Origin of the sequence: Rhizobium sp. BK098, assembly GCF_014193155.1 — a bacterium.
Lineage (GTDB): Bacteria > Pseudomonadota > Alphaproteobacteria > Rhizobiales > Rhizobiaceae > Rhizobium.
Genome location: NZ_JACHYY010000009.1, coordinates 1 through 226,426, shown reverse-complemented (window position 1 = coordinate 226,426; position 226,426 = coordinate 1). Strand labels below are relative to the sequence as shown.

Sequence of the window (226,426 nt, the reverse complement as noted above, 5' to 3'; positions counted from 1 at the left end):
CGAGGCCCTGCAGACCTCTGGCGGCGAGCAATAGCCAGAGGGTCGGTGCGACGCCGCAGAAGAGCGAGGCGAGTGTGAAGAGGCTTATGCCGATCAGCAGCAAGCGCCGCCGGCCGAAAATGTCGCCTAACTTTCCGACGCTGACGATCAGCGTGGTGATGACGAGCAGATACGCAAGCACGATCCATTGCACCTGCTGGAAGGAGGCACCGAATGCCTGAGCAAGCGTCGGCAGAGCGATATTGGCAATGCTGGTGCCGAGTGAGGGCATCAGCATGGAGAGCGAGAGGCTGGCGAGCGCCCAGCGGGTCGAGGATGCTGATTTTGTGTGGCCGGCTTTGCCCGGATCTTCGATGATTGGCTGCAACACGAGCTCCATTTCTAGCGACCTAATAAAACTTCCAGCAGAAAGGTAGCTCTCGACGCGATATGGCGGAACGCGCAGCATTTGCACTTCATTCATGCGTTTGACGCTATATATTACATAAACCATGCTATGCTCGCGCCATGTCCACGCCCGATCTCAACCTGCTCATCACTCTCAATGTCCTGCTTGCCGAAGGCAGTGTCGCGCGCGCCGCCCAGCGATTGCGGCTCAGCCCATCCGCCATGAGCCGGCAGCTTGCGCGTCTGCGTGAGACGACAGGGGATCCGCTGCTGGTTCGGGCGGGGCGGGGGCTTGTGCCGACGCCGCGGGCGCTGGAGCTGCGCGACCGTGTCGGTCAGCTTGTGCAGGAGGCGGAAGCGGCCCTGCGGCCCGCCGAAAGCTTGGATCTGAAGCAGCTTGCTCGAATTTTCACGCTGCGCACCCGCGAAGGTTTCGTGGAGAATTTCGGCGCCGAACTGATTGCGCGCATTGCCGAGCAGGCGCCTGGCGTTCGGCTCTACTTCATGCAGAAGCTGGACAAGGACAGCACGCCCTTGCGCGATGGGGCGATCGACTTCGAAACCGGTGTTGTCGGTGACGATACCGGTCCCGAGCTCAGAACGCAGGCACTGTTCCGCGATCATTTCATCGGCCTGGTCCGAAGCGGACATCCGTTGAGTGAAGGAGAGGTGACCCCGGAACGTTACGCGGCCGGGCAACATATTCTGGTATCACGGCGCGGCCTTCAGAAAGGGCAGATCGACGAGGCGTTGGAAGAGTTGGGCCTGAAGCGGCAGATCGCAACGATTGTCGGCAGCTTTTCGGCTGCGCTGGCCTTGGCGCGCGCCTCCGACCTGATCGTCAGCGTACCGGAGCGCTATACGGGCAATCTGCGTGTCGGCATGCATAGTTTTGCGTTGCCGGTGTCGACATCGGATGTGACGATCTCGCTGCTCTGGCATCCGCGCATGGATGCGGATCCGGCGCACCGCTGGCTGAGGGGCTGCATTCGCGAGGTCTGTACCGGATCGCGTTCGGGGCGATCAATCAGATTCGAAGTCGGCTAAGTAATTGCGAAGCAGCCGGTCAAGAGCTTTTTGTTCGCCTTCAGAAAGGGTGGAGATCAGGCGTTTCTGCGTTTCGACATGTGCCGTCACCGCCGCATCGATAAGCTCGAAACCTTTTGTCGTCAGGGATATCAGGAAGCTGCGGCCATCATCCGGGTTCTGGCTGCGAGCGACGAGACCGGCCCTCTCCAGCTGATCGATACGATTGGTCATCGTGCCCGACGAGACCATCATCGTTTCCATCAGGTCGCTGGGCGAGAGCGTATAGGGCTCGCCCGAGCGGCGCAGGGTCGCCAGCATGTCGAAGTTCGCCGCGTTCAGGCCGAAGCGGCCGAAGGTCTTCTCCATCTCGCGCGAGAGATGGAGCGCGAGATTGCGCAGGCGCCCGAAAAGGCCCATCGCCGTGGTGTTGAGGTCCGGCCGTTCACGGCGCCACTGGGCGAGAATTTTATCGATGCGATCCATAACGAGATCTCGCCATGAATTTATCTTGACGTCAAGGTATTTCATATTATCTTGATGTCAAGATAAATTTGAGGCCAAGGCCATGAACCGCAATTTCGACCTGTTGCTCACCGCCATCGCGCCGGCGATCTGGGGCAGCACCTATTTGGTAACGACGCAGCTTTTGCCGGCCGGTTATCCATTGACTGTCGCCATGCTGCGCGCACTGCCCGCCGGCCTGCTGCTGCTCCTCATCGTGCGACGGCTACCGCATGGGGTCTGGTGGTTTAAGTCGCTGGTGCTCGGGGCGCTGAATTTCTCTGTCTTCTGGTGGCTGCTGTTCATTTCGGCCTATCGGCTCCCCGGTGGCGTGGCCGCGACGGTCGGTGCCGTCCAGCCGCTGATCGTCATTGTGCTGGCGCGCTTGCTGCTGGGATCACCGATTCGCAGCCTGTCGATTGTTGCGGCGATTGCCGGCATCGGTGGTGTCGCGCTCCTGATCCTGACGCCGAATGCGACGCTCGACCCGATCGGCATTATTGCCGGCATCGGCGGTGCTTTTTCGATGGCGGCCGGAACCGTGCTCAGCCGCCGCTGGCGGCCGGATGTCTCGCCGCTGACCTTTACGGCGTGGCAGCTGACGGCGGGCGGCGTGCTGTTGTTGCCGGTGGCCCTGCTGCTTGAGCCGCCGCTACCGCCTCTGACCGGCGCCAACATTCTCGGCTTCGCCTATCTCGGGCTGATCGGCGCAGCACTCACCTATATTCTCTGGTTTCGGGGTTTGTCGCGGCTGGAGCCTTCGGTGGTCTCGCCGCTCGGCTTCCTCAGCCCGACGACCGCCGTGATCCTGGGCTGGGCGGTTCTCGGCCAGCAGCTGAGCCCGATGCAGATGTTCGGCATTGTCGTCGTGCTTGGCAGCGTCTGGCTCAGCCAGCGCGCGCAGCAGGCTCCGACGGCAGGAAATCCCATGCTTGGCGGGAGACAAGCCGTCACATCGAAGCAATAGAGCAGCCGGCGAATTTACCCCCGGCAAACGAAAAGGGCGGCCATCAGGCCGCCCTTTGTCATTCATGCCTTCAGGCCGATCACTTCCACTCGCGGATATCGACGAAGTGGCCGGCGATTGCGGCGGCGGCGGCCATGGCCGGCGAGACCAGATGCGTGCGGCCCTTGAAGCCCTGGCGGCCTTCGAAGTTGCGGTTCGACGTCGAAGCGCAGCGTTCGCCCGGCTTCAGGCGGTCGTCGTTCATGGCGAGGCACATGGAACAGCCAGGCTCGCGCCAGTCGAAGCCGGCAGCCTTGAAGATCTTGTCGAGACCTTCGGCCTCAGCCTGTTCCTTCACCAGGCCGGAGCCCGGAACGATCATGGCGTTGACCGTGGAAGCCACCGTCTTGCCTTCGACGACCTTGGCGACTGCGCGCAGGTCTTCGATGCGGCCGTTGGTGCAGGAGCCGATGAAGACGCGATCGACATTGATCTCGGTTATCGGCGTGCCCGGCTTCAGGCCCATATAGTCGAGCGCACGCCACTTGGAGGTACGCTTGGTCTCGTCCTGGATTTCGTCCGGGTTCGGGACGATGCCCTGAACGGAGATGACGTCTTCCGGGGAGGAGCCCCAGGAGACGATCGGCGGCAGGCTTGCGGCATCGAGCTTGACGATGCGGTCGTAATGCGCGCCTTCGTCGGACTTCAGTGTCTTCCAGTAGGCGATCGCCTGTTCCAGCTCTTCACCCTTCGGCGCGCGCGGCTTGCCCTTGATGTATTCGAAGGTGATCTCATCCGGAGCGATCAGGCCGGCGCGGGCGCCGCCTTCGATCGACATGTTGCAGATGGTCATGCGGCCTTCCATCGACAGCGAGCGAATGGCTTCGCCGGCATATTCGATGACATAGCCGGTGCCGCCGGCAGTGCCGATCTCGCCGATGATGGCGAGGATGATATCCTTGGCGGTGACGCCCGGCGGCAGCTGACCGTCGACCTGCACCAGCATGTTCTTGGCCTTCTTCTGGATCAGCGTCTGCGTGGCGAGCACATGCTCGACCTCGGAGGTGCCGATACCATGGGCGAGAGAGCCGAAGGCACCGTGGGTCGAGGTGTGGCTGTCACCGCAGACGATGGTCATGCCGGGCAGGGTGAAGCCCTGCTCGGGGCCGATGATGTGAACGATGCCCTGGCGCTTGTCGTTTTCGGAGTAGTATTCCACGCCGAATTCGGCGGCGTTCTTGGCGAGCTGCTCGACCTGAATGCGGCTTTCTTCGTTCTTGATGCCGAGATGACGATCCGGCGAGGTCGGCACGTTGTGGTCGACGACGGCAAGCGTCTTCTGCGGCGCGTGAACCTTGCGGCCGGTCATGCGCAGGCCTTCGAAGGCTTGCGGCGACGTCACTTCGTGAACGAGATGACGGTCGATATAGAGAAGACAGGTGCCGTCTTCTTGGGCGTCAACCAAGTGGTCATCCCAGATTTTGTCGTACAGTGTGCGTGGAGCGCTCATGGCTACAAATCCATATTGGCATTGTCGAAAAGGGGATTGACGGATCAGGACCGCCAGCCTCGGGTGTGATCAGCGAAGTCGGCTGTTGAGCGCGCCCGAAATCATCGCAAAGAAGCGTGCCGGCAGGCGCTTATGGTCCTGCAGCACGAAAGCCGTGACGTAACGTCCGTCTTTGCTCATGATCTTACTCATGGCGTTGCTCATATCAATTTTCCGAAGTCTCGGCAATGGTGAGCATTCCCGGCATCAGCCAATCGTGCCAGGTTAACAAAAAGGCAAATTTACCGCAGGTGCAATCCGATAAATCATGCATGTCGTGCGCGCAGCTAGGCAATCATTGAAGCGGCATGCGCTTTCAGCGACTCCTTGCGGCCTGGAACGGTACCTATGGTTCCCGAAAAGCAAGTTATCAGCAGCCAATCTGCTCGCCGAATTGCCACTCAGTTTAACGCATTACCACACCGCACTTGCTTTTTTCAAAGCTGCGGATCAGATTGCATTTCCGTCTGAAATATAAAAGCAAAGATATATATGCGGACAATGCTATGTACGTCTTAATGAAAGGCTGCGGCATTCTTGTTGGCTTATCTCTGGTTTTCGCGGTTTCGGCCGTTTTTATCCCGTACAGGATTCAGGCGACGGCATATGCCGACGAAGGGCAGGATCTATATAGTACGGGAGATTACCAACGCGCGCTGAAGTACTGGCAGCCTCTGGCTGAACACGGAGACGCTCAAGCTGAGTTTGGTTTGGGGCTTCTTTATGAAACCGGGCATGGTGTTGAGCAAAACTTCGATACGGCTCAGAGTTGGTATCGGAAGGCGGCAGAGCAGGGCCTGGCGAGTGCGCAAAATACCCTAGGGGCAATGTACGCCAATGGTCGGGGTGTTGCGAAAGATAATGTGCAAGCCGAAGAATTGTACCGCAAGGCGGCAGAACAAGGAGATGTCCACGCAGAGGTGAATTTGAGCAATATGTACCGATTTGGGCGCGGCGTTCCTCGTGACATAAACTTCGCCATCACTTGGCTTCAAAAGGCATCCGAAGCAGGTAACCCCGTTGCGCAATCCAATTTGGGTGGCCTCTATATTTCCGAGGACGGAGTCAAAGACTATTCGAAAGCGGCAATTCTGTTTCAAAAGTCCGCAGATCAAGGTGACCCGGGAGGACAAAATGGCCTCGGCATCATGTGTGGTCTTGGGTTGGGGAGACCAAAGGATCCTTCTTGCGCGGTGGATTGGTACCAGAAGGCAGCAGAACAGGGTGATCCGCACGCAGAAGTGAATCTTGCGAATGCGTATGCTGATGGCATCGGCGTCGAAAAGGACATTAGTCAAGCAATATATTGGTATCGGAAAGCTGCGGAGCAGGGAAACTCCCAAGCGCAGAAACACCTTCAATATCTCCTGCAAGGGCTTGAGGACATGGGACATGTTCTCAAGGGCTAAGCCGGGCTCTCTATTTTAATGGGCGAGCGGTAGTTTTCCGTTTGGGACTTGCGGAAAGCGCGCAGTACAGGCGCGTTGGGACGCACCGATCATACCTGCGCGCCCGGCGGCTGGCTCGCGGCCAGGCGGGGGAAGGCGGAGCGGTCGCTGCCGGAGCGGCGGCGCATCCAGGCTTCGACCTGCCTGAGCAACAGCGACAGACCGATCGTCAAAAGCAGGTAGATGAAGGCGAGGATCGACAGGGTTTCGAAGTAGCGGAAATTCGCCGAGTAATAGAGCTTGGCGAGCTGGCTGATATCGGCAACCCCGAGTACGGAGACCAGCGAACTGTCCTTCACCATGGCGATGAAATCATTCGACAGCGGCGGCAGGATGACGCGGATCGCCTGGGGAAAGACGACGAGGCGAAAGCGCTGGAAGCGGCTGAGGCCGAGCGCCTTTGCTGCTTCGATCTGGCCCTGATCCACCGCCTGGATGCCGGCACGGAAGATCTCGGCGATGAAGGACGAATAGGCGATGGTCAGCGCGATAATCGTACGCCAGACGAAGGGCACGTCGCGGGTGACGAGCGGGCTTGCCCAGCCGGCGGAGATCAATGGCGAGACGACAACGTTATAGACGGCGACGAAGGCCGGCGTGCCGACGAATGCGATGTAGGAAAGCAGCACCAGTATCGGAATGCCACGCACGATCTCGATATAGAAGCGTGCGACCTGTCGCAGCACGAGGAAATCCGACAGGCCGAGTAGCGCCAGCCCGAGGCCGAGCAGCACAGCCAGCGTAAAAGCCACCAGCGTCACGAAGACCGTGACGCCGATGCCATTCAGCAGAAGAGAGAAAATCTGGGCATAGAGGCCGTTCGCCGCAATTGCGAATGAGGCGACGATGCCGAGGATAGCGAGGGCGACCAGCCACCAGGGAAAGTCTTCCTTGCCGCGGTGCCCGCCCGGGCCTGCCAAAGGCGCCATCAGAGCGGGCTTCCAATATATCGATCTTCAGAATTCATTGGCCCATCTTGTAGTCGAGGAACCACTTCTTGTTCAGCGCGTCGAGCGTGCCGTCGGCCTTAAGGCTGGCGATGGCGGCATTGATCGGGGCGACGAGATCTGAACCCTTCTGGAAGATGAAGCCGAAATCCTCGGTGCCGAGCGGGCCGCCGACGAGCTTCAGGCCGCCATTGGAGGCATCGACATAGCCCTTGCCGGCGGTGCCGTCGGTCAGCACCGTATCGACGTCGCCGGTCTTCAGTGCCTGTACGGTGGCGCCGAAGGTTTCGAAGGTCTTGATGCGCGGGTTCTGCTCGTTGCCATCGAGCACCGAATAGACGGCGGTGTAGAAGGGTGTCGTGCCCGGCTGCGCGCCGATCAGGCCGTCCTTGAAGGCGGCGAAGCTCTTGGCGTCGGTAAAGCGCTTCTCGTCTCCGCGCACGAGCATGAATTGCTCGGAGCGCATGTAGGGATCGGAGAAATCGACCTTCTGCTTGCGGTCGTCCTTGATGGTGATGCCGGTCATGCCGATGTTGTACTGGCCTTCCGAGACGGCCTGGATCATCGCATCCCAGCTGGTGTTCTGGTACTCGACCTTGAAGTTCAGGCGCTTGGCGATCTCGTTCATCGCGTCATATTCCCAGCCGATCGCCTTGTTCGTCTTCGGATCGATGAACTGCAGCGGCGGATAGGCATTCTCGGTAACGACGACCACCGTCTTGCCGTTCAGGTTCGGCAGGTCGGCGGCGAAGGCAGCGAAAGGTGCAAGCACGAGGGCGCTGAGGCCCAGAAGGAACGAACGACGGAATGCCATGGAAATCTCCCCGATTAGCGTGGCGGAAAACTGTCATATTTGCAAAGCGTATGGCAAGGCCATTGCCAATGGCGCAATAACCAAAATGAAAAAGTAACTCTAATACAGGCGGCAGGCGGAGAAATTTCCTGTTAGCCCGAGCTTGTTTGTGGCCGATAAAAAAGGCGACCCAAGGGCCGCCTTCAAGCTTTGCAATCCATATGGATCGAAACTTATTCTGCTGCCGGCTCGGCTGCTGCGGCTGCAGCAGCTTCTGCAGCTGCCTTTGCTTCTGCGGCTTCGGCTGCAGCCTTTTCAGCTGCGAGCGCCTGAGCGGCTGCAACCTTCTCGGCTTCGATGCGTGCCTTTTCTTCGGCGAGAGCCTGACGCTCGGCGTCGTTGAGCTTGCGGGCGCGGGTGCCGGTGTTTTCGACGATACGGGCAGCCTTGCCGCGTAGGTCGCGCAGGTAGTAGAGCTTGGCGCGACGGACCTTACCGCGGCGAACGACTTCGACGCTTTCGATCATCGGCGAGTAAACCGGGAATACGCGCTCGACGCCTTCGCCGTAGGAGATCTTGCGAACCGTGAAGTTTTCCTGCAGGCCGCCGCCGGAGCGAGCGATGCAAACGCCTTCATAGGCCTGAACGCGGGTACGGTTGCCTTCCGTGACCTTCACGTTGACGCGAACGGTGTCGCCAGCGGAAAATGCGGGAAGGGTGCGCTTGGCTTCGATCTTGGCAGCCTGTTCGGCTTCCAACTGCTGAATGATGTTCATAGTATCAACCTCGTTGTTGCTTCAACAGCCAGAGCGCTCATCATTCTATCTTTGGTCGGACCGTTAGATCACGCCTCGGATATATGCCCGTTCAGGCAGGAGCGAATACGTCTGCTCTTCTTTGCTGGTTGATGGGAAATTTCCCATACCGGGCGCGCACATACCCTATTGTCACGCGTTTGTCACCCCTTGGCGAGGAATTAAGTGGCGCTTGTCGGCAGTTTCGCGGGCATATTTCAAGGATCTCGCTCATCCAGCCGGTGCTATCGCTATTTCTTCTGCAATTCGTCCAACAAATCCGGCCGACGCTCCTTCGTCAGTTGCTCGGCCTGCTCTTTCTGCCATTTCGCGATTGCCGCGTGGTTGCCCGAGGTCAGGATGGCCGGGATCTCGCGGCCTTCCCAGATTTGCGGGCGGGTATAATGCGGATGCTCCAGCAGGCCGCCTTCGAAGCTTTCGTGCAGGCCAGAGAGATCGTTGCCCATGACGCCGGGCAGGATGCGGACGATGGCGTCGAGCAGGATCAACGCAGCCGGCTCGCCGCCCGAGAGGATATAGTCGCCGATCGAGATTTCTTCGAGGTCGCGGCCGTCGATGACGCGCTGGTCGACGCCTTCGAAGCGGCCGCAGACGATGATGACGCCTTCGCCGCCTGCAAGCTCGCGCACGCGCTTCTGCGTCAGCGGCTTACCGCGCGGGCTCATCAGCAAGCGCGGACGACTGTCATTTTCGCTCGCGTGGTCGATGGCGCGGGCAAGCACATCCGGCTTCAGCACCATGCCGGCGCCGCCGCCGGCTGGCGTGTCGTCGACGGTGCGGTGCTTGTCGGTCGCAAAATCACGGATCTGTACAGTGTCGAGCGCCCATTGCCCACGTTCCATGGCCTTGCCGGCGAGGGACGTGCCGAGATGGCCCGGGAACATCTCGGGATAAAGCGTCAATATGGTCGCCCGGAAACTCATGGCGCGCTCACTTCCCAATAAGGATCACTTCTTCTTCGGCTTGCTCTGCGGCTTCTCGGGTGTTTCCGGCTTTTCTGGTTTGCCGATCAGGTCGTCGGGGCTGTCGATCAGGCCAGCGGCCAGCGGGTCGATCAGGATCTTGCCGCCCTCGAGGTCGATTTCAAGCACCGCGGCCTCGGAAAAGGGGATCAGCACCGGGCGTTTGCCCGGCCCCTTCAGCTCCAGCAGATCGCCGGCGCCGAAATCATAGACGCCGCTGACAGTGCCGTAGCCGGTGCCCTGGTCATCGACGGCTTCCAGCCCTTCGAGATCGGCGTAGAAGAATTCGTCGTCGTCGAGTTCGTCATCGGGCAGGTTGTCGCGCTCGATATAGAGTTCCAGGCCGTTCAGCGCCTCGGCGGCATTGCGGTCGTTGACGCCGCGAAAGCGCACCACGACCACATTCTTGGCCTTGCGGATTTCCAGCACCTCGAAGCTGCGGCCGTCCATGCTGTGGAGGTGGCCGTAATCGCCGAGCGCGGTCGGATCCGACGTATAGGCGCGCGTGCGCACCTCGCCTCTCAAGCCTTGCGCCGCGCCGATGGTGGCCATCAATACCGGGTTTTGCAGTTTCGTCATGGTCTCTTCGCCGATTACCGGGATTATGCAGCAGATCCGAATTGCTCCAGCGACCTTTGCGCTTGACGCGCGGCGCTGTCGTTGGTTCTCTCATAGGCTGAACATTTGCCGATGGGAAACAAAAAACGGGCGGCATGTCGCCATGCCACCCGCTTTCAATCAATGCCAGGTCCGATTACTCGGAAGCAGCAGCGGCGTCAGCAGCCTTCTGAGCCTTTTCGGCTGCGCGCTCCTGAGCCTTCTTGCCCGGCTTTGCCTTTTCCGGGTTGTTCTTGGCTTCGCGCGTTGCGATGCCGGCTTCGTTGAGGAAGCGCAGAACGCGGTCGGTCGGCTGTGCGCCGTGGTCGAGCCAGTGCTTGATGCGCTCGGCCTTGAGTTCAACGCGCTTGGCGTCGTCCTTGGCAAGCATCGGGTTCCAGGAGCCGAGGGTCTCCAGGAAACGGCCGTCGCGCGGCGAGCGAGCGTCGGCTACGACAACGTGGTAGTACGGGCGCTTCTTGGAGCCACCGCGGGCGAGACGAATTTTCAGTGCCATGTTAATTCTCCTTAGGCTTTTCGTGACCGCTTCGTTGTGCGGTATGGTTACGTCGCGCTGCTTTTTTCGTGCCGTGTAATCCCCGTCGAAAACGTCCTGCGTCTTCTGGGTCACGCGGCCAGGGATTACCCTTTGAAATCCGCAGCGATCTGTTCATGATGCCGGATGACTTCCTTGATGACGAAGTTCAGGAACTTCTCGGCGAAATCCGGGTCCAGATTTGCGTCCTTTGCCAGGCGGCGCAGGCGCTCGATCTGAAATTCTTCGCGCGCCGGGTCGGCCGGCGGCAGGTCGTACTTGGCCTTCAACACGCCGACCTCTTTGGTGCAGCGGAAGCGTTCGGCCAGCATATGCACCAGTGCGGCATCGATATTGTCGATCGACTGGCGGTATTTGCCCAATTGGGCCTTAACGTCTGGATCAATCATGGGGGTCAACGATCCTTCTCACTTCTTCTTCGGCAAACCCGGAAGCCCCGGGAAACCACCGCCGAGGCCTGGCAATTTGGCGCCGCCGAGACCGGGCAAACCGCCCCCGCCGCCCAGACCTGGCAAGCCACCCGGCAGACCGCCGGGACGGCCGAGGCCGGCGGCTTCGGCCTGCTTCTGCAGGGCTTCGAGCTGCTTCGGGTCCATGTTCGACAGGTCGGGCATGCCGCCGGCCATACCCCCTAGGCCGCCGCCGAGGCCCATCTTGCCAGCGAGGCCGCCCATCAGCTGCTTCATCATGCCGCCTTTGCCCTTGCCGCCCATCATCTTCATCATGTCCGCCATCTGGCGGTGCATCTTCAGAAGCTTGTTGATGTCGGAGGCGTCGGTGCCGGAGCCGGCGGCGATGCGCTTCTTGCGGGAATGCTTCAGGAGATCCGGATTGGCGCGCTCGGCCTTGGTCATCGAGGAGATGATGGCGAGCTGGCGCTTGAACAGGCGGTCGTCGAGGCCGGCAGCGGCCATCTTGTCCTTCATGCCGGACATGCCGGGCATCAGGCCCATGATGCCGCCCATACCGCCCATCTTCTGCATCTGGCCGAGCTGATCGGCGAGATCGTTGAGGTCGAACTTGCCCTTGGCCATCTTGGCGGCCATGGCGGCCGCCTTCTCGGCGTCGATATTCTCCGCGGCCTTTTCGACGAGCGACACGATGTCGCCCATGCCGAGGATACGGTCGGCGATGCGGCGGGGATGGAATTCCTCCAGCTCGCCCATCTTTTCGCCGACACCGATCAGCTTGATCGGCTTGCCGGTGACTGCGCGCATCGAAAGGGCGGCACCGCCGCGGCCGTCGCCGTCCATACGGGTCAGTACGAGGCCGGTGATCCCTACGCGCTCGTCGAAATTGCGGGCGAGGTTGACGGCGTCCTGACCGGTCAAGCTATCGGCGACCAGCAGGATTTCGTGCGGATTGGACTTCTTCTTGATATCCGCCATCTCGACCATGAGCGGCTCGTCGATATGCGTACGGCCGGCGGTGTCGAGGATGACGACATCATGGCCACCGAGCTTGGCGGCCTGCACGGCGCGAGCGGCAATATCGGTTGGTGACTGGCCGGATATGACCGGAAGCGTGTCGATGCCCGTCTGCACGCCGAGCTGGCGCAGCTGCTCCTGCGCCGCCGGACGGCGCGTGTCGAGCGAGGCCATCAGGACCTTCTTGCGGTCGCGGCTTGTCAGGCGGTTGGCGATCTTGGCCGTGGTCGTGGTCTTACCCGAGCCCTGCAGACCGACCATCATGACGACGACCGGGGCAGGCGCATTAAGATCGATGCCCACGCCTTCGCCGCCGAGCATTTCGATGAGCTCGTCGTGGACGATCTTGACGACCATCTGGCCGGGCTTGATCGACTTCAGGATTTCGGCGCCAACGGCCTTTTCGCGGACGCGATCGGTAAAGGAGCGAACGACATCCAGCGCCACGTCGGCTTCGAGCAGCGCGCGGCGAACCTCGCGCAGTGCCGCGGAAACATCGGCTTCCGAAAGCGCGCCGCGGCCAGTCAGTCCATTCAGAATGGAACCAAGACGGTCCTGGAGGTTTTCAAACATCGGTTCTTCCTTATCGATCGCTTGGGATTGGACTTGGCGCAATTTGCGCGGTTCCTCGCCCGAAAACGTCGTGCTTTTCCATGACGAAAACAAGACGCAAAGCCAAAAAGCACCCGAGGGCGCATCGCGCTGTCGGGTGTTGACCTCCGGGATCTCTTTATACCTAAATGGGTCCCGGTCGGTGGCTCGGAGGCTTGTGCTCGTCGCAGATTGCGGGCGATAAACAGGAAAAGGCCGGCAAAGTCAACCCAATGCGACCGAAATGCCTGAAATGCACGGATGACATCCCCATATCGATGTCGATTTGACGGTATCACCGTCTTCGAATTGTTGTATCGATCCCAGCCGTCAAGTGATTCCCCGAGACCGTTCCGAATGAATGATGCAGCCCTGACCGATCTTCTTGCTGCCTGTCGCGCTTACGCCGGTGGCCGGGTGGACACCCGTTTCAACGTCGCGGCGCAAGCCTTCTATGCGAGCGCCAAGGCCCAGCCGAAGATCGCGGCGCGGGCGGCGCGCGAGCTCAGCCGCCTGCCGCCACCTGGAGCCGCCGTTCTTGCCAATTTGCTCGGCACCATCGTCGAAAAGGGCGGTGCGGTGGAGCGCAGCGGTCCAGCCGTCTGGGAGCTCTATCTGGCGTGGCTGCCGCAGATTCACCGCGGCTTTGCCGGCCGCAAGGAGCTTAGCCCACGGCAAAGGCAGCTGCTCGACGCTTTTCAGCTGCTCGGCCAATCGGCAGTTTCGCATCTTTCCGGCATGTCGCAGGAGCGTGCACTCGCTGCCGGCAACAAGGCGCTGATGGCGATGCTTGCGGAATTGCAGGATTATACGCCGGGTGCGGCCTGGGTCCGCCAAGTGCTCTTGAGCCGCAGCGACGATCTGCTGGTGCTGCATCTGCCGAGCCGTCAGGGTTTTCGCCTGCGGTATGAGAATATCGTCAATTGCTTTCATCTGTTCACGCTCGTCCAGGCGGCCTTCGGCGAGAGATTGCCCGGCGGTCGGGCGCCCAACCGGTTCATTGTCGATATGGCGCGCTGCGTGACCGTGGTCGAAGAGGGCAATGACGAGCCCTGGTGGCGCTACCAGACGGTGCGGCCGGATGAGCCAGGCCTTGCCGATATTTCCGGCGAGGAATCCGTCGAGACGATTTTCCGCATCGATGGTCGGCAGATCATTGTGCTCTCACCTCCGGTCGAAGGCGCGGCGTTGTGGGATACCAGCTTCTTCACGCCGCAGCTCTTTGCCATGCCGGCGAATGTCGTGCTTGAGGAGACGCTGACGCCTTCCGAGGCCGAAGAATGGTTTGCCAAAGCCGGCTTTCCCACCGCCGAGGCGGCAGGTACCCAAGGAGCGGACAAGCCATGACAAGCTCCTCCGGCTCTGCCAGGAAGAATCCCTATTATCAAGGTCCGGTTTCCGATCATTTCGACGGCCGGCGTTTCTTCAACCCGGGCGGCGTAGCGCCGGGCAATGCGCTCGATCTTTTGCGCTGGCAGCTCGGCGGCGGGCGGGTGCGCTGGCCCAATCCCGTCATCAGCGCCTTTCCGCCGGCCAAGCCGGACCGGCATGTTTTCGGCGAGCAGATGCGGGTCACCATGGTCGGCCATGCGTCGATGCTGGTGCAGGTCGCCGGGTTGAATATCCTGACCGATCCTGTCTGGTCGGAGCGGGTCAGCCCCTTCCGCTCCGTCGGGCCGAAGCGCGTGGTGCCGCCCGGCATCCGCTTCGAGGACCTGCCCCATATCGACCTCGTGCTGGTGACGCATAATCACTACGACCACCTAGATCTCGCCACCCTTGCCCGCCTGCAGCAGGCGCATCGGCCAAAGATCGTCACGCCGCTCGGCAACGATACGATTATCCGCCGTACCGTTCCGGATGCCGACATCACCGTTGTCGACTGGGGCGATCGCGTTGAGGTCAGAGGCGGAGTGACGATCGATACCGAGCCCTGCCATCATTGGTCGGCGCGCGGCATGGGCGACCGGCGCATGGCGCTATGGGCGGCATTCGTGCTGACCACGCCGGCAGGCAAGATCTATCATGTCGGTGATACCGGCTTTCACGACGGCATCAACTATGACGCCGTCCGGCAAAAACATGGCGGCTTCCGCCTCGCGATCCTGCCCTTCGGCGCCTATGAGCCGCGCTGGTTCATGAAGGGCCAGCACCAGAATCCGGAAGAGGCGGTCAGGGGCATGAAGCTCTGCAACGCCGCATATGCCGCCGGGCATCACTTCGCGACGTTCCAGCTGACGGACGAGGGCATCGATGCGCCCGTTCAGGCGCTGGATGCCGCGCTGAAGGCAGAAAGCGTCGAGTCGGAGCGGTTTCGGCCGCTAAGGGCTGGCGAGGTTTTTGACGTTCCGGTTGTGTGAGCGTTGGCGCTTGGGCCGAAAGTTCCTTCTCCCCCTGGGGAGAAGGTGGCCCGAAGGGTCGGATGAGGGCCATCGCTTCTGATCCAACGGGTTTTGTGCCCCTGGCAACCCCCTCATCCGCCTGCCGGCACCTTCTCCCCAAGGGGAGAAGGGGTTTTCAGAAAGCCCTATGCCTATCTCGACTTACTGCGTAATCTCAGGCTCGACGAGTTTCGCCAAATTGATCAGCGATTCCTGCCAGCCGAGATAGCAGGCCTCCGGGGGAATGACGTCCGGAATGCCGGCCTGGGTGATGTTGACCTCGGTTCCCACCAGCACCTTTTTCAACGTCACTGTCACTTCCATTTGGCCGGGCAGGTTGGGGTCGTCGAACCTGTCTGTGTAACGCACCAGTTCGCCGGGAACGAGCTCGATATATTCACCGCCGAAAGCGTGGACTTCGCTGGTCGTAAAATTGCGGAACGACATCTTGAACGCGCCGCCGACTTTTCCTTCGAAGTGATGCACGCTGCAGGCAAAACCGTTCGGTGGCAGCCACTTGGCAAGTGCGTCGGCTTCGATGAATGCGCGATAGACCTTTTCCGGGCTGGTGGCGAGGACGCGATGCAGGCTTATGGTATTCGGCATGGTCATAATCCCTATGGTTTTACGGAGTGGACGAGCCTAGGACGTGGCAATGTTTGACAATCCGACATGGCGAATGATTTTTTCTGGAAATAAATAACGTCAAGGCTGCTTGGCGGGATTTTCGTTGCGGTCAAAGCACGAGCCACCCGTACTCGTGGTTCGAGACGGCCTTGCAGGCCGCCCCACCATGAGGGCTATGTCCTTTATTTGGATTGCAACTCGCTCCGCCCTCATCCGGAGCCCGTCGAAGGATCGGGCGGCCCGGAGACCGCGGCCAAATCTGAAAATTGTCGTCCTTCACGTCCCACTGGTAATTCCCCCGCATTTCCGCCATATACAGCTCGAAAACACTGACGGACATGACATCATGAGCAATACGGTCGAATTCGCGAGGATGAACGGGCTTGGCAACAAGATCCTGGTCGTCGACATGCGCGGCCGCAAGGATGTGGTGACGGCCGAGGCGGCGATCGCGCTCAATGCCGATCCAGCAACCCAGTTCGACCAGATCATGGCGATCCATGACCCGAAGGTTGATGGCACCGATGCCTGGATCGATATTCTGAACTGCGATGGCACGAAGGCGCAGGCCTGCGGCAACGGCACGCGCTGCGTCGTGCAGGCGCTGGCGGCCGAAACCGGCAAAAAGGTGTTCACCTTCCAGACCGTCGCCGGCATCCTCAATGCCAGAGAGCATGAGGACGGCACGATCTCGGTCGATATGGGCACGCCGGTCTTTGACTGGGACAAGATCCCGCTTGCCGAGGAATTTGCCGATACCAGCCGCATCGAGCTGCAGATCGGGCCGATCGACAATCCCGTCCTGCATTCGCCTTCCGTGATGTCGATGGGCAATCCGCACGCAATCTTCTGGGTGGACAGGGACCCGATGTCCTTCGATCTCGATCGCTTCGGCCCGCTGCTCGAAAACCACCCGATGTTTCCCGAGCGCGCCAATATCACGCTGGCACAGGTGCTTTCGCCAACGCTTCTACGCACCCGCACCTGGGAGCGTGGCGCCGGCCTGACGCTTGCCTGCGGTTCGGCCGCCTGTGCAGCTGCCGTCAGCGCCGCGCGTACCGGCCGCACCGGCCGCAAGGTGACGATCGAGGTTGCCTCTGCGCCTGCGCCAGGCAAGCTCACCATCGAATGGCTAGACAGTAACGACCATGTCGTCATGACTGGGCCTGCCGAATGGGAATGGTCCGGCACGGTCGATCCGGTCACGGGCAGCTTCTCGCGCGATCCGGAGCAGGGGGCTCAGGCGCGGTGAGCGGGGTCGAGGTCATTACCTTCGGCTGTCGTCTCAATACCTATGAATCCGAAGTGATGAGGGCCGAGGCGGAGAAAGCCGGGCTCAACAATGCCATTCTGGTCAATACCTGCGCCGTAACAGGCGAAGCCGTGCGCCAGGCGCGGCAGGCGATCCGCCGCGCGCGGCGTGACAATCCGCATGCCCGCATCATCGTGACAGGTTGCGCGGCGCAGACCGAGAAACAGACCTTTGCAGAAATGGCAGAAGTCGATGCCGTGCTGGGCAATGAGGAGAAGCTGAAGAGCACCTCCTACCGCTCCCTGCCGGATTTCGGCGTTTCGGCGGAAGAGAAGCTGCGCGTCAACGACATCATGAGCGTGCGGGCCACCGCGCCGCAGATGATCCGCCACATCGACGGTCACGTGCGGGCCTTCATCCAAGTGCAGAATGGCTGCGATCACCGCTGCACCTTCTGCATCATCCCCTATGGCCGCGGCAATTCGCGCTCCGTGCCCATGGGTGCCGTTGTCGACCAAGCCCGCAATCTGGTCGAAAGCGGTTATCGCGAGATCGTGCTGACCGGCGTCGATGCCACGAGCTATGGTGCTGATCTGCCGGGAACGCCGACGCTCGGCCTGCTTGCCAAAACGCTGCTGAAGCAAATCCCGGAGATCCGCCGGCTGCGGCTCTCCTCCATCGACAGCATCGAGGCCGATCGGCATCTGATGGATCTGATCGCCGACGAGCCGCGCTTCATGCCGCATCTGCATCTCTCGCTGCAGCATGGCGACGACATGATCCTCAAGCGGATGAAGCGGCGGCATTCGCGCGCCGATGCTATCGGGTTTATCGAAGATGTGCGTCGGCTCCGCCCCGAGACGAGCTTCGGCGCCGATATGATCGCCGGCTTTCCGACGGAAACGGAAGAGATGTTCGCCAATGCCGTCGGCCTGGCTGAAGAGGCCGGCATCGCGCATCTGCATGTTTTCCCTTACAGCCCGCGTCCCGGCACACCCGCCGCCCGCATGCCGCAGCTCGATCGCGGCCTGATCAAGGAACGCGCCGCCCGCCTGCGCGAGGCCGGACAGAGATTGCACCAGGCGCATCTCGACAAGATGGTCGGCACGCGGCAATGGCTGCTTGTGGAGAATGGCGGGCTGGCGCATACGGAAAACTTCACGCTTGTTGCCGCCCCCGGCCTTCGCCCGCGCGACCTTGTGCAGGTCGCAATCACCGGCCACAATGGCAAGCACCTCGACATGCAACTTCTGGCCGCCGACGCGGCCTAATGCTTCAACGGACACTTCATGGCGCTCGGTTTCATCAAAAAAGTCTTCACCTTCGGCCGTGAAAAGCCGGCCGAGGAGCAGGCGCCTGCGGAGGATTTGACTGGGGCTGACGCGCCTGTCGTGGATGTTTCGCCGGCGTCAGAACCTGCCGAGCCTGCATCACCCCCCTCTGTCCCTTCGGGACATCTCCCTCACAAGGGGGGAGATCGGTTGGAGCGTGAAGCGCCGGTTGAGCAAGAGGCTCAAAGCCAGGCAGATGCTTCCGGCGCGAAAGAGATCGAGGCCGCTGAGACTTCCGGTTCCCTTGAGGTCGAGTCGCAAGAGCAGCCCGAAGATCGTCAGGCAATCGAACCGGAGCAAGCTGCAGATACCGAAGCTAATCTAGTTCCGGAAGAGCATCCCATCGAACCGATCTCCCCCCTTGTGAGGGAGATGTCCGATAGGACAGAGGAGGGTGAAGAAGCTTCGGCAAACTCTGACCTTTCGTCGAAGAACGCAGAAACGCCGACAGCCCCGGAACCCTCATTCGAAACCAGCGAACCCTCGGTCGAAGCCCCCAATCTCCCCAAGGGCTTCTCCACTGCCGCCTCGACCCCCGAGCCCGTCCCCGAAGCGCCAAAACAGAAACTCTCCTGGTTCCAGCGCCTGCGAGCCGGGTTGGCGCGCACCTCGTCGCAGCTGACGGGGCAGATCGCGGCGCTTTTCACCAAGCGTAAGCTTGACGATCAGACGCTGCAGGATCTGGAGGATCTGCTGATCCAGGCCGATCTCGGCGTCGAGACGGCAATGCGGGTCACCGATACGCTCGCCTCGGAGCGCTATGGCAAGGATGTGACGGGCGAAGATGTCAGCCGCATCATGGCGCAGGAGATTGCCAAGGTGCTGAAGCCGGTCGCCAAGCCCCTGCAGCTCGATCTCAGCCACAAGCCGCATGTGATCCTTGTTGTCGGCGTCAACGGCACCGGCAAGACGACGACGATCGGCAAGCTGGCGGCGAAGCTCTCCGGCGCCGGGTTGAAGGTTACGCTGGCCGCCGGCGATACGTTCCGTGCGGCTGCCATCGAGCAGCTGAAGATCTGGGCCGAGCGCACTAAATCGGATTTCATCGGTACCAAGATCGGGGCAGATGCCGCCGGCCTTGCCTTCGATGCCTTCCAGCAGGCCAAGGCCAACAAGAGCGACGTTTTGATCATCGATACCGCCGGGCGCCTGCAGAACAAGGCGGAGCTGATGGCCGAGCTGGAAAAGATCGTGCGCGTGCTCGGCAAGCTCGATCCGGATGCGCCGCATACCGTGCTGCAGACGCTGGATGCGACGACCGGCCAGAACGCCTTGAACCAGGTGGAAATCTTCCGCAATGTTGCCGGCGTCAACGGGCTAATCATGACGAAGCTCGACGGCACGGCCCGCGGCGGCATCCTCGTCGCCATTTCGGCCAAGCACAAGCTGCCGGTCTATTTCATCGGCGTCGGCGAGGGTGTAGACGATCTCGAGCCGTTCGAAGCCGAGGATTTTGCCCATGCCATTGCCGGTACGGGGCTGTAAACAGCCAATGAATGACAAGAACAAATTCGATGACAAGTTTGATGACAGGGAAAGTGCCGCAATGACGACCAGCGACAGCGATCTCACCCCAAGTGCTGCCGACAAACACCACCCCATGCTGAAGCTGGTGCTGGAACTCGGGCCTTTGCTGGTGTTCTTCTTCGGCAATCTGCGTGGCGACTGGCTGGTGCAGCATTTCCCACAGCTCGCAGCGCTCGGCGGCCCGCTTTTCGTCGCCACCGGCCTGTTCATGGCGGCGACGGTGATCTCGCTCATCGTCTCGAAGGTCATGCTCGGTCATCTGCCGCTCATGCCTTTCGTCTCTGGCATCGTGGTGCTGATCTTCGGCGCGCTCGGCATTTACCTGCAGAACGAAACCTTCATCAAAATGAAGCCGACCATCGTCAATGCGCTGTTCGGCGTCGCGCTGCTCGGCGGTCTTGCCTTCGGCAAGTCGCTGCTCGGCTATGTCTTCAATGCCGCCTTTCAGCTGGATGCCGAGGGCTGGCGCAAGTTGACGCTGCGCTGGGGCATTTTCTTCTTCGTTCTCGCCGTGCTTAACGAAGTCGTCTGGCGTGGTTCGAACTGGCTCTACCTGCCCGACACCAACGCGGCGGATAATCTCTGGGTGAACTTCAAGGTCTGGGGAACGATGCCGATCACCATCCTCTTCACTCTGTCGCAGATGCCGCTGATCATGAAGCACACGATCGAACAACCGGCGGAAAACGGTAAATGAGCGAAGCCATCGACGCCCAAAGCCGCTATCGGCAACAGAGCTTCTGGTTCATCGCGTGCGCCGTCGTTCTGCTCGTGCAGATCGTCACCGAATATATGATGGGCCGCGTGCCGATCTGCACCTGCGGCTACGTCAAGCTTTTCGAGCCGGTGGTGAAATCCAGCGGCAATTCACAGCACATCGCCGACTGGTATACGCCGTCGCACATCATCCACGGCTTCCTTTTCTTTGGGCTCACGCATCTGATCATGCGCGGCAAACCGCTGTCGATGCGGCTCTTCATTGCCATGCTGATCGAATCCGGCTGGGAAATCTTGGAGAATTCCCCGATCATCATCAACCGATATCGCGCCGCGACGATCTCGCTCGATTATGTCGGCGACAGCATTCTCAATTCGTCGATGGATGCCGTTTTCATGGTCGTCGGCTTCCTGTTTGCCTGGCGTGCGCCGGTCTTGGTGACAGTCGTCATTGCCATCTTCTTTGAACTGCTTACCGGCTATCTGATCCGCGATAATCTCACGCTGAACGTGTTGATGCTGGTGTGGCCGGTCGAGGCGATCAAGACGTGGCAGAGTGCGCTTTAAGCAATCAGGATTTGCCAGTTGCCTTCGCTATCGCCGGATAAAGCCCTTCCTTCAGGCTGGTTGGCGTGAAGGGGCCGACCTGTTTGTAGAGGATCGTACCGTCGGGAGAAACGAGGTAGGATTCCGGAATGCCGTAGACGCCCCAGTCGATGGCGGCCGAGCCGTTCGGGTCGATGCCGATGGCGTTGTAGGGATTGCCGAGCTCGCCGAGGAAGCGCAGCGCATTCTCGCTCGTATCCTTATAATTGATCGCGACGATATTGAGCCGGCCGTCCTTGGCGAGTTCCTTCAGCACAGGATGCTCGTCGCGACAGGGAATGCACCATGAGGCGAAGACGTTGACGAGGGTCAGCTTGCCCTTGATGGCGTCATCGGTCAGTGCCGGCAGGTTGGAGCCGTCGAGCGGCGCCAGCGCTAATTTCGGCGCCTTGGTGCCGATCAGGGCCGAGGGAATGGCCGATATATCGGTGCCGTGCACTTCCTGGTCATACATGACCTTGCCGACGGCAAATGCGATGCAGGCAAAGACGATCAGTGGAATGAGCGCCAGCAGATAGCGTGCGGTACCGCTGGATTTCGGCTGATCCTTGTTATCGGCATCCGTGGTCATTTCGTCTCGTTTTCTGATGGGCGCTGCGAGCGGCGGCGGATGCCGGAGGCTTCCAATGCGGCAAGTTCGCGGCGGCGCAGGCGTCCGTCGATCCAGATCCAGGCGATGATGGCGAGGATCATGAAGGCGGCAAAGCCATAGGAGCCGAAGACGTAGAAGGGATGCGACATTCTAGTCCTCCCGGCTTGCCATACGCGCGGCCATACGGCGCTGCGTCGCGATGCGGCGGCGCCAGATCTCGTTGCGAATCGCCATCAGGTGCAGCGTGAAGAACAGCAGCGTGAAGGCGAGCGCCATCGTGAAGAGCGGCCAGAGGAATTCCGCATCGATGGCCGGGCCATCCATGCGCATGATGCTTTCCGACTGATGCAGCGTGTTCCACCAGTCCACGGAGAACTTGATGATCGGGATATTGATGAAGCCGACCAGCGTCAGGATCGAGGCGACGCGAGCGGCCTTCGACGGATCGTCCATGGCGCGGTTGAGCGCAATCAAGCCGAGATACATCAGGAAAAGGATGAAGACCGAGGTCAGACGCGCATCCCAGACCCAATAGGTGCCCCACATCGGCTTGCCCCAGAGCGAGCCGGTGACCAGCGCGATCAGGGTGAAGGCGGCGCCGAGCGGGGCGGCCGTCTTGCCGGCGACATCGGCCAGCGGATGGCGCCAGACCAGCGTGCCGATCGCCGACATGCTCATGATCGTGTAGCACATCATCGACAGCCAGGCGGCCGGAACGTGGATGTACATGATGCGGACGGTGTCGCCTTGCTGGTAGTCCCCCGCAGTGGAGAAGGACAGGTAGAGTCCGATCGCTAGGAGTATGGCTGTAATCGTCGCCAGCCAGGGAATGAGACGCGCCGAAAACGCCAGAAACCGCGTGGGGTTGGCGAGGTCGGAAAAACGGCTGATCGCAGTGATATCGCTCATGCGGCTTGTTTAACCCGATATGGCTTTTCCGGCAATCGACCGCATTGCCTCAGATGGGCGAAACAGTATCTCCATGAGAGCCTTTCCGCTTTTCTTCGAAACGCGAAAACGCTCTATCCTTTTGTATTTACGCAATTCCGGACGGAAAACCGCTTCACACTTTTCCTGGAATTGCTCTGATCAATCCGTCGTGTTCCGCAAGGCAAGGGCGGCGGCCACCGGGCCGAGGACCGCGAAGAACAAGGTGAGCGCGATCAGGATCAGGAACGGCGGCAGGAAGGGCTGCGGTCCCTCGACGGCGGCATAGGTGGCGCTGACGCCGAAGATCAGCACGGGAATGGTGAGCGGTAGCACCAGAATGGAGACCAGCAACCCGCCGCGCGGCAGCGCCACGGCGACGGCGGCACCGACCGCGCCGATGAAGGTGAGCGCCGGCGAGCCAACGAGCAACGTCAGGGCCGTCGTCGCGATCGCGGTCTCGTTCATATTCATAAAGAGGCCGAGCAGCGGCGAGGCGATGACAAGCGGCAGGCCGGTCGCCACCCAATGGGCCGCGCATTTGATGAAGACCGTCAGCACCAGCGGCGTTTCCTGCATGACGAGCAGATCGAGCGAGCCATCATCGCGTTCGGCCTGGAACAGTCGGTCGAGGCCGAGGAGGCTTGCGAGCAACGCGCCGATCCAGACGATGGCAGGGCCGATGCGCGAGAGAAGTTTGAGGTCGGGGCCGACGGCGAAAGGGATGATGGCGACGACGGTCAGGAAGAACAGGATACCGATCAACGCCCCGCCGCCGGCGCGCACCGAAAGTCTGAGGTCGCGGAAGAAGAGGGCTGTCATGGGGAGATCCTGCCGTAACGAGAGATACCCCCCTCTGTCACTATCGTGACATCTCCCCCACAGGGGGGAAGATTGGTAACTGGCGGCGCGCGTAAGCCCCCATCAAACATCGAATCCGTAGAGACAGAGCTCAACGGCCTTGCAAGCAGGTGAGGCGAACTCCCAACAATCTCCCCCCTTGTGGGGGAGATGTCACGAAGTGACAGAGGGGGGTGTCGCAATCTCAGCAGGGGAAGGAGTATCTGCATCACCCCCACACCCCCTCACTTGCCCCGGCAAACCCCGTCATCCGCATCTCCTGTACGTTCTCCAAGCCCAGCGGCTGGTGCGTTGCCGCAAGAACGATGCCGCCGCTTTTTTGATGCGTGGTGATCAGATCAGCAAAAAGCCGGTCGGCGGAGCTGTCGAGCGCTGCCGTCGGTTCGTCGAGGATCCAGATAGGGCGGTAGGCGACCAGAAGTTTGGCGAAAGCGATTCGCCGCTGCTGGCCGGCGGAGAGATAGCCGAAGGGCAGATGCGTGATGCCGGCAAGCCCGACGGCATCGGCCGCTTGATCGACATTCAGACCGGAGCCGCCCGGCATATCGGCGAGGAAGGTTTTCCAGAAGATCAGATTTTCGGCCACGGTCAGCTCAGATTTCATTGCATTGCGGTGGCCGAGATAGTGGCTGGCTTCACCGGCCGGACGGCCCGATTTGCCGTCATTTCCGGAGAATGTGACAGTGCCTTTTTCCGGTCTGAGAAGGCCCGCCACAACGCGCAGCAGCGTCGATTTTCCCGACCCGTTGCGGCCGGTCAAAACGAGTGCGTCTCCACTCGCCAAGTTGAAGGAAACATTCAAGAAAATCAGGTCTTCACCCCGCCTCGCAGCCAGTTTTTCAGCGCTTAGATGCATTCGCTCGGGCTTTCCCTATTTTCTTTATCGCAACGCGCAAAAAATTGTCGAAATTTGCGCTTTGTCACTCTGGCAAGTCTTTACGAAATTATCTATAAGACCTGCAACCACGCCAGCGGTCGGCGTGAATTTCATCCTTGCGCCGAACATAAGGTTTTCTGCCTTACGTGCGGACAGCGGAAATGGCCGTACCCGCATCCTGATGTGCATAAAGTGCATAGGCGTTCGCACGACTGTGTTGGCTATCAGAAACGGGGTATCTCGTGTCTAAATCTCTTGACAGTTTCAATTGTCGTTCCACGCTGACCGTGGGCGGGAAAGACTATGTCTATTTCAGCCTGCCCAAGGCTGAGGCCAATGGTCTGCCCGGCGTTTCCAAGCTGCCTTACTCCATGAAGGTGCTTCTGGAAAACCTGCTGCGTTTTGAAGACGGGCAGTCAGTCACGAAGGAACATATCCTTGCCGTCGCCGAATGGCTGACCAACAAGGGCACCGTCGAGAACGAAATCGCCTATCGCCCGGCGCGCGTGCTGATGCAGGACTTCACCGGCGTTCCGGCCGTCGTCGACCTTGCCGCCATGCGCGACGCCATGGTCTCCCTCGGCGGCGATCCGGAAAAGATCAATCCGCTCGTGCCCGTCGACCTCGTCATCGACCACTCCGTCATCGTCGACGAATTCGGCACGCCGCAGGCTTTTGCCAAGAACGTCGAGCTGGAATACCAGCGCAACGGCGAGCGCTACCGCTTCCTGAAGTGGGGCCAGCAGGCATTCAAGAATTTCCGCGTCGTTCCCCCCGGCACCGGCATCTGTCACCAGGTGAACCTCGAATATCTCGGCCAGACCGTCTGGACGAAGGAAGAGGACGGCGAAACGATCGCCTATCCCGACACCTGCGTCGGCACCGATTCGCACACGACCATGATCAACGGCCTCGGCGTTCTTGGCTGGGGTGTCGGCGGTATCGAAGCTGAAGCTGCCATGCTCGGCCAGCCGGTCTCCATGCTGCTTCCTGAGGTCATCGGCTTCAGGCTGACCGGCAAGCTCAAGGAAGGCGTCACCGCGACCGACCTCGTTCTGACCGTCGTGCAGATGCTGCGCAAGAAGGGCGTCGTTTCCAAGTTCGTCGAATTCTTCGGCCCCGGCCTCGACAACATGCCGCTCGCTGACCGTGCCACCATCGGCAACATGGGTCCGGAATACGGCGCGACCTGCGGCTTCTTCCCGGTCGACAAGGAAACGCTGAACTATCTCAACATGTCCGGCCGCGCCAAGGACCGTATCGCGCTCGTCGAAGCCTATTCCAAGGCTCAAGGCATGTGGCGTGACAATGACGGTTCCGACCTCGTCTTCACCGACACGCTGGAACTCGACCTTAACGACGTCGTTCCGTCGATGGCCGGCCCGAAGCGTCCGGAAGGCCGTATCGCGCTGGAAAACATCGCTTCCGGCTTCGCGACCTCGCTCGAAACCGAATACAAGAAGCCCGGCCAGCTCTCCAACCGCTATGCGGTCGAAGGCACGGATTTCGACATCGGCCATGGCGACGTTGCAATTGCCGCCATCACCTCCTGCACCAACACCTCCAACCCGTCGGTGCTGATCGCCGCCGGCCTTCTCGCCCGCAACGCCGTCGCCAAGGGCCTGAAGACCAAGCCGTGGGTCAAGACCTCGCTCGCACCGGGATCTCAGGTTGTCGGCGAATATCTTGCCAAGTCCGGCCTGCAGGCCGATCTCGACAAGCTCGGCTTCAACCTGGTCGGCTTCGGCTGCACCACCTGCATCGGCAATTCCGGCCCGCTGCCGGCGCCGATCTCGAAGACGATCAACGATAAGGGCCTGATCGTATCGGGCGTCCTCTCCGGCAACCGCAACTTCGAAGGCCGCATCTCGCCCGACGTCCAGGCGAACTATCTCGCTTCGCCGCCGCTCGTCGTCGCCTACGCGCTCGCCGGCTCGGTGCAGCTCGACCTGACGAAGGAGCCGATCGGCGAAGACCAGAACGGCAAGCCGGTGTTCCTCAAGGACATCTGGCCGACCTCGCAGGAAGTACAGGAATTCATCCTGAAATACGTCACCCGCGAGCTCTACGAGACCAAGTATGCGGACGTCTTCAAGGGCGATGCCAACTGGCAGGCCGTGCAGGTTCCTCCGGGCCAGACCTATGCCTGGGACGACAACTCGACCTATGTGCAGAACCCACCCTACTTCGTAGGCATGGGCAAGAAGGGCGCCGGCATTTCCGACATCAAGGGCGCTCGCGTTCTCGGCCTTTTCGGCGACAAGATCACCACCGACCACATTTCGCCGGCCGGTTCGATCAAGGCTGCCTCGCCGGCCGGCTCCTACCTCATCGGCCATGGCGTCGGCGTCGCCGACTTCAACCAGTACGGCACGCGCCGCGGCAATCATGAAGTCATGATGCGCGGCACCTTCGCCAACATCCGCATCCGCAATCACATGCTCGGCCCGAACGGCAAGGAAGGTGGCTACACCATCCATTATCCGTCCAAGGAAGAGACGTCGATCTACGATGCGGCCATGCAGTACAAGGCCGAGGGCGTTCCGCTCGTCATCTTCGCAGGTGTCGAATACGGCAACGGCTCGTCGCGCGACTGGGCTGCCAAGGGCACGAACCTGCTCGGCGTGCGCGCCGTGATCGCACAGTCCTTCGAGCGCATCCACCGCTCGAACCTCGTCGGCATGGGCGTCATCCCCTTCGTCTTCGAGGAAGGCACCACCTGGGCAAGCCTCGGCCTGAAGGGCGATGAACTGGTCACGATCGAAGGCCTGGAAAACATCAAGCCGCGCGAGCGCAAGATCGCCAAGATCACCTATGGCGACGGCTCCGTGAAGGATGTTCCGATCATCTGCCGCATCGATACGCTGGATGAGGTCATCTACGTCAACAATGGCGGCATCCTGCAGACGGTTCTGCGCGATCTCGCTGCCTGATAGGCATTCAACACTGTTATTGGAGGCCGCGGGAAAACTCTTCCGGCGGCCTCTTGTTTTTCACGGTGATGTGTACGGCGAGACTTCCGCTCACTCCGGCCTCACCCCATCGTGACTTTGCGTCAGCGCGTTAAACTATTATCTCTTGTTTCAGATTTTTCGGGCTTGATGTGGCCTGGTCGCCCCAAGAAGCGCGAGTTTTGCAGAGCCCGTGTAGGCAGACGGCGCTCGAGATTGGATGCAGAGGTAGAGATAGAAATGCGCCTTCGATTTTTGGTTCCACTTCTGGCAGGCATCGCGCTGGCAAGTTCGCTGCATGCGCAGGAGGCTCCGAAGATCAAGGGCGTCGTCGAACTCTTCACTTCGCAGGGCTGCGCGTCCTGTCCCCCCGCCGACGCGGCCTTTCGCAAGTTGATCCGCCAGGGCAATGTCGTGGCGCTTGCTTACCATGTCGACTATTGGAATTACCTCGGCTGGAACGACACCATGGCGTCCAAGGACAATACGGCGCGCCAGTATGCTTATGCCCGGACGATGGGCCGCAGCGGGGTTTATACGCCACAGGCGATCGTCAATGGCAGGGACCATATGAACGGTGCCGATCTCAGTGGCATCAACGTCAAGCTCGACGAGTTTGAGCGCCTTGGCGAGGGCCTGATGGTTCCGGTCAGTGCCGCCATGAAGGGCGACGAGCTGGAGATCAAGATCGGAGCCGGGCAGGGCAAGGCCAATGTGGTTGCTGTCTATTTCGACAAGGAGCAGATGGTGGCGCCGAAGGGCGGCGAAAATACCGGCCAGCAGATTGCCTATATGCATGCCGTCTCCGATGTCGAGACGGTGGGCATGTGGGATGGCAAGGCTATGAGCCTAGTGCTGCCCTCTACGGTGCTCGATAAAGCCGGCCGGCGAGGCCTCGCGATTCTGCTGCAGGCATCGACGCCTGCGGGCGATCCGGCCGCCATCCTGGGGGCGACTGTCTTGACTGTGGGCTCGGACGGCTGAGCGGTTTTTTCTGGAGCCCTTCATTCGGCTTGGGCCGAAAAGGCTCCATATTTGGGCTGACGGCCGAAAGATCCCTATTTTGGCTGGCGCCAAGAAGGGGACCCTATTTCGGCTAGCGCCGAAAAGGGGAGGTGCCCGGCGAGGACGCATTCGGGGCTGGGGTTTAATCGATGCGCCCCGGCCGGGCCGTTTGACGCGGCGGCGCCAAACGGTTCCCTATACTTCCTGTAAATTGGGCGTCGTTTTGGCTGAAATGCGGCGCTGACGAGGTGCTTTCACAGCTGGGAAAGAAATTGTGAGCCGCCACCCGTCTTGCAATTTGATGTGGCTGAGGCAAACTGTCATTCTCCTGTCATGAGATAGCCCCTGGGGGATTGATGACTGATCAGCCGGATTTGAGACACGGTGAAAGCCGTTCCGTCGATACCAATTCATCCGTCGTCGTTGATCTCAGAGAATACAAACAGAGCAAGGACCCGCTGCCGGTGACGTTTCATCGCCGGGAGCTGGATGCGATTCTCTGGATCTATGGCCGCATGGTCGGCGAGGGCGAGTGGCGCGACTACGCCATCGACCATTTAAAGGACAAAGCGGTTTTCTCCGTCTTCAAGCGCTCCGGCGAGATGCCGCTCTTCCGCATCGAAAAGAATCCGAAGCTCTCGGCCAAGCAGGGCGCCTTTTCCGTCGTCAATACCAGCGGCATGATCCTGAAACGTGGTCATGACCTGAATCAAGTGCTGAAGGTTTTCGACAAGCAGCTGAAGCTGGTGGAGAAGTAGTTTCTGCGCGGTTCCGCAGCGGGCTAGGCGGCTCTGCAGACTGGCGGGTCAGATACTATCCCCCAAACAATGTCCCCGGATAAACCGAAGGATCCGGATCGGTTTCCGCGCCGTGTCCGAGCGCCTTCTGCATCAGCATCGTATCCAGCCACCGGCCATGCTTGTAGCCGGTGCCTTTCAACAGGCCGGTTTCGGTGAAGCCTGCGGCGCGGTGTACGGCGACGGAGGCGGGATGGGCGCCGCCGATGACGGCGATCATCTGGCGGAAGCCAAGCGTCTGGCAGCTTTCGACGAGCGCATCGAGCAGCAACCGGCCGATGCCGCGCCCTCGAGCCTCCGGCGCCAGATAGATCGAGTCCTCCACCATCCAACGATAGGCCGGCCGCGTGCGGAAGGATGAGGCGTAGGCATAGCCGAGGAACGCGCCGGCATCGTCTTCCGCGACTAGATAGGGATAACCCTTGTCACGTATCGCCTCGAACCTGGTCGTCATTTCCTCCTGGCCCGGCGGCGTGATTTCGTAGCTTGCCGTGCCGTTGAGGACGGAATCTCTGTAGATGGCGGTGATAAGGGGAAGGTCGTCTGAGGTTGCACTGCGGAGGCTGACGGACATTGCTTCTATTGCCTGATCTGCGGATTTGTGACGGGCGCTATCAAATCGCAGGGCGTGCGCCCGAGCAAATAAAAAAGGCGGCCGAAGCCGCCTTTTCGTATCTCATTCATGCCTTGCGATTAACGGCGGTTGCCCATGAATTGCAGCAGGAACATGAACAGGTTGATGAAGTCGAGGTAGAGCGACAGGGCGCCCATGATCGCCTTGCGGCCGGCCACCGTCGCATCGTCGGCGGTGTAGTACATTTCCTTGATCCGCTGCGTATCGTAAGCGGTGAGGCCTGCGAAGATAAGGACGCCGATCACGGAGATGGCGAACTGCAGGGCGGACGAAGCCAGGAAGATGTTGACGAGCGTCGCGATGATCAGGCCGAAGAGGCCCATCATCAGGAACGAACCCATCGCCGACAGGTCACGCTTGGTCGTGTAGCCGTAGAGCGACAGCGCGCCGAAGGAGGCGGCGGTCACGAAGAAGGTCTGCACGACGCTCTGGCCGGTGTAGATGATGAAGATCGATGATAGCGACAGGCCCACCAGCGCGGCGTAGACCCAGAAGGTCGTCGTCGCGGCGGCCACACTCATGCGGTTGATCCTGAAGCTCAGGAAGAAGACCATTGCCAGCGGGGCGAGAATGACCACCCACTTCAGCGGGCTGAGATAGATCGCCTGGCCGAAGGCCGTGATCTGTCCGTTTGCGAAAGCGAGCGAGAAGGAGAGATAGGCGGCAACACCCGTGATCGCCAGACCCAGCGCCATCAGGTTATAGACCTTGAGCATATAGGCTCGAAGGCCCTCGTCTATCATCGCACCGGATTGCGCACCGCTCTGCGCCCGGTTTTGGTAATTGCGAAAGTCAGCCATGTTTTCCTCTTTCAAGCTCCGATTTGATTACGGTGTCGGGTCTTTCAAGGCCCAGGCGCCGCTGCGGAGCTCAGCATGCCTGCACAGAATATGAGGCTTTCGGGCCTTGTAGACAAGGGTCTAGCGGTCGGCCCCATGTTAAATCGGCGTAATATCGCACCGATTCATCGCGTTCGGTTAATGCGCAAAGACGAATCAGAGTTCGCGCAGAACGGGCGCTGCTTTCTGCCCGAGAATCCGCCAAGTACCGATCAGGCCGATACCGACCGTCAAAATCAGGGCAATAATCAGCGTGGAGAGGGCAACGTCGGGCAGGAAGGCCGAGGGCAGGTGCATGATGCGGCTGACGATATACCAGGCGGAGGCAGCCCCCGCGATCAAGGCGAAGACGGCGGTTGCCGCGCCCAGGATCAGGTATTCGTAGCTGAAGGCACGGATCAATGTTGCGCGCGTTGCGCCGAGCGTCTTGAGGATGACGGCATCGTGCGTGCGGGCGCGGTTGCCGGCGGCGAGCGCACCGGCCAGCACCAGCACTGACGCGATGAGCGCGACAGATGCGGCGGAACGAATGGCCGTCGCGAGTTGTCCCACAAGCGTGTTGACGACATCGAGAGCATCCTTGACGCGGACGCTTGTTATGGTCGGGTAGGTATTCGTGACTTTCCTCAGGATAGCTGCTTCCTGTTCCGAAGTGGCTGATGTGTCGGTCAGGGTGGCGAGCCAGGCGTGCGGGGCGCCCCTGAAGGTATTGGGCGAGAAGATCATCACGAAATTGATCGACAGCGACTGCCATTGAACCTTGCGGAAACTGGCGATCTTGGCGGTGATGTTGCGGCCGAGCACATTGACGGTGACCTTGTCGCCGAGCTTCAGGCCGAGCGCCTTGCCTTCCTCTTCGGAGAAGGAGACCAACGGTTCGCCGCTATAATCCTTGTCCCACCACTTGCCTTCGGTGACCGAAGCGTTTTCGGGCACCGTATCGGCATAGGTGATGCCGCGGTCGCCGCGCAGGACCCATTGGCCTGCTGCCGGCACCTTCATCTTGGTGACATCCTCGCCGTTGAAGGCGACGATCCGGCCGCGCAGCATCGGCGCCTCGACGAGCTTGCCCTTGGGGTCGATGTCGAGCACGATCTTGCGAAAGCCTTCCAGCTCCGGCCCCTGAATGTCGACGAAGAAGAAATTCGGCGCCTGCTCGCTCATGCGGCCCATCAATTCACGGCGCATATTGCCGTCGATCAACGTCAGGGTCACCAACAGCGCCAGCCCGAGGCCGAGCGATAGCACGACGGAGGAGGTGAGCGCGCCTGGTCGGTGGATATTACCGATCGCCAGGCGCAGTGCGGGCGAGCGCACGCGCGGGCTGCGGCGGGCAAGCCAGGAAAGCACGGCGGCAACGGCGCGCAGCACTACGAAGGCGGCGGCAATCGAAACGACGAAGACGATCGCGACGAAGCGATCATAGGCGGTGACGATCGCCAAGGCAGCAAGTGCTGCCATCAGCACACCGGCGGCGAGCAGATAGGGCCAGCCGGGCAGGCGGCGCGCTCCGAATCCCTGCTCGCGAAACAGCGCCGTTGCCGGTACCTCGCGGGCATGGCCGAGCGGCGGAATGGCGAAGGCCAACGTCGTCAGCAGGCCGAAGACGGCAGCGAGCGTCAGCGCGCCGGGATAAAGCCGCGGAGCGGTGGAAATCGGCAGGAATTCCGCCATGAATTGCGACGCAATCATCGGCGCGATGGCGCCGAGGACGAGGCCAATTGCTATGCCGGCAAGCGCAATGACGGCGATCTGGATGAGATAGATCAGCACAACGACGAAGGCCGGCGCGCCCAGGCATTTGAAGGTGGCGATGGTCGTGCGCTTCGAATCGAGGAAGGCGCGTACGGCATTGGCAACGCCGACGCCGCCGACGATCAAGGCGGCCAAGCCGACCAGCGTCAGGAATTGCGAGAAACGCGTGACATTGTCGGCGAGCTGGGGAGCAGCGCGATCACTGCTGCGGATCGACCAGCCGGCTTGCGGGAAGGCGGCGTTGGCGCGGTCAGTGAGATTGCGGATGCCGGCCGCGGGGTTGTCCATGCGGATCTTGTAGGAGTGCTCGACCAGACTGCCCGTGGTGATCAGGCCGGAAGCAATCAGGGCGTCGCGGCTGGTGAGCAGACGTGGCGCGAAGCCGAAGCCTTCGGAGACGGCGTCCGGTTCATTGGCGATGGTGCCGGTGATGCGCAGCCTGGTGTTACCGAGCAGCAGATCGCCGCCGACCTTGAGGTTCAGCCGTTCGAGCAGCAGCGGTGCCACGATGGCGCCATAGGCACCGTCCTTGGCGGCAAGCAGCGTCGACAAGGGCTGATCGGGATCGGCCTGGAAGGTGCCGTAGAGCGGATAGGCATCGTCGACCGCCTTCACCTCGACCAGCGCTTGGTCCGAGCCATCGGGCAGCCTCGCCATGGAGCGCAGGCCGGTGGAGCGCGAAACTTTGCCTAAGCTTTGAAGGTAGGTGAATTCTTCCGGCGTCGCCTCGCGATTGCGCAGTTCAAAACGAGCGTCGCCTGATAGCAGCGATTGTCCCTGCGTCGAAATCGCGTCAGTGATCGAACGGGAAACGGAATTGACCGCAGCGATCGCGCCGGTGCCGAGCGCGATGCAGGCGAGGAAGATGTAGAAGCCGCCAAGGCCGCCGCGCAGTTCGCGCATGGCAAGGCGGAAGGCGAGGGGCAGGCGCAGTCCCGCCGCGCTCATGCAATGGCTGCCTGGTTGGTGCGCGTGCGCATGCTGTCGTTCTCGATTTCGCCGGAACGGACGCGGATCTGCCGCGAGCAGCGGGCAGCAAGCGCAGGATCGTGGGTGACCAGCAGCATGGTCGTGCCGCGCTCGGCCTGCTGGGCGAAGAGCAGGTCGGCGATCTGCCGGCCGGTATCGGTATCGAGATTGCCCGTCGGTTCGTCGGCGATCAGGACGGCGGGCGAAGGCGCCAGCGCGCGGGCGATCGCCACACGCTGCTGTTCACCGCCCGAAAGCTGGCCGGGATAGTGCGTGAGCCTTTCGCCCAGCCCCACCGCTTCCAGCTCCCGCCTGGCGATATCGAAGGCATCGCGGACGTTGGCAAGTTCCAGCGGCACGGCGACATTTTCCAGCGCTGTCATGTTGGCGATCAGGTGGAAGGATTGGAAAACGATGCCGATGTTGCGACCGCGGAAATCTGCGATCCGATCTTCGCTCAGGCTATGCAGCGGCGTGTCGCGGATCAGAAGTTCGCCGCTGTCGAGCTTTTCGAGGCCGGCCAGCACCATCAGCAGAGTGGACTTGCCGGAGCCGGACGGGCCGACGATGCCCACCGATTCACCCTCCATGATGGTGAGGTCAATGCCCTTCAGCACATGGACTGATGCGGCGGCATTGCCGAGCGTCAAATCCGCCTTCTTCAGCTCGATGATGGTTTTTGCCAATGCGAACGCCCTATATATCAGAGAACATCAGAGACAATGGCGGGCGCGATTTGGCCCGAGCAGCGAATTTAGGGAATTAATCATGGGTTTTAAAGTTGCCGCGCTTCACTTCGCTGTCATCACTTTCGGTCTTTTGTTTGGCGCGGTTCATTCTGCCAATGCACGGACGATCCAGTTGGTCGGCTTCGGTGACAGCCTGATGGCGGGCTATCAGCTGCCGCCGGGCGACGGCTTTCCCGCGAAGCTTGAGGCGGCGCTGAAGGCCAAAGGGCTCGATATCGCCGTCGCCGATGCCGGCGTTTCGGGCGATACGACCTCAGGCGGCCTCTCGCGCATCGACTGGTCGGTGCCCGATGGCACTGATGGCGTGATCCTGGAGCTTGGCGCCAACGACGCACTGCGCGGCATTCCGCCGGAACAGACGGAAAAGAACCTCGAGACGATGATCGAGCGATTGAAGGGCAGGAATATCCCGATCTTCTTGGTCGGTATGCTGGCGCCGCCGAACATGGGTGGCGACTACGCCGATAAATTCAACCCGATCTACAAGCGGCTGGCCGACAAATATCAGCTTTCGCTCTATCCGTTCTTCCTCGATGGCGTTGCCACCCATGCGGATTTGCAGCTTTCGGACGGGATGCATCCGAACCCCAAGGGGGTCGATGTGATGGTCGAGCATATGTTGCCTGATGTTATGAGTTTTGTAGGGATGATTGACGCAGGTGCGAAATAGATGCTTGCACCGACTGCAAATGCGTGATTCCCTACCTGTACCTGCAAGAGATTCGGGGAGTGCTCGTCATGCCGAGACTTTTTACCGCCCTCGAAATTCCGCGCAATGCGGCCATGAGCCTGTCATTGTTGCGCGGTGGTCTCCCGGGAGCCAGGTGGATCGACGTTGAAAATTATCATATCACCTTGCGCTTCATCGGCGATGTCGATGGCCGCACGGCGGATGAGATCGTCGATCGTCTGGACCGGATAGATCGACCTGAATTCCAGCTTCGGCTGGAGGGCATCGGTTCCTTCGGCTCCAAAAAACCGCATTCGGTTTGGGCCGGGGTCTCGCAGACACCGGATATGTTCGCGCTGCAAGGCGAGATCGAGCGCATCTGCCAGCGGATCGGCCTGCAGCCGGATCCACGCAAGTTCACGCCGCATGTGACGCTCGCCAGGCTGAAGTCCTCGCGGGTCGACGATGTCGTGCACTATCTCTCCGGCCGCGGCAATTTTTACACACAGCCCTTCACGGTCGGGCGCTTCGTGCTTCTGTCCTCGCGCGAATCTGTCGGCGGCGGTCCTTATCTCACCGAAGAGATATTCCCGCTTCATGAGGCCCGCAGCGCGTTCCCAACTTTGGGCAACAGCGCGCTGCAGCCTGCCAAGAGCATGGTGTAGACGACTTCGAAATCTTCGCGGTCGCCGTAGTAGGGATCAGGGATGTCCTTGTTGCTGCCAAGCGTAAGGACATTGAAGAGATGCAGTTTGCCGAGGGAATCGGCGGGCGCTGTCTTGCGCAAGTTCTTCAAATTGTCTTGATCCATTGCCAGGATAAGATTGAACCGGCTGAAATCGGCCGGTTCGATGCGGCGGGCGCGCTGGGCTGAAATATCGATTCCGTGGCCGGCGGCGACCGCAACCGAGCGGCGATCCGGGCGTTCTCCCTGATGCCAGCCGCCGGTACCGGCTGAATCAATCTCGAACTCACCACCACGCCCGGCCTCATCAGCCAGATGCCTGAATATACCTTCAGCAAGGGGCGAGCGGCAGATATTGCCCGCGCAGACGAAAAGAACCCTGTGACGATCCATGCTATCGTTCAACCGCTAGAGCTTTTACGCAATTCCAGGAAAACCGCTACGCACAATTCCTGGAATTGCTTTAGAGAGGAGTGACTTGCCATGAAATACGACAAGCTGGACCGGGCGGCAATCGATGAAAATCTTGCAGAGCTCTCCGGCTGGGCGCTTGCGGCCGATGGGCTTTCGATTTCGAAGACCTTCAAGTTTCGCAATTTCGTCGAAGCCTTCGGCTTCATGACGGAAGCAGCCCTTGCTGCGGAAAAATTCAACCATCATCCGGAATGGTTCAACGTCTATTCCCGAGTCGAGGTGAGACTGACGACGCATGACGTCGGCGGCCTGACCGATCATGACGTCAAGCTGGCGAAGGCGATGGAGAAGGCAGCCGCGCGCCGGATCGATTGAATCGCGCCAGGCGATCACCATATGTTTACACGGTCCGGCCGACGGGCCTCGATTGAGGTGAATGGAATGGATGACATCAAGTACGGGGAAATCCTGATGCCTGGTGACGAAGAGACCCAAAAAGAGCAGGAGAAATCGGTGCGCAGAAAATTCTGGCCGACCTTGCGGAAGGCGGCTCGCCATATCCCGTTTTCACGCGATGTCGTGGCCGCATTCTATTGCGCGCTCGACCCGCAGACGCCGACCCGTGTTCGTGGCATATTGCTGGGCGCGCTCGGCTATTTCGTCATGCCCGTCGATATCATTCCCGATTTCTTTGCCGTCATCGGCTATTCCGACGACGTTGCGGTGCTGACGCTCGCGTTCAGCATGATCAGGGGGCATATCCGCCAGGAGCATTATGATGCCGCCGACCGGGCTCTGCAGAACGAGCCCGAGGCCATGAAGACGGCATAATGGCGGCTTTTCCTGACCGGTTCGAATCTTCTCAGTTTTCCAGAGCTTTATGAGGGGGACCTGATTTTAGCGAGGTCAAATTCTTGCCTGAATCTTTCTGTCTTAAATCGAATCTGTTGGGTGGTACTCCACCATCCGGGTTTTCCAATTCCTTCTTGTGCCTTTCAAGCTTCGTGCGATACCTGGGTTGAAATGACACGGAGCCAGTGGCGGGCGGCTCTTCGTTGACGGTTTGGTAACCTGAATAAAGTCAAAATAAGGCAGCTCACGAGCATAGGCGTGCGTCAAACGATTCGCCATGAGCTCTGGACCGCAAGAAATCGGCAGGAAACCATGTTTGTAAAAAGCTTCGCAATCGCCCTCTCGCTCGTTCTGGCCGGAACCGGCATCGCGTCCGCGCAGACCAAGAAGCAGAAGCAGACGCAGCAGGCACCAGCGGCGGCGGCGGCATCGCCGGCAGCTCCGACGCGCATTCAGCAGTTCGACGCCTGGGGCGCTTACTCTTACCAGTCCGCCGGCGGCAAGGTTTGCTACGTTCTTTCCGTGCCGACGGCCAAGGCGCCGGCAACCGGCATCGATCATGGCGACAATTTCTTCATCGTGTCGCAGCGCCCGGGCCAGAACATCTCGTATGAGCCGCAAGCGATGATGGGGTACCCCCTCAAGGACAACTCCAAGGTCAATGTCACCATCGACAACAAGACCTTCGTCATGTTCACCAAGGAGAAGGCCGCGTGGGTTGAAAACGCCGCGCAGGAGCCGGCATTGGTTGCCGCACTGAAGTCCGGACATTCGCTGAAGGTTTCCGCGACCTCGAAGAAGGGCACCGCGACTTCCTACACCTATTCGCTGAAGGGTGTCAGCGCTGCGCTGAAGCAGATCGAAAACTGCAAATAGTTCGAAGGCCGAGAGATCACGCGAATGTGATCTTCCCGTCGCCGTGACCGTAAGGATGAGGCCGGCCATTACTGACCGGCCTTTTGCTTTTGAAGGCTGGTCTCATGCTTTCGAGGTAAAGGGATGACGCGGGCGGAAATTAATGCTAAAGGCCGCGCCAACGATAGGTGTGCGGCAGATAGATTGCCCCGCCGCCGCATGAATCTTCAGATTTCCGTGCCTTGCCCGCATCCGCAGCTTGCGTCAGCTTTTGCGGCATCGCCGATGTGAACCGTTGGAATGATCCTATGTCCGCAACCGATGTCATAACCCCCTCCAGGCTCAAGCCGATGCCCGTATCGCAGCCCGTCGAGCTTGCGCCGAAGCCGTCGCTCATCGGCATGACGCGCGAAGAAATGGCTGCGGCGCTCAAGGAAAAGGGTGTCGCCGACAAGCAGATCAAGATGCGCGTCAGCCAGCTCTGGAACTGGATCTACGTGCGCGGCGTATCCGATTTCGATGCCATGGCCAATGTGTCGAAGGACATGCGCGAAATGCTGAAGACGCATTTCACCATCGCCCGTCCCGAGATCGTCGAGGAGCAGGTCTCCAACGACGGCACCCGCAAATGGCTGCTGCGCTTTCCGCCGCGCGGGGCAGGGCGCCCCGTCGAGATCGAGGCCGTCTATATTCCGGAGGAAGGTCGCGGCACGCTCTGCATTTCCAGCCAGGTCGGCTGTTCGCTCACCTGTTCCTTCTGTCATACCGGAACGCAGCGCCTGGTCCGCAACCTGACGGCGGAAGAGATCCTGTCGCAGCTGCTTCTGGCGCGCGATCGTCTCGGCGATTTCCCGGACCGCGAAGCGCCGCAAGGCACGATCATGCCGGCCGAGGGCCGTAAGGTCAGCAATATCGTCATGATGGGCATGGGCGAGCCGCTCTATAATTTTGACAGCGTCAAAACGGCGCTGCTGATTGCCTCCGACGGCGATGGCCTGTCGCTCTCCAAACGCCGCATTACGCTTTCGACCTCGGGTGTCGTGCCGGAAATCTATCGCACCGGCGACGAGATCGGCGTCATGCTGGCAATCTCGCTGCATGCCGTACGCGATGACCTGCGCGACATGCTGGTGCCGATCAACAAGAAATATCCGCTGAAAGAGCTGATGGACGCCTGCCGTGCCTATCCCGGCCTTTCGAATGCGCGCCGCATCACCTTCGAATATGTGATGCTGAAGGGCGTCAACGACAGCCTCGAAGATGCCAAGGGGTTGATCCAGCTTCTGAAGGGCATTCCGGCCAAGATCAATTTGATCCCGTTCAACCCCTGGCCGGGCACGAATTATCAGTGTTCCGACTGGGAGCAGATCGAAAAGTTCGCCGATTTCATCAATTCGGCCGGCTACGCCTCGCCAATCCGCACGCCGCGGGGCCGCGATATTCTCGCCGCCTGCGGTCAGCTGAAATCGGAATCCGAGCGCATGCGCAAGACGGAGCGACTGGCTTTCGAGGCCATGATGATCGCCAATCACGGCGAGGATTGAGATCGATGCTCCTTGGACTGCGCAAGCCGATACGCCTCCTTTGGGGCTATGTCGCCGCTTGCGCTCTGATGGGCTTCGTGCTGGCCTGCGTTGCTGCATGGACCGTGCCGGAGACTGCCGCGCCGGAGCTTTTCGTCATGACCATTGCTCTGACCAAGGTCGCGATGATCGTCAGTATCCTGCCGTCCTTGGTGGTCATTCCCATTCTCGAATGGCGCGGCATGCGTCGGTGGTATGGCTATGCAATTTTCGGCGCGACCTTGTCGGCGGTCGCGTCCGTCCTGATTTCGGGCGGTATGGAGCGGCCGCAGACGCTCAATCTGATCACTATCGCCGTCTGCTTTGCCTTCCTCGGCGCTGCAAGCGCCACCGTCTATTGGTGGATCGCCGGCCGGTTTGCCGGCCAATGGTCCACTTTCAACGAGCCTGAGTGAAGAAGATCTTCACCGCGAAGATCGAGAAGACGCCGGCAAAGGCGTAGTCGAGGCCGCGCATTACGCCACGGTTCCTTTGCAGCCAGGACGACAGGCCATCGGCGGCGAGAACGACGAGCGCGTTCACCGGCATGCCGATGACGATGAAGAAGAGGCCCAGGAAGAGCAGCTTGTGTGTGACGTCAGGATCGCCCGCGGTGACGAATTGCGGAAGAAAGGTCATGAAAAAGATGATGACCTTCGGATTCAGCAGGTTGACCCAGAAACCGTTGGAGATGTTTGCAAGCGATGTTCTGCCGGCGGTATCGACCTTCTTCACCGACAGGCTGGAGCCGAAGCGGATCGCCTGGATGGCGAGCCAGAGCAGATAGGCGGCACCGCCGGTCTTCAGGACGGTAAAGGCGACAGGCGAGGCGGTGATCAGCGCGGAGATGCCGAAGGCTACGAGGCAGGTGTGGACGACAACACCGAGCGTGGTGCCAAGCACGACGAAAAGCGCCGCCTTCTTGCCCTGCGCCAGCGCGCGGCTGATCGACAGCGTCATGTCGGGGCCGGGCGTCATCGCCAGCAGAAGGCTTGCCGCCGAAAAGGCAAGGAGGGTCGGCAGGCTGGGTATGAAGTCCATGGGATGCTCCAAAGCCGGATGGGGGTGCGTTTTCTCTTATCCGGCTTTTTGCGACTTGCAAATCAATCCTTCTTTTCCAGGAAGGCCTTGAATTGATCGGCATAGTCCGGGTGCCAGCGTGACAGCGGCGGCCGGTTCTCGACGATATCGCCGGCGGCCCAGAGCATGCGGCGTTCGTCGACCGGCCGAGCCACGTCATTATCGGGGCAGAGAATATAGAAATCGCCGCGTTTCAGGCTTTCCACCATGAAATCGATAGTCTGCTCCGGCGTCCAAGCGCCGGCGGGTTTTTCCCTGCGCTCGCCCTTGGTAAGGCCGGTGAAGACGAAGCCCGGAATGAGGAGGTGAGCCGATATCTTCGCGCCTTCCGTATTGCGCAGCTCGTGCTGCAGCGCCTCGGTGAAGACTTTCACGCCGGCCTTCGAGACATTGTAGGCGGGGTTGCCGGGAGGCGTGGTGATGCCCTGCTTCGAGCCGGTGTTGATGATGAGGCCGGGTTCACCATGGGCCAGCATGCCGGGTCCGAAGGTGCGCGTGCCGTTGATGACGCCGAGCAGGTTGACACCAAGGATGGCATCCCAGCCGGCCTGGGCGCTGAAGATCGAGGTCTCCGGGCCGATGCCGGCATTGTTCATCAAGACATGCACGCGGCCGAAACGCTGCAGGACTGCGCGTTCCAGCGCTTCCAGCGCGTCTTTATTGGCGACATCGGTCTCGATGGCCATGACATGCTCTTCGCCTGCGATCGTCTTGAGTTCAGCGCTCGCCTCGGCCAGGCGGTCGCCGCCGAGATCGGCGATAACGACGCTCATGCCGAGCGAAGCGAAATATTTCGCTGCGGCAAAGCCGATGCCGGAAGCGCCTCCAGTGATGACGGCAACATTGGATTTCTTGAAAATGTCTTGAATATCGGTCACGAGCGGCATCCTCCTCAGGCATTGTTCGGTCGCCGCCGAATATGGTACTTTCGGGAGGCAAGTCAAACCGCTTAAGCCGCCGTTGCAGCGCTTCCCCTTGCGCCTCACGATAATCTCGCTAAAAGTTCGGCGATACAGGTTTGCGGGCCTTTCCCCTGGTCCGCCTTGAAACGGAACTCATCATGGCATCACATAAAGACGTGAAGAAAGTCGTTCTCGCCTATTCCGGCGGTCTCGACACCTCGATTATCCTGAAGTGGCTGCAGACGGAGCTTGGCGCCGAAGTCGTCACCTTCACCGCCGATCTCGGCCAGGGCGAAGAGCTGGAGCCGGCGCGCAAGAAGGCCGAAATGCTCGGCATCAAGGAAATCTATATCGAGGACGTGCGCGAGGAATTCGTGCGCGATTTCGTCTTCCCGATGTTCCGCGCCAATGCCGTCTATGAAGGCGTCTACCTGCTCGGCACCTCGATCGCCCGTCCGCTGATCTCCAAGCATCTGATCGAGATCGCAAGGAAGACCGGCGCCGATGCCATCGCGCATGGCGCGACCGGTAAGGGCAACGACCAGGTTCGTTTCGAGCTTTCGGCCTATGCGCTGAACCCGGACATCAAGATCATCGCTCCCTGGCGGGACTGGTCGTTCAAGAGCCGCACCGACCTGCTCGAATTCGCCGAGAAGCACCAGATCCCGGTCGCCAAGGACAAGAAGGGCGAGGCGCCTTTCTCCGTCGATGCCAACCTGCTGCACTCCTCTTCCGAAGGCAAGGTCCTGGAAGATCCGGCCCAGGAAGCGCCTGAATATGTGCACATGCGCACGATCTCGCCGGAAGCCGCTCCCGACAAGGCGACGACCATCAGGGTCGGCTTCGAAAAGGGTGACGCCGTTTCGATCAATGGCGAACGCCTGAGCCCGGCGAGCTTGCTTGCGAAGCTGAATGAGTATGGCCGCGACAACGGCATCGGCCGTCTCGATCTGGTCGAGAACCGTTTCGTTGGCATGAAGTCGCGCGGCGTCTACGAGACCCCCGGCGGCACGATCCTGCTCGCAGCCCACCGCGCCATCGAATCCATCACGCTCGACCGCGGTGCTGCGCACCTCAAGGACGAGCTGATGCCCCGCTATGCCGAGCTGATCTATTACGGCTTCTGGTTCTCGCCGGAGCGCGAAATGCTGCAGGCTCTCATCGACAAGAGCCAGGAGCACGTCGAAGGCGAAGTGACACTGAAGCTCTACAAGGGCAATGTCATGGTTATCGGCCGAGAAAGCCCGAAGTCGCTCTATTCCGACAAGCTCGTGACTTTCGAGGACGACCAGGGCGCCTATGACCAGAAGGATGCGGCTGGCTTCATCAAGTTGAACGCGCTGCGCCTGCGCACGCTCGCCAAGCGCAACCTGTCGAAATAATCGACATTTCCAGATGCTGAAAGGCCCGCTTCCGGTCGCCGGAGGCGGGCTTTCTTATGTGGAAAGTGGCGGCCGGAGTTAATCGACCGGCCTCAATTCACGTTCGACTTCGACAGGTGCCTCGGCCTTCTGCAGATTGCCGCGGAAGGCGCAGAGTGCGTCATGCAGCTGAACTTGAAGGTCATTGTCGAAGCCTTGCGTCGCGTTACGCTCGACTTCGCAGATTTCCCTGTCGATCTGCTTCAGCTTGGCGTCGGCGGATTCCGAAAGCACGATTCGCTTGGCGCGACGATCGAGCGGGTCAGGTTGGCGTTCGATCAAGCCGCGCGCCTGCAGCTTGTCCAGAAAGGCGCTGACCGTCATCGGCTCCAGCCCCATCCGGGAGGCGATGTCAAGCTGGCGACTACCGTTGATGGCAGCCACCTGCATCAGCGTCCGCGCTTCGCCCGCCGTCAGTCCGAGCCCGGCGACAAGAATACGTCGCTCGAAGGCCGCCCTGATCAGTCGGGCGCAGTCGGTCACAAGAAAGGCAAGTGAATCCGTATTAATCCTGCTGCTCATAAGCGCTTCCCTACCTACGCTCTTAGTTTTTAGGCCCCACAACGTTCTTATTGACTTCGTCCTATGAACACAACGACTTCTGTCCGAAAACGCGCTGCTGCTTGACCGGGTTCAGCAGATTGCTACTCTCGCGCGATTAACAGCGGGAACCATCCATCATGACGCAATCGCTTGTTGTCGGCGCTTTTCTGGCGGCGCTTTTCTATGTGCTCATTCCCGGTCCTGCATTCCTGGCGCTGCTCGGCATCGGTGCAGGACAGGGGCGCAAGGCAGGTGCATTCTTCGTCAGCGGCCATCTGTTTGGTGATCTCGTCTGGTCCACGCTTGCATTGGTCGCCATCGTCGGCGCAAAGACCATCGGCACCTTCGTCTTCGATCTGCTGGGATTGCTATGCGGTTTTTATCTTGCCTGGATCGGCTGGAGCGCGATGACCGCCAAGCCGAAGGAGGACGGCAAATCGCTCGTCAATGTCGAGCGGCCCTTCCGCCGTGGACTGATTTTCGGCGTCACCAATCCGAAGGGATATCCCGTTGCACTGGCGACCTTCACGGCGCTTGTCGCGGGCTCTGCCGGCGCGCTGACCTTCAGCGCCCTGCCGCTGCTGCTGGCGGTTTCCTTTGCAGGTTTCATAACTGCCGACATTATTCTTATCAGCATCATCGGAGCAGGCGCTGTTCGGCGCTTTTATCGCGCGCATGAACGGTTGATCGTGCGCTGCTCCGGCGTCCTCTTCATGGGCTTTGCGGCGCAGGCGCTCTGGCATGCCACGCCCGGTCTGCTCGGCTGGCGCAAAGCCTGACCGTCCTCGTTCAATTTGTTCGCTCCCCCGCCATACCAATTCGGCGAGAGCAGCCTTATATCGTGCTTCGATCAGATGTCTGTCGAAAGGATGCCCCGCATGTCTTCCCAAACCGCCGTCAATCCTGCGCTCACCGAATGGACCGGACATCAGGGGCTGCCGCGTTTCGATGCGGTGAAGGATACGGATTTTGCACCTGCCTTCGATGCGGCGCTTGCATCGCATGAAGCCGAGATCGATGCGATTGCTGGCAACCGCGAGGCACCCACCTTTGCTAATACGGTGACGGCGCTGGAGATCGCCGGCGATGAACTCTCGCGCATTTCGGCGCTGTTCTGGAACAAGGCCGGTGCTCATACCAACGAGACCATCCAGGCGCTGGAGCGCGAGATCGCACCAAAGATGGCGCGGCATTATTCGAAGATCGGCACCAATGCGGCACTCTTTGCCCGCCTGGATGCGCTTTGGGAGGGCCGCGACGCCCTTGGGTTGACGCTCGAGGAAACCCGCGTGCTGGAACGGCACTGGAAGGGCTTCGTCAAGTCGGGCGCCAAGCTGCCGAAGGCAGAGCAGGAGCGGCTTTCTGCCATTAATGAGAAGCTTGCCGGCCTCGGCGCGCAATTCGGACAGAACGTATTGGCGGATGAAAAGAGCTGGGCGCTGCTCTTGTCGGAAGAGGCTGATCTCGCCGGCCTTCCCGACTATCTGCGCGAGGCGATGGCGGCGGCTGCACGCGAACGCGGCGAGGAGGGCAAATATGCCGTCACCCTGTCGCGCTCGATCATCGAACCGTTTCTCACCTCTTCCGAGCGCCGCGATTTGCGTGAGCAGGCCTTCAACGCCTGGGTGGCGCGTGGCGCCAATGGCGGCAAGACCGACAATCGCGAGATCATTCGCGAGACTCTGGCACTGAGAGCAGAAAAGGCAAAGCTGCTCGGCTATGCCAATTTCGCCGAGCTCAAGCTCGACAATACAATGGCGAAGACGCCTGATGCGGTGAACGACCTTCTGATGACCGTGTGGGGCAAGGCGGCAGCACGCGCGGTAGAAGAAGAAAGGGATATTGCAGCGCTGATCGCCGAGGAGGGTCGCAACCACGAGGTCATGCCCTGGGACTGGCGGCACTATGCCGAGAAGATCAGGACGCGGAAGTTCGATTTCTCCGAAACCGAATTGAAGCCCTATCTGCAGCTCGAAAAGATCATCGCTGCCTGCTTCGATGTTGCCGGCCGCCTCTTCGGCATCAAGGCTGTCGAGCAGAAGGGCATTCCCGCCTATCATCCCGATGTGCGCGTCTTCGAGATCCGGGATCGCTCCGACAAGCTCGTCGCGCTGTTTCTCGGGGATTACTTCGCCCGCGGTTCGAAGCGCTCCGGCGCCTGGATGAGCTCGTTCCAGTCGCAGCACAAGCTGCCGCTGAAGAACGGCAAGGTCGGCGAGTTGCCGATCATCTACAACGTCTGCAACTTCGCCAAGCCAGCGGAAGGCCGGCCGGCGCTGCTGTCGCTCGACGATGCTCGCACGCTGTTCCACGAGTTCGGCCATGCGCTGCACGGCATGCTTTCGAACGTCACCTATCCCTCGGTTTCGGGCACCGGCGTTTCCCGCGATTTCGTCGAACTGCCGTCGCAGCTTTACGAGCACTGGCTGACGGTTCCTGCCATCCTCAAGGAATATGCCGTGCATTATGAGACCGGCGCCCCGATCCCGCAGGCGCTGCTCGACAAGGTTCTGGCGGCCCGCACCTTCAATGCTGGCTTCAACACGGTCGAATTCACCTCCTCGGCTCTGGTCGACATGGCCTTCCATACCCGCGGCGCGGTTGAGGATCCGATGGCCTTGCAGGGGGAGGTGCTGGCCGAGATCGGCATGCCGAAATCCATCGTCATGCGCCATGCCACACCGCATTTCCAGCATGTGTTTGCCGGTGACGGCTATTCGGCCGGCTACTATTCCTACATGTGGTCCGAAGTGCTCGACGCCGATGCCTTCGCCGCTTTCGAGGAAACGGGCGATGCCTTCAACGCCGATATGGCGGGAAAACTCAAAGGCAACATCTATTCCGTCGGCGGCTCGATCGACCCGGAAGAGACCTACAAGGCTTTCCGTGGCAAATTGCCGAGCCCGGATGCGATGTTGAAGAAGAAGGGGCTGGCAGCCTGATCTTTGCGTCGGTACGTAACAAAAGTCAGTCGCCAAAAGTAAGCTTTGGCGACTGAGCCGATCTTTATCGGGCAATCAGGATTTGCGCGAAAGCAAAGCCAACAGCTCAGCCAGTTGGCCGGCCTGCGCATCGTCCAGCTTATCACCCACATGGCGTTGAAGTGCCGGGGCATAGGCTGCCCACATGCGGCTGCGCATCGCACTTCCTGCCTCGGTGATAACGACCCAGCGGCCTCGGCCGTCCTCGGAAAATATCTCACGATGAACAAGACCGGCCTTTTCCATTCGGTCGAGTAGGCGCGATAGGTTATGCTGGGCGAGAAGCGTGCGCTCCTCGATCTCATAGGGCCGCAACTTCCCTTCTGTGGCCTGCGTCAGCTCCCATAGTACGTCGTACCAGCTGAGTGGCGGCAGGCCGGCCGCCTTCAAGTCCTGCTCGATTGCCGCGAGGGTGATTTGCTGCGCGCGCATGAGGCGCACCCATGCTCGCGTGATGGCGGAAGAGGGCTTTGAAGCGGGGGCATCTGAACAATCGGACATGGATGCAATTACATCTATGTTGACCGAGCTTGCAAGTCTGGATATAGATGCAATTACATCTATCTTGAACGAAGACCCGGGAGATTTGATCATGTCCGACGCAAAACCGGTGCTTGTCAGCCATTACCTTTGCCCCTACGTCCAGCGAGCCGCCATCACGCTTGCTGAAAAGGCCGTGCCATTTGAAGTCCGCTATGTCGATCTATCAGCAAAGCCCGACTGGTTTCTTGCCATTTCTCCGCTTGGCAAAGTGCCTCTCCTGATCGTGCGACAGGACGATGGAGTGGAAACGGTTTTGTTCGAGAGCGCTGTGATCTGCGAATATCTCGAGGAAACCCAATCCGGTGCTCGGCTCCACCCGGCCGATCCGCTGGCGCGTGCGCGGCATCGCGGCTGGATGGAGTTCGGTTCTTCCATCCTTTCAGACTTATGGGGATTCGAGACCGCCAAGGACAAAGAAACCTATGAGGCCAAGCGCAAAGCGCTGATCGAGAAATTTACTCGGGTCGAGGCGGAATTGAGAAACGGTCCCTTTTTTGCCGGAGAGGCGTTCAGCCTGGTCGATGCAGTTTTTGCGCCGATCTTCCGTTACTTCGATGTGTTCGACACCATCACATCGACGGGCGTTTTTGACGGGCTCCCGCGTGTCAAGGCATGGCGCACGGAGCTGGCGTCGCGGCAAAGCGTGCGAGACGCGGTGACGCATGACTATGCCGAGCGCCTCAAAGCTTTCCTGGTCAATCACGACGCGTTCTTACTGAAGCATGCTGCTTGACGGAGCTGTGCAAATTCCGATCGAGGCGATCGTGTGCATCTGAATTGGCGACGCGCCAGAAGAGAGCTCGGCTGTCCAGGCGTGGAAGACTGAGGCGTGAGGCACGAAAAGCCGGCATTCAGCTCCTTTCTTGCCTCCCCCCTTTCGCATTCGCGAAAAAAAGGGTATGAGCGCGCCAAATGCAATTGGCGTGTTTACAAAACACTGCGCCCCAGCCTCAGAGATTAAAACATATGGCACTTCGCAACATCGCGATCATCGCGCACGTTGACCATGGGAAAACCACCCTCGTCGACGAGCTTTTGAAGCAGTCCGGCTCGTTCCGTGAGAACCAGCGCGTTGCAGAACGCGTCATGGACTCCAACGACCTGGAAAAGGAGCGCGGGATCACCATTCTTGCCAAGGCGACCTCTGTCGTCTGGAAGGATACGCGCATCAACATCGTCGACACCCCCGGCCACGCCGACTTTGGCGGTGAAGTCGAGCGTATTCTCTCGATGGTGGATGGCGCGATCGTTCTCGTCGACGCTGCCGAAGGCCCGATGCCGCAGACGAAGTTCGTCGTGGGCAAGGCGCTGAAGGTCGGCCTGCGTCCGATTGTTGCGATCAACAAGATCGACCGCCCGGACGCCCGTGCAGACGAAGTCATCAACGAAGTCTTCGACCTCTTCGCCAATCTCGACGCCACCGACGAGCAGCTCGACTTCCCGATCCTCTACGGTTCCGGCCGTAACGGCTGGATGAACTATTCGCCTGAGGGTCCGAAGGAAGAAGGCCTCGGCCCGCTTCTCGATCTGGTCGTCAAGCATGTTCCCGAGCCGACCGTCGGCGAAGGTCCGTTCCGCATGATCGGCACGATCCTGGAAGCCAATCCTTTCCTCGGCCGCATCATCACTGGCCGCATCCATTCCGGCTCGATCAAGCCGAACCAGGCCGTCAAGGTTCTGGGCGCCGACGGCAACCTCATCGAAACCGGCCGTATCTCCAAGATCCTCGCCTTCCGTGGCATCGAGCGCCAGCCGATCGAAGAAGCGCAGGCAGGTGACATCGTCGCCATCGCCGGCCTTTCCAAGGGCACGGTCGCCGATACCTTCTGCGATCCGCAGGTCAGCGAGCCGCTGGTCGCGCAGCCGATCGACCCGCCGACCGTCACCATGTCCTTCATCGTCAACGATAGCCCCTATGCAGGCACCGAAGGCGACAAGGTCACCTCGCGCGTCATCCGCGACCGCCTCTTCAAGGAAGCCGAAGGCAACGTTGCGCTGAAGATCGAAGAAGCTGAAGGCAAGGATTCGTTCTACGTGTCCGGCCGCGGCGAATTGCAGCTCGCAGTCCTCATCGAAACCATGCGCCGCGAAGGCTTCGAGCTTGCCGTGTCGCGTCCGCGCGTCGTCATGCACAAGGATGAGAGCGGCCAGCTGCTCGAGCCGATCGAAGAAGTCGTCATCGACGTCGATGAAGAGCATTCCGGTATCGTCGTGCAGAAGATGTCCGAGCGTAAGGCTGAAATGTCCGAGCTGCGTCCTTCGGGCGGCAACCGCGTTCGGCTCGTCTTCCTGGCGCCGACGCGCGGCCTCATCGGCTATCAGTCGGAACTTCTGACCGACACGCGCGGCACGGCCGTCATGAACCGTCTGTTCCATGACTACCAGCCGTACAAGGGCGAGATCGGCGGCCGTGTTAACGGCGTTCTGCTTGCCAACGAAGCCGGCGAAGCCGTGGCTTACGCCCTGTTCAACCTCGAAGACCGCGGCCCGATGATCATCGACGCCGGCGAGAAGGTCTATGCCGGCATGATCATCGGCATTCACTCGCGCGACAACGATCTCGAAGTCAACGTTCTGAAGGGCAAGAAGCTCACCAACATCCGCGCTGCAGGCAAGGATGAAGCCGTGAAGCTGACGCCGCCGATCCGCATGACGCTCGACCGTGCGCTTTCCTGGATTCAGGACGACGAGCTGGTGGAAGTGACGCCGAAGTCGATCCGCCTCCGCAAGATGTATCTCGATCCGAACGAGCGCAAGCGTTACGAGAAGGCCCGTCTGGCCTGATCATCCTAACCGAGCGATGCATCCGACCCCGGCCTTTGTGCCGGGGTTTTTAATTGCATGTTCGGTTTTTGAGCCCTTGTCCAAAAGGTTAAAAAGTCGTTAATTTTTGTTAATGATCCACGGATAAAGCCTGTGGGCAAGTCCGCCATCTTTATGAATGAGGATGGTTAATTCGCGTTGGTAAGATCAGAGTAGACGTTATGAAGACGTTGTCGATTGATGTTCGGCGGGCAGAACCCGATGATGCCCGGGCCATTTCGGAGGTGCACCGCCAATCCTGGCAGTACACCTATGCCGGCATCATTCCCCATCGTGCCCTCGGCCAGATGATAGAGCGTCGCGGCGAAGCCTGGTGGCGCAAGGCGACCAGTGGTCCGGCAACGCTGCTGGTTCTGGATGTTGCCGGCGAGATCGCAGGCTATGCCACGCTCGGCCTCAATCGTGCCCGCGCGCTGCCGCAGGAAGGCGAGATCTACGAACTCTACCTGCGTCCGCAATATCAGGGCCTCGGCCTCGGGCGCATGCTCTTCGGCGAGGCTCGTCGGCTGTTGAAGTCGCTCGGCTGCAAGGGACTGGTCGTCTGGTGCCTTGAGGAAAACGAGAATGCCTACCGTTTTTATCGCGGGCAGGGCGGCGCGGATTTCTGCGAGGGCATCGAAACCTTCGATCACAGGCAGCTGCGCAAGATCGGCTTCGTCTGGCCCTGAGCGGCGCTGTCGCGTTCTAAATCTGCTGTATGATTCCGTCCCTAAATCGATTCCGATTTTGGGAATCATGCAGTAAATCCGCCTGTTTCCCGATGCGTTGTTGCGTTGCGGGATGAATCCTATTATTTGGCTGGCGGCAACCATCCTTATCTAGGGGACAAGCATGCGTATCGACGCGATTTCCATTGGCAAGAACCCGCCCGAAGACGTCAACGTCATCGTTGAAGTGCCGGTCGGCGGTCATCCGATCAAGTACGAAATGGACAAGGAGGCCGGCACGCTGGTCGTCGACCGTTTCCTCTACACGCCGATGACCTATCCGGGCAATTACGGCTTTGTCCCGCACACGCTCTCCGAAGACGGCGACCCGATCGACGTTCTGATCGCCAGCACCCGTCCGCTGGTCCCGGGCTGCGTCATCAATGTTCGCCCGATCGGTGTGCTGAAGATGGAAGACAATTCCGGCAAGGACGAGAAGATCATTGCCGTTCCCTCGCCGAAGCTGACGCTGCGCTACGAAAAGGTCAAGGAATATACCGACCTGCCGGAGATCACGCTGAAGCAGATCGAGCACTTCTTCGAGCACTACAAGGATCTCGAGCCCGGCAAGTGGGTGAAGATCTTTGGCTGGGGCGGCTCCAAGGAAGCTGGCGAACTGATCATCGAAGCCATCGCCCGCGCCAAGAAGGAAAAGGCCTGATCAGCCCTTCGTAATAAGGTTTAATTTCTCCATCAAATCCTCCGGCTCGCCCTCGATCCGGAGGATTTTTTTGCGCGCCGTGTCGCCGCTGATGATGCTAAGCGTGGATTTGGGAAGGCCGAGGCTTTTTGAAAGAAGGGCGATCAGGGCCTTATTGGCCTTGCCCTTTTCTGGCGCCACTGAAACACGCGCCTTCAGATAGCATTCGCCGTCGCTTACGGTTTCGAGCCCGTCGATCGCGTCACGCCCGCCATTGGGCGTGAGCCGTACGGAAAGCCTGACGTGATCCGGAAAGGCCTGCCAGGCCTTGTTCACCGCAGGAACATGGGGACGATCGAATTCCACATCAGCGAGCGGATGAAGAAGATGATCAAGAGCAGGATGACCGGCGAAATGTCGATGCCGCCGAGATCCGGCAGGATGCGGCGGATCGGCCGCAGGGCAGGTTCCGTGACCGCATAAAGGAAGTTGCCGACGGAGCTGACGAATTGATTGCTCGAATTGATGACGTTGAAAGCATAGAGCCAGGAAAAGATGGCGCTGGCGATCAATATCCAGGTATAAAGATTCAAAGCCAGATCAATGGTTTGAAATAAGGCGAGCATGTCCGTCTCCAATTCGCGGTTGACAGACATGTAGACATTGGCGACTAAACGGGCAAGTCCCATGCTCCGAAGCATGTTGAATCATGTCTAAAAGGCCAGCCTTGGCGCCAGCGGCCCCATCGGAAAGTCTCGTCCCATGTCGTTCTCTGCCAGCGGAGACCGGTTTGCCGCCTTCAGGCACATTGCCTATGCCTATTTCTTCTTCGCGCGGTTTTTGACGGCCTTTGCCACGCAGGTCGTCAGCGTCTCCGTCGGCTGGCAGATGTATGAGCACACCGGCCAGCCGATCTATCTCGGTCTGATCGGTCTGGTGCAGTTCCTGCCGTCGCTGCTGCTGATCCTGGTGACGGGCACGGCTGCGGACCGTTACAACAGGCGCCTGATTTCCGCGATCTGCATTTTCGTCGGCACTCTCTGCACCGCTGCGCTGCTGTTTCTGACCATATCGGGCACCTTCGCGCCGCTGCCGGTATTTCTGATCCTCACTGTCTTCGGCATCGAGCGCGCTTTCATGACGCCGGCCATGCAATCGCTGGCGCCCAACCTGATCCCGCCCGAAGATCTGACGAATGCCATCACCTGGAACTCGATGTCATGGGATGCGGCCGCCATCCTCGGTCCCGTGGCCGGTGGCCTGCTTTACGGCATCGGTGCCAACGTCGCCTATTCCGTGGCCGTGTTTTTCTTCGCGGCCGGTTCGGTGCTGACTTTCCTGATCCCCAAGCCACAGCAGCGCACCGCGCATGAGCGGCGTAGCCTTAACGAGATGCTTGCCGGCTTCCGTTTCATCTGGTCGGAAAAGGTGGTGCTGGGTGCCGTCTCGCTCGATCTTTTCGCCGTGCTGCTCGGCGGCGCGGTCGCGCTGATGCCGATCTATGCGCGCGATATCCTGACGCTCGGGCCCTGGGGCCTCGGCATGCTGCGCGCTGCGCCAAGCCTCGGCGCAATCGCCATGGGCCTGTTTCTGGCGACTTATCCTATCCGGAACCGCGCCGGCATCTGCATGTTTGCCGGGGTTGCCATGTTTGGCATGGGCACGCTGGTCTTCGGCATCTCGCAGACGCCGTGGCTGTCGATAGCGGCTCTCGCCGTCATGGGCGCTTCCGACCTGATTTCCGTCTATGTGCGCGAAACCCTCATCACGCTCTGGACGCCGGATCATGTCCGCGGCCGCGTCAATGCCGTCAACATGGTCTTCGTCGGCGCGTCGAACGAGCTTGGCGAATTTCGCGCCGGCACCATGGCGCATTATTTCGGCGCAATCCCCGCCGTCGTCATCGGAGGTTTGGGCACGCTGACGGTTGCCATCCTCTGGGCGACGGGTTTCCCGCAGCTTCGCCGGATCGACAGCCTGAATGCACCGGATCGCGCCGGCGAGCCGCAGGCGGTTTGAGGAGTGCGTAATGGCGAGGTTGCCGGATCGATACAATTCGTTTTCGGCGCTTCGCGAACGTGAGACCGAAGGCGTCGATTATCGCGTCCGCGTGGAGAGCCGATCATCACCCGTCGTGGTTATCGCTCCGCATGCCGGCTTCATCGAACCTGCCACATCCGAGATAGCGCTGGCGATCGCGAATGGGAGGTTCTCGCTTTACCGCTTCGAAGGGCTCGATCCGGCGCGGCTCCATCATGAGTTGCATGTCACTTCCGAAAATTTCGATGAGCCGATTGCAAACAATCTGGTTGCCAATTCAGCGATCGTCATCGCCATTCATGGTCGAGCGGACCGGGAGGATCCGGAGTCAAGCTGGATCGGCGGGCTCGACACATCGCTCCGTAACCTGATCGTAGAGGCGCTTCGCCGCGACGGATTTGCTGCCGTTGCGAGAAAGAAGGGGGAGGCGCTCGCGGGAGCTTCGGCCGGCAATATCTGCAATCGCGGCCAGCGGCAGGTTGGGGTGCAGCTTGAGATTCCGAGAGGCGTCAGGGATGCCCTTATGGCCGATGCGGAGAAGCTCAAGCAATATGCGTCTGCCATCCGTGGGGCGATCGATGAATTCGGCCGCGTGCTTTCGTCAGGCGAAGACCTTTAGGCCGCCATCGCCTGCTTGCCCTCGAAAACGAGATTGAGGAATTCTGACAGCCAGGCCTTCAGCGCCGCGTCGAAGATCATACGGCCTTCGAGATGCTCGCGGCCCTGCTGGGCGTTCGGCATGCAGAAGCGATGTTCGCCATGCACGACCCAGCGCTGCATCATGGCGCGGGTGAGCTCGGCATGGAATTGCAAGCCCCAGGCATTGGCGCCGTAGCGATAAGCCTGATTGGGGTAGGTCTCCGCCGTTGCCAGGAGGTCGGCGCCGTGCGGCAGCTCGAAGCCCTCGCGATGGAAATGGTAGACCATCTGCGGCCAGCGCATCAGCAGGCGGCCCTTTTCCGTCGGCTGCAACGGATACCAGCCGATCTCGGTCTTGCCGTCATCGCGCGCCTTCACCTTGGCGCCGAGATGGCGGGCGAGCAGCTGCGCGCCGAGGCAGATGCCGAGATAGGGGCGGTTTTCCTTAAGCGGTACCTTCAGCCAGTCGGTCTCGGCCTTGATGAAGTCGTCGGGGTCGTTGGCGCTCATCGGGCCGCCGAAGACCACAGCGCCGGCATGAGCCTCCAGTGTCGAGGGCAGGGGGTCGCCGAGGACCGGGCGGCGGATATCGAGATCGAAGCCCTTCTCCAGCAGCATCTGGCCGACGCGGCCCGGGCTGGAGCGCTCCTGATGCAGGACGATCAATATCGGGCGGCCGGCGCTCTTCGGCGCTTCAATCATCATTGCCCGTCTCCACCCTGAACCCGGGCGCGCGTGCGGCAGCTTCCTGGCGTTTCATGATGCGCTCGCGATCGGAAATGCCCATGAGGTCGGCGATCCGCCAGATGGCATGATCTTCCATCTCGCTGCGCTCGCCGTCGGCATAGACGATATCCCAGAGGATGCCGAGCAGTTCGAGCCGCTGCGAGCTGTCAAGATGGCGCTTCAGGTCCGAGGTGAAGCGATAATAGTCGACCGCTTCGCTTTCCGCCTCCTCGCCGGCCGCGATCAGCTGATCGAGCTTGCGGCCATCAAGCCCATACTGTTCCTTCAACAGCTTGCGCAGCCGCTTCTTCTCGCTGTTCTCGATCTTGCCGTCCGCCTCCATCACCTGGATACAGAGAGCTGCCACCGCGACACGCGGGTCGTCTGGTGCGAAACCGGATCGGGGATGGTCTTGGGTCAGGTTATGAAGGAATTCCTGAAAGCGTTCGAACATGCGTCTCCATTCTCAAAACGGGCCGAGCAGGGTTCTTGGGGCACCATGCTCCATCTTTTTGTCTTCCCGAATTCCAGACGCAAATCCGCTGCGCGCTTTTGCCGGAATTGCTTTAAAACAATTTGAGCCGTGTCTTGGGTTCCGGTTCAAGTTTATGATCTTTCACGCCCGGGTCATCAGGCGCGCCACCGAAGAAGGGCCGGGGCTCCGCATCCTGCTGCACCGGTTTTGGTGCTGCGTCGGGTGCGTTCGGCGCCGACTTTTCAACGGCGGGTTCCAACTCCATGACATAGGCATCGCTGGCTGGTGATGCAACTTTTGGTGAATTCGGCGTCTCCGCTGCGGTTGCGCGAGCCGTCTCGCGCACCGGCGGCAACGACTTCAGCGTCGCATCGACGGAGACCGTCGAACCCTCTTCGACCGGACCTTCGATCTGGCCGAACGGCGCCTTCCATTCGAAGGCGTCGAGGCGGCCGGTGACCGGCGACAGCGGCAGCCATTTTTCCGAGACGAAACCATCGGCGACCCAGGCCGGATCGCGCGGGGCGCGCAGCGCCTGCGCCATCCAATGGCGAATACGGCCCTGATCGCCGGTTTCGGCCTCTTCGATATCGGCGAGAAGCAGGAAGGCACCTTCGCGCGCATTGATCCGTGCGGCGGCTTCGGCCTTGGCGCGAGCCTTGCCAAAATCGCCCGCGTCCATCGCCGCCTTTGCGGTCAATAGCAGGGCTTCGACATTGTTCGGGCGGATCGCCTCCAGCCGTTCGGCGCGTTTCAGGCGATCAAGAACGGAATCGCCGCTGCGGGCTCGTACATAGGCTCTGCCGATTTCGGGATGCGGCTGCGCTTTCCAGACCTGCTCGAGGATGGAGGCAGCCTTGCGCACCTTGTCTTCACGGAACAGGGCCTTGGCGGCGATCAGCGCTGCGGGCACGAAATCGTCCACGAGCTTCAAGGCCGCCAGCGCATCGTCGCGCGCGCCGGCGGGATCGCTTTCCAATTTCTCGTCGGCGCGCGCCGTCAGCAGGACGGCGCGTTGACGGTTGGCGGTGGCCTTGTCGACGACATGGGCAACCTTCTGCTGGTCGAGCAGCTTGATGGCATCGTCCCAGCGGCCGGCTTGGCTGCGATATTCCAGCGTCGCCTGTGCCGCCCAGGGCAGGTAGGGCGCCTGGTCGGCCGCCTTCTCGGCATATTGCCGCGCCGCTTCATGCGCCCCGAGGCGCTTGGCTTCGAGATAGAGGCCGCGCAGGCCGAGTTCGCGCGTTTCCGGATCATTGGCCATCTGCTCGAATTTTTGACGGGCCTCATCATGTTTGCCTTCGATCAAGGCGGCCTGAGCCTCAAGCAGGTTGATGAGCGGCTCCTGATCGGCGCGGATGAGGCCACGGGTGCGGGCCGCCATCTTGCGGGCGAGCAAGGCATTGCCGGCACCGGCGGCGATGAGGCCTGTTGAGAGCGCTTGATAGCCGCGGTCACGCTTGCGGGCGCGGAAATAGCGGGTGACGGAGTGCGGCGAGGTCCAGATCAGCCGCACGAACCACCAGACGATCATCATGGCGGCCACGATCGCAATCAGGATCGCGGCGGCGACGATCAGCTTCGTCTGGTAAAGCTGACCTTCCCAGACCAGCGAGAGATCGCCGGGACGATCCGCGAGCCAGGAGAAACCATAGCCGAGAGCCAGGACGAGAATGGCGAAGATAAGCAGTCTGATCATTGCTACACTCCGTCCTTAATTCTGTTTCCCGGTATTGGCGATCGCCTTCGACAAGGCATCGCTTACCAGATCCTCGACGCGGATGCGGGCCTCGAGCGATTGCTTGAAGGCGGCCGATGCGGATTTCGCGGCATCGGGCAGGCTGTTCCACTCGGTCACGGCGCCTGGAAGGTCGCCATTCCGGACCTTGTCCTCGAAGCGGGCGGCGATGGCATCGATGCTGTCGCCAGGGACATTGCCGACGGGGCGGACCTGCACCAGCGACTTGGCGCCGGATACCAGGCGGCTGCTCCAGCTCTGGTTCGGATCATCGGTCTGCGCCGTTGCGACGATTGCCGTTGCGACATTCGAAACCTGGCGGATCAGTTCGGCGCGGGAGGGAACGCCTGTTTGGGCGAAGTTCTTGAGATCGGCGACGGCCGGATCGTCAGGTGCGACATTGGCGAAGGTGTCGAGCTCAGGCTGGAAGGGGCCGCCGCGGTCGATGGCTGCCTTCAACGCCGCCGCCGCGATGGCGCGGGCGACAGCGCTCTCCTGGCTCGGTCCGCTCAGCTTCTTTTCGGCATCGTCAAGGCGCTTGCTGACTTCGGCATCGGAGGTAGCCTGCGTCTGGGTCGCCTTGCTGAGATCCGTTTTCAGCTGCTCAACCTCGCTGGTGAGCGAAGCGATCTTCTGATCGGAAGCGGCATTTGTCGCGCTCGATCCTCCGGCCGAGGCGCCATTGGCTGCATTCGTCTCGAGTGCGGCGACGCGGGCCGCAAGCGTCTCGTCCGGCTTGGCTGCGGGCGCCGCGGCTAGCTTGGCGACGCTCTGCTTGAGGCCGTCGATCTCGGCATTCAAGGCGGTAATAGCAGCGGAATTGTCCTTGCCGGCACGGCCGCCGGGCAGTACGCCCGCATATTGCAAGGCGCCGGCGCCGACGAGCGCAATCAAGCCGCCGACGATGCCCGCCGCGATAAGGCCGGAGGTCGATCCCTCGCGCGGCTGCGGGCGTTCGACATAAGGCGGGGTTTCGGCGCGAGAGGGCGCCGGCTCGGCCTGGTGTTCCGCTGCCTGCGGCTCTTCGACCGCAGCCGTTGCGGCCGGCTCGTGGGGGTCCTCGCGAACCGGCTCCTTCTCCGCTTCCAGCGGCATTTCCACTTTATCTGTCGAGGAGGCGCCAAGCTCGCCATGGCTGCGCTCGGTCAAATCTTCGGGAGCTGCGTCCTGCGCAGTCTTTTCGGCTTCCAGGTCGATCGTGACCGGTTCGTCGTTGGGCTTCGAATGGTTAGGCGTTTTTCGCGATACCATGAGGTCCTCTTTTCATGCGCTGCAACGAAGTTAGACAGACAAGGCGATTATGAAAAGGCCTTACATCAAAATTGCGGCCTCACGCCGGGATCAGAAGCGCCAGAAGTCGGTCTTCATTCGGCATGTCGGCGATATCGACATGGAATTGCAGCGTTTCCGGAACCGCGCCCGCCACGGCTTCGCTCAAACAAAGAAACCGCGTTTCGGCAAAAAGCTCCATGTTGCGGCCGACGAATGAAAGGCTAAAAAAGCGCCTGGCGGTTTCGTGGGAATAAAGCAGCACAGCATTCGCGCGAGCGTCGGCGAAAAGCCAGCGAAGAGTGACGTCGTCGGGGATGATATCCTGCATTCGGTAGCATTCAACGGTCAGGAAAGGCACGTGCCGTTCTGCCAACCCGGCTTCGAAACCGGCCGCGCGCGGAAAGCCTGCGAGATAGAGGAGCGCGCCGTCGTTCAGGCCTGAAGGATGGCTGGCGATCATGGCGGCAAGCTCTGTGCCGCCGCCTTCCGATATGGCGATATTGCTGAATCCGAGATCCGCCGCTTCTTTGGCCGTCGCTTTTCCGACGGCAAAGAGGCGACGACCAAGATGAGGGGTAAGATCGGAACCTAGTAGCGAAAGCGCCCGGATCGCCTCGGCGCTGGTGACGGCAACGGTGCCCTGCGTGGTCAGGAGCGCTCGTCTTGCCTGCTCGACATGATGGACGGGTTCGGCCAGCGGCAGCAGCAGGGGTTCGTGCCCCATTTGCGTCAGTCGCCGCATGGTGCGTTCACCCGAATGCCGAGGGCGGGTGACGACGACGCGCATCCTTTGTCAGGTCCAATCTTCGAAGAAGGTGCTGCCGGCCTCGGCGCGGATCGCCTGACCGGCATTGATCCCCAGCGCCTCGGCATCGCGCCGGTGGCCTTCGATGGTCGTTGTGTGCACTTGGCGGCCATCCGGGGTGAGGATCATGCCGAAGAAACGCAGATGATCGCCTTCGCAAATTGCGTAGCCGGCTATCGGCGTGCGACAGGACCCGTCGAGTGCTGCCAGGAAAGCGCGTTCGCAGGATACCGCGTCGAAAGTCGGCGCATCATTGACGGCGGCGAGCAGCTCGTTCATCCGCGCGTCATCGATGCGGCTTTCGATTGCTATGGCGCCTTGTGCCGGCGCTGGAGGGAATTCATCCGGATCGAGAATGTCGGTGATGACCTCGACCATGCCAAGCCGTTTCAGGCCTGCAAGCGCCAGCAAGGTGGCGTCGGCTTGCCCCTCTTCCAGCTTGCGCAGGCGGGTCTGAACCGAACCGCGGAAGGTAATGACGTTGATATCAGGGCGCAGGCGCCGGATCAGCGCCTGGCGGCGGAGCGACGCCGAGCCGACGGTGGCGCCATGCGGCAGCTCGATCAGTTTCGGCGCGGTGCGGCCGATGACCGAATCGCGAATGTCCTCGCGCGGCAGATAAGCTGTGAGCGCCAGGCCCTGGGGCAGCTTCGTCGCCATATCCTTGGCCGAATGCACGGCGAAGTCGAGTTCGCCTGAGGTCAGCTTCTCTTCCAGCTCTTCCGTGAACAGGCCCTTGCCGCCGATTGCCGCGAGCGAGCGGTCGGTGATGCGGTCGCCCTTGGTGGTGAGAACGACGATTTCGAACATCTCCTCCGGAAGGCCATGGGCCGCCATCAGGCGGTCGCGTGCTTCTCGCGCCTGGGCGAGCGCCAGCGGGCTGCCGCGCGTGCCGATCCGGAAAGGTTTTGTTTGCATCCGCTTTGATCCGTTGTTACCGACAGTTCCCGTAACCATATTTCCGCTTTATCGCAATCGACCTGTAGGCAACGAACTTTCTCCATGGCATCCGTTCTTCGTATTCTCGGCATCGAAACAAGCTGCGACGAAACCGCTGCAGCCATTGTCGAGCGCCGGGATGACGGCACGCCCACTGTCTGTTCCGATGTCGTCCTCAGCCAGCTGGACGAGCACAGCGCCTATGGCGGCGTCGTGCCGGAAATTGCTGCGCGGGCACACGTCGAAGCGCTCGATACGCTGATCGACGAGGCATTGAAACGCGCCAATGTGTCGCTCTCGGACGTCGATGCCATTGCCGCTACATCCGGACCGGGCCTTATCGGCGGGTTGCTCGTCGGCCTGATGACAGGCAAGGCAATTTCGCGTGCCACCGGCAAGCCACTATACGCCATCAACCATCTGGAAGGCCATGCCCTGACGGCGCGGCTGACGGACGGTCTTGCCTTTCCTTACCTCATGCTGCTCGTTTCCGGCGGCCACACACAGCTTATTCTGGTGCGAGGCGTCGGCCAATATGAGCGCTGGGGCACCACCATCGACGATGCGCTCGGTGAGGCCTTCGACAAGACGGCCAAGCTTCTAGGACTGCCCTATCCCGGCGGCCCTGCTGTGGAGGCAGCCGCCAAAAACGGCGATCCGGACCGCTTCGATCTGCCACGACCGCTGGTCGGCGAAACGCGCCTCGATTTTTCCTTTTCCGGCCTGAAAACGGCGGTACGACAGGCGGCGATGGCGATTGCGCCTGTTACGCAGCAGGATATCGCCGATATCTGCGCCTCCTTCCAGAAGGCGATCTCGCGCACGCTGAAGGATCGTATCGGCCGCGGCCTGCAGCGCTTCAAGACGGAGTTTCCGAAGACTGAGGAAAAGCCGTCGCTTGTGGTGGCCGGAGGCGTTGCCGCCAATCTCGAGCTGCGCCGCACGCTGCAGGAGCTTTGCGACGCCAATGGTTTCCGCTTCATCGCGCCGCCATTGAGATTGTGTACGGATAATGCCGTCATGATCGCCTGGGCTGGACTGGAACGCATGGCGACGGGGGCCGCACCTGACGATCTCGATGTGCAGCCGCGCTCGCGCTGGCCGTTGGATCAGAAGGCGGAAACTCTGCTCGGACATGGCAAACGAGGAGCGAAAGCATGAGCGGCAATGAGCGGATCGCAGTCATCGGCGCCGGGGCTTTCGGCACGGCGCTTGCCGCCGTCATCGCGCTGACCGGTCGTGCCGATGTGGTGCTCGTCGGACGCAACGCAGGGCTGATGACTGACCTTGCCGCCGACCGCATGCATGATGCCGTCCTGCCCGGCATCGACCTTCCGGATTCGCTGCAGTTTTCGGCCGTGCCGGATGCAATTTCCAATGCCGGCATCGTTCTTTTTGCCATGCCCTCACAGGCGCAGGCCGATGCTGCCCGTCATTATGGCCCTTATCTCGCCAAGGATGCGGTCGTCGTTACGTGCGCGAAAGGTATCGACAAGGTCTCCGGCGATCTGCTGACCGATATGCTGGAGCGGGAGTTGCCGCAGCATGCGATCGCTGTGCTCTCAGGCCCGGGCTTTGCCGCCGACATTGCCAAGGGACTGCCGACGGCCATGGCGATCGCCGCCGCCGACATGACTGTCGCCGAAAGGCTAGCCCAGGCGATTTCCGGCCCGACGTTTCGCCTCTACGCCTCGGATGACCGCATCGGCGTGCAGCTCGGCGGCGCCTTGAAGAATGTTCTCGCGATTGCCTGCGGCATCGTCGAGGGCCGGGGTATAGGCGATTCCGCACGTGCGGCGCTGATCAGCCGTGGTCTTGCCGAGATGTCGCGCTTCGTTGCAGCCAAGGGGGGCAAGGCCGAAACCGTGCGCGGCCTATCGGGTCTTGGCGACCTCGTGCTGACGGCGACCAGCCATCAATCCCGTAATCTCAGGTTCGGTATCGCGCTTGGGCAGGGAGAGACCGTTGATCCAACGCATGGCACGCTGGTCGAGGGCGCCTATGCCGCTTCCATCGCCGCGCGGCTCGCCCACAAACTCGGCGTCGACATGCCGATCACCGACGCGGTGTCCGCCATCATCGACGGCAAGCTCGACATAGCAACGGCCATCGGACAACTGATGACGCGGCCGATCACCACGGAATAGTTTCTGGGGAATAATTTCTGGATATCTGAAGGAGCCAAACAATGCTTTTCGCCTTTGTCTGCAAAGACAAGCCCGGTCACCTGAATGTTCGCATGGAGACGCGCCCGGCGCATCTGGAGCATCTGAACAAGCTCAATGCTGAAGGCACGTTGAAGATGGCCGGTCCGTTCCTGGATGCGGACGGCAAGCCGAACGGTAGTCTCGTTGTCGTCAAGGCCGAGAACGCCGAGGCTGCCAAGGCGATTGCCGATGCCGATCCCTATACGAAGGCCGGTCTGTTCGAGAGCGTCGAGATCAAGCCGTTCAACTGGGTCTTCAACAATCCGGAGGCATGAGAGATGGCGCACTGGCTTTATAAATCCGAGCCGTCCTCCTGGTCCTGGCAGCAGCAGAAGGATGCCGGCGAAAAGGGAACGGAATGGACCGGCGTGCGCAACTATCTCGCCCGCAACAACATGCGGGCCATGCAGATCGGCGACAAGGGCTTCTTCTATCACTCCAATGACGGGCTGGAGGTCGTCGGCATCGTCGAGGTCTGCGCGCTGGCGCATCCGGATTCGACCGCCAAGGACGATCCGCGCTGGGAATGTGTCGACATCCGCGCCGTTCGCGATATGCCGAATCCGGTGACCCTCAAGGACATCAAGGCCAATCCGAAGCTTTCGCAGATGGCGCTCGTCACTTCCATGCGGCTTTCGGTGCAGCCGGTGACGGATGATGAATGGCTCGAAGTCTGCCGCATGGGCGGTCTGGACAATCCGCCGGTCTAATCCGGCCTTGTTCGGTAGGTGGGAGATTCATTGAAAACCGATCCGGAAAGCTTCATCCGTGCCAATACCAGCCTCATGGCGTCGCCGCATGTGCCGGAAATCCGGCTGCACCTGGCAAGCGAGGCGCATGAATTGTGGCTGAAGACGGAAGAAGAGCTGGAAGAGATCGGCCTTCCGCCGCCGTTCTGGGCCTTTGCCTGGGCGGGCGGGCAGGGTCTGGCGCGCTATATCCTCGATCATCCGGAGATCGTTGCCGGCAAAACCGTGCTGGATTTTGCCACCGGCTCCGGGCTCGTCGCGATTGCGGCGAAGCGTGCGGGCGCGGCTCTTGTGCTTGCCGTCGATATCGATCCATGGGCGGGCACGGCGATCCGGCTCAATGCCGTTGAAAATGGCGTCGATCTGGACTTCGCCGGTGACGATATCGTCGGTTGCGCCGTGGATGCGGATGTTATTCTTGCCGGCGACGTTTTCTACGATCGTGATTTCGCGGCGAGCCTCGTTCCCTGGCTAAGACGTATGGCGGGCGAGGGGAGGACGGTTCTCGTCGGCGATCCCGGCAGGGCCTATCTTCCCAAGGATCGTCTGGAAGTGCAGGCCACCTATCAAGTGCCGGTGACGCGGGCGCTCGAGGACAGCGAGATTAAGAAGACGACGGTCTGGCGATTTCTCGCCGATTGAGAAACGTCAGTGCCTGATGACGCAGACGCCTGCTTCATACGAGCAGGGATTGCCGGCATAGCGGACATCGATGACTTTCGCCTTCGGCCTCAGCTGCACTGTCGCAGGCGGAGCATAGGGATTGTAGCCGCCATAGCCGATAACATAGGTGCCGCCATCGGCCCGATAGACATCGGCTGAGCCGGCATAGCTGCCGGCGTTTGCGGCGTCGTGCCGTTCCATGATGACGATCCGGGCAGGTTGCTGCTCGCGACCCTGGGGCTTCGATATCTGGTTAAGGCGTACAAGGCCGGAGCGATCGTGATGATGCCAGTGGCGGTAGTCGCCCGCCGATGCCGGTGCGGAGGAAAATGTTGCCGCCGCCACGATGAGCGCTGCTGCCTTGAAAAGATGCGGCTTCATGATTCGACTCGCTTCGATCGGTTAATGAAATCTTAACGGCAGATTGCCTCAAGAGCTGCGCGAAGTCCACGTCAGGGTTGCCGAAATGGTAAACGGCCCGGAATGGGAAGCCCGTCATTGCATGCTCGCTAAAGTGCAGCTCGATCCGAATCGATTAAATTCGATGCAGGCATCAATTGTGCTTGTGGATGGGCGTCTCTGTGATTATTGGTCGCAATGATGCAACGCACACTGCACGTCTCTGCGCGCGCGTTGCCCCGGATAACCGGGTTCTAAGCGTATCGTAACGCCGCGAGGTTCTGATGGCGAACGTCACACAAAACCGGCCTTTGTCGCCGCATCTGCAAATCTACAAACCCATTCCCACCATGGTCATGTCGATCCTCCACCGCATCACCGGGGGCGCGCTCTATTTCGGTACGCTGCTGGTCGCCTGGTGGCTGATCGCCGCGGCGACCGGTCAGGGCTATTTCGATCTGGTCAACTGGATCATGGGCACGATCATCGGCCGCATCATCCTGCTCGGCTACACGTGGGCTCTGCTGCACCATTTGATCGGCGGCCTGCGCCACTTCGTGTGGGATCTCGGACATGGTTTCGATCCCGCCGTCTCGACGAAGATGGCCAAGTTCACGCTCATCGCCTCGATCTGTCTGACCGCGCTGGTCTGGATCATCGGCATCGCCATCCGCCTGGGTTGATTGGCATGATCGCTCCCGGAGGCGCTCAGGCGCCTTTCGGGATCATGCTTTAAAGGATATTTCTCATGGATATGCGCACTCCTCTGGGCAAAGTCCGCGGTCTCGGTTCCGCCAAGGAAGGCACCGATCATTTCTGGCGCCAGCGCCTGACCGCCGTTGCCAATGTTCCCCTCTTTCTCTTCTTCGTCATCTTCCTGATCATCTATGCCGGCGCGCCCTATGCGGAAGTCGTGCACGCGATCTCGAACCCGATCGTTGCCGTGATCTTCGGCCTGATGGTGATCTCCGGCGTCATTCACATGAAGCTCGGCATGCAGGTCATCATCGAGGACTATGTCCACGGCGAATTCGGCAAGATCGTTCTTCTCATGCTCAACACGTTCTTCGCGGTCGTCGTGGCGGGGCTCTGTCTCTTCGCCATTCTGAAGATCGCGTTCGTAGGATAATTGCATCATGGCACCGAACTCATCCGCTCAGAATGGGGCTGCCCAGAACGGGAAAGCCTATAAATACATCGATCACTCCTATGATGTGATCGTCGTCGGCGCCGGCGGCGCCGGCCTGCGCGCCACGCTCGGCATGGCCGAGCAGGGCTTCCGCACCGCCTGCATCACCAAGGTCTTCCCGACGCGCTCGCACACCGTCGCGGCGCAGGGCGGTATTGCCGCCTCGCTGCAGAACATGACGCCGGACAGCTGGCAGTGGCACCTCTACGACACCGTCAAGGGCTCGGACTGGCTCGGCGACGTCGACGCCATGCAGTATATGGTCATGGAGGCGCCGAAGGCCGTTTACGAGCTTGAGCATTACGGCGTGCCCTTTTCGCGCAACGAGGAAGGCAAGATCTACCAGCGCCCGTTCGGCGGCCACATGCAGAATTTCGGCGAGGGACCGCCGGTGCAGCGCACCTGTGCCGCCGCCGACCGTACGGGCCACGCCATCCTACATACGCTCTACGGCCAGTCGCTGCGCAATAACGCCGAATTCTTCATCGAGTATTTCGCGCTCGACCTTATCATGTCCGACGATGGCAGCCGCTGCACCGGCGTTGTCGCCTGGTGCCTGGATGACGGCACGATCCATCGCTTCGCCGCCAAGATGGTGGTGCTGGCGACCGGTGGCTACGGCCGCGCCTATTTCTCGGCGACATCTGCCCATACCTGCACCGGCGACGGCGGCGGCATGGTAGCCCGCGCCGGCCTGCCGTTGCAGGACATGGAATTCGTGCAGTTCCATCCGACCGGCATCTACGGTTCGGGATGTCTCATCACCGAAGGTGCGCGCGGCGAAGGCGGCTATCTTGTCAATTCCGAGGGCGAGCGTTTCATGGAGCGCTATGCTCCTTCGGCGAAGGACCTTGCTTCGCGTGACGTCGTCTCGCGCTGCATGACGCTTGAGATCCGTGAGGGTCGCGGCGTCGGCAAGAACAAGGATCACATCTTCCTGCATCTCGACCATCTCGATCCGGCCGTGCTGCATGAGCGCCTCCCGGGCATTTCCGAAAGTGCCCGCATCTTCGCCGGCGTCGATGTGACCCGTGACCCGATCCCCGTCCTGCCGACCGTTCACTACAACATGGGCGGGATTCCCACGAACTATTGGGGCGAAGTGCTGAATGCCGACAGCAACAATCCCGAGCGCGTGCTGCCGGGCCTGATGGCCGTCGGCGAAGCCGGCTGCGCGTCGGTGCATGGCGCCAACCGCCTCGGCTCGAATTCGCTGATCGACCTTGTGGTCTTCGGCCGCGCCGCCGCCATCCGCGCCGGCCAGGTCATCGACCGCGTCGGCCCGGTTCCTCCGGTCAATGTCGCGGCCTGCGACAAGATCATGGAGCGCTTCGATCGCCTGCGCCATGCCAGCGGCTCGACGCCGACGGCAGCGCTGCGCGAAAAAATGCAGCGCGCCATGCAGGAAGATGCGGCCGTGTTCCGCACCCAGGAATCGCTGGAATCCGGCTGCCGCCGTCTTTCGGAAATCTGGGGTGAAATGTCCGACATCAAGGTCACCGACCGTTCGCTGATCTGGAATTCCGATCTCGTCGAAACGCTGGAACTCCACAATCTGATGGCCAACGCCATCACGACGATCTACGGCGCCGAGGCCCGCAAGGAAAGCCGCGGCTCGCATGCTCGCGAAGACTATACCGAAGGTAAGTTCGCCGGCCGCGACGACGAAAACTGGCGCAAGCATACGCTTGCCTGGGTTAACGAGGCAGGCGACGTGAAGCTCGACTATCGTCCGGTTCACACCGACCTGATCGCCGAAGGCATCGATCCGCACAAGATCGAGCCGAAGGCACGCGTGTACTGATCTGAGAGGAACTGACCATGGTTGAACTCGCTCTCCCCAAGAACTCTCAGATGCGCGAAGGCAAGGTCTGGCCGAAGCCGGTCGGTGCCAAGAACACGCGCGAATTCCGCGTCTATCGCTGGAGCCCGGATGACGGCCAGAACCCGAGCATCGATACCTACTATATCGATATCGATGATTGCGGCCCGATGGTGCTCGATGGTCTGCTCTACATCAAGAACAACATCGACCCGACGCTGACATTGCGCCGCTCCTGCCGCGAAGGCATTTGCGGCTCCTGCGCGATGAACATCGACGGCACCAACACGCTCGCCTGCACCAAGGGTCTGGACGAGATCAAGGGCACGGTGAAGGTCTACCCACTGCCGCACATGCCCGTCGTCAAGGACCTCGTGCCGGATCTGACGAACTTTTACGCGCAGCATCGCTCGATCGAACCCTGGCTGAAGACGGTATCACCGCCGCCGGCCAAGGAATGGAAGCAGAGCCATGAGGACCGCCTGAAGCTCGACGGTCTTTACGAGTGCATCCTGTGCGCTTGCTGCTCGACCTCCTGTCCGAGCTACTGGTGGAATGGCGACCGTTACCTCGGTCCGGCCGTTCTGCTACAGGCCTATCGTTGGCTGATCGATTCCAGAGACGAAGCCAAGGGCGAGCGTCTCGACAATCTCGAGGATCCCTTCCGCCTCTATCGCTGCCATACGATCATGAACTGCGCCCAGACCTGCCCGAAGGGTCTGAACCCGGCCAAGGCGATCGCCGAAATCAAGAAGATGATGGTCGAGCGGCGGGTTTAAGCCGCCGCTTTCGGCCGTTTAACCGCAAAATCAAAATGCTTCGGCAAGCTCGCCGAAGCGCCCGCATGTCCTGCAGATGGTTCGCGATATGCTGCCGTTGCGAGGACATTCGAGCATAGGCGGGCCTCGGAGAAGCAACCGAATTGACCGCTCGCAGTCATTTTGGATGAGTTACGGCCGGTTAAGCCTTGAAACCACCCGATTCTTGTCCAGCTATCGCCTACGACAATTTGTAGCGGTATCGACTTGATTAACCAAAGTGAAATACGATAATTCGGACATCATTAAATATCACTTTGCCGATGTCAGCGGTGGACAATCATTTAGGAGTGTGATGATGCAGTTTAGATATGCAGTGACGGCTGCGGCGATTGGCCTGTCGCTTGCCGGTTGCCAGCGCACGGCATACAACAACGACAGTTATTCTTCTCCGCCGCCACTGCAGGCTCAGCCTGTTCCTTCCGTACAATCCAGCCAGCTTCCGCCCGCAGGCGCCGGCAACGGTTCGCAGTTCCCGGCCGCTCCTGCGAGCGCGCCGAATGCAGCCAATCCAGCACAGCAGCAGGCGATGGCGGCGTCCGCCATGGATGTCACGAAGGAATCGATGGTCGGCAGCTGGAAGGTCAGCAACGGCGGATCGAGCTGCGACATGTTCCTGACGCTGACGAACCTCGGCAGTGGCTCGCGCGGTGGCACGCGTGGTTGCGCTGGCGAGCTGACCTCGATGGGTTCGTGGGAGGTTTCCGGCAAGCAGGTCCTGTTGAAGAATCGTGACGGCTCGACGATCGGTACGGTCTACAAGACTGCCGCTTCGCGCTTTGACGGTTCGACCGCCTCCGGTCAACCGCTCAGCCTCAGCCGATAAGCTTATTTGAAAGGGGTGGCATCCTCTGGATGCGCCCCCATTTGCACAGGCGGATATTTCCCCATGCAGCCCATGCCAGATTACTCGATCAGCGTCTGCGAACAGCTGAAGGCGCTGACGGCGTCAGGATCCCTTCAGGTGGATTCGGCGCAGATGGATGTGGCGAAAAAGCTGGACCGCGTGCTTGCCGATCTCAAGCGGAAGCGGCCCGCGGCAAAGTCCAGCGCGCTGGGGTGGATGTTCGCCGCGCGCAAGAAATCGGCCGAGACCATCAAGGGCCTCTATATTCACGGCAGCGTCGGCCGCGGCAAGACCATGTTGATGGACATGTTCTTCGCAATGGCGCCCTGCCCGAAAAAGCGCCGGGCGCATTTTTTCGAGTTCATGAACGATGTGCACAACCGGATTGCGGCGCAGCGGCTGAAATTCAAGAACGGCGAGACAAAGCAGACCGACCCCATACCGCCAGTTGCCGCCGATCTCTACGCCGAAGCCGAATTGCTGTGCTTCGATGAATTCACGGTCACCGACATTGCCGACGCGATGATCCTCTCGCGGCTGTTTTCCGAGCTGTTTTCGCTCGGCTGCGTGCTGATCGCCACCTCGAATGTCGAGCCGGACAATCTCTATCGTGACGGGCTCAATCGTGGCCTTTTCCTGCCCTTCATCGATCTCTTGAAGAAGCATGTCGATATCGTGACGCTGGATTCGCCGACCGATTACCGCATGGAGAAGCTGAACAGCCAGCCGGTCTATCTCACTCCGCTCGACCAGCGCACCGACATGGCGATGGACGCCTCCTGGATGCAGGGGCTGCATGGACGCAAGGCACAGCCGACGGAGATCCCGATGAAGGGGCGCTCCATCCATGTCCCGCTCGCCGTCGATCGCATGGCGCGTTTTTCCTTCGCCGATCTTTGCGACGCGCCGCTCGGGCCTGCCGATTTCCTCGCCATCGCCGAGCGTTTCGATACGATCTTTCTCGATCACGTGCCGAAGCTTGGTCCGGACAAGCGGAACCAAACGAAGCGTTTCATCATTTTGATCGATACGCTCTACGATCATAATATTCGGCTTTACGTCTCCGCAGCCGCGATGCCGGAAGATCTGCTCGAGGAGCGCCGGGGCACCGAAGGCTTCGAATTCGACCGGACCGCATCCCGGCTTTTCGAGATGCGCAGCGCCGAATATCTCGCCCAGACTCCGGCAAGGCGCGCCGCCGAGTAACAAATCGGTGACGGATTGACTTACGTTTACGTAAGAATTTTTCGATCTAACCGATTGAAATTCCTGATCTCAAAATAATCAATTGCCAATTTCGGCCTTTGGGTCTATGCGAGTGGCGGCATGGGTGGATGCCTTGCAGGTGTCCCGCCACGGATTTTGATCGCAAAGGATACACCGAAATGGCGCGCAACAAGATCGCACTTATTGGTTCTGGCATGATTGGTGGCACGCTGGCGCATCTCGCCGGCCTGAAGGAACTGGGCGACATCGTCCTGTTCGACATCGCGGACGGCATTCCTCAGGGCAAGGGCCTCGATATTGCCCAGTCCTCTCCCGTCGAAGGCTTCGACGCCAACCTCACCGGCGCCAGCGACTATTCTGCGATCGAAGGCGCTGACGTCTGCATCGTCACCGCTGGCGTTCCCCGCAAGCCGGGCATGAGCCGCGACGATCTTCTCGGCATCAACCTCAAGGTCATGGAACAGGTCGGCGCCGGCATCAAGAAGTATGCTCCGAACGCTTTCGTGATCTGCATCACCAATCCGCTCGACGCCATGGTCTGGGCGCTGCAGAAGTTCTCGGGCCTGCCGACCAACAAGGTCGTCGGCATGGCCGGCGTGCTCGATAGCTCGCGCTTCCGCCTGTTCCTCGCCAAGGAATTCAACGTATCGGTCGAAGACGTCACGGCTTTCGTTCTCGGCGGTCACGGCGACTCGATGGTTCCGCTCGCCCGCTACTCCACCGTTGCCGGCATCCCGCTGACGGACCTCGTCACCATGGGCTGGCTCACTGCCGAGCGCCTCGAGGAAATCATCCAGCGCACCCGTGACGGTGGCGCCGAGATCGTTGGCCTGCTCAAGACCGGCTCTGCCTATTACGCCCCGGCTGCTTCCGCCATCGCGATGGCCGAATCCTACCTCAAGGACAAGAAGCGCGTCCTGCCCTGCGCCGCTCATCTCGACGGCCAGTACGGCGTCAAGGACATGTATGTCGGCGTTCCCACCGTCATCGGTGCCGGCGGCATCGAGCGCGTGATCGAGATCGACCTCAACAAGGCCGAAAAGGAAGCCTTCGACAAGTCGGTCGCAGCTGTTGCGGGTCTTTGCGAAGCCTGCGCCACGATCGCGCCGTCGCTGAAATAATCTAGCCGTTCCAACAGGGATAGACCCATGAACATTCACGAATACCAGGCCAAGGCGCTGTTGAAGAGCTATGGTGCACCCGTCGCGGACGGCGTTGCCATCTTCTCCGCCGATGAAGCCGCTGCCGCTGCCAAGCAGCTCCCAGGCCCGCTCTACGTCGTCAAGAGCCAGATCCATGCTGGCGGCCGCGGCAAGGGCAAGTTCAAGGAACTCGGCCCCGACGCCAAGGGTGGCGTTCGTCTCGCCAAGTCCATTGACGACGTCGTCGCCAACGCCAAGGACATGCTCGGCAACACGCTGGTGACCAAGCAGACCGGCCCGGCCGGCAAGCAGGTCAACCGCCTCTACATCGAAGACGGCGCGGACATCGACCGCGAACTCTACCTCTCGATCCTGGTCGACCGCTCCGTCGGCCGGGTCGCTTTCGTCGTTTCGACCGAAGGCGGCATGGACATCGAGACCGTTGCGCACGACACGCCGGAAAAGATCATCACCGTCGCCATCGACCCGTCGACGGGCGTGACGGCTGCCAATACGGTTGCTCTTTCCGACGCGCTGAAGCTCGAGGGTGCTGCCCGCGAAGATGCCGCCAAGCTCTTCCCGATCCTCTACAAGGCCTTCGTCGAGAAGGATATGGCGCTCCTCGAAGTCAACCCGCTGATCGTCATGACCAACGGCCGCCTGCGCGTTCTCGACGCCAAGGTTTCCTTCGACGGCAACGCTCTCTTCCGTCATGAAGACGTCCGCGCGCTCCGCGACACGTCGGAAGAAGACGAGAAGGAAATCCAGGCACACGAATACGATCTCGCCTATGTCGCCCTCGACGGCAACATCGGCTGCATGGTCAACGGCGCCGGCCTTGCCATGGCAACCATGGACATCATCAAGCTTTACGGCGCCGAGCCGGCGAACTTCCTCGATGTCGGCGGCGGCGCCACCAAGGAAAAGGTCACGGCCGCCTTCAAGATCATCACCGCCGATCCGGCCGTCCAGGGTATTCTGGTCAACATCTTCGGCGGCATCATGAAGTGCGACGTCATTGCCGAAGGCGTGCTCGCCGCCGTCAAGGAAGTCGGTCTGAAGGTTCCGCTCGTCGTTCGCCTCGAAGGCACGAATGTCGAGCTCGGCAAGAAGATCATCAACGAATCCGGTCTCAACGTCATCTCCGCGGATGACCTGGACGATGCCGCCCAGAAGATCGTGAAGGCAGTCAAGGGTTGATCGGGATGGCTGCTTCCTTCGCTCCAACGGCTGCTCATCTTCGCCTCGGTGCCTTTGCCGGCACCTGGGAAGGGGAAGAGCGTGTCGCGGCTTCGGCCTGGACGAAGGAAGGTACGGCAACCGCGCGCGTCACGGCTGAGTGTCTGTTCGGCGGATTTTTCGTCGAGCAGCGCTACGTGCAGACGCGGGACGGCAGCACGTCGTTCGAAGCCCGGAATATTCTCGGCTTCGACGCTGCTGACCAGTCATATAAGCTCTATCAGTTCGATACGGTGGGTTTCGTGCCCGCAGCGCCGGCTTCCGGCGAGTGGATCGACGACAAGCTTGTCCTGACGAAAGTCTCGCCGCGCGGTCAGCAACGCACTCTCTTCCAGTTCGAAAATGAAGACTGCTACCGCATGGGCGTCACGTTCTCGCCCGCCGGCAGCGATACATGGCAGGAGGTCGTCAGCGGCTTATATCGCCGCGTTGCCTCCGCGTCTTCCAACCTCTCGTAACAAAGGCCTCGCATGTCTATTCTCATCAACAAAGACACCAAGGTTCTGGTTCAGGGCCTGACCGGCAAAACCGGTACCTTCCACACCGAACAGGCGCTTGCCTATCACGGCACGAAGATGGTCGGCGGTATCCACCCTTCCAAGGGCGGTGAAACCTGGACCGGCAAGGACGGCGAAAAGCTGCCGATCTTCAAGTCCGTCGCCGAAGGCAAGGACGCGACCGGCGCCAATGCCTCGGTCATCTACGTACCGCCGGCAGGCGCTGCGGCTGCGATCCTCGAAGCGATCGAAGCCGAGATCCCGCTGATCGTCTGCATCACGGAAGGCATTCCGGTTGCCGACATGGTCAAGGTCAAGGACCGCCTGATCAAGTCGAAGTCGCGTCTGATCGGACCGAACTGCCCGGGCGTTCTCACCCCGAACGAATGCAAGATCGGCATCATGCCGGGCTCGATCTTCAAGAAGGGCTCCGTCGGCGTTCTCTCGCGTTCCGGCACGCTGACCTACGAGGCAGTGTTCCAGACCACGAACGAGGGTCTCGGCCAGACCACAGCTGTCGGCATCGGCGGCGACCCGGTCAAGGGCACCGAATTCATCGACATCCTGGAAATGTTCCTCGCCGACGACGAAACCAAGTCGATCATCATGATCGGCGAAATCGGCGGTTCGGCTGAAGAAGAAGCCGCGCAGTTCCTAAAGGACGAAGCCAAAAAGGGCCGCAAGAAGCCGATGGTCGGTTTCATCGCCGGCCGTACGGCACCTCCCGGCCGCACGATGGGCCATGCCGGCGCCGTGATTTCCGGCGGCAAGGGCGGCGCGGAAGACAAGATCGCAGCGATGGAAGCGGCAGGCATCCGCGTGTCGCCGTCGCCGGCGCGTCTCGGCAAGACGCTGGTGGAAGTCCTGAAGGGCTGAGCCTACCTATAGCAAGGCCGGACGGGGCGGCAGTCGCCTTGTCCCGTCCGGTTTCGACATTCGCAAGTGCATACTGCGGCCTTCATGGCTGTGAACGAAATACGGTCGCCGGGGACCCGAAAACCGGCAATGCAAACAAGTTGGGAGACGGGCGAGAGCGCCCGCAGATTCACCATGGCAAGGCAAGAAGCCAACGAGCAATTTCAGATCACCTCGTTCCTGGATGGCGCCAATGCTGCCTATATCGAGCAGCTCTACGCGCGCTACGAGGACGATCCTTCATCGGTATCCGACGAGTGGCGGTCGTTCTTCAAGGCGCTCGAGGATAGCCCCGACGATGTGAAGAAGGCGGCCAAGGGCGCCTCCTGGCAGCGCAAGAACTGGCCGATCCCGGCAAAGGGCGATCTGGTTTCCGCGCTCGATGGCGACTGGGGCGTTGTCGAAAAGGTCATCGAAACCAAGCTGAAGGCGAAGGCGGAAACCGCCGGTACGCCGGCGAGCGCAACCGACGTGCTGCAGGCGACGCGCGACAGCGTTCGCGCCATCATGATGATCCGCGCCTATCGCATGCGCGGCCATCTGCACGCGAAGCTGGATCCGCTCGGCATCGCCGCTCCGGTCGAAGATTACAAGGAGCTGTCGCCGGAAGCCTATGGCTTCACGGAGGCCGACTTCGACCGCAAGATCTTTATCGACAACGTGCTCGGCCTCGAATTCGCGACCATTCGCGAGATGATCGAGATCCTCGAGCGTACCTATTGCTCCACCCTCGGCGTCGAGTTCATGCATATCTCCAATCCGGAGGAGAAGGCTTGGATTCAGGAACGCATCGAAGGGCCGGACAAGGGCATTGCGTTCAATCCCGAGCGCAAGAAGGCTATCCTGCAGAAGATCATCGAAGCCGAAGGCTACGAGCAGTTCCTCGACGTCAAGTTCAAGGGCACCAAGCGTTTCGGCCTCGACGGCGGTGAATCGCTGATCCCCGCGCTTGAGCAGATCCTCAAGAGCGGCAGCCAGCTCGGTCTTCGCGAAGCCGTCTTCGGCATGGCTCACCGCGGCCGTCTGAACGTGCTGTCCCAGGTCATGGGCAAGCCGCATCGCGCCATATTCCACGAGTTCAAGGGCGGCTCCTATGCGCCGGACGAAGTCGAAGGTTCGGGCGACGTGAAGTACCATCTCGGCGCGTCCTCGGACCGCGATTTCGATGGTGCCAAGGTACACGTGTCGCTGACGGCGAACCCATCGCACCTTGAAATCGTCAACCCGGTCGTCATGGGCAAGGCTCGCGCCAAGCAGGACATGGGCGCCACCCAGTGGGATGGCGACATCATCCCGCTGTCTGAGCGTGCCAAGGTCGTGCCGCTGCTCATCCATGGTGACGCGGCTTTCGCCGGGCAGGGTGTCGTTGCTGAAATCCTCGGTCTCTCCGGTTTGCGCGGCCATCGCGTTGCCGGCACGATGCACGTCATCATCAACAACCAGATCGGTTTCACCACCAATCCGGCCTTCTCGCGCTCGTCGCCCTATCCGTCCGACGTCGCCAAGATGATCGAAGCGCCGATCTTCCACGTCAACGGCGACGATCCGGAAGCGGTTGTCTATGCCGCGAAGATCGCGACTGAATTCCGCATGAAGTTCCACAAGCCTGTTGTGGTCGACATGTTCTGCTATCGCCGTTACGGCCACAATGAAGGCGATGAGCCGTCCTTCACGCAGCCGAACATGTACAAGGTCATCCGCGCCCATAAGACGGTGCTGCAACTCTACTCGCAGCGGCTCATCAGCGAAGGTGTGCTGACCGAAGGCGAAGTCGAGAAGATGAAAGCCGACTGGCGTGCCCATCTCGAGCAGGAATTCGAGGCCGGCCAATCCTACAAGCCGAACAAGGCCGACTGGCTCGACGGCGAGTGGTCCGGCCTGCACACGGCCGACAATGCCGACGAGCAGCGCCGCGGCAAGACCGCCGTGCCGATGAAGTCGTTGAAGGAAATCGGCCGCAAGCTGTCGGAAATCCCGGCTGGCTTCCACGCGCACCGCACCATTCAGCGCTTCATGGAAAACCGCGCCAACATGGTGCAGACGGGCGAGGGCATCGATTGGGCCATGGCGGAAGCCCTGGCATTCGGTTCGCTCGTCGTCGAAGGCCACAAGATCCGCCTGTCCGGCCAGGATTGCGAACGCGGCACCTTCTCGCAGCGTCATTCGGTTCTCTACGATCAGGAGACCGAAGAGCGCTACATTCCGCTCGCCAATCTCTCGCCGACGCAGGCCCGCTACGAAGTCATCAACTCGATGCTCTCGGAAGAAGCGGTTCTCGGCTTCGAATATGGCTACTCGCTTGCCCGTCCGAACGCGCTGACCCTCTGGGAAGCCCAGTTCGGCGATTTCGCCAACGGCGCGCAGGTCATCTTCGATCAGTTCATCTCGTCGGGCGAACGCAAGTGGCTGCGCATGTCCGGTCTCGTTTGCCTGCTGCCGCATGGCTATGAAGGCCAGGGTCCGGAACACTCTTCGGCTCGTCTGGAACGTTATCTGCAGCTCTGCGCCGAGGATAACATGCAGGTCGCCAACGTTACGACGCCGGCGAACTACTTCCATATCCTGCGCCGGCAGCTGAAGCGCGACTTCCGCAAGCCGCTGATCCTGATGACGCCGAAGTCGCTGCTGCGCCATAAGCGTGCCGTGTCGACGCTTGCGGAAATGGCGGGCGAAAGCTCCTTCCACCGCCTGCTGTGGGACGATGCGGAAGTGATCAAGGATGGCCCGATCAAGCTGCAGAAGGACAACAAGATCCGTCGCGTCGTCATCTGCTCGGGCAAGGTCTACTACGATCTGCTGGAAGAGCGCGAGAAGCGCGGCATCGACGATATCTACCTGCTGCGTATCGAACAGCTCTATCCGTTCCCGGCCAAGGCGCTCATCAACGAGCTCAGCCGCTTCCGCAATGCGGAAATGGTCTGGTGCCAGGAAGAGCCGAAGAACATGGGCGCATGGTCCTTCATCGATCCCTATCTGGAATGGGTGCTTGCCCATATCGATGCCAAGTACCAGCGCGTTCGCTACACCGGCCGTCCGGCCGCCGCCTCCCCGGCGACGGGCCTGATGTCCAAGCATCTGTCGCAGCTTGCGGCGTTCCTCGAGGACGCGCTCGGCGGTTGAGGGGTTGCGCGATGGCCTATTTTCATCTGAAACTTGTGCCGCCGCGCCCCAGCTTCCCGCATGACGCCACGGAGGAGGAGATGGCCGCCATGCAGCAGCACGCCGCCTATTGGCGAGAACATGCGAATGCCGGGACGGCAATTGTCGTCGGCCCGGTCTTCGCGCCCGGTGCTGCTTTCGGCGTGGCTATCGTCGACGTCGAGCATGCCGATGCGGTCAAGTCGCTTGGTGATGCCGATCCCGTTCTTCTCGCCGGGCTCGGTTTCCGTATCGAAATCTCGCCGATGCCCTCACTCATTCTCCGGTCCTCTGTCGCCGGAATTCCATCCAACTCATAAAGACGAAAAATCAGGATTTGAACAATGGCTACTGAAATCCGCGTTCCTACCCTCGGCGAATCCGTCAGCGAGGCGACCGTCGGCACCTGGTTCAAGAAGGTCGGCGATGCCATCAAGGCCGATGAGCCGCTTCTCGAACTCGAAACCGACAAGGTGACGATCGAAGTTCCGGCGCCCTCCGCCGGTACGCTTTCCGAAATCGTTGCCCAGGCCGGCGAAACCGTAGGTCTCGGCGCGCTGCTCGGCCAGATCTCCGCCGGCAACGGCGCTGCAGCCGCTCCGGCACAGGCTGCTGCACCCGCCGCCGCTGCTCCGGCCCCTGCCGCTGCTGCACCGGTTGCCGCCCCCGCCGTTTCCGCTCCGGCCTCTTCCATGCCGCCGGCACCGGCTGCCGGTAAGCTGCTTGCTGAAAACAATCTCTCTGCCGATCAGGTCGAAGGCAGCGGCAAGCGCGGCCAGGTCCTGAAGGGCGATGTCATCGCTGCTGTCGCCAAGGCTGCTTCGGCTCCCGCCGCTGCACCGGCAGCACCCGTTGCCGCTCGCGCCCCGACCGCCGTCGAGGACGTCAGCCGCGAAGAGCGCGTCAAGATGACACGCCTGCGCCAGACGATCGCCAAGCGCCTCAAGGATGCACAGAATACCGCCGCCATGCTCACCACCTACAATGAGGTGGACATGAAGGCCGTCATGGACCTGCGCAACAAGTACAAGGACATCTTCGAGAAGAAGCATGGCGTGAAGCTCGGCTTCATGGGCTTCTTCACCAAGGCCGTCACCCACGCGCTGAAGGAATTGCCGGCTGTCAACGCCGAGATCGACGGCACCGACATCATCTACAAGAACTACTGCCACGTCGGCATGGCTGTCGGCACCGACAAGGGTCTTGTCGTTCCTGTGATCCGTGATGCCGACCAGATGTCGATCGCGGAAGTCGAGAAGGAACTTGGACGCCTGGCGAAGGCTGCCCGCGACGGCACATTGGCGATGGCCGATATGCAGGGCGGCACCTTCACCATTACCAATGGCGGCGTCTACGGTTCGCTGATGTCCTCGCCGATCCTCAATGCGCCGCAGTCGGGCATCCTCGGCATGCACAAGATCCAGGAGCGTCCCGTCGCCATCGGCGGCCAGGTCGTCATCCGCCCGATGATGTATCTGGCGCTCTCCTACGATCACCGCATCGTCGACGGCAAGGAAGCGGTGACCTTCCTCGTGCGTGTCAAGGAAAGCCTGGAAGATCCGGAACGTCTCGTTCTCGATCTCTAAGGGGAGCGTTGGATCATGTCGACATGGCCCATGCGGACGCTGCGCGGATTGTTGTGCGCCGTCGCCGCATGGGTGCCATCCTCCGCCGGCGCGGGCGAACTCGACATTTCCAAGTTCAGCAGCAATCTCGATCTGGCGTCGCTTGTCGACGCCGATCTTGCCGCCCGCTCGATCAAGGTCCTGCGCATCGGCAAGGTGGAGCTAACCTCCGGGCGCATCGTCGCAAGCGACCCGCTCGTCGGGCCTGACCGCGCGGCATTTACTCGCACGGTTTCTCCCGGCGACTATCCCGTCACCTTATATCAAGCCTTCGGCCGCATCGCTGCGGCCAGCATGCGTTTTGCCGAGGGCAAGCCGATGCGCTGGGAGCTGGCCGTGGTCCCGGGCCAGGATATCAATTCGCTGAAGAATGATGAATTCTTCGGGTATCCGGTCGATGCCGGTCTTGGCTGCTACATGGATGCCGAGACCTACGCGCTGATCCAGGAGCGCGAAAAACAGGTCCAGGCGGAGAAGGCGACGTCGGATATCAATTATTACGATGATGTTCTGGCATCCGAGCTGCAGCCCAATAAGGACGATTACGCCATGCACCGACCGATATCGGGCAAGCGCGGCAACGTCGCCATCTTCTCGAGCGGCTGGGGCGATGGCTTCTATCCGGTGTTCTGGGGGCTGGATGCCGCCGGCAAGCCGCTGGTTCTGTTCACCGATTTCGGCGTCATGGAAAATGCCGACGGCCGGCGCGAGCCGGGAGGGCAATGATGATGCCGGCTCGGACCATGATGACAAAACTGGCTTCGATGCCCTTGGTAACGTTCGCTTGGGCGGTCGCTCCCGTCGCTGCGCAGGCGGAAGAGTGCGTGCAGGAAAAGGCTGTCTATGTCGATATGGACAATGCCTATGAGCTGCGCTTCGAACCCATGGAAACGGAGTCGTCCGTCAGCAACAGGTTCAAGCTCACAGTGCGCAACACCAATATCGTGGCCGATGGGATCGTGATGCGCACGGACGACCATCTGCGCGCCGATGGACGGATCATGTTCGAATGCCCTGAAGGGGATGTAACCGGGGCCGATCTCAGAGCCTGCACTGTGTGGCAGGGCATGGTCTATGCCTCGGATCTGAAAGGCCATATCCGTTCGCTGCCGGCGGAAGGCGAGAGTGCTGCGGATCGGCTTTTCCTGCCCGCGCTCGGCCCCTCGATCCAGAAGTCTTCTCTTTGGGGCAAAGGCAAAGCGACCGTCGCGCCCTGGGATGTCCTTAGTCTGAAAGGATGCAATCAATGACCGATGATGCGCCTGTTCTCCTTGTAACCGGCGGTAGCCGCGGCATTGGCGCCGCGATTTGCCTGGCCGCCGCCCAGCATGGCTGGGCCGTAGCGGTCAATTATGCGTCCAACAAGGATGCGGCCGAGGCTGTGGTGGGGACGATCGTTGACGCCGGCGGCGAGGCGATCGCGATTGCCGGGGATGTCGGCAAGCCCAAGGATATCAAAGCCATCTTCGCCAAGGTCGATGCTCATTTCGGCCGTATCGACGGGCTCGTCAATAATGCCGGCATTGTCGATAGTGTGCAGCGTGTCGATGAAATGACACCGGAGCGGCTCGATCGTATGTTCCGCATCAACGTGACCGGTTCGATCCTTTGCGCCGGTGAGGCCGTGCTTCGCATGTCGACGCGGCATGGCGGCAAGGGCGGTGTGATCGTCAATGTATCATCCATGGCTGCGATCCTTGGCTCCGCCGGTCAATATGTCGACTATGCCGCATCCAAGGCTGCGATCGATACCTTCACGCTCGGTTTGGCGCGCGAAGTCGCGACCGAGGGCATCCGCGTGAATGCGGTGCGCCCAGGCATCATCGATACCGATATTCATGCGTCCGGCGGGCTACCCGACCGGGCGCGCGACATGAGCCCCCTTATTCCAATGCAGCGGCCCGGTACGGCGGACGAAGTAGCGGATGCCGTCCTCTATCTTCTGAGCCCGCACGCATCCTATATAACGGGCTCCATCCTCAATGTCAGCGGCGGTCGCTGATCGGAAAGGGTCGATAGATGCAATATATTCTCGAATTCCTCGGCCTGATGGCGGTGTTCTCGATCTTTATCGTCGTGCCCGGCGCCGATTTCGCCGTGATCCTGCGCCAGAGCATCGTGCATGGCCGCCGCGCCGCCATGATGACCGGGCTCGGCATGGGCTTCTCGCTGCTCTTTCACATCAGCTACACCATTCTCGGCCTCGGGCTGATCGTCTCGCAGTCGCTTGTCTTGTTCAGCATGATCAAATGGGCCGGCGTTCTCTATCTCGTCTATCTCGGTGTCAAGTCCTTCCGTCAGGCAGGCTTCCAGGTGAAGGATGTCGAGATCACCGAGGAAGACCGCAAGCCGGTTTCCGTGTGGCGCTGCCTGGCGACGGGCTTCGTCACCAATGCGCTCAACCCGAAGCCGGTGCTGTTCTTTCTGTCGCTGTTTTCGACGCTCGTTCATCACGATACGCCGGCGCTCATCCAGTTCAGCTACGGCATCGGCATGGCGACGGCGCTTGTCGCCTGGTTTGCCGGCGTCTCCACCTTCTTCACCGTCAAGCCGGTGCGCGATCGTTTCATCGCATCAGGCAAATGGTTCAACCGCATCACCGGAGCGGCGCTCGTCGGCTTCGGCATCCGCCTCGCCTTGGCGCGGGCGGCCGACTAAAACAGATACAAAACAAGGAAATTAAAACATGTCCTACGATGTAATCATTATCGGAACCGGCCCCGGCGGCTATGTCTGCGCAGTCAAGGCAGCGCAGCTCGGCCTGAAGGTCGCAGTCGTCGAAAAGCGCGCGACCTATGGCGGCACCTGCCTCAACGTCGGCTGCATCCCGTCCAAGGCGCTGCTGCACGCTTCCGAAGTGTTCCATCATGCCGGCCATGGCATGGATGCGCTTGGCGTCGAAGTCGCCGCACCGAAGCTCAATCTTGAAAAGATGCTGGCGCACAAGGATGCGACGGTTAAGTCGAACGTCGACGGCGTCGCTTTCCTCTTCAAGAAGAACAAGATCGATGCCTTCCAGGGCACCGGCAAGATCGTTTCGGCCGGCAAGGTTTCGGTTACGGGCGATGATGGCAAGGTCACCGAGATCGAAGGCAAGAACATCGTCATTGCTACCGGTTCGGACGTTGCCGGCATCCCGGGCGTGCCGCTCGAGATCGATGAGAAGGTCATCATCTCCTCGACCGGCGGCATCGCGCTCGACAAGGTGCCGGGCAAGATGATCGTGGTCGGCGGCGGCGTCATCGGCCTCGAGCTCGGCTCGGTCTGGTCGCGCCTCGGCGCCAAGGTCACCGTCGTCGAATATCTCGACACCATCCTCGGCGGCATGGACGGCGAAGTCTCCAAGCAGTTCCAGCGTATGCTCGCCAAGCAGGGCATCGAATTCCATCTCGGCGCCAAGGTTGTCGGCGTCGAAAAGTCCGGCAATGGCGCGAAGGTTACCTTCGAGCCGGTCAAGGGCGGCGACAAGGTCGTGCTCGATGCCGATGTCGTTCTCGTTGCCACGGGCCGCAAGCCGTACACGGCAGGCCTCGGCCTCGAAGAAGCTGGCGTTACGCTTGACAATCGCGGCCGCGTCGAGATCGATGGCCACTTCAAGACCAATGTCGCCGGCATCTATGCCATCGGTGACGTGGTGAAAGGGCCGATGCTGGCACACAAGGCGGAAGACGAGGGCGTAGCGCTTGCCGAGATCCTCGCGGGCCAGGCTGGTCACGTCAATTACGATGTCATTCCAAGCGTCGTCTATACGCAGCCGGAAGTCGCCTCCGTTGGCAGGACTGAGGAAGAGCTGAAGGCCGCAGGCATCGCCTATAAGGTCGGCAAGTTCCCGTTCTCCGCCAACGGCCGCGCCCGCGCCATGCTGGCAACGGACGGTTTCGTGAAGATCCTCGCCGACAAGGAAACGGACCGCGTTCTCGGCGGCCATATCGTCGGCTTCGGCGCCGGCGAGATGATCCACGAGATTGCCGTGCTGATGGAATTCGGCGGTTCGTCGGAAGATCTCGGCCGCACCTGCCACGCACATCCCACGATGTCGGAAGCCGTCAAGGAAGCAGCGCTCGCGACCTTCTTCAAGCCGATCCACATGTAAGATCGGGTCATCCCGGCGAGACAAGCGCCGGGATTGCAATGCTTGCCTGATGATGCGATGTACCTCCGTGCATCGCATCGTCCGATCGTTCTCACCAACAAAGCAAGCATGTCACGTCAAAACCCAGCCGGTCGTCTATCCCTGAAACTTTTCGTTGCGACAGCGCTCGCGCTCCTCGTTATCGTTGCGGCTCCGGCCCATGCGGAAACGCCTGTCGCCAGCTGGCCGCAGGCGGCAAGCGACCTGCCGGTGGAGCAGGGAATCCGCTTTGGGACCCTGCCGAACGGTATGCGCTATGCCGTCATGCACAATGCGACCCCGGCCGGGCAGGTGGCGATCCGCTTCCGTATCGGTGCCGGCTCGTTGCAGGAGCGTGATGACCAGCAAGGTCTGGCGCATTTCCTCGAGCACATGGCCTTCAAGGGCTCAACCCATGTGCCGGAAGGCGAGATGGTGCGCACCCTTCAGCGTCTTGGCCTGGCTTTCGGCGCGGATACCAATGCGTCCACGAGCTACAGCGAAACTGTTTATGCGCTGGACCTGCCGGAAGCCAAACCGGAGACGGTTTCGACCGGCCTGATGCTGATGCGCGAGACGGCGAGCGAGCTGACGCTCGATGCCGGCGCCTTCGACCGCGAGCGCGGCGTCATCCTTTCGGAAGAGAAACTGCGCGACACGCCGCAATATCGTGGCGGGACTGGTCTCCTCGCTCAACTGCTGCCAGGGCAGCGCGTGCCGCAGCGCCCGCCGATCGGCAAGACCGATATCATCAGCAACGCTCCGGTCGATCTGCTGCGGGACTTCTATCGCACCTATTATCGCCCCGATCGCGCCAGCCTGATCGTCGTCGGCGATATCGATGCAGCCGCCATCGAAGCCGATATCCGCACGCGCTTCGGCAATTGGACCGCCGCCGCACCTGCACCCGTCGACCCTAATCTCGGCATCCTCCAAAGCCATGGAGCGCGCGTCGGTACGGTCGTCGTGCCCGGCGGTGCGACGCGCGTGCAGCTTGCCTGGACGCGCGCTTACGACGCTTCGCCCGACTTGGTGGCCAAGCGCCGCGTGCAGCTGGTCGAGGATATCGGCCTGGCCGTTCTCAACCGGCGCCTGTCCGTTCTGGCGCAGCAGCCCAATCCGCCCTTCGTCAGCGCGCAGGCCGGTGCGCAGGATCTGCTGAAATCAGCCCATGTCGCGATGATTGCCGCCGATAGCGATCCTGCGAAGTGGCAGGCCGCCCTGGCGGCCATCGATCAGGAACAACGCCGCATAGCGCAGTTTGGTGCCGACCAAAGCGAGATCGACCGCGAAATTGCCGAGTATCGCTCCACGCTCCAGGCTGCCGCGAACGGAGCTGGGACGCGCGCGAGCCCGGATATTGCCGGTTCGCTCAGCTGGAGCGTCGGTGAAAACATGGTCTTCACCTCGCCTGCGGACGATCTTGCGCTATTTGATGCCGCGATGAAAGACCTGCGTGCAGAGGAGGTCAACCAGGCCCTTCAGCGCGTCTTTGCCGGCAATGGTCCGCAGCTGGTGCTGCAGATCCCGCAAATGCCCGAGGGTGGCGATGCCGCTGTCGAGAAGGCCTATGCCGATTCACGCGCCGTGGCGGTAAAGGCGCCGGAACAGACGGCTTCGGTCGCATGGCCCTACACCGATTTCGGCAAGCCGGGCGATGTCGTCGAACGCCGGACGGTCGATGATCTCGGCGTGACCATGGTGCGTTTCGCCAATGGCGTTCGCCTGACCGTCAAGCCGACGAAGTATCGGGCCGACGAGGTTTTGGTGCGTGCCGAAGTCGGCCACGGTCGGCTGGATCTGCCCAATGATCGCGCGCTGCCGATCTGGGCGGCGCCGGCGCTGCCGCTATCCGGCCTGAAAGCCATCAGCTATGACGATCTCCAGAAGGCCTTTGCCGCGAAGGTCGTGAGCATCGATTTCGCCATTCAGGATGCCGCCTTCAAGTTCGAAGGCGCCACGCAGCCGCGCGACCTGCAGACGCAATTGCAGCTGCTGACCGCCTATGTCTCCGATCCGGCCTATCGCCCCGATGTCTTCAAACGCGTCCAGCAAGCCTATCTGAACATGCTTCCCCAGCTTCAGGCGACGCCGGGCAGTGTGGTCGGTCGCGATCTTTCCGGCCTCTTGCATTCCGGTGATCCGCGCTGGACGTTCCCGGACCGGACACAACTGACGGATACCAAGCCGGAAGATTTCGAAGGCCTCCTGCAGCCCGCTCTTTCGAAGGGTCCGGTCGAAGTCATCATCGCCGGCGACGTCGAGGTCGATGTCGCCATTCGCTTGACGGCGCAAACTTTCGGCGCCTTGCCGGTTCGCAGCGACGGAGAGAAACTGAGCAACGGTTCCGGTGTGCATTTTCCCGCGCCTACGATCGATCCGGTCGTTCGGCTTCATGACGGGCGCAGCGACAGCGCCGGCGCCGGCGTCGCCATGCCGATCGGCGATTTCCTTTCCGATCTGCCGCGAGCGGCCGCTGCCAATGTCGCCGGCACGATCCTGCAGAACCGTGTGGTCGACCAGTTCCGCATCGCCGAGGGCGCTACCTACAGCCCTCAGGGCGAAGTCGACCTATCAAGATCGATCCCTGGCTATGGTTTTGCCTATCTTTATGTCGAGACCACGCCCGCCAAGGTGGATCATTTCTTCGAGCTGGTGGACAAGATAGCCGCCGATCTCGGTCATGGAGACGTTTCGCCCGATGAACTGACGCGGGCCAAGGTTCCGATCATCGAAGCGGTCAAGCGTTCGCAGCAGACCAACGGCTATTGGGTCCAGAATCTTCGCGATGCCCAGACCGATCTCCGGCGCCTCGACCGTATTCGCAGGAGCATCAGCGGCTACGAGGCCGTGACCGCCGAGGATGTCCGCGCCATCGCAACGGCCTATCTGAAGCCGGGCACATCCTGGCGGCTGAAGATATTGCCGGCGGATGGATCGGCCGTGCGTTAGTCCATTATCTGCCGGCCAAATTGCCGCAGCCGGCATTTGTCGATCGGGTAGCATCGCAACGTGTGATAGGCTGCATACGTCGAATAAAGACGGATGAAACCATGTCTGCAAGGCCTTTGATGGTGAAGCCCCTTATGCCGCATCCGGCGTTGCCGGATGCCGATTGGGCTGACTGCTACCAACTGAAGATTCCGAACTCGGATCTGACCGCGATTGCCGCCGCCCGAACGATGCTCAGCCGCTTTCCGTTTTGGGTGCGGCTGCTGATACGGGTGCGCGATGCGGTAACCGGCTTGTTCGGTTTGAGATCCAGCAGCGACCTTCGGGCGGAGGAGTGGGAGAAGATCGGCTTCTTTCCCGTCGTCAGCAAGTCCGACAATCAGGTCGTGCTCGGGTTCGACGATCGGCATCTCGATTTTCGGGTCGTCATCGACGTGCGGAACGACGATCAGGGGCGTCGGCTGGTCGATGCGACGACGCTTGTCCGGCGGAACATATTGCTTGGCCGGATCTATCTCGCAATCATTACGCCATTCCACCGGCTGATCGTCGCAACGATGCTTGCCGATCTCGGCAAGCGGACGCAAACGGTCAGTTTACCGCCGTCACCGTAAAGCCCTGCTTGCGCAGCAGCGGCACAAGGCCCTGATCGCCGACGAGGTGAAGCGCGCCAACGGCGATGAAAGCGTTGCCCTTGTTGAGAACGGGCGCGGCACGCTCGGCCATGACCTTGTTGCGGTCGAGGATGATGCGCTGCTCGAAAGCGGCGGTATCGGCATCCGTGATCTTCTGATCCGGTTCGATCACCTTCAGCATCGGAATCATCGCGCCGATATTGCCGGCGATATAGAGCTCCGTCATCGTTTCGTTGACGTCGTTGATCTTGTCGCCCAGTTCGAGCGTCTGCATCAGCGATTTCAGATGCAGCGCCACCGGCAGATCACTCATGGCCTTGGCTTGCTCGGCCAGCGTTTCGAGACCGACGACCTTCTTACCCTCGGCGGCGGCGTCGCTCGCCAATTTTTGGTCAAGGAATTTCGCGCCGGCCGTCTTGCGACGAACCTCGCAGCCCGTCATCTCGAAGGAGCTCGAGATCAGCCAGGGCTGCATGCGGGAGACGGCGGCAAGCGCAATGCCGCGTTCCTTGAGGCCTGCTTCTAGCCGCGCATTTTCTTCGGGTGTGAGATGCTGGCTGATGGTCGAGCCGTCGGTGAGCATGGTGAGTGAGGGATTGGCGAAGAGGGCGGCTGCGGCTTTCTTGTCGTCGAGGATCTCATCCGATTCGACAACGATCGTATCGGCTGATGCAACGGCGTCTGCAGCGCCCTTGGGCATGGTGAGCACGCGTGTATCCGAGACATGCATGGTGCCGAGCAGCCATGACGGCTTCAAGCCGGGCTTTTCGATCTTCCAGAAGATACCCTTGCCGTTCTCCACCTTGTCGCCAGCGGCGATGATGGAGGCGTATTTTGCCGGATCATTCTTTTGAAGTTCGGCCATGAGATCCTTGCCGCCGCAGCTGTCGGAGACTGCGACTTCGGCATGAGCCGGCTGCAGCGTCAGCATCGTCGCGACCAGCAGCACCGCAAGCATCAGCGGAAAGGCAGTGGCAAGCCAGAGCAGCATATCACCAAGCGTCGGCTTCATCGACCGCATCGTCTTGGACCCAAGGGCAGAAATCATCGGAATCTTCCGTTCGCAGAGAGCATGACCGCTAACGCCCGAAAGCGGTTTTCAGGGGGCATGCCGAGACATGGTCCTGCTTTACGCGAACGAGACGGAAATTCCCTTAACGCGAGAGGTTAATCTTTCCTTATGCGCGCGGGTGGGCGCGGTCGTAGACCTCGAGCAGGCGTGAGGAATCGACGCCGGTATAGACCTGCGTCGTCGAGAGGCTGGCATGGCCGAGCAGTTCCTGGATGGTGCGCAGGTCACCGCCGCCGGCCAGGAGATGGGTCGCAAACGAATGGCGAAGTGCGTGCGGTGTTGCCGTATCCGGCAGCCCGAAGGCGCTGCGCAGTTTTTGCATGCCGTGCTGGATGATGCCCGGCTGCAGCTTGCCGCCGCGCGCGCCGCGAAAGAGGGCGTCATCGGCTTCGAGATGATAGGGACAGAGCTTGCGATATTGATCGACCGCTTGCGTGACGATCGGCAGCAGCGGCACCAGCCGTGTCTTGTTGCCCTTGCCGGTAATGCGCAGCGAGGTTGCGCCCGGCAGAAAATCCTGCGGCTTCAGATCCAGCGCTTCAGAGATGCGCAGGCCACAGCCATAGAGCAAGGTCAGCACGGCGGCATCGCGTGCGGCGATCCAGGGTTCCTCGTGCAGCTGCGCCTCGTCACTGACGACGGTAATCGCCTGCTTGTCGGAAAGCGGCTTCGGCAGCGATTTCGGCTGTTTCGGCGAGCGCACGGCGGCAGCCCCCGCGGCATTCACCAGGCCCTTCTTTTCGAGATAGCGCAAGAGCGAGCGAAGCCCGGCAAGATTGCGCCCGAGCGAACGCGCGCCCGCGCCGTCCTTGCGGCGGGCGGCAAGGAATGCGCGAAAGTCGGCGGGGCGGAGCGCATGAATATCCTCGATCGTCGCGGGACCGCCGAGATGGCCGGTGAGGAAGGTCAGGAATTGCCGCGTATCGCGTTCATAGGCATTCAGCGTATGGGCGGCGAGCCGCCGCTCCTGGCCAAGTGCTTCGAGCCAGCGGTTGCGTTCCGCCATCAACCTGGAGTCGGCGATAACAAGCAATTCGTTCAGTGGAAAACCCCTTGAAATTCAGATCGCATCTGCCACTTTGAAGGAAGGAAGGTTATGGAATCGCTAATTTTCCCGCTGCTTCCGGTGCGTTTTCCCTTCGTGCCGCGGGGCGCATCTGGACTTCAATGAAACTGCATATGGCTCGTTCCGGATCTCGGATGGTTCGCCTTCCATATGCGAGGCGCTTGTCATGCTTCGATCATATTCGATTGCGATAGAATATATCCCAACCATTCAGGATACTTCATGGCACGCCGCGGTTCGATAACTGCACTCGGGCAGATTGCGGAAGCAATCGCTTTGGTGTCCCAGGGACAGCCAGGACATATCGTCGATACGTTGATCGCAGAGCGCGGGCAGAAGATCGTCCGAAACCCGCTCTGGCCACTCATGCGCCCCTTTCTCTACACGCTGCTGCGCTACAACAAGGCAATCGAATTCGCCGATGATGTCGCCAAGCTTTCAGGCTTCCAGTGCTTCGAATATATGAGCGATCTGCTGCGGCTCGATATCGGCGTCACCCATGCCGACCGCATTCCGGCTAAGGGCGGCTTCATTCTCGTCAGCAATCATCCCACAGGCATTGCCGACGGCGTCGCCGTCTTCGATCTTCTGAAGTCGCGCCGGCCGGATATGATGATCTTTGCCAATCGCGATGCGGTGCGGGTCAACCCGCGCTTCGCCGAAATGATCATTCCAGTGGAGTGGCGCGAGGAATATAAGAGCAAGCTAAAGACGCGCGAGACGCTGCAGCTGACCAACCGCGCCGTTGCCGATGGCAAGGTGACTGTGCTCTTTCCGTCCGGCCGCATCGCCTACTGGGCGAACGGCAAGCTGAACGAGCGGCCGTGGAAGACCTCGGCCGTGGGTCTGGCGCGCAAATACAATCTGCCGATCCTGCCGGTGCATCTGACGGCCCGCAATTCCGGCCTGTTCTACTGGTTCGCCAAATGGTCGACCGAGCTGCGCGACATGACCGTGTTCCACGAGCTGCTCAACAAGCGCGGCGACCGGTTTGATTTCCTCGTCGGCAATCTCATTCCCGTCGAGCATCTGGACGGGGACGTCAACGAGGTGACGAAGGCACTGGAGAAGCACACCGTCTTCGATCTTGCGGCGGACGGCAATGCAGCCTTCGCGCCGCTGGTCCCTCCGAACCAGGATGAGATCTTGGTTTCGCATTCTCTTTGATAGGGGAATCGGCTAAACCCTCGGGCATGCAGCTTCGCTCGATGTTTGCCCGGAATTATCGCTCCCTGCGCTCGATCCGCATGGATCTTTCCGATGTCAATCTGTTCATCGGCGAGAATGGGGTGGGCAAGTCCAATCTCTATCGCTCTCTGCAACTCGTGCAGGCTGCCGTTCGCGGCAGGCTGGCGCATGAGATTTCCAGTGAAGGCGGCATGTTCTCGGCTATGTGGTCGGGCAAGCGGCGTTCGCATGAGTCCGCCCGCATCCGCTTCGATGTCGAGCTGCTCGATATGGAACGGGCGGCGACCTTTCGCTACTGGATCGAAGCGGGCATGCGACCACCCTGTGCCTCCGCCGGATTTCCGTTGGAGCCGCAAGTCAAGGCCGAGGAGCTTTCCGTCGAGACCGGGCGGCGGCCGGTGACGATGATGAAGCGCGAGGGACCAGGCATTTCCGTGCGCGGCGAGAGCGGTCGCATGCAGGCGCATCCCGAAAACGCCCTGACCTCCGAAACGGCGATCGCGCTTTTGAGTGATGCCGGTCATTTTTCGGAGATCGGCACTTTTCGGCGCGCCATCGATGCCTGGCGATTCTACCACGGCTTCCGCACCGATCGCGGCTCGCCGCTGCGCGCGCCTTGCCTTGCCGTCACCTCTCCTATGCTGGATGAGGACGGCGCCAACATCGCCGCCGTTTTCGCGACCCTTGTCCATACGCGCGAAGATACCGTCGAGCTGGACCGGGTTCTTGCCGCAGCGCTCGGCGGTGCCCGGCTCGTGGTGCCGGAGCCACAGGAAACGGCGGATTTCGGCCTGATGCTGCCCGAGTTTCCCAACCGTGTTTTCCAGCCGCGCGAGCTTTCCGATGGCCAGATCCGGTTCCTCGGTCTCGCCGCCGCCTTGATGTCCTACCGCCTGCCGCCGCTGATCGCGCTGAACGAGCCGGAGGCGAGCCTGCATCCGGATATGCTGCCGCCGCTGGCAGACATGATTGCTGAGGCCGCAAAGACCAGCCAGATCTGGATCGTCACCCATTCAGAACGTCTGGCGGAGGCCGTTCGCGAGCGCTGCGGCGCCCGGCCGCGCCGGGTGATCCGTGAGGATGGCTCCACCTGGATCGACGGCATGCGGCTAACCGGCGAGATTGATGATGAGGATGAATAGCGGCGATCCGATTTCGTCCCTTCCAAACTTATGCGTCCGCAGCGATCATATCGGCAAGCGGCGACGGCATATTCATATGAACAGCCCGGCGTGGTCATATACCTCGCCGGGCCGCATCGTTCTAGAGCGGTTCACTTTTCACGGAATCTCTGAGCCGCTCCATCTCTTTATTGTCTCGCAATTCCGGACGGAAAACCGCTGCGCACTTTTCCCGGAATTGCTCTTAGGAGCGAAGGTTTTCTCTGATCCACTCTTCAGCGGTCGTAACCTTTATGCCATGTCGCTCATTGAAGCTGCCGCGCTTCGGCCATGCCACGCCTTTGCCCTCGGCAAAGACCGCCCGATATTTCTTGATATGGTTATCTGGGTCCTGTGCAAGTTCCGACTTGAGCTGAGGCACTGTCCATTCCGCTTTCGTAAACGGCCGCCCAAGCACGGTCTGAAGTGTGTCGGCAACCTGGCCGTAGGTCACGCTGTCGCCAGCAAGATAGACAATCTCGTTGCGGATCATTGGCCGAGCGAAGACCACCTCGGCGGTCAACGCACCAATATCGTCAGGAGTCGTCAGCGTAACTTCCGTATCCAGGCTGCCCAGCGCGTTGACGACGTTCTTTTCGAGATCGACGACCTCGAAGATCGGTTCAAATAAGAAGCTGGTGAACATTCCCGTAGAGATCACCACCCAGTCGGTCTTGTCTTGCGCGCGCAGAAGGTCACGCACGTCGATCTGGGCATCGAACAGGTCCTGCGGGCTGCCACGACCGATGACGTCGAAGTCGACGCCAAACTGCCACGGAAAATAGCGCTTCAGGTTCGCTTCAAGTGCAGCTTTCGCAAGTTTCATTGGTGTGTTTCGACCAGCGGAAAAGCCCGCACAACCGATCACGGTATCAAAACGTGCGAAGATCGCTGCGAGTTCACTTATTGTTGCGCTAAGGATGTCGCCAGGGACGATCTCGATCCCCAGTTCGCGTATCTCGGAGACATCACGCTGCTTTGCCGGGTCGGTCGACTCAACGGTCGCCGCCCGCAAGAGGACGCTGACGGCTGTACCCGAATGATCCTTGGCCTTACGCGCCAGATTGCGTAGTACAGGCATACCAAGCTCTCCGGCACCAATGACCAGGATCGACTGTCCTTCTGTTGTTTGCGTGGAGTTCATTTTGGAAATCCTTTCTACTCTCACCGTTCGTGGGAACGGGTAAATGGCATCTCTCAGAAAGGATCGTAAGAAGGTACACGCGTGATACCGTAGGGCAGAAAGATGACGAGAGACGAAATCCTGAGCTATTCTCAAGCGGTCTGCGATGGTCTTCGCGAGGATGATGACGGGGTAAGACGCGAAGTTCTGACCCATGCAGGGAATAGATGGTCGCTGGGCGTCATCCATACCTTGGGCGTCTATGGTAGACTGCGCCATGCGGATATCGGACGAAGAATGCATGGTGTTACCCAGAGGATGCTGACACGCACGCTACGACAACTTGAGAGAGATGGGCTGGTCACACGCCATGACCTGGTGGAGATGCCGCCACGCGTGGAATACGAGCTTACCGAGTTGGGAATGGGGCTCCTGATCCGCATGATCCCGCTTTGGACATGGGTCGTTGAAAACTCGGATCAGTTTCGAAAATCGCGTGAGGAATATGACGCGCGACCGCATGAGAAACCATCATGGCAGACTTTTTAACGGGCTCGTAGGCCGCCACGGGCAGCTTGCCTCATGATCCATGATTATCTGCGGTTAGGACGCACCGGGTCCGCTGGGCCGATAGCGATCATTGATGACGCTGTCGCAAAGGACGAATATTTCCGACAGCCGCAAGCCATCCGCATTTTGCGAGCCATCGTGCGCTGCTCCCGGGTTTTCTTTTGCGTCCGTCCGGGGCATGGTCTGGCGCAATGAGCAAAGATTCTTCCGATCTGTTCGGTGCGCTTTTCGAGGCGGCGCCCGCAAAGCCTGTGATGAGCCGTACCGTACCCGTTCTCGTGCCGATGCCGGCGCCGCGGGCCTATTCCTATGCCGTGCCTGACGGCATGGCGGTGGAGCCCGGTTCGGTCGTGCAGGTGCCACTCGGGCCAAGGCAGGTTATCGGCGTCGTCTGGGATGGCGAGGATGACGGTGGTGTCGATCCGAAGAAGCTTCGGCCGATCAGCCATGTGTTCGATTGCCCGCCGCTCGGTAAGCACATGCGCGATTTCATCGATTGGGTTGCCGCCTATACGCTCTCGCCGCCGGGGCTTGTGGCGCGCATGGCGCTTCGAGCGCCGGCTGCCTTTGATCCCGAGCCGATGATCGAGGGCTTGCGCTTTATCGGCGGCCAGCCGGAACGGATGACGCCGGCTCGCGCCAAGGTGATGGAGATCGCCGCCGATGGGCTTTCGTGGACACGGCTTGGCCTTGCGCATGCGGCGGGTGTGTCCACCAGCGTCGTCGACGGATTGATCTCGCAGGGCATTTTCGAAACCATCTTCCTGCCGCCGCCGCCTGTCGTCGCCAAGCCTGATCCGGAATTCACCGCGTCGCGGCTGCAGGGGCCGCAAAAGGATGCGGCCGACGAAATCCTGGCCGACGTGCGCAAGGGCGAGTTCGCGGTTTCGCTGATCGACGGTGTCACCGGTTCCGGCAAGACGGAGGTCTATTTCGAGGCCATTGCTGAAACGCTCCGGCGCGGCAAACAAGTGTTGATCCTGCTGCCGGAGATCGCACTGACGGCCAGCTTCCTGGAACGCTTTCAGGATCGCTTCGGCGCCAAGCCGGCCGAATGGCATTCCGATCTCGCGCCGAAGATGCGGGAAAAGGTCTGGCGTCAGGCTGTGACCGGCGAGGTTCGGGTCGTGGCCGGGGCGCGTTCGGCGCTCTTCCTGCCCTTCGAGGATCTCGGGCTGATCATCGTCGATGAAGAGCATGACCCTGCCTATAAGCAGGAGGATCGCGTTTATTATAATGCGCGCGATATGGCCGTGGTGCGCGGCCGCATCGGTGATTTTCCCGTCGTGCTGGTGTCGGCGACGCCTTCGGTCGAGAGCCAGGTTAACGGCCAGAGCGGGCGCTACACGACAATCCATCTGCCGACTCGCTTCGGCGATGCGGCGCTTCCGGATCTGCATCTGATCGATATGCGCCGGCATGCGCCCGAGCGCGGCGGCTTTCTTTCGCCCGTCATGATCCGCGCGATCGGCAAGACGGTTGCCAAGGGCGAGCAGGCGCTCTTGTTCCTCAATAGGCGCGGCTATGCGCCGCTGACGCTCTGCCGGGTCTGCGGCCACCGGTTTCAATGCCCGCAATGTTCGAGCTGGCTGGTGGAGCACCGTTTCCGCAACCAGATCCAATGTCATCAATGCGGCTATGCCGAGCGCACGCCGGAGGCCTGCCCCGAATGCGGCACGCTCGACCACCTCGTCGCCTGCGGGCCGGGCGTCGAGCGCATCGCCGAAGAGGTGGAGCGGCATTTCCCCGAGGCGCGGACGATCGTGCTCTCCTCCGACATCATGGGCGGCGTCAAGCGCTTGCGGCTGGAGCTGGAGGCCATCGCCAAGGGCGAGGCTGACATCGTCATCGGCACGCAGCTCGTCGCCAAAGGGCATAATTTCCCGCTGATGACGCTGGTCGGTATCGTCGATGCGGATCTTGGCCTGGCGAATGGCGATCCGCGCGCTGCCGAGCGGACATTCCAGCTCCTGTCGCAGGTGACAGGACGCGCCGGCCGAACTGGCTTGAAGAGCCACGGACTGCTGCAGACCTACCAGCCGCAGCATCCCGTCATGCAGGCGATCGTATCCGGCGACGCCAGTGCCTTTTACGAGCGCGAGATCTCGGAGCGGGAGAGGGCCATCTTGCCGCCCTTCGGCCGGCTTGCCTCGATCATCGTCTCGGCCGACAGCAGGCAGGATGCCGAAACCCATGCCCGCGGCATGCGCAATGCGGCGCCGCAGGTCTCGGGCATATCGGTACTGGGTCCGGCCGAAGCGCCGATCGCGCTGGTGCGGGGGCGACACCGTTTCCGTCTGCTCGTGCACGGCAGGCGGAATTCCGACATGCAAGGCTTTCTGCGAGCCATGCTGGCGCAATCCCCAAAGGAGCGCGGCTCCGTGCAGGTGCAGCTCGATATCGATCCGCAAAGCTTTCTGTGATTGGCGCGGCAGATATCCTGGCTGCACCTTTCCCTTGTAATGCGGATCATGCCATAAGTCGGCCGTCTCACTTGACCTGATTTGTGCGCGGCTGATTTTGAGGGCGATCGATGGAGCTTTATTTTCCGACCGAATTCGGCGAGCGGCTTGCCTACTGTTCGGCTGCCATTACGGCGCTGATCGGCCTTTTCCTGATGTTCGCGCCGGGTTACACCTATCGCTTCCTCAAGCTGCAGGTGAAGGAAGGCCGTTCGGAAGCCTATGCCGAGGCTCGCTCGGCCGGCGGCTTCATGGTGGGTTTCGGTTTGGTGGCAATCCTGCTGGCGCAGCCGATGATCTATCTCGCGCTCGGTGCCGCCTTCGGCGTCGCGGCGTTCGGTCGCATTCTGTCGCTTATGTCCGATCGTGGCAGTATATTTCTAAGTCTTCTTCTTCTGGTTGTGCAGGCGATTCTTGCTGCGCTACCTTTTCTCTATGGTCTTGGCTATATTTGACCCGAAAACGGCTCCGGCGCGGCCATTTTTGCCTGCGCTATCCCCATGCTTTTCGAATTTTGCCATCATAAATTCGCCCGAATGGCGTATTCGTCGAATACGCGTGTTGCGAGTCTCAATATCCTATGTTAGACGAACCCCGAATTTCGGATGAGGCAGGAGCGCGCTCCTGCTGATTTCTGGGGGAAATCAAAACGAATTCAAGGGCATATCGCTTCCGTCACCCGGAAGTTTGGTTCTTGGGTTGAAATCAGGGAATTTTGTGCCCGTGGCAGACACATCCCAGCATGTTTCTGGTGTCGCAGAACGATATGCCTCGTCGCTGTTCGAATTGGCTCTTGAAGAGGGTGCCGTACCGGCAGTGGCCGCCGATCTCGATCGGTTCCAAGCCATGCTCGACGAAAGCGAAGATCTGAAGCGCTTCGTCCTCAGCCCGGTCTTTTCGGCTGAAGAGCAGGTCGGCGCGATCCAGGCGCTGGCAACGAAGGCCGGCTTCGGCGCTTACGTCACCAATTTTCTGAAGCTTGTGGCCAGCAATCGGCGCCTTTTTGCGCTGCCGGGCATGATCAAGGCTTTCCGCATCATCGCCGCCCAGCATCGCGGCGAGATTTCCGCCGAGGTCACCTCGGCCCATGCGCTGACTCCGGCGCAGGAAGATGAATTGAAGGCGGCGCTGAAGGGCGTCACCGGCAAGGACGTGACGATTGTCGTCACCGTCGATCCGTCGATCCTTGGCGGCCTGATCGTCAAGGTCGGTTCGCGTCAGATCGATACGTCCCTTCGCACCAAACTCTCCACCCTTAAGCTTGCATTGAAAGAGGTCGGCTGATGGATATCCGCGCCGCGGAAATTTCCGCAATTCTGAAAGATCAGATCAAAAACTTCGGCAAGGAAGCTGAAGTCTCCGAAGTCGGCCAGGTTCTCTCCGTCGGTGACGGTATCGCCCGCGTCTACGGTCTGGACAATGTTCAGGCCGGCGAAATGGTCGAATTCCCCGGCGGTATCCGCGGCATGGCCCTGAACCTCGAAGCCGACAATGTCGGCGTGGTTATCTTCGGCTCCGACCGCGACATCAAGGAAGGCGACACCGTCAAGCGCACGGGCGCGATCGTTGACGTTCCGGTCGGTCCGGAACTGCTCGGCCGCGTTGTCGACGCGCTCGGCAATCCGATCGACGGCAAGGGCCCGATCAATGCGACCCGCCGTTCGCGCGTCGACGTCAAGGCTCCGGGTATCATTCCGCGCAAGTCGGTTCATGAGCCGATGTCGACCGGCCTCAAGGCCATCGACGCTCTGATCCCGGTTGGCCGCGGCCAGCGCGAGCTCGTCATCGGCGACCGCCAGACCGGCAAGACCGCCATCATTCTCGACACGATCCTGAACCAGAAGGCCATCCACGATGCTGGCCCGGACAGCGAAAAGCTGTACTGCGTCTACGTCGCCGTCGGCCAGAAGCGTTCGACCGTTGCCCAGTTCGTCAAGGTGCTCGAAGAGCGCGGCGCGCTGAAGTATTCGATCATCGTTGCCGCGACGGCGTCCGACCCGGCTCCGATGCAGTTCCTCGCTCCGTTTGCCGGTTGCGCCATGGGCGAATACTTCCGTGACAACGCCCAGCACGCGCTGATCGGCTATGACGACCTGTCCAAGCAGGCCGTTGCTTACCGTCAGATGTCGCTGCTGCTGCGCCGCCCGCCGGGCCGCGAAGCCTATCCGGGCGACGTTTTCTACCTGCACTCGCGTCTCCTTGAGCGCGCCGCAAAGATGAACGACGAGAAGGGCGCTGGCTCGCTCACCGCTCTCCCGGTCATCGAAACGCAGGGTAACGACGTTTCGGCCTTCATTCCGACCAACGTGATCTCGATCACCGACGGCCAGATCTTCCTCGAAACCGACCTGTTCTACCAGGGTATCCGCCCGGCCGTTAACGTCGGTCTCTCGGTTTCGCGCGTCGGTTCGTCCGCTCAGATCAAGGCGATGAAGCAGGTTGCCGGCTCGATCAAGGGCGAACTCGCCCAGTATCGCGAAATGGCCGCCTTCGCCCAGTTCGGTTCCGACCTCGATGCGGCAACGCAGCGCCTGCTGAACCGCGGTGCCCGCCTGACCGAGCTCCTGAAGCAGCCGCAATTCTCGCCGCTGAAGACGGAAGAGCAGGTTGCGGTGATCTTCGCCGGCGTCAACGGCTACCTTGACAAGCTGCCTGTTGCTCAGGTCGGCAAGTTCGAGCAGGGCCTGCTGTCCTACCTCCGCTCGGAAGGCAAGGAAATCCTCGACGCCATCCGTACCGAAAAGGCCATCAGCGACGCGACGAAGGGCAAGCTCACCGCTGCTCTCGACAGCTTCGCCAAGTCTTTCGCGTAATCGGGCCCAAGCTCTAGGACGGACCAAGGATGCCTTCACTCAAGGATCTGAAAAACCGGATCGCCTCCGTCAAGGCGACGCAGAAGATCACCAAGGCGATGAAAATGGTCGCCGCGGCGAAGCTTCGGCGTGCGCAGGAGGCGGCCGAGGCCGCCCGGCCTTACTCGCAGCGCATGGCCGCTGTTCTGGCCAACATCTCGGCTGCCGTCAGCGATGCCGACGGCGCGCCGCTGCTGATGACCGGAACCGGCAAGAGCGACGTGCATCTGCTGGTCGTTTGCACGGCCGAGCGCGGCCTTTGCGGCGGCTTCAATTCGCAGATTTCGCGCTTCGCCCGCGACCATGCCCGCAAGCTTCTGGCCGAAGGCAAGACGGTGAAGATCTTCACCGTCGGCAAGAAGGGCTATGACGTCCTTCGCCGCGAATATGCATCGCTGATCGTCGAGCGCAAGGAACTGCGCGACGTCAAGCGCATCGGCTTCGACAATGCCGACGCCATCGGCAAGCGTATCATCGATATGTTCGAAGCCGGCGAATTCGACGTTTGCACGCTGTTCTACTCCGAATTCAAGTCGGTGATCAGCCAGGTGCCGACGGCACAGCAGCTCATCCCGGCTTCGGCTCCGGCCGTCGTCGAACAAGACGCAGCCCACAAGGGTGCCGTCTACGAATACGAGCCGGATGCGGCTTCGATCCTCGCGGACCTGATCCCGCGCAACATCTCCGTCCAGATCTTCCGCGCGTTGCTCGAAAACGTCGCCGGCGAGATGGGCGCCAAGATGAGTGCGATGGACAATGCGACGCGCAACGCTGGTGAGATGATCAACAAGCTGACGCTGAACTACAACCGTCAGCGCCAGGCACAGATCACCAAGGAATTGATTGAAATCATTTCGGGCGCGGAAGCGCTCTGAGGTTAGGGAAAGAGGGTAAGAAAATGGCTGACGCAGCTACCCCCGCAGGTTCTGTCGGTAAGGTTACTCAGGTTATCGGCGCCGTTGTGGACGTTGCTTTCGACGGCGAGCTCCCGGCGATCCTGAACGCGCTTGAAACCGACAATAACGGCAATCGTCTGGTTCTCGAAGTAGCACAGCACCTCGGCGAAAACTCCGTTCGCACCATCGCCATGGACTCGACCGAAGGCCTGGTTCGTGGACAGCGTGTCAACGACACCGGTGCACCGATCTCGGTTCCGGTCGGACACGAGACGCTCGGCCGTATCATGAACGTCATCGGCGAGCCGGTCGACGAAGCAGGTCCGCTGAACACCTCCAAGAAGCGCGCCATCCACCAGGATGCTCCGTCCTACGTCGAGCAGTCCACGGAATCTCAGATCCTCGTCACCGGCATCAAGGTCGTCGATCTCCTCGCTCCTTACGCAAAGGGCGGCAAGATCGGCCTGTTCGGCGGCGCCGGCGTCGGCAAGACCGTTCTCATCATGGAACTGATCAACAACGTCGCCAAGGCGCACGGTGGTTACTCGGTATTCGCAGGCGTGGGTGAACGCACCCGCGAAGGCAACGACCTCTACCACGAAATGATCGAATCGGGCGTCAACAAGCATGGTGGCGGCGAAGGCTCCAAGGCTGCGCTCGTGTACGGCCAGATGAACGAACCGCCGGGCGCCCGCGCTCGCGTCGCTCTGACCGGTCTGACCGTTGCTGAGAACTTCCGCGATGAAGGCCAGGACGTTCTGTTCTTCGTCGACAACATCTTCCGCTTCACGCAGGCTGGTTCGGAAGTGTCGGCTCTGCTCGGCCGTATTCCTTCGGCGGTGGGTTATCAGCCGACGCTCGCTACCGACATGGGCCAGATGCAGGAACGCATTACTACGACGACGACCGGCTCGATCACCTCGGTTCAGGCCATTTACGTTCCGGCCGACGACTTGACCGACCCGGCACCGGCAACCTCGTTCGCCCACCTGGACGCAACCACCGTTCTGTCGCGCTCGATCGCCGAAAAGGGCATCTACCCGGCCGTCGACCCGCTCGACTCCACCTCGCGCATGCTCGACCCGATGGTCGTCGGCGAAGAGCACTACGAAGTTGCCCGTAAGGTTCAGTCGACGCTGCAGCGCTACAAGGCCCTGCAGGACATCATCGCCATCCTGGGCATGGACGAACTTTCCGAAGACGACAAGCTGGCCGTTGCCCGCGCCCGCAAGATCGAGCGCTTCCTGTCGCAGCCGTTCTTCGTCGCCGAAGTCTTCACCGGTTCGCCGGGCAAGCTCGTCGCTCTCGAAGACACGATCAAGGGCTTCAAGGGCCTCGTCAACGGCGAATACGACCACCTGCCGGAAGCTGCCTTCTACATGGTCGGCTCGATCGAAGAAGCGATCGAAAAGGCCAAGAAGCTGGCTGCCTAATCAGGCCAATCCATCGGCGCGCGGCTTTGCCCGCGCGCCCTTGCCTTGCGAATAAGACAATCGAGAAGTGACGGGTCATGGCTGACAATTTCAATTTCGAACTGGTTTCTCCGGAGCGCCTGCTGCTGTCGGAACAGGTCATCGATGTCGTCATCCCCGCGAGCGAGGGCGAGATGACCGTCATGGCGAACCATGCGCCGACCATGACCACCATCAAACCGGGCGTCGTCAAGGTGCATTCCGCTTCGGGCAAGAAGCAGGACTACGTCGTTTTCGGCGGCTTCGCCGACATCCTGCCGACCGGCTGCACGCTGCTCGCCGAATCCGCCGTTCCGGTCGAGGACATGAGCCGCGACGAGCTGGACCGCCGCATCAATGCCGCCAAGGCCGAGCTCGAAGATGCCGAGCATCATGAGCACAAGTCGCGCCTAGAGCACTTCATCATGGAACTCTCTCATCTGCGTGGCTCGATCCCGCAGGATTGATGCGATCCAAACATTGATAAGTGAGATGAAAGCGGTCCTGTGGGCCGCTTTTTTATTGCGATTTCATGCTTTGCTGATGCCGCTATGCGGTCAATCATGACCGAGGCAAGGCAATCGCATAGGAGGCAAGCGGCGGTACACTTACTTCTTCCCTGGCAAGAAGGGTAGCTATTTTATACGCGGTTACCCCTGTTGAGGTGGTAACGGGATCGCTAAGTCGCCTCAAACCTATTGTCCTCCCAACAGAAACCGGTGAAGCTGTGCCGCCTCGGGAGAGAGCGAGCGAAAGCGCGGTGCGCCAAGATAATATCCGAAGCCGCTCTCGACGCGATCGTTGCCGATGGTGACGAGCGCGCCGGATTGCAGGTATTCCTCGATGAGGCCGAGGCTGCCGAGCGCTATGCCTTCGCCCCGGAGCGCTGCTTCCACCGCCATGATATAGGTGGAGAAGGACAGGCGAGGTCGCGGCAGCTTGCCCTTCAAGGGGTCACCGATGCGGCCGAACCATTGGCGGAAGCTGATCCAATGGGCGTTGGCGCGTTCGTAATCGATGAGATCGAGCCCGGCGATGTCGACGGCCGTCAGCGCCTGCGGGTCGAGACCGCGGGCTGCCAGGTAATCCGGCGAGGCAACCGGGACCAGCACCTCGTTCAAGAGTGGCGTCAGGCTCCAGCGCGGATGCTCGCCGGTGGAATAGATGATGATGAGATCGTGGTTCTCCGAGGCAAGTTCGGAATGCACGTCCGTCGTTAGCAGGCGCACGGAGATGCCGGGGCTCTCCTTGCCGAAATCCCTGAGCCGCTGCCCGAGCCAGAGATGCGAGATCGAGCCGCTTGCGGCAATCGAGATGATTTCGCCCGTGCCGGCGCGAAAGGGTTCCAGGCTCTCCTCCAGATATTCCAGCGTGGCACGGACGCGCTGGAACAGCCGCTCGCCATCCGGCGTCAGCGCCAGATTGCGGCCTCGGCGGGTAAAGAGCGTCGCGCCGAGATGATCCTCAAGCCCCTTGATGCGGCGGCTGACGGCGGCCTGGGTGATATTGAGCTCCCGGCCGGCGCGGGAGAAGTTCATGGCGCGCGCGGCCGCATCAAACACGCGGAAGGCCTCCAGCGGTATTTTCTCTAGCATCGCCTCTCCATAACTTCAGATCATCAATATTCCCGATAATTGGCCGGATTTGAAGATCTGAAATTGTGATGCAGGATTATGACAAGATTTTCAGCCGCTTTTCCAAGGGGATCTCCGCGTGTCCTTCTCCATTTCCGCCATCCCAGACATTCGTTTCGGCGAGGGTGCGCTCTCCGGCCTTCCCGCTGCGGTCAAATCCTTCGACGGCGTCGGCGCCGTTCTGCTTGTCATCGATGCCTTCCTGGCGCAGTCCGGCCTTGCCGCCAGGGTCAGCTCCGAGCTTGCCGAAGCAGGCGTGAACACGCAGGTCTATTCCGATTTTGCCGGCGAGCCGAAGCTTGCGCATCTGCATGCAGCGATCGAAGCTGGGCAAGGGGCGGATATGGTGATCGGCATCGGCGGCGGCTCGGCCCTCGATATAGGCAAGATCGTCGCCTGCTGCATCGCCTCCGGCGAGGATCCGATGCATTATGCGCTGGCCGCTAACCCGCTGCCGAAGAACCCGCTGAAGAAGATCGTGATCCCGACCACGGCCGGCACGGGATCGGAAACATCGGCCACGAATATCTTTGCCGGGCCTGAGGGCAAAAAGCTCTGGATCTGGGGGCCGGAAACAAAGGCCGATCTCGTCATTCTCGATCCCGCACTGACGAAGACCCTGCCTGCAAGCCTGACCGCATGGTGCGGTTTCGATGCTTTCATCCACGCCTTCGAGGCAGCGACGAATCGCAACACGCATCGCGGCGCGCAATTTTATGCGCATCAAGCGCTGCGGCTGATCATCGACGCCCTGGAGACGGCCGTCAAGCAACCCAACGATATCACCGCGCGCGGCGACGTATTGCTTGGCTCCTGCTTTGGCGGTATCGCGATCGACAATTGCGGCACGGCGATCGCTCACAATATCAGCCATGCACTGGCGGGCCTCGGTCCTGTCCATCATGGTCTCGCGACCGCTCTCGGCTTCGAAGCGACGCTTTCGTGGCTGGTTGAGGCGGATACGGCAGATCTGAATGCTGCGGCCAAGGCTTGCGGCCTCGCCAGCGCTGCTGAACTTCCCGCTTTCGTTTCCAACTGGATGGACCGCTGCGGTATCGTTCGCGCGCTGCCGGCTGCCTTCAAACCGTTCGATGCCTCCGATCTCGCCCGCGAGATGCGGGCGACCGAAAACCAGCCCATGCGACGATCGACGATCCGCGACGTAACGGATGCCGATATCGACCGCTTTGCCGCCGCCGTCATGGCGCCGCCGAAAGGAATCTGAAATGACCAAGAATTACACGCGCGACTATTGGGAAAGCGTCCTCTCCGGCCTCAAGCCAGAAGGGCGCCATTTCATAAATGGTGTTCATTGCGCCGCCGCCTCGAGCGAAACCTTCACCCGCATCCGGCCGATGGATGGCAAACCGGGTGCGCAGCTTGCGCGCGGCAATGCCGCCGATGTCGATGCTGCGGTCGCCTCCGCCCGCGCTGCCTTCGAAAATGGCGTCTGGCGCAAGAAGGAGCCGCTCGAAAAGAAGAAGATCATGCTGAAATGGGCCGATCTCATCCGCGCCAATGGCGATGAGCTGGCTATGCTTGAGACGATCGATGTCGGCAAGCCGGTCATGGCGTCGCTCGGCGTCGATGTGCGTCTCTGCGCCGAAGGTATCCAGTTCTACGGCGAGATGATCGACAAGATATATGACGAGATTGCGCCGACCGGCCCGAATGCGCGTGCCTTGGTGCGCAAGGTGCCGCTTGGCGTCATCGGCGCGATCACGCCCTGGAACTATCCGATGATCATCGACGCCTGGAAGCTCGGGCCTGCGATCGCGGCTGGCAATTCCGTCGTGCTGAAGCCGGCGGAACAATCCTCGCTTTCGGCGATCCGGCTTGCCGAACTCGCGATCGAAGCCGGCCTGCCGGCAGGCGTCTTTAACGTCGTCACGGGTTATGGCGAGGAGACCGGCAAGCCGTTGGCGCTGCATATGGATGTCGACATGATCGCCTTTACCGGCTCGACCGAGGTCGGCAAGCTGATCATGGGCTATGCGGCGCAATCGAACGTCAAGCGCGTGGCGCTGGAGCTTGGCGGCAAGTCGCCGCTGGTCGTGTTTGAAGATGCCGATCTCGATGCGGCGGCCGTCGCTGCCGCCTGGGGCTGTTTCTACAATTCCGGCGAAACCTGCCATGCCTCGACACGTCTGATCGTGCAGCGCTCGGTGCAGGACAGACTGATCGAGAAGATCGAGGCGGTGACCCGCTCGGATATCGCGCTCAAGCATCCGCTCGACCCTTCGGCGCAGATCGGCGCGCTGATCGAGGAAGAGCATATGAACAAGGTGCTGGCGATGATCGCAGCCGGCGAGAAGGAGGGCGCGCGCCGTGCCTTCGGTGCCGAGCGCGTCATGAGCGAAACCGGCGGCTATTATGTCTCGCCGGGCGTCTTCGTCGACATGACCAACGACATGAGCCTGGCGCGGCAGGAAATCTTTGGTCCGGTGCTGGCCGCCATTCCCTTCGATACCGAAGAGGAGGCGCTGAAGATCGCCAACGACACGATCTACGGGCTTGCCGGAGCCGTCTTTACCAAGGACATGGATCGCGCTCATCGTTTCTCCGAGGCTATCCATGCGGGTACGGTGTGGATCAACACCTACGACATGTCGAACTTCGCGACGCCGTTCGGCGGCTTCAAGCAGTCCGGTTTCGGCCGTGACCGTTCGGTGCATGCGATCGACAAGTATTGCGATTACAAGACGATCTGGCAGCAGTTCGGCTAAGGGATCGATATCGGCATGATCCTTTTCGAAGGGTCATGCCCGGAGGATAAAGGGGAGCCATAATGAGCAAGATCGTTTCCATCGAAATCACCCATCACCGCCTGCCGCTCGATCCAGCCTTCAAGGCGAGCTGGGACGGCCGTCCGCGCCGGCATTTCGATGCGACCATCGTTCGCGTCAGGGATGACGAGGGGCGAGAAGGCATCGGCTCCGGCGACCTGATGAAGGGCTTCGAAGGGCACGAGGATCTGTTCATCGGGCAGGATCCCCGGCATGTCGAACGGCATTATGAAGTCCTCTCGCACATCAATTTTCATTACGGCCGCTGCTGGCCGATGGACCTGGCTTTGTGGGATCTCTCCGGCAAGATCACCGGCGAGCCGGTCTGGCGGATGCTCGGCGGTCGCGCCAGCAGGGTTCGGCTCTATGCCTCCTCCGGCGTGCTGCGCGAACCCTCCGCGATGGCCGATCAGGCCGAGCGCTATATCGACGAAGGCTTCCCTGCCATGAAGGTGCGCTTCTCCTCCTCTTCGGGCGGCCGCGGCGGCTGGCGCGAGGACGTCAAGGCTCTGGAAGCGATCCGCGCCCGCGTCGGTGATCGGCTGGAGCTGATGGTCGACTGCAATCAGGGTTGGCGCATGCCCTGGGATACGACCTTGCCCTGGACCTTCAAGGATGCGCTTACTGTCGCCAGGGAGCTGGAGCGGCTCGGCGTCTACTGGATGGAAGAGCCGCTTCACCGCTCGGATCGCAAGGGCATGAAGGAACTGAAGCAGGCGACCTCGGTCCGCATCGTCGGCGGCGAGATGACGCGTGAGCTCTACGAATTTCGCGATATCATCGAAGAGCGTGCCTTCGATGTCATCCAACCCGATGTCGCCCTTGTCGGCGGCATCACCGGTTGCCGGCGGCTGGCCTATCAGGCACGCGAGGCGGGCGTGCAGTTCACGCCGCATTCCTGGACGAACGGTATCGGGGTTCTCGCCAACGCGCATCTGACCGCCGGCGTCGCTGATGCTGCCTGGCTCGAATACCCCTACGACAATCCGGAATGGAGCGAAGCCCGCCGCGATTATCCGATGGCCTCGCCGCTCAAGCACGATGCCGGCTGGCTGGATCTTGGTGTTGCGCCGGGGCTCGGCATCGTTCTCGATGAGGAGCGACTGAAGGCAACGCGTATCTAAAGGCGCCTGCGGAATTGGGCAGCAAGGCCGTGGCATATGGGGTGCTGAGGTGCCGCAAGTTCCTTCTCCCCTCGGGGAGAAGGTGGCCCGAAGGGTCGGATGAGGGGGTAATCGATTTGAATGCGGGGATTTTCGTGCTCTTGGCAGCCCCCTCATCCGCCTGACGGCACCTTCTCCCCGAGGGGAGAAGGGGAGCGCGGCGCCGATGTGTCTCACAGGCGACGGCCCTATACTACGCAGTGGCGGGTCGCATGACTTTGCTTTCCCGCGTTCGCGCCCACTGAATGACAGGGCGCTCGAGCAGCACATAGCTGAGCGTGCCGATGGCAAAAATGATAGCAGTTGCGATGAGACTTGAGACGATCCAGCCGCCCAGCACATCGTCCGAACCCGCGCCGAAGGATGAAGGGAACAGCTGCGGCATCAAGGTCAGCACGATATCCTGCCAGATATAGACGCCGAAGGAGACATTGGCGACATAACGGCTCACGGGATTGTCGAGCAGCTTTGCCAGCAGCAGCGATTGGGGGAGGGCGCAAAGCACGATCGCGGCCGCCAGGGGCAGCAGCGGAAATTGATAGGGAATGTCGAGCCAGGCATAGCCCTCCGCCGCACCGCCGATCGACTGCGGCAGCTGCCACGCACCCATGACGATCGCGAGCGCGCCGATGATATCATAGATCGCCGAGCGGCGGGCTGGGAGGAGTGTCTGGATGCCGGCGGCGAGCGCGCCGATCGCGAATATGGCAAAGAAGCCGATCGGGTTGTAGCGCGGCATCCATTCCTTGGCGCCGCCCTGGAAGCCATATCGCCATCCTTGCCCGACATTGTCGGTCGGTAGATAGGTGACGACAAGCCAATGGCCGACCAATGATATTGCGATGATGCCGATCCAGAGTAGGCGGCTGACGAGCACGGAGCGCGATCTCAGTTTTGAATGAAACAACAGCAGGAAGCCGATCGGCAGGAGAACATAGCAGGTCGTCTCGAAGGGGATCGACCATAGCGGTCCATCGCCCTGCACCGGGAAAAAGGTGCGCCAATGCCATTGGCTCATCAGGAAGAAACCGGCGATGTAGCGGCCGACCAGTTCCGCGTCTAGCGGAAAGCCATAGATGGTGAAGCTGATCAGGAAGCCAACCGTCAGGGCAAACCAGAAGCCCGGCAGAATACGCGCTGCCCGGCGCATGGCATAGATTTTCAGCGAAGGTAGGGGTTGGGCTCTATCCAGCGCCAACCAGAAGGGGCGCGCAAGAAGGAAGCCGCTGAGGACGAAGAAGACCGAGACGCCGTGATTGCCGAAGCGCGCCAATATGAAGGTTACATCCAGGGCTGGTGGGATCTTGTAGAAATTCATTCGGAGCACGAGATGGTGAACAAGCACCATTAGACATGCGACGGCGCGCATGAAATCCGCTCCTCCCAGCCGCTTGGCGTTCTCCATTCCCGTATCCGCCCGAAATCTCCCTCTATTGCGTTAGGTCATTGCGGCGGTTTCGGCAAGCGTGATCCTTGAAGGCAGGACGCCCGGACCCATCGTTGCCGGGTCCGGGCGTCGGACCGATCTCCCGCACCTGCCAGAAACGAGAGATCGGATTCTTGTGTTGGGATAGGGATCAGGCGGCAACGGAGCGGTAGGGGCGCGTGACGCGAGCTGGCTTTAAGGCGTTGCTCCACCATGTCAGCCGCGCAATCATGAGAACAAGCGATTTTCTGGCATCGAGCGGGTTTTCGAGCGCGCCATCCTCGGCAAATCTGCCCCAGGGATTGGCGAAGCTTACCGTATCGCGCACCGTGACCGTGTGCAGTTCGGCAAAGACGAGCCGCAACTGTTCCACCGCGCGCAGGCCGCCGGAGATGCCGCCATAGGAGACGAAGGCGACAGGTTTGCCATGCCAGGGCTCATAGACGAGATCGAGCACGAATTTCAGCGAAGCGGTGAAACTGTGATTGTATTCGGGCGTGACGATAATGAAGGCATCGGCATCCGAAAGCCGCTCCGATAAAGCTCCGACGCCGGGATGCTCACGATTATGCGCGAAAGGCAGATCGAATTCGAGAGGATCGATCAGATCGATGTCTATAAGCGGATAATGCGCCAATTCGCGGGCGACCCATTTGACCACCCGGTCGCATAGCCGACCCGGACGCGTGCTGCCGTAGATGATCGCCAGCCGGGTTCTTTCTGTCATGTCTTGCTCCTGCTTTACGCGGTTCGGAGCCAGGGTTATAAAACCTCAAGTAAAGTTGAGGTCAATAGCGAAAATGGGAAAAATCGATCCGGCTCAATTTCCGAAGCTGCTGACGGTCGGCGAGGTGGCTGCACGCAGCGGCGTGGCTGTATCGGCGTTGCATTTCTATGAAGCGAAAGGCCTGATCGAGAGCCATCGCAGCAGCGGCAATCAGCGGCGCTATCCTCGCGAAGTGCTGCGGCGAGTCTCCGTCATTAAGGTAGCCCAACGCGTCGGTATTCCGCTTGCCGAGGTTCAGGCGGCTCTTCAATCGCTGCCGCAGGGTCGCACGCCGACAGCATCGGACTGGAAGGCGCTTTCGGAGCTATGGAAGGATGATCTCGACGCCCGCATCAAGCGCCTGCAGGGACTTCGCGATCAGCTGGACAGCTGTATCGGCTGCGGCTGCCTTTCGCTCGATAGCTGTCCCTTGCGCAATCCCTGGGATCAGCTTTCCGAAGAAGGCGCAGGCCCGCGGCTGCTCGATCCCGGAGAGTGAATTGGCCGCTTAGAGCAATTCCAGGAAAAGTGCGCAGCGGTTTTCCGTCCGGAATTGCGTGAAAACAAAGAGATAGAGCGGCTCAGAAATTCCGTGAAAAACTGAACCGCTCAGGCGTGGACGTGGTTCTCTGCCATATAGCTGTCGAGCGCTGCGGCTTCTTCCTTCGAGAGGTAGAGGCCCTTCTTGGAACGGCGCCATAGGATATCTGTTGCGCTATAGGCCCATTCCTGTTCGATCAGATATCGTACTTCCGCCTCATAGAGATCGCTTCCGAAACACCGGCCGAGATCGGCGATCGTCTTGGCGTTGCCCAGGATCATGGCAGCGCGCGTGCCGTAGCGGCGGATGAGCCGGCGGGCATGCGGATCGGCGAGGAAGGGATAGCGTGACTTCAGCTTGGTGACTTCGGCCTCATAGCCGCGAACCGGAAAATCGCCGCCGGGGAGCGAGCTGCCGGCAGTCCAGGGTTTACCCTTGAGGCCGATGGCTTCGCCGATCTTTTCCAGCGCATGTTCGCCAAGGCGTCGATAAGTGGTAAGCTTGCCGCCAAAGACGTTGAGCAGCGGCGCCTGGCCTTCTTCTCCCTCGACCTTGAGAACGTAGTCGCGCGTGGCTTCCTGCGCTTTCGATGCGCCATCGTCATAGAGCGGGCGCACGGCCGAATAGGTCCAGACGATATCCTCGGGCCGAACCGGCTCCTTGAAATATTCGCTGGCGGCATTGCAGAGATAGGTGGTTTCCCCCTCGGTGATTTTCACATCTTTCGGATCGTCCTTGTAGTCGCGATCCGTGGTGCCGATCAGCGTAAAATCCTGCTCGTAGGGAATGGCGAAGATGATGCGGTTGTCCGGGTTCTGGAAGAAATAGGCGCGCGGGTCATCGAACTTCTTGCGCACGACGATATGGCTGCCCTGAACGAGACGGACATTGTGTACCTGGTTCTTGCCGAACGTACCGGACAGCACCTGATCGACCCAGGGACCTGCTGCATTGACCAGCATGCGGGCGCGAAACTGACGCTTCTCGCCGCTGATCGTATTTTCCGTTTCGATCACCCAGACGGTGCCTTCGCGCCAGGCGGAGACCACCTTCGTCCGCGGCATGATCGTCGCGCCGCGGTCGGCTGCGTCGCGGGCATTCAATACGACCATGCGGGCATCGTCGACCCAGCCGTCGGAATATTCGAAGGCTTTGGTGAAGAGCGCCTTCAGCGGCTTGCCCGCGGGATCCTTCTTCATGTCCAGCGTCGCGGTCGGGGGCAGCAGCTTTCGTCCGCCGAGGTGATCGTAGAGGAAAAGTCCGAGGCGGATCAGCCAGGCCGGACGGATACCGCCCTTATGGTAAGGCAGGACGAAACGCATCGGCCAGATGATGTGCGGCGCCATGGCCCAGAGCACTTCGCGCTCCATCAGCGATTCGCGCACGAGACGGAATTCATAATGTTCGAGGTAGCGCAGGCCGCCATGAATGAGCTTTGTGGCGCCCGACGACGTGCCGGAGGCGAAGTCGTTCATTTCGGCAAGCGCGACCTTGTAGCCGCGCCCCGTGGCGTCGCGGGCGATGCCGCAGCCATTGATGCCGCCGCCGATAACGAAAATGTCGTAGACCTGCTCGCTCACCCGCCCCTCCGCAAAGGTCAGCCATCCCCTGAAGATGGAAAATCGAAACTAATCCATCTAAAGCGAAACAGATACGAATGTCAAACGAACGTTTCTTGACGGAAAGTGCGCGGGTCAGGCCGATCTGCGAGCGGTTTCAACGAGATGGACGTCGTGTTCCGCTGCGATGGAGCGCACGGATTCGATACTGCATTCGTCGGTAACGAAGGTGTGGACTTGCGACAGATGGCCGATGCGAACCGGGGCGGTTCGTTCGAACTTGGTGCTGTCGGCAACGAGAATGACGTGCCGGGCATTGGCGATGATGGCCTGTGCCACTTTCACTTCGCGAAAGTCGAAATCCAGGAGCGCGCCGTCGGGGTCGATCGCCGAGGCGCCGATGACGGCATAATCCACCTTGAACTGCTTGATGAAATCGACGGCGGCCTCGCCGACGATGCCGCCATCCGAGCCGCGCACGACACCGCCGGAAATGACGACCTCAATGGAGGGGAAAATGCGCAACTTGTTGGCAACGTTAATATTATTGGTAATGACCATCAATTCGTGATGGCCAAGAAGCGCTTCGCCGACGGCTTCCGTGGTCGTGCCGATATTGATGAAAAGCGAGCTATTGTTGGGGATCAGGCTTGCTGCGGCACGGCCGATCGCCTGCTTTTCGGGTGCGGCAATAGACCGTCGCGCCTCATATTTCACGTTCTCGGTTCCGCCGGGAAAGATTGCGCCGCCATGCACGCGCGATAGAACGCGGCCGTCGCAGAGATCGTTCAGATCCTTGCGGATGGTTTGCGGCGTGACCGAGAAGCGCAACGCCAGCTCCTCGACGAGTACTCGTCCTTCCGCCTTGGCAATGTCGAGAATCTCGGTCTGACGTCCGGATAGGAACATGGTTTTCGCTCCCTTTCTTTCGTTTTTTCGTCATCATATGATAAAGTGAAAATTCCGCAATTACTGACGCGCGAATTGTGCGATTTGGGAGGATTTCGTGTTTCATCCGAAGCTATTCGAAAATCGCAATGTCGTGGTCACGGGCGCCGGCCGAGGTATCGGGCTGGAGGTCGCGCGGCAGTTTCTCGATTGCGGCGCCCATGTCCTTGTCCATATCGGCCGCGATACCGGGCGCGATTTGCCTGATTTCCTGATGGAAGCGGAGGCCGACCGTCGCGCCTTCCTGATTGCCGGTGATTTCGCAGCCAGCAATGGCACGCGCGATTTCGTCAGCGCAGCGGGGGAGCGCTTCGACCGTATCGACGTGCTGGTCAACAATGCCGGCACCATGGTCGGGCGATTTCCCGCCGGCGAACTGACCGACGAGCAATACGAGCAGATCGTTCATCTCAATCAAACTTCCGTCGTGGAAGTGACGAGAGGGCTGTTGCCGCTGCTGCGGGCAGCCGGGCAGGCCGCGATCGTCAACACTGTTTCGATTTCGGCGCTGACCGGTGGTAGCCCAGGATCGGCGATTTATTCCGCCTCGAAAGCTTTTGTCGCGACCTACTCGAAAGCCTTGGCGCGCGAGCTGGCGCCTGACGGTATCCGGGTGAATTGCGTCTCCCCCGGCACGATAGCGACCGATTTTCATGAGCGTTATTCATCGAGAGAGAAGCTGGAGCAGACGCGCAAATCGATCCCGCTTCAGCGCCTGGGCACCCCCGAAGATTGCGCGCCCGCCTATCTCTTTCTCGCAGCACCCCTGCTTTCCGGCTACATCACCGGGCAGGTAATCGAGATCAACGGCGGGCAGCTTATCTGCTGATAAAACGGACCTTTTTTGGTTTTCCGCGTCTTTTTTGAATCAGCTTCTGATTTGATAATATTATAAACATTCCCTGGGGATTCTTATTAGAGGCTGTGATATGTCGTCGTCTCTACCGCAGGGCGGTGCAGCGGAACGTGATGTTGAGGAAATGACCGACAGGGCGCGAAAGTCGAGCGCCCTGCTGAAAGCACTATCGCACGAGACGCGCCTGGCGATTCTCTTCATGCTGGCCAAGAACGAGAAAACGGTGATGGAGCTCGAGGCTCTTCTTGACCTGCCGCAGGCTGTCGTGTCGCAGCATTTGGCGCGTCTTCGCCTCGATAAGCTCGTCGATACGCGCCGCGAAGGGCGGCTCATCCACTATGCCGTCGCGCGCTCGGAAATCTGCGCCGTGGTCGATTCGCTGCAGAAGGCATTCTGTCAGCGCGAATGTTGAAGTCCGAAGCAGCCTTGCATGTTGCGTTCACCGGGCTGTCGGTCTAACCCTTTGACTTCGGGAGAGCGGGATGATCGACAAGCTGGAATTCTTCATCGCGCTGGCGAATCAGAAGCATTTCGGGCGCGCGGCCGAGGAGTGCGGGGTGACGCAGCCGACCTTGTCGGCGGCGATCCGGCAATTGGAGGACCAGCTCGGCGTGATGCTTGTCAGCCGTGGTTCTCGCTTTCAAGGTCTGACGCCCGAGGGGCAGCGCGTGCTGGAATGGGCACGCCGCATCGTCGGCGACAGCCGTACGATGCGCGAGGAGATGCGGGCTGCGCGCAAGGGCCTTGCCGGCCATATCCGCATTGCTGCCATTCCGACAGCACTTGCCATGGTGCAGAAAATCACCACGCCTTTCCAGGAAAGACACCCGGACGTTACCTTCTCCATTTTATCGCGCAATTCGCTCCAGGTTCTGAGCCTGCTGGAAAACCTCGAGATCGATGCCGGTATCACCTATCTGGAAAACGAGCCGCTCGGCCGTGTTACCAGCGTGCCGCTCTATGCCGAGCGCTATCACCTCATCACCGCGGCAGGCAGCCCGTTTTCCGAGCGCGAGACGGTGACCTGGAAGGAAGTCGGCGATCTTCGGCTTTGTCTATTGACTGCCGACATGCAGAACCGGCGCATCATCAATCGGCATCTTGCCGAGGCGGGCGCGACCGCCAAGCCGACGCTGGAATCCAATTCGATGATCGTGCTGTTTTCTCATGTGCAGACCGGTCGCTGGGCGAGCATTATGCCGAAGAATATTGCCGATTCTTTCGGTTTTCCGGCGGATATTCATAAGATCCCGATCACGGAACCTGATGCCGAGCATCTTGTCGGCCTGGTCGCTACCCACCGCGAACCCTTTACGCCACTCGTCTCTGCCTTGTTGCATGAGGCGAGATTGCTCGCAGAAGAGAACGGGAATCGATAGAAAATTTCTATCGAGTGACGGGACTGCCTTATTGATCCTTTGCCGTCTCCCTGCGAGCTTATCTTCATGGCGTGTCGATCGCGCGCCAGGAGGAAATGCCGCATAGGTCTTTTCTGAAGATTCGCCTTCGATCTTCGGAGCTATGCGCGGGAGGCTGCTAATGAGTTTGAATCAGGCTGCGGGCGATGTCGCGACCCGCGCCGGCACCATCATCGATAGCATGAAATCGATGGAGGGGCCGCTTTTGCCGATCCTGCACGGGATTCAAGATGAATTCGGCTATGTGCCGCAGGATGCGTTGCCTCTGATCGCCAAGGCACTGAACCTTTCGCGCGCCGAAGTGCATGGCGTCATGACCTTCTATCATGACTATCGCGATCATCCGGCAGGTCGTCATGTCCTGAAGCTCTGTCGTGCCGAGGCCTGTCAGTCGATGGGAGGCGATGCGCTTGCCGAGCGCATCAAGCGGCTGCTTGGCATTGATTTCCATCAGACCACGCTCGATGGTAGTGTCACGCTGGAACCGGTCTACTGTCTCGGGCTTTGCGCCTGCGCTCCGGCTGCGATGCTCGACGGCGAACTCTATGGCCGCCTCGACGATGAGGGCGCGGACGACCTCGTGAAGGAGGCGCGCCAATGACGCTCACCATCTATATTCCCCGCGATGCCGCCGCCCTTTCGCTCGGTGCGGAGAAAGTGGCGAAATCGGTCGCGCTGGAAATCGCCAAACGCGGGCTCGATGCGCGCATCGTGCGCAACGGCTCGCGCGGCATGTTCTGGCTTGAGCCCCTGGTCGAAGTCGAGATTGGCGGCAAGCGTATCGGCTATGGACCGGTGAAGGCCAAGGATGTTCCCGCACTCTTCGACGCCGGGCTCGCCGAAGGCGGCGAGCATCCGCTCTGTCTTGGGGAGGTCGAAAGCCTCCCATTCCTGAAAGAGCAGACCCGCCTAACCTTTGCCCGCTGTGGCATTACCGACCCGCTTTCGCTTGAGGATTATGAGGCCCATGGCGGCCTGAAGGGGCTGCGCCGCGCGATCGACATGGCGGCTGGCGATATCGTCAAGGAAGTCACCGATTCCGGCCTGCGCGGCCGTGGCGGTGCGGGCTTCCCGACCGGCATCAAATGGAAGACGGTGCTCGATGCGCCGGGCGATCGCAAATATATCGTCTGCAACGCCGACGAGGGCGACAGCGGCACTTTCGCCGACCGGATGATCATGGAGGGTGACCCCTTCGTGCTGATCGAAGGCATGGCGATCGCGGGGCTGGCGACCGGCGCGACAAAGGGCTTCGTCTATACGCGCTCGGAATATCCGCATGCTATCGCGGCCATGACGGAAGCGGTCGAAATTGCGCGCAAGGCCGGCATTCTCGGCGCTTCGGTGCTCGGTTCCGGCAAAGCCTTTGACATGGAAATCCGCACCGGTGCGGGCGCCTATGTCTGCGGCGAGGAGACGGCGCTGCTGAACAGCCTCGAAGGCAAGCGCGGCATCGTGCGCGCCAAGCCGCCGCTGCCGGCGCATAAGGGCCTGTTCAACTGCCCCACAGTCATCAACAACGTGATCTCGCTCGCCTCGGTCCCCGTCATCATGGACAAGGGTGCTGCCTTCTACCGCGATTTCGGCATGGGCCGGTCGCGCGGCACGATCCCGCTGCAGATCGCCGGCAACGTCAAGCATGGCGGTCTCTATGAGACAGCCTTCGGCCTTTCGCTCGGCGATATCGTCGACAGGATCGGCGGCGGCACGGCGACGGGGCGGCCGGTCAAGGCGGTGCAGGTGGGTGGACCGCTTGGCGCCTATTTCCCGCGCGCACTGTTCGACACGCCGTTCGACTATGAAGCCTTTGCAGCCAGGGACGGCCTGATCGGTCATGCCGGCATCGTCGTTTTCGACGATACCGCCGACATGCTGAAGCAGGCGCGGTTCGCGATGGAATTCTGCGCAGTCGAAAGCTGCGGCAAGTGCACGCCCTGCCGCATCGGCTCGACACGCGGCGTCGAGACGGCCGACAAGATCGCTAGAGGAATCGAGCCCGAGAAGAACCGGGTGCTGCTTGCCGATCTCTGCAACACGATGAAGTTCGGTTCGCTTTGCGCGCTCGGCGGCTTCACGCCCTATCCCGTGATGAGCGCGATGACCCATTTCCCGGAGGATTTTTCTCCGGCTCCCTTGATTGAAGCGGCGGAGTAAGATCCATGTCCCTCGTTCCAGAAATCGATTACGGCACGCCGGCCTCCACCTCCGAAACCATGGTGACGCTGACCATCGACGGCCGCCAGATCACGGTGCCCGAGGGCACCTCGATCATGCGTGCTTCGATGGAGGCAGGCATTCAGGTCCCGAAGCTCTGCGCCACCGACATGGTCGATGCCTTTGGCTCCTGCCGCCTCTGTCTCGTCGAGATCGAAGGCCGTAACGGCACGCCGGCCTCATGCACGACGCCGGTTGCCCCCGGCCTTGTCGTTCACACGCAGACGGGCCGACTGAAGGATATCCGCCGCGGCGTGATGGAACTCTATATTTCCGACCATCCGCTCGACTGTCTGACCTGCGCTGCCAATGGCGATTGCGAGCTGCAGGATATGGCGGGCGCCGTCGGTCTGCGCGACGTGCGCTACGGCTATGAGGGCGACAATCACGTCAAGGCGCGCAACAACGGCGACATTAATCTGAAATGGATGCCGAAAGACGAGTCCAACCCCTATTTCACCTATGATCCGTCGAAGTGCATCGTCTGCTCACGCTGCGTGCGAGCCTGCGAGGAAGTGCAGGGTACTTTCGCTCTGACCATCGAGGGCCGTGGCTTCGGCTCGCGCGTTTCACCCGGAATGCATGAGAGTTTCATCGACTCGGAATGCGTTTCCTGCGGCGCCTGCGTGCAGGCCTGCCCGACGGCGACGCTGACCGAAAAGTCTGTCATATCGATCGGCCAGCCGGAGCACTCGGTCGTCACCACCTGTGCCTATTGCGGCGTCGGCTGTTCCTTCAAGGCGGAAATGCGCGGCGAGGAGCTGGTGCGCATGGTGCCGTGGAAAGACGGCCAGGCCAATCGTGGTCATTCCTGCGTCAAGGGCCGCTTCGCCTATGGCTATTCAACCCATAAGGACCGCATCCTCAACCCGATGATCCGCGAGAAGGTTACGGATCCCTGGCGGGAGGTGACCTGGGACGAGGCCTTTGCGCATATCGCCACCGAGTTCAAGCGGCTGCAATATCAGTATGGCCGCGATTCCATCGGCGGCATCACCTCCTCGCGCTGCACCAATGAGGAAACCTATCTGGTGCAGAAGCTGGTGCGCGCCGGCTTCGGCAACAACAATGTCGATACCTGCGCCCGCGTCTGCCATTCTCCCACCGGCTACGGCCTCGGCCAGGCCTTCGGCACCTCGGCCGGCACGCAGAATTTCGACAGCGTCGAGCATTCTGATGTCGTCATCGTCATTGGCGCCAATCCGACGGATGGTCACCCGGTCTTCGGCTCGCGGCTGAAGAAGCGGCTGCGCCAGGGCGCCAAGCTCATCGTCATCGACCCGCGCCGCATCGATCTGGTGCGCACGCCGCATGTCGAGGCGAGCTATCACCTGCCGCTGAAGCCCGGCACCAACGTCGCCGTAATGACGGCACTGGCGCACGTGATCGTCACCGAAGGCCTGTTCGACGAGAAGTTCATCCGCGAACGCTGCGACTGGTCCGAATTCGAGGACTGGGCCGCCTTCGTTTCCGAGCCGCAACACAGCCCGGAGGAAACGGAAAAATACACGGGCGTTTCTCCCGAACTCGTACGCGAAGCCGCTCGTCTCTTTGCCAAGGGCGGCAACGGCGCGATCTATTACGGCCTCGGCGTCACCGAGCACAGCCAGGGCTCGACCACCGTCATGGCGATCGCCAATCTCGCCATGGTCACCGGCAATATCGGCCGTCCGGGCGTGGGCGTGAACCCGCTGCGCGGCCAGAACAATGTGCAGGGCTCCTGCGATATGGGCTCCTTCCCGCACGAGCTGCCGGGCTATCGCCACATCTCCGACGATGCGACCCGCGACATCTTCGAAAAGCTCTGGGGCGTGAAGCTCAACAATGAGCCCGGCCTGCGCATTCCGAACATGCTTGATGCCGCGGTCGATGGCACGTTCAAGGGCATCTACATCCAGGGCGAGGATATCCTTCAGTCCGACCCGGATACCAAGCATGTTGCCGCCGGCCTTGCCGCGATGGAATGTGTCGTCGTTCACGACCTCTTCCTGAACGAGACGGCCAACTACGCGCATGTTTTCCTACCCGGCTCGACTTTCCTCGAAAAGGACGGCACCTTCACCAATGCCGAGCGCCGCATCAATCGCGTTCGCAAGGTCATGACCCCGCGCAACGGCTATGCCGACTGGGAAGTGACGCAGAAGATGGCGCAGGCCATGGGTCTCGGATGGAACTATAGCCATCCGTCCGAAATCATGGACGAGATCGCCGCAACAACGCCGAGCTTCGCGCTCGTCTCCTACGACTATCTGGAAAAGATGGGCTCGGTGCAGTGGCCCTGCAACGAGAAGACGCCGCTCGGCTCGCCGATCATGCATGTCGATGGCTTCGTGCGCGGCAAGGGCAAGTTCATCCGCACGGAATATGTCCCGACCGACGAGCGCACCGGTCCACGTTTCCCGCTGCTGCTCACCACCGGGCGCATTCTCAGCCAGTACAATGTCGGCGCCCAGACGCGGCGTACCGAGAATGTCGTCTGGCACGCCGAGGATCGCCTGGAAATCCATCCGCACGATGCGGAACAGCGCGGCATCCGCGAGGGCGACTGGATCCGGCTCAGCAGCCGCTCCGGCGACACCACGCTCAGAGCCTTGATCACCGATCGCGTCGCTCCCGGCGTCGTCTACACGACCTTCCATCATCCGGATACGCAGGCGAACGTCATCACCACCGATTACACCGACTGGGCGACGAACTGCCCGGAATACAAGGTGACGGCCGTGCAGGTCTCGCCGTCAAACGGCCCGTCGCAGTGGCAGGTCGAGTATGATGAGCAGGCCCGGCAGTCGCGGCGTATCGTCGGGAAGATGGAGGCTGCGGAGTGACGATGCATGCGTTTTCCCCTTCTCCCCTTGGGGAGAAGGTGCCCGGAGGGCGGATGAAGGGGACTCTCCGCGCGAGGGGAGCTGCTCTTCATTTGCGCTCGAGATACGCGGAGCTATCGCTCCTTGCCCCCCTCATCCGACGCTGCGCGCCACCTTCTCCCCGTTGGGGAGAAGGGAAGGCTATCCAATGACCAAATTCACCCCCACCACCACCGTCCCCGAAACCGCCCGCCGCAACGGCCTGGTCCGCTCGGGCTCTCGCATCGTCCCCGAGGAAGTGCCGATCGCATTTTCCTATGGCGGCACGTCGCATGCGGTGATGATGGGCACACCTGCCGATATCGAGGATTTCGGCGTCGGCTTCAGCCTCACCGAGGGCATCATCACCGATATAAGTGAGATCGCCGCGATCGAGCCGATCGAAGACGAGCAGGGGATTGATGTGCAGATCGCTCTGGTCGACGATGTGGCCGACGCACTGCGGCTGCGCCGCCGCCATATGGCAGGCCCCGTCGGCTGCGGCCTCTGCGGCATCGAATCGATCGAGCAGGCGGTGCGTAAGGTACCGGATGTCTCGAACGTTGCTTTAAAGTTGACGCAAAAGGACATCGTCCGCGCGGTCGCGCTGCTTAACGATGCGCAGCCGCTGCATCGCGAGACGCATGCTGTGCATGGTGCGGGCTTCTATATCCCGTCCGAGGGGCTGCTTGCCGTGCGCGAGGATGTCGGAAGGCACAATGCGCTTGACAAGCTCTGCGGTGCCGTGATCCGTTCCGACCATAAGGGCGCGGAAGGTGTGGTCGCCGTCACCAGCCGCCTGTCCGTCGAGATGGTGCAGAAGGCGGCGATACTGGGCAGTTCCGTGCTGGTTGCCATCTCCGCGCCGACGGCGCTCGCCATTCGCACGGCCGAGGAGGCCGGCATGACGCTGGTGGCGCTGGTGCGCGGCGACGATTTCGAGATTTTCACCCATCCGCATCGCATTATTACGGGGAGCATCGCCGATGTCGCCTGAGGAAACGCCGCACGGCAAGACCGAAACCAAGCTCATCTATATGGCGAACCAGATCGCCACCTTCTTCAAGACGCAGCCGGCAAATGAAGCCGCACAGGGTGTTGCCACCCACATCAACAAATTCTGGGAGCCGCGCATGCGGCGCCAGCTTTTCACGATCATCGATCAAGGAGACAGCGGGCTCAGCCCTTTGGTCTTGGAAGCAGCCTCGCTGATCCACAGACCCGCGCCGCCGGAAGAAATTAAGCCGGCTTAATACTAGCACTGATGATGCATTGGGATGGAGAGAGGAGACTCCATCCTCGAATCCGAGTCCTGCGGAGGGGAGAATGCGGGGTATTTGAAGCAAGGAGGAGTTGTTCATGACGGCTGCGGATACGAATATTTCTCAAGGAACGGCAACGGCGGGTCTGCTCGATCGCGAGCGCATTATCGCCAAGCCGGGCTTCAACCGGTGGCTCGTGCCGCCGGCGGCTTTGGCGATCCATCTCTGCATCGGCATGGCCTATGGCTTCAGTGTGTTCTGGCTGCCGCTCTCCAAGGCGCTCGGCACCCCGGCGCCGGCTCCGGCGGAATGCGCAAACCTCAATCTTCTGACCGCCCTGTTCACCACGAGCTGCGATTGGCGCGTCAGCGATCTCGGCTGGATTTATACGCTCTTCTTCGTGTTGCTCGGCTCTTCCGCCGCCATCTGGGGCGGGTGGCTCGAGAAAGCGGGGCCGCGCAAGGCCGGCGTGGTTGCTGCCTGCTGCTGGTGTGGCGGTATCCTGATTGCGGCGATCGGCGTGATCTTCCATCAGCTCTGGATCATGTGGATCGGCGCCGGCGTCATCGGCGGTATCGGGCTTGGTCTCGGCTATATCTCGCCTGTGTCGACGCTGATCAAATGGTTTCCCGACCGGCGCGGCATGGCGACCGGCATGGCCATCATGGGCTTCGGCGGAGGCGCGATGATCGGCGCGCCGCTCGCGAGCCTGCTGATGAACCACTTTCGCATGGATGGCTCCGCCGGTGTCTGGCAGACCTTCATCGTCATGGCAGCGATCTATTTCGTTTTCATGATGGGCGGTGCCTTCGGCTATCGTCTGCCGCCGGCCGGCTGGCGTCCTGAGGGCTGGACGGCCCCTGCCGCCAAGAGCTCGATGATCACGACAAAGCATGTGCATCTTCGCAATGCCCACAAAACCCCGCAGTTCTGGCTGATCTGGGCGGTATTGTGTCTCAACGTCTCGGCCGGTATCGGCGTTATCGGCATGGCCTCCCCGATGCTGCAGGAAATCTTCGGTGGCGCCTTGATCGGCCTGCCGGACCTGAAATTCGCCGATCTCAGCAAGGACCAGATCGCGGCGGTGGCGGCCATCGCCGCCGGTTTTGCCGGTCTGCTGTCACTCTTCAACATCGGCGGCCGCTTCTTCTGGGCGTCGCTGTCCGACAGGATCGGCCGCAAGAACACCTATTATTGTTTCTTCGTGATCGGCATTGCACTCTATGTCCTGGCTCCCTGGGCGGCAGGCATTCATAGCAAGGTGCTGTTCGTGGGTGCGCTCTGCATCATCCTATCGATGTATGGCGGCGGTTTCGCGACCGTTCCCGCCTATCTCGCCGATATATTCGGTACGCAATTCGTCGGCGCGATCCATGGCCGACTGCTGACGGCATGGGCGACGGCCGGGATCATCGGGCCTGTCGTGGTCAACTATATCCGCGAGGCGCAGAAGGCAGCGGGCGTGGAAGGCGCACAGCTCTACACCTTCACCATGTATATTCTTGCGGTCATGCTGGCTCTGGGCTTGATTGCCAATTCGCTGGTCAAGCCGCTCTCGGACAAATGGTTCATGTCGGATGAAGAGGTCGCGGCGCTGCAGGCGAAGACCGCTGCTGCCAATGCCGGCCCAACCGGCTCTTTCGGCATCGGCACGGGTGGGTTTGATGGCAAGGCGCTGATTGCCTGGGCGCTTGTCGGTATTCCGCTCCTCTGGGGTGTCTGGGTGACGATCAAGAGCACCTACGCTCTGTTCGGCTAAACGATCCTCTAAATGACCAAAAAGCCGCTCCGAAATTCGAGGCGGCTTCTTGATTTTCAGCAGGGCTTTACGATCAGGCGGCGCGGCGGACGGCCATATGGCGGATCATCGAGTCGGCGAGGCGGAATTGCGCAAGCAGCGTATGCAGCGCGTCCGCCTCATTGGCGAGCCTGAGGCTTGCGGCGGTGCTCTCTTCGACCATCGCAGCATTCTGCTGGGTGGTCTGATCCAGCGAATTGATCGCCGAATTGATTTCCCGAAGGCCGATCGTCTGTTCCTTCGACGCCTTCACGATGGCAGCGACGTTGGTGTTGATGTCGGCAACCTGGGTGACGATCTGTTCCAGCGCCTTGCCCGTCTGGCCGACCAGGCCGACACCGTTCCTGACGTGCTCGCTCGATGTCGTGATCAGCGCCTTGATCTCCTTGGCGGCGCTGGCCGAGCGTTGTGCCAGTTCGCGCACTTCCTGTGCAACAACGGCGAAGCCCTTACCGGCCTCGCCGGCACGTGCGGCCTCGACACCGGCATTCAGCGCCAGCAGGTTGGTCTGGAAAGCGATATCGTCGATGACGCCGATGATGTTGGTGATCTCACGCGAGGATTTCTCGATCTGATCCATGGCGGCGACGGCGTTGCGGACTACCGTGCCGGATTCTTCGGCGCCGCGTTTGGTTTCGGCAACGAGACGCCCGGCTTCTTCCGCACGCTGACTGGAATCGGCGACCGTGGTGGTGATTTCCTCCAGGGCCGCCGCCGTCTCTTCCACCGAGGCGGCCTGTTGCTCCGTGCGTCTTGAGAAGGCTTCTGCCGAGTCGCCAAGCTCGCGCGAGCCGGCGGCAATGGCGCTGGCATTGTGACCGACGGTGGTGAGCGTCTGGGAAAGCTTGTCGATCGTCGCGTTGAAGTCGTGGCGAAGCTGCTCCATGGAAGGCACGAAAGAGCGTTCGAGCGTTTTCGTCAGATCGCCTTCCGAGAGGCTGCGGAGTGCGCCGGCGAGTTCGCTGATGGCGCTCATGCGGGAGGTGACATCCGTCGCGAATTTCACGACTTTGTAGACTTTGCCATCAGCATCGACGATGGGATTATAGGCCGCCTGGATCCAGATTTCCTTGCCGCCCTTGCCGTAGCGGACGAATTCGTTGGCGATGAACTCGCCCTGCGCCAGGCGCTGCCAGAAGCGCTTGTATTCCTCGGTGCGGGCATAGGCGGGGTCGCAGAAAATGCTGTGATGCCTGCCGACGATCTCGCTGGGCGCATAGCCCATGGCGCTGCAGAAATTCTCGTTCGCGGTCAGGATTTCGCCGGTCGGCAGGAATTCGATGACGGCCTGTGAGCGCGAGAGCGCCGCAAGCTTGCCCGCGTCATCGATCGCCTTCTTCTTGGCGTCGGTGACATCGACTGCGAATTTTACGACTTTAACCGGCTTACCATTGCGGAAGACAGGGTTGTAGGAAGCCTGTATCCAGACTTCGCGATTGCCCTTGGCAAGACGCTTGTAGGTGCCGGCATCATATTCGCCACTGCCGAGACGCGCCCAGAAATCATGATAGGCCGGGGTTGCGATATAGGTGGGATCACAGAACATCCGGTGATGGTTTCCGATGATTTCCTTCAGCTCATAGCCCAGCGCGCGGCAGAAATTCTCGTTTGCCGTCAGAACCTTACCCTCGAGATCGAACTCGATGATGGCCTGCGATTTGGACATGGCGGACAGAATGCGGCTGGCATCCGATGATAGACTGAACATTCCTATTCCCTCCTAGAAAGCTCGCGCCTGCCGAGCGTCGATTGAATGACATCGAAGCGGACGACTATGCTCGCCGAGACGCCTCTGAGAGGCGTTCCGCACGGAGTGGCCGGAATGTAGAGATTGTATTTTCTTTCCTCGCTTCACAATCGATGATGGAGTTTCTTCCTTTAATTTTGAGTAAAAATTAGCTTATTAGAAATTACAATTTAAATAAAAAATAATTAGCTAAAATTATGAGGAAATAAAAAACCGCCGCGGAGGGCGGCGGTTCTTTGGAAAGACTATACTGCGAAGTTAAGCGGCGAGCTCGTCTGTTTCATTTTCCTTGAACATCTTGGCGAGGTTCAGGAAGCAGATCATTCCGTTCTCCGTGGCGATGATGCCTTCGCAATAGGCGCGATCGAAGGAGGCGGTTACTTCCGGAACCGGCTGTACCTGACTGGAGGCGATCGTCAGGATATCGGAGACGCGGTCGACCAGCATGCCGATGACCATGCTATGCACTTCGGCGACGACGATGGCGCTGCGCTCGTTGGCGACCGTGCTCTGCATGCCGAGCTTGTAGGCAAGGTCGATGATCGGGATCACCGAGCCGCGCAGGTTCATGACGCCGATGACATCGGCCGGCGCATGCGGGATCGGCGTCGATGGCGCCCAGCCGCGAATTTCGCGGATCGTGGTGGTTTTGACGCAGAATTCCTGATCATGCAGCCGGAAGGCAATGATCTCCAGAGTTTCGCCGCTAAAGCTGGTGGAATTGATCGTGGCCATGAACGCTCTTCCCATTGAACCGTCACGCCCAATTCGACGTGTTATTGGCACGATAGAGCAAGAACATTGCTTAAACCTAAATCTATGCAAGCAGTTTCGACTGGATAGTCTTACGCGGTATGATGTCGGGAAGGGGGAGCCTCGGAAAGGAATGGAGCCCCTTTAAGCGGCTCGTGTCGGGCGGTCGAAGATGCGCCGGCCGAAGAGGCTTGCCGCCATTTCCACGAGAACACGGGCGCTCTTGCCGCGATCGTCGAGGAACGGGTTGAGCTCCACGAGGTCGAGCGATGAGACGAGGTTGCTGTCGGAGAGCATTTCCATGATGAGATGCGCTTCGCGATAGGTCGCGCCGCCCGGCACGGTGGTTCCGACACCCGGTGCGATATCCGGATCGAGGAAATCGACATCGAAGCTGACATGCAGCAGGCCGTTGGCTTCGCCGACGGTATCGAGCACCTTGCGCATGATGGCGGCGACGCCTTGCTCGTCGAGGGAGCGCATGTCGAAGACGTTGACGCCGTGTTCGCGGATTTCCTCACGTTCACGCGGATCGACGGAGCGGATACCGACCTGGAAGACCTTCGTCGGATCGACCAGCGGCCGCCCGGCCGGCAGAACGCCCTCGATCTCGGCTTCGCCGCAGAAGAATGCAACGGGCATGCCGTGAATATTGCCTGAGGGCGAGGTAGCGGGGGAATTGAAATCGGAGTGAGCGTCGAGCCAGAGCACGAAGAGGGGGCGATCAACTTCCGCCGCGTGGCGGGCCATGCCGGAGACGCTTCCCATGGAAAGGCTGTGGTCGCCGCCCAGGATCAGCGGGAAGCCACCAGACGATGCGACTTCGTAAACCTTCGCCTCCAGTGCGCGCGTGAAGGCGCCGACGATCTTCAGATTGTGAGCGTGGGGATGGTCGGGCAGGTCCGCTGCTGGAACAGGATGCAGGTCGCCGCTATCCGTGACGCGATGGCCAAGTTCGGTCAGCGTGGTTTCGATGCCGGCGATGCGGAGCGCCGTCGGACCCATGCCGGCGCCGCGGCGACCGGATCCTTCTTCCAGGGGAACGCCGATCAGGGTAACGGGCGTGGATTGCGTATTCATCGGCATTGCTCCGAGGGTTAGAGCGATTCCGGAAAAGCCAGCAGCGGCTTTTGCCTGGAAAGGCGTAAAAACAACGACATAGATGAGATCGGGTCCATGAAGGGCCGACCGGCCTGAATTATGTTGGCGCGCATTATCAATTGTCTGGATGACAGCAAAAAGATGGAAAATTGTCCAGAATCAACCGGCTTTCAACAGATTGATCAATCCAATTGCGCAGAATGATAAGCCAGTGGACAATCTTCATGCGAGCTCGCGCTACGCAACAGGGTGCATATCTCTGCTTCATCCGCGGCGAGGTGCTCGGCAATAACTTGTTCTCGCGGAAGAAGTGTTCCTCAATATTCATGCTCGTAGACGACGCCCGCTTCCCCGGCGCCGTCAGATCCCGCCGCGCCGCGCAGCTTCACGCCGCGACCCACATTGAAATTGATGATCGCCTTGGTGTTGTTTGAGGCGCCCTGCTGTAACTCGATATAGGTGCGCTTGTTGATATACTTGCCGGCGCCTACCTGTGCCTGGCCGTTCGCATCCGTCGAGATATCGAGATCATCGACGCCGAGATGGCTGCGCAACCCCTCGAACAGCGACGTGGAGCGTCCGCCGGCAAGCTGGCTGGCGGCATCGGCGAGCTGGGCGATCTGCATGGCGGAAAGTTTCGAAATGGATTGACCGAAGATCAGCTGCGCCAGAACCTCGTCCTGCGGCAAAGCCGGCGAAGACGAGAAGCCGATCTGCGGGTCGGTCGCCAGGCCGGTGACATCGACCGTTATGGTGGTGGAGCCTGCCGTCGACGTCGCTTCCATGTTTAGCGCCGGGGTCAGGTCGCCGCCGAAGGTGATCTTGCTGGTATCGGTGAAATCCAGCCGACGGCTCAAAATGGTCAGACGTCCACGCCGCATGGTGAAGCCGCCGGATACCACAGGTTCGGCTGCCGTGCCGCGAACTGTAATGTTGCCGCCGAGTTCGGCATCGATGCCGCGGCCACGAACGAAGATCTGCGAGGGAGCATCGAGCTGCAGATCGATGCCGAGAGTCGCCGATTTGCTGCGGGGCGCCTCCGGCTTCTGATCCTTGAACTGGGCCTTGACCGCAGCCGGAGCATTCTTGTGCTTGATGTTGATCTCCGACAGCGATGCCGGCAGCTTTTGCGGCACGGTGATGGACGCCTTGCTGATCCGGAGATTGCCCGTCAGCATCGGCGCGGTCATCAGCGGTCCCTTGATGCCGAGCGTGCCGTTGACCATCGCGGTGACGAGGGTTCCATCGACATAGGTCGCGTTGTTGAACTTCATCTGGATATCGGCAGGGAAACCGCTATCCGGAGCAATGCCGACCGTACCGCTGCCGGAAATGCTGCCGCCGCTGGTGAGGTTGCCGCTCAGCCGCGAGATGACCGCCTGCCTGCCGTCGAGCGTAACGGTCACGGCAAGGCCGTTGAGCGTCAGGTTTCGCCGTACATCGACCAGCTTGGCGCTGTCGGTGGTGATCGAGCCGGTAATGGCGGGTGCCGCCGTCGTGCCGCCGATCTGCATGTCGATCTTGGCGGTGCCTGTCATGACGAGGCCCTGGGCGGCCAGCTGGCCTGCCAAGGCGTCGAACGGCAGATTACCGGAAAACCTCAGCGCCATCGCCTTGTTGCCAGCAATGGCGATAGTGCCGCCGCCATTCAGCGCCAGGCCGCTTTGGCCGGTCAGGTTGGTATTGATGGTCACGACATTGTCGGCAAATTTTCCGTCGGCCTTGATGCCGAGTGCGGCAAGGCCCGCGGATTTCGTCTGGCTCGTCGCCGCTCCCGACCAGTTGGTCTGGAAGATGACGGAGGGCGAGGCGGCCTTGCCGGTGACTGCCACCGTGCCCGAAATCACGCCCTCCGCCGCAAGCGTTGGCGCAAAGACATTGGCAAGGCTCGCCGGCAGGTTGGCGATCTTCGCATTGATGTTCAGGGCCTGCCCGGCGGTGCCATCAATAATCACCGAACCGCCACCAGTCTGAAGGGTCAGGCCGTTCAGCGAGGCGATGCCGTCCTTGATGACGATCTTTGTTGGCGATGCAAGCTTCACCGGTATCGTGCGCGGTGCGCCGGCAAAGGAATCGAGATTAACTGTCGTCTGGCCACCAGCCGTCTCAACGCTGCCGCGTGTTGTCAGCGGCGCGTTGTCATAAGCCGATTTCAGATCGAAATCCGTGCGGCTGCCCTGCTGGGTGAAGGTCAGATTGAGATCGGCGATGCGGTTGGCGCCCGAGGCAATCGTATCGGCGCGGATGCTGCCATTGGCGGAGAAGGCCTTGAGATCGTCGACGGCAAGCGCTACGGCCGGCTTGCTGATGACGAGATCGTCGCGGCGGATACCATTACCATTGGCGTTGACCTTCAGGCCGGTCTTGCCGTTGGCGCTGGCGATATCGAGCGAGCCCTTGAGGTCGCCCTCGGCCTTTTGGCCGGCAAGGGCGGCCAGCAGACTGAGATCTGGCAGATCGAAGGTCAATGCACCCGTTGGCTCGAAGCTCGGCGACAAATCCAGCTTGCCCTGCAGCTTGTTGGTGCCAATTTCGGCTGCCAGCGACGGGATGCTTGTGCGGCCATCCTTGGAAACGGCGTCGGCAGTGATGCGGATCGGCTTGCCGTCGATTGCACCGCTTGCTTGAACCTTTGCTTGCGGAGCTTTGGGGTCGGCAGTACCGGTCACGCCGATATCGAGCGTATCGAGCAGCCGTCCCGCCAGCTTGACATTGACGGCCTTGACGGTCGCGTCGATGCCGAGTGCAGAGAGCGGACCCTTGGCCTTGAGACCGATATCGGCCTGTCCCTGCGCATTCGGAACGAGCTTGGAAAGGTCGAGCACCTTGCCGGATAGATCCGATGTCAGCGATTGGTCGTTGAGCGCGACATTGCCGTTGATCTCGGCGACATTGGATTTCACCGCAAGATTGGAGAGCGTCATCTTGGTCGGCACAGTGCCGGCGACCTGGCCTTCCAGGGAGATCGTGCCTTCGAACTTGTTCGAGACACCATCCGGCAGAACGCCTGGCAGGGCAAAGAGCTTGAAATTGCCCGTGAGCGCCTTTGATGACAGCGTATATTTGCCGTTGATGGTGCCGCCGATGCTGGCGCTTTCCAATGTTGTATTGTTGAAGCCGATCGTATCGGGCGAGAGCTGAAGCGGCGCAGTCAGGGCAATCGGCGCGCGGATCAGGCGATTGAGGTCGGGGCTCACGAAGGCTGTCTGGCCGACAACCAGGCGAAGCTGCAGCGGGCCGGACATGGCGGTGAGATTGAAGGCATCGCTGCGGGCACCGAGATTGATCTGTCCGATGTTGCCCTGCGGCGTGCTGGCGCTGTCAAGTGCGGCCTTGGCATCGATTTTCACCGATTGCGCCGCACCCGTCAGCGCGATGTCGACCCGCGAGATCAGGGCGCGGGCCTCGCCATTTTCCATCGGCCAGCGGAAGTCGACAGGACCGGAAGTGCCGATCAGATTGGCATTGAGGCTGTTGTTGCCGGCGGGATCGAGCGTGCCCGATGCAGCAAGCACGGCGCTGCCTGTGGCGAGGTTGCCGGTCTGGATATCGATCTTGCCCTTGCCGTCAAAGGCCGCCGAAAGATCGATTGTCGTCTGGCCGGCAAAGAGCGCACGCAGGGTCGGCGGCAGGAGCGAATCGACATCGCCGCCGCCCTTGACGTCGATATGATGCAGGCCGTCGGCCGAGAGGCTGTGGTGGCCGGTGATGGCGACTGTCGGCTTACCGTCGAGTGCCGCCTGCAGCTTGCCAGCCCAGTTGGAGAGGGGGCCGTCGCCGGAAAGGTCGATGTTGACGGCGGGTCCGCCCGGCAGGTGCAGCAACCCGGCCAGCATGCCGTCGCGCGGCTCGGAAATCTGCGTTTTCAGTTTCAGCTGATTGTCGGCCGGAGCAAAGGCGATATCGGCGGAAAGCTTGGCATCGGGCACATCGTGCCTGAAGGCATTGAGTGTCAGACCCATACTACTGCTGTTTGCCTTGACGCTGCCGTCGGCGGCGAGAACGAAGTCCTGTCCGGCAACGGCCTGTCCGATGCGAAGATCAGGCAGGGCGATAGCCCCGATATCGATGGCGATGGGCAGGGAGAAACCGCTGGAGCTTGCCGGCTCGGTTGCCGGTGCAGGCGCGGCCGTCGAAACCGGCAGTCGTTCGAAATCGACGACATCGGCTGCGACGCGATCGGCATGGAAGGTGCCGGTCAGCAAGGACAGCGGAGACCAGTCGATGGCAAGGTTCTGCACCTTGGCATAGGGGCCTTTCGTGTCGGACACAGTGATCGAACCGACCCTCAGATTGCCGTTCAACAGTCCTGAAGGCGCGGCGATCGCGATGGTGCGATCCGGCGTCGAGGCGATCTTCGCCATCTGATCGACGGCGTAGCCGGTTGCGGAGGGTACCAGGCCGATGACGAGCACAGCCGCAATCGCGAGCAAGAGGATTGCCACGACCGCATAGGCGATCCAGCGCACCAGTTTCCCGAGAATTCGAATCAATATGCTCATGAAAGCGACAGTAACCTCAACTTTGTAACCGTGTGCTGAAAGGCCCGCGACAACTATACAGTCCGTCAGAAGGCCTGGCCGATGCCGGCATAGATGCCATAAGATGTGCGATTGTCATATTTCTTCAACGGCACGGCAACATCGAGCCTGATCGGGCCGAAGGGCGTAGCGTAGCGCAAGCCCACGCCCGCACCAATGCGCAGGTCGGACCCGTCGGGCAAGACACTGTCGGTGACGCTGCCCATATCGACGAAGGGTACGACACCGATCGTATCGGTGATCTTTACCCGCGCTTCGAAGGAGGCGGTCACGTAGGAGCGCCCGCCGGTTTCGTCACCGTGCGAGTTATAGGGCGAGATTTCCTGATAGCTGTAACCGCGCACCGAGCCGCCGCCACCGGCATAGAAACGCCGGGTGGCCGGAATGTCCTCAATGCTGTTTGCACCCAGCAGCGAGCCCGCGGCAAGCTTGCCGGCGAAGACCACGTTGTTGTTGGCGCCTATGCCCTTGTAACCGGTTATCGAGCCCTCGAAGGAGCTGAAAACCGTGCCGCCCATTGCCTCATAGCTCGGCTTGGCGCTGATGGAGGCGCGAAAGCCTTCCGTGGGGTCCAGCTTGTTGTCACGCGTGTCCCGGACGTATTCGAGCGGGATCGCCACCGTCAGGTAATTATGTTTTCCGAAAGCATCGGTAGTATCGGATTCATAGGAAACCTCGCCGCCGGCGGATACCGTATCCTGATCGTTGATTTCATAGGCGAGGCCGCCGCTCACCGTCGCGGTATTGGCGTCGTAGGCGTCCGGATGCAGGCTTTGCATCTTGAGGCCGCCCGTGAAGGTCGCGGAAGGGTAGAAGGTCGCCGGCCTGACATAAGTAATGCCGGCGGTGTAGTCGAGTTGACCGACATCCGTGGTCTCGCCGATGCGCGATACCGACCCTTCGATGCGTAGCGAATCCGCGCGTCCGGTCAGATTGCGGTGCCCCCAATAGCCCTGCAGGCCGAAACCGTCGATGGTGGAATATTGCGCGCCGACACCGAAGAAGCGCTGCTTGCCTTCCGACACCTCGATGGTCGTCGGGATGCTGCCATCCGGCGCGAGCTTGTCCGCCTCGCGGATGGTGACGCTGGAAAAGACGCCGAGCTTTCTCAGGCGATCCGATGCCTTCTTCAACTCGTCGGGCGAGTAGGGCTTGCCTTCGTTGATGCGGGCATAGCGCTTGATGAAATCCGGATCGACCGTCTTCTGGCCGGTGACGCCGACATTGCCGAAGGGAGCGACGGGACCGCTTTCAACCTTCAGCGATACGTCGACGGTATTGGTCGAATGATCGGCGACGACATCGCGCTTGTCCAGCTTGGCGAGCGGATGACCTTCGTTCTTGAAGTCGGCGACCATCTTGTCGCCTGCCTTCAGAATGGTCAGCGAGCTGGCATCGCCGCCGCGCACGAGGCCATAATTGGCCGGGTCCAGCCTGGCGGCGTCGCCGAGCAGGTTGATCTTGCCAAGTTTGAAGACCGGGCCGGGATCGACGCCGATCGTGACGACAACGGGCTTGGCGCGGCTGAAGGTCGGTGTCGGCGGCAAGGCATCGAGGGAGGTGCCGTTGATGGTGATGGTGACCACGCCGCCGTAGCGGGCCTTCTCGTAAAGTGTGGCTATCAGGCGATCGCGGTCGTCACGCGCCTTCACGACGACGCCGAGGTCGCCGGAGACCGGCTTGTCCTTGTCGGAAATCAGCATCGAGCTGTCGTTCAACGCTTCCTTCAGATCCTTGTCGAGATTGTCGGCCTGGAAATCGACCGTGTAGCGGACAGGATCGGACACCTGATCCGCCGTTTCGTCTTCGCCCCAGAGCTTGATGCCGAAGAGCTTGAATGCAAAGGCGTTTCCGGCGCACACCGGACCGAGCGCAAGGGCTGCCGCAACCGCTGCCACGGTTCCTGCCTGCCGATACGCAATACTCTTTCTCGGTTCAGTTCTTTTATGCATACGCCGCTTTACGGTTACATGAGAACTTACTCAGTTTGACGTTTCCCGGGAGTTAACGCGCGGCCACCATAGAGGCAAAAGTCCCTCAGGTGTACCGTTTTGGAGTCAAAAATGGGGAAAAGATAACCTTTTGCGGGTGAAAAGCCCGCGTTTCCAGGCGGGATTCCGCATATCAGGGCCGGTTGAAGAATGGCACATCGGAGTTGTCCTTGCGGGCGCCGGTGTGGCTGCTGTGCGGACGTCAAACCCTCCGTCGCCCGAATAAAAAAATCCCGGGCTGTAGCCCGGGACCTTCCAAATGCGATGAAAAATCGATCAATAGCCGCCGTAGCCGCCGCCATAACCACCGCGATAGCCGCCGCGCGGGCAATCGTCGATGTAGCGACGTCCGTAACGATCGCGGTAGTAGCACTGGCCGGGCTGTTCCTGGACGCTGCCGATGACGGCGCCGGAGACGCCACCGATCGCTGCGCCGACTGCCGCGCCACGGACGTTGCCGGTGACCGCGCCGCCGATGATCGCGCCGGATGCTGCGCCGATGCCTGCGCCCTGTTCGGTCGGCGTGCAGCTTGCGATAGACAAGCCGACCAATGCGAGCATAAGAACTTTCTTCATTTACTCTCTCCAACGTTAGTTAAGCCGAACCTCGGCCAACGTCGTCCCAATTCTTCAGCTCCACCACGATGGGCTGTCTTTACAGTCCTGCAACAACAGAAAATATCGTGCAAAATATGATTGTCTATTGGTGGATAGCAGTTTTTTTATTGCTGAAAAAAGGCGGCGTCCTGTCTGGAGAAGAAAACAGCTTGCCGCCAGGCAGAAAATCCACCTCCTCTCTAAAGTAGAGGTTGATTGGATTGCGAAAAAGTCAAATGATGCTCCATGCCTCTGGAGGAGAGGCGAGGAGGAAAATATGGCAAAAGTGACTTTGACGGTGAACGGCCGTTCGGTCAGCGGCGAGTGCGAGGATCGCACGCTGCTTGTCCATTTCATCAGGGAAAAACTCGGCCTGACCGGAACCCATGTCGGCTGCGATACCAGCCAGTGCGGCGCCTGTGTCATCCATATGGATGGCAAGTCGGTGAAGAGCTGTTCGATCCTGGCCGTTCAGGCTTCCGGCTCCAAGATCACAACCATCGAGGGTCTGGCCGCCAATGGCGAGCTGCATCCGGTTCAGGCTGCCTTCAAGGAGCATCATGGCCTGCAATGCGGCTTCTGCACGCCGGGCATGGTGATGACATCGGTCGACATGCTCAACCGCCATGGCGGCAAGCTTGACGAGAAGACGGTGCGCAGCGAACTCGAAGGCAATATCTGTCGATGCACCGGCTATCACAACATCGTCAAGGCGGTGCTTTCAGCCAATGCCGCAATGAACGCCGCCCAGCAGGCGGCCGAATAAATTCCACCGAGATCGTCTGGCTAAACGCTTGGACTGTGATCTTGGCGGATTGCCAGGCCCGGAACCCCAATGGAGGATGTGATGGGCGTTGAAGGCATTGGTGCGCGCGTGGCGCGCAAGGAAGACAAGCGATTTCTGACGGGCAAGGGGCGATACACCGACGATATGGTGACGCCGGGCATGAAATATGCCTATTTCGTCCGCAGCCCGCATGCGCATGCAAAGATCAAGAGCATCGATGCGTCAGCGGCACTCTCCATGCCGGGCGTGATCGGCGTGCTCGATGGCAAGCAGCTGCTTGATGACGGCATCGGCAATCTGATCTGCGGTTGGATGATTCATTCCCGCGACGGCTCGCCGATGAAGATGGGCGCATGGCGGCCACTGGCGGTCGATACCGTGCGCTATGTCGGCGATGCCGTCGCCATCGTCGTTGCCGACAGTCTTGGCGAGGCACGCGATGCGGCTGAAGCCGTAGCGGTCGATTATGAGGAGCTGCCTGCCGTCGTCGAGGCGGTGGACGCGCTGAAAGCCGGCGCGCCGCAGATCCATCCGGAGGCGGCAAACAACCTTATTTTCGACTGGGAGCTTGGAGACGCGGCAGCGACCGACAAGGCGATCGCCGAGGCCGCGCACGTCACCGAAATCGAGATCCACAACAATAGGCTTTCGCCGAATGCCATGGAGCCGCGCGCCACGCTCGGCATCTATGATGCCGCCGAAGACCACTATACCTGCTACACCACAAGCCAGAACCCGCATGTGGCCCGGCTCGTCATGAGCGCCTTCTATAATGTCGCGCCGGAAAACAAGCTGCGCGTCATCGCGCCGGATGTCGGCGGCGGCTTCGGCTCGAAGATCTATATCTATCCGGAAGAGATTGTATGCCTTTGGGCGTCGAAGAAGACCGGCGTGCCTGTGAAATGGACGGCTGACCGCACGGAAGCTTTCCTCACCGATGCGCATGGCCGCGACCATGTTTCCAAGGTCAAGATGGCCTTCGATGCGCAAAATCGCATGACGGCCCTGAAGGTCGACACGATCGCCAATCTCGGCGCCTATATGTCGCTCTTTTCCTCGGCGGTGCCGACCTATCTCTATGCGACGCTGCTGTCGGGGCAATATGCCATTCCGGCGATCCACGCCAATGTCCGTACGGTTTATACCAATACCGTGCCCGTCGATGCCTATCGCGGGGCAGGGCGGCCGGAGGCGACCTATCTGCTGGAGCGCACGGTGGAAACGGCGGCGCGCGAACTCGGCGTCTCGCCGGCGGAACTCCGGCGGATCAACTTCATACGCTCGTTCCCCTACCAGACGCCCGTGATCATGAATTATGACGCCGGCGATTACGAGGCTTCGCTCAACGCGGCCATGCAGCAGGCCGATTGGGCCGGCTTTCCGGCCCGCAAGGCGGAAGCCGCCCGTCGCGGCTTGAAGCGCGGCATCGGCATGAGCTGCTACATCGAAGCTTGCGGCATCGCGCCCTCGCAGGCGGTGGGATCGCTCGGGGCAGGCGTCGGCCTCTGGGAATCGGCAGAGGTGCGGGTCAATGCGGTCGGGACCATCGAAGTGCTCACCGGCTCGCACAGCCACGGCCAGGGGCATGAGACGACGTTTGCGCAATTGGTCGCCGATCGCCTCGGTGTGCCGATCGACAGCGTCTCCATCGTCCATGGCGATACCGACAAGGTGCAGATGGGCATGGGCACCTATGGTTCCCGTTCGGGCGCCGTCGGCATGTCCGCTGTCGTCAAGGCGCTCGACAAGGTGGAGGCAAAGGCAAAGAAGATCGCCGCCCACCTGATGGAGGCCGATGAGAGCGACATCGTCATCGAGAACGGAGAGTTGAAGGTCGCGGGCACCGACAAGACGCTGCCCTGGTTCCAGGTGGCGCTCGCCTCCTATACCGCGCACAATCTGCCCGCCGGCATGGAGCCGGGCCTCAAGGAAACCGCCTTCTACGATCCGGCGAACTTCACCTTCCCGGCAGGCTGCTACATCTGCGAGGTCGAGGTGGACCCGGAAACGGGCAAGACGGAGATCGTGCAGTTCGTGGCGGCCGACGACTTCGGCAATATCATCAATCCGATGATCGTCGAGGGACAGGTGCATGGCGGCATCGCGCAGGGCATCGGCCAGGCGCTGCTGGAAGGCGTGTATTACGACGAGAACGGCCAGCTTCTGACGGCCAGCTTCATGGACTACACCATGCCGCGCGCCGACGATCTGCCGTCCTTCCAACTTTCGCATCAGAACACGCCGTGTCCGAACAATCCCCTAGGGATCAAGGGATGCGGCGAAGCGGGCGCCATCGGCTCGCCGCCGGCGCTGATTAACGCCATTACCGATGCCATCGGCAACAACAGGCTGAATATGCCGGCGACCCCGCTCAAGGTATGGGAAGCAGCACGGGCCACGGCCTGAAACGAGAGGAGGATAGGACAATGTATGCAACGAATTACCATCGCGCCTCCTCGGTCGACGAAGCCGTCAAGCTTCTGTCGAACACCGACGAGGGCAAATATGTCTCCGGCGGGATGACGCTGATCGCCACTATGAAACAGCGTCTGGCGTCGCCGAGCGATCTCGTCGATCTCAGGCACATCCCTTCGATCAAAGGGATCCGCGTCGATGGCCGCAGGGTCACGATCGGAGCGGCGACCACCCATGCGGAGGTTGCCTCCTCTGCCGCCATCCGCGCGGTCTGTCCGGCGCTTTGCGACCTTGCCGGCATGATCGGCGATCCGCATGTCCGGCATATGGGGACGATCGGCGGGTCGGTCGCCAACAACGATCCGGCGGCGGATTACCCCTCGGCGATGTTGGCGCTGAACGCCACCATCGTCACCGACCGGCGCCAGATCGCGGCCGACGACTTCTTCCAGGGTCTGTTCGAGACGGCGCTGGAGGGGGCTGAGCTCATTACCTCCATCGCCTTCGACGCGCCGGAGCGGGCGGGCTATGCCAAATTCCCCAACCCCGCTTCGCGCTATGCGATGACGGGGGTCTTCGTCGCCAAGGGGGCAGGTGGGGTGCGCGTTGCCGTCACCGGTGCCGGTGCGGACGGCGTGTTCCGTCATGCCGAACTAGAGCAGGCGCTTGCGGCGAACTGGCTGCCGGATGCGGTTACCGGCGTAACGGTCGATCCGTCATCGTTGCTTTCCGACCTGCATGCAACGGCCGAGTATCGCGCCAATTTGATCAAGGTCATGGCCAAGCGTGCCGTGGCTGCGGCATAGATTGCCGCAAATAAGCTCGGAGCGGTGGGGTTTACCCGCCGCTCCGGAGAGAGTGTTTCCAGCATGGTTTCGATTGTCAAATTGATGTGATTGGCTATTCTTGTCTGGAATTGTTCAAAATTAGGGGCCATTTGCCGCAGCGGGCGCGAAAGCAATGCGGAGGGGTTGACGTGTGATCCGGCATTCTCGAAAACGGTCGCACGGTACTGGAGCATATGATGGATTTCGAAGCATTTTTTAAGGGCGAGCTGGAAGGTCTTCACAATGAAGGCCGCTACCGGATCTTCGCAGATCTGGAACGCCGCAGTGGCAATTTCCCCCGCGCTATCAGGCATACCCCGAACGGCCCGCAGGAAGTGACCGTCTGGTGCTCCAATGACTATCTTGGCATGGGTCAGCATCCGAAAGTGATCGAGGCGATGAAGCAAGCGATCGATCACTGTGGCGCGGGTGCGGGAGGCACCCGGAATATTTCTGGCACCAACCACTACCATGTTCTGCTCGAGCAGGAGCTTGCCGATCTCCACGGCAAGGAATCCGCGCTGATCTTCACCTCGGGCTACATCTCCAATTGGGCGACGCTCGGCACGCTCGGCGCTCGCATTCCCGGCCTCATCATCTTCTCGGATGCGCTCAACCACGCATCGATGATCGAAGGCATTCGCTATGCGAAGTGCGACAAGGTCATCTGGAAGCATAATGACCTGCACGATCTCGAAGCCAAGCTGAAGGCCGCCGATCCCAAGGCGCCGAAGCTGATCGCGTTCGAGAGCGTCTATTCCATGGATGGCGATATTGCCCCCATCAAGGAAATCTGCGATCTCGCTGACAAGTATGGCGCGATGACCTATCTCGACGAAGTGCATGCCGTCGGCATGTACGGCCCGCGCGGCGGCGGTATTGCCGAGCGCGAGGGACTGATGAACCGCCTGACCGTCATCGAAGGCACGCTCGGCAAGGCGTTCGGCGTCATGGGCGGCTATATTGCCGCTTCGAGTGCGCTCTGCGATTTTATCCGCTCGTTTGCGTCCGGCTTCATCTTCACGACGTCGCTGCCGCCGGCTCTGGCCGCCGGTGCCGTCGCCTCAATCCAGCACCTCAAGGTCAGCCAGTTCGAACGCATGCGCCATCAGGATCGCGTGCGCAAGCTGCGTGCGCAGCTCGATGCGGCCGGCATTCCGCACATGCCGAACCCGAGCCATGTCGTGCCCGTGTTGGTCGGCGATGCGGCCAAGTGCAAGTGGATTTCGGATCTGCTGCTCGACGCCGGCGTCTATGTACAGCCGATCAACTATCCGACTGTGCCGAAGAAGACCGAGCGTTTGCGCATCACGCCGACGCCGCTGCATTCGGATGGCGATATCGAGCAGCTGGTCGGTGCGCTGCATGCGCTCTGGTCTCGCTGTGCGCTCGCAAGGGCCGTTGCGTAAGGGACATTCCTCTTTCTGCCGGGCCGCTGTGGGCTTTTGCCAAGCCGCTATAAATTGTAAGCTTCTACTTACGTATTACGCGGCTTTCTCCCGCTGGGCGACGAGCACGGCGGCGCGGCTGCGTGCTTCCTCATCGGCGGCAAAGACGGCATCCATGGCGTCGGCGCTGCCGGTCGCAATCATCTCGTCCATGACGGCTTCGGCGATATCGGCCATTTCGAGGAAGCCGATGCGGCCATCGACGAAGGCGTGGAAGGCGATTTCCTCGGCCGCATTCATGATCGCGCCCTGAAGGCCGCCGCGCTCCAGTGCGGTGCGGGCAAGGCGCAGCGCCGGGAAACGTACTTCATCCGGCGCTTCAAAATCGAGTCGGGCGAGCTTGGCGAAATCCAGGCGGTCGACGGCGAGCCTGGTGCGGGCGGGATAAGTCAGCGCGTAGCCGATGGCGGTGCGCATGTCGGGACAGCCGAGCTGCGCCAGCACGGAGCCATCCGTGTAGCCGACCATGGAATGAATGACGGATTGCGGATGGACCACGACTTCGATCTGATCGGGGCGCACGTTGAACAGGTGCTTGGCCTCGATCATCTCAAGCGCCTTGTTGAACATGGAGGCGCTGCCGATCGAGATCTTGAAGCCCATCGACCAGTTGGGATGGGCGCGGGCGATCGCCGGCGTGACATTGGCCATCTGCTCGCGCGTCCAGGTGCGGAAGGGGCCGCCGGATGCGGTCAGGATAATGCGCTCCACCGCATGCTGCTGGTCGTCTTCCAATGCCTGGAAAATGGCGCTGTGTTCGCTGTCGACCGGGATCAGCCGTCCGCCGCCCTCAGTAACGGCGCGCACGAAGAGATCGCCGGCGGAGACGAGACATTCCTTGTTGGCGAGCGCGATATCGGCGCCGCGGCGCGCGGCCGCCAGCGTCGGCGCAAGACCGGCGGTGCCGACGATCGCTGCCATCACCCAGTCCGAGGGCATCGAAGCGGCTTCGATCAAAGCCTTCTTGCCCGCGCCGGCCGCAATGCCCGACCCGGCGAGCGCATCCTTCAGTTCCTGATAGCGTTCTTCATTGGCCGTCACCGCAAAGGCGGCGCCGCAGGCCTTGGCCTGCTCGGCCAAAAGCTCGATATTGTCATGCCCGGTGATGGCGGCGATATCGAAGGCATCCCGTCCGCCAAGCTGGGCGATGACGTCGAGCGTGTTCTGGCCGATGGAGCCGGTCGAACCCAATATCGTCAGGCGCCGGCGCGCCTTGCTGGCGGTGTTCATTCAGGTATCCGCATTTGCTGCTGCTTCCCATGGCTCTACAGGGGATTGCCGGGAGCGGCAAGTCCAGAGCCGTGCAACCGCACCGCTGGCGGCGCACGCGAAAAGCGAGCGTGCAATTAGTCATATTTTTTTCAATCTCCATTGAACCAAATGCAAACTGCTGCGTTTTCCGACCACCTGAGTGCGGAGGGCGACGAATGGTTTTCAAGGCGGCAACGTTTCACGGCATGGAGCTTTATCTGGAAAACGACCAGGCCAGACGCTCGGCGCTGGAATCCGCCGTTGCCAATGCGCTCGCCGTTGCCGGCGGAATCGATGCTTCCGATGTCACCGTGATTGCGGCGGGCCAGGAAATCCGCCTGCACGGATCGGTCGCGACCTATCAGGAGGTGAAGCGGGCAACCGCAGTCGCGGAATCCATTCCTGGCGTGCGGTTGGTGAGGAACAGGATTGCTGTGGGGTGATATTGGGTTTCAGTTTCGCGTTCAGGCTGCGCACGATGGAACTTATACAGCGCTATCGATACTAAACAGCTTTTTTAGACGCGAACAGCTGAGTTTTATAGCTAAGTGCCTGATCCATCGATAATAGCTCGAGTTTCCCAAGCTGATGTTATTGAGGCGAGATCAACGCATTCAAAATGCTGGCTGGAATGCCAACTATGGCTGTTGTTGAACGGAGCCAAAGTTCGAGCCTTCTCCTTCGAATAGACCTGAGAGGCGGCTTATGAACATAGTCAATTGCGGCGTTCATTAGCATTACGCTTCCTCCGCCAACTCCGAGAATGATCGAGTTGCTATCTATTACAACAGCACCTTCGCACCCGGTCATTTGAGCTCCACCGACCAAAATCCTCCTTCCAGAAGGCGCAACAATCTCGAACTTCTGGGCATCACATTCGATGCTATGCCCGCGATAGCTCATGTTCATTTGCTCAACAAAAAGGGAAGATGGCGGATCGGTGCGGATTTTTAGGGCGATGCTTCCTGGTGATTCTCTGATGACTATCTGCGGCCCTACGATTTCAGCATCCCAATTGCCATTGCGGATCTTCCACTCATTATCTTGGATGCTGAAAATCACTTTACCGGCCGCGTCTCGCATTTCGGCGTTAAGTCGAAATGGAGTGCCTGGCTCTTCTGGATCGTGAATAGCTAGCACCTCTTTGCCGAGGACTGTGATGATGCTTTTGCAAGATTTAACGACAACCGGGCCAATTGTAATGGTTGGGCTATCGGAACCAACATCGAAAGCTCCGAAGGAAAATCCTGCCTTCTTGGCGATTGGGTCGAGGGCTGCCTTAGCGATCGATTCTTTTGATCTATGACCTCGTGTTACCTCCTCATGGTGGCTCGCACATAAGTAGGTCATCTTAGAAGGGTCGTGCTCCTTTGCTTCCGAAAAGGGAGGATCGATATGCTCGTATTGCCCAATGGCTTTTCCACAAATCACGCATCCAAAGCCGGCATTTTGTCGAATCTGTCGCTTTTGACCGGAGGTAAGGGAAGATCGCTTCAGTCCAAATTTATTTGCTTTGTTTTCGCGCATTTGTCGCAACATTGAGAGTTAAATAATGCGTATGGTAGAACCTCTGTGCCAGGAAATTCAAGGCCGACCTTCCGACGTGCGGTGCAGTTTAATTTACAGCCAAATGCTTGCGAGCCTGCAAAAGAATTCAGTTTTTATCTTAGACACATTTCCCAAAATCATAATCATTGTGTGAAATGGCGTTGTGTCCAATCTTTTAACAAGTGACTGAAATCCTTAAATTGAGATTTCTCGGTCCTGGCAATCGCTATAATCTGCCGCGTGCTAGGGGATTTCCGGACACCCTCACATCGATAGTAAATTTCTCACGATTTCGACGCATTTCATCCCATATGAAATTCGGAACAGCGTGGGGCCAATCGAGTATGCTGTGCTGGCCTCCTTGCCGATTAATAAGACCCTTTTCGATGAGTCCTACTAACCGTGCGTCGGCATATTGCGCAGGAAAGACTTGCGTGTTCGTCATGCAGAGAAAGGCCATTATTTGATGTTCGTGAGCTGGTAGATCGTTAAGGCGAATCAGGCGCTGCAGGCGATCTTTTTTCGCCGCGCGCCCTGCTACCAACCATGTACCTGTGGAAATAAACTCACGAAGGGCGGCTGTGCAGCATACCGCTCCAGAAAACACAGCGAGGAGAAACGCTAGCGTTAAGAGCCAATCTGGCAAATGCGCGACGTAAGTCACTCCCATATGTGCGGCCAGCAGGATCGCGCAGCTACCTAACCAAATGGCAAAAGCGATGGGCCATGCTACACCCATAGCTTCTACAAAATCTTTGAGAGACGGTAATCCGCTCATAATTTAGTCCGCTGATAGTAAGTGAACGCGCACTCCCGTCTATGTGGCGGACTTTTTTATCTTTTACAACTGCGGATCGGCGCTGATCCAATGGCGATGTAATAATTTCATGCGCCAATCATGCGCTACCGAATTTCCGCTAATGGCTGAAAACACGTGTAAATGATGACAGTTCTGGTAAACGGTCGGCGCACGAGAAACAGATCAAGAATGATGTTAAATTAATGAAAATAATGGTGATCTCGACGCGATTCGAACGCGTGACCCTCAGATTAGGAATCTGATGCTCTATCCTGCTGAGCTACGAGACCACTCGGCATGATCCATACAAAAGCAAAGGCCCGAAGCCAAGCCTTTTTGCGTCGTGAGGACAATCTGTCTTGAACGTGCGCCCCGCGCGGCTTTGAAGGCTGCGCGGGAGCATCGGTGAGAAGCCTCAGGCGTTGAGGCGCTGTTCGGCAAGCCGCACCCAGTAGGAAATGCCGTGGGCGATGGCTTCGTCGTTGAAATCGTAGGCCGGGTTGTGCAGGCCGGCGCTGTCGCCATTGCCGACGAAGATGAAGGCGCCGGGGCGGGCGAGCAGCATGTAGGAGAAATCCTCGCCGCCCATCATCGGGTCGATATTCGGGATGACGTTGCCTGCGCCGGCGATTTCCTCGGCCACTGCGATCGCGTGATCGGTCTCGTCGGCGTGGTTGAAGGTGACGGGGTAGTTGCGGTGGAATTCGATCTCGACTTCAGCGCCGTGGCTCGTCGCGATGCCTGTCACGATCTGCTTGAAGCGCTGTTCGGCAAGATCGCGCATCTCGGGGTCGAGCGTGCGCACGGTGCCGGCGAAGCTCGCGTCGTTGGGAATGACGTTATGCGCATTGCCGGCATTGAACGTGGTGACGGAGACGACGACCGATTTCAGCGGATTGGCGCTGCGCGAAGCGATGAGCTGCAGGTTGGAGACGATCTGCGCGCCGATGGCGATCGGGTCGATCGTCTTGTGCGGCATCGCCGCGTGGCCGCCGACCCCTTTGATGGAGACGGTAAATTCGTCCGTCGCCGCCATGATCGCGCCCTTGCGGATGGCGAAATGGCCGACCGGCAGGCCCGGCATGTTGTGCATGCCGTAGACTTCGGCGATCTGGAAACGCTCCATCATGCCGTCCTTGACCATGGCGTCGCCGCCAGCACCGCCTTCTTCGGCCGGCTGGAAGATGACGGCGATGTTGCCGTTGAAATTGCGGTTCTCGGCGAGGTATTTCGCCGCGCCCAGCAGCATGGCGGTGTGGCCATCATGGCCGCAGGCATGCATCTTGCCAGGCGTTTGGGAGGCATAGGGCTTGCCGGTGATTTCGGTGAGCGGCAGTGCGTCCATGTCGGCGCGCAGGCCGATCGTGCGTCCTTCGCCCTTGCCGTGGATCAGCCCGACGACGCCGGTGCGGCCGATACCGGTCACCACCTCGTCAACGCCGAAGGCACGCAGCTTCTCGGCTACGAAGGCGGCCGTATTCTCGACGGCATAGAGGAGTTCGGGATGCGCATGGATATGGCGGCGCCACTCGGTTACTTCGCCCTGGAGTTCTGCGGCTCTGTTCAAGATCGGCATATGCTGATTTTCCTGCTGCTCAATATCGATTCTGGTTCAACCTGCGGGTCCTTGGCACAGCCTTGGCGGGCTTGTCGCAGCCCTTGCGGCGTGCCATCGGGAAATAAAGTCGTCAATCGCCTTTGCCTTCTCCTAGCCATATAGGTTAAATAGACGAAGCTTTCGAGAAAATTCCGGACTTCTGAAGGATAGATCGTGCCGACGAAGCAGAATCGTTTGTATGCCGCCCTGCGGCTCGTTCCTATGGCCGCAGCAGCATCCATGCTTTTCCTGTCGACCGCGCAAACGGCCGGAGCCAATCCGCATATTCTCGTTGATGTCGGCACGGGGCGCGTTCTCGACCAGCAGGAGGCGTTTCGCCGCTGGTATCCCGCCTCGCTCACCAAGCTGATGACGACCTATGTGACCTTCCGAGCCATTCAGTCCGGTCAGATCAAACTTGATACGCCTGTCGTCATGTCGAAGCTGTCAGCCGCACAGCCGCCGGCGAAGATGTACTTCAAGCCCGGGCAGAAGATGACGCTCGACAATGCCTTGAAGATGATGCTGGTCAAATCGGCAAACGATCTCGCCATGGCGGTTGCCGAAACGGTCGGCGGCTCGCAGCAGGGCTTCGTGGCGCGGATGAATGCGGAAGCTGCGCGCCTCGGCATGCGCGACTCGCATTTCATCAATCCGAACGGTCTTCCCGGCAAGGGGCAATATACGACGGCGCGCGATCTTGCGATCCTCGGCGTGGCGCTGCGGCGCGAATTTCCGCAATATGCCGGCTATTTCTCGCTCGAGGGCTTCACCAACGGCGTCAAGCAGGTGCCGAACATCAATATGCTCATCGGCCGCTTCGACGGCGCCGATGGCATGAAGACCGGTTTCATCTGCGCGGCCGGCTTCAACCAGATCGCCTCGGCAACCCGCAACGGCCGCACGCTGATCTCGGTCGTTCTCGGCACCGACAGCCTGGCGGCGCGCGCCGACGATTCCGCCAATCTCCTGGAAAAGGGCTTCCAGAACCAGCTGTCCACCCGCGATACGCTGGCGACCCTTAGGCCAGATACGCCGGTCACGGCCGATGTCGCCGATGTCACGGCCGACATCTGCAGCACCAAGGGCGCACAGGCGCGCAGCGAAACCCGCGATCCCTTCGGCCGGACCAAGGTTCAGTCGCCCTATATCCACGAAATGGATCATGAGCCCAACTTCGTCTATGCCGGCCTGATCGGCGGCCAGGATATCGCGACGGCCGCCAAGGGCGACAAGGATGATGTTACGGCTAGAGGCGACAAGGCGACCAGGGACAATAAGATCGCCATCTCCGGCGGCGCGTCCAATGTGCCGGTCCCGATGCCGCGGCCCACTTTCTAATATCGGACAGGAATCATGAGCGTTTCGCAGCAAAGAGTGCCGGTTTCCATCCTGACCGGTTTTCTCGGTGCGGGTAAATCGACCCTGCTCAACCGCATCCTCAAGGACGAGGACATGCGCGACGCGGCCGTCATCATCAATGAGTTTGGCGATGTCGGCATCGATCACCTGCTGGTGGAAAGCTCCGGTGATTCCATCATCGAACTTTCCGATGGCTGCCTCTGCTGCACGGTGCGCGGCGAGCTGGTGGATACGCTGGCAAACCTCATGGACGCGATGCAGACCGGGCGTATCCGGCCGCTGAAGCGGGTGGTCATCGAAACGACCGGCCTTGCCGATCCCGCTCCGGTCATGCAGTCGATCATGGGCAATCCGATCATCGCCAACAATTTCGATCTCGATGGCGTCATTACCGTCGTCGATGCCGTCAACGGCCTGCAGACGCTCGACAATCATGAAGAGGCGCGCAAGCAGGTGGCGGTCGCCGACCGGTTGATCGTGTCGAAGACCGGGATTGCCGGCGCCGCGCCGGAAGCGCAGCTGGAGAGCCGGCTGAGGGCGCTCAATCCGCGCGCGCAGATCCTGAATGCCGACAGCGCCGAGGCGGGACGCGCCGCCATTCTGGTTAACGGCCTCTACGACCCGGCTTCGAAGATCGCCGATGTCGGCCGCTGGCTGCAGGATGAGCTTGAGGCGGACGACGATCATCACCATCACCATGATGACCATGACCATGACCATGACCATGATCATGATCATGATCATGATCATGACCACCATCATGGTCATCATCACCACCACCACGGGCACCACCAGGGTCATCGGCATCAGCACGCTCATGACGTCACCCGCCATGACGGTTCGATCCGCTCCTTCTCGATCGTCGAGACCCAACCTATCGATCCGATGGCGCTGGAAATGTTCATCGATCTCCTTCGTTCGGCGCATGGCGAGAAGCTCTTGCGCATGAAGGCGATCGTTGCCGTGTCCGACCGGCCGGAGCGTCCCGTCGTGCTGCATGGCGTGCAGAATATCTTCCACGCGCCGGTGCGTTTGCCGGCCTGGCCCGATCCCGAAGACCGGCGCACGCGCATGGTCATCATTACCAAAGATCTGCCCGAAGATTTCGTGAAGGGCCTGTTCGACGCCTTCCTCAGCAAGCCGCGCGTCGATACACCTGACAGGGCGGCGTTGGAGGACAATCCGCTGGCCGTGCCGGGGATGAAGTTTTAGTTTCAGCCTTTGATATCTGGCAACCCGCCTCGCTCTGGAAGCTCCTTCTCTCCAGCGGGGAGAAGGTGGCCCGAAGGGCCGGATGAGGGGGCTTTCCGATTTGAATTCATGGACTTTCGTGCTCGTGGCGGATACCCCCCCATCCGCCTGACGGCACCTTCTCCCTGCTGGGGAGAAGCGGTGTGCGGCAGCGTGCCTGCCTCATGTGCAATTGCCTTCATGGTGAGGCGGGAGCGTAGCAACCCTCGAACCACGACGATGGCCCCGGTCGCAGATGGTCATCCCTTGCGGATCACGAAGCGATGGCCGCTTTCCGTCTTCTCGCTTGTGAGAAGCGTGTGGCCTTTCTCGTTGCAGAGATGCGGGATGTCGATGACGGCAAGCGGATCCGTGGTTTCCACGGTCAAGGTCGTGCCGCTTGCCATGGCGCGCAGGCGCTTTTCCGTCTTGATCGCCGGATAGGGGCATTTCAGGCCGCGCAGATCGTAGATCTCGGTATCCGGGCTACTCACTCTTCGCCCAGAACTTCCAGAAAGGCGGCTTCTTGGCCTCGGTCTGCGCGGTCTCGACGGCCGGGTTCGGTGCGTAGGCGAGCGCATTGAGGCCGGGGTTCATCGGGTTTGCCGCGGGGATCGGCACGTTCGCGGGAACGTTGGCCGCAACGACCGGGCCGGCTGCGGGCTGCTGCGCGGTCGCTAACGGGGCGCCTGCCGCAGGGCTTGCTGCCGCCACGCGAATACTCGCCGTCGTCGGGTTGCCCGTCGGGCTGGCAACGGTGCCGCCGCGCGCGATTTGTTGTGCCGACTGGTTGGACATCATCGATTCGAGGTCGGCAACCTTCATCATCTTGCCGGCGGCGAGGGCGGTGCCTGTGGGAGCATAGGCGAGATCATGGCCCTTGCGCTGCTTGGCGACGACGGCCTTGCGCTCTGCCTCGGTCGGATCGTACCAGGCCATGCCGTCGAACTTCTTTGAGGCCATGGCATAGTCAGCCTGGTACTGCTTGTCATAGGTCGCAAGCGCCGTCTGCAGAGCAGGCGGCGTGGTCATGACAGGGCATTTGCCGCCGGCGTTGAAGGGGCCGCTGGCCTGCTGGTTGAAGACGTATTTCTTCTCGCAGACCTCGACCTCGGGCGGGCGCTTGGTGACTTCGAAATTGTCGTAGCCGACCTTCAGCATCTTCCAGAATTCGATATTGGGGCTGAGGCGGTGCTTCCACATGTTTTCCGCCGTCATGCGGAAGGGAAAGGCTTCGAGCTGAACGGCCTTCTGGCCGCCCTTGAAGGCGTCGCGCGCGAAGGCATAGATTTCCAGCACCTGCTGATCGGTCATCGAATAGCAGCCGGACGACGAGCAGGCGCCATGGATCATCAAATTGTTGCCGGTGCGGCCATTGGCGGCATCGTAGCGGTTCGGAAAGCCGGTGTTGATCGCGAGGTAGTATTTCGAATTCGGGTTCAGGTTGGCCGGCGTCAGCATATAGAAGCCTTCCGGTGCCTGCCGGTCGCCTTCCTTCACCTTCGGGCCGAGACGGCCGGACCAGGCGCAGATCTTGTAATCGGCGATGACTTCGAAGCGGTTGCTCTGGTTCGCCTTCAGGATCTCCATCACGCCTTCTTCCTTGAAGATGCGGATCATGATCGGCGAGTTGCGGTCCATGCCCTTCTTGGCCATGTCGGCGAGGATATGGCTCGGAAGCGGTTGTTCGACCTTGTTCTTCACCTTCGACAGGTCGATCGACGCGGTGTCCAGCGCGTCGTTGCAGCCGGCGAGCGCCAGTGCCATCAGGGAAACATAGGCAAGGTGACGAATGCGCATTCTGACTTGGTCCATAAATGCGAAGAGTGGCAGCTCGATCTGTTTCGCCACTCCCCTCGAAGCATGAAACGGAATCATAGACGGCTTATACTTGAAAATTCCTTACCAGCCTATGACGTGCCCGCAGCGCGTCGGCAAGCTTTTCTTTGCCATAATAGCTTCGATAACGGAAATGTGGCCAAGGTTTGGCCTCATTTCCGTTTTTCGCGATCACTTTTTCTGAAAACAGCTTAGAGATTGCGGCCGATGTTGAGGAATTTCTGGCGGCGGTCGTTGCGTAATTGTTCACCCGAACGGCTGGAAAGCTCTGCAAGCGCGTTCGCAATCGTTTCGCCGGCCGCGCTTATCACCGCGTTCGGATCGCGATGCGCGCCGCCGACAGGCTCGGAGATGATGCCGTCGATCACGCCGAGACTTTTCAGATCATCGGCAGTTATCTTCATATTGGTGGCGGCTTCCTTCGCGCGCGTTGAATCGCGCCAGAGGATCGAGGCCGCACCTTCGGGCGAAATCACGCTGTAGATCGAATGTTCGAGCATATAAACGCGGTTGCCGACGGCAATCGCAATGGCGCCGCCCGAACCGCCTTCACCGATCACGATGGAGACGATCGGCACCTTCACGCCGAGACACATCTCGGTCGAGCGGGCAATCGCTTCGGCTTGGCCGCGTTCTTCCGCCCCGACGCCCGGATAAGCGCCGGCCGTGTCGACCAGGGTGATGACGGGCAACTGGAAGCGGTCGGCCATTTCGAGGATACGGATCGCCTTCCGGTAGCCTTCGGGCCGGGCGCTGCCGAAATTGTGCTTCAGACGGCTCTTGGTGTCGTTGCCCTTCTCCTGGCCGATGAGGGCGACCGGCTGACCGCGGAAGCGGGCAAAGCCAGCCTGGATGGCGGCGTCCTCAGAAAATTGGCGATCGCCGGCCAGCGGCGTGAATTCCGTAAACAGCGTACTGGCATAGTCGACGAAATGCGGGCGCTGCGGGTGGCGGGCGACCTGCGTCTTCTGCCAGGCGTTAAGCTTGGAATAGATGTCGACCATCGCCTCGCGGACGCGGCTTTCAAGCCGCCCGACTTCCTCGGACGTATCGATGCTTTCGTCTTCGCTCGCCAGTTTCTTGAGCTCGTGAATCTTGCCTTCGAGATCCGAGATGGGTTTTTCGAAGTCCAGATAATTGTGCATGAGGTGCGTTTCCGATCCTTTTGCCCGTGACGAGAGATGGCGGCTTGAGCCTGTATGCCGGTCCTAATCCTGTTTTTTTGCCTGTTTGGCAAGGGGGTGATGCGTTTGGACCAGCTGATGAAGGCGTTCTTCCAGCACATGTGTGTAGATTTGTGTCGTCGAAATGTCCGAATGACCGAGAAGTTCCTGCACCACGCGCAGGTCTGCGCCGTTGGCGAGAAGATGGCTCGCGAAGGCATGGCGCATCACATGCGGCGAAATCATCGAAGGCGTCAGGCCGGCCCGGATGGCAAGATCCTTGAGATCACGCGCAAAGACCTGCCGCGGCAGATACCCCTGCCTGGACGCGGCGGGGAAAAGCCAGGGGCTTTCCGGCAGCGGCTGCTTGGCGTTGGCTGAAATGGCGGCCTGCAGGCGCCCATAGGCCTTCAGGGCCGAAATGGCCGTCTGCGATAGCGGCACCAGCCGCTCCTTGTTGCCTTTGCCGCGGATCATCAGGAAGCGTCCTTCCTGATCCAAGACTTTCGCCGGCAGGGAGACGAGCTCGCTGACGCGCATGCCGGTGGCGTAAAGCATTTCCAGAAGCACCAGCATGCGCAGGCGCTGCAGCTGATCAGGCCCTTCGACCGCCGCTTCCCGCTCCGCTTGGGTCAGAAGCTTCGTCACCTCATCGACGCCCATCGTCTTCGGAAGGGCGCGGCCTTTCTTCGGCGCATCGAGAATTCCGGTGGGATCGTCCGTGCGCAGACCTTCGGCATAGAGGAACTTGTAGAACTGCCGCATGGTCGAGAGGCGGCGTGCCTGGGAGGATGGCTTGAAGCCCTGGCTCGACAGGCTGGAAAGATAGGCGGCCAGATCACCGGGGCTTGCCTCCGTCAAGCGGACGCCCTGCCCGGAAAGAAAGGAATGGAGATCGTTGAGATCGCGCTCGTAGGATTGCAGCGTGTTAACGGCAGCACCCCGCTCGGCGCTCATCATCTCCAGAAAGGCTTCCAGATGCACTCGCCCCAGATCTCTCTTGCCCGCTCGTATATTCTCAGCTGGCGCGCTCATGGTTTTAGCGCGCCTGTCGTCGGTGGATTGAGGCGCTCGGGGGCAATGCGGATCGTCACATCGCGTGGCTGGGGATCGACGAAGAGCACGAGAGCCCACATCGCTCCATATATCGATCCGGCGATGACCGCGCAGATGACAAGGAAGCGAAACAGGGTGGGCATTCGAAGACTCTCCTTCGCCATTCAGTGGCGCGGCGATGCGCTATAATTATATTCCTTCAAGAGTTAGCCGAAGGATATTGCAGACATGTTTACGGCAGCGGCGTCTTGACGCTACCGGCGCATTTGACGATACCGTTTCCAAAGAAATTGTGAATGGGCCAATGAGTGAACAAGTCCTGACCCTTGCCGAGAGCTTGAGAGACAAGGCGCGCGCAGCGCTGGGTCAGCGCAATCTTGTCTTCGTTGGATTGATGGGAGCAGGAAAATCCTCGATCGGCCGGCCCGTTGCGCAGCAGCTCGGCCTACCCTTCGTCGATACGGATATCGAGATCGAGCGCGTGTCGCGCATGACGATCGCCGAACTGTTCGCCGCTTACGGCGAACAAGAGTTCCGGGCGCTGGAGACGCGCGTCATCAAGCGGCTCCTCAAGGGAGGCCCGCGCGTCGTCTCGACGGGCGGCGGCGCGTTCATCAACGAAAGCACGCGGCTGCATGTCAAGCGCGGCAGCCTTTCGGTCTGGCTGAAGGCCGATCTCGACGTGCTGTGGGAGCGGGTAAACAAGCGCGATACGCGCCCTCTGCTCAAGACCGAAAATCCGAAACAGACCCTCGAGAACCTGATGATTGCGCGCTATCCGATCTATGCGGAAGCCGATATCACGGTTCTCTCCCGCGACGTAAACAAGGATATCATGGTCAGGGAAGTCCTTGCCGCCATCGCCGAGGGAAAGAAAACAGAAAGCAAAATGCCATGAATGCGATGACACCGGCTTCCGCAGAGCGCCTTGTGCGCGTGCCTCTCGGCGAGCGTGCCTATGACATCCTGATCGGCCCCGGCCTGATCGCGCGTGCGGGCCAGGAGATCGCAGCGCGGCTGAAAGGCCGCAAGGCCGCCATCATCACCGATGAAAACGTCGCGCCGCTTTACCTCGGTGCATTGGTTGCCAGCCTTGAAGCGGCCGGCATCCAGGCTTCCAGCCTCGTTTTGCCGGCCGGCGAGAAGACCAAGAGCTTCGAGCACCTGATCACCGTTTGCGATGCGGTGCTGACTGCGCGTGTGGAGCGCAATGATGCGGTGATCGCGCTTGGCGGTGGCGTTATCGGCGATCTCTCGGGCTTTGCCGCCGGCATCGTGCGCCGCGGCGTCCGTTTCGTTCAAGTGCCGACATCGCTGCTGTCGCAGGTGGATTCGTCCGTCGGCGGCAAGACCGGTATCAACACTCATCACGGCAAGAACCTCGTCGGCGTCTTCCATCAGCCCGACCTCGTGCTGGCCGATACCGATGTGCTGAATACGCTAAGCGAACGTGAATTCCGCGCCGGCTATGCCGAAGTCGCCAAATACGGCCTGATCGACAAGCCGGATTTCTTTGCCTGGCTCGAGGCCAATTGGAGAGAAGTCTTTGCCGGCGGGGCGGCCCGCATTGAGGCTATCGCTGCAAGTTGCCAGGCGAAATCCGATGTCGTCGTTGCCGACGAGCGTGAAAACGGGGCGCGTGCCTTGCTCAATCTCGGCCACACCTTCGGCCATGCGCTCGAAGCGGCAACCGCCTATGACAGCCGCCGGCTGGTGCATGGCGAGGGTGTTGCGATCGGCATGGTGCTGGCGCATGAATTTTCTGCGCACCTCAATCTGGCAAGCCCGGATGATGCCAAGCGTGTCGAGACGCATCTGAAGGCCGTAGGCCTGCCGACGCGGATGGGCGATATTCCGGGCGAGCTGCCGCCGGCCGAAGTGCTGATGGATGCGATCGCGCAGGACAAGAAGGTCAAGAGCGGCAAGCTCACCTTCATCCTTACGCATGGTGTCGGTCAGTCCTTCGTTGCCGACGATGTGCCGTCTTCCGAAGTCCTGAGTTTCCTGAAGGAAAAACATCGCTGATGACCGTCGAGGGCACGCTGGCTGTATTGCTCGAATATTGGCCCGAGATCATCTCGATCATCGTGCTGGTGTTGGTGTCGGCGTTTTTTTCCGGTTCGGAGACGGCACTTACCGCCGTCTCGCGCACCCGCATTCACACGCTGGAGGCTAACGGCGATGAAAGCGCCGGTATCGTGCGCCATCTCATCGAGCGTCGGGATCGGCTGATCGGCACCTTGCTCATCGGCAACAATCTCGCGAATATCTTGGCGTCTTCGCTGGCGACCAGCGTTTTCCTCGGTCTGTTCGGCAATTCGGGGGTGGCGCTGGCAACGGCAGCCATGACCGTCATTCTCGTCATCTTCGCTGAAGTCCTGCCGAAGAGCTGGGCGATTTCGACTCCGGATCGCTTTGCGCTCAATGTGGCGGCGCCGGTGCGGCTGTTTGTCGCGATCGTCGGCCCCGTATCGAGTTTCGTCAACGCCATCGTGCGCTGGATCCTTGGTCTGTTCGGCATCAACCTCTCCAAGGAGGTGTCGATGCTGTCGGCGCACGAGGAGCTGCGCGGTGCTGTCGATCTGCTCCACCGCGAGGGTTCGGTCGTCAAAGCCGACCGCGATCGCCTCGGCGGCGTGCTTGATCTCGGCGAGCTGGAACTGTCCGACATCATGGTGCACCGCACGGCGATGCGAGCCATCAATGCCGATGACCCGCCGGAGGTGGTGGTGCGCGCGATCCTCGACAGTCCCTATACGCGCATGCCGCTCTGGCGCGGCACGATCGACAACATCATCGGCGTCGTGCATGCCAAGGATCTGCTGCGAGCCTTGGCGGAACGCAATGTCGAGCCGGAAAATCTCGATATCGTCAAGATCGCGCAAAAGCCCTGGTTCGTGCCCGACAGTACCAACCTCGAAGACCAGCTGAACGCCTTCCTGCGTCGCAAGCAGCATTTCGCCGTCGTCGTCGACGAATATGGTGAGGTGCAGGGCATCGTCACCCTGGAAGACATTCTGGAGGAGATCGTCGGCGATATCGCTGACGAGCACGACCTCGATATCCAGGGCGTGCGACAGGAGGCCGACGGCTCGATCGTCGTTGATGGCGTCGTACCGATTCGCGACTTGAATCGCGCGCTCGACTGGCACTTGCCCGACGAGGAGGCGACGACGATTGCGGGTCTCGTCATCCACGAATCGATGACCATCCCGGAAGAGCGCCAAGCCTTCACCTTTTATGGCAAACGCTTCATCGTCATGAAGCGGGAAAAGAACCGCATCACCAAGCTGCGCATCCGCCCTGCCGAAACGGAAGAGGCAAAGCCGGAGTAATTCCGGCTTACAGCCAACCTACCAACGGATCGCCTCGCCGGGGGCCGCAGGCTCCACGGCCAGCGCGTGCAGGCCAGCGTCCAGTTCCGGCTTCAAAAGCTCGTTGATCGCCCTGTGGCGCGCAAGGCGCGGCATGCCCGAGAACTTGGCGGAAACGATTCGAATTCTTATATGGGTTTCGCCGGTTCCGGTCATGTCAGGCTGATGGCCCGCATGAAGGTGGCTTTCATTGATGACGGCCAGGCGCTCGGGCGCGAAGGCGTCGGTGAGCTTCCGCTCAATGCGGGATTGCAGTGTCGTTTCCATATTCCCGCGTCGACCTCGCTTGCGAAAAAAGGCTCCCACAAAGCCTATAACATTCCTGTTTGTCAATTCTTGTTGTGGGGTATCCAAGGCCCCATAATTAGGACGCCATGAGACTTGATTCAAAATATTTCGATCGCATTCGCACCCGCCGCAAGCGCGCGCAGGAACCCGAACAGGGTCCGCCGACGTGCCAGTGGGACGGCTGCGACAAACACGGCACGCATCGCGCCCCTGTCGGGCGCAATGCGGAAGGGCAGTTCTTTTTGTTCTGCTTCGAGCACGTCAAGGAATACAACAAGGGCTACAATTATTTCTCCGGCCTCTCGGATGGCGAGATTGCGCGTTATCAGAAGGAAGCCATCACCGGCCACCGTCCGACCTGGACGGTCGGTGTCAACAAGGCTGCCAAGAACAGTCCGCTTCAATCGGATATCCGCTCCGGCTCCTATTCCCGCGTTCGCGACCCATTCGGCTTCGTTAGGGAAGGCGAGGGCCAAGGTCGGGGACCGCGTTTCCCGCAGCAGCGTAAGCTGAAAACGCTGGAGGCGAAGGCCTTCGACACGATGGGCCTCGACGCCAATGCCGCGGCCCCGGAAATCAAGCGCCGCTACAAGGAATTGGTGAAAATGCACCATCCCGATGCCAATGGCGGCGATCGCGGCTCGGAAGAGCGTTTTCGTGCGGTCATTCAGGCCTATCAATTATTGAAACAGAACGGTTTTTGTTAATTCCCGTCCTTGCTCTCCGCCTTCAATCAGGTATGGTCCAAATCGGCTGAAGCTGCGGGCAACCGCGGTAGGGTGCGCATTTGGCTGGCTGCACCTCGGTCAACTTTCCGGACGCGGCGTTTCTTGTCCGGGGACTCGGTTCAAGGATGCTCGCAAGCGATCATATATCGCGCCGAGATTTTGCTTTAGTCCCGGAGAAGTATCGCCGCTGTTCCGACCGAACGGATGCGGGCAACAAGCTGCGGCGTTTCGGAAAAATCGGCTGAGTTTGATATGGCAGGGTGAGAGCCACCCGCCCTGGAGACATGATGAGCAAGATTGACCTTGATATTTCCGAGATCCCCGATACCACCGTTTCGGTCCGTGAAGTCTTCGGCATTGATTCCGACATCCGCGTTCCGGCCTATAGCCAGGGCGGCGCCTACGTACCCGATCTGGATACGGACTACCTCTTCGACCGCGAGACCACGCTCGCCATTCTCGCGGGCTTTGCTCATAACCGCCGCGTGATGATCTCGGGCTATCACGGTACCGGCAAGTCCTCCCACATCGAGCAGGTCGCTGCGCGCCTCAACTGGCCGTGCGTGCGTATCAACCTCGACAGCCATGTCAGCCGTATCGACCTCGTCGGCAAGGATGCCATCGTCGTCAAGGATGGCCTGCAGGTCACCGAATTCAAGGACGGCATCCTGCCCTGGGCCTATCAGCACAATGTCGCGCTCGTCTTCGACGAATATGATGCCGGCCGGCCCGACGTGATGTTCGTCATTCAGCGCGTGCTGGAATCGTCGGGACGCCTGACGCTGCTCGACCAGAGCCGCGTCATCCGTCCTCACCCGGCCTTCCGCCTGTTCGCAACGGCCAACACCATCGGTCTCGGCGACACGACTGGCCTCTATCACGGCACGCAGCAGATCAACCAGGCACAGATGGACCGCTGGTCGATCGTGACGACGCTGAACTACCTGCCGCACAACAACGAAGTCGATATCGTGCTGGCGAAGGTGAAGTCCTTCCGCAACGACAAGGGCCGCGACACCGTCTCCAAGATGGTTCGCGTTGCCGACCTGACGCGTGCGGCTTTCATGAACGGCGATCTGTCGACCGTCATGAGCCCGCGTACCGTCATCACCTGGGCCGAGAATGCGGAAATCTTCGGCGACGTCGCCTTTGCCTTCCGCGTCACCTTCCTCAACAAGTGTGACGAGTTGGAGCGGCCGCTGGTCGCCGAGCACTATCAGCGCGCTTTTGGCGTCGAGCTGAAGGAAAGTGCCGCCAACATCGTGCTCGAAGCCTAGAATATTTCCGCTTTTCTTCGAATCGCGAAAACGTTCTATCTTTTTGTTTTGACGCAATTCCGGATAGAAAATTGCTATGCATTTTTCCTGGAATTGCTTTAGGGAAAAGCCGATACATCATGTCAGGTCGCGGAGATAATTCCAAAGCGAAGCCGGGTGCACCGGTGGACATGGAGCCGTTGCGCCGGGCGATCACCGGCTGTGTCCGTTCGATCGCCGGCGATGCCGAGGTCGAGGTGGCCTTTGCCAACGAACGCCCGGGAATGACCGGCGAGCGCATTCGCCTGCCGGAACTTTCAAAACGGCCGACGGCGCATGAGCTGGCGGTGACACGCGGCCTCGGTGATTCGATGGCCTTGCGGCTTGCCTGTCATGATGCCCGTGTCCACGCCGTGATGTCGCCCCAGGGTGCCGATGCTCGCAACATCTTCGATGCCGTCGAGCAGGCGCGTGTCGAATCGATCGGCTCGTTGCGCATGAGCGGCGTTGCCGCCAACCTCAATTCCATGAATACGGAAAAATACGCCAAGGCGAATTTTTCCGGCATCGAACGGCGCGAGGATGCGCCGATCGGTGAGGCCATGGCGATGATTGTGCGCGAGAAGCTGACCGGTCAGAAGCCGCCGGAAAGCGCCGGCAAGGTGCTCGACCTATGGCGCCCCTTCATCGAAGAAAAGACCGGCGGCCAGCTCGAGAACCTGTTGTCGTCGATCAACGACCAGCAAAGCTTTGCCCGTGTCGTCCGCAACATTCTGACGGCCATGGAAATGGCCGAGGAATATGGCGACGAGCAATCCGAGCCCGACAGCGAAGAGCAGCAGAGCGAAGAGGACAAGCCGAGCGGCGAGGATCAGAAGGACGACGACGTCAAGGAAGACGAAGGCTCCGATGCCGCGCCGGCTGAGGATAGCGAAGCTTCCGACGAGCAGATGGAAGACGGCGCGACCGAAGACGGTGGCGAGATTTCCGACGATGACATGAGCGAAGAAGGCGAGGAAGATTCGGAAACGCCGGGCGAAACCCGCCGTCCGAACACGCCCTTCGCCGATTTCAACGAGAAGGTCGACTATCACGTCTATACGGAGGAGTTCGACGAGACCACGACCGCACAGGAGCTGTGCGATGTGGCCGAGCTTGAGCGTTTGCGTGCCTTCCTCGACAAGCAGCTTGCGCATCTGCAGGGCGCCGTTGGCCGGCTCGCCAACCGTCTGCAGCGTCGCCTCATGGCGCAGCAGAACCGCTCCTGGGACTTCGATCTGGAAGAGGGCTATCTCGATCCGGCCCGCCTGCCACGGCTGATCATCGACCCGACGCAGGCGCTGTCCTTCAAGATGGAGCGCGACACGCAGTTCCGCGATACGGTCGTGACGCTGCTGATCGACAATTCCGGCTCGATGCGCGGACGACCGATCACGGTTGCTGCCTCCTGCGCCGACATCCTGGCCCGTACGCTCGAGCGCTGCGGCGTGAAGGTCGAGATCCTCGGCTTCACCACCAAGGCGTGGAAGGGCGGCCAGGCACGCGAGAAGTGGCTCGCCAGTGGCAAGCCGCAGACGCCCGGTCGTCTGAACGACCTGCGCCACATCATCTACAAGTCTGCCGATGAGCCCTATAGACGGTCTCGCAGCAATCTTGGCCTGATGATGCGCGAAGGCCTGCTCAAGGAGAATATCGACGGCGAGGCGCTGATCTGGGCGCATAACCGCCTGCTCGGTCGCCGCGAACAGCGCCGTATCCTAATGATGATCTCGGACGGTGCGCCGGTTGATGATTCCACGCTGTCGGTCAATCCCGGCAATTATCTGGAGCGGCATTTGCGCGCCGTCATCGACCAGATCGAGACGCGTTCGCCGGTGGAACTGCTGGCCATCGGTATCGGCCATGACGTCACGCGCTACTATCGCCGCGCTGTCACCATTGTCGATGCCGACGAGCTTGCTGGCGCTATGACGGAGCAGCTTGCCTCGCTGTTCGAAGATCAGACGAGCATGCCGCGCTCGCGCATGCGCCGCGCCAGCTGAGCCCGCTCAGGCTTCTCTTGGCATCGGCCTTGCGGCCGGTGCCTTTTCTGACGGAAGGGACTGTTTCCTTTGGCCTTGATCTGCGCCGGCAGAAGACGGTCCTGTTGGCAGCAGTTTTTGCAACGCTGCTTGCCGGCTGCAGCTCCGGCGATAATGGCGAGAAAGGTGGTCCGGCAGATATCCGCGCGACTGTGATTTCCACCTTTAAATCCGGTTCGAATGAAACACGGTTCGGCGCGCTGGAATTTGTCGGTGGCCTTGAACTCAGCTCGGACAATGTGCTGCTCGGCGCCATCTCCGCTATTCGCTTCCGTCCCGATCAACGCCATTTCATTTCAGTGCTGGATACCGGCCATTGGCTGACCGGCGCCATTGAGCGCGACCAGGAGGGCCGGCTGAAGGGTATCCGCGATGCGCGCATCACGCCGATGATCGACCGCCATGGCGGCACAGATGCCGGCAAAGGAGATATGGATGCCGAAGGCTTGGCGCTGCGCGGCAATCACGTCCTCGTCAGCTATGAACAATACCACCGTGTCGATGCCTATCCCGATCCGGGTTTCGAAATTTCGCCGCCCGATGGCACAATGCCCATTCCCATCCCGAGATCGGAGCTGCGTTCCAATCGCAGCCTCGAGGCGCTGATGATCGCGCCTCAGTCGAGCCCGCTTGCCGGCAGTGCGGTGATCGTTGCCGAAGACAGCCTGGACGATCAAGGCAATCTGCTCGCCGCAATTCTGGACGGGCCGTTGAATGGCCGCTTCACCGTCCGGCGCCATGGCGGCTTCAATGTCAGCGACGGCGTCTTTCTGCCCGATGGAGATCTATTGCTGCTGGAGCGGCGCTTCGGGCTGATCCATGGTCTCGGCGTGCGTATCCGCCGCATCGCCGGCGCGAATATCAAGCCAGGTGCGGTCGTAGATGGCGAGGCGATCTTCGAGGCAGGGCCTGGAGAACAGATCGACAATATGGAGGGCCTGGATGTCTTCCGCGCAGCCGACGGCTCCCTGCACCTCGTCATGGTCTCGGATGACAATCATTCCATTCTGCAGCGCAGCCTGATGCTGGAGTTCAAGCTGCATGACGACAATATCGTCAGCCAGAATTGAGAGTGGCGAGCGGTCTGATTCTCGGCCGCTGCCATCCTTCTTTGTCAGGAAATGGTGCCGCGCGTCACATGGGGTCGCGCGGCGGATCCTTTGGCCGTCAAGCCGTCGGAGCCTGCGGCATCGGCTTCAACATGTTCATCAGCGCGCCGTAGGGCAGCAGCATGACGAGGCCGACGGTGACCTTGACCGAGAAATCGCCGATCGCCCAGGAAATCCAGCGCGGTGCCGAGGTGTAGAACGCGCCAAGGATCGGCGCCCATTCGATCGCGAAGGGATCGTTCGGCCCGAAGAAGACGAAGAAGGGCGCGAAGGCGAAGGAGAAGAAGATCAGCGTGTCCAGCATCGAGCCGATAAGTGAGCCGAACAGCGGCGCGCGCCACCAGGCCAGGCGGCGCAGGCGGTTGAAGACCGAGATATCGAGCAGCTGGCCGGCGAGATAGGCCGATCCGGAGGCGATCGCGATGCGTGGCTGTGCCGTGTAAAACGACAGGGCGACACCAACGACGAAGCCCGCAAAGACGACCTTGCGCGCGGCCTTCGGGCCGAACTGGCGGTTGGTCAGATCTGTGATGAGGAAGGCGACCGGATAGGTGAAGGCTCCCCAGGTGAGGATATCCGCGAGATTGATGCCGGCGAGCGTCACCTGCAGCGGATACTGCACGAGGATGTTGGAAGCGACGACGACCAGCGTCATTAGCAGAACGTAGATAAGGGTATGACGTATCGTCAGCATTTTTTTATCCTGGGAGATGCCACCAGTTGAAAGAAACCGGACATGGAAAAAGGCTTGTCCGGACATGATCCGTGCAAGCCTCTTAGCCGGTATGAAATCGCGAAGTGCTAGTGCTGCTTAGGCAGCAACGGCAGCTTCAGCGGACTTCTTGACGATCTGGCGACGCAGCAGGCGAGCGCGCATGCTGAGTTCGTTTTCGCTTGCCTTGATAAGGAAAGCGTCCAGACCACCGCGATGCTCGACCGAACGCAGCGCTGCAGCGGAAACGCGCAGACGGTAGCGCTGGCCGAGAACGTCGGAGATCAGCGTGACCTGGCAGAGGTTCGGCAGGAACCGACGCTTGGTCTTGTTGTTGGCGTGGCTAACGTTGTTGCCCACGAGGACGGCCTTGCCGGTCAATTCGCACATGCGGGACATGGTACACCTACTTTTGTTTTTCTCGGCCATCGAATAGACATGTCGGGCAAAACCCGACGTGCAATCCAACAGGCCATAATTGGAAAGTTGCGGTTCTATAGTCAGAGAGGCTGGCCGCGTCAAGCCAAACCTTGTGTTTTCCCGCAATTCCGTCAAAAAGCTGCTGTTGTCTGACGCTCGCAGCAGGCGAGCAAAGCAACTATATAACTTGCCTGATCCTCGTTGAAGGCCTTGATCATGGTTCAAATTCGGAAGTGGCTTCTCATTTCAGCGATCGTTGCGTCGATGCCCTCCATGGCATTGGCCGATGTGCTGCGGCATGAAACGCGCTATCGCGTTTCGCTGGCCGGCCTGCCGATCGCCAGGGCGGATTTCAAAACCGAGGTCACCGGCAAGCAGTTCACCATTCGCGGCGACATCACCTCGGCAGGCCTTGCAGATCTCGTCACCTCGATCGATGCGAAAACCGATGTGACCGGCGTCGTCAATGACAGCAAGCTGCAGGCGACGCATTACACGCTCTTCTACAAGAGCGGGAAGAAAGAGCGCACCTATGATGTCGCCTATACCAACGGCAACGTGACGTCGAACACGATCACGCCCGAGCCGAAACGGCCGGACACCTGGGTTCCGGTCACGGAAAGCGACCTGAAATCCGTGCTCGACCCGATATCGGGTATGATCTTTCCGATTTCGCCCAGCCTTAACCTCTGCAATCAGACGCTGGCCGTCTTCGACGGCGAGATGCGGATGGATCTGAAGCTGTCGCCGAAGGGATCGCACCCCTTTTCGACGGAAGGTTTCAAGGGCAAGACCATCGCCTGCGGCGTGCGCTTCACGCCGAAGGGCGGCTATAAGAGCACGCGCAAGGATTATCTCTACCTCGCCAAGAGCGACAATATGGAAATCTGGTTCGCCAAGGCGGATACCATGAATGTCTACGCTCCTGTCTACGTCCGTATTCCGACGCAATACGGGACGGTGACGATCACGGCCGTAAAGTACGGCAGCTAGACCGGGCAATTGCTTCACGGAAAATCTTGACGATTCCCATAGTTATTTCTACGCAATTTTCAGTGGAAAATTGCTATGCATTTTCGTCGAATTGCTTGAGCGGGCTGGGGCGTCCGCGGCAAGGGGCTGGGGACAGAGATGAAATTTCGCGCGACGCTGACAGGCTTTTCAGCCATTTTGATGTGGTCGTTTCTGGCGCTTTTGACCGTCGCTTCCGGGAAGATGCCACCCTTCCAGCTGCTTGCCGTCTGTTTTGCGATCGGCAGCATTCCGGGCATCATCGTTCTTCTGCTGAGGCCCGAACGGCTGCAGCTGCTGCGCCAGCCCGCCAAGGTCTGGGCCACAGGCATTGCCGGTCTGTTCGGCTATCATTTCCTCTATTTCACCGCATTGCGCCATGCGCCTGCGGTGGAGGCTGGCCTGATCGCCTATCTCTGGCCATTGCTGATCGTCGTCGGCTCGGCGCTGCTGCCGGGAGAGCGGCTGCGTTGGTATCATATTGTCGGTGCGCTGATGGGGCTTGCGGGCACGGTTCTGATTGTCGGCCGCAACGGCTTTCATTTCGAAGGCGCCTATGCCGTCGGCTATGGCGCGGCGTTCCTTTGCGCCTTCACCTGGTCCGGCTATTCCTTGATAACTCGTCGTTTCGAGGCTGTTTCCACCGATGTGGTCACCATCTTCTGCCTGGCAACATCGATTCTCTCCTTTTTCTGCCACCTTGGTCTGGAGGAGACGATCTGGCCGGAGAATATGGCCCAGTGGATCGCGGTGCTCGGTCTTGGCCTTTTTCCGGTCGGGGCCGCCTTCTATGCCTGGGATTACGGCGTCAAGAACGGCGATATCCAGATCCTCGGCGCGGCGAGCTACGCCGCACCGCTGCTCTCGACGCTGATCTTGACGTTGTTCGGTTTTGCCGAGCCTAGTTGGGGCATAGCGCTTGCCTGCCTGCTCGTGACTGGAGGCGCGGTGTTGGCCGCCCATCGCATGATCCTGCGCCGGGACGATACGGCTCGAACGCAGGCGGAAGCGGCGGAGTAGCTCCGCCGTCCCCTCTGCCATTTATTTCTTGAAGACTTCTTGCAGGAAGGCCACGAGCGACGGCCGCCAGACATCCATTTCATGCTGGAGATCCGGATATTCGTGGTATTCGTGCTTGATCTTCTTGTCGTCGAGCGTCGCCTTCAAGCCCGCGACATCCTTGCCGACGACCTGGTCCTTGCTTCCAACCGTCACCGTGAAGTTGTGCAAGGCCTTGTTGATCTTCTCCGGCTCGTTCAGCACGGCCTCGACGGTCTTGTTTGGGACGGTCGTGGTGCTGACGCCGCTGAAGGTTGCGACCCAGCCGAAGGTATCCAGATGTGAAAGACCGGATACGAGAGCCTGATAGCCGCCCTGAGACAAGCCGGCCACGGCTCGGCCGCTCGTCTCGTTTTGCACCCGATAATGCTTCTTCATGTACGGGATAAGGTCTTCGGTCAGTTCGCGATCTGCCGCCTCGGCGTTCGCCGGATAGAAATTCGCGCGGCGATCGGCGGCGGGGAAGTTTTCGGCGATCGCGTTCGGCACGTCGGTTTCCGTATCCGGGATGACGACGATCATCGGCTCGATCTTCTTGTCAGCAAGGAGGTTGTCGAGGATCTGCGGTGCGCGGCCCTGGAGGACCCAAGATCCCACAGTATCGCCGAAACCGTGATAGAGGTAGAGCACGGGCAGCGGCTTGGAGGAATCGGTGTAGCCGGGCGGTGTATAGACATACATTTGCCGTTCCGAATCGAGCGCCTTGGAATGCAAGGTCACCAGCCGCAGATCGCCGTGGGGCACATTGCGGATATCGAGAATGCTGCCGGGCACCAGGATCAGGCTGGTATTGACCTGTCGCTGCGGCTTGGGCGCATTGGTGCCGGGATCGATGCTGCGGAAACCGTCGATGTTGAAGTAATATTCGTAGAGATTCGGCTTGAGCACCTCCGTCTTCGCACTCCAAGTGCCATCGTCGTCGCGCAGCATGGTGATGGGATCGCGCGAGCCCAAGGTGACGGAAACCGCTTTTGCAGCCGGAGCATAAAGGCGGAAGGTGATCGAGCCATCCTGCTCGACCGAGGTCACGAAGTTTTTCAGGGGCTGGCTGGCCGGCGGCGAGGCCGGTGCATCAAGAGCAAAGACAGGGGCGCTCATGACAGAGCCTGCCATGACGAGCAAAGGAAACAACAAACGCACGAAAAAACCTCCTCCAGATGAATCAATTTTCACTCTCCCCGTGTAAAGCTGACACAGCGCACAGCTTTTTCAAGACCATCGCTGCGCGCTGTCTGGCCGCACCCTGCTTGATGTCGATGAAAGGTAAAAAGAGGTTCAGTCTAAGGCTGGCTTCCAGTCCGGCGGTGCCATCTCGAAGCTCGAAAATTCGAAGCCGGGTGCCACCGTACATCCGACAAGCGTGAATTGCCCGAGGCTTTCGGCTGATTGCCACCAGTTGGCTGGAATGATCGCCTGCGGGCGCTCGCCCTTTGCCAGGTCGAGGCCCAGCATGAGGGTTTCGCTGGTCTTGCCGTCGGCGGAACGATGTAGGGCAAGCGGGGCACCGGCATAGTAGTGCCAGACTTCGGCGGCATCGTGCACCCGATGCCAGTGCGAGCGTTCGCCGGTTTCGAGCAGATAGTAGATCGCCGTGGAATGGCCGCGGGCGCCGCCGTTTTCGTCGCGAAAGGTCTGCACGTACCAGCCGCCTTCCGGATGCCGCTGCATGGAGAGCGTTTCGATGATCTCCTTTGCCTGCATCAGAAATTATCCTTGCGCTTGCGGATCTCGGCAAAGACCTCGTCGTTACTGCGGCTTTCCATCAGCAGGTTGCGGCGGATCGCGGGATCGGCGGCGCGCAGGAACGGGTTCGTTTCCTTCTCCAGCGCCAGTGTCGTCGGGATGGTGAACTTGCCTTCCGCCCGCAGGGCTTCGATATCTGCGGCGCGTGCCTTCAGCCGCTCGTTGTCGGGATCGATGGTCAGAGCGAAGCGCGCGTTGGAGAGCGTATATTCATGGCCGAAATAGACGGCTGTTTCGTCCGGCAGCACGGCAAGCTTCTGCAGCGAGGCCCACATGTCGACTGGTGCGCGCTCGAACAGGCGGCCGCAACCGAGCGCAAACAGGGTATCGGCGGCAAAGAGCAGCTTGTCGTCGGCAAAGTGATAGCAGACGTGTCCGGCGGTGTGGCCGGGCGTTTCGATAACATTGACCGTATGGCCGGCAAATTCGAACGTATCTCCATCGCCGACCGCGCGATCGAGGCCCGGAATGGCGACGGCCTCGTTGATCGGGCCGATGATCTCCAAGCCGAACTGTTCCTTCAGCGCCAGATTGCCCTCGACATGATCGGTGTGATGATGCGTGGTCAGGATATGGCTGATCGTCCAGCCGCGACGATCGGCCGCCTTCAGGATGGCATCCGCCTCCGGAGCGTCGATCGATGCCGTCAATCCGGTTTCGGGATCATGGACCAAGACGCCGTAATTGTCGGAACGGCAGATAAAAATCTCTAATTCCAATGGTTTCATGATCGAAATCGTCCTCATCTTTTCCGTGAGTAGAGAATGTAAGCCGTTCGGCCTTGAAGTCCAACGTTCGGCTGATAACATTTGTTTCGATGCATACCGATATCGTCGATCTCCGCCAGTTTTATCATTCCGAGCTCGGTCGCTTGGCGGAGCAGTCGATTGCCATGGCGCTGTCCTCCATCTGGGCCCGCATGCCGGAGGAGAGGCTTGTCGGCCTTGGCTATGCGGTGCCTTATCTCGACCGCTTTCGTGCCGACACCGAGCGCACCTTCGCCTTCATGCCGGCCGGTCAGGGCGCGGTGAACTGGCCGATGGGGTCGGCCTCGGCGACGGCCCTGGTCTTCGATGAAGAACTGCCGCTGCCCGACAGTTCGATCGACCGCGTGCTGATGGTGCATTCGCTGGAATTCGCCGAAAGCCCGCGGGAGACGCTCAAGGAACTCTGGCGCGTTCTGGCGCCCGGCGGGCGGCTGGTCATCGTCGTACCGAACCGCACCGGCGTGTGGGCGCGCATGGAACATACGCCCTTCGGCTCCGGCCGGCCCTATTCGCGCGGCCAGCTCACCTCGCTTCTGCGCGAAACCAATTTCACCCCCGGTGCGACCGCGGAGGCGCTGTTCTTCCCGCCTTCGAAGCTGCGTACAGTGCTGCGGCTGCGCCGCGCCTTCGAGCGGATCGGCCGAACCCTATGGCCGGCTTTTTCCGGGGTCATCATCGTCGAGGCGCAGAAGCGGCTTTATCAGGGCCTGCCTGTTGCCGTCCGCGCCTCGCGCCGCGTCTTCGTGCCGGTGCTTGCACCGCGCGGCATACCGACGACGCGCGATGGCGCGTGACGCTTTCGCCGTAGCGCTGACACTCGACAAATTTATCAATCCGCTTTAATGCGACGGGGTGTCACAAACCGGAATTTTCCGGCGCTTCCCAAGGTCGATCCCATGAGCATGGAAATGAGCAAGCCCGTCCCGCGTCCCGGCATTCTCGATATAGCCGCCTATGTGCCGGGCAAGGAGCATGCACCGGGCGTTGCGCGCGTGTTCAAGCTCTCCTCGAACGAGACGCCGCTTGGCGCCAGCCCGAAGGCCATCGAAGCCTTCCGCGGTGCTGCCGGCAATCTCGAGCGCTATCCGGACGGGCAGGCCAAGGAACTCCGCCAGGCGATCGCCGATGTGCATGGGCTGAATGTGGCCAATATCCTTTGCGGCGCTGGCTCGGACGAATTGCTCGGCCTGCTCTGCCACACTTATCTCGGCACCGGTGACGAAGGCATCATCACCGAGCACGGCTTCCTGGTCTACAAGATCCAGATCATGGCCGCCGGCGCGACACCGGTTACGGTCAGGGAGAAGGATTGCACCGTCGATGTCGACGCGATCCTCGCGGCCGTTACGGAGAAGACCAAAATGGTCTTCATTGCCAATCCGGCCAATCCCACTGGAACATACGTGCCAGTCAGCGAGATCCGCCGCCTGCAGGCAAGCCTGCCCAAGCACGTCATTCTCATCCTCGACGCTGCCTATGCCGAATATGTCCGCCGCAACGACTACGAGGCTGGCCTTGAGCTCGTTTCGGCAAACCAGAATGTCGTCATGACGCGTACCTTCTCCAAGGTTTACGGCCTGGCAGCCCTTCGTATCGGCTGGATGTATGCCCCGGTCGATATCGTCGATGCGATCAACCGCGTGCGCGCTCCGTTCAACCTGAACAGCGCGGCCATTGCTGCCGGAGCCGCTGCCATTCGCGATCAGGCTTTCACGGAAAAGGCGATCGCGCATAACACGCTCTGGATCGAGAAGATGACGACTGCGCTCGAGGCTCTCGGCCTCAAGGTGACGCCGTCGGTTGCGAATTTCGTCCTGATCCATTTCCCTGACAGCGACGGCAAGCGTGCTGCAGAGGCCGACGATTTTCTGACGAGCCGCGGTTATATTCTGCGCGCCGTCCGGGCCTATGGTTTCCCGAATTCGCTGCGCTTGAGCATCGGCACCGAAGAGGCCAATCTCGGCGTCATCGACGCTCTGGCCGAATTTATGGGACGCAAGGCATGAGCAACATCCAGTTCGACCGCATCGCCCTTATCGGCATCGGCCTTATCGGCTCCTCCATCGCCCATGATCTCAAGCGTCTCGACCTGGCCAAGGAAGTGGTGATCTCGACACGCAGCGCCGAGACGCTGAAGCGTGCCGAAGAGCTGAAGCTCGGCGACCGCTATATGCCGTCCTCGGCCGAAGCCGTGAAAGACGCCGATCTCGTCATCGTTTCCGTGCCTGTGGGCGCTTCGGAGAGCGTCGCCAAGGAAATCGCTGCGCATCTGAAGCCGGGCGCCATCATCACCGATGTCGGCTCCACCAAGGCATCGGTGATCGCACAGATGCAGCCGCATATGCCGCCCAACGTGCATTTCATTCCAGGCCATCCGCTCGCAGGTACGGAGAAATCCGGTCCGGATGCCGGTTTTCCGGGGCTGTTCAAGGGGCGCTGGTGCATCTTCACGCCCGTTCCGGGCACCGACGAGACCGCGATCAAGACGCTGCGCACCTTCTGGGAAACACTCGGTTCCCGTGTCGACGAGATGGATCCGGAGCATCACGACAAGGTGCTGGCCATCGTCTCGCATCTGCCGCATCTCATCGCCTACAACATCGTCGGCACCGCTGATGATCTGGAGACGGTGACCGAATCGGAAGTCATCAAATATTCGGCATCCGGTTTCCGCGACTTCACCCGCCTTGCCGCATCCGATCCGACCATGTGGCGCGACGTCTGCCTGCACAATCGCGATGCCATTCTGGAGATGCTGTCGCGCTTTTCCGAGGATCTGGCATCGCTGCAACGTGCGATCCGCTGGGGTGACGGCGACAAAATCTTCGAACTGTTTACCCGCACTCGCGCCATTCGTCGCTCGATCGTCGAAGCCGGCCAGGATGTCGACGTGCCGGATTTCGGCCGTCATGCGCTGGATGCGAAGGAATAGCTACTCTTCCGCCTTCTCCCCCTCGGGGAGAAGGTGCCCGATAGGGCGGACGAGGGGCAGCCTCTCAGATCGGTGGGATCTTGCCGAGCGGGATGAAGCCGCTGAGCGAGAGACGGCCGCGATCGGCGGTGAGATCGACGGAAACCTTATCGCCGCCGTTGGCAAGCGCCTTCAGCATCTTCGTGGCCGTCTTGATGATGTTCTTGGCGGCAGGAAGCGTCGTGGTCAGGCTATCGCCCCAAGGCCCGATCTGATTGATCTCCAGCTTGAACTGGCCTGATAGAAGACCCTCATCGTCGAAATTGAAGGGGCCGGAAAGCGTCATGATGCGACCGTCGCCGATATCGATGACGGCCTGATGCAACACGCCTGCCGAGCCGCGAAGCCCCTCTCGGTCGCTGCCGTCGAGCAGGCCGGCCTTGCCTGATAGCGTCACGTTGGCGCTCGTGGATGCGGTCGGCAGGACCTGGGGGAAATCCTTGATCACGGCATTGGCATTTTCAACGCCGATCGCGAAATCCAAGTCGCTGCCGTTCTGGCTGGCATGCATCTCCGTGTGGGCGGCTGTGACATTGACACTCTGGCCGGTGACGGAGGAGACGACGCCCGCCTTCAGCCCATTGATGACAGTCTGTGTCTGCGCCACGCCGCGGCCCTTGGCGACGAGGTTCGATTGCAGGTCGGCCCATTCTGCCGATACGGCTAGGCCCTCCGTCGTCCGCAACTCGGCAGGAGATTTCAAGCTCCAGCTCACATGGTTGGGCTGGAAGACCGGTGCGGAGGCGCTGAGCCTGTCGAAACTGGTGGAGACGCCCCGCGTCTGGTTGTCGACCGTCACCGTGTCGCAGGTCAGGCCGATGGAGAAGGGGAAGCCGTTGAAGGCCATGTTCTCGCATTTGCCGGCAATGCCGGCGCTGTTCTGCTGGCCGAGCGCCTTCAGGACATTGGTTCTGACGAAACCGGTCGCATAGTACCAACCGCCGGTGTAAAGACCGGCCAGAACCACCACCAGTCCAAAAAGGATGAGCCACAGACGTTTGCCTCGACCGGTCGTTACGCTCTGGCTTGACGCTGCCATGTTGTTCTCCAATGGTTGGACTGAAGCTTCACAGTGATTTGGCGTTGGATATGGACGAATTTTGGGTGTTTGGCTACGGATCCCTCATGTGGAATCCGGGCTTTGATTATGACGAGCGGGCCGAGGCCCTGATTTTTGGTTATCGTCGCTCGCTCTGCGTCCGTTCCTGGGTCCATCGCGGCACGGAAGAAAATCCCGGCCTTGTCCTCGGCCTCGATCGCGGCGGTTCCTGCCGCGGCATGGCCTTTCGGGTTGCCGACGTCGATTGGGATGAGGTGCTGACCTATCTGCGCGAGCGCGAGCTCGTCACCAACGTCTATCTGGAAAAGACCCTGCCGATTCGGCTCAGCGACGGGCGGCGTGTGACCGCCGTCGCCTATGTCGTCGATCGCAACCACAGGCAATATGCCGGCTCGCTGGATGCGATCGAGGCGGCGCATGTGGTGGAAGCTGCCAATGGGCGTTCCGGCCCGAACGATGCCTATCTCTTCAATACGCTGACGCATCTGCGCGACATGGGCATTCGCGATCACTGGCTGGAGCAGGTCGCCGGCGAGGTGGAGCGGATGCGAAAGGCATCCTGATTCTATCGCATAGAATCGAGAGCTCGCTCAGACTGCGGCGGTGACCGGCTTTGTCTTGCCGATTTCGGCCAGGCGCTGGACTGCGGTCGGAGGAAGCGGCAGATGCGGATTGTTGGCGACCGTCTCGACCAGCAGCTCGTCGCTCGCTCTTTCCGTTTCCTCGATCAGGCGCGCGAAAAAGGCATCGGGATCCATGCCGGGCTCGATCGGTGGCAGGATGCGCACCTTGATATGGCCGGGATATTTGCGGAAGGTGCGGCGCGGCCAGAAAAGACCTGGATGCATGGCGACGGCGACGACGGGGATACCGAGGTCGCGATACATCCGGGCGATGCCGTATTTGTAGACGGGTTCCGCACCTGGCGGGCGGCGTGTACCCTCAGGGTAAATGATGAGCTGGCGGCCGGTAGCAAGTTCCTCGCGTGTGCGCTTCAGGACATCGAACATGACCTTGCCGCGGGCGCTGCGATCCACCGGGATCATGCGTTGCTTCTTCGCATACCAGCCGAACAGCGGGATCCACAAAAGCTCGCGCTTCAGGATATAGACCGGATCGTCGAGATAGGGCAGCAGCGCGAATGTATCCCAGAAGGATTGGTGCTTAGGCGCGAAGATGAAGCTGCCCTTGGGGAGATTTTCAAGACCCTCGATCTCGAAGGTGGTGCCGACGATCTTCTCCATCAGCCAGGTGCTGGATTTCGCCCATGCCTTCGGGATCGCGTAGGCCGCCTTGCGCGGCATGAGGAAGTAAATCGGCGTCAACACGATCATGCGAATGATCAGATTGGCATAAAAGGCCGTGTTGAACAGGATCGAACGCAAGATAATCATCGAGGCTTTTCCAATGCACCGGCTTGCGCCGGCATCTGAAGGTTTGCCTACACGATTACAGCGTCAATAAAAAGTCGATCTTTGCGTGGTTTCGCGCCTTCAAGCGCGTTGCCTCTCCGAGATTCGGCCTTTGCTGCGAGCCTCAGTCGTCGTCTTCAGCCGGCTGCCGCGAGCGCAGGCCTACCGGTCGGCCGAGGCCGGTCAGGTTGCGGGCACCGGCGAGGAGGACCTTCGCATATTCGGAGATCATCGTCCGCAGCGCATTCGGGTCCGTGAACCAGTTCTTGGCCTTCAGATCGGAGTTGACGACCGGATAGGGAATGAAATCGGTCGAGGGGTCGACATATTTCAGTTCGGCGAGGCTGCGGGGCATATGGTAGTTGTTCGTGACAACGAGAACGCTCTTGTAGCCCCTGGCGTGGATCCACTTTGCCGCTTCGCGGGCATTGCCGATCGTATCGAGTGCGTCGTAGCCGATGTCGACGCAGCAGCTGAACAGGCTGGCGGAACTCTGCGTCAGCTTGCGGATTTGCGTCGGCGTGGTGGTCGGATGTGCGCCCGAGATCAGGAGACGGTTTCCGGCGCCGGTCCGTAGCAGCTCCACCGCCTGATCGATCCGCTGATAGCCGCCCGTCAGCACAACGATAGCATCGGCCTTCGGCTCGAGCGGCGGTTTCAAGGTAGTGATCGAATCGGCAAAATGCAGGAAGCCGCCGAAAACGATGGCGGCGAGGAAGATGAAGGCGAAGCCGCCCCAGCGCAAGAGACGCCGGAACAGGCTGCGGCGCACGGGTCTATCGCCGCTGGGGCGTGTCCGCAGCGACTGCAAACTTATGGTCTTGCGAGTCGTCAGATCCATGCTCATGATTCGCTATTATACGCCAATTGCGGCAAGGAACGGGCTGGCACACGGTAAAAAAACATCGCTGAAGCGTCAATTCGGTACGCTATCCGTCCGCCCGGGATCGGAACGAACCAGATCGATCTCATAGATCGTGTGCATGACGGTGAAACGTGCCGTCAGCGTCGTCAGCAGCGCGATGATGATCATGGTGGCGAGAATGCCGATATAGCCGAGCGCGCCGACGGAGAAGGTCCCGAACAATGCGGTTGCCTGATCGGTCTGCGGTGTGGCGATCGTATGGCTCTGCAGGAGCCCGGCTGTCGCGAAGAACAAGGCGGCGAGCGCGCTGCCGGCTCCCGAGCCTTTGAGGCTGATCTTCAGGAAATGCTTCTGGAATTCATTGGCGACGAAGGTGCTTTCGGCACCAACGAAATGCAGGACTTCGACAATATGGCGGTTGCCCGACAATGCGCCGCGCGTGGCGAAAACCACCGTCAGGACCATGGCGGTGAAGACGAGCAGCAGGACGCCCGTGCCGATGAGAACGGTGGTGTGCGCCATCGACACGAGCCGGTCGACCCAGGTGCGGTGGTCGTCGAGCGTTGCCTGCGGGATCTGCGCCTTGAGCAATGCGCGCATCGCTTCGAAATCGGGTGGATGCGTCTCATCGATGGTGATGATGACGAGGCGAGGGACAGGCAATTCCTTGATATCGAGGCCGGCGCCAAGCCACGGTTCGAGCAGGCGCGCGGTTGCCGCTTCATCGACGATCTGGCCCGATTTGGTGCCGACGAAGCTGAGCGCGATATCGCGGGCGCTCGCGAGCGCCTTTTCCATGTCGAGATTGTCGTCCGGCTTGATCTGGATGGTGATCTCGCGGGAAATCTGGCTTTCCCAGCTTGCCGCTGTCGAGCGCACCATGCTGACCGCACCGAGCGTCAAGCAGGCGAGAAAGGCCATAATGGCGATAACGACGATGAGCGCATTGCCCTGTATGTTCGAAGACGGCACGATCGGCCCCGTCGGGCGCACGCGCATCTCCGGGCGCTTGCGTTCTGCAGGCGGTGTGCCGGGCGCTTGGCGTGCTCGCGACGCCCCGGCATTCGGGGCTGTCCTGCGGGGGCGGGGGTCAGTCATAGATATCGAGATGCCCCCCCGATAGGATCATGCGTCTCGCCTCGATCTGGTCCATCAAAGCGAGATCGTGCGTCGCAATGACGACGGCAGTGCCGAGCCGGTTAAGCTCCAGAAAGAGATTGAGCAGGCGGCGCGCCATCGGCGGATCGACATTGCCCGTCGGTTCGTCGGCGAGCAGGATTTCCGGGCGGTCGATGAGAGCTCGCGCGATGGCCGCGCGCTGTTTTTCGCCGCCCGAAAGAACTGGCGGCAGCACGTTGATGCGCTCGCCCAGGCCCACCCATTTCAGCAGTTCCAGGACGTCGGTGCGATAGGAGCTTTCATCCTTGCCGCGCACGCGCAAGGGCAGGGCAACGTTTTCGTATGTCGTCAGATGTTCGAGCAGCCGGAAATCCTGGAAGACGATGCCGACGCGGCGGCGCAGCAGCGGCAGTTCGTTACGTGGAATCGAGGAGATCTCCCGGTCGAACATGCGAATCAGCCCGCGCGTCGGCTGCAGCGACATGAAGAGCAGCCGCAACAGTGTCGTCTTGCCGGCGCCGGAGGGGCCGGTCAGGAACTGGAACGATTTCCTCGGTATGTCGAAGCTCAGGTCGCGGAGGATTTCCGGACCCATGCCGTAGCGCAAACCGACGTTCTCAAAATGAATCAACGGGCAGTCCAGTCTTCCGCAGGGTTCAATCAGGCGACTTGTTAACCAATGGCATTAACAGCCGGTAAATTTTTCTGGAAAGGCGCCCTATTCATGGCGATCTTTGCGAAGCATTAACCAATAAAATTTACGACTGGGCAGGATTCGTTTCAATGCCCAGATTGGCAATGGGCGTCGAAACCATGTGGATCACCGCAACGGGAGGCCATCATGGGCGCTTTTCGCCACCGTCAACAGCAGGCGGGGCTGGTTTATGACCTCATTCCGCCCGAACGAGGAGCGGGGTCGGGCCAGGCGCATTACGTCATGCCGAAGCCCGATATCGTCGATGCCGAATTCGTGACCGTTTCCGCTGCACGCGGACGGACTGCGTCCGGCGTTAACATGCGCTATGGCGGGCATACCAGACCAAAACCGCAACCCGTGACGCGCAAGACCACCTTCTCACGCATCCTGTCCGTCTTGCGCGGTGTCGAGGAGGTCTTGCAGCAGGCATCGCGTCGCAGTTTCGTTGCGCTCATCGTCTGCCTCGCGATCTTGATCTTCGGTCTTTCGGGCGGTTTTTCCGGTCTCTCCAACACCCCCGCCGAGGCGACGTCCGATCCGCTGCAGTTCTCGCATGTGACGCTGACGCCAAGGGATGAGAGCGGGTTGCCCGTCTTGAGATTGAACGGCATCATCGAGAATGTCAGCGGTGCTACGCTTTCGGTTCCGCAGGTGCGCGCCGATCTTTTTGCCGGCGGCCAGCTGGTCAGGAGCATCGTTGTGGACACGCCCGTCGATCGCCTCGGGCCGCATGAAAGCCGCGGATTTTCGACGCGATTGCAGCATCCCGGTGGAAAAACGCCGGATGTCCGGCTTTCCTTCATGCCGTAGGGGGTGTGTCGGGCTTGCCGATTGTGCTAGGGGCTACTGCTTTAGAGTGCTACAGCGACCTTTGCGCGTCATATGTGATACGCGGCGCTATAGAGCTTGATCGGCGGCCACGGGCCGCTTAGCCATGGAGCATGCCAATCAATGCCTGTTGTACGCGGGAAGAATATCGAGCCGCTTTTCACTGCCGAGCAGATTGCCGAGCGCAATCATGCCTTGGCGAAGGAAATCGCCAAGGGGCCGACGAAGGACCTCCTCGTGATCGCCATCCTCAAGGGCTCATTTATCTTCGCAGCCGATTTGCTCCGTGCTCTGCATGAGACCGGGCTTGCCCCGGAGGTCGAGTTCATCACGCTTTCGAGCTACGGCGCCGGCACGACGTCGCAGGGCGTGCGCATCGTCAAGGACATTGACAGCGACGTCAAGGATCGGGACGTTTTGCTGATCGACGACATTCTGGAATCGGGCCGTACGCTGCGTTTCGCCAAGGAACTGCTCTATGAGCGTGGCGCCCGCAACGTCACGCTGGCCGTCCTGCTCGACAAGAGCGTCAAGCGCCAGGAAGAGCTGGAGGCCGATTATGTCGGCTTCGAATGCCCTGATTATTTCGTTGTCGGCTATGGCATGGATGTCGCCTACGCCTTCCGCGAATTGCCCTTCGTCGGTGTCGTCACGGGCGACGCCGAGGCCTGATTCAGAGTTAATGCAGGCGGCATGTCCGCCTGTCCCATTCTGCTCCAGCGATGACGAACCGTTAACCACGGAGCCGATCGCCCGCCCGCTGTTTACCTATCGCAAACGGAATTCTGATGATTTCGGTCGCGGAACATGACGGACCAGGAGCACGGACCATGGCAAAAATTCTGATCACGGAAGACGAAGACTCGCTTCGCAGCTTCGTCGCCCGCGCGCTGCGCTTGGACGGCCACGAGACCGAAGAGGCAGCCGACGGCGCAGAAGGCTTGGAGAAACTGAAACAGGGCGGCTACGACCTGCTTCTCTCGGATATTCGCATGCCCGTGATGGACGGTATCGAGCTCGCGCATCAGGCGCATTCGACGTGCCCCGGGATGAAAATCCTGCTGATGACCGGCTATGCGGAGCAGCGCGAGCGCGCTGACGACCTTATGGAAAAGATCGTCGACGTCGTTGCCAAGCCATTTGCGCTGCCGGACATCCGCAAGGCTGTTGCGCGGGCCTTGGCTGCCTGACATTGCTTCTGGTCAGCACGGGTGTCCTCGTGCTGGCTCCATTCTCGTCATGGGCGGCAGTCCAAAGCTGCCTCACTGACCCAAATTCAGCAGACGTTCCAGATAGCGCCGTTCTTCGCTGAGCGTGGGATTGTTACTCAGCCGCTCGCGAATGGCATCGAGAATTTGGCGGGCGCGCTCTGCGTTGATGATATCAGGCACCATGTTGTCGTTAGGGTTGTCCGAGAAACCACCCTCGTTGCGCGACCGGCCGAGCGGATCGCGGCCGTTTTGGCCGCCTTGGCCCATCTGCCCCGGCATCTGTCCCTGACCCTGGCCTTGTCCCTGCTGCATCTGGGCCATGAGCTGGTTCATCATTTCGCGCGTGCCCTTGCGCAGGGCGTCCAGCGCGCGTCCCTGGCCCTGCACTGCGCCTTCGCCGTTGCCCTCGGCAAGCTGACCGGACGCCCCCTTCATTTCCTGCTGTGCCTTGCCGTAATTCTGATTTGGCTTCATGCCCAGTGAGCCAAGGTTTTTCTGGAGTTCGCCAAGCTGTTTGCCGAGATCCTCCTGCTGCTGGCGCAGCTGCTTCAGCGCGTCGCGCAGCTGATCGGCCGTCATGCCATCGGTGGGATCCTTGCCCTTATCGCCCTGCTGGTTCTGGCCTTGCTGCTGATCCTGTTGGCCCTGATTGCGCTGGCCCATATCCGGGCGCATCGGGTCGTTGAGGCCGGGCATAGGCTGATCCATCAGGCCATCGCCGTCCTCGTTGGAATCGCCGCGCTGCATACGATCGCGCATGGCTTGATCAAGCTTGAAGGTCTGATCCATCAGCTTCTGCTGATCGCGCATGATGCGGCCGAGCTTGTCCATCTGCTCGCGCATCTTGTCGTTGGCCTGGTTCTGCTGCTGCCCAGGCTGCGGCTTGCCGGCCTGCAGGCTGTTCATCAGCTGCTGCAGTTCGGAAAGCATCTGCTGTGCGGCCTGGCGATTGCCGGAGCGGGCGAGATTCTCGATCTGATCCATCATGCGCTGCAGATCCTGCTGGCGCAGTATATTGGCGGAACGCTGGTTCGGCTGGGCCGGCATGTTGCGCATGCGCTCGGCCAGCTCCTTCATATAGGCGTCCATCGCCTTGCGCAGCTCGTCAGTCAGCTTCTTGATCTCGGCGTCCGAGGCGTTGCGCTGAAGCGCATCGGAGAGCTTCTGCTGGGCGTCGCGCAGGGCCTTTTCCGCGTCCGTAAGCTGCGCATCTTCCATGCCGAGCGCGATCTGCCAGAGATAATCGGCCGTATCCTTCAGCGAGGTCTCGTTGCTCGCGAGCTTCATGCGCGTCAGCGCCGACTTGATTGCTAGATAGTTGCCGAGATCGGGGATTGTCTCTTCGGGCCGTATGGTCAGAGACTTGTTGAGTTCGATCGCTTCCGGCATCTTCCGCGTATCAAGCGCGAAGACCTGACGTTCTTCGGCCACGGCGGCAGCGAGCGGCTGGCTGAAATTACGGGACGGCAATACCATCTCATAAGGTGAGCTGCGGCCCGTCTGGCCAGCACCGTCCTTGGCGACGAGGGTGATGCGCACGCGCTTGCCGGCCAGCGGATCCTGAGTCAGATCATGGCTTGCCAGACCCTTGCCATTGCGGCGGTCGCGACGCGGCATTTCGAGTTTGAATTCCGGCAAGCCATAGAGCGGCGTCGCGGCAGGATCGGATTCCACCGGCACGATCTCGGCACGGGCTTCCTCAACGCCGTAATCATCCCTGACCTTGAAGCCGAGTTCCAGCGCACCGCTGGCCGTCGCATGCGGAACGCCGTCGAAGGTGATCTCCGGTGGTTTATCGATGACCACATTGAAGGACCAGGACTTGCCGTTGACAGTGAGTTCGCCACCCTTTTCGAGCTTCAGGACGTGCGTGCGTGCGACCATCCCGTCTACAGCCGGGATATTGCCGGTGCCGTTTGCTGCGGGCGGCACGGCGGTAGGCGTTGCAGGTTTTGTGCCAGCCAGGCCCTGCTCGTCGGCATCAGCGGCCTGCTCGGGTATTTCGGCGCCTTTTTCCGCGCCAGCCGCCTGGAACAGCACTTTCTCATCCGTGGCAGCACCTGAAACACGTACAGTGAGCTCGGAGAATTGCGGCACGTTCAGGCTATTGCCGGCATTGTCGACATTGCCGGTTAGATAGACCGGAGGCTCGCCGGTGTAATAGGGCGGGGTGACCCAGGCATCGACGCGGACATCCGGATTGCTCGAGGTGGAGGTCGATGCCGTGAAGGCATCACTGAGCGAGCCGCCGCTGTTGGACATGGAAAAGCTGAAGGCCGTTACGAGCAGCAGCGCTGGAATTGCGCGCAATGCAAAGCGGTCGTAGCGCGTGATATCCGGCCTGGGCAGGCCGGCATCCAGGGCGGCGATGCGCTCGGCCATGCGCGTCTGGTGTTCGCGCCAGAGTGCACGCGCAAACGGGGTGTCGAGCGCCGGTTCGTCTTCCTGCACCGTAACGGGCTGGTGGGCGAGACCATTGCGCTCTTCCAGCAGTCGGTCCGCCTCTGTGGTATTCGGCCAGTGCAGGCGGCGTAGCGGATAGAGGGAGATGGCGAAGCCGACCGCGAAGACGGCAAGCAGCAGAAAGCGCAGAATATCCGGCGGCATGCGGAAAATGCCGAACCAGGCGACGGAGAGGAAAAGGGCCAGAATGGATGCCGGTAACAACAGCCGTGGCAGAAGCTGTTCGCTGACCAGAACCAGCCGAGCAAAGAGACGCTTGACCGCAACCATGCGCGCCAGCGCCGGACGGGTGGCGAAAGCGCCCTTCTTAGGGTTGCTGGGGCTGGTCATCGGTCCGGTCTTCTCCCGATCTGACGTTGGCTAGTAGCCCGTTTGGGTGGCGCGGCGTCCCACACGCGGTGCTCGGCGAGACACCATTCAATCAAAGATAACATTCTTTGTGGCGAAGACGAGGGCAACGGGCATGAAAGGCTGCTTTTTCACCGGACTTCGCCGAAACGTGATCGGGTCGGGCGGCTATTCCACCGTCCCCCGAAATCATGGATTGAAGCCGATTATCCCTCAAGCCAGGCCGGAATCGAATCCAGGCCGATCAACTCTTCATAAGTCGCGCGCGGGCGGATGACGTGGAATTCATTGCCCTTGACCAGCACTTCCGGAACCAGAAGCCGGCTGTTATAGGTGCCGGCCTGCACGGCGCCATAGGCACCGGCCGAGCCGACCGCGAGGAGATCGCCGGGCTTCGGCAGTGCCATCTCGCGGTCGAGCGCCAGATAATCGCCGGTTTCGCAGACCGGGCCGACGACATCGGCCTTGATGCGCGGCGTGCTCACATCGCCGACAGCAACCGGCCTGATCTCGTGATAGGCTTCGTAGAGCGTCGGGCGAATGAGGTCGTTCATGGCGCCGTCGACGATGACGAAGCTCTTGTCGCCGCCATCCTTCACATAGATGACCTCCGTCACGAGAATGCCGGCATTGCCGACGATCAGGCGACCGGGCTCTGTGACGATCCGGCAGTTGAGGCCGCGCAACTGGTTCTTGACGATTTCGGCATAGGCATCCGGCAGCGGCGGCGGATTGTTGTCGTCGCGATAGGGGATGCCGAGGCCGCCGCCGATATCGACATGATGGATATCGTGACCATCGCCGCGCAGCGTTTCCACGAGGTCGCGCAGCAGCTTGAAGGCGTCGTCGAAGGGCTGCAGCTCGGTAATCTGGCTGCCGATATGCATGTCGATGCCGGTGACCTTGATCCCAGGCAGGTTGGCGGCGCGTTCATAGACGGCGCGGGCGCGCTGCCATGAAATGCCGAACTTGTTTTCCTTCTTGCCGGTCGAAATCTTCGCATGCGTGCGCGCATCGACATCGGGATTGATGCGGAAGGAGACGGGTGCCACCTTGCCGGCGCGGACGGCGCGCTGGTTCAGCACTTCCAGCTCCGGTTCGGATTCGACGTTGAAGCAGTAGATGCCGGCTTCGAGCGCCGCGTCCATTTCCTGCGCCGTCTTACCGACGCCGGAGAACATGATGCGGCTTGCGGGAATGCCTGCGGCCAGTGCGCGGCGCAGCTCACCGACAGAGACGACATCGACACCAGCGCCGAGGCGGCCGAGCGTCTTCAGCACCGCCTGGTTGGAATTGGCCTTCATGGCATAGCAGACCATGGCATCGACATCGTCGAAGGCTTCCGCGAAGACGCGGTAGTGGCGTTCCAACGTAGCCGTCGAATAGACGTAGAAGGGGGTACCGACCGCCTTGGCGATCTCCGGAACCGGTACATCCTCGGCGTAGAGGATGCCGTCGCGATACTCAAAATGGTTCACGGTCGTTGCCTAATTAGAGAAGCGGGTCGAGGAAGAACTTCTTGTCCTCCGTGCCCGGCTCCTTCGTCGGCTTGGAGACGTCCCCGCCTTTGGTCGCATGAGCACTCGGAGGATCGAGAGGGCCTTTGCGGCCACATCCGACGACGGCAAGGCCGACGACCGAAAGCACGACGGTCAGGCGGATGATGTGCGGCATGTTGATCTGCATCGAAATCCTCTTGGGCGGCAAACGCGGAAGTCACTCTTCTTAGCGAAGTTTCCAGGCCTTGTGCACCCTGATTGTTGGTTGTGACTTTCGCCGATTTTCTTAGTTGCGGGCGCGCCAGAAGGCGATCTGCTTGCGCACTTCCGAGGGCGCCGTGCCGCCGAAGCTCTTGCGGCTGGCGACCGAGGCCTCGACCGTCAAGACATCGAAGATCTTGTCGGTGATATCCGGATGGATTGCCTGCAGATCCGCAAGCGACAGCTCCGCCAGCTCGCAGGATTTGCTTTCGGCAAGCGCCACGGCGCGGCCCGTCACATGGTGGGCATCGCGGAACGGCAGGCCCGCTTCGCGCACCAGCCAGTCGGCAAGATCAGTGGCGGTGGAATAGCCGGAGCCGGCGGCGGCCTTCATGCGGGCGGTGTTGATCGTCATATCACGCATCATGCCGGTCATGGCGGCAATGGCGAGTTCCAGGCTCGCGGCAGCGTCGAAGACCTGTTCCTTGTCTTCCTGCATGTCCTTGGAATAGGCGAGCGGCAGGCCCTTCATGATCGTCAGCAGCGCCACCAGCGAGCCGTTGATGCGGCCGGTCTTGGCACGCACGAGTTCAGCGGCATCCGGATTCTTCTTCTGCGGCATGATGGAGGAGCCGGTGGAGAAGGCGTCGGACAGGCGCACGAAGCCGAATTGCGGCGTGGACCAGATGACGATCTCTTCGGCAAGGCGTGATAGATGCATGCCGGCGATGGCGGCAATCGACAGGAATTCGAGGGCGAAATCGCGGTCGGAGACGGTGTCGATCGAGTTGCGGGTCGGCTCGCGAAAGCCGAGCGCCTTGGCCGTCATGTGGCGATCGATCGGAAAGCCGGTGCCGGCGAGCGCCGCGGCGCCGATCGGCGATTCGTCCATGTGCTCGATGGCATGGCGCACGCGCGAGCGGTCGCGGCCGAACATTTCGACATAGGCCATGCAGTGATGTCCGAAGGTAACGGGCTGCGCCGTTTGCAGATGGGTGAAGCCAGGCATGACGCTGTCGGCATGTTCCTCGGCACGGTCGAGGAAGGCCGCGATCAGCTCGGTCAGCGCCTGCTCGCATTTCTGCAGCTCTTCCTTCACCCACAGGCGGAAATCGAGCGCCACCTGGTCGTTGCGCGAGCGAGCGGTGTGCAGACGGCCGGCAGCCGGGCCGATCAGGGTCGCAAGCCGCGCCTCGACGTTCATGTGGATGTCTTCGAGGCGGCGTGAGAATTCGAAATTGCCGCTTTCGATCTCTGACAGGATCGTGTTCAACCCGTGAACGATCTTGTCTTTATCCTCGGTTGAAATGATGCCTTGATTGGCGAGCATGCTCGCATGCGCGATTGAGCCGCGGATGTCCTGGGCAAACAGCTTCTTGTCGAAATCGATCGAGGCATTTATCTCCTCCATGATTGCCGCGGGGCCGGAAGCGAAACGCCCGCCCCACATCTGGTTGGAGGATTTGGTGTCCGTGCCGTCAGTCATGAGATGCCCACCTGGAGAATGAAATGACAGCAAAGAAGCCGTTCGGTCTGCCGTCCATGAAACTTGTTATGCTTGCCGCCGTCGCCGGGGTTATTGCCGGTGCGGCAGCGGTATACGTGAAGGAGGCGGGGTATGGCAATGGCATTGGTGAAACGGCCTCAGCCGATCAGTGCGGGTCGGCCAGGGATCGCGCTGCTGCCCTGACGCCATTCACCAAGGGGCAGGTCGCCGCCATGAGCGTGCCGCCGGCGCCGATCGCGCTCCAGGGTGTTTCCTTCAAGGGGGCTGACGGGCAGTCGCTGTCGATGAGCAATTTCGCCGGCAAGACCGTGCTCTTAAATGTCTGGGCGACATGGTGCGTGCCGTGCCGTGAGGAAATGCCGGCACTGAATGCGCTTGAGAAGAGCGTCGGCAGCGACAAGTTCGAGGTGGTCGCCGTCAACATCGATACCGGCGACGATGAAAAGACCAAGGCCTTTCGTGCGGAATATGCCATCGACAAGCTCGGCTACTATCGCGACAACACGATGGGCGTGTTCAACGTATTGAAGAAGCAGGGGCTGGCCTTTGGTTTGCCGGTGACCCTGTTGATTGACGACAAGGGCTGCCTGCTGTCGGCGATGAACGGACCGGCGGCCTGGGACAGCGAGGATGCGAAAGCGTTGGTGAAGGCTGCGGCTGGGATTTGATTTTTCACCTTCTCCCCTCGGGGAGAAGGTGCCTGGTAGGGCGGATGAGGGGAGTGTCATAGCAAACGCGTCGCTGGGCAAAGAAGCAGCGTCTTGCCGGTAACGCCCCCTCACCCCGCGCTGCCGCGCGACCCTCTCCCCGAAGGGGCGAGGGTGTTTTATCGCGTCGGAACCGGCGTTTCGCCGCGGTAGTCATAGAAGCCGCGGCCCGATTTGCGGCCGAGCCAACCGGCTTCGACATATTTCACCAGCAGCGGGCAGGGGCGATACTTGGAGTCGGCGAGCCCGTCATGCAGCACCTGCATGATCGAAAGGCAGGTGTCGAGGCCGATGAAGTCGGCAAGCTGCAGCGGACCCATCGGATGGTTGGCGCCCAGCCGCATGGCGGTATCGATGGCATCGACGGTGCCGACGCCTTCATAGAGCGTGTAGATCGCCTCGTTGATCATCGGCAGCAGGATGCGATTGACGATGAAAGCGGGGAAATCCTCGGCGACGGTGATCGTCTTTTCCAGCGAGGAAACATAGTCCTTGGCGGTGGAGAAGGTCGATTCGTCGGTGGCGATGCCGCGCACCAGTTCCACCAGCTTCATAACCGGAACCGGATTCATGAAGTGGATGCCCATGAAGCGCTCGGGACGGTCGGTGGCGGACGCAAGGCGGGTGATCGAGAGCGACGAGGTATTCGTTGCGAGCAGCGCTTCGGGCTTCAGCACCGGACACACCTGCGCATAGATCTTGCGCTTGACGCTTTCGTCTTCCGTCGCAGCCTCGATGGCGAGATCGACCTGAGCGAGATCGTTGAGATCGGCAGAGCCGGTGATGCGGGCAAGCGCTGCCTTGCGTTCCTCGTCGGTCGTCTTGCCGGACGCGACCTGGCGGGCGAGGTTGCCGTTGATGGTGGCTAGCCCGCTTTCGATGCGGTCCTGCGCGAGATCGTAGATATGAACCTTGTAGCCGGCCATGGCGGACACATGGGCAATGCCGCAACCCATCTGGCCCGCGCCGATAATACCGATCGTCTTCAGCGAACTCATTGCCAACTCCCCGGCGCGCTCCTGGCGATGCGCTATGCTTTTAACTCAAATTTGCCGGGCCATTTCTAGCCCGGCAAAGATTGATAGACCTATAAGAGACGATTTTCCAGTCTCTCGCAACTGCGAGAAGGCCGGTGGGCGCGATCAAAGCGCCTTTTGGAGTTCCGGCAGTGCCTCGAAGAGGTCTGCGACGAGGCCGTAATCGGCGATCTGGAAGATCGGGGCTTCCTCGTCCTTGTTGATGGCGACGATGACCTTTGAGTCCTTCATGCCGGCCAGATGCTGGATGGCGCCGGAGATGCCGCAGGCAATGTAGAGCTGCGGTGCGACCACCTTGCCGGTCTGGCCGACCTGCCAGTCGTTCGGGGCATAGCCGGCATCGACGGCAGCGCGCGAAGCGCCGACGGCAGCGCCGAGCTTGTCGGCAACCGGCAGGATGACTTCTCGGAACTTCTCGGCAGAGCCGAGTGCACGGCCGCCCGAGATGATGATCTTGGCCGACGTCAGCTCCGGACGATCCGAGCTCGACAGCGCATCGCCGACGAAGGTGGAAAGGCCGGGATTGGCCGCGGCGGACACCGTCTCGATCGCAGCAGAGCCGCCTTCGGCAGCGGAGGCGAAGGAGGCCGTGCGCACAGTGATGACCTTCTTGGCGTCGGTCGACTGCACCGTCTGGATGGCATTGCCGGCATAGATCGGCCGCTTGAAGGTGTCGGCGGAAACGACTTCGATGATCTCGGAGACCTGGGCGACATCGAGCAGGGCGGCAACGCGCGGCAGCACGTTCTTGCCGACCGAGGTCGCGGCGCCGATGATCACGTCATAGGAACCGGAAAGCGAAACGATCAGAGCTGCCAGCGGTTCTGCGAGATTGTTGGCGAGGCTTGCATCCTCGGCGACCAGTACCTTGGAGACGCCGGACAGCTTTGCCGCCTGCTCGGCCGCAGCCTGGGCGCCAGCGCCGGCGACGAGCACATGAATGTCGCCGCCGATCTTTGCGGCCGCCGTCAGCGCCTTGGCGGTCTGATCGGAGAGGTGGGCGTTGTCGTGATCAGCCAGAAGAAGAATGGCCATGATGTCTAACTCCTCGTTCGGACTGGGTTAAAGCACGCCGGCTTCGGTCTTGAGCTTTTCGACCAGCTCGGCAACCGAGCCGACCTTGACGCCTGCCTTGCGGCCACCGGGCTCTTCCGTCTTCAGGACCTTCAGGCGCGGCTCGGTCGACACGCCGAAATCGGCAGGCGATTTCTTGTCGAGCGGCTTCTTCTTGGCCTTCATGATGTTCGGCAGCGAAGCGTAGCGCGGTTCGTTCAGGCGCAGGTCTGACGTGACGACGGCTGGAAGCTTGACTTCGATCGTCTGCAGGCCGCCATCGACTTCGCGGGTGACCTGGGCTTTGCCATCACCGATCTCGATCTTCGAGGCGAAGGTTGCCTGGGCGGTGCCGAGCAAGGCTGCCAGCATCTGGCCGGTCTGGTTCGAGTCGTCATCGATCGCCTGCTTGCCGACGATGATAAGGCCCGGCTGTTCGGTCTCGGCGACGCCTTTCAGGATCTTGGCGACGGCGAGCGGCTCGAGGGCATCGTCGGTCTCGACCAGGATGGCGCGATCCGCGCCCATGGCGAGCGCCGTGCGCAATGTCTCCTCGGCCTTGGCAGGTCCGATCGATACGACCACCACTTCCTCGGCCTTGCCGGCTTCCTTCAGACGCAGCGCCTCTTCAACCGAGATCTCGTCGAACGGGTTCATCGACATCTTCACGTTCGAAAGCTCAACGCCGGAACCATCCGGCTTCACGCGAATCTTGACGTTGTAGTCAACAACCCGCTTGACGGGGACGAGAATCTTCATGGAATCCTTCCTTCAACATGACCGCCCGAGAACATGCGCTGTTTAGCGCCATTCCATTTGTCGAATGGCGACATGGATACGCGTTTTTTTCCCAATTACAACGCTTCCAGGCCGCCGAGAGACGAATTGCTTGAAAGGCATAAATAACGTTTACGTCAACGTCAATATGTGTGCCCTGGCGATTGGCATGTGTCGCTATCGATTCTTGCCGGGAACCCAGAGCACATCGCCTCGGCCCTTATCGTTCGCGTAGCGCGCCGCAACGAAAAGCAAATCGGAGAGCCGATTGACGTATTTCAGGGCCGCCGGGCTGACGCGTTCGCCTTGCTCACGCGACAGTGCCACCATCAGTCGCTCGGCACGTCTGGCAATGGTACGGGCGAGGTGCAGATGGGCAGATGCGGCGCTTCCGGCCGGCAGAACGAAGGATTTCAGCGGCTCGAGATCGGCATTGAGCAAATCGATATCATGTTCCAGGCGTTCGACCTGATGGTCGGTGATGCGCAAGGGTTCATAGGGTAGGGGCTCGTCCGTTTCGGGCGTCGAAAGATCGGCGCCCAGATCGAAGAGATCGTTCTGGATGCGCATCAGCAGCGCGTCGATCTCGGGCATGTCACCCATGTGCAGCCGGGCGACGCCGATGGCGGAATTGGCTTCATCGACCGTGCCATAGCTTTCGACGCGCAGATCGTGCTTGAGCCGCCTGGGACCTGCGGCAAGGCCCGTCGTCCCATCATCGCCGGTCTTGGTATAGATCTTGTTGAGCTTGACCATCGTGTTCCTGTGGTTAGAGCCTTTCGCTTTTCTTCGGATCGCGAAATGCTCTAACCCTTTGTTTTACTTAATTCCGGACGGAAAACCGCTTCGCACTTTTCTCAGAATAGCTTTCGAGCATGATGCCGAAAAGTGTGAGCGGTTTCAGATTTTAGGTCGAACAGACCTAAAATCATCCGGCTCTAGGCCGGGCGGCCGCCGCCGGTCAGCCAGAGCGTCAGCATGATCAGGATCACCGCGACTGCCTGCAGCAACACACGCAGCTGCATCAGCCGGTTCGAAAGGTTCGGGTTGTCGCCTTTCATCATGTTCAGCAGGCCGCGAACAAGAACGATCGCGACAAGTCCCATGACAATGATGGCGGCAACATAAGTAACGGTAGACATGGCTCCTCCATCCTTGTCTTCAGGGTCGCTCGGCATTCCGCAGAAGCTTCAAGTCACCCATTGTCGTCATTTTGAGCAATCTCAAGCGGAAAAGTCGCTTTGCGCCTTTCCTGGTATTGCTCTAATCCAGCCGGCGCATCAGACGATAGAAAAGGTTAGCCGGCAATAGCCTTTTCAAGAGCACGCCCTGCTTGGCCGGTGTCGTTACCAGATAGTGCGGGCGCGGATTTCTAACGTTCAAAGCCGATTTTAGCACATCATAGACCGCTTCCGGGCCTAATTTATGTTTACTGATCGGGCCTGATCCATCAAGCCGCCTGAGCTGCCTGCGGTATTCCACCGCATGGAGAGAACCTGCGAGCTCGATGTGCTCATTGATCTTGGCGAGCGCATTGGCGGTAAACCGCGTCGCGATCGGGCCGGGTTCGATCAGGCTGACATGGATGCCGCTGTCCTGCAGTTCCATTCTGAGCGTGATCGTCAGCCCTTCGAGCGCAAATTTCGAGGCCGTGTAGGCGCCGCGGAAACGGTAGGGGACGAGTCCCAGAATGGAGGAGCAATTGACGATGCGGCCATGGCCCTGTTTGCGCATTAGCGGCAGGATCTGACGCGTCAGCTCGTGCCAGCCGAAAAAGTTAGCTTCGAACTGTTCGCGCAGTACATCGGTCGTCAGGTCCTCGACGGCGCCCGGCTGCCCGTAGGCGCCATTGTTGAAGAGGGCGTCGATACGGTCGACCGTACGCTCGCGTACCGTTGCTACTGTAGCGGAAATGGTCTCAGGCTTTGTGTAGTCGAGGAGCAGCGCTTCGATGCCGTCGGCTTCGAGCGCGGCGAGATCGTCTTCCTTGCGCACGGTTGCAAAGACGCGCCATCCGTCGGCCTTCAGTGCCCGCGCGCAATAAGCGCCGATGCCGGAGGAGCAACCAGTGACGAGTATCGTGCGTTGTTCCGTCATGGGAAGATGATTCCTGTACAAACCGAAACTCGTTTCCCATATTCAGGAACCCGATACAATCGACAACCGGCGGTATCGGCCGGGATGAATGCCGACGCCGAGCGGAGATGGAATGCCGACAGCCCTGCGGACGATTTACAAAGTGATCTACGACGCAGTGTTCCATTTCGTCGAGGATGACGGCTTTGCCATGGCAAGCCATGTGGCGCTGTCGACGCTGCTGGCGGTTTTTCCTTTCCTGATCTTCGGCACGGCGCTCGCGAGCTTTCTCGGCGCCAGCCAGTTTTCGTCGACGGCCGTGCATCTGATCTTCGACACATGGCCGGAGGCGATCGCCAAGCCGCTCGCCGACCAGGTCGTGCAGGTGCTGACCATTCCGCGCGGCGGGCTTTTGACGATCTCGGTGCTTGCGGCCGCCTATTTTGCGTCGAACGGCGTCGAGGCGCTGCGCATATCGCTGAACCGCGCCTATCGCGTGCCTGAGACGCGGCCGTGGTATTTCAACCGTCTCGCCAGCCTCGGCTATGTGCTGATCGCGGTGCTGATCTTCGCCATCCTCAGCATCCTGCTTGTCGCCGTGCCGCTCGCGCTGAATTACACTAGGCAGTGGCTGCCCAAGCTCGCCGATATCCTCGACATCGTCTTCAGTTGGCGGATCTACGGCACGATCTTTCTGCTGCTGGCGGGCCTGATGATCCTGCATCTGTGGCTGGCGGCCGGGCGCAGGCGGGTGTTCGACGTGATCCCCGGCGTGATCCTGACGCTGGTCTTCTGGTCGATCGGCGCAGTGCTCTTTGCTTATTATCTCTCGACCTTCGCCAATTATACCGCCACCTACGCCGGTCTGGCGTCCGTGATGATCGTGCTGATTTTTCTCTATATGCTCGCCGTGATCTTCATCATGGGGGCGGAGGTCAATGCGGCGCTGATGAAGTTCCGCGTGCGGCGGCTGCTGTTCGGCAAGGTGGCAAGCCGCGCGGCCGCCGAGGTAGCTGCGGAAAGGATGCCCTCTGAACCGCGGGCCGAACCAGGAGCAAAATCAGAGGCCGATGCGGCGGCGAAGCTCCGCCGGTGAGAGGCCTCGCCGGCGCCATTCGGCAATGCCGGTATCGCCCATGCTCTTGGAGAGCTTTTTGCCGTCCTCTCCGGGGACGAGGCGGTGATGATGATAGAGCGGCTCCGACAGGCCGAGCAGCGTCTGCAGCAGGCGGTGGATCGACGTAGCATGGAAGAGGTCGAGCCCGCGCACCACATGGGTGATGCCCTGCACGGCATCGTCGACGACGACCGAGAGATGGTAGCTCGAAGGCGCATCGGAGCGCGATAGCACGACATCGCCCCAGGCGGCGGGATCGGCGGGGATTGTGCCCGTCTCGCCGTCGCCGCTCTCCTGCCAGTGCAATGGTTGGTCCACAGCCGCTAATGCCCTCTCCATGTCGAGACGCCAGGCATGTTTCATGCCCGATGACAGCAGGCGCTGCCGCTCGGCATCGCTGCGTTCGCGATCGTCGGGCGGATAGAGCGGCGTGCCGTCCGGGTCGCGCGGCCAGGATTTGCCATCCGCCTCGAAAGCGGCGACGCGCGATTTGACCTCGCCGCGGGTCAGGAAGGCGGGATAGACGAGGCCGCGTGCGATAAGTGTCTGCAGGGCCTGCTGATAGGCCGGAAAGTGCTCGGACTGCCGACGCACCGGCTGCTGCCAGCTGAAACCGAGCCAGGAGAGATCTCTATAGATGCCCTCTTCGAAATCGGGTGTGCAGCGTGCCTGATCTATGTCTTCGATGCGCAGCAGGAAATCGCCGCCGGCTTCCGCCGCCATGTCGTGATTGAGGATGGCCGACAGCGCATGGCCGAGATGCAGCGGGCCGTTCGGGCTCGGGGCAAAACGGAACTTCGGCTTTTGACGGGGAATCTCGATCATGCTTTCTTCTGCCACGAATTTTAACCGGGGACTACGAGACGTCATGCAGATCATTCGCGATGAGCGCGATATCGAACGGGGGCTTGCTGCCCTGCTGGAACTCGATCCGCGCCTGCGGCCCGTTGCCGCAGAGGCGGGCACCTTGCCGCTGCGCCTGCGCGAACCGGGCTTCGAGGGGCTTGCCCATATCATCGTCTCGCAGGTCGTCTCGCGCGCCAGCGCCGATGCGATCTGGGGGAAGATGATAGCGGGGATGGGACAGGTGACCGCTGAGGGCTATGCCGGGCTGGAGCCGGAGGCATGGCGGAGCTTCGGCCTATCGCGAATCAAGCACGACACATTGGCCCGCGTGGCGGATGCCGTTGCCGGCGGCAGCCTCGATCTCCATGCGCTCAGCGCCGAATCACCTGAAAAGGCGCTTGCCGAGCTGATGTCGATCAAGGGAATCGGCCCCTGGACGGCGGAAGTCTATCTTATGTTCTGCGGCGGTCACGCAGATGTGTTTCCGGCCGGCGACGTGGCGCTGCAGGCGGCCGTCGGCATGGCTTTCGGCCATGAAGTCAGGCCCTTGGCCAAGGCAATCGCCCGGGAAGCCGCGGTTTGGGCGCCCTGGCGCTCGGTCGCTGCCCGGCTCTTCTGGGCCTATTATGCCGTGAAAACACGCCGGGATGCGCTGCCTATAGTTTAATCGGCCGTCTCCCTGAAATTGCCTTTATGCACTGAATTTATTGGACTTCACAATCCTGTAACAACCGGCCTAATATACAGGTGCAGATGCCGAATCGATCAGGAGGGTTCCTTGACGATTGCAGTTTCCCCGCAGTCCTTGCCGGCGCTCGTGCTGAACGCTGACTACAGACCGCTGAGTTACTATCCCTTGTCGCTCTGGTCCTGGCAGGACGCGATCAAGGCGGTTTTTCTTGACCGTGTGAACATCATCGCAGAATACGATCAGTGCGTGTCCTCACCGAGCTTCTCGATGCGGCTGCCGAGCGTCGTGTGCCTGAAGACATATGTGCAGCCGTCCCGCAATCCCGCCTTCACCCGCTTCAACGTCTTCCTGCGCGACAAGTTCGAATGCCAGTATTGCGGTTCCCATGACGACCTGACCTTCGACCACGTTATCCCGCGCGCCCATGGCGGCGAGACAACCTGGGAGAACGTCGTGGCCGCCTGTTCGCCCTGCAATCTGCGCAAAGGCAGCAAGCTGCCGAAGCAGGCCGGCATGTTCCCGGCGCAGAAACCATACCAGCCGACCGTGCAGGACCTGCACAATAACGGCCGCCTGTTCCCGCCGAACTACCTGCACGACAGCTGGCTCGACTATCTCTACTGGGATTCGGAATTGCAGCCGTAGGATTTCCTTCTCCCCTTGGGGAGAAGGTGGCCCGAAGGGTCGGATGAGGGGGAGCGGCGGCACGCAAATTTGCCTTTCGCTTGCCGCTCAAGGCCATCGTCGCTTCGCTTCTCGTCCCCCTCATCCGTCCGCTCGCAGTTTCGCTTTGCTCGCCTGCTCGCGCCCACCTTCTCTCCGCGGGAGAGAAGGGGTCAACCCGCCTTCTTCGCACCTACAAAAGCGATTGCCGCCAGGATCACGCTGGCGATCACGTTCCAGCCGGCCATCGACAGGCCGAGGATGCGCAGTGCTGCTTCCGTGCAGGACGGCCCCTTGATGGTGTTCAGCTGGCCGAGGAGATCGCCGGCGTTCTGCGTGACACTGCTTGCTGTCGTCGAGCAGGTGGTCGGGCCTTCCCAGAAATGCCATTCGACGCCGGCGTGATAGACGCCGATGCCGCCGCCGACAAGCATCATCAGGCCGGCGATGATGAGGAGACCGCGGGTGATCCAGGAGGGCAGGCCGGCGACTGCCGTCAGCACGGCGATGAGGGCGACGGGGATGCCGTAGTAATAGGGCTGGCGCTGCTCCAGGCAGAGCGCGCAGGGGATATAGCCGCCGATATACTGGAAGCCGAGTGCCGAGCCGATGACGACGACCATGCCGATCGTCAGCAATGCGCCATAGCCAAGGCCGGCGCGGGAGGAGGGCGAAGTCGTGGACATGCTGGGGGCTCCTTGGTCAGCTCGCCAGGGCAAAATGGAAGACGGCATAGAGGGCGATAAGAACGGCGGCGGCGATCATGGTGATCTGGCCGAGGCGCTTCTCGATGAAATGGCGGATGGATTCGCCATAGCGGCGCAAAAGGAAGGCCAGAAGGAAGAAGCGCGCGCCGCGCGCGACGATGGCCGAGACGATGAACAGGCCGAGATTGATATGGGCGACGCCGGAGAGGATGGTCACCACCTTGATCGGCGGCAGATGTGCCAGACCCGATGTGACCAGCAGCAGGAGAACCCATTCATAGGTGATGCCGGCGCTCATCTGGTTGAAGGCGTCGAGCTTGCCATAGAATTCGAGGATCGGCTTGGCGATGGTTTCGAAGGCATAGTAGCCGAGCGCCCAGCCGGCAATGCCGCCCAGCACGGATGCGACCGTCGCCGTCAGCGCATAGCGCCAGGCACGCTCGGGCTTGGCAAGCGACATCGGCAGGAAAAGCACATCAGCCGGAACGAGAAAGATGGAGCTCTCGACGAAGGCGATAACGGCCAACCAGATTTCCGCCGATTTGCGGCCGGCGAGCGACATGGTCCAGTCGTAAAGTCTACGAAGCATGAGGGCCCCTTTTTGCTGCGTTGCAAACCTTTAGGGGGCAGGATTATGGCTGTAAATGGTCGGGGAGTGACGGAAGTGGCGGAAAGGCAAAATTTTTCGTGATGGAGGTGGGAATGCCCGATGCTGGGACTTCGGCCGGCGATCAGGCGCTCATGCTCTAGCCGGTACAGGTCATCACGCCGTCTCTAACGATGTCAGCCCATTTAGTTCCAAGTGTTTCCTTCGCAGAAAGCGCATTTTGAGCCCCAGGCTCACCGTTCTTAAACATATGTACCGCCAGCTTCTGATTATGACGGCCGGTGACGAATATAGGTCCAGGCTGATAGACGGTGTTGGCTTGGTAAAAACCGGTGTTGCCTGCGAAAGTCGCAGTCCCCGTCGTTGAGTAAGATCCCGGCATCTGAACCAGATGTGTCGTGTCCTGCCCTTGCTGACCAACTATTATATAGCGATCATAGCCTGCCTTGATTGTTTCGATCGCTGCTTGTTTTTCGGCGACCTTCATTGCGCCCTCTTCTCCGCAAACCGGCGCGGCGCTCGTGCTTATGATTGCCTCGTTTTGCGAAACTCGCATCGCACTGGAACGTGCGCAGCCCGCAGCGAGCAGGCAGAGGCCTATCGCGGCAACAATTTTAAGCATGTCAATGACCCTCAAACCCTCTCGCGGTAGAGTTGATTGTGGTCCGTCTTAAGTCAACCAACATTTTTGCGCTTGCGCATCGGCGCTAAAAATTGCTGAGAATTTTTCTTGCAACGCAAGCGCCTATAGCAATTGCTGAGTGTTTGGAGTTTAGAGCTTTTAATGAAAACAAAGATGGGTTCTGATACTTATATAGAACTAATATTGCATAAGAAACAATAATTTGCTCGTCCGATGGTGCCCCATGCCGGAGTCGAACCAGCACTTCTTTCGAAACTCGATTTTGAGTCGAGCGCGTCTACCAATTCCGCCAATGGGGCAACGGGATACTGACGAGGCGGCTGTCTAGCATGTGAGCGGCGGGGCGCGCAAGCCGGGGATGGCAGATATTGCGAGTGTTTCCGCAGGGTTGCGGTTTGGCCCATGGCGTGGGTGGGCGCCATGGGCTTTTTGCCGTTTGGGGCTCAGTGCGCCATGGCCGGGCCTTTGCTGGTGGAGCCGGACTTTTGCAGCGTGATCGCCAGGATGGCGGCGAGCAGGCAGAAGGCGCCGGCGACGAAGAAGGCGGGCAGGTAGGTGTTCAGTTCCGTGCGGGTGAGGCCGGCGCCATAGGCGGCGGTGGCGGCCCCCAGCTGGTGGCCGGCGAAGACCCAGCCGAAGACGAGGCCGGCCTTTTCGCGGCCGAAGCGGTCGGCGGCGATCTTGACGGTCGGCGGCACGGTGGCGATCCAGTCGAGGCCGTAGAAGACGGCGAAGATCGACAGGCCGTAGAAGGTGAAATCGCTGAAGGGCAGGTAGACCAGCGACAGGCCGCGCAGGCCGTAATACCAGAAGAGCAGCCAGCGATTGTCGAAGCGGTCGGAGAGCCAGCCGGAGCCGATCGTGCCGAAGAAATCGAAGATGCCCATGACGGCAAGCACGCTGGCAGCAGCCACCGGCACGATACCGAAATCGCCGCAAAGCGTAACGAAATGCGTCTGGATCAGGCCGTTGGTCGACAGGCCGCAGATGAAGAAGGTGGCAAAGAGGATCCAGAAGGTCGATGTGGTGGAAACCTCCCGCAGAATGGCAATCGGAGAGGCGAGTGCGGCCTTCAGGTTCTTGGTTGCCGCCGGCGGCGGTGTGATATGGATTTCGCCGACCAGCGGCAGGTTGACGTCCGAGGGACGGTCGCGCATCAGGAGCAGCACGACGAGGGCGGCGACGGCAATCATGCCGCAGACGAAGAGCACCGTCGTGCGCCAGCCGTAGCGCGTCGTCAGCTCCGCCATCAGCGGCAGGAAGACGAGCTGTCCCGTCGCCGAGCTTGCCGAGAGCATGCCGATGACGAGGCCGCGATGCTTGGTGAACCAGCGCGTCGAGACGGTTGCGGCGAGCACCATGGCGGTGAGGCCGGTGCCGAAGCCGATGATGATGCCCCAGCAGAGCAGCAGCTGCCAGACCTGCGTCATGTAGAGCGAGCCGATGAAGCCGACGGCGATGGTCGCCAGTGCAAAGACGATGACCTTGCGCACGCCGAAATGGTTCATGAAGGCGGCGGCAAAGGGACCCATGAGGCCGAACAGTACGAGGCGGACGGCAAGCGCGGACGAGATGGAGGAGGTGCTCCAGCCGAATTCGTCCTCCAGCGGCTTGATGAGCACGCCGGGCGCGCCCATGGCGCCGGCCGTGACCAGCATGGTGAGAAAGGTGGCGGCGACGACGACCCATCCGTAATGGATGTTGCGCCGGGCGAGCGTCGAGGCAAGGGTAGTGGAAACCATGAGCTGCGTTCCAATCAGGTTGGGTAGCGTGCCGTCAGACCGGACTTGCGAAAACGCTGGATCGCGGACAGTTGGGGGTACCGTACCACATCTAGCGCCCTGCCGTTCTCCCGGCTTGAACGTTTGTGCAAAGGCATTTACATGATTGCTATCATATTTGTTGCGTATTGATGATGGTCATCATATAAATTGTCAATACAGATTTATTGATGCTCTGATGGAGTTTTTTGATGAGAGTGAGCCGGGAGAAATTCGCCGAGAATCGCGAGAAGATCCTTGCCGTGGCGGGCGAGCTCTTCCGTGAGAAGGGCTTCGACGGCATCGGCGTCGCCGAGATCATGAAGGCGGCCGGGCTGACGCATGGCGGCTTCTACGGCCATTTCGATTCCAAGGACGAACTTGCCAGCGAGGCGAGCAAAGCGCTGGTGGCGCGCTCGCTGGAGCGTTGGAAGCAAGTGGCGGCAAGTTCGCCCGAACAGCCGCTGGAAGCGCTGCTTGCCCATTATCTGTCGCATCGCAACGTCGTGGAGCATGCGACCGGCTGCGTCTTCGCGGCGCTGACGCAGGAGGTCAGCCGCCACGGTCCTGAGATGCAGTCCACCTTCACGGGCGGCTTGATGGGACTGGTCGAGGTGCTGGAAGAGATCGTTCCCGGCGAAACGCCGGAGGAGCGCCGGCGCAAGGCATTTGCCAGCCTCTCGGCCATGGTCGGCGCCGTCATCCTGGCGCGCGCAATGGATAACGCTGAGCTGTCGCAGGAATTCCTGTCGGCGACCAGGCAGGAGCTTTCGCCGCTGCCGGATGAAAGCAATGGCTGACCTTCGTCTAATCGCGGAAGGCGAGCAGCCCGTTCGCTTCGACGACCTCCCTGAACTTGCCGTCGGGCGCGACCGTAAGCAGCTCGGCGCGCAGAGCCGCCTCGAAATCGGCTGCCTTGTCGCCCAGCGCCTGCGGCGAGGTTGACGACATCGAGAAGATGCGGCCGATGATCTCTTCGATATCCCTCGTATATTCCGAGACGATGCCGATCCGTTCGAGATTGCGGAAGGGGGAGGCGAGCAGCATGGCTTCATGCGGCGCCCATTCCTTGCTCCGGCGCATCTGCCTTTCCGCGCTGCGCTCGGGCGAATAGGTTTCCATCAGTGGTTCTAGGATACCGCGCCAGTTCGGCTCCGCCAGGATGCCTTTATCGTGGAAGAGGACAACGGCGCCGCCCGGCTCGATCAGCTTATCGAGCGCTTGAAGCGTTGCCGGCCTGTCCATCCAGTGGAACGAACGGCCCATGACGCAGAGGTGCAGCCTGCCGATATCGGGACCGAGGTCGTAGGAAGAGCCCTGTCGGATGTTGATATCGACGCCGGCCTGCTTTGCGCCGAGCGCGGCTTCCGCGAGCATTTCCGGCTCCGGGTCGATGGCGGTCACGGCCGCACCCTGCAGCCGCGCGAAGGCGATGCCGAGCTGGCCGGGACCGCAGCCGAGATCGAGCACATGGTCGCCGGGCTTGAGGTCGCTGCGTTCGGCAACGCGGGTAATCAATTTGTCCGGATAGGGGATGCGATAGCGCAGGTAATAGGCCGCGGTCGACTGAAAGCGCCGCGCCTCGAAGGGAACTGTGATCATGGGATATCATCCTCGGGGGTAAGGAACTTTGATCAGTTAAGCCTCAACTATGACCGGCTCGTGAAGTCACTTTTGCGCGATTTTCCGCGTGGTCAATCGGCTTCAGAGCTTGGGACTGCCCCTCACCCTAGCCCTCTCCCCGCTCGCGGGGAGAGGGGACGCTCGAGCAAATCAACTCGCGTTCACCGTGCAGACGGGACGTGGGTTTGGCAGGAAAACCCCCTCTCCCCGTCAAAACGGGGAGAGGGTTGGGGTGAGCGGCCAAGCAGGCAATGTGGCTTCATCAATCTAGGCCGGCGGCCCCCCCAAAAAAAATCCCCGATCACTTAAATCCAGCAACCCCATGCGGAACGTAAGGCGATTCCAGCGCCGCGATTTCCTCAGGTGTCAATTTGACCTCCAGCGAGGCGACGGCATCGGTGATGTGGCCGGGCTTGGAAGCGCCGATGATCGGGGCGGTGACAGCGCTCTTCTGCAGGATCCAGGCGGTTGCGACCTGCGCGCGCGGGATGCCGCGCGCCTTGGCGATCGTGCCGACGGCATCGACGATCTTGCGGTCGGCTTCGAGCGCCTGGGTATAGAGCGTCTTGCCGAATTCGTCGGACTCGGTGCGGGCCGTCGCCTCGTCCCAATCGCGGGTAAGCCGGCCGCGGGCGAGCGGGCTCCAGGGGATGACGGCGATCTTCTGGTCCTCGCAGAAGGGCAGCATCTCGCGCTCTTCCTCGCGGTAGAGCAGGTTCAGGTGATCCTGCATGCTGACGAACTCCGTCCAGCCGTTGAGGCGGGAGGTATAAATCGCCTTGGCGAATTGCCAGGCATACATGGAGGAGGCGCCGATGTAGCGTGCCTTGCCGGCCTTGACGACATCGTGCAGCGCTTCCAGCGTCTCCTCGATCGGTGTCGTATAGTCCCAGCGATGGATCTGGTAGAGATCGACATAGTCGGTGCCGAGGCGGCGCAAGCTGTTGTCGATCTCGTCGAAGATCGCCTTGCGCGACAGGCCGGCGCCGTTCGGGCCGGGGCGCATGCGGTTGAAGACCTTGGTCGCAAGCACGATGTCGTCGCGCTTGGCGAAATCCTTGATGGCACGACCGACGATCTCTTCGGAGGAGCCGTTGGAATAGGTATTGGCGGTGTCGAGGAAGTTGATGCCGGCCTCGATCGCCTGGCGCAGCAGAGGACGGCTCTCCTCCTCCTTCAGCGACCAGGCATGCGTGCCTTTGTTGGGGTCGCCATAGGTCATGCAACCCAGGCATATGCGTGAGACTTCAAGACCGGTCCTGCCGAGCTTTACGTATTCCATCGCTATTCTCCGTCCATTCGATCATTCGCTACAAGGAGGCCCATCGTCGGAAGGGCGATGGGATGGGTGCGTCGCGAAAAGCAAATCGGCGCCCAAAGTCGCCGTCGGTCGACGCATGAATTCGTGAAGAGCTTCGAAGTATTCCTCAATAAATAAGGCGATTCGCGCCCGGGGGAAGACGGCAATTTTAAATGTTTCCTTGAACGCCAGGGGCGACAGGTGTTAGCTGCACCGCACCATTTTCTGGAACTGCGCATGAAACTGCCCCCGCGTGATACTTATGAAGCCCTCTATCGCGACTTTCGTTGGGAGATTCCGGCGAAATTCAACATGGGACATGCTGTTTGCGATGCCTGGGCCGAGCACGAGCCCGATCGGATCTGCCTTCAGCATTTCAATCCGGACGGCAATCACTTTTCCATGAGCTACGGCGAGTTGCGGGATCGTTCCGCCTCTTTCGCCAATGCGCTTGTCGCGCTCGGGGTGCAGGCGGGAGATCGGGTGGCGCTGCTGCTGCCGCAGAGTTTTGAGACCGTCGTGGCGCATGTCGCGATCTACAAGATGGGCGCGATCGCCCTGCCGCTGGCTTTGCTGTTCGGCGCCGAGGCGCTGGAATACCGGCTGAAGGCAGCCGGTACATCGGCAATCGTCACCAATCGGTTCGGCCTCGAGCGGCTGCGTCCGATCCGGCAGCGATTGCCGGAACTGGCGCAGGTGATCAGCATCGATGGCGCCGAAGAGGGCGTTTCCGGTTTTGCCGAGCTGGTGGCGGCGCATCCGCCGCTGTTCGAGGTCGCCGATACCGGCCCGGACGATCCCGCTCTGATGATCTTCACCTCGGGCACGACCGGGCCACCCAAGGGTGCGCTGCACGGCCATCGCGTGCTGCCTGGGCATATTCCGGGCATGCAGCTCGCCCACGAGGGCTTTCCGCAAGCCGGCGATCGGCTCTGGACGCCTTCGGACTGGGCCTGGGCCGGCGGCCTCCTGAATGCTCTGTTGCCGAGCTTGATGCTCGGCGTCCCCGTCGTTTCCTCGCCGGCGCAGAAATTCGACCCGCATATGGCCTTCCGCATCATGGCCGAGATGGAGGTGCGCAATGCCTTTATCCCGCCGACGGCGCTGCGGCTTTTGAAAGCCGTGGACAATCCGCGCGCCCATTATGATCTCAAGCTTCGCACCATCGGTTCGGCCGGCGAGGCGCTCGGCCGCGAAACCTTCGAATGGGCGCGATCCGCGCTCGGTGTCAGCGTCAACGAATTCTTCGGCCAGACGGAATGCAATTTCGTGCTCTCCTCCAGTGAAGCCGTTGGCGTCAGCCGTGCAGGCGCAACCGGCAAGCCTGTTCCTGGCCATCGCGTCGCGATCGTCGACGCCGAGGGTATCGAGGTTCCCGTAGGCGAGAGCGGGCAAATTGCCATCAAGCGGCCCGATCCGGTGATGTTTCTCGGCTATTGGCGGAACGAGGCGGCGACGGAGGCGAAATTCGCCAATGACTGGCTGCTGACCGGCGATATCGGCCGGCAGGATGTGGACGGGTATATTTCCTTCGTCGGCCGCGACGACGATGTCATCACCTCGTCGGGCTATCGCATCGGGCCGAGCGAGATCGAGGATTGCCTCGGCGGCCATCCCGCCGTGCAGCTTGCCGCGGCGGTGGGAAAGCCGGATGCGGTCCGAACGGAAATCGTCAAGGCCTATGTCGTGCTCGTGCCCGGTCGCGAGCCGAGTGACAAACTGGCGATCGAGATCCGAGAATGGGTGAAGACCCGGCTTTCCATGCACGAATACCCGCGCGAGATCGAATTCGTCGACGCTCTGCCACTGACGACCTCCGGCAAGGTGATCCGCCGCCTCTTGCGCGAACGCGCAACCGCCGAAGTTAGCGCTTCGTAAGCGACAGGATCTTTTCGCGCAGCAGCTTTGCCATGTTGCGGGTGCTGCGATACATGTGCAGCTGCGTGGTCACCTGACGCACGTCGCGGTCGCCGTTCGGGGTCAGGCCGATGATGAGCGTACCCATGTCCTCGCGCTCGTGCCAGAAGCGGCTCATGATCGGATGATCGGGCACGGCGCAGGAATCGGAGCGGACGACGTTGGCGTCGTCGAGATGCCATTCCGTCAGTTCGCCCATCAAGAGCTTGCCCGGCGAATAGCGGGCATAGGCTTCGTCAAAGGCCGTCTTCCACGTATAGGCCTCGCCGCCCATGATCAGCACGATCATCGAGGCGACGGCCTTGCCGTTAAGATCGATTGAGTGAATGCGCACCGCGTCGATGGCGGCAAGGTTGGAAATCGCTTCGCGGGCAAAGGCGGCATGATGGCGATCGGTGACGAGCGCCGAGCGCTTCTTGCCCTTCCAGCCGCTTGCCTCCAGCGCCAGGAATTCTTCCATGCGCCCGTGAATATCGCGGGGCTGACGGGCGACGTTGTAGCTGACCTCGCCGTGGTTTTCCAAAAGTCGCCATTGGCGGCGCATTTCGCGCAAATGCGCGTTGGAAATCGTTCGCCTGAGATAGGTGAGCGCGTCGTCGTTGCTTTGGAGCATCGGGCGCTGGAAAGGGTTGGCGATGGCGATCGGCAGGTTTCGGCCGATCGCGATGACCTTGGCCATCTGGACGAACCGGCCGTTGAGCCGGACATCCGGCAATACGAGCGTGGTCGGGAGATGCAGCTCCGGCCGGGAGAGTGCCTCGAAGAGGTTGTCGAGCGTTTCGCCGGCATCCTCGGCGTCTAGCAGGGGCGTGCCGAGCGGGCCGAAGGAGTTCGACCAGACGCGGATGATCGACGGGCCGATGGCGAAGCCCGGCTTGTCGACCGTGAAGGGCATCAACAGACGCATGCGGCTGCGCGTGCTGTTGATATCGCGCATCAGCGCCAGACGCACCTGCCGATCCTCAAGGCGCGGCATGGCGGGCGCCAGGAAGCGGCCGGAGAAGAAGACGTTCGGCTCCATGGCGCGATTGGAGAGGAAGTCCAGCTCATCCTGCAGCTCGTAGCCGAGCTTGCCGGGATAGAGGCAGAGTTCGCGGCCGGCGCGGCCGACCTCGACTCGGGCTTCCGCTTTCGGCGTTTCGAAATGCAGTGCTGCGAGCGTATGGGTCAGAGCGTTCACTTGGCTGTCGGTGGTTTCGGTGTAGGGGGGACGTGCCATGATCAGAGGACCCTCATTGCCGATGACGCCGGCGGGCGCCGGAGGAGGGCGAATAGTTTGATGCCAAGCGCGCGGCGGACCGCCACGTGCAGGAGCAAGGCCTCGATTGCCATGGCAGTGGCGCCGGCAATCGCCGCTCCTTCGATGCCGAAATGCGGGATGAGCGCGACATTGAGCCCGACATTGGCAACGAGCGCTACAGCATAGAGATAGACGCAGAGCATCTGCTTGTCTGCCATGGTCAGGAGCACTTCGGCAGGGCCGACGAGCGCTCTCGCAAGAATGCCGGCAAGCAGGATCGCCATCACGATCTGTCCCTCCGTGAAGGCTGCGCCGAACAGCGAAAGCAGGAGCTGCCCCGCCGCCAGCACTACGAGGCCGAGGGCAAGTGCTGGAAAGAAGGACCAGCGTGTGGCCTCCGTGGCAAAGGCTGCGAGCTTGCTCCGGTCGCCTTCGGCAAGAATGGCGGCAAAGCGCGGTCCGATGGCTGCCCTGACGGCGAAGGAGACGAAGAGCACCAGGGCCATCGTTTTTGCCGCTGCGAAATAGACGGCGACTTCATCCGGATCGAGGAAAATGCCGACGACGATGACATCCGAATTGGTGAGTAGGTAGCCCACACCTTCGACCAGGAAGATCGGCAGGGCGACGGCTGTCCAGACGCGGAATTCAGTGGCTCTCGGGCCGCTTGGATAATGGCGGCGCAGACGGAGCGTCACCGCAAGATATTGCAGCAGGACACTGGTGAAAGCGCCTGCAAGAGCTGCGGCCATAGCAGTGACGGCATCGCGTGGTGCGCCGGCGAGGATCGCGGCCACCATGAAGAGCAGGATCAGCGTCGGGCGGATGAGGAAGGTCGGGCTGAGCGCCATGACCGGCCAGTGCTTGGCGCGGGCCGTACCGTCCAGAACGTCTCCAAGCGCAATCATCGGCACGGCAATCAGGCCGAGGAAAACCGGCATGACGTAGTAGTGCTCGATCATGCCGCGAAAGGCAAAAAGCAGGAGCGCTCCAATCAGCGCCAGCGTGCCCGAGAGGGCAACCACGAACAGGCGTGCCGTCATGTTCAGACCGCGAATGGCATCGTAATTGGCGCTGGCATCATACTGCGGCAGGAAGCGGATGATGGCTGTCGGGAAGCCGAGGCAGGCAAGATTGCCGAACAGGATCATCAACACCCAGACGAAGACAAAAATGCCGTATTCGAACCGGCCCATCAGGCGAGCAAGAATGACCTGCGAGAGAAAGGCGAGCGCGGCGCCTGCAACGCGGATCGTGAAGGCGATCAGCGCCATGCGCTGCGACGCAGCTTTCTCGTCCTGACCGGCAAGGAGGATGCTAATCTTGCGCAGATACGGGGATAGGGCGGCCCGCAAAGCGGACGGCAACATTCTTTCCGCTGTTTGAAAGACCGCCATGATCGATACGCAATACTTTAAGTATGATCCCAAACTCGCGTTAGTCTTGGCAGAGGAGAGTTAAGAATCGGTTCTTGCGACACGTAAAAGTGGCTTTACCGAAGTGGAGGGTTGCCTATCAATCACGCCGGAAAGCAACCATGAGACGCAAGTTGCCCTTGGGCTGCTGCGCCATGCCGCTGCACAGGAAACGGGTGGCGACGGTTCGGTCGGTATGTAGAATCCAGGTCTATCGGAGGAGGATTTCATGGTCACGCTTCACGATTATTTGCCGTCGCAGAATGGCTGGAAGGCCAGGGTTCTGTTCGGATTGCTCGATATTCCCTACCAAACTCGCCTGGTGTCCATCTTCGAGGGTGAGGGGCGCACGGACGCCTTTCTCGATCTCAATCCGGCAGGCGGCATTCCCGTTCTCGAACTGGAGGATGGGCGAACGATAGCGGAATCGAACGCTATTCTCACCTATGTGGCCGAAGGCACGCGGTTTCTTCCGGCGGATCGCTATTTGCACGCCAAGGTCATGCAATGGCTGTTCTTCGAGCAGTATCATGTCGAACCGGTCATCGGCACGCTGCGCTTCTGGACGCTGACGGGACGGCTCGAGCTCAATGCCGTTATGGCAGAGGCCAAGCGCTTGGTCGGCCTTCGTGCCCTTGCAGCGCTTGAGCGCGGGCTGAAGAATACGCCATTTCTCGTCGGTGGCGAGTTTTCGATCGCGGACATAGCCGTTTACGCCTATGCCCATAAAGCGGCGGATTGCGGCTTCGATCTCGCCGATTACCCGGCGCTTACGGCCTGGTTCGATCGAGTGCTTGACGTCATCGGGCCAGGCTACCCGGTTCATCTCTACAGTGAGGATCCGCATTCCGCTATTTGAGCACGGTAGACGTGCTGGTGACGCTTGCCGGCTGCGCGTATCGACGACAATTGCTGTGATCTCCGATGGTTGCAAACAAAAATGCCGCCCCAAAGGCGGCATTTTGTTGGTTGCTATCGGTTTGCGAGGCTTAGACCACTTCGCTGCTTTCGAAGGCGCCGTGGCAGTGCTTGTACTTCTTGCCGGAGCCGCAGGGGCAGGCCTCGTTACGGCCGACGCGGCCCCACGTTGCAGGGTTGAGTGGATCGCGATTTTCCGGAGATATGAAGCTTTCGCTTGCAAGCGCGAACGGGGCGAATTCGTCCTCGCCGGTCGTCGCGTCGATATGACGGGCCTGCATCGGCGGCGTTTCCGGCTCGGCCGGCTGCTGCACGAGTTCGACGCGCGAAAGCTGGGCGGTCACGGCCTGGCGCAGATTGTTCAACAGCGCCTGGAACAGCTCGAAAGCCTCGGCCTTGTATTCCTGCAGCGGATCGCGCTGAGCATAACCGCGGAAGCCGATGACCGATCGCAGATGATCGAGATTAACGATGTGCTCGCGCCAGAGATTGTCCAGCGTCTGCAGCACGATGGAGCGCTCGACATAGGTCATGATCTCGGGGCCGAAGCGTTCGGCCTTTTCGGCCGCAGCCCTTTCGGCGGCTTCCGTCAGGCGGGCGCGGATATCGTCTTCAGCGATGCCTTCTTCCTTGACCCAGTCATGAATGGGCAGATCGAGATCGAAGAAGTTGGCAACAGCCGTCTTCAGGCCGTCAGCATCCCACTGTTCGGCATAGGCGCGCTCCGGAATATGTCTGGCGACGAGATCCTCGATGACGTCGTGACGCATGTCGCCGACGAATTCGGAGAGGTCCTTCGATTCCATCAGTTCGACGCGCTGGTCAAAGATGACCTTGCGCTGATCGTTCAGCACGTCGTCGTACTTCAGAACGTTCTTGCGGATGTCGAAGTTGCGGGCCTCGACCTTCTTCTGAGCGCGTTCAACCGCCTTGTTGATCCAGGGGTGGACGATCGCTTCGCCTTCCTTGAGACCGAGCTTCTGCAGCATGCCATCCATGCGGTCGGAGCCGAAGATGCGCATCAGGTCGTCCTGGAGCGACAGGTAGAACTTCGAGCGGCCCGGGTCGCCCTGGCGGCCGGAACGGCCACGCAGCTGGTTGTCGATACGGCGGCTTTCATGGCGCTCCGAGGCGATGACGTAGAGGCCGCCGGCAGCGATCGATTTCTGCTTGAGCTCCTTGATCTCTTCGGCAATGCGGGCAATGGCCGCGTCGCGTTCCGGACCTGGCTCCATCTCGTGCAGGTCGCGCTCGACCCGCATTTCCAGATTGCCGCCGAGCTGGATGTCGGTGCCGCGGCCGGCCATGTTGGTGGCGATCGTCACCGCGCCGGGAACGCCGGCCTGGGCGACGATGTAGGCTTCCTGCTCGTGATAGCGGGCGTTCAGAACCTGGAAATTGTTGAAGCCGCGCTTGCGCATGAGATCGGCGAGAAGTTCGGACTTCTCGATAGACGTCGTGCCGACCAGCACGGGCTGGCCGCGCTTGTGCGCATCGAGGATCTCGTTGATGATGGCGTTATACTTCTCGGCATGCGTACGATAGACCTCGTCGTCCTCATCGATACGCTGGATCGGCAGATTGGTCGGCACCTCGATCACGTCGAGGCCGTAGATGTTGCCGAATTCCTCCGCTTCCGTCGAAGCCGTACCGGTCATGCCGGCGAGCTTGTCATACATGCGGAAATAGTTCTGGAAGGTGATCTGCGCCAGCGTCTGGTTTTCCGGCTGGATCTGCACATGTTCCTTGGCTTCCAGTGCCTGGTGCTGACCGTCCGAATAACGGCGGCCCGGCATCATGCGGCCGGTGAATTCGTCGATGATGACGACTTCCCCGTTGCGGACGATATAGTCCTTGTCGCGCTGGAACAGCTTGTGCGCCTTGAGCGCATTGTTGATGTGGTGGACGATCGCGACGTTCTCGACGTCGTAGAGCGATTCACCCTTCAACAAGCCGGCTTCGCGCAGCATGTTTTCCAGCTTCTCGGTGCCTTCTTCGGAGAAGTTTGCCGAGCGCTGCTTTTCATCGATTTCGTAGTCTTCCTTCGCCAGGCGGGGAATGAAGGCGTCGATGGTGACATAAAGATCAGAGCGGTCGTCGAGCGGACCGGAGATGATCAGCGGCGTGCGCGCTTCGTCGACGAGGATCGAGTCCACTTCGTCGACGATCGCGAAGCTATGGCCGCGCTGAACCATCTGGGCGCGCTCATACTTCATGTTGTCGCGCAGATAGTCGAAACCGAGCTCGTTGTTGGTAGCGTATGTGATGTCGCAGGCATAGGCGTCATGGCGCTGTTCATCGGACAGGCCGTGGACGATGACGCCGGTCGTCAGGCCGAGGAAGCTGTACAGGCGGCCCATGGTGCCGCTGTCGCGCTGTGCCAGGTAATCGTTGACGGTAACGACATGCACGCCTTTGCCGGCCAGCGCGTTCAGATAGACCGGCAGGGTTGCGACCAGGGTTTTACCTTCGCCGGTCTTCATTTCGGCGATCGCATTGGAATGAAGGATCATGCCGCCGATGAGCTGCACGTCGAAAGGTCGCATGCCGAGAACGCGGCGCGAGGCTTCGCGGGCAACAGCGAAGGCTGGCACGAGGATATCATCCAGCGTCTTGCCGTCCGCGAGCTGCTGGCGGAACTCAACCGTCTTGGCGGCCAGAGCTTCATCGGACAGCGCGCGCATCTCCGGTTCGAGCGCATTGATTGCGGCTACTTGCGGCTGGAACGATTTGACCCGGCGGTCGTTGGACGAGCCGAACAACTTGCGGGCAATTCCACCTAGGCTGACCATGTGACTGGTCCTTTCTGAGATTTCATCCCGCCGTTTCCTGCTTTATTCCTTCCCGAAAAAAACGGGAGTATAGCACAAAACGGCCGGAAACTGTTCTGGACGCGAGGTTGCGTGACAGATAAGAGGGGGGTCGATTGATGTCAACGGGATTTGGCCGATACAGAAAGGCCACATTCTCCTGCTGAAGGCTTTTTCACGCCGGATTCACATCTGTCGAGCCGGTCGAGATCACCGAAGGGTTATTTTATGTTGAAGTATAACAAGCTTGCTGCGGTTGCTTTCGCGACAATCGTTACCTTCCAGGCTCCGGTCTTCGCGGCCGATGCTAAGGATCCCGTTGTCGCCAAGGTCGGCGATGTCGAAATCCATCAATCCGAACTCAATCTCGCGATCGCCAATCTCGATCCGCAGCTCGGCCAGCTTCCGGATGACCAGAAGAAGGTCGCGGCACTCTCGGCCTCGGTCGATGTGAAGCTCTTGTCGCAGAAGGCCGCTGCCGAGAAGCTCGACCAGACGCCGGATTTCCAGGCTCATATGGCCTATCTGCGCGACCGCGAGCTGCACAATGCTTTCTTCAAGGCACATGTCGCCGACGCCATCAAGGATGATGAAGTCAAGGCCCGCTACGACAAGGAAGTCGCAGCCCTGCCGAAGCAGGAAGAGGTTCATGCCCGCCACATTCTCGTGAAGACCGAGGATGAAGCCAAGGCGATCATCAAGGAGCTCGATGCCGGCAAGGATTTTGCCACACTTGCCAAGGAAAAGTCGACCGACCCGAACAAGGCTGACGGCGGCGATCTCGGTTATTTCGGTCATGGCCGTATGGTCAAGGAATTCGAAGACGCGGCTTTCGCGCTGCCGGTCGGCACCTATACGAAGACCCCGGTCAAGACCGATTTCGGCTGGCACATCATCAAGGTTGAGGACAAGCGCAATGCTCCTCCTCCGCCGTTCGATCAGGTCAAGGACCAGGTTCGTCAGCTCGTCATGCGCGACAAGTATCTTGAACTCCTGAACCAGGCCAAGCAGGATACCAAGGTCGTCATCAACGACCCGGCTCTCAGCAAGGCCTATGACGATGCGCAGAAGCAGCAGGACGCGGCACCGGCCGACGACGCCGTTGCGCCTGCCGATGGTGCGGCAGTGCCTGACGCTCAGCCGCAGCAGTAAGTCAAAGCAGTTAAACCATCAGGGCCCGGTTTTCCGGGCCTTTCAAGGGAGCCGGATGATTTTAGGTCGATACGACCTAAAATCTGAATCCGCTCCAGAATTAAAAAGCAGAGCATGATGTAATCCGAAAACCGCCTACACTTTTCGGCATCATGCTCGTCCAGGTGGCTCTCATGTCCGGTTCCGTCTCTCCGCTTGCTCCCAAAACCTTCACCGCCATGCCCGCCCTTCGCGGCGTGCGCATGATCACGGCGTCCGCCGGCATCAAGTACAAGAACCGGACCGATGTCCTGCTGATGGTCTTCGACAAGCCGGCCGCCGTTGCCGGTGTCTTTACGCGTTCGAAGTGCCCTTCGGCCCCGGTCGATTTCTGCCGCAAGAACCTGGCACACGGCAGTGCCCGCGCCGTCGTCGTTAATTCCGGCAATGCCAATGCCTTCACCGGGCTGAAGGGACGCCAGGCGACGGAACTGACCGCCAAGTCCGCGGCGGCCGCCGTCGGCTGCGGGGAAAACGAAGTTTATCTCGCCTCCACCGGCGTCATCGGCGAGCCGCTTGACGCCACCAAGTTTGCCGGCGTGCTCGACACGATGGCGAAGGATGCAACAAGCGATTTCTGGTTTGAAGCCGCCAAGGCGATTATGACCACGGACACCTATCCCAAGGTCGCGACCCGTACCGCCGAGATCGGCGGCGTCAAGGTCACCATCAACGGTATTGCCAAGGGCGCCGGCATGATTGCGCCCGACATGGCGACGATGCTCTCCTTCGTGGTCACCGATGCCGATATTTCTTCTGCCGCATTGCAGACGCTGCTGTCCGATGGCGTCGGCCCGAGCTTCAATTCGATGACGGTCGATAGCGACACGTCGACCTCGGATACGTTGATGCTGTTTGCCACCGGCGCTGCCGCGGCTGACGGTCAGGCGCATATCGACCGCGCCGATGATCCGAAGCTTGCCGGTTTCAAGGCGGCACTTAACGAGCTGCTGAAGGATCTAGCCATCCAGGTCGTTCGCGACGGCGAAGGTGCGACCAAGATGCTCGAAATCACCGTGACCGGCGCCGAAAATGACGCGGCTGCTAAGCGCATCGCGCTTTCGATCGCCAATTCGCCGCTGGTTAAGACCGCTGCTGCCGGCGAAGACGCCAACTGGGGTCGTGTCGTCATGGCTGTCGGCAAGGCCGGCGAGATGGCGGACCGCGACAAGCTCGCCATCTGGTTCGGCGATGTCCGCGTCGCCGTCAACGGCGAGCGTGACGCTTCCTATTCGGAAGAAGCCGCCTCGAATGTCATGAAGCAGCAGGATATTCCCGTGAAGGTCGATCTCGGCCTCGGCAATGGCCGCGCAACGGTCTGGACCTGCGACCTCACCAAGGAATATGTTGCCATCAATGGCGACTACCGGAGCTGATACCTCGCTGATGCATGCGCAGTCCACGATAAACAAGCTGCCCCTGGTGCGTAGGCTGGAAGCCGTCGGCTTCCGGGCCTGGCCTGCCTCGTCGGTGCAATATGATGGCAGCTGGCAGATCCGGCTGACGGCGGGTCATCCGTCAAAGCGGCTGAATTCTGTCGTGCCGCTCGATCCCTCCGATCATCGCGATCTCGAAATCCGGCTGGCAAAAGCGCAGCGCAAGTTCGAGGCCTATGGCAGGCCAATGATCGTGCGCGAGACGCCGCTCGCCTCGCCGAAGCTCATCGATCTGCTGCGGGAGCGCGGTTGGACGTGCTTCGACGAGACGATCGTCATGATCGCCGATCTTGTCGATCTTGAATTGCCTGACATGCTGGATCATCTGCCGAGCCACGATGTCGGCCGCTTTGTCGATGCGAGCCTCATCGTCGATGAGGCTGATCCGGCTTTGAAGCCGGCATTGGCCGAGGTGGTGAGCGGCATCAAGCCGCCATCGGGCCTCTTTGTCATCGAAAATGATGATGCCGGGCCGGTAGCGACAACGCTCTGCGTGCAGGACAATGATCTTGCCGGCGTCATGTCGGTTGCCGTCTCGCCGCAGCATCGGCGCAAGGGCCTTGGAGCCGAGATCCTGACTTCGGCACTTCGCTGGGCACGCATGCGTAGCGCGAAGACCGCCTGGCTTCAGGTCGGCGCCGACAATGCGCCGGCGCTGGCGCTCTATGTCCGTTTCGGCTTCCGCGAGGCCTATCGCTACTGCTACTGGCAATCGCCGGGGGCTGCATGAGCGAGGCTGGCCGCAAAATCGTCCTCGTCGCCGCCTGTGCGCTCATCGATGCCGATGGCCGCATCCTGCTGGCGCAACGTCCCGAGGGAAAATCGCTCGCCGGCCTCTGGGAGTTTCCCGGCGGCAAGGTGGAAGTCGGCGAGACGCCAGAGGAAACCTTAGTGCGCGAGCTTCAGGAAGAGCTCGGTATCCAGACGAAGATTGCCTGCCTTGCGCCGCTGACTTTTGCCAGCCACACCTATGAAACCTTTCATCTGCTGATGCCGCTTTACATCTGCCGGCGCTATGAGGGCATTCCGCATGGCCGGGAAGGGCAGGCGATCAAATGGGTGCGGCCGCAAGCTCTGCGTGATTATCCCATGCCGCCGGCCGACGAGCCGTTGATCCCATTCCTGCAGGATCTGCTTTAGCTTTTTGTAGCAAGGGCTGAGGCGCCGCCGCCGTGGGGCGGTCTCGCACGGTGTCTAGATATCTCTGAATTTGAAAGTTGATTTTGCAAGCTGATCGAGATTGGAGGCGCCGGGCTCTCTAGGGGACGCATCCGTCTTCGGCATTTTGCGGAGCAAATCCGTCAGCATGTCAGATTGCCTGTCGCATTCGCGGCGAATTGCTTCCAGATGTTCGAGCATCAGTCCAAGGGCAAAAATCACGGCGCCGCTAAAAGTGTAGGAAAGGGCGTCTATCAGGCCCGCCGCGACGCCGGCTGCACTTCCACTAAACAACGTCGCAATTCCGAGCAGGATCGCAATACCAATCACCAAACCGCCAACCGCCTTGAGCAAACCTGCCATGTGTAAATTCCTGCAACCCAAGATAATAAAAGATAGCTTGGCGATATATCATCGCGCGCAAGTGTCAATCTCTATTATTTGGTGTATAGAGGAAACATTCTGGCAATACGTGCGTCTGCGCGGCGAATTTGATGTCCCGTAGCGGGGCGGATCTCTTTCGCGTTTACGCAGAGACGGTTTGGAATGCGTTAAGGCGGTGCATCGAATTTATGGTTAACGAAAATTAGCCATTTAAAATCAGATCTATAGCCTGATTCGACCATTGTCCCGGAATTTTACGTCTCATTAATTTGCATGTGGATATTAAGGGATCGTTTATGACCTTCTGGCATTCAATTCTCTCAATCAAGCGGTTGTTGGGTGCGTTAGAGAAGGCTTGACATAATGGACGACGATTTCTGGAAAGCTGTTCAGGAAAAAGAGCAGTCCTATTCCACGTCGCGCAGGACGGGCGCGTTGAATATCGCTTTGCTGTTCGGCACGGCGGCGGTCGCGCTTTCGCTTATTCTGACCCCCATGCTCTCTGACAAATCCAAGTCGCGCGTGCTTGCAAGCGCGCCGGATATCGACAATATTGCTACGGGTTCGATCCCGCAGACGGAAAATGGCAAGCGGTACACGATCCGCCGCAGCGTTTTGCAGCAGGAACCGGGTTCGGTCTGCATCGTCCAGGGTTATGGTGCCGATACCGGCTGCCAATAGCGCATTTCCAGGAAAAGTGCGCAGCGGTTTTCAGTCCGGAATGCGAAAAAATAGAGCGTTTTCGCGCATCGAAGAAGAGCGGAAATGCTATAGTGCATGAGCATAGCCTGCCGGATGCCATGACGAGCATCGGATTCTTCAGTTGTCCAATGCTGGGAGCTTCGAGCTTATGCGTTCCGTTCGGCGTATTTTCACCGATAAGACTGGTGCCACGGTCATTGAATACGGTCTCATTGCTGCCTTGATGTCGGCCGCAATCATCAGCGGTGTCGGCGCCTTCGGCGGCAGCCTTTCAAACACATTCAATCTTCTGTCCGATACGATACAGAATTCGGCAGCGTCCCAGAACTGACGCGGCCGGCAAATCTTTGGCTATTGTTTGAGCTTGTGCTCTTCAACCTTGAGCGCATCCGCCAAGCGCGCCTTGGCGGAACCCGGTCGCAGTGGCTTCTGCTGGCTTTCGTGCGGCGTCCATCCTGAGACGTAGATGATCGAGAATGTCGCCCTGATCCGCCCGTCCGGATCGGAATAGCGCTCGGCATAGAGCTCGGCCGCACGCAGAAAGAAGGCACGCGTCAGCGGCTTGCGGCTGCGATCGACCAGCGGATTGGTCATGCCCATGGCGCGCAGATCGCGCATCAAGGCAAACAGATTGTCGTAGCGCACGGTGTAGTTTTCGGCGTCGATGACGGGCAGTGTAAAGCCGGCACGCTGAAGGAGACCGCCGACATCGCGGACATCGGCAAAGGGGATGACGCGCGGGCTTGCGCCGCCCGTCAGCTCGATTTCGGTTGCGAGCAGCACGTCGCGCAATTCCTGCAAGGTTCCGGAGCCGGGGATCGCCGCCAGAAAAAGACCGTCGGCTTTCAGCGCCCGGCGGATTTGAATGAAGACGCCGGGCGTGTCGTTGGTGACATGCAGGCTGAGTGGGGAAAGCACGAGGTTGACCGATTCCGGCGCGAGCGGCAGCTCCTCCGGCGGCGCCTCGATGATGGTCTCGCCAGGAGCGGCAAAATCCTTCTCGCTTTCGATCCTTTTCAAACGGCCGATCTTGCCTGTCGCCAGAGCGAGGCGCGCGGCAATGCCTGTCGCGCCATGCAGCTCGACCGCGTCGTCGAAATGGCGTTCGGTCACGGTAAGCCGTTCCGCCAGTTCGCTGGCGGCAATATCGAGCAGGAAAGCCGCTTTCGTATCACTTTGTTTTAGCGCCCGGCGTTTGCGGGCCGAAAGCAGCGATTGGTCGAATACGATTTCCATGGTGGTTTCCTGCACTATCATCAATTCGGCTGGGCATGCCGGGCGCGCACGTTTCTCTTGCGCGATTCCGGACGGAAAACCGCTATACACTTTTCCTGGAATTGCTAGTCTCAATCATATGGGGATGATGGGACGCGAAATCACCTTATCGATGCTGGGCGCCGGGCTGAAAAGGCCCTTCGTGGCGCTTGCGGATCTGGTCTATCCGCCCGCATGTCCGGGCTGTGGGGTTTCGGTCGGCGCGCATCGTGGTCTTTGCCCCGCATGCTGGTCCGGTATTCGCTTTATCGAGCGACCTTATTGTGAAGTCCTCGGCAGTCCGTTTTCCCATGATCTCGGTGCCGGCATTCTAAGCGCTGAGGCGATCGCCGATCCACCCGTCTTCGACCGGTTGCGTTCCGCTGCCGTCCATGACGGTATCGTGCGGGATCTCGTTCTCAGCCTGAAATATCGCGATCGCACCGATCTCGCGCCGATGATGGCCGGCTGGATGCTGCGCGCCAGCGATGGCACGATTGCGGATTGCGATGCGATCATTCCGGTGCCTCTGCACCGCGCGCGGCTGTTTGCACGTAAATATAATCAGGCGGCCGAACTCGCTCGCCATATCGCCTGTCTTTCAGGCAAGCCGTTGTTTGCCGCAACGCTCTTGCGCGTCAAGCGCACGAGCCAGCAGGTCGGTCTCGGGGCCAAGGCACGACAGGACAATGTGCGCGGCGCTTTCGCCGTTTCCGAGCGTCGGGCCGCCGATATATTCGGGCGGCGCATCGTTCTCGTCGACGACGTTTATACGACCGGCGCCACGGTTGCCGCGGCCACGCGCGCGCTGAAGAAAGCAGGTGCTGCCGATGTCACTGTTTTGACCTTTGCAAGGGTCGTCGGCCATCTTATATGACACTAGAGGCGGATGATTTTAGGTCGAAACGACCAAAAATCTGAAGCCGCTCTAGAATCAAATAAGTAAAGCATGATGTCGTCCGAAAACCGCAGACACTTTTCGGCATCATGCTCTAAATCTAGGCTTTTCCGGAGTGGATCATGGCATCCGTCGTTATCTATACGCGTGAATTCTGCGGCTATTGCGCCCGCGCGAAATCCCTGCTCGAATCCAAAGGCGTCGATTATGTCGAACATAACGCCACCTATTCGCCCGAACTGCGGCAGGAGATGATCGCCAAGGCGAATGGCGCCTCGACCTTCCCGCAGATCTTCATCAATGGTCAGCATGTCGGCGGCTGTGACGATATCCACGCACTCGACCGGGCCGGCAAGCTCGATCCGATGCTGGCTGCCTGATCCATATTGACGAGGGAGAGACCGATGAGCTTCAAGGCTGCTGCCATCCAGATGTGTTCCGGCGTCGATCCGGTGAAGAACGCGGCTGATATGGCCCGTTTGGTGCGGGATGCCGCTTCGCAGGGGGCGATCTACGTGCAGACGCCGGAGATGACCGGCGCGGTGCAGAAGGATCGCCCGGGGCTGCGCGCCGTGCTGCGGGACGAGCCGAACGATATCATCGTCAAGACGGCCTCCGAACTGGCGAAGGAACTCGGCATCCATCTTCACATCGGCTCGACGGCCATTGCGCTCGATGACGGCAAGATCGCCAATCGCGGTTTCCTCTTCGGTCCCGACGGCAAGCTCATCAATCGCTACGACAAGATCCATATGTTCGATGTCGATCTCGACAATGGCGAGAGCTGGCGCGAAAGTGCTGTCTACCGGCCGGGATCGGAGGCGCGCATCGCGTCGCTGCCGTTTGCTCAACTCGGCTTTTCCATCTGCTACGACGTACGCTTTCCGCAGCTCTTCCGCGCCCAGGCTGTTGCCGGCGCCGAGGTGATGACGGTGCCTGCCGCCTTCACGAAGCAGACCGGCGAAGCGCATTGGGAAATCCTGCTGCGCGCCCGCGCCATCGAAAACGGCATGTTCGTCATCGCCGCCGCGCAGGCCGGCAAGCATGAGGACGGCCGCGAGACCTTCGGCCATTCGATGATTATCGATCCCTGGGGCAAGGTGCTGGCATCCGCCGGCGGTACGGGCGAAGCCGTCGTCATCGCCGAGATTGACACTGCTGCCGTCAAATCAGCTCATGACAAGATACCGAACCTGAAGAATGCGCGCGAGTTTTCGCTGGAAAAGATCGCGACGCCGGCGGCTGGAGGCGTCGCTGCTTGATCCGTTATTCGCTTACCTGTGACAATGCCCATGAGTTCGAGGGCTGGTTTTCCGAAAGCGCCGATTTCGATCGCCAGGTCGCAAGCGGTTTCCTCACCTGTCCTGTCTGCAATTCGGGTGCGATCTCCAAGCTCCTGATGGCGCCTTCGGTTTCGACGGCGCGCAAGAAGGATGAGTTGCAGACGCTCGCGATGGACGCAGCGCGCAAGCAGGCCTTGGTGAAACTCAAGGAAGCGGTCGACGCCATCAAGGCCAATGCCGAGGATGTCGGCACGAAATTCCCGGAAGAGGCCCGTAAGATCCATTACGGCGAAGCAGATGCGCGCGGGATCATCGGCAAGGCGACGCCGGACGAGGCACAGGCACTCGTCGAGGAAGGCATCGAGATCGCAGCCATTCCTGTGCTGCCCGACGATATCAACTGATGCCGGTAGCCGGCAGCCAACATCTCGCCATGTATAATTTCGGGCTGCATGTCGAGGCCTATGAAAGCCCTGCCGTCGAGGGGTTTCGCCTGCGCGAGGCGGCGAATTTCGAGGCGGCGGCCCGTGCTCACGGTTTTATTGGCCGCTCTGGCTATGCCGGCGAGCCGGGCGTTCCGTGTTGGGGGCAACAGGTCTTTCCGCGTTTCATCGAGGGCAGTGGCTTTCAGACCGCACCATCATCCCTATCGCTTTGGGCCGATATCGAATCGCTTATGGCATTCACCTATAGTGGCGTGCATGCCGACGCCCTGAAACATGGGCGGCACTGGAATGTCAGGCAGAGCTGGCCGCCGCTTGTCCTTTGGTGGGTGGAAGCTGGAACCGTACCGCGGTGGCAGGATGGGGTAGAGCGCCTAGAACACCTTCACGATTATGGCGCAGGCCCAAGGGCGTTCTCATTCAAACAGCCCTATGGATCCGATGGTCAGCCACTTGAGATCGACCGTTCTCGTATCAAGGAAATCGTTGCGCTCAACGCTGCCACGCAGGGCGAGTTACTGGCGCATGTGCTGACACTGAAGATCTGAGGCAGATGCGTGATCAGCTCAGGTTCGCCCGCTTCGCCAACAGCATATAGTTGACGTCCATATCTTTCGATAGGTTCCAGCGGTCCTGCAGCGGCGAATAGAAGACGCCCGTGCGAGCGGTGATCTCGAGGCCGCTTGCGGCAAGCGGCTTTTCGATCTCCTCCGGACGCACGAGCTTTTCGTATTGATGGGTGCCGCGCGGCAGCCATCTCAGCACGTTTTCCGCCGCAAAGATGGCAAGTGCCGCCGCCTTCATGGTGCGATTGATGGTCGCGACGAACATTAGGCCGCCGGGGCGCACCATTTTCGCGCAGGTCGACAGGAAGAATTCGACGTCGGCGACATGCTCCACCACTTCCATGTTCAGCACGATATCGAAGGTTTCGCCGGCTTCAGCCAGCTGCTCGGCCGTGACGGCGCGGTAGTCGACGGGAACGCCGGAGGCTTTCGCGTGCGTCGAGGCGATGCCGATGTTCTTTTCGGAAGGGTCGGCGCCGATGACGGTGGCGCCCATGCGCGCTACCGGCTCCGACAGCAGGCCACCGCCACAGCCAATGTCAAGCACGCGCAGACCCTCAAGCGGCCTGCTGCTCTTCGGGTCGCGGTCGAAATTCTCGCAGGCGCGGTCGCGGATATAGGCAAGGCGCACAGGATTGAACTTGTGCAGCGGCTTGAACTTGCCGGTGGGGCTCCACCACTCGGCCGCCATGGCGGAGAAACGGTCCACTTCGCTCTGGTCGATCGTGCTCTTTGCCGTTTCGTTCATGGCTTGCTCCGTGATTTGCGTCGTTCGAAGGTTCGGGCGACCGCACGCAATAATTCTATCCCGTAGGGTGAAGTCGGACGATCGATGCGCGATGTCAAGGGCCTGCCACCTTCGATCAGCTGTGGGCTATCCCGATCGGGAGGCGCGAATTGCGATGCGAAGGTTGACATGGAGGTATCTTATGGCCGATCAATCCCCGGGGCTGTGAAATGGACTTTCGGGACCGGGATCGATTGCGATCGACCGGCTTGTAGAGGAGTTCCTCATGAGACCACTCCGTCTCGCGACGGCCATCGCCATGGCTTGGCTCGCGGCCAGCCATGCAAATGCCGGGGACGGCAAGGGGTTTCGCCTGACGATCGACGGCATTAGCGTCGGCATCAATCCCGGCGATACGCTCGAAGTTACCATGAAGGACGGCAGCAAGGTGCCTGTAGAGCTGCAGCGCAGCGAAACGGTGACGTTTACGGGCGGCAAATTCTCCTTCGATCATGATGGCAAATTCACGGTCGCAAAGACGGATCTCGGAGACGGCGTGCAGCAATATGCGCTGATGACGCCGATCGGCACCGGCATCGTCGTGCAGGTCTATAAGGGTCTCAATCCTTCGAGTTATACCGATGTCGTCCTGCAGCAGATGGTGCAGGAGAGCCTCAATGGCGGCGCGAAGATCAGCAAGCGGCCAACCCAGCGCACATTGCCGAGCGGTACCGTATTGAAGGGTATCAAGGCGGAGACGACCACGGACGACGACGTCATGGAGTATGAGATCGTCGCGACCGGCCGGCCGGAAGGCGGGGTGCTTGTCGCCACCTTCCTCAACAGGGAAAACCTGCCCAGGGAAGAGGGCATTCTCGACAAGCTCTGGTCGACCTTAAAAGTTGATTTTTAGAGTAAGCTTTTAGCTGCTGAGGTATCCAGCGCTATTGCACCTGCCCGACAAACTCGCTAAGAGACGGCCCCATTGAGATCACGCTTTTCCGGCTACCGAACCGGGAGGGCGATTTTGCATGTCGGGCTTATCGCGTTCAGCCGCCCGGCGCAGGGTACTGGTAGAGGCACATGGCACGCATCGTGATGAAATTCGGCGGGACCTCCGTCGCGGATCTGGACCGTATCAAGAATGTCGCACGCCATGTGAAACGCGAGGTCGATGCCGGACACGAAGTGGCAGTCGTCGTTTCCGCCATGTCCGGCAAGACCAACGAACTGGTCGGCTGGGTCCAGAACATGCCGAAAGTCTCCGGCGCCAACCACTCGATCTACGATGCGCGCGAATATGATGCCGTCGTGGCTTCGGGCGAGCAGGTCACATCAGGCCTTCTGGCGATTGCGCTGCAGGCCATGGGCATCAACGCCCGCTCGTGGCAGGGCTGGCAGATCCCGATCCGCACCGACAACGCCCATGGCGCCGCCCGCATTCTCGAGATCGAGGGCGAGGACATCATCCGCCGCATGGGTGAGGGCCAGGTCGCCGTCATCGCCGGCTTTCAGGGGCTCGGCCCCGACAACCGCCTCTCGACGCTTGGCCGTGGCGGTTCCGACACCTCGGCCGTTGCGATCGCCGCCGCGGTCAAGGCCGACCGCTGCGACATCTATACCGATGTCGATGGCGTCTATACGACCGATCCGCGCATCGAGCCCAAGGCACGTCGCCTGAAAAAGATCGCCTTCGAGGAAATGCTCGAAATGGCCTCTCTCGGCGCGAAGGTGCTGCAGGTGCGCTCGGTCGAGCTCGCCATGGTGTTCAAGGTTCGCACCTTCGTGCGCTCTTCTTTCGAGGATCCCGATGCTCCGGGCATGGGCGATCTGCTTAACCCGCCCGGAACGCTGATTTGTGACGAGGAAGAAATCGTGGAACAGGAAGTAGTCACCGGCATTGCCTATGCCAAGGATGAGGCCCAGATCTCGCTGCGCCGTCTTGCCGACCGGCCGGGTGTTTCCGCCGCGATCTTCGGGCCGCTGGCCGAAAACCACATCAATGTCGACATGATCGTCCAGAACATTTCCGAGGACGGTTCGAAAACCGACATGACCTTCACGGTTCCGTCCGGCGATGTCGAGAAGGCGCTGCGCGTCCTTGGCGAGAACAAGGAAAAGATCGGCTATGACGTGATTCAGAACGAATCAGGTCTGGTCAAGGTTTCTGTGATCGGTATCGGTATGCGCTCGCATGCAGGCGTGGCCGCGACCGCTTTCAGGGCACTTGCCGAAAAAGGCATCAACATCAAGGCTATTACGACGTCAGAAATCAAGATTTCCATCCTGATCGACGGTCCTTATGCAGAACTCGCAGTCAGGACTTTGCATTCCTGCTACGGTCTGGATAAGAGTTGAATCACGACTGCTGACGACGGACCGTGACGGAGGCGAGTTTCGGCCGGCCCTGACGTGGGCAAGACGAGCATGACATCTTGATTCGGGAGCTAGTGGCGCAATGAGAGACCTATCCGGCGGTCCACGCGTTCTGCTCAAGCGGCTACGCGAATTGATGGCGGAGCCGCTGGAGCCGCAGGAGCGCCTTGACCGGATCGTCCGCCAGATTGCCAGCAACATGGTCGCCGAGGTATGCTCGGTGTACGTGCTGCGTGCCGACGGAGTCCTCGAGCTTTATGCCACCGAGGGTCTGAATAAAGAGGCCGTACACCTTTCGCAATTGAAGATGGGGCAGGGCCTCGTCGGCACGATTGCGGCTTCCGCCCAGCCGCTCAATCTTTCGGACGCGCAATCGCATCCGGCTTACCGCTACCTGCCGGAAACCGGCGAAGAGATTTATCACTCCTTCCTCGGCGTGCCGATCCTGCGCACCGGCCGGTCGCTCGGTGTTCTCGTCGTCCAGAACAAGGCGAGCCGCACCTACCGCGAGGAAGAGCTGGAGGCGCTCGAAACGACGGCCATGGTGCTGGCCGAGATGATCGCGACCGGCGAGCTGAAGAAGATCACCAAGCCGGGTCTGGAGCTTGACCTCACACGCTCCGTCACGATTGATGGCGACAGCTACAATGAAGGGATCGGCCTCGGCTATGTCGTGCTGCACGAGCCGCGTATCGTCGTCACCAACCTGCTGAACGAGGATACCGACAAGGAAATCGGCCGTCTCGCCGAAGCGCTGGGATCGCTGCGCATTTCGATCGACGACATGCTCTCGCGCCGCGACGTTTCCATGGAAGGCGAACATCGCGAGGTTCTTGAAACCTACCGCATGTTCGCGCACGACCAGGGCTGGGTGCGCAAGCTCGAGGAAGCGGTCCGCAATGGCTTGACCGCTGAAGCCGCCGTCGAAAAGGTGCAGAGCGACACCAAAGCGCGCATGATGCGCCTGACCGATCCCTATCTGCGCGAACGCATGCATGATTTCGAGGATCTGGCAAACCGGCTTTTGCGGCAGCTCATCGGACATTCCGGGCGTACCAGCGCTGAAGGCTTTCCGAACGACGCGGTCATCTTTGCGCGTGCGATGGGTGCGGCGGAACTGCTCGATTATCCGCGCGCCAATATTCGCGGCCTGGTGCTGGAAGAGGGCGCGGTCACGAGCCATGTCGTCATCGTGGCGCGCGCCATGGGCATTCCGGTCGTCGGACAGGCGGTAGGTATCGTCGCGCTGGCGGAAAATGGCGATTCGGTCATCATCGATGGTGATGGCGGCCATGTTCACCTTCGGCCTATGGCCGATCATCAGCGTTCCTATGAGGAGAAGGTCCGGTTTCGTGCCCGCAGGCAGGAGCAGTTCCGGGCTCTGCGCTCCGTCGAGCCGGTCACCAAGGACGGACAACGCATTTCGCTGCTGATGAATGCCGGCCTGCTGGTCGATCTGCCGCAGCTTGCGGAATCAGGGGCCGAGGGTATCGGCCTGTTCCGTACCGAGCTGCAGTTCATGATCGCCTCGACCATGCCGAAGGCGGATGAGCAGGAAGCCTTCTATCGCAATGTCCTGAAGCAGGCGGGCGGCCGTGTCGTCACGTTCCGCACGCTCGACATCGGCGGCGATAAGGTCGTTCCCTATTTCCGCGCGCATGAGGAAGAGAACCCGGCGCTCGGCTGGCGTGCCATCCGCCTCTCGCTCGATCGTCCCGGCCTATTGCGCACGCAGCTCAGGGCCATGCTCAAGGCGGCGGCCGACAACGAATTGAAGATGATGGTACCGATGGTCACGGAAGTCTCCGAGATCAGGGCCGTGCGCGAACTTCTGCAGAAGGAAGTGCAGCACCTCTCGCGCTTCGGGCACAGCCTACCGCGCAAGCTGCAGTTCGGCGCAATGCTCGAGGTGCCCGCGCTCCTGTGGCAGCTGGACGAGCTGATGGCGGAGGTCGATTTCGTCTCGGTCGGCTCCAACGACCTGTTCCAGTTCTCGATGGCGGTCGATCGCGGCAATGCTCGCGTTTCGGATCGCTTCGATCCGCTCGAGCGGCCGTTCCTGCGTATCCTGCGCGATATTGTGCGCGCTGGCGAACGCAACAAGACGCCGGTGACGCTTTGCGGCGAACTGGCGGGGAAGACGATTTCCGCTATGGCCCTGCTCGGAATCGGTTTCCGCTCGGTTTCGATGTCGCCGGCCTCGATCGGCCCGGTCAAGGCAATGCTGCTCGGGCTCGACCTCAAGGCCTTGTCCGAGGTCATGGAGGCCGCACTCGATGACAGGCAGCCGACGAGTTCCATGCGGGATATCCTTGTGCGCTTTGCCGAGAGCCACAATATTCCGCTTTAGCGTCCGATCCTGAAAAGCACGAAGCGGTTTGCAGGCAGGATCATGCGCATCACAACATCAAAGCAGAGATAATAAGAAGAATTGGAGTAGAGGGTGGCGAAGCTCCCCGTTGAAAAAATGCGCGAGTTGGAACGTCGTTTCGGCGAGATCGAGGCGCGCATGTCCGCCGGTCCGGCCGCGGATGTCTATGTGAAGCTTGCTTCCGAATATTCCGAGCTGCAGCCGGTCGTGACCAAGATCCGCCATTATGAGCGCGCTCTAGCCGAGGCTGCTGATCTTGAGGCCATGCTCTCCGACAAATCGGTCGATCGCGAGATGCGCGATCTTGCCGAGATGGAGCTGCCCGAGGTCAAGGAGCGCATCGAGGCGCTGGAAAGGGATATCCAGGTCGAGCTTCTGCCGAAGGACGCGGCCGACGAGAAAAGCGCGATCCTGGAAATCCGTGCTGGCACCGGCGGCTCCGAGGCGGCGCTTTTTGCCGGCGATCTTTTCCGGATGTATGAGCGTTTCGCCGCCAGCAACGGCTGGAAGGTGGAGGTGCTTTCGGCGAGTGACGGCGAAGCCGGTGGTTTCAAGGAAATCATCGCCACCATCAGCGGCAAGGGCGTGTTTTCCCGGCTGAAGTTCGAATCCGGCGTCCATCGCGTGCAGCGCGTGCCGGAGACCGAGGCGGGCGGGCGCATCCACACCTCGGCGGCGACCGTTGCAGTGCTGCCGGAAGCCGAGGAGATCGATATCGAAATCCGGCCCGAGGATATCCGCATCGACACCATGCGGTCATCCGGCGCCGGCGGCCAGCACGTCAACACGACGGACTCGGCCGTGCGCATCACGCATCTTCCCTCCGGCATCGTCGTTACGAGCTCGGAAAAGTCGCAGCACCAGAACCGCGCCAAGGCCATGCAGGTCCTGCGGTCGCGCCTCTTTGATATGGAGCGCCAGCGCGCCGACAGTGAGCGTTCGGCCGACCGCAAAAGCCAGGTTGGCTCCGGCGATCGCTCCGAGCGCATCCGCACTTATAATTTCCCGCAAGGGCGCGTTACCGATCACCGCATCAACCTGACGCTCTACAAGCTCGACCGGATGATGGAAGGCGAGATCGACGAGGTGGTCGATGCGCTTTTGGCGGATTATCAGGCGAGCCAGCTCGCCCAGCTCGGCGAACAGGCATGAGCGGCGGGCAGGGGCCAACCATATCCGGGCTCCTGCAGGAGGTGCGCTCGCGTTTTGCCGAGGCCGATCTCGACGATCCCGCCACGGAAGCCCGCATTCTTGTCGGCGGCCTTCTTCGCCTTTCCGCGACCGGGCTGGTGACGCGCGGTTCCGAGCGTGTGTCCGAGGATGATGCCGCGACGGTACGGGCGGCGATTGTCCGGCGGCTCAATCATGAGCCGGTCCATCGCATTCTCGGCGAACGCGAGTTTTATGGTCTCTCCCTGCGGCTGTCGCCAGCGACGCTCGAGCCGCGGCCTGATACGGAAATTCTCGTCGATACGATGCTGCCGCATATCAGGCGTCTTGAATCCAAGATCGGCAATATCCATATACTGGACATTGGAACGGGTACCGGGGCCATCTGTTTGGCTCTGCTCCATGAAAGCCCGCAAGCGACGGGTGTCGGTTCCGATATTTCCAGCGAAGCGCTGGAAACGGCTCGCGGGAACGCTGAGCGAAATGGCCTGGCAGAGCGGTTCATGACCGCGCATGGAAGCTGGTTTGACGCAATCCACGAATGTTTTCATTTGATTGTCTCAAATCCGCCCTATATTGCGTCCAATGTCATTTCCACTCTCGCTCCAGAAGTAAAGGATTTCGATCCTCCCGCGGCCCTTGACGGGGGCCTTGATGGGCTGGATGCTTACAGGGCGATCGCGAAGGACGCGGCTCGGTTCCTGCATCCGGACGGTATGATAGGTGTGGAGATCGGCTACGATCAGCGTGAAACGGTGACTTCAATTTTTGAAGGAGCAGGATTTTCCCTCGTCGAGGCGGTCCGTGACTACGGGCAGAATGACCGGGTTCTTGTGTTTGAATTTCAACATTAATGCGACGTTTTCAGCGGATTTGTGAGACCCGTTGCTATCGCAAAGAAAAAGCTTGGATTTCCTGAGGAAGCAATATAGGTTGCGCTCACGCGTTGGGCGGCTGGGAATGAGCGAGACGATTCGCTTATCTTGGACAGCCTCGGGGAACCGCTCTCTGGTAAGAGTGTCAAAGGTTGAAGATAACCCAATGCGTGATCAGTTTAATCTGACGTAGTCGAGCGGCAGACCGGCGCTAAAGCGCAGTTTGCTTGCGGCACGAAAGCCCTGGTTTGGCAGTGTCCGAACCGCGGCGGCAGGTGTCGTGTATAATTTTATCCCAACGAAGAGAATTCAGGTGAAGGATCTATGAGGCCAGGACAGCAGAACAAGCGCGGTCGGGGGCGTGGTAACAACAACAACGGCGGCGGCGGAAATAACAACAACAATTTCAACCGCAAGGGCTCGAACCCGCTGACCAGGACTTACGACAGCTCTGGTCCCGATGTGAAAATCCGCGGAACCGCACAGCATATCGCCGAGAAGTACGCGGCCTTGGCTCGCGATGCTCAAAGCTCCGGCGACCGCGTCATGGCGGAAAATTACCTGCAGCATGCCGAACATTACAATCGGATCATTGCCAGCGCGCAGGCGCAGATGCAGGAGCGCTACCAGCGCGACGATCATCACAACTACAATGACCGCGATAATGCCGAGCGTGACATCGATGATATGGATGCGCAGGAAATGGACGATCAGCCGCAGATGGCTCAACCTCACGTTCGCCAGCAGCAGGCTGCTCCAGCCGTTGCTGCTGCTCCGGCCAGTGAGCCCGAAGCCATCAACGGTACCGGCCCGCAGCCGGTGATCGAAGGCATTCCGGCCGAAGTGGCGATCGAAGAGGAAACTCCGGCAGTCGCTGCCACCGAGCGCCAGCCGCGCCGTCGCAGTGCAGGCGGCAATCGTCCGCGCCGCCAGCCGCGCCGCAGTGCTGCAGCCGAGGGCGATGACCAGGGTGAAGCCGGGTCGAGCGAAGCTCCGGCTTTGGCGGACGCTACCTCGGAATAAGTCGCTCCGCTGGAGTGAACGAGTTAATAAAGCGAGAATGCAGGAATGGCGGCGAAAGCCGCCATTCCTTTTTATATGGCGGGTAGTCCCTTACTGGACCAACCGGCGCTTCTTCGATTGCCGAAGCAAATGGAGCCACTCCGTCCGGTTTTTCCATTCCGCGACCCTTTAAACTCTTCGAATATCCTCCCATATTCTCCTCAGTTGTCTTGTCGCAAATCTCAACGGCGGAAAGGCGGGGCCTGCCTCTAGGGGGGGCTCAATCTCAATCATCGGTCTGTGCCGGTCCGGGCAGAGCGATTCATGGAGGTCTCATATGAATATCGAAAAATACTCCGAACGGGTTCGCGGTTTCCTGCAATCCGCCCAAACCAATGCGCTTGCGCAAGGAAATCAGCAGTTCACCCCCGAGCATGTTCTCAAGGTGCTTCTGGACGACGACCAGGGCATGGCCGCGTCGTTGATCGAACGCGCCGGCGGTGACGCCAAGGCTGCGCGTCTTGCCAATGATGCCGCGCTTGCCAAGCTGCCGAAGGTTTCCGGCGGCGACGGTCAGGTCTATCTCTCACAGCCGCTTGCCAAGGTCTTTGCCACTGCTGAAGATGCCGCGAAGAAGGCTGGCGACAGTTTCGTCACCGTCGAGCGTCTCTTGCAGGCTTTGGCCATCGAACCCTCGGCTTCCACTTCGGCGAGCCTGAAGAAGGCCGGCGTTACACCTGTCGCCCTCAATCAGGTCATCAACGATATCCGCAAGGGTCGCACGGCCGACTCTTCCAATGCGGAGCAGGGCTTCGATTCTTTGAAGAAATATGCCCGCGACCTCACCGCCGAGGCTCGCGAAGGCAAGCTCGACCCTGTGATCGGTCGTGACGACGAAATCCGTCGCACGATCCAGGTCCTGTCGCGCCGCACGAAGAACAATCCTGTGCTGATCGGCGAGCCTGGCGTCGGTAAGACGGCCATCGTCGAAGGCCTGGCGTTGCGCATCGTCAATGGCGACGTGCCGGAATCGCTGAAGGACAAGAAGCTGATGGCGCTCGACATGGGTGCCTTGATTGCCGGCGCGAAATTCCGCGGCGAATTCGAAGAGCGGCTGAAGGCCGTGCTCAACGAGGTGCAGTCCGAAAACGGCGAGATCATCCTGTTCATCGATGAGATGCACACCCTCGTCGGTGCCGGCAAGGCTGATGGCGCCATGGATGCGTCCAACCTGCTGAAGCCCGCGCTTGCGCGCGGCGAGCTGCATTGCGTCGGCGCGACCACGCTCGATGAATACCGCAAGCATGTCGAGAAGGATCCGGCGCTCGCCCGCCGTTTCCAGCCCGTCATGGTCGAAGAGCCGACGGTCGAGGACACGATCTCGATCCTGCGCGGCTTGAAGGAAAAATACGAACAGCATCACAAAGTGCGCATCGCCGATGCCGCGCTGGTGGCTGCCGCAACTCTGTCGAACCGCTACATCACCGACCGCTTCCTGCCGGATAAGGCCATCGACCTGATGGACGAAGCCGCAGCGCGTCTGCGCATGCAGGTGGATTCCAAGCCGGAAGAGCTCGACGAACTCGATCGCCGCATCATTCAGCTGAAGATCGAGCGCGAGGCGTTGAAGAAGGAAACCGACCAGGCCTCGGCTGACCGGCTGAAGCGGCTGGAAACGGATCTTACGTCTCTGGAAGAGGAAGCGGATGCGCTGACCGCGCGCTGGCAGGCCGAAAAGCAGAAGCTTGGTCTTGCCGCCGACCTGAAGAAGCAGCTCGACGATGCCCGCAACGAACTTGCCATTGCCCAGCGCAAGGGTGAATTCCAGCGTGCCGGCGAGCTTGCCTATGGCGTGATCCCCAATCTTGAGAAGGAACTGCACGCCGCGGAAGAGCAGGATAGTGCCCGTGATTCCATGGTGCAGGAGGTCGTCACCGCCGACAACATCGCTCAGGTGGTTTCCCGCTGGACCGGGATCCCCGTGGACAAGATGCTGGAAGGCGAGCGCGACAAGCTGCTCAGGATGGAAGACGAGCTGGCAAAATGGGTCGTCGGCCAGGGCGATGCTGTTCAGGCCGTCTCTCGCGCCGTTCGCCGCTCTCGCGCCGGCCTGCAGGATCCGAACCGGCCGATCGGCTCGTTCATCTTCCTCGGCCCGACCGGTGTCGGCAAGACGGAGCTGACCAAGGCGCTTGCCCGCTTCCTCTTCGACGACGACACCGCGATGGTGCGCATCGACATGTCCGAGTACATGGAGAAGCACTCCGTGGCCCGGCTGATCGGCGCTCCTCCCGGCTATGTCGGCTATGAGGAAGGCGGCGCGCTGACCGAAGCCGTCCGCCGTCGGCCTTATCAGGTCGTGCTGTTCGACGAGATTGAAAAGGCGCATCCCGATGTCTTCAACATCCTGCTTCAGGTTCTGGATGACGGACGGTTGACCGACGGACAGGGCCGCACGGTCGATTTCCGTAACACGATGATCATCATGACTTCCAATCTGGGCGCCGAATATCTGACCCAGCTGAAGGATGGGGATGACAGCGATCTGGTGCGCGAGCAGGTCATGGAAGTCGTCCGGTCGCATTTCCGGCCGGAATTCCTGAACCGTATCGACGAAATCATCCTGTTCCATCGCCTGAAGCGCGATGAGATGGGCGCGATCGTCGACATTCAGCTCGAGCGGCTGCTGAAGCTGCTGTCGGAACGCAAGATCACGCTCGAACTCGATGATGATGCCCGCAACTGGCTCGCCAACAAGGGTTACGATCCGGTCTATGGTGCAAGGCCGCTGAAGCGGGTGATCCAGAAATACGTGCAGGATCCGCTCGCCGAACAGATCCTTTCGGGTCAAATTCCGGATGGTTCGCTCGTCAAGGTCACCAGCGGTTCTGACCGGCTGTTGTTTCGTCCGCGCCAGGCGGTAAACGAAGCGGCCTAAGCTATAGCATGTGAATAAATGCGGATGGCGGTCTTCGGGCCGCCATTTTGCCATCGGCCGCAGCGCAGCCCCAATTTGAAATGGCCGAGCGGCTGGGGCTATTTGCTGGCGATCTGCTTCGTCTTCTCGTCGGTCAGCAGTGTATCGATGCGCTTGCGTTCTTCCTGAAATTTGGCGAGCGCATCGCCTTCAAGCGATTTGCCGCCGGGAAGGCGGATGCGCAACGGGTCGACTTTTGTACCGTTGACGATCAGCTCATAGTGCAGGTGAGGACCGGTCGCGAGACCTGTCGAGCCGATGAAACCGATCACCTGTCCCTGCACCACTTTCGCGCCGGGGACGACGCCCTTGGCGATGGCGCTCTGGTGATTGTAGGAGGAGACGTAGCCGTTGGCATGCCGGATCAAGGTCTGATTGCCGAAACCGCCGGAATCCCAGCTGGCCTTTTCGACGATGCCGTTGCCGGCAGCGATGATCGGCGTGCCGCGCGGCGCTGACCAGTCGACGCCGGTATGCATGCGGGCAAAGCCTAGGATCGGATGGCGGCGCATGCCGAAGCCGGATTTGAAGACGCCGGTGGGAACAGGGTTGCGCAGCAGGAATTGCCGGATGCTCTTGCCGGCCTCGTCGAAGTAGTCGATCGAGTGATCGGTCGGGTCCTCGAAGCGGTAGAAACGGGTGACGTTATCGCCGAAACGGGCGTTGACGTAGAGCAGTTCGGAATCGGCCGTCGCCTGCCCCTTGTCGTCAGTGACGGAGAAGAATGCTTCGAGCGAATCCGTCGGCTTTAGCTGTGCCTGAAAGTCGACATTGCTCGCGAGCAGCTTGACGATCTGCGCCACCATTTCCTTGGTCATGCCGTAGGAAAGGGCGGCGCGATAGATGCCGTCATAGACGCTCGGCAGGTCACGGCCGGCCGCCAGGGCGGGTGCGTCATTGTCGAAAGCCGTCGAGATGGCATCGAGCATTGGCGGGGCGCTGCCGGCAACGAAGTCGCCATGATCGTTCTGCGCGACGGTCAGCAGATGTTTCGTGCCGCGATAGATGCTGGCGCGGATGATTTTTGCCTGCTCGCCTTTCTGCAGGATGCCGATGCGCAGCACGTCGCCGGCGGAGACATCGGACGAACCGAAGAGCGGCTGGATCTTGGTTGCGACATCATTCGCGTCGGCTTTGAGGTAGCCGGCGCCTATTAGTGCCGCGGCAATCGGCATGTTCTCGCGGACGGGAATAATATCGTCGGCAAATTCTTCCGTCTGCGCAGTCACCGCTTCCGGAGCCGAGACGGACATGTTCTCTTCGACGATGCGAGCTGCAAGGCCCGCTGTCAGGTCTACGTCGGAATCGTCATTGGCGAAGCGGCGCGGGTCGACATAGTAGAGCGCCGAAAGCTGGGCATTGCCGTCGGCCAGCACCGAGCCATTGGAACGGACATTCTCCTCGACCTCATCAAGCGACATGGAGCCGGCAAGCTGGAATGGAATGTCCTTGGCAGGAAAGGCGATCGTCTTCAGGCTGACTTCGGATTCGACGTCTGATCCATAAATGGCACCGGTCTTGTTGGCCGGCTGCGGTATGTTGTCGTCCGTCGAAAAGATCGCCAAAGGATCGAAGGGCGGGTAGCTCTCGCTGGCGATCCGGTTGGTGGCGAGGGCGATCTTCACATGGGCGAAGGGTTGGCGGCGCACCACTTCCTTGTCGCCATCGCGTACAACGGTCGACACTTCAAGAACATTGCGGTCGGAAGGCTTCGAGGCGATCGCCGTGGAAATCAGTCGGCCGCCGCGCGTGACCTGATCATCGGCAGCATTGTGATTATCGACCGTCGCATAGGCTTCCGCAGGGATTGCGAGCTGCTGCCGGCCGTCGAGTGCGGCAAACAATGCTACGCCCATAAGGATGCTTGACGTGACACCGGTCAGAAAGGTGCCGGAAAGCCAACGGAGAGAGACCTCGCGCCGATCCGGTGCCCGTCGGCCATCCGCCAGGATTGGCGGCTCGTTGCCGAGGGATCGGAGCATCATCTTGTCCGTCATCATGCCGATCGTGATCCGCTTCCTTCATGCGAGCCCGCAGGCTGGGGGCGAAGATGTGCATATTTATGACAGAAGTGTCAAATCAACCAGCCGCTTTTTGAGCCATTCCGTGCCCTGTTTCTGATAAATGCCAAGAACGGTGGCACTGGGTTCTAGTGCCGAGGTGCAAGCTTTTGAGCCGGTTCCACCGTTTTGCGGCCATGTCGGATGCTCTCTGGTGGATATCTAAAGGTGTTCTGGGGGGATTTTTGGGACGTCCATCGGGACGTTCATAAAAATTACATAGGAATCAAACAGTTATGTGTTTTTTGATTTTTTTCAAAATAGGCCTGTTGACTACTTCGATGGGTAGGGTCTATAAGCCCGATCACTGACGAGGGCGGCGGCGCTGCTGGCGACGAAGACCTTCGCTCTAGTGTTTCCTGGATTGGCTGCGATGCTG

At 60.6% G+C, this 226,426-nt stretch carries 219 protein-coding genes and 2 tRNA genes (1 of these 221 cut by a window edge); 125 read left to right on the top strand and 96 right to left on the bottom strand.

Annotation, left to right across the window (positions count from 1 at the left end):
• Positions 1-448: the start of an MFS transporter gene (locus FHT73_RS22745; protein WP_183715028.1), read on the bottom strand. Its footprint begins 1,085 nt before the window's first position; only the first 448 of its 1,533 coding nucleotides appear in the window; its start codon is at positions 446-448; its stop codon lies off the left edge, out of view.
• A 59-nt stretch (positions 449-507) separates the two neighbouring features.
• Between FHT73_RS22745 and FHT73_RS22740 the strand changes: the two genes are divergently transcribed.
• Positions 508-1,434: a LysR family transcriptional regulator gene (locus FHT73_RS22740; RefSeq protein ID WP_183714996.1), complete on the top strand. Its 927-nt coding sequence runs from the start codon at positions 508-510 to the stop codon at positions 1,432-1,434.
• On the opposite strand, the gene FHT73_RS22735 is transcribed toward FHT73_RS22740, so the two are convergent.
• Complete coding sequence (locus FHT73_RS22735; protein ID WP_183714994.1) at positions 1,411-1,899, bottom strand: MarR family transcriptional regulator; 489 nt, start codon at positions 1,897-1,899, stop codon at positions 1,411-1,413. The genes FHT73_RS22740 and FHT73_RS22735 overlap by 24 nt on opposite strands.
• An 82-nt stretch (positions 1,900-1,981) precedes the next feature.
• On the opposite strand from FHT73_RS22735, the gene FHT73_RS22730 reads away from it, so the two are divergent.
• On the top strand, positions 1,982-2,884 hold the full coding sequence (locus tag FHT73_RS22730) for an EamA family transporter (RefSeq protein ID WP_183714992.1): 903 nt from the start codon (positions 1,982-1,984) through the stop codon (positions 2,882-2,884).
• A 79-nt stretch (positions 2,885-2,963) separates the two neighbouring features.
• Here FHT73_RS22730 and leuC read toward each other — a convergent pair whose 3' ends face one another.
• Both leuC and FHT73_RS29745 read right to left on the bottom strand, forming a co-directional pair.
• A complete protein-coding gene (gene leuC, locus FHT73_RS22725; protein ID WP_183714990.1) occupies positions 2,964-4,373 on the bottom strand; it encodes a 3-isopropylmalate dehydratase large subunit in 1,410 nt (469 codons plus the stop codon).
• 69 nt (positions 4,374-4,442) lie between these two features.
• On the bottom strand, positions 4,443-4,577 hold the full coding sequence (locus tag FHT73_RS29745) for a hypothetical protein (RefSeq protein WP_015341484.1): 135 nt from the start codon (positions 4,575-4,577) through the stop codon (positions 4,443-4,445).
• 263 nt (positions 4,578-4,840) lie between these two features.
• On the opposite strand from FHT73_RS29745, the gene FHT73_RS22720 reads away from it, so the two are divergent.
• Entirely contained in the window at positions 4,841-5,821 is a 981-nt protein-coding gene (locus tag FHT73_RS22720; RefSeq protein ID WP_183714988.1) for an SEL1-like repeat protein, read from the top strand.
• An 89-nt stretch (positions 5,822-5,910) separates the two neighbouring features.
• On the opposite strand, the gene FHT73_RS22715 is transcribed toward FHT73_RS22720, so the two are convergent.
• From FHT73_RS22715 to ffh, 8 genes are all read right to left on the bottom strand, one after another.
• Positions 5,911-6,789 (bottom strand): amino acid ABC transporter permease, encoded by an 879-nt coding sequence (locus FHT73_RS22715; RefSeq protein ID WP_183714987.1) that lies wholly within the window; start codon positions 6,787-6,789, stop codon positions 5,911-5,913.
• A gap of 34 nt (positions 6,790-6,823) precedes the next feature.
• Complete coding sequence (locus FHT73_RS22710; RefSeq protein WP_015341482.1) at positions 6,824-7,621, bottom strand: basic amino acid ABC transporter substrate-binding protein; 798 nt, start codon at positions 7,619-7,621, stop codon at positions 6,824-6,826.
• Positions 7,622-7,833: 212 nt separating this feature from the next.
• The gene (rplS, locus tag FHT73_RS22705; protein WP_015341481.1) at positions 7,834-8,376 is read right to left on the bottom strand and encodes a 50S ribosomal protein L19; all 543 of its coding nucleotides are present in this window, start codon (positions 8,374-8,376) and stop codon (positions 7,834-7,836) included.
• Positions 8,377-8,645: 269 nt separating this feature from the next.
• Positions 8,646-9,338, bottom strand: a complete 693-nt coding sequence (trmD, locus tag FHT73_RS22700) for a tRNA (guanosine(37)-N1)-methyltransferase TrmD (RefSeq protein ID WP_183714985.1) — start codon at positions 9,336-9,338, stop codon at positions 8,646-8,648.
• A gap of 24 nt (positions 9,339-9,362) precedes the next feature.
• Complete coding sequence (rimM, locus tag FHT73_RS22695; protein WP_183714983.1) at positions 9,363-9,956, bottom strand: ribosome maturation factor RimM; 594 nt, start codon at positions 9,954-9,956, stop codon at positions 9,363-9,365.
• Between the two features lie 175 nt (positions 9,957-10,131).
• A complete protein-coding gene (rpsP, locus tag FHT73_RS22690; protein WP_015341477.1) occupies positions 10,132-10,491 on the bottom strand; it encodes a 30S ribosomal protein S16 in 360 nt (119 codons plus the stop codon).
• Between the two features lie 125 nt (positions 10,492-10,616).
• Positions 10,617-10,919 (bottom strand): chorismate mutase, encoded by a 303-nt coding sequence (locus FHT73_RS22685; protein WP_069614775.1) that lies wholly within the window; start codon positions 10,917-10,919, stop codon positions 10,617-10,619.
• A gap of 18 nt (positions 10,920-10,937) precedes the next feature.
• Positions 10,938-12,530 carry a signal recognition particle protein gene (ffh, locus tag FHT73_RS22680; RefSeq protein ID WP_112412904.1) on the bottom strand — a complete coding sequence of 531 codons (1,593 nt, stop codon included), beginning with the start codon at positions 12,528-12,530 and terminating at the stop codon, positions 10,938-10,940.
• Between the two features lie 375 nt (positions 12,531-12,905).
• Between ffh and FHT73_RS22675 the strand changes: the two genes are divergently transcribed.
• Positions 12,906-13,895 (top strand): hypothetical protein, encoded by a 990-nt coding sequence (locus tag FHT73_RS22675; protein ID WP_183714981.1) that lies wholly within the window; start codon positions 12,906-12,908, stop codon positions 13,893-13,895.
• Positions 13,892-14,908, top strand: a complete 1,017-nt coding sequence (locus tag FHT73_RS22670) for an MBL fold metallo-hydrolase (protein WP_183714979.1) — start codon at positions 13,892-13,894, stop codon at positions 14,906-14,908. The genes FHT73_RS22675 and FHT73_RS22670 overlap by 4 nt, the downstream gene beginning before the upstream one ends.
• 183 nt (positions 14,909-15,091) lie before the next feature.
• Here the strand turns inward: FHT73_RS22670 and FHT73_RS22665 are convergent, their stop codons facing one another.
• Entirely contained in the window at positions 15,092-15,535 is a 444-nt protein-coding gene (locus FHT73_RS22665; RefSeq protein WP_162708046.1) for an SRPBCC family protein, read from the bottom strand.
• A gap of 367 nt (positions 15,536-15,902) precedes the next feature.
• On the opposite strand from FHT73_RS22665, the gene dapF reads away from it, so the two are divergent.
• The 5 genes from dapF to FHT73_RS22640 are packed head-to-tail and all read left to right on the top strand — an operon-like array spanning position 15,903 to position 20,950.
• The gene (gene dapF / locus FHT73_RS22660) at positions 15,903-16,808 is read left to right on the top strand and encodes a diaminopimelate epimerase (RefSeq protein ID WP_112607893.1); all 906 of its coding nucleotides are present in this window, start codon (positions 15,903-15,905) and stop codon (positions 16,806-16,808) included.
• Positions 16,805-18,079 (top strand): tRNA (N(6)-L-threonylcarbamoyladenosine(37)-C(2))-methylthiotransferase MtaB, encoded by a 1,275-nt coding sequence (gene mtaB / locus FHT73_RS22655; RefSeq protein WP_183714977.1) that lies wholly within the window; start codon positions 16,805-16,807, stop codon positions 18,077-18,079. The genes dapF and mtaB overlap by 4 nt, the downstream gene beginning before the upstream one ends.
• A gap of 18 nt (positions 18,080-18,097) precedes the next feature.
• Positions 18,098-19,624: a signal recognition particle-docking protein FtsY gene (gene ftsY, locus FHT73_RS22650; RefSeq protein WP_183714975.1), complete on the top strand. Its 1,527-nt coding sequence runs from the start codon at positions 18,098-18,100 to the stop codon at positions 19,622-19,624.
• Positions 19,625-19,631: 7 nt separating this feature from the next.
• Entirely contained in the window at positions 19,632-20,363 is a 732-nt protein-coding gene (locus tag FHT73_RS22645) for a septation protein A (protein WP_183714973.1), read from the top strand.
• Entirely contained in the window at positions 20,360-20,950 is a 591-nt protein-coding gene (locus FHT73_RS22640) for a DUF2585 domain-containing protein (RefSeq protein ID WP_183714971.1), read from the top strand. The genes FHT73_RS22645 and FHT73_RS22640 overlap by 4 nt, the downstream gene beginning before the upstream one ends.
• A gap of 4 nt (positions 20,951-20,954) precedes the next feature.
• On the opposite strand, the gene FHT73_RS22635 is transcribed toward FHT73_RS22640, so the two are convergent.
• From FHT73_RS22635 to ccmA, 5 genes are all read right to left on the bottom strand, one after another.
• Positions 20,955-21,560, bottom strand: a complete 606-nt coding sequence (locus FHT73_RS22635; RefSeq protein WP_112336319.1) for a DsbE family thiol:disulfide interchange protein — start codon at positions 21,558-21,560, stop codon at positions 20,955-20,957.
• Positions 21,557-21,730, bottom strand: a complete 174-nt coding sequence (gene ccmD, locus FHT73_RS22630; RefSeq protein WP_112607883.1) for a heme exporter protein CcmD — start codon at positions 21,728-21,730, stop codon at positions 21,557-21,559. The genes FHT73_RS22635 and ccmD overlap by 4 nt, the downstream gene beginning before the upstream one ends.
• 1 nt (position 21,731) lies before the next feature.
• On the bottom strand, positions 21,732-22,490 hold the full coding sequence (locus tag FHT73_RS22625; protein ID WP_183714969.1) for a heme ABC transporter permease: 759 nt from the start codon (positions 22,488-22,490) through the stop codon (positions 21,732-21,734).
• 180 nt (positions 22,491-22,670) lie between these two features.
• Positions 22,671-23,330, bottom strand: coding sequence for a heme exporter protein CcmB (gene ccmB / locus FHT73_RS22620; RefSeq protein WP_112607879.1), 660 nt, complete (start codon positions 23,328-23,330; stop codon positions 22,671-22,673).
• A gap of 247 nt (positions 23,331-23,577) precedes the next feature.
• On the bottom strand, positions 23,578-24,225 hold the full coding sequence (gene ccmA / locus FHT73_RS22615) for a heme ABC exporter ATP-binding protein CcmA (protein WP_112607877.1): 648 nt from the start codon (positions 24,223-24,225) through the stop codon (positions 23,578-23,580).
• 263 nt (positions 24,226-24,488) lie between these two features.
• Between ccmA and acnA the strand changes: the two genes are divergently transcribed.
• The 3 genes from acnA to FHT73_RS22600 all read left to right on the top strand — a co-directional run bounded on the left by acnA (position 24,489) and on the right by FHT73_RS22600 (position 28,960).
• Positions 24,489-27,179 carry an aconitate hydratase AcnA gene (gene acnA, locus FHT73_RS22610; RefSeq protein ID WP_112607875.1) on the top strand — a complete coding sequence of 897 codons (2,691 nt, stop codon included), beginning with the start codon at positions 24,489-24,491 and terminating at the stop codon, positions 27,177-27,179.
• 258 nt (positions 27,180-27,437) lie between these two features.
• A complete protein-coding gene (locus tag FHT73_RS22605; RefSeq protein ID WP_112336325.1) occupies positions 27,438-28,181 on the top strand; it encodes a thioredoxin family protein in 744 nt (247 codons plus the stop codon).
• Between the two features lie 377 nt (positions 28,182-28,558).
• Complete coding sequence (locus tag FHT73_RS22600; protein WP_112336326.1) at positions 28,559-28,960, top strand: DUF2794 domain-containing protein; 402 nt, start codon at positions 28,559-28,561, stop codon at positions 28,958-28,960.
• A gap of 55 nt (positions 28,961-29,015) precedes the next feature.
• Here the strand turns inward: FHT73_RS22600 and FHT73_RS22595 are convergent, their stop codons facing one another.
• The 4 genes from FHT73_RS22595 to FHT73_RS22580 all read right to left on the bottom strand — a co-directional run bounded on the left by FHT73_RS22595 (position 29,016) and on the right by FHT73_RS22580 (position 33,882).
• Positions 29,016-29,573, bottom strand: coding sequence for a GNAT family N-acetyltransferase (locus tag FHT73_RS22595; protein ID WP_183714967.1), 558 nt, complete (start codon positions 29,571-29,573; stop codon positions 29,016-29,018).
• 119 nt (positions 29,574-29,692) lie between these two features.
• Positions 29,693-30,433, bottom strand: a complete 741-nt coding sequence (locus FHT73_RS22590; RefSeq protein WP_075853634.1) for a Bax inhibitor-1/YccA family protein — start codon at positions 30,431-30,433, stop codon at positions 29,693-29,695.
• Between the two features lie 195 nt (positions 30,434-30,628).
• Positions 30,629-33,175 carry an ABC transporter permease gene (locus FHT73_RS22585; protein ID WP_183714965.1) on the bottom strand — a complete coding sequence of 849 codons (2,547 nt, stop codon included), beginning with the start codon at positions 33,173-33,175 and terminating at the stop codon, positions 30,629-30,631.
• On the bottom strand, positions 33,172-33,882 hold the full coding sequence (locus tag FHT73_RS22580) for an ABC transporter ATP-binding protein (RefSeq protein WP_112607869.1): 711 nt from the start codon (positions 33,880-33,882) through the stop codon (positions 33,172-33,174). Before FHT73_RS22580 ends, FHT73_RS22585 begins: the two co-directional genes overlap by 4 nt.
• A gap of 82 nt (positions 33,883-33,964) precedes the next feature.
• Here FHT73_RS22580 and FHT73_RS22575 point away from each other — a divergent pair, with 82 nt between their 5' ends.
• Together FHT73_RS22575 and thpR are read left to right on the top strand one after the other, a co-directional pair.
• A complete protein-coding gene (locus FHT73_RS22575; protein WP_112607867.1) occupies positions 33,965-34,615 on the top strand; it encodes an arylesterase in 651 nt (216 codons plus the stop codon).
• A gap of 68 nt (positions 34,616-34,683) precedes the next feature.
• Positions 34,684-35,280, top strand: a complete 597-nt coding sequence (gene thpR, locus FHT73_RS22570) for an RNA 2',3'-cyclic phosphodiesterase (RefSeq protein WP_112398326.1) — start codon at positions 34,684-34,686, stop codon at positions 35,278-35,280.
• Here thpR and FHT73_RS22565 read toward each other — a convergent pair.
• Positions 35,211-35,693 carry a low molecular weight protein-tyrosine-phosphatase gene (locus tag FHT73_RS22565; RefSeq protein WP_183714963.1) on the bottom strand — a complete coding sequence of 161 codons (483 nt, stop codon included), beginning with the start codon at positions 35,691-35,693 and terminating at the stop codon, positions 35,211-35,213. The genes thpR and FHT73_RS22565 overlap by 70 nt on opposite strands.
• Positions 35,694-35,783: 90 nt before the next feature.
• Here FHT73_RS22565 and FHT73_RS22560 point away from each other — a divergent pair, with 90 nt between their 5' ends.
• From FHT73_RS22560 to FHT73_RS22540, 5 genes are all read left to right on the top strand, one after another.
• Positions 35,784-36,089 (top strand): 4a-hydroxytetrahydrobiopterin dehydratase, encoded by a 306-nt coding sequence (locus tag FHT73_RS22560; protein WP_112336332.1) that lies wholly within the window; start codon positions 35,784-35,786, stop codon positions 36,087-36,089.
• A gap of 66 nt (positions 36,090-36,155) precedes the next feature.
• The gene (locus FHT73_RS22555) at positions 36,156-36,545 is read left to right on the top strand and encodes a YkvA family protein (RefSeq protein WP_112336333.1); all 390 of its coding nucleotides are present in this window, start codon (positions 36,156-36,158) and stop codon (positions 36,543-36,545) included.
• A gap of 333 nt (positions 36,546-36,878) precedes the next feature.
• A complete protein-coding gene (locus FHT73_RS22550) occupies positions 36,879-37,442 on the top strand; it encodes an invasion associated locus B family protein (protein ID WP_112336334.1) in 564 nt (187 codons plus the stop codon).
• Between the two features lie 287 nt (positions 37,443-37,729).
• On the top strand, positions 37,730-38,965 hold the full coding sequence (gene rlmN / locus FHT73_RS22545; RefSeq protein WP_112607861.1) for a 23S rRNA (adenine(2503)-C(2))-methyltransferase RlmN: 1,236 nt from the start codon (positions 37,730-37,732) through the stop codon (positions 38,963-38,965).
• 5 nt (positions 38,966-38,970) lie between these two features.
• Positions 38,971-39,399 (top strand): hypothetical protein, encoded by a 429-nt coding sequence (locus tag FHT73_RS22540; RefSeq protein WP_112607859.1) that lies wholly within the window; start codon positions 38,971-38,973, stop codon positions 39,397-39,399.
• Here the strand turns inward: FHT73_RS22540 and FHT73_RS22535 are convergent.
• Together FHT73_RS22535 and FHT73_RS22530 are read right to left on the bottom strand one after the other, a co-directional pair.
• Entirely contained in the window at positions 39,383-40,024 is a 642-nt protein-coding gene (locus tag FHT73_RS22535) for a LysE family translocator (protein WP_183714961.1), read from the bottom strand. The two genes, FHT73_RS22540 and FHT73_RS22535, sit on opposite strands and share 17 nt — an antisense overlap.
• Positions 40,025-40,086: 62 nt before the next feature.
• A complete protein-coding gene (locus FHT73_RS22530; RefSeq protein WP_183714959.1) occupies positions 40,087-40,941 on the bottom strand; it encodes an SDR family NAD(P)-dependent oxidoreductase in 855 nt (284 codons plus the stop codon).
• A gap of 182 nt (positions 40,942-41,123) precedes the next feature.
• Here FHT73_RS22530 and FHT73_RS22525 point away from each other — a divergent pair, with 182 nt between their 5' ends.
• Positions 41,124-42,347, top strand: a complete 1,224-nt coding sequence (locus FHT73_RS22525; protein ID WP_183714957.1) for an argininosuccinate synthase — start codon at positions 41,124-41,126, stop codon at positions 42,345-42,347.
• 78 nt (positions 42,348-42,425) lie between these two features.
• Here FHT73_RS22525 and FHT73_RS22520 read toward each other — a convergent pair whose 3' ends face one another.
• Entirely contained in the window at positions 42,426-42,908 is a 483-nt protein-coding gene (locus FHT73_RS22520) for a MarR family winged helix-turn-helix transcriptional regulator (RefSeq protein WP_183714956.1), read from the bottom strand.
• Between the two features lie 158 nt (positions 42,909-43,066).
• Here FHT73_RS22520 and FHT73_RS22515 point away from each other — a divergent pair, with 158 nt between their 5' ends.
• Together FHT73_RS22515 and FHT73_RS22510 are read left to right on the top strand one after the other, a co-directional pair.
• Entirely contained in the window at positions 43,067-43,708 is a 642-nt protein-coding gene (locus tag FHT73_RS22515; protein ID WP_183714954.1) for a LysE family translocator, read from the top strand.
• A 99-nt stretch (positions 43,709-43,807) separates the two neighbouring features.
• On the top strand, positions 43,808-45,871 hold the full coding sequence (locus FHT73_RS22510; RefSeq protein ID WP_183714953.1) for a M3 family metallopeptidase: 2,064 nt from the start codon (positions 43,808-43,810) through the stop codon (positions 45,869-45,871).
• Positions 45,872-45,946: 75 nt separating this feature from the next.
• On the opposite strand, the gene FHT73_RS22505 is transcribed toward FHT73_RS22510, so the two are convergent.
• Positions 45,947-46,411: a MarR family winged helix-turn-helix transcriptional regulator gene (locus FHT73_RS22505; RefSeq protein ID WP_112607963.1), complete on the bottom strand. Its 465-nt coding sequence runs from the start codon at positions 46,409-46,411 to the stop codon at positions 45,947-45,949.
• Positions 46,412-46,502: 91 nt separating this feature from the next.
• On the opposite strand from FHT73_RS22505, the gene FHT73_RS22500 reads away from it, so the two are divergent.
• The 4 genes from FHT73_RS22500 to ppa all read left to right on the top strand — a co-directional run bounded on the left by FHT73_RS22500 (position 46,503) and on the right by ppa (position 50,644).
• Positions 46,503-47,186 (top strand): glutathione S-transferase family protein, encoded by a 684-nt coding sequence (locus FHT73_RS22500; protein WP_112607851.1) that lies wholly within the window; start codon positions 46,503-46,505, stop codon positions 47,184-47,186.
• A gap of 233 nt (positions 47,187-47,419) precedes the next feature.
• On the top strand, positions 47,420-49,237 hold the full coding sequence (typA, locus tag FHT73_RS22495; protein WP_112336343.1) for a translational GTPase TypA: 1,818 nt from the start codon (positions 47,420-47,422) through the stop codon (positions 49,235-49,237).
• 200 nt (positions 49,238-49,437) lie between these two features.
• A complete protein-coding gene (locus tag FHT73_RS22490) occupies positions 49,438-49,944 on the top strand; it encodes an N-acetyltransferase (protein WP_015341436.1) in 507 nt (168 codons plus the stop codon).
• 163 nt (positions 49,945-50,107) lie between these two features.
• Positions 50,108-50,644 carry an inorganic diphosphatase gene (gene ppa / locus FHT73_RS22485; RefSeq protein WP_015341435.1) on the top strand — a complete coding sequence of 179 codons (537 nt, stop codon included), beginning with the start codon at positions 50,108-50,110 and terminating at the stop codon, positions 50,642-50,644.
• Here the strand turns inward: ppa and FHT73_RS22480 are convergent, their stop codons facing one another.
• Positions 50,645-50,959: a DUF167 domain-containing protein gene (locus FHT73_RS22480; protein WP_015341434.1), complete on the bottom strand. Its 315-nt coding sequence runs from the start codon at positions 50,957-50,959 to the stop codon at positions 50,645-50,647. It abuts the gene before it with no gap.
• Positions 50,956-51,279, bottom strand: a complete 324-nt coding sequence (locus tag FHT73_RS22475; RefSeq protein WP_085999183.1) for a YggT family protein — start codon at positions 51,277-51,279, stop codon at positions 50,956-50,958. The genes FHT73_RS22480 and FHT73_RS22475 overlap by 4 nt, the downstream gene beginning before the upstream one ends.
• Before the next feature lie 106 nt (positions 51,280-51,385).
• Here FHT73_RS22475 and FHT73_RS22470 point away from each other — a divergent pair, with 106 nt between their 5' ends.
• Together FHT73_RS22470 and FHT73_RS22465 are read left to right on the top strand one after the other, a co-directional pair.
• Complete coding sequence (locus FHT73_RS22470; protein WP_183714951.1) at positions 51,386-52,642, top strand: MFS transporter; 1,257 nt, start codon at positions 51,386-51,388, stop codon at positions 52,640-52,642.
• Positions 52,643-52,652: 10 nt separating this feature from the next.
• Positions 52,653-53,282: a poly-gamma-glutamate hydrolase family protein gene (locus tag FHT73_RS22465; RefSeq protein WP_183714949.1), complete on the top strand. Its 630-nt coding sequence runs from the start codon at positions 52,653-52,655 to the stop codon at positions 53,280-53,282.
• Here FHT73_RS22465 and FHT73_RS22460 read toward each other — a convergent pair.
• From FHT73_RS22460 to hemC, 6 genes are all read right to left on the bottom strand, one after another.
• A complete protein-coding gene (locus FHT73_RS22460; protein WP_112607961.1) occupies positions 53,279-54,004 on the bottom strand; it encodes a glutamine amidotransferase in 726 nt (241 codons plus the stop codon). The genes FHT73_RS22465 and FHT73_RS22460 overlap by 4 nt on opposite strands.
• A complete protein-coding gene (locus tag FHT73_RS22455; RefSeq protein ID WP_015341429.1) occupies positions 53,997-54,482 on the bottom strand; it encodes a TerB family tellurite resistance protein in 486 nt (161 codons plus the stop codon). Before FHT73_RS22455 ends, FHT73_RS22460 begins: the two co-directional genes overlap by 8 nt.
• A gap of 112 nt (positions 54,483-54,594) precedes the next feature.
• Entirely contained in the window at positions 54,595-56,202 is a 1,608-nt protein-coding gene (locus FHT73_RS22450) for a heme biosynthesis protein HemY (protein WP_183714947.1), read from the bottom strand.
• A 15-nt stretch (positions 56,203-56,217) separates the two neighbouring features.
• On the bottom strand, positions 56,218-57,492 hold the full coding sequence (locus FHT73_RS22445) for a COG4223 family protein (RefSeq protein WP_183714945.1): 1,275 nt from the start codon (positions 57,490-57,492) through the stop codon (positions 56,218-56,220).
• 79 nt (positions 57,493-57,571) lie between these two features.
• Positions 57,572-58,300, bottom strand: a complete 729-nt coding sequence (locus tag FHT73_RS22440) for a uroporphyrinogen-III synthase (RefSeq protein ID WP_183714943.1) — start codon at positions 58,298-58,300, stop codon at positions 57,572-57,574.
• A 6-nt stretch (positions 58,301-58,306) separates the two neighbouring features.
• A complete protein-coding gene (gene hemC, locus FHT73_RS22435; protein ID WP_112336350.1) occupies positions 58,307-59,236 on the bottom strand; it encodes a hydroxymethylbilane synthase in 930 nt (309 codons plus the stop codon).
• Between the two features lie 84 nt (positions 59,237-59,320).
• On the opposite strand from hemC, the gene tsaD reads away from it, so the two are divergent.
• The 5 genes from tsaD to FHT73_RS22410 are packed head-to-tail and all read left to right on the top strand — an operon-like array spanning position 59,321 to position 62,855.
• On the top strand, positions 59,321-60,418 hold the full coding sequence (tsaD, locus tag FHT73_RS22430; protein ID WP_183714941.1) for a tRNA (adenosine(37)-N6)-threonylcarbamoyltransferase complex transferase subunit TsaD: 1,098 nt from the start codon (positions 59,321-59,323) through the stop codon (positions 60,416-60,418).
• On the top strand, positions 60,415-61,404 hold the full coding sequence (locus FHT73_RS22425; RefSeq protein WP_112607833.1) for an NAD(P)H-dependent glycerol-3-phosphate dehydrogenase: 990 nt from the start codon (positions 60,415-60,417) through the stop codon (positions 61,402-61,404). The genes tsaD and FHT73_RS22425 overlap by 4 nt, the downstream gene beginning before the upstream one ends.
• Before the next feature lie 41 nt (positions 61,405-61,445).
• Entirely contained in the window at positions 61,446-61,739 is a 294-nt protein-coding gene (locus FHT73_RS22420; protein WP_112607831.1) for a YciI-like protein, read from the top strand.
• Between the two features lie 3 nt (positions 61,740-61,742).
• Positions 61,743-62,174 (top strand): EVE domain-containing protein, encoded by a 432-nt coding sequence (locus FHT73_RS22415; RefSeq protein WP_075853666.1) that lies wholly within the window; start codon positions 61,743-61,745, stop codon positions 62,172-62,174.
• A gap of 30 nt (positions 62,175-62,204) precedes the next feature.
• On the top strand, positions 62,205-62,855 hold the full coding sequence (locus FHT73_RS22410; protein WP_183714939.1) for a methyltransferase: 651 nt from the start codon (positions 62,205-62,207) through the stop codon (positions 62,853-62,855).
• Between the two features lie 6 nt (positions 62,856-62,861).
• On the opposite strand, the gene FHT73_RS22405 is transcribed toward FHT73_RS22410, so the two are convergent.
• Entirely contained in the window at positions 62,862-63,257 is a 396-nt protein-coding gene (locus tag FHT73_RS22405) for a hypothetical protein (RefSeq protein WP_183714937.1), read from the bottom strand.
• A gap of 302 nt (positions 63,258-63,559) precedes the next feature.
• Here FHT73_RS22405 and sdhC point away from each other — a divergent pair, with 302 nt between their 5' ends.
• The 20 genes from sdhC (at position 63,560) to FHT73_RS22305 (ending at position 85,411) form a co-directional block, all read left to right on the top strand.
• Positions 63,560-63,958, top strand: coding sequence for a succinate dehydrogenase, cytochrome b556 subunit (sdhC, locus tag FHT73_RS22400; protein WP_112336359.1), 399 nt, complete (start codon positions 63,560-63,562; stop codon positions 63,956-63,958).
• A 65-nt stretch (positions 63,959-64,023) separates the two neighbouring features.
• Entirely contained in the window at positions 64,024-64,404 is a 381-nt protein-coding gene (sdhD, locus tag FHT73_RS22395; protein WP_112336360.1) for a succinate dehydrogenase, hydrophobic membrane anchor protein, read from the top strand.
• Between the two features lie 7 nt (positions 64,405-64,411).
• The gene (gene sdhA, locus FHT73_RS22390) at positions 64,412-66,268 is read left to right on the top strand and encodes a succinate dehydrogenase flavoprotein subunit (protein ID WP_015341416.1); all 1,857 of its coding nucleotides are present in this window, start codon (positions 64,412-64,414) and stop codon (positions 66,266-66,268) included.
• Between the two features lie 17 nt (positions 66,269-66,285).
• Positions 66,286-67,065 carry a succinate dehydrogenase iron-sulfur subunit gene (locus FHT73_RS22385; RefSeq protein WP_015341415.1) on the top strand — a complete coding sequence of 260 codons (780 nt, stop codon included), beginning with the start codon at positions 66,286-66,288 and terminating at the stop codon, positions 67,063-67,065.
• A 337-nt stretch (positions 67,066-67,402) separates the two neighbouring features.
• Complete coding sequence (locus FHT73_RS22380; RefSeq protein WP_015341413.1) at positions 67,403-67,930, top strand: protease inhibitor Inh/omp19 family protein; 528 nt, start codon at positions 67,403-67,405, stop codon at positions 67,928-67,930.
• A 63-nt stretch (positions 67,931-67,993) separates the two neighbouring features.
• Positions 67,994-69,157, top strand: a complete 1,164-nt coding sequence (gene zapE / locus FHT73_RS22375; protein WP_183714935.1) for a cell division protein ZapE — start codon at positions 67,994-67,996, stop codon at positions 69,155-69,157.
• Between the two features lie 179 nt (positions 69,158-69,336).
• Positions 69,337-70,299, top strand: coding sequence for a malate dehydrogenase (mdh, locus tag FHT73_RS22370; RefSeq protein WP_015341411.1), 963 nt, complete (start codon positions 69,337-69,339; stop codon positions 70,297-70,299).
• A gap of 27 nt (positions 70,300-70,326) precedes the next feature.
• Entirely contained in the window at positions 70,327-71,520 is a 1,194-nt protein-coding gene (gene sucC, locus FHT73_RS22365; protein WP_183714934.1) for an ADP-forming succinate--CoA ligase subunit beta, read from the top strand.
• Positions 71,521-71,525: 5 nt separating this feature from the next.
• On the top strand, positions 71,526-72,017 hold the full coding sequence (locus FHT73_RS22360; RefSeq protein ID WP_183714932.1) for a DUF1579 family protein: 492 nt from the start codon (positions 71,526-71,528) through the stop codon (positions 72,015-72,017).
• Positions 72,018-72,029: 12 nt separating this feature from the next.
• Entirely contained in the window at positions 72,030-72,932 is a 903-nt protein-coding gene (gene sucD / locus FHT73_RS22355; RefSeq protein WP_068388874.1) for a succinate--CoA ligase subunit alpha, read from the top strand.
• 174 nt (positions 72,933-73,106) lie between these two features.
• Complete coding sequence (locus FHT73_RS22350; RefSeq protein ID WP_183714930.1) at positions 73,107-76,091, top strand: 2-oxoglutarate dehydrogenase E1 component; 2,985 nt, start codon at positions 73,107-73,109, stop codon at positions 76,089-76,091.
• Positions 76,092-76,102: 11 nt separating this feature from the next.
• Positions 76,103-76,429, top strand: coding sequence for a YciI family protein (locus tag FHT73_RS22345; protein WP_183714928.1), 327 nt, complete (start codon positions 76,103-76,105; stop codon positions 76,427-76,429).
• Positions 76,430-76,453: 24 nt separating this feature from the next.
• Complete coding sequence (gene odhB, locus FHT73_RS22340; protein WP_112400500.1) at positions 76,454-77,695, top strand: 2-oxoglutarate dehydrogenase complex dihydrolipoyllysine-residue succinyltransferase; 1,242 nt, start codon at positions 76,454-76,456, stop codon at positions 77,693-77,695.
• Between the two features lie 15 nt (positions 77,696-77,710).
• A complete protein-coding gene (locus FHT73_RS22335) occupies positions 77,711-78,460 on the top strand; it encodes a DUF4241 domain-containing protein (RefSeq protein ID WP_183714926.1) in 750 nt (249 codons plus the stop codon).
• Between the two features lie 17 nt (positions 78,461-78,477).
• Complete coding sequence (locus tag FHT73_RS22330) at positions 78,478-78,984, top strand: hypothetical protein (RefSeq protein WP_246712195.1); 507 nt, start codon at positions 78,478-78,480, stop codon at positions 78,982-78,984.
• A complete protein-coding gene (locus FHT73_RS22325) occupies positions 78,981-79,736 on the top strand; it encodes an SDR family oxidoreductase (protein WP_183714924.1) in 756 nt (251 codons plus the stop codon). The genes FHT73_RS22330 and FHT73_RS22325 overlap by 4 nt, the downstream gene beginning before the upstream one ends.
• A 17-nt stretch (positions 79,737-79,753) precedes the next feature.
• Positions 79,754-80,392 (top strand): LysE family transporter, encoded by a 639-nt coding sequence (locus FHT73_RS22320; protein WP_183714922.1) that lies wholly within the window; start codon positions 79,754-79,756, stop codon positions 80,390-80,392.
• A gap of 28 nt (positions 80,393-80,420) precedes the next feature.
• A complete protein-coding gene (lpdA, locus tag FHT73_RS22315) occupies positions 80,421-81,827 on the top strand; it encodes a dihydrolipoyl dehydrogenase (RefSeq protein WP_183714920.1) in 1,407 nt (468 codons plus the stop codon).
• A gap of 108 nt (positions 81,828-81,935) precedes the next feature.
• The gene (locus FHT73_RS22310; RefSeq protein ID WP_183714918.1) at positions 81,936-84,797 is read left to right on the top strand and encodes an insulinase family protein; all 2,862 of its coding nucleotides are present in this window, start codon (positions 81,936-81,938) and stop codon (positions 84,795-84,797) included.
• Positions 84,798-84,898: 101 nt separating this feature from the next.
• On the top strand, positions 84,899-85,411 hold the full coding sequence (locus FHT73_RS22305; RefSeq protein ID WP_183714916.1) for a DUF2867 domain-containing protein: 513 nt from the start codon (positions 84,899-84,901) through the stop codon (positions 85,409-85,411).
• Here FHT73_RS22305 and FHT73_RS22300 read toward each other — a convergent pair.
• A complete protein-coding gene (locus FHT73_RS22300; RefSeq protein ID WP_183714914.1) occupies positions 85,389-86,480 on the bottom strand; it encodes a TraB/GumN family protein in 1,092 nt (363 codons plus the stop codon). The genes FHT73_RS22305 and FHT73_RS22300 overlap by 23 nt on opposite strands.
• A 130-nt stretch (positions 86,481-86,610) precedes the next feature.
• Positions 86,611-87,546 carry a tyrosine recombinase XerC gene (locus tag FHT73_RS22295; protein WP_112412637.1) on the bottom strand — a complete coding sequence of 312 codons (936 nt, stop codon included), beginning with the start codon at positions 87,544-87,546 and terminating at the stop codon, positions 86,611-86,613.
• 246 nt (positions 87,547-87,792) lie between these two features.
• Here FHT73_RS22295 and FHT73_RS22290 point away from each other — a divergent pair, with 246 nt between their 5' ends.
• Both FHT73_RS22290 and FHT73_RS22285 read left to right on the top strand, forming a co-directional pair.
• Positions 87,793-88,737 carry a 1-acyl-sn-glycerol-3-phosphate acyltransferase gene (locus FHT73_RS22290; protein WP_183714912.1) on the top strand — a complete coding sequence of 315 codons (945 nt, stop codon included), beginning with the start codon at positions 87,793-87,795 and terminating at the stop codon, positions 88,735-88,737.
• 26 nt (positions 88,738-88,763) lie between these two features.
• Complete coding sequence (locus tag FHT73_RS22285; protein ID WP_183714910.1) at positions 88,764-89,900, top strand: AAA family ATPase; 1,137 nt, start codon at positions 88,764-88,766, stop codon at positions 89,898-89,900.
• A 223-nt stretch (positions 89,901-90,123) separates the two neighbouring features.
• Here the strand turns inward: FHT73_RS22285 and FHT73_RS22280 are convergent, their stop codons facing one another.
• Positions 90,124-91,062 (bottom strand): aromatic alcohol reductase, encoded by a 939-nt coding sequence (locus FHT73_RS22280; protein WP_112607797.1) that lies wholly within the window; start codon positions 91,060-91,062, stop codon positions 90,124-90,126.
• A 102-nt stretch (positions 91,063-91,164) separates the two neighbouring features.
• On the opposite strand from FHT73_RS22280, the gene FHT73_RS22275 reads away from it, so the two are divergent.
• From FHT73_RS22275 to FHT73_RS22240, 8 genes are all read left to right on the top strand, one after another.
• Positions 91,165-91,590 (top strand): helix-turn-helix domain-containing protein, encoded by a 426-nt coding sequence (locus tag FHT73_RS22275; RefSeq protein WP_112413870.1) that lies wholly within the window; start codon positions 91,165-91,167, stop codon positions 91,588-91,590.
• Positions 91,591-91,802: 212 nt separating this feature from the next.
• Complete coding sequence (locus FHT73_RS22270) at positions 91,803-94,034, top strand: primosomal protein N' (RefSeq protein WP_183714908.1); 2,232 nt, start codon at positions 91,803-91,805, stop codon at positions 94,032-94,034.
• Between the two features lie 110 nt (positions 94,035-94,144).
• Positions 94,145-94,528, top strand: coding sequence for a DUF4345 domain-containing protein (locus tag FHT73_RS22265; RefSeq protein WP_112607793.1), 384 nt, complete (start codon positions 94,145-94,147; stop codon positions 94,526-94,528).
• A gap of 262 nt (positions 94,529-94,790) precedes the next feature.
• Positions 94,791-95,357 (top strand): F0F1 ATP synthase subunit delta, encoded by a 567-nt coding sequence (locus tag FHT73_RS22260; protein ID WP_112607791.1) that lies wholly within the window; start codon positions 94,791-94,793, stop codon positions 95,355-95,357.
• On the top strand, positions 95,357-96,886 hold the full coding sequence (atpA, locus tag FHT73_RS22255; RefSeq protein ID WP_183714906.1) for a F0F1 ATP synthase subunit alpha: 1,530 nt from the start codon (positions 95,357-95,359) through the stop codon (positions 96,884-96,886). The genes FHT73_RS22260 and atpA overlap by 1 nt, the downstream gene beginning before the upstream one ends.
• A gap of 29 nt (positions 96,887-96,915) precedes the next feature.
• The gene (locus FHT73_RS22250) at positions 96,916-97,800 is read left to right on the top strand and encodes a F0F1 ATP synthase subunit gamma (RefSeq protein ID WP_112336385.1); all 885 of its coding nucleotides are present in this window, start codon (positions 96,916-96,918) and stop codon (positions 97,798-97,800) included.
• Positions 97,801-97,823: 23 nt separating this feature from the next.
• Positions 97,824-99,254, top strand: coding sequence for a F0F1 ATP synthase subunit beta (gene atpD / locus FHT73_RS22245; RefSeq protein WP_112336386.1), 1,431 nt, complete (start codon positions 97,824-97,826; stop codon positions 99,252-99,254).
• Positions 99,255-99,331: 77 nt separating this feature from the next.
• Positions 99,332-99,739, top strand: coding sequence for a F0F1 ATP synthase subunit epsilon (locus FHT73_RS22240; protein WP_095436050.1), 408 nt, complete (start codon positions 99,332-99,334; stop codon positions 99,737-99,739).
• Between the two features lie 228 nt (positions 99,740-99,967).
• On the opposite strand, the gene FHT73_RS22235 is transcribed toward FHT73_RS22240, so the two are convergent.
• Entirely contained in the window at positions 99,968-100,867 is a 900-nt protein-coding gene (locus FHT73_RS22235; RefSeq protein ID WP_112607787.1) for a LysR substrate-binding domain-containing protein, read from the bottom strand.
• Positions 100,868-100,985: 118 nt separating this feature from the next.
• On the opposite strand from FHT73_RS22235, the gene FHT73_RS22230 reads away from it, so the two are divergent.
• The 3 genes from FHT73_RS22230 (at position 100,986) to FHT73_RS22220 (ending at position 104,816) form a co-directional block, all read left to right on the top strand.
• Positions 100,986-102,131 carry an iron-containing alcohol dehydrogenase gene (locus tag FHT73_RS22230; protein ID WP_183714904.1) on the top strand — a complete coding sequence of 382 codons (1,146 nt, stop codon included), beginning with the start codon at positions 100,986-100,988 and terminating at the stop codon, positions 102,129-102,131.
• A 1-nt stretch (position 102,132) separates the two neighbouring features.
• The gene (locus FHT73_RS22225) at positions 102,133-103,632 is read left to right on the top strand and encodes an aldehyde dehydrogenase family protein (RefSeq protein WP_183714902.1); all 1,500 of its coding nucleotides are present in this window, start codon (positions 102,133-102,135) and stop codon (positions 103,630-103,632) included.
• A gap of 62 nt (positions 103,633-103,694) precedes the next feature.
• Positions 103,695-104,816 carry a mandelate racemase/muconate lactonizing enzyme family protein gene (locus FHT73_RS22220; RefSeq protein WP_183714900.1) on the top strand — a complete coding sequence of 374 codons (1,122 nt, stop codon included), beginning with the start codon at positions 103,695-103,697 and terminating at the stop codon, positions 104,814-104,816.
• Between the two features lie 232 nt (positions 104,817-105,048).
• Here FHT73_RS22220 and FHT73_RS22215 read toward each other — a convergent pair whose 3' ends face one another.
• Together FHT73_RS22215 and FHT73_RS22210 are read right to left on the bottom strand one after the other, a co-directional pair.
• Positions 105,049-106,260 (bottom strand): acyltransferase, encoded by a 1,212-nt coding sequence (locus FHT73_RS22215; RefSeq protein WP_183714898.1) that lies wholly within the window; start codon positions 106,258-106,260, stop codon positions 105,049-105,051.
• A 172-nt stretch (positions 106,261-106,432) separates the two neighbouring features.
• Entirely contained in the window at positions 106,433-107,008 is a 576-nt protein-coding gene (locus FHT73_RS22210; RefSeq protein WP_112336392.1) for an NAD(P)H-dependent oxidoreductase, read from the bottom strand.
• 73 nt (positions 107,009-107,081) lie between these two features.
• Here FHT73_RS22210 and soxR point away from each other — a divergent pair, with 73 nt between their 5' ends.
• Positions 107,082-107,546 carry a redox-sensitive transcriptional activator SoxR gene (soxR, locus tag FHT73_RS22205; protein WP_112400517.1) on the top strand — a complete coding sequence of 155 codons (465 nt, stop codon included), beginning with the start codon at positions 107,082-107,084 and terminating at the stop codon, positions 107,544-107,546.
• Between the two features lie 110 nt (positions 107,547-107,656).
• Here soxR and glpD read toward each other — a convergent pair whose 3' ends face one another.
• Positions 107,657-109,168, bottom strand: a complete 1,512-nt coding sequence (glpD, locus tag FHT73_RS22200; RefSeq protein ID WP_183714897.1) for a glycerol-3-phosphate dehydrogenase — start codon at positions 109,166-109,168, stop codon at positions 107,657-107,659.
• Positions 109,169-109,282: 114 nt separating this feature from the next.
• A complete protein-coding gene (locus FHT73_RS22195) occupies positions 109,283-110,056 on the bottom strand; it encodes a DeoR/GlpR family DNA-binding transcription regulator (protein WP_112336396.1) in 774 nt (257 codons plus the stop codon).
• Positions 110,057-110,153: 97 nt separating this feature from the next.
• Here FHT73_RS22195 and FHT73_RS22190 point away from each other — a divergent pair, with 97 nt between their 5' ends.
• The 9 genes from FHT73_RS22190 to FHT73_RS22150 all read left to right on the top strand — a co-directional run bounded on the left by FHT73_RS22190 (position 110,154) and on the right by FHT73_RS22150 (position 120,447).
• Positions 110,154-110,924, top strand: coding sequence for an SDR family oxidoreductase (locus tag FHT73_RS22190; protein ID WP_112412646.1), 771 nt, complete (start codon positions 110,154-110,156; stop codon positions 110,922-110,924).
• A 100-nt stretch (positions 110,925-111,024) separates the two neighbouring features.
• A complete protein-coding gene (locus FHT73_RS22185) occupies positions 111,025-111,363 on the top strand; it encodes a metalloregulator ArsR/SmtB family transcription factor (RefSeq protein WP_015341375.1) in 339 nt (112 codons plus the stop codon).
• A gap of 70 nt (positions 111,364-111,433) precedes the next feature.
• Entirely contained in the window at positions 111,434-112,330 is an 897-nt protein-coding gene (locus FHT73_RS22180; protein WP_112336398.1) for a LysR family transcriptional regulator, read from the top strand.
• Positions 112,331-112,490: 160 nt separating this feature from the next.
• On the top strand, positions 112,491-112,970 hold the full coding sequence (locus FHT73_RS22175) for a formate dehydrogenase subunit gamma (RefSeq protein ID WP_183714895.1): 480 nt from the start codon (positions 112,491-112,493) through the stop codon (positions 112,968-112,970).
• On the top strand, positions 112,967-114,523 hold the full coding sequence (locus tag FHT73_RS22170; protein WP_183714893.1) for an NADH-quinone oxidoreductase subunit NuoF: 1,557 nt from the start codon (positions 112,967-112,969) through the stop codon (positions 114,521-114,523). Before FHT73_RS22175 ends, FHT73_RS22170 begins: the two co-directional genes overlap by 4 nt.
• A gap of 5 nt (positions 114,524-114,528) precedes the next feature.
• Positions 114,529-117,408: a formate dehydrogenase subunit alpha gene (gene fdhF, locus FHT73_RS22165; RefSeq protein WP_183714891.1), complete on the top strand. Its 2,880-nt coding sequence runs from the start codon at positions 114,529-114,531 to the stop codon at positions 117,406-117,408.
• 187 nt (positions 117,409-117,595) lie between these two features.
• Positions 117,596-118,423 (top strand): formate dehydrogenase accessory sulfurtransferase FdhD, encoded by an 828-nt coding sequence (fdhD, locus tag FHT73_RS22160; RefSeq protein WP_112607759.1) that lies wholly within the window; start codon positions 117,596-117,598, stop codon positions 118,421-118,423.
• Entirely contained in the window at positions 118,413-118,679 is a 267-nt protein-coding gene (locus FHT73_RS22155) for a formate dehydrogenase subunit delta (protein WP_112607757.1), read from the top strand. The genes fdhD and FHT73_RS22155 overlap by 11 nt, the downstream gene beginning before the upstream one ends.
• A 106-nt stretch (positions 118,680-118,785) precedes the next feature.
• Entirely contained in the window at positions 118,786-120,447 is a 1,662-nt protein-coding gene (locus FHT73_RS22150) for an OFA family MFS transporter (RefSeq protein WP_183714889.1), read from the top strand.
• A 73-nt stretch (positions 120,448-120,520) separates the two neighbouring features.
• Here FHT73_RS22150 and FHT73_RS22145 read toward each other — a convergent pair whose 3' ends face one another.
• The 6 genes from FHT73_RS22145 to FHT73_RS22120 form a co-directional block, all read right to left on the bottom strand.
• Complete coding sequence (locus FHT73_RS22145; protein ID WP_183714887.1) at positions 120,521-122,194, bottom strand: methyl-accepting chemotaxis protein; 1,674 nt, start codon at positions 122,192-122,194, stop codon at positions 120,521-120,523.
• A gap of 297 nt (positions 122,195-122,491) precedes the next feature.
• Positions 122,492-122,968, bottom strand: coding sequence for a chemotaxis protein CheW (locus tag FHT73_RS22140; protein ID WP_106999223.1), 477 nt, complete (start codon positions 122,966-122,968; stop codon positions 122,492-122,494).
• 162 nt (positions 122,969-123,130) lie between these two features.
• Entirely contained in the window at positions 123,131-124,066 is a 936-nt protein-coding gene (rocF, locus tag FHT73_RS22135) for an arginase (protein WP_183714885.1), read from the bottom strand.
• 338 nt (positions 124,067-124,404) lie between these two features.
• Positions 124,405-128,589 (bottom strand): translocation/assembly module TamB domain-containing protein, encoded by a 4,185-nt coding sequence (locus FHT73_RS22130; protein ID WP_183714883.1) that lies wholly within the window; start codon positions 128,587-128,589, stop codon positions 124,405-124,407.
• A gap of 65 nt (positions 128,590-128,654) precedes the next feature.
• Positions 128,655-130,580, bottom strand: coding sequence for an autotransporter assembly complex family protein (locus FHT73_RS22125; RefSeq protein WP_183714881.1), 1,926 nt, complete (start codon positions 130,578-130,580; stop codon positions 128,655-128,657).
• A 315-nt stretch (positions 130,581-130,895) separates the two neighbouring features.
• Positions 130,896-131,195, bottom strand: a complete 300-nt coding sequence (locus FHT73_RS22120; RefSeq protein ID WP_069612891.1) for a glycine zipper domain-containing protein — start codon at positions 131,193-131,195, stop codon at positions 130,896-130,898.
• Between the two features lie 298 nt (positions 131,196-131,493).
• Between FHT73_RS22120 and FHT73_RS22115 the strand changes: the two genes are divergently transcribed.
• From FHT73_RS22115 to hemA, 4 genes are all read left to right on the top strand, one after another.
• Entirely contained in the window at positions 131,494-131,982 is a 489-nt protein-coding gene (locus FHT73_RS22115) for a (2Fe-2S)-binding protein (protein WP_183714879.1), read from the top strand.
• 81 nt (positions 131,983-132,063) lie between these two features.
• Positions 132,064-134,409 carry a xanthine dehydrogenase family protein molybdopterin-binding subunit gene (locus FHT73_RS22110; protein ID WP_183714877.1) on the top strand — a complete coding sequence of 782 codons (2,346 nt, stop codon included), beginning with the start codon at positions 132,064-132,066 and terminating at the stop codon, positions 134,407-134,409.
• Between the two features lie 20 nt (positions 134,410-134,429).
• Positions 134,430-135,224, top strand: a complete 795-nt coding sequence (locus tag FHT73_RS22105; RefSeq protein WP_183714875.1) for a xanthine dehydrogenase family protein subunit M — start codon at positions 134,430-134,432, stop codon at positions 135,222-135,224.
• Between the two features lie 218 nt (positions 135,225-135,442).
• Positions 135,443-136,654, top strand: coding sequence for a 5-aminolevulinate synthase (gene hemA / locus FHT73_RS22100; protein ID WP_183714873.1), 1,212 nt, complete (start codon positions 135,443-135,445; stop codon positions 136,652-136,654).
• Between the two features lie 75 nt (positions 136,655-136,729).
• Here hemA and dxr read toward each other — a convergent pair whose 3' ends face one another.
• On the bottom strand, positions 136,730-137,923 hold the full coding sequence (gene dxr, locus FHT73_RS22095) for a 1-deoxy-D-xylulose-5-phosphate reductoisomerase (protein WP_183714870.1): 1,194 nt from the start codon (positions 137,921-137,923) through the stop codon (positions 136,730-136,732).
• A gap of 197 nt (positions 137,924-138,120) precedes the next feature.
• Here dxr and FHT73_RS22090 point away from each other — a divergent pair, with 197 nt between their 5' ends.
• Entirely contained in the window at positions 138,121-138,387 is a 267-nt protein-coding gene (locus FHT73_RS22090) for a BON domain-containing protein (RefSeq protein WP_069612897.1), read from the top strand.
• Between the two features lie 148 nt (positions 138,388-138,535).
• Here FHT73_RS22090 and FHT73_RS22085 read toward each other — a convergent pair whose 3' ends face one another.
• The 4 genes from FHT73_RS22085 to FHT73_RS22070 form a co-directional block, all read right to left on the bottom strand.
• Positions 138,536-139,471 carry an HNH endonuclease gene (locus FHT73_RS22085; protein ID WP_183714867.1) on the bottom strand — a complete coding sequence of 312 codons (936 nt, stop codon included), beginning with the start codon at positions 139,469-139,471 and terminating at the stop codon, positions 138,536-138,538.
• Between the two features lie 247 nt (positions 139,472-139,718).
• Positions 139,719-140,270 (bottom strand): hypothetical protein, encoded by a 552-nt coding sequence (locus FHT73_RS22080; RefSeq protein WP_183714862.1) that lies wholly within the window; start codon positions 140,268-140,270, stop codon positions 139,719-139,721.
• Positions 140,271-140,504: 234 nt separating this feature from the next.
• Positions 140,505-140,581 (bottom strand) — tRNA-Arg (locus FHT73_RS22075).
• 125 nt (positions 140,582-140,706) lie between these two features.
• Entirely contained in the window at positions 140,707-141,867 is a 1,161-nt protein-coding gene (locus FHT73_RS22070) for a M20 aminoacylase family protein (RefSeq protein ID WP_183714859.1), read from the bottom strand.
• Positions 141,868-142,110: 243 nt separating this feature from the next.
• Here FHT73_RS22070 and FHT73_RS22065 point away from each other — a divergent pair, with 243 nt between their 5' ends.
• The gene (locus FHT73_RS22065; RefSeq protein WP_183715024.1) at positions 142,111-143,229 is read left to right on the top strand and encodes a D-alanyl-D-alanine carboxypeptidase family protein; all 1,119 of its coding nucleotides are present in this window, start codon (positions 142,111-142,113) and stop codon (positions 143,227-143,229) included.
• 15 nt (positions 143,230-143,244) lie between these two features.
• Entirely contained in the window at positions 143,245-144,462 is a 1,218-nt protein-coding gene (locus FHT73_RS22060) for a GTP-binding protein (protein ID WP_183714856.1), read from the top strand.
• A 278-nt stretch (positions 144,463-144,740) separates the two neighbouring features.
• On the opposite strand, the gene FHT73_RS22055 is transcribed toward FHT73_RS22060, so the two are convergent.
• From FHT73_RS22055 to FHT73_RS22035, 5 genes are all read right to left on the bottom strand, one after another.
• Positions 144,741-144,974, bottom strand: a complete 234-nt coding sequence (locus tag FHT73_RS22055; RefSeq protein WP_112607733.1) for a sulfurtransferase TusA family protein — start codon at positions 144,972-144,974, stop codon at positions 144,741-144,743.
• Complete coding sequence (locus FHT73_RS22050; protein ID WP_112336502.1) at positions 144,967-146,280, bottom strand: murein L,D-transpeptidase family protein; 1,314 nt, start codon at positions 146,278-146,280, stop codon at positions 144,967-144,969. The genes FHT73_RS22055 and FHT73_RS22050 overlap by 8 nt, the downstream gene beginning before the upstream one ends.
• Before the next feature lie 230 nt (positions 146,281-146,510).
• Positions 146,511-147,464, bottom strand: coding sequence for an acetyl-CoA carboxylase carboxyltransferase subunit alpha (locus FHT73_RS22045; protein WP_112336422.1), 954 nt, complete (start codon positions 147,462-147,464; stop codon positions 146,511-146,513).
• 63 nt (positions 147,465-147,527) lie between these two features.
• Complete coding sequence (gene xerD, locus FHT73_RS22040; protein WP_183714853.1) at positions 147,528-148,517, bottom strand: site-specific tyrosine recombinase XerD; 990 nt, start codon at positions 148,515-148,517, stop codon at positions 147,528-147,530.
• Complete coding sequence (locus FHT73_RS22035; RefSeq protein ID WP_015341347.1) at positions 148,514-148,681, bottom strand: hypothetical protein; 168 nt, start codon at positions 148,679-148,681, stop codon at positions 148,514-148,516. Before FHT73_RS22035 ends, xerD begins: the two co-directional genes overlap by 4 nt.
• Positions 148,682-148,842: 161 nt before the next feature.
• Here FHT73_RS22035 and FHT73_RS22030 point away from each other — a divergent pair, with 161 nt between their 5' ends.
• The 3 genes from FHT73_RS22030 to FHT73_RS22020 are packed head-to-tail and all read left to right on the top strand — an operon-like array spanning position 148,843 to position 151,873.
• Positions 148,843-149,436 carry a shikimate kinase gene (locus FHT73_RS22030; RefSeq protein WP_183714850.1) on the top strand — a complete coding sequence of 198 codons (594 nt, stop codon included), beginning with the start codon at positions 148,843-148,845 and terminating at the stop codon, positions 149,434-149,436.
• Positions 149,433-150,563 carry a 3-dehydroquinate synthase gene (gene aroB / locus FHT73_RS22025; RefSeq protein ID WP_183714847.1) on the top strand — a complete coding sequence of 377 codons (1,131 nt, stop codon included), beginning with the start codon at positions 149,433-149,435 and terminating at the stop codon, positions 150,561-150,563. The genes FHT73_RS22030 and aroB overlap by 4 nt, the downstream gene beginning before the upstream one ends.
• Positions 150,563-151,873, top strand: coding sequence for an HlyC/CorC family transporter (locus FHT73_RS22020; RefSeq protein WP_015341344.1), 1,311 nt, complete (start codon positions 150,563-150,565; stop codon positions 151,871-151,873). The genes aroB and FHT73_RS22020 overlap by 1 nt, the downstream gene beginning before the upstream one ends.
• An 18-nt stretch (positions 151,874-151,891) precedes the next feature.
• Here the strand turns inward: FHT73_RS22020 and FHT73_RS22015 are convergent, their stop codons facing one another.
• A complete protein-coding gene (locus FHT73_RS22015; RefSeq protein WP_112400537.1) occupies positions 151,892-152,179 on the bottom strand; it encodes a BolA family protein in 288 nt (95 codons plus the stop codon).
• Positions 152,180-152,286: 107 nt separating this feature from the next.
• On the opposite strand from FHT73_RS22015, the gene FHT73_RS22010 reads away from it, so the two are divergent.
• The 4 genes from FHT73_RS22010 to FHT73_RS21995 all read left to right on the top strand — a co-directional run bounded on the left by FHT73_RS22010 (position 152,287) and on the right by FHT73_RS21995 (position 157,335).
• Positions 152,287-152,907, top strand: coding sequence for a J domain-containing protein (locus FHT73_RS22010; RefSeq protein WP_015341342.1), 621 nt, complete (start codon positions 152,287-152,289; stop codon positions 152,905-152,907).
• 308 nt (positions 152,908-153,215) lie between these two features.
• Positions 153,216-154,205 (top strand): cobaltochelatase subunit CobS, encoded by a 990-nt coding sequence (gene cobS / locus FHT73_RS22005; RefSeq protein WP_015341341.1) that lies wholly within the window; start codon positions 153,216-153,218, stop codon positions 154,203-154,205.
• A gap of 119 nt (positions 154,206-154,324) precedes the next feature.
• Complete coding sequence (gene cobT, locus FHT73_RS22000) at positions 154,325-156,226, top strand: cobaltochelatase subunit CobT (RefSeq protein WP_183714844.1); 1,902 nt, start codon at positions 154,325-154,327, stop codon at positions 156,224-156,226.
• Between the two features lie 104 nt (positions 156,227-156,330).
• Complete coding sequence (locus FHT73_RS21995) at positions 156,331-157,335, top strand: esterase-like activity of phytase family protein (RefSeq protein ID WP_246712196.1); 1,005 nt, start codon at positions 156,331-156,333, stop codon at positions 157,333-157,335.
• Between the two features lie 97 nt (positions 157,336-157,432).
• Here FHT73_RS21995 and FHT73_RS21990 read toward each other — a convergent pair whose 3' ends face one another.
• A complete protein-coding gene (locus FHT73_RS21990; RefSeq protein ID WP_112607727.1) occupies positions 157,433-158,068 on the bottom strand; it encodes a queuosine precursor transporter in 636 nt (211 codons plus the stop codon).
• Between the two features lie 117 nt (positions 158,069-158,185).
• Positions 158,186-158,485, bottom strand: a complete 300-nt coding sequence (rpmB, locus tag FHT73_RS21985) for a 50S ribosomal protein L28 (RefSeq protein WP_004107717.1) — start codon at positions 158,483-158,485, stop codon at positions 158,186-158,188.
• Between the two features lie 237 nt (positions 158,486-158,722).
• Between rpmB and FHT73_RS21980 the strand changes: the two genes are divergently transcribed.
• Together FHT73_RS21980 and FHT73_RS21975 are read left to right on the top strand one after the other, a co-directional pair.
• Entirely contained in the window at positions 158,723-159,499 is a 777-nt protein-coding gene (locus FHT73_RS21980) for a DUF3108 domain-containing protein (RefSeq protein WP_112607725.1), read from the top strand.
• Positions 159,500-159,637: 138 nt separating this feature from the next.
• Positions 159,638-160,537, top strand: a complete 900-nt coding sequence (locus FHT73_RS21975) for an EamA family transporter (RefSeq protein ID WP_183714838.1) — start codon at positions 159,638-159,640, stop codon at positions 160,535-160,537.
• Between the two features lie 21 nt (positions 160,538-160,558).
• Here FHT73_RS21975 and FHT73_RS21970 read toward each other — a convergent pair whose 3' ends face one another.
• From FHT73_RS21970 to gloB, 3 genes are all read right to left on the bottom strand, one after another.
• On the bottom strand, positions 160,559-161,716 hold the full coding sequence (locus tag FHT73_RS21970; RefSeq protein WP_112607721.1) for an alpha/beta hydrolase-fold protein: 1,158 nt from the start codon (positions 161,714-161,716) through the stop codon (positions 160,559-160,561).
• Between the two features lie 135 nt (positions 161,717-161,851).
• Positions 161,852-162,277 (bottom strand): cupin domain-containing protein, encoded by a 426-nt coding sequence (locus FHT73_RS21965; RefSeq protein ID WP_112400543.1) that lies wholly within the window; start codon positions 162,275-162,277, stop codon positions 161,852-161,854.
• Positions 162,277-163,047, bottom strand: coding sequence for a hydroxyacylglutathione hydrolase (gene gloB, locus FHT73_RS21960; RefSeq protein WP_112607951.1), 771 nt, complete (start codon positions 163,045-163,047; stop codon positions 162,277-162,279). The genes FHT73_RS21965 and gloB overlap by 1 nt, the downstream gene beginning before the upstream one ends.
• A gap of 53 nt (positions 163,048-163,100) precedes the next feature.
• On the opposite strand from gloB, the gene FHT73_RS21955 reads away from it, so the two are divergent.
• From FHT73_RS21955 to FHT73_RS21945, 3 genes are all read left to right on the top strand, one after another.
• On the top strand, positions 163,101-163,880 hold the full coding sequence (locus FHT73_RS21955; RefSeq protein ID WP_112336433.1) for a class I SAM-dependent methyltransferase: 780 nt from the start codon (positions 163,101-163,103) through the stop codon (positions 163,878-163,880).
• A 102-nt stretch (positions 163,881-163,982) separates the two neighbouring features.
• Positions 163,983-165,092 carry a histidinol-phosphate transaminase gene (gene hisC / locus FHT73_RS21950; protein ID WP_112607719.1) on the top strand — a complete coding sequence of 370 codons (1,110 nt, stop codon included), beginning with the start codon at positions 163,983-163,985 and terminating at the stop codon, positions 165,090-165,092.
• Positions 165,089-166,018, top strand: coding sequence for a prephenate/arogenate dehydrogenase family protein (locus FHT73_RS21945; protein WP_246712197.1), 930 nt, complete (start codon positions 165,089-165,091; stop codon positions 166,016-166,018). The genes hisC and FHT73_RS21945 overlap by 4 nt, the downstream gene beginning before the upstream one ends.
• Before the next feature lie 64 nt (positions 166,019-166,082).
• Here FHT73_RS21945 and FHT73_RS21940 read toward each other — a convergent pair whose 3' ends face one another.
• Positions 166,083-167,096: a DUF2125 domain-containing protein gene (locus FHT73_RS21940; RefSeq protein ID WP_112413836.1), complete on the bottom strand. Its 1,014-nt coding sequence runs from the start codon at positions 167,094-167,096 to the stop codon at positions 166,083-166,085.
• A gap of 50 nt (positions 167,097-167,146) precedes the next feature.
• On the opposite strand from FHT73_RS21940, the gene FHT73_RS21935 reads away from it, so the two are divergent.
• Positions 167,147-167,680, top strand: coding sequence for a gamma-glutamylcyclotransferase (locus tag FHT73_RS21935; RefSeq protein WP_183714835.1), 534 nt, complete (start codon positions 167,147-167,149; stop codon positions 167,678-167,680).
• 27 nt (positions 167,681-167,707) lie between these two features.
• Here FHT73_RS21935 and FHT73_RS21930 read toward each other — a convergent pair whose 3' ends face one another.
• From FHT73_RS21930 to ftsE, 4 genes are all read right to left on the bottom strand, one after another.
• Complete coding sequence (locus FHT73_RS21930; RefSeq protein WP_112607715.1) at positions 167,708-168,511, bottom strand: 1-acyl-sn-glycerol-3-phosphate acyltransferase; 804 nt, start codon at positions 168,509-168,511, stop codon at positions 167,708-167,710.
• A 142-nt stretch (positions 168,512-168,653) separates the two neighbouring features.
• Positions 168,654-169,370, bottom strand: coding sequence for a YdcF family protein (locus FHT73_RS21925; RefSeq protein ID WP_112412676.1), 717 nt, complete (start codon positions 169,368-169,370; stop codon positions 168,654-168,656).
• A 75-nt stretch (positions 169,371-169,445) separates the two neighbouring features.
• Positions 169,446-170,393 carry an ABC transporter permease gene (locus FHT73_RS21920; RefSeq protein WP_112336440.1) on the bottom strand — a complete coding sequence of 316 codons (948 nt, stop codon included), beginning with the start codon at positions 170,391-170,393 and terminating at the stop codon, positions 169,446-169,448.
• Between the two features lie 91 nt (positions 170,394-170,484).
• On the bottom strand, positions 170,485-171,144 hold the full coding sequence (gene ftsE, locus FHT73_RS21915; protein WP_015341323.1) for a cell division ATP-binding protein FtsE: 660 nt from the start codon (positions 171,142-171,144) through the stop codon (positions 170,485-170,487).
• A 210-nt stretch (positions 171,145-171,354) separates the two neighbouring features.
• On the opposite strand from ftsE, the gene FHT73_RS21910 reads away from it, so the two are divergent.
• The 3 genes from FHT73_RS21910 to FHT73_RS21900 all read left to right on the top strand — a co-directional run bounded on the left by FHT73_RS21910 (position 171,355) and on the right by FHT73_RS21900 (position 173,228).
• Positions 171,355-172,020, top strand: a complete 666-nt coding sequence (locus FHT73_RS21910; protein ID WP_183714829.1) for a hypothetical protein — start codon at positions 171,355-171,357, stop codon at positions 172,018-172,020.
• 141 nt (positions 172,021-172,161) lie between these two features.
• Entirely contained in the window at positions 172,162-172,710 is a 549-nt protein-coding gene (gene hpt / locus FHT73_RS21905) for a hypoxanthine phosphoribosyltransferase (protein ID WP_132720689.1), read from the top strand.
• Between the two features lie 158 nt (positions 172,711-172,868).
• Positions 172,869-173,228, top strand: a complete 360-nt coding sequence (locus tag FHT73_RS21900; protein ID WP_112400551.1) for a response regulator — start codon at positions 172,869-172,871, stop codon at positions 173,226-173,228.
• 72 nt (positions 173,229-173,300) lie between these two features.
• On the opposite strand, the gene FHT73_RS21895 is transcribed toward FHT73_RS21900, so the two are convergent.
• From FHT73_RS21895 to argH, 4 genes are all read right to left on the bottom strand, one after another.
• Positions 173,301-176,042: a TIGR02302 family protein gene (locus tag FHT73_RS21895; protein WP_183714826.1), complete on the bottom strand. Its 2,742-nt coding sequence runs from the start codon at positions 176,040-176,042 to the stop codon at positions 173,301-173,303.
• Between the two features lie 224 nt (positions 176,043-176,266).
• A complete protein-coding gene (lysA, locus tag FHT73_RS21890) occupies positions 176,267-177,538 on the bottom strand; it encodes a diaminopimelate decarboxylase (protein ID WP_183714824.1) in 1,272 nt (423 codons plus the stop codon).
• A gap of 13 nt (positions 177,539-177,551) precedes the next feature.
• Positions 177,552-177,746, bottom strand: a complete 195-nt coding sequence (locus FHT73_RS21885; RefSeq protein ID WP_015341316.1) for a lipoprotein — start codon at positions 177,744-177,746, stop codon at positions 177,552-177,554.
• Positions 177,747-177,845: 99 nt separating this feature from the next.
• Entirely contained in the window at positions 177,846-179,246 is a 1,401-nt protein-coding gene (gene argH / locus FHT73_RS21880; protein WP_183714821.1) for an argininosuccinate lyase, read from the bottom strand.
• A gap of 23 nt (positions 179,247-179,269) precedes the next feature.
• Here argH and FHT73_RS21875 point away from each other — a divergent pair, with 23 nt between their 5' ends.
• Positions 179,270-179,935 carry a TlpA disulfide reductase family protein gene (locus FHT73_RS21875; RefSeq protein ID WP_112607703.1) on the top strand — a complete coding sequence of 222 codons (666 nt, stop codon included), beginning with the start codon at positions 179,270-179,272 and terminating at the stop codon, positions 179,933-179,935.
• Positions 179,936-180,093: 158 nt separating this feature from the next.
• On the opposite strand, the gene FHT73_RS21870 is transcribed toward FHT73_RS21875, so the two are convergent.
• From FHT73_RS21870 to FHT73_RS21845, 6 genes are all read right to left on the bottom strand, one after another.
• On the bottom strand, positions 180,094-180,972 hold the full coding sequence (locus FHT73_RS21870) for a 3-hydroxybutyryl-CoA dehydrogenase (RefSeq protein ID WP_015341313.1): 879 nt from the start codon (positions 180,970-180,972) through the stop codon (positions 180,094-180,096).
• A gap of 144 nt (positions 180,973-181,116) precedes the next feature.
• Positions 181,117-182,046, bottom strand: a complete 930-nt coding sequence (locus tag FHT73_RS21865; protein ID WP_112607701.1) for an electron transfer flavoprotein subunit alpha/FixB family protein — start codon at positions 182,044-182,046, stop codon at positions 181,117-181,119.
• Between the two features lie 27 nt (positions 182,047-182,073).
• Complete coding sequence (locus FHT73_RS21860) at positions 182,074-182,823, bottom strand: electron transfer flavoprotein subunit beta/FixA family protein (RefSeq protein ID WP_112607699.1); 750 nt, start codon at positions 182,821-182,823, stop codon at positions 182,074-182,076.
• Positions 182,824-183,018: 195 nt separating this feature from the next.
• On the bottom strand, positions 183,019-183,597 hold the full coding sequence (locus FHT73_RS21855; RefSeq protein WP_112607697.1) for a cob(I)yrinic acid a,c-diamide adenosyltransferase: 579 nt from the start codon (positions 183,595-183,597) through the stop codon (positions 183,019-183,021).
• Between the two features lie 182 nt (positions 183,598-183,779).
• Positions 183,780-183,983: a twin transmembrane helix small protein gene (locus FHT73_RS21850; RefSeq protein ID WP_047630776.1), complete on the bottom strand. Its 204-nt coding sequence runs from the start codon at positions 183,981-183,983 to the stop codon at positions 183,780-183,782.
• A 121-nt stretch (positions 183,984-184,104) separates the two neighbouring features.
• Positions 184,105-184,938 (bottom strand): SDR family oxidoreductase, encoded by an 834-nt coding sequence (locus FHT73_RS21845; RefSeq protein WP_183714819.1) that lies wholly within the window; start codon positions 184,936-184,938, stop codon positions 184,105-184,107.
• Positions 184,939-185,050: 112 nt separating this feature from the next.
• On the opposite strand from FHT73_RS21845, the gene FHT73_RS21840 reads away from it, so the two are divergent.
• Positions 185,051-186,013, top strand: a complete 963-nt coding sequence (locus FHT73_RS21840) for a YihY/virulence factor BrkB family protein (protein WP_183714816.1) — start codon at positions 185,051-185,053, stop codon at positions 186,011-186,013.
• Here the strand turns inward: FHT73_RS21840 and gluQRS are convergent.
• Complete coding sequence (gene gluQRS, locus FHT73_RS21835) at positions 185,978-186,859, bottom strand: tRNA glutamyl-Q(34) synthetase GluQRS (RefSeq protein ID WP_183714814.1); 882 nt, start codon at positions 186,857-186,859, stop codon at positions 185,978-185,980. The genes FHT73_RS21840 and gluQRS overlap by 36 nt on opposite strands.
• Before the next feature lie 43 nt (positions 186,860-186,902).
• Here gluQRS and FHT73_RS21830 point away from each other — a divergent pair, with 43 nt between their 5' ends.
• On the top strand, positions 186,903-187,547 hold the full coding sequence (locus tag FHT73_RS21830) for a DNA-3-methyladenine glycosylase (RefSeq protein WP_246712198.1): 645 nt from the start codon (positions 186,903-186,905) through the stop codon (positions 187,545-187,547).
• Between the two features lie 111 nt (positions 187,548-187,658).
• Positions 187,659-188,216 (top strand): HNH endonuclease, encoded by a 558-nt coding sequence (locus FHT73_RS21825; protein ID WP_015341304.1) that lies wholly within the window; start codon positions 187,659-187,661, stop codon positions 188,214-188,216.
• A 191-nt stretch (positions 188,217-188,407) separates the two neighbouring features.
• Here the strand turns inward: FHT73_RS21825 and FHT73_RS21820 are convergent, their stop codons facing one another.
• The 5 genes from FHT73_RS21820 to FHT73_RS21800 form a co-directional block, all read right to left on the bottom strand.
• Entirely contained in the window at positions 188,408-188,920 is a 513-nt protein-coding gene (locus tag FHT73_RS21820) for a disulfide bond formation protein B (RefSeq protein WP_112607687.1), read from the bottom strand.
• Positions 188,921-188,936: 16 nt separating this feature from the next.
• Positions 188,937-189,530, bottom strand: coding sequence for a YqaA family protein (locus tag FHT73_RS21815; RefSeq protein WP_112336455.1), 594 nt, complete (start codon positions 189,528-189,530; stop codon positions 188,937-188,939).
• A 157-nt stretch (positions 189,531-189,687) separates the two neighbouring features.
• Complete coding sequence (locus FHT73_RS21810) at positions 189,688-190,170, bottom strand: hypothetical protein (RefSeq protein ID WP_183714807.1); 483 nt, start codon at positions 190,168-190,170, stop codon at positions 189,688-189,690.
• Between the two features lie 235 nt (positions 190,171-190,405).
• Positions 190,406-190,490 (bottom strand) — tRNA-Leu (locus FHT73_RS21805).
• 144 nt (positions 190,491-190,634) lie between these two features.
• Positions 190,635-191,933 (bottom strand): MFS transporter, encoded by a 1,299-nt coding sequence (locus FHT73_RS21800; protein WP_183714804.1) that lies wholly within the window; start codon positions 191,931-191,933, stop codon positions 190,635-190,637.
• A gap of 230 nt (positions 191,934-192,163) precedes the next feature.
• Here FHT73_RS21800 and FHT73_RS21795 point away from each other — a divergent pair, with 230 nt between their 5' ends.
• The gene (locus FHT73_RS21795) at positions 192,164-192,751 is read left to right on the top strand and encodes a TetR/AcrR family transcriptional regulator (protein ID WP_183714801.1); all 588 of its coding nucleotides are present in this window, start codon (positions 192,164-192,166) and stop codon (positions 192,749-192,751) included.
• A gap of 7 nt (positions 192,752-192,758) precedes the next feature.
• On the opposite strand, the gene FHT73_RS21790 is transcribed toward FHT73_RS21795, so the two are convergent.
• Entirely contained in the window at positions 192,759-193,553 is a 795-nt protein-coding gene (locus FHT73_RS21790; RefSeq protein WP_183714798.1) for a class I SAM-dependent methyltransferase, read from the bottom strand.
• Between the two features lie 322 nt (positions 193,554-193,875).
• Positions 193,876-194,856 carry an aldo/keto reductase gene (locus FHT73_RS21785; protein ID WP_112412685.1) on the bottom strand — a complete coding sequence of 327 codons (981 nt, stop codon included), beginning with the start codon at positions 194,854-194,856 and terminating at the stop codon, positions 193,876-193,878.
• Positions 194,857-195,111: 255 nt separating this feature from the next.
• On the opposite strand from FHT73_RS21785, the gene FHT73_RS21780 reads away from it, so the two are divergent.
• A complete protein-coding gene (locus tag FHT73_RS21780; RefSeq protein WP_183714795.1) occupies positions 195,112-196,752 on the top strand; it encodes an AMP-binding protein in 1,641 nt (546 codons plus the stop codon).
• Here the strand turns inward: FHT73_RS21780 and FHT73_RS21775 are convergent.
• Positions 196,739-198,010: a GNAT family N-acetyltransferase gene (locus FHT73_RS21775; RefSeq protein WP_112336461.1), complete on the bottom strand. Its 1,272-nt coding sequence runs from the start codon at positions 198,008-198,010 to the stop codon at positions 196,739-196,741. The two genes, FHT73_RS21780 and FHT73_RS21775, sit on opposite strands and share 14 nt — an antisense overlap.
• A gap of 2 nt (positions 198,011-198,012) precedes the next feature.
• On the bottom strand, positions 198,013-199,428 hold the full coding sequence (locus tag FHT73_RS21770; protein WP_183714792.1) for a lipopolysaccharide biosynthesis protein: 1,416 nt from the start codon (positions 199,426-199,428) through the stop codon (positions 198,013-198,015).
• Between the two features lie 247 nt (positions 199,429-199,675).
• On the opposite strand from FHT73_RS21770, the gene FHT73_RS21765 reads away from it, so the two are divergent.
• The gene (locus tag FHT73_RS21765) at positions 199,676-200,305 is read left to right on the top strand and encodes a glutathione S-transferase family protein (protein WP_112400571.1); all 630 of its coding nucleotides are present in this window, start codon (positions 199,676-199,678) and stop codon (positions 200,303-200,305) included.
• Positions 200,306-200,435: 130 nt separating this feature from the next.
• Here FHT73_RS21765 and secA read toward each other — a convergent pair whose 3' ends face one another.
• The gene (gene secA / locus FHT73_RS21760) at positions 200,436-203,156 is read right to left on the bottom strand and encodes a preprotein translocase subunit SecA (protein WP_183714789.1); all 2,721 of its coding nucleotides are present in this window, start codon (positions 203,154-203,156) and stop codon (positions 200,436-200,438) included.
• Between the two features lie 246 nt (positions 203,157-203,402).
• Between secA and FHT73_RS21755 the strand changes: the two genes are divergently transcribed.
• The 4 genes from FHT73_RS21755 (at position 203,403) to mutT (ending at position 206,941) form a co-directional block, all read left to right on the top strand.
• Positions 203,403-204,326, top strand: a complete 924-nt coding sequence (locus FHT73_RS21755) for a peptidylprolyl isomerase (protein WP_112607665.1) — start codon at positions 203,403-203,405, stop codon at positions 204,324-204,326.
• 173 nt (positions 204,327-204,499) lie between these two features.
• The gene (gene argJ / locus FHT73_RS21750) at positions 204,500-205,741 is read left to right on the top strand and encodes a bifunctional glutamate N-acetyltransferase/amino-acid acetyltransferase ArgJ (protein ID WP_112607949.1); all 1,242 of its coding nucleotides are present in this window, start codon (positions 204,500-204,502) and stop codon (positions 205,739-205,741) included.
• Positions 205,722-206,531, top strand: coding sequence for a GNAT family N-acetyltransferase (locus tag FHT73_RS21745; protein WP_112607663.1), 810 nt, complete (start codon positions 205,722-205,724; stop codon positions 206,529-206,531). The genes argJ and FHT73_RS21745 overlap by 20 nt, the downstream gene beginning before the upstream one ends.
• A complete protein-coding gene (gene mutT / locus FHT73_RS21740) occupies positions 206,528-206,941 on the top strand; it encodes an 8-oxo-dGTP diphosphatase MutT (protein ID WP_112607661.1) in 414 nt (137 codons plus the stop codon). The genes FHT73_RS21745 and mutT overlap by 4 nt, the downstream gene beginning before the upstream one ends.
• A gap of 54 nt (positions 206,942-206,995) precedes the next feature.
• Here the strand turns inward: mutT and FHT73_RS21735 are convergent, their stop codons facing one another.
• Positions 206,996-207,322: a hypothetical protein gene (locus FHT73_RS21735; protein ID WP_183714786.1), complete on the bottom strand. Its 327-nt coding sequence runs from the start codon at positions 207,320-207,322 to the stop codon at positions 206,996-206,998.
• Between the two features lie 384 nt (positions 207,323-207,706).
• On the opposite strand from FHT73_RS21735, the gene FHT73_RS21730 reads away from it, so the two are divergent.
• Entirely contained in the window at positions 207,707-208,024 is a 318-nt protein-coding gene (locus FHT73_RS21730) for a hypothetical protein (protein WP_015341285.1), read from the top strand.
• A gap of 169 nt (positions 208,025-208,193) precedes the next feature.
• Entirely contained in the window at positions 208,194-208,376 is a 183-nt protein-coding gene (locus tag FHT73_RS21725; protein ID WP_015341284.1) for a Flp family type IVb pilin, read from the top strand.
• Positions 208,377-208,396: 20 nt separating this feature from the next.
• Here FHT73_RS21725 and FHT73_RS21720 read toward each other — a convergent pair whose 3' ends face one another.
• A complete protein-coding gene (locus FHT73_RS21720; protein ID WP_183714783.1) occupies positions 208,397-209,281 on the bottom strand; it encodes a methyltransferase domain-containing protein in 885 nt (294 codons plus the stop codon).
• A 118-nt stretch (positions 209,282-209,399) separates the two neighbouring features.
• Between FHT73_RS21720 and FHT73_RS21715 the strand changes: the two genes are divergently transcribed.
• The 5 genes from FHT73_RS21715 to FHT73_RS21695 all read left to right on the top strand — a co-directional run bounded on the left by FHT73_RS21715 (position 209,400) and on the right by FHT73_RS21695 (position 212,471).
• A complete protein-coding gene (locus FHT73_RS21715) occupies positions 209,400-210,176 on the top strand; it encodes a ComF family protein (protein ID WP_183714780.1) in 777 nt (258 codons plus the stop codon).
• A gap of 143 nt (positions 210,177-210,319) precedes the next feature.
• Positions 210,320-210,577, top strand: a complete 258-nt coding sequence (grxC, locus tag FHT73_RS21710; protein ID WP_183714777.1) for a glutaredoxin 3 — start codon at positions 210,320-210,322, stop codon at positions 210,575-210,577.
• A gap of 24 nt (positions 210,578-210,601) precedes the next feature.
• The gene (locus tag FHT73_RS21705; RefSeq protein ID WP_183714774.1) at positions 210,602-211,459 is read left to right on the top strand and encodes a carbon-nitrogen hydrolase family protein; all 858 of its coding nucleotides are present in this window, start codon (positions 210,602-210,604) and stop codon (positions 211,457-211,459) included.
• On the top strand, positions 211,456-211,884 hold the full coding sequence (locus tag FHT73_RS21700; RefSeq protein ID WP_112400579.1) for a DUF1178 family protein: 429 nt from the start codon (positions 211,456-211,458) through the stop codon (positions 211,882-211,884). The genes FHT73_RS21705 and FHT73_RS21700 overlap by 4 nt, the downstream gene beginning before the upstream one ends.
• Positions 211,884-212,471, top strand: a complete 588-nt coding sequence (locus tag FHT73_RS21695) for a DUF3291 domain-containing protein (protein ID WP_183714771.1) — start codon at positions 211,884-211,886, stop codon at positions 212,469-212,471. Before FHT73_RS21700 ends, FHT73_RS21695 begins: the two co-directional genes overlap by 1 nt.
• A 13-nt stretch (positions 212,472-212,484) precedes the next feature.
• Here FHT73_RS21695 and ubiG read toward each other — a convergent pair whose 3' ends face one another.
• Complete coding sequence (gene ubiG, locus FHT73_RS21690; RefSeq protein WP_112400581.1) at positions 212,485-213,237, bottom strand: bifunctional 2-polyprenyl-6-hydroxyphenol methylase/3-demethylubiquinol 3-O-methyltransferase UbiG; 753 nt, start codon at positions 213,235-213,237, stop codon at positions 212,485-212,487.
• Between the two features lie 265 nt (positions 213,238-213,502).
• On the opposite strand from ubiG, the gene FHT73_RS21685 reads away from it, so the two are divergent.
• From FHT73_RS21685 to clpB, 7 genes are all read left to right on the top strand, one after another.
• A complete protein-coding gene (locus tag FHT73_RS21685; protein WP_183714769.1) occupies positions 213,503-214,129 on the top strand; it encodes a hypothetical protein in 627 nt (208 codons plus the stop codon).
• 170 nt (positions 214,130-214,299) lie between these two features.
• Positions 214,300-215,574, top strand: a complete 1,275-nt coding sequence (locus FHT73_RS21680) for an aspartate kinase (protein ID WP_112336476.1) — start codon at positions 214,300-214,302, stop codon at positions 215,572-215,574.
• A 100-nt stretch (positions 215,575-215,674) separates the two neighbouring features.
• Positions 215,675-217,942, top strand: a complete 2,268-nt coding sequence (gene ptsP / locus FHT73_RS21675) for a phosphoenolpyruvate--protein phosphotransferase (protein ID WP_112336477.1) — start codon at positions 215,675-215,677, stop codon at positions 217,940-217,942.
• 93 nt (positions 217,943-218,035) lie between these two features.
• Positions 218,036-219,115, top strand: coding sequence for a peptide chain release factor 1 (prfA, locus tag FHT73_RS21670; RefSeq protein ID WP_183714766.1), 1,080 nt, complete (start codon positions 218,036-218,038; stop codon positions 219,113-219,115).
• Positions 219,112-219,987: a peptide chain release factor N(5)-glutamine methyltransferase gene (gene prmC / locus FHT73_RS21665; RefSeq protein WP_183714763.1), complete on the top strand. Its 876-nt coding sequence runs from the start codon at positions 219,112-219,114 to the stop codon at positions 219,985-219,987. Before prfA ends, prmC begins: the two co-directional genes overlap by 4 nt.
• Before the next feature lie 345 nt (positions 219,988-220,332).
• The gene (locus FHT73_RS21660) at positions 220,333-221,031 is read left to right on the top strand and encodes a DUF4167 domain-containing protein (RefSeq protein WP_112400584.1); all 699 of its coding nucleotides are present in this window, start codon (positions 220,333-220,335) and stop codon (positions 221,029-221,031) included.
• 316 nt (positions 221,032-221,347) lie between these two features.
• Complete coding sequence (gene clpB / locus FHT73_RS21655; protein WP_183714760.1) at positions 221,348-223,948, top strand: ATP-dependent chaperone ClpB; 2,601 nt, start codon at positions 221,348-221,350, stop codon at positions 223,946-223,948.
• 98 nt (positions 223,949-224,046) lie between these two features.
• Here the strand turns inward: clpB and FHT73_RS21650 are convergent, their stop codons facing one another.
• Positions 224,047-225,987, bottom strand: coding sequence for a M23 family metallopeptidase (locus FHT73_RS21650; protein ID WP_112336482.1), 1,941 nt, complete (start codon positions 225,985-225,987; stop codon positions 224,047-224,049).
• Positions 225,988-226,426 lie beyond the last annotated feature (439 nt).

Excerpts from the sequence above, each read along its gene's own strand:
- FHT73_RS22740 (WP_183714996.1), top strand. The coding sequence starts at position 508 with ATGTCCACGCCCGATCTCAACCTGCTCATCACTCTCAATGTCCTGCTT.
- FHT73_RS22735 (WP_183714994.1), bottom strand. The coding sequence starts at position 1,899 with ATGGATCGCATCGATAAAATTCTCGCCCAGTGGCGCCGTGAACGGCCG.
- FHT73_RS22730 (WP_183714992.1), top strand. The coding sequence starts at position 1,982 with ATGAACCGCAATTTCGACCTGTTGCTCACCGCCATCGCGCCGGCGATC.
- leuC (WP_183714990.1), bottom strand. The coding sequence starts at position 4,373 with ATGAGCGCTCCACGCACACTGTACGACAAAATCTGGGATGACCACTTG.
- FHT73_RS29745 (WP_015341484.1), bottom strand. The coding sequence starts at position 4,577 with ATGAGCAACGCCATGAGTAAGATCATGAGCAAAGACGGACGTTACGTC.
- FHT73_RS22715 (WP_183714987.1), bottom strand. The coding sequence starts at position 6,789 with ATGGCGCCTTTGGCAGGCCCGGGCGGGCACCGCGGCAAGGAAGACTTT.
- FHT73_RS22710 (WP_015341482.1), bottom strand. The coding sequence starts at position 7,621 with ATGGCATTCCGTCGTTCGTTCCTTCTGGGCCTCAGCGCCCTCGTGCTT.
- rplS (WP_015341481.1), bottom strand. The coding sequence starts at position 8,376 with ATGAACATCATTCAGCAGTTGGAAGCCGAACAGGCTGCCAAGATCGAA.
- trmD (WP_183714985.1), bottom strand. The coding sequence starts at position 9,338 with ATGAGTTTCCGGGCGACCATATTGACGCTTTATCCCGAGATGTTCCCG.
- rimM (WP_183714983.1), bottom strand. The coding sequence starts at position 9,956 with ATGACGAAACTGCAAAACCCGGTATTGATGGCCACCATCGGCGCGGCG.
- rpsP (WP_015341477.1), bottom strand. The coding sequence starts at position 10,491 with ATGGCACTGAAAATTCGTCTCGCCCGCGGTGGCTCCAAGAAGCGCCCG.
- FHT73_RS22685 (WP_069614775.1), bottom strand. The coding sequence starts at position 10,919 with ATGATTGATCCAGACGTTAAGGCCCAATTGGGCAAATACCGCCAGTCG.
- ffh (WP_112412904.1), bottom strand. The coding sequence starts at position 12,530 with ATGTTTGAAAACCTCCAGGACCGTCTTGGTTCCATTCTGAATGGACTG.
- FHT73_RS22675 (WP_183714981.1), top strand. The coding sequence starts at position 12,906 with ATGAATGATGCAGCCCTGACCGATCTTCTTGCTGCCTGTCGCGCTTAC.
- FHT73_RS22670 (WP_183714979.1), top strand. The coding sequence starts at position 13,892 with ATGACAAGCTCCTCCGGCTCTGCCAGGAAGAATCCCTATTATCAAGGT.
- FHT73_RS22665 (WP_162708046.1), bottom strand. The coding sequence starts at position 15,535 with ATGCCGAATACCATAAGCCTGCATCGCGTCCTCGCCACCAGCCCGGAA.
- dapF (WP_112607893.1), top strand. The coding sequence starts at position 15,903 with ATGAGCAATACGGTCGAATTCGCGAGGATGAACGGGCTTGGCAACAAG.
- ftsY (WP_183714975.1), top strand. The coding sequence starts at position 18,098 with ATGGCGCTCGGTTTCATCAAAAAAGTCTTCACCTTCGGCCGTGAAAAG.
- FHT73_RS22645 (WP_183714973.1), top strand. The coding sequence starts at position 19,632 with ATGAATGACAAGAACAAATTCGATGACAAGTTTGATGACAGGGAAAGT.
- FHT73_RS22640 (WP_183714971.1), top strand. The coding sequence starts at position 20,360 with ATGAGCGAAGCCATCGACGCCCAAAGCCGCTATCGGCAACAGAGCTTC.
- FHT73_RS22635 (WP_112336319.1), bottom strand. The coding sequence starts at position 21,560 with ATGACCACGGATGCCGATAACAAGGATCAGCCGAAATCCAGCGGTACC.
- ccmD (WP_112607883.1), bottom strand. The coding sequence starts at position 21,730 with ATGTCGCATCCCTTCTACGTCTTCGGCTCCTATGGCTTTGCCGCCTTC.
- FHT73_RS22625 (WP_183714969.1), bottom strand. The coding sequence starts at position 22,490 with ATGAGCGATATCACTGCGATCAGCCGTTTTTCCGACCTCGCCAACCCC.
- ccmB (WP_112607879.1), bottom strand. The coding sequence starts at position 23,330 with ATGACAGCCCTCTTCTTCCGCGACCTCAGACTTTCGGTGCGCGCCGGC.
- ccmA (WP_112607877.1), bottom strand. The coding sequence starts at position 24,225 with ATGCATCTAAGCGCTGAAAAACTGGCTGCGAGGCGGGGTGAAGACCTG.
- FHT73_RS22605 (WP_112336325.1), top strand. The coding sequence starts at position 27,438 with ATGCGCCTTCGATTTTTGGTTCCACTTCTGGCAGGCATCGCGCTGGCA.
- FHT73_RS22600 (WP_112336326.1), top strand. The coding sequence starts at position 28,559 with ATGACTGATCAGCCGGATTTGAGACACGGTGAAAGCCGTTCCGTCGAT.
- FHT73_RS22595 (WP_183714967.1), bottom strand. The coding sequence starts at position 29,573 with ATGTCCGTCAGCCTCCGCAGTGCAACCTCAGACGACCTTCCCCTTATC.
- FHT73_RS22590 (WP_075853634.1), bottom strand. The coding sequence starts at position 30,433 with ATGGCTGACTTTCGCAATTACCAAAACCGGGCGCAGAGCGGTGCGCAA.
- FHT73_RS22585 (WP_183714965.1), bottom strand. The coding sequence starts at position 33,175 with ATGAGCGCGGCGGGACTGCGCCTGCCCCTCGCCTTCCGCCTTGCCATG.
- FHT73_RS22575 (WP_112607867.1), top strand. The coding sequence starts at position 33,965 with ATGGGTTTTAAAGTTGCCGCGCTTCACTTCGCTGTCATCACTTTCGGT.
- thpR (WP_112398326.1), top strand. The coding sequence starts at position 34,684 with ATGCCGAGACTTTTTACCGCCCTCGAAATTCCGCGCAATGCGGCCATG.
- FHT73_RS22565 (WP_183714963.1), bottom strand. The coding sequence starts at position 35,693 with ATGGATCGTCACAGGGTTCTTTTCGTCTGCGCGGGCAATATCTGCCGC.
- FHT73_RS22560 (WP_112336332.1), top strand. The coding sequence starts at position 35,784 with ATGAAATACGACAAGCTGGACCGGGCGGCAATCGATGAAAATCTTGCA.
- FHT73_RS22555 (WP_112336333.1), top strand. The coding sequence starts at position 36,156 with ATGGATGACATCAAGTACGGGGAAATCCTGATGCCTGGTGACGAAGAG.
- FHT73_RS22550 (WP_112336334.1), top strand. The coding sequence starts at position 36,879 with ATGTTTGTAAAAAGCTTCGCAATCGCCCTCTCGCTCGTTCTGGCCGGA.
- rlmN (WP_112607861.1), top strand. The coding sequence starts at position 37,730 with ATGTCCGCAACCGATGTCATAACCCCCTCCAGGCTCAAGCCGATGCCC.
- FHT73_RS22540 (WP_112607859.1), top strand. The coding sequence starts at position 38,971 with ATGCTCCTTGGACTGCGCAAGCCGATACGCCTCCTTTGGGGCTATGTC.
- FHT73_RS22535 (WP_183714961.1), bottom strand. The coding sequence starts at position 40,024 with ATGGACTTCATACCCAGCCTGCCGACCCTCCTTGCCTTTTCGGCGGCA.
- FHT73_RS22525 (WP_183714957.1), top strand. The coding sequence starts at position 41,124 with ATGGCATCACATAAAGACGTGAAGAAAGTCGTTCTCGCCTATTCCGGC.
- FHT73_RS22520 (WP_183714956.1), bottom strand. The coding sequence starts at position 42,908 with ATGAGCAGCAGGATTAATACGGATTCACTTGCCTTTCTTGTGACCGAC.
- FHT73_RS22515 (WP_183714954.1), top strand. The coding sequence starts at position 43,067 with ATGACGCAATCGCTTGTTGTCGGCGCTTTTCTGGCGGCGCTTTTCTAT.
- FHT73_RS22510 (WP_183714953.1), top strand. The coding sequence starts at position 43,808 with ATGTCTTCCCAAACCGCCGTCAATCCTGCGCTCACCGAATGGACCGGA.
- FHT73_RS22505 (WP_112607963.1), bottom strand. The coding sequence starts at position 46,411 with ATGTCCGATTGTTCAGATGCCCCCGCTTCAAAGCCCTCTTCCGCCATC.
- FHT73_RS22500 (WP_112607851.1), top strand. The coding sequence starts at position 46,503 with ATGTCCGACGCAAAACCGGTGCTTGTCAGCCATTACCTTTGCCCCTAC.
- typA (WP_112336343.1), top strand. The coding sequence starts at position 47,420 with ATGGCACTTCGCAACATCGCGATCATCGCGCACGTTGACCATGGGAAA.
- FHT73_RS22490 (WP_015341436.1), top strand. The coding sequence starts at position 49,438 with ATGAAGACGTTGTCGATTGATGTTCGGCGGGCAGAACCCGATGATGCC.
- ppa (WP_015341435.1), top strand. The coding sequence starts at position 50,108 with ATGCGTATCGACGCGATTTCCATTGGCAAGAACCCGCCCGAAGACGTC.
- FHT73_RS22475 (WP_085999183.1), bottom strand. The coding sequence starts at position 51,279 with ATGTCTGTCAACCGCGAATTGGAGACGGACATGCTCGCCTTATTTCAA.
- FHT73_RS22470 (WP_183714951.1), top strand. The coding sequence starts at position 51,386 with ATGTCGTTCTCTGCCAGCGGAGACCGGTTTGCCGCCTTCAGGCACATT.
- FHT73_RS22465 (WP_183714949.1), top strand. The coding sequence starts at position 52,653 with ATGGCGAGGTTGCCGGATCGATACAATTCGTTTTCGGCGCTTCGCGAA.
- FHT73_RS22460 (WP_112607961.1), bottom strand. The coding sequence starts at position 54,004 with ATGATTGAAGCGCCGAAGAGCGCCGGCCGCCCGATATTGATCGTCCTG.
- FHT73_RS22455 (WP_015341429.1), bottom strand. The coding sequence starts at position 54,482 with ATGTTCGAACGCTTTCAGGAATTCCTTCATAACCTGACCCAAGACCAT.
- FHT73_RS22450 (WP_183714947.1), bottom strand. The coding sequence starts at position 56,202 with ATGATCAGACTGCTTATCTTCGCCATTCTCGTCCTGGCTCTCGGCTAT.
- FHT73_RS22445 (WP_183714945.1), bottom strand. The coding sequence starts at position 57,492 with ATGGTATCGCGAAAAACGCCTAACCATTCGAAGCCCAACGACGAACCG.
- FHT73_RS22440 (WP_183714943.1), bottom strand. The coding sequence starts at position 58,300 with ATGCGCGTCGTCGTCACCCGCCCTCGGCATTCGGGTGAACGCACCATG.
- hemC (WP_112336350.1), bottom strand. The coding sequence starts at position 59,236 with ATGCAAACAAAACCTTTCCGGATCGGCACGCGCGGCAGCCCGCTGGCG.
- tsaD (WP_183714941.1), top strand. The coding sequence starts at position 59,321 with ATGGCATCCGTTCTTCGTATTCTCGGCATCGAAACAAGCTGCGACGAA.
- FHT73_RS22425 (WP_112607833.1), top strand. The coding sequence starts at position 60,415 with ATGAGCGGCAATGAGCGGATCGCAGTCATCGGCGCCGGGGCTTTCGGC.
- FHT73_RS22420 (WP_112607831.1), top strand. The coding sequence starts at position 61,446 with ATGCTTTTCGCCTTTGTCTGCAAAGACAAGCCCGGTCACCTGAATGTT.
- FHT73_RS22415 (WP_075853666.1), top strand. The coding sequence starts at position 61,743 with ATGGCGCACTGGCTTTATAAATCCGAGCCGTCCTCCTGGTCCTGGCAG.
- FHT73_RS22405 (WP_183714937.1), bottom strand. The coding sequence starts at position 63,257 with ATGAAGCCGCATCTTTTCAAGGCAGCAGCGCTCATCGTGGCGGCGGCA.
- sdhC (WP_112336359.1), top strand. The coding sequence starts at position 63,560 with ATGGCGAACGTCACACAAAACCGGCCTTTGTCGCCGCATCTGCAAATC.
- sdhD (WP_112336360.1), top strand. The coding sequence starts at position 64,024 with ATGGATATGCGCACTCCTCTGGGCAAAGTCCGCGGTCTCGGTTCCGCC.
- sdhA (WP_015341416.1), top strand. The coding sequence starts at position 64,412 with ATGGCACCGAACTCATCCGCTCAGAATGGGGCTGCCCAGAACGGGAAA.
- FHT73_RS22385 (WP_015341415.1), top strand. The coding sequence starts at position 66,286 with ATGGTTGAACTCGCTCTCCCCAAGAACTCTCAGATGCGCGAAGGCAAG.
- FHT73_RS22380 (WP_015341413.1), top strand. The coding sequence starts at position 67,403 with ATGCAGTTTAGATATGCAGTGACGGCTGCGGCGATTGGCCTGTCGCTT.
- zapE (WP_183714935.1), top strand. The coding sequence starts at position 67,994 with ATGCAGCCCATGCCAGATTACTCGATCAGCGTCTGCGAACAGCTGAAG.
- mdh (WP_015341411.1), top strand. The coding sequence starts at position 69,337 with ATGGCGCGCAACAAGATCGCACTTATTGGTTCTGGCATGATTGGTGGC.
- sucC (WP_183714934.1), top strand. The coding sequence starts at position 70,327 with ATGAACATTCACGAATACCAGGCCAAGGCGCTGTTGAAGAGCTATGGT.
- FHT73_RS22360 (WP_183714932.1), top strand. The coding sequence starts at position 71,526 with ATGGCTGCTTCCTTCGCTCCAACGGCTGCTCATCTTCGCCTCGGTGCC.
- sucD (WP_068388874.1), top strand. The coding sequence starts at position 72,030 with ATGTCTATTCTCATCAACAAAGACACCAAGGTTCTGGTTCAGGGCCTG.
- FHT73_RS22350 (WP_183714930.1), top strand. The coding sequence starts at position 73,107 with ATGGCAAGGCAAGAAGCCAACGAGCAATTTCAGATCACCTCGTTCCTG.
- FHT73_RS22345 (WP_183714928.1), top strand. The coding sequence starts at position 76,103 with ATGGCCTATTTTCATCTGAAACTTGTGCCGCCGCGCCCCAGCTTCCCG.
- odhB (WP_112400500.1), top strand. The coding sequence starts at position 76,454 with ATGGCTACTGAAATCCGCGTTCCTACCCTCGGCGAATCCGTCAGCGAG.
- FHT73_RS22335 (WP_183714926.1), top strand. The coding sequence starts at position 77,711 with ATGTCGACATGGCCCATGCGGACGCTGCGCGGATTGTTGTGCGCCGTC.
- FHT73_RS22330 (WP_246712195.1), top strand. The coding sequence starts at position 78,478 with ATGATGACAAAACTGGCTTCGATGCCCTTGGTAACGTTCGCTTGGGCG.
- FHT73_RS22325 (WP_183714924.1), top strand. The coding sequence starts at position 78,981 with ATGACCGATGATGCGCCTGTTCTCCTTGTAACCGGCGGTAGCCGCGGC.
- FHT73_RS22320 (WP_183714922.1), top strand. The coding sequence starts at position 79,754 with ATGCAATATATTCTCGAATTCCTCGGCCTGATGGCGGTGTTCTCGATC.
- lpdA (WP_183714920.1), top strand. The coding sequence starts at position 80,421 with ATGTCCTACGATGTAATCATTATCGGAACCGGCCCCGGCGGCTATGTC.
- FHT73_RS22310 (WP_183714918.1), top strand. The coding sequence starts at position 81,936 with ATGTCACGTCAAAACCCAGCCGGTCGTCTATCCCTGAAACTTTTCGTT.
- FHT73_RS22305 (WP_183714916.1), top strand. The coding sequence starts at position 84,899 with ATGTCTGCAAGGCCTTTGATGGTGAAGCCCCTTATGCCGCATCCGGCG.
- FHT73_RS22300 (WP_183714914.1), bottom strand. The coding sequence starts at position 86,480 with ATGATTTCTGCCCTTGGGTCCAAGACGATGCGGTCGATGAAGCCGACG.
- FHT73_RS22290 (WP_183714912.1), top strand. The coding sequence starts at position 87,793 with ATGGCACGCCGCGGTTCGATAACTGCACTCGGGCAGATTGCGGAAGCA.
- FHT73_RS22285 (WP_183714910.1), top strand. The coding sequence starts at position 88,764 with ATGCAGCTTCGCTCGATGTTTGCCCGGAATTATCGCTCCCTGCGCTCG.
- FHT73_RS22280 (WP_112607797.1), bottom strand. The coding sequence starts at position 91,062 with ATGAACTCCACGCAAACAACAGAAGGACAGTCGATCCTGGTCATTGGT.
- FHT73_RS22275 (WP_112413870.1), top strand. The coding sequence starts at position 91,165 with ATGACGAGAGACGAAATCCTGAGCTATTCTCAAGCGGTCTGCGATGGT.
- FHT73_RS22270 (WP_183714908.1), top strand. The coding sequence starts at position 91,803 with ATGAGCAAAGATTCTTCCGATCTGTTCGGTGCGCTTTTCGAGGCGGCG.
- FHT73_RS22265 (WP_112607793.1), top strand. The coding sequence starts at position 94,145 with ATGGAGCTTTATTTTCCGACCGAATTCGGCGAGCGGCTTGCCTACTGT.
- atpA (WP_183714906.1), top strand. The coding sequence starts at position 95,357 with ATGGATATCCGCGCCGCGGAAATTTCCGCAATTCTGAAAGATCAGATC.
- FHT73_RS22250 (WP_112336385.1), top strand. The coding sequence starts at position 96,916 with ATGCCTTCACTCAAGGATCTGAAAAACCGGATCGCCTCCGTCAAGGCG.
- atpD (WP_112336386.1), top strand. The coding sequence starts at position 97,824 with ATGGCTGACGCAGCTACCCCCGCAGGTTCTGTCGGTAAGGTTACTCAG.
- FHT73_RS22240 (WP_095436050.1), top strand. The coding sequence starts at position 99,332 with ATGGCTGACAATTTCAATTTCGAACTGGTTTCTCCGGAGCGCCTGCTG.
- FHT73_RS22235 (WP_112607787.1), bottom strand. The coding sequence starts at position 100,867 with ATGCTAGAGAAAATACCGCTGGAGGCCTTCCGCGTGTTTGATGCGGCC.
- FHT73_RS22225 (WP_183714902.1), top strand. The coding sequence starts at position 102,133 with ATGACCAAGAATTACACGCGCGACTATTGGGAAAGCGTCCTCTCCGGC.
- FHT73_RS22220 (WP_183714900.1), top strand. The coding sequence starts at position 103,695 with ATGAGCAAGATCGTTTCCATCGAAATCACCCATCACCGCCTGCCGCTC.
- FHT73_RS22215 (WP_183714898.1), bottom strand. The coding sequence starts at position 106,260 with ATGGAGAACGCCAAGCGGCTGGGAGGAGCGGATTTCATGCGCGCCGTC.
- FHT73_RS22210 (WP_112336392.1), bottom strand. The coding sequence starts at position 107,008 with ATGACAGAAAGAACCCGGCTGGCGATCATCTACGGCAGCACGCGTCCG.
- soxR (WP_112400517.1), top strand. The coding sequence starts at position 107,082 with ATGGGAAAAATCGATCCGGCTCAATTTCCGAAGCTGCTGACGGTCGGC.
- FHT73_RS22195 (WP_112336396.1), bottom strand. The coding sequence starts at position 110,056 with ATGTTCCTATCCGGACGTCAGACCGAGATTCTCGACATTGCCAAGGCG.
- FHT73_RS22185 (WP_015341375.1), top strand. The coding sequence starts at position 111,025 with ATGTCGTCGTCTCTACCGCAGGGCGGTGCAGCGGAACGTGATGTTGAG.
- FHT73_RS22180 (WP_112336398.1), top strand. The coding sequence starts at position 111,434 with ATGATCGACAAGCTGGAATTCTTCATCGCGCTGGCGAATCAGAAGCAT.
- FHT73_RS22175 (WP_183714895.1), top strand. The coding sequence starts at position 112,491 with ATGAGTTTGAATCAGGCTGCGGGCGATGTCGCGACCCGCGCCGGCACC.
- FHT73_RS22170 (WP_183714893.1), top strand. The coding sequence starts at position 112,967 with ATGACGCTCACCATCTATATTCCCCGCGATGCCGCCGCCCTTTCGCTC.
- fdhF (WP_183714891.1), top strand. The coding sequence starts at position 114,529 with ATGTCCCTCGTTCCAGAAATCGATTACGGCACGCCGGCCTCCACCTCC.
- fdhD (WP_112607759.1), top strand. The coding sequence starts at position 117,596 with ATGACCAAATTCACCCCCACCACCACCGTCCCCGAAACCGCCCGCCGC.
- FHT73_RS22155 (WP_112607757.1), top strand. The coding sequence starts at position 118,413 with ATGTCGCCTGAGGAAACGCCGCACGGCAAGACCGAAACCAAGCTCATC.
- FHT73_RS22150 (WP_183714889.1), top strand. The coding sequence starts at position 118,786 with ATGACGGCTGCGGATACGAATATTTCTCAAGGAACGGCAACGGCGGGT.
- FHT73_RS22145 (WP_183714887.1), bottom strand. The coding sequence starts at position 122,194 with ATGTTCAGTCTATCATCGGATGCCAGCCGCATTCTGTCCGCCATGTCC.
- FHT73_RS22140 (WP_106999223.1), bottom strand. The coding sequence starts at position 122,968 with ATGGCCACGATCAATTCCACCAGCTTTAGCGGCGAAACTCTGGAGATC.
- rocF (WP_183714885.1), bottom strand. The coding sequence starts at position 124,066 with ATGAATACGCAATCCACGCCCGTTACCCTGATCGGCGTTCCCCTGGAA.
- FHT73_RS22130 (WP_183714883.1), bottom strand. The coding sequence starts at position 128,589 with ATGAGCATATTGATTCGAATTCTCGGGAAACTGGTGCGCTGGATCGCC.
- FHT73_RS22125 (WP_183714881.1), bottom strand. The coding sequence starts at position 130,580 with ATGCATAAAAGAACTGAACCGAGAAAGAGTATTGCGTATCGGCAGGCA.
- FHT73_RS22120 (WP_069612891.1), bottom strand. The coding sequence starts at position 131,195 with ATGAAGAAAGTTCTTATGCTCGCATTGGTCGGCTTGTCTATCGCAAGC.
- FHT73_RS22115 (WP_183714879.1), top strand. The coding sequence starts at position 131,494 with ATGGCAAAAGTGACTTTGACGGTGAACGGCCGTTCGGTCAGCGGCGAG.
- FHT73_RS22110 (WP_183714877.1), top strand. The coding sequence starts at position 132,064 with ATGGGCGTTGAAGGCATTGGTGCGCGCGTGGCGCGCAAGGAAGACAAG.
- FHT73_RS22105 (WP_183714875.1), top strand. The coding sequence starts at position 134,430 with ATGTATGCAACGAATTACCATCGCGCCTCCTCGGTCGACGAAGCCGTC.
- hemA (WP_183714873.1), top strand. The coding sequence starts at position 135,443 with ATGGATTTCGAAGCATTTTTTAAGGGCGAGCTGGAAGGTCTTCACAAT.
- dxr (WP_183714870.1), bottom strand. The coding sequence starts at position 137,923 with ATGAACACCGCCAGCAAGGCGCGCCGGCGCCTGACGATATTGGGTTCG.
- FHT73_RS22090 (WP_069612897.1), top strand. The coding sequence starts at position 138,121 with ATGGTTTTCAAGGCGGCAACGTTTCACGGCATGGAGCTTTATCTGGAA.
- FHT73_RS22085 (WP_183714867.1), bottom strand. The coding sequence starts at position 139,471 with ATGCGCGAAAACAAAGCAAATAAATTTGGACTGAAGCGATCTTCCCTT.
- FHT73_RS22080 (WP_183714862.1), bottom strand. The coding sequence starts at position 140,270 with ATGAGCGGATTACCGTCTCTCAAAGATTTTGTAGAAGCTATGGGTGTA.
- FHT73_RS22070 (WP_183714859.1), bottom strand. The coding sequence starts at position 141,867 with ATGCCGATCTTGAACAGAGCCGCAGAACTCCAGGGCGAAGTAACCGAG.
- FHT73_RS22065 (WP_183715024.1), top strand. The coding sequence starts at position 142,111 with ATGGCCGCAGCAGCATCCATGCTTTTCCTGTCGACCGCGCAAACGGCC.
- FHT73_RS22060 (WP_183714856.1), top strand. The coding sequence starts at position 143,245 with ATGAGCGTTTCGCAGCAAAGAGTGCCGGTTTCCATCCTGACCGGTTTT.
- FHT73_RS22050 (WP_112336502.1), bottom strand. The coding sequence starts at position 146,280 with ATGCGCATTCGTCACCTTGCCTATGTTTCCCTGATGGCACTGGCGCTC.
- FHT73_RS22045 (WP_112336422.1), bottom strand. The coding sequence starts at position 147,464 with ATGCACAATTATCTGGACTTCGAAAAACCCATCTCGGATCTCGAAGGC.
- xerD (WP_183714853.1), bottom strand. The coding sequence starts at position 148,517 with ATGAGCGCGCCAGCTGAGAATATACGAGCGGGCAAGAGAGATCTGGGG.
- FHT73_RS22035 (WP_015341347.1), bottom strand. The coding sequence starts at position 148,681 with ATGCCCACCCTGTTTCGCTTCCTTGTCATCTGCGCGGTCATCGCCGGA.
- FHT73_RS22030 (WP_183714850.1), top strand. The coding sequence starts at position 148,843 with ATGAGTGAACAAGTCCTGACCCTTGCCGAGAGCTTGAGAGACAAGGCG.
- aroB (WP_183714847.1), top strand. The coding sequence starts at position 149,433 with ATGAATGCGATGACACCGGCTTCCGCAGAGCGCCTTGTGCGCGTGCCT.
- FHT73_RS22020 (WP_015341344.1), top strand. The coding sequence starts at position 150,563 with ATGACCGTCGAGGGCACGCTGGCTGTATTGCTCGAATATTGGCCCGAG.
- FHT73_RS22015 (WP_112400537.1), bottom strand. The coding sequence starts at position 152,179 with ATGGAAACGACACTGCAATCCCGCATTGAGCGGAAGCTCACCGACGCC.
- FHT73_RS22010 (WP_015341342.1), top strand. The coding sequence starts at position 152,287 with ATGAGACTTGATTCAAAATATTTCGATCGCATTCGCACCCGCCGCAAG.
- cobS (WP_015341341.1), top strand. The coding sequence starts at position 153,216 with ATGAGCAAGATTGACCTTGATATTTCCGAGATCCCCGATACCACCGTT.
- cobT (WP_183714844.1), top strand. The coding sequence starts at position 154,325 with ATGTCAGGTCGCGGAGATAATTCCAAAGCGAAGCCGGGTGCACCGGTG.
- FHT73_RS21990 (WP_112607727.1), bottom strand. The coding sequence starts at position 158,068 with ATGCTGACGATACGTCATACCCTTATCTACGTTCTGCTAATGACGCTG.
- rpmB (WP_004107717.1), bottom strand. The coding sequence starts at position 158,485 with ATGTCCCGCATGTGCGAATTGACCGGCAAGGCCGTCCTCGTGGGCAAC.
- FHT73_RS21980 (WP_112607725.1), top strand. The coding sequence starts at position 158,723 with ATGGTTCAAATTCGGAAGTGGCTTCTCATTTCAGCGATCGTTGCGTCG.
- FHT73_RS21975 (WP_183714838.1), top strand. The coding sequence starts at position 159,638 with ATGAAATTTCGCGCGACGCTGACAGGCTTTTCAGCCATTTTGATGTGG.
- FHT73_RS21965 (WP_112400543.1), bottom strand. The coding sequence starts at position 162,277 with ATGCAGGCAAAGGAGATCATCGAAACGCTCTCCATGCAGCGGCATCCG.
- gloB (WP_112607951.1), bottom strand. The coding sequence starts at position 163,047 with ATGAAACCATTGGAATTAGAGATTTTTATCTGCCGTTCCGACAATTAC.
- hisC (WP_112607719.1), top strand. The coding sequence starts at position 163,983 with ATGAGCATGGAAATGAGCAAGCCCGTCCCGCGTCCCGGCATTCTCGAT.
- FHT73_RS21945 (WP_246712197.1), top strand. The coding sequence starts at position 165,089 with ATGAGCAACATCCAGTTCGACCGCATCGCCCTTATCGGCATCGGCCTT.
- FHT73_RS21940 (WP_112413836.1), bottom strand. The coding sequence starts at position 167,096 with ATGGCAGCGTCAAGCCAGAGCGTAACGACCGGTCGAGGCAAACGTCTG.
- FHT73_RS21935 (WP_183714835.1), top strand. The coding sequence starts at position 167,147 with ATGGACGAATTTTGGGTGTTTGGCTACGGATCCCTCATGTGGAATCCG.
- FHT73_RS21930 (WP_112607715.1), bottom strand. The coding sequence starts at position 168,511 with ATGATTATCTTGCGTTCGATCCTGTTCAACACGGCCTTTTATGCCAAT.
- FHT73_RS21925 (WP_112412676.1), bottom strand. The coding sequence starts at position 169,370 with ATGGATCTGACGACTCGCAAGACCATAAGTTTGCAGTCGCTGCGGACA.
- FHT73_RS21920 (WP_112336440.1), bottom strand. The coding sequence starts at position 170,393 with ATGCGCGTGCGCCCGACGGGGCCGATCGTGCCGTCTTCGAACATACAG.
- FHT73_RS21910 (WP_183714829.1), top strand. The coding sequence starts at position 171,355 with ATGGGCGCTTTTCGCCACCGTCAACAGCAGGCGGGGCTGGTTTATGAC.
- hpt (WP_132720689.1), top strand. The coding sequence starts at position 172,162 with ATGCCTGTTGTACGCGGGAAGAATATCGAGCCGCTTTTCACTGCCGAG.
- FHT73_RS21900 (WP_112400551.1), top strand. The coding sequence starts at position 172,869 with ATGGCAAAAATTCTGATCACGGAAGACGAAGACTCGCTTCGCAGCTTC.
- FHT73_RS21895 (WP_183714826.1), bottom strand. The coding sequence starts at position 176,042 with ATGACCAGCCCCAGCAACCCTAAGAAGGGCGCTTTCGCCACCCGTCCG.
- FHT73_RS21885 (WP_015341316.1), bottom strand. The coding sequence starts at position 177,746 with ATGCAGATCAACATGCCGCACATCATCCGCCTGACCGTCGTGCTTTCG.
- argH (WP_183714821.1), bottom strand. The coding sequence starts at position 179,246 with ATGACTGACGGCACGGACACCAAATCCTCCAACCAGATGTGGGGCGGG.
- FHT73_RS21875 (WP_112607703.1), top strand. The coding sequence starts at position 179,270 with ATGACAGCAAAGAAGCCGTTCGGTCTGCCGTCCATGAAACTTGTTATG.
- FHT73_RS21870 (WP_015341313.1), bottom strand. The coding sequence starts at position 180,972 with ATGAGTTCGCTGAAGACGATCGGTATTATCGGCGCGGGCCAGATGGGT.
- FHT73_RS21865 (WP_112607701.1), bottom strand. The coding sequence starts at position 182,046 with ATGGCCATTCTTCTTCTGGCTGATCACGACAACGCCCACCTCTCCGAT.
- FHT73_RS21860 (WP_112607699.1), bottom strand. The coding sequence starts at position 182,823 with ATGAAGATTCTCGTCCCCGTCAAGCGGGTTGTTGACTACAACGTCAAG.
- FHT73_RS21855 (WP_112607697.1), bottom strand. The coding sequence starts at position 183,597 with ATGGTCAAGCTCAACAAGATCTATACCAAGACCGGCGATGATGGGACG.
- FHT73_RS21850 (WP_047630776.1), bottom strand. The coding sequence starts at position 183,983 with ATGTCTACCGTTACTTATGTTGCCGCCATCATTGTCATGGGACTTGTC.
- FHT73_RS21845 (WP_183714819.1), bottom strand. The coding sequence starts at position 184,938 with ATGACGGAACAACGCACGATACTCGTCACTGGTTGCTCCTCCGGCATC.
- FHT73_RS21840 (WP_183714816.1), top strand. The coding sequence starts at position 185,051 with ATGCCGACAGCCCTGCGGACGATTTACAAAGTGATCTACGACGCAGTG.
- gluQRS (WP_183714814.1), bottom strand. The coding sequence starts at position 186,859 with ATGATCGAGATTCCCCGTCAAAAGCCGAAGTTCCGTTTTGCCCCGAGC.
- FHT73_RS21830 (WP_246712198.1), top strand. The coding sequence starts at position 186,903 with ATGCAGATCATTCGCGATGAGCGCGATATCGAACGGGGGCTTGCTGCC.
- FHT73_RS21820 (WP_112607687.1), bottom strand. The coding sequence starts at position 188,920 with ATGTCCACGACTTCGCCCTCCTCCCGCGCCGGCCTTGGCTATGGCGCA.
- FHT73_RS21815 (WP_112336455.1), bottom strand. The coding sequence starts at position 189,530 with ATGCTTCGTAGACTTTACGACTGGACCATGTCGCTCGCCGGCCGCAAA.
- FHT73_RS21810 (WP_183714807.1), bottom strand. The coding sequence starts at position 190,170 with ATGCTTAAAATTGTTGCCGCGATAGGCCTCTGCCTGCTCGCTGCGGGC.
- FHT73_RS21800 (WP_183714804.1), bottom strand. The coding sequence starts at position 191,933 with ATGGTTTCCACTACCCTTGCCTCGACGCTCGCCCGGCGCAACATCCAT.
- FHT73_RS21795 (WP_183714801.1), top strand. The coding sequence starts at position 192,164 with ATGAGAGTGAGCCGGGAGAAATTCGCCGAGAATCGCGAGAAGATCCTT.
- FHT73_RS21790 (WP_183714798.1), bottom strand. The coding sequence starts at position 193,553 with ATGATCACAGTTCCCTTCGAGGCGCGGCGCTTTCAGTCGACCGCGGCC.
- FHT73_RS21785 (WP_112412685.1), bottom strand. The coding sequence starts at position 194,856 with ATGGAATACGTAAAGCTCGGCAGGACCGGTCTTGAAGTCTCACGCATA.
- FHT73_RS21780 (WP_183714795.1), top strand. The coding sequence starts at position 195,112 with ATGAAACTGCCCCCGCGTGATACTTATGAAGCCCTCTATCGCGACTTT.
- FHT73_RS21775 (WP_112336461.1), bottom strand. The coding sequence starts at position 198,010 with ATGGCACGTCCCCCCTACACCGAAACCACCGACAGCCAAGTGAACGCT.
- FHT73_RS21770 (WP_183714792.1), bottom strand. The coding sequence starts at position 199,428 with ATGGCGGTCTTTCAAACAGCGGAAAGAATGTTGCCGTCCGCTTTGCGG.
- FHT73_RS21765 (WP_112400571.1), top strand. The coding sequence starts at position 199,676 with ATGGTCACGCTTCACGATTATTTGCCGTCGCAGAATGGCTGGAAGGCC.
- secA (WP_183714789.1), bottom strand. The coding sequence starts at position 203,156 with ATGGTCAGCCTAGGTGGAATTGCCCGCAAGTTGTTCGGCTCGTCCAAC.
- FHT73_RS21755 (WP_112607665.1), top strand. The coding sequence starts at position 203,403 with ATGTTGAAGTATAACAAGCTTGCTGCGGTTGCTTTCGCGACAATCGTT.
- argJ (WP_112607949.1), top strand. The coding sequence starts at position 204,500 with ATGTCCGGTTCCGTCTCTCCGCTTGCTCCCAAAACCTTCACCGCCATG.
- FHT73_RS21745 (WP_112607663.1), top strand. The coding sequence starts at position 205,722 with ATGGCGACTACCGGAGCTGATACCTCGCTGATGCATGCGCAGTCCACG.
- mutT (WP_112607661.1), top strand. The coding sequence starts at position 206,528 with ATGAGCGAGGCTGGCCGCAAAATCGTCCTCGTCGCCGCCTGTGCGCTC.
- FHT73_RS21735 (WP_183714786.1), bottom strand. The coding sequence starts at position 207,322 with ATGGCAGGTTTGCTCAAGGCGGTTGGCGGTTTGGTGATTGGTATTGCG.
- FHT73_RS21730 (WP_015341285.1), top strand. The coding sequence starts at position 207,707 with ATGGACGACGATTTCTGGAAAGCTGTTCAGGAAAAAGAGCAGTCCTAT.
- FHT73_RS21725 (WP_015341284.1), top strand. The coding sequence starts at position 208,194 with ATGCGTTCCGTTCGGCGTATTTTCACCGATAAGACTGGTGCCACGGTC.
- FHT73_RS21720 (WP_183714783.1), bottom strand. The coding sequence starts at position 209,281 with ATGGAAATCGTATTCGACCAATCGCTGCTTTCGGCCCGCAAACGCCGG.
- FHT73_RS21715 (WP_183714780.1), top strand. The coding sequence starts at position 209,400 with ATGGGGATGATGGGACGCGAAATCACCTTATCGATGCTGGGCGCCGGG.
- grxC (WP_183714777.1), top strand. The coding sequence starts at position 210,320 with ATGGCATCCGTCGTTATCTATACGCGTGAATTCTGCGGCTATTGCGCC.
- FHT73_RS21705 (WP_183714774.1), top strand. The coding sequence starts at position 210,602 with ATGAGCTTCAAGGCTGCTGCCATCCAGATGTGTTCCGGCGTCGATCCG.
- FHT73_RS21695 (WP_183714771.1), top strand. The coding sequence starts at position 211,884 with ATGCCGGTAGCCGGCAGCCAACATCTCGCCATGTATAATTTCGGGCTG.
- ubiG (WP_112400581.1), bottom strand. The coding sequence starts at position 213,237 with ATGAACGAAACGGCAAAGAGCACGATCGACCAGAGCGAAGTGGACCGT.
- FHT73_RS21685 (WP_183714769.1), top strand. The coding sequence starts at position 213,503 with ATGAGACCACTCCGTCTCGCGACGGCCATCGCCATGGCTTGGCTCGCG.
- FHT73_RS21680 (WP_112336476.1), top strand. The coding sequence starts at position 214,300 with ATGGCACGCATCGTGATGAAATTCGGCGGGACCTCCGTCGCGGATCTG.
- ptsP (WP_112336477.1), top strand. The coding sequence starts at position 215,675 with ATGAGAGACCTATCCGGCGGTCCACGCGTTCTGCTCAAGCGGCTACGC.
- prmC (WP_183714763.1), top strand. The coding sequence starts at position 219,112 with ATGAGCGGCGGGCAGGGGCCAACCATATCCGGGCTCCTGCAGGAGGTG.
- FHT73_RS21660 (WP_112400584.1), top strand. The coding sequence starts at position 220,333 with ATGAGGCCAGGACAGCAGAACAAGCGCGGTCGGGGGCGTGGTAACAAC.
- clpB (WP_183714760.1), top strand. The coding sequence starts at position 221,348 with ATGAATATCGAAAAATACTCCGAACGGGTTCGCGGTTTCCTGCAATCC.
- FHT73_RS21650 (WP_112336482.1), bottom strand. The coding sequence starts at position 225,987 with ATGATGACGGACAAGATGATGCTCCGATCCCTCGGCAACGAGCCGCCA.